Source organism: Campylobacter concisus (genome assembly GCF_050447485.1).
Classification (GTDB): domain Bacteria; phylum Campylobacterota; class Campylobacteria; order Campylobacterales; family Campylobacteraceae; genus Campylobacter_A; species Campylobacter_A concisus_BQ.
Window position 1 is genome coordinate 575,109 of sequence record NZ_JALMFY010000001.1, and the last position, 230,686, is coordinate 805,794.

Here is a 230,686-nt window from a genome sequence, read left to right on the forward strand (position 1 = left end):
ACTCGACGCTTCCGCCCTCTAGTATCATATCAACAGGCTCAAGCTTAGTTTTATAAATTTTAGATAGCTCTAAATTTATCGCATCATCTTTTGAGCTCTTAAATTTACCGCCCCAAGCGTTAAATTTAAAGTCATAGCTCTTTACACCGTCTTTGGTGCAAACGTCGATCATACCGTAGTCTCTGATCCAAGTATCGTCAGTATCTAGCTTAACAAACTCTACATTTTTAAATTTCTTAAACCTAGCAAAATTTGCCTCATCAGGGCAGATGAGCACCACCTTTTCAAAGGGCGTAACAGCAGCCACAAGCTCCTCATAGCCCGCCAAAATCTCCTCTAAATAAGGCTCCCAGTCGCTCTTACTATGTGGCAGCGATAAAAACAAAAGCTCCTGCTCTTCCCACTCTGCATACGCTCTCACGCTCTCTCCTTGTAAATTTTATAAATTCCATAAATCGTAATGATTATCCAAAAGACCTCTATCAAAAATGAACCGAGATTAAAATGCACAAAAAGCGAGATGATGAGTAGTATAGCGCCTGCTAAATTTATTATCTGATAGGCTAGATCGCGGCTATTTAGGCGGCCGATCTGAAGCAAAAAGTAGCCCATCACGATGCAAATCATCCCTAAAAAACCGATGATCTGAAAAAGATCGATCAAATTTTATCCTTTTTGTAAGCTTAAATTTAAAGCGTGATCATATCTAATTAGTTTTAAATTTATGATTATGGGATAAAATATCTCCATTTTTCAGATTGGATTAATGTTTATGGATTTTGAGTTTATTGAGAAATTTTACCCCCTTTTTGTAAAAGCTGGGGTGCTCACCTGTCAGATCGCCTTTTTGGGGATCGTTTTTTCTATTTTGATAGGCATTTTTTGTATGGCTGTGAAATTTTACAAGCTAAAATTTCTCGCAAAACTAGTTGATTGCTACGTTGAGCTTTCAAGAAACACGCCGCTTCTTATCCAGCTCTTCTTTTTATACTACGGCCTGCCAAAGCTTGGGGTGTCGATGAGCGGCTTTACCTGTGCGGTTGCAGGGCTTAGCTTTCTTGGTGGCAGCTATATGAGCGAGAGCTTTAGGCTTGGCTTTGAGGCGGTTAGAAGGTCGCAGATAGAAGCAGGACTTAGTATCGCACTTAGCAAAAACCAGCTCTTAAGATATGTCATCTTGCCACAAGCCTTTAGCGTGGCACTTCCAAGCATCAGCGCAAACGTCATATTTTTACTAAAAGAAACCAGCATCGTTAGCATCGTAGCGCTTGCTGATCTAGTCTATGTCGCAAAAGATCTCATCGGACTTTACTACAAGACAGATGAGGCGCTTTTTATGCTGGTTATTAGCTATCTTGTCATCATCTTGCCAGTCTCGCTGGCGCTTAGCTACGTCGAAAAAAGGGTGAGAAATGCAAGGAGTTAGTATTTTATTTGACACGCAAAATTTACTAAGACTGCTTGAAGGTCTTGTAGTAAGCACTGAAATTTCACTCATCTCTATCATCATCTCTGTCATCGGCGGACTCATACTTGGCGTTTTGATGAGTATGAAAAACAAATTTATCTATTTTGTTTTAAAAATTTGCCTCGAGATCGTGCGTATCATGCCTCAGATCGTCTGGCTATTTTTATTTTATTTTGGCGTTAGCAAGGCTTTTGGACTGCATATCTCGGCATTTACCGCCTCGCTCATAGTCTTTAGCCTTTGGGGCGTTTTTGAGATGATGGATATCGTGCGAGGAGCGATCACCTCGATACCAAAGCACCAGTTTGAGTCAGCCGCTTCACTTGGACTTAGCAAATTTCAAATTTACTTTTATGTCATCATCCCGCTTGCTACAAGAAGGCTGGTGCCTGGAGCTGTAAATTTACTAAGCCGTATGATAAAAACAACCTCTATCGTCGTTCTAATCGGCGTTGTCGAGGTAGTCAAAGTCGGCCAGCAGATCATCGAGCGAAATGTATTTACAAATCCTATGGCGCCATTTTGGATATACACGCTCATATTCTTTTTATATTTTGCGATCTGCTATCCAGTCTCAAAACTATCAAAAAAACTAGAAGAAAAATGGAGCTAAAATGAGCGAAAATATCTTAGAACTTAAAAAAATAAATAAATTTTATGGAGAGCTTCACGCCTTAAAAGATATAAATTTAGAGGTTAAAAGCGGCGAAGTGGTCGTGCTTCTTGGACCATCAGGCTGTGGCAAGAGCACAACTCTTAGGTGCATAAACGGCCTTGAGAGCATAGCAAGCGGCGAGATCATCATAGATAGCGAAGTGATAGACGCTAAATTTAAAGAGTGGCAAAGGATCCGCCAAAAGGTCGGTATGGTCTTTCAAAGCTACGAGCTCTTTGACCATATGAACGTCATCGATAACGTCCTTCTTGGGCCTTTAAAGGTGCAAAAAAGAGATAGGGCCGAGGCTGAAAAGACGGCTGATATGTGGCTAAGCAAGGTTGGGCTACTTGATAAGAAATTTGCCTATCCAAAGGAGCTAAGCGGCGGTCAAAAGCAGCGCATAGCGATAGTAAGAAGCCTTTGTTTAAACCCTGAGATCATGCTATTTGACGAGGTTACGGCAGCACTTGATCCAGAGATCGTTAGAGAAGTGCTTGATGTGATACTAAATTTAGCCAAAGATGGCATGACGATGTTAATAGTCACTCACGAGATGAGCTTTGCAAGAGCAGTTGCAAATAAGATCGTATTTATGGACGCTGGAGCGATCGTGGAGATCAGCGAGCCAGAGGAGTTTTTTACTAATCCAAAAAGCGAGCGAGCAAAGAAATTTCTAAATTTATTCTCATTTTAGAAAAAATAAGAGATAATTTGCCTGTTTTCAAAATGCGTTTAGAGCGAGATTTAACCGCTCTTATTTACTAAATTTTCTAAAGGAGAAAGAGTGAGAAAATTTAAATTTTTCTTATTAGCATTAGTCGCTACCGTCTTTCTAACGGGTTGTGGTGATGACAAAGGTGCGGACAAAGCGGCCGCTTCAAATCAAACTGACGCTATCGCGAAGATCAAAGAGCGTGGATATGTAAGGATAGGCGTTTTCAGTGACAAACCGCCATTTGGCTACGTCGATAAAGACGGCAAAAACCAAGGCTATGACATCTATTTTGCAAAACGCATCGCAAAAGACTTGCTTGGCGATGAGAGCAAGGTCAAATTTGAGCTAGTCGAGGCTGCTGGCAGGGTTGAAGTGCTCACAGCTGACAAGGTCGATATCACGCTTGCAAATTTCACAAAGACGCCTGAGCGTGCGCAAGTTGTTGATTTTGCACTTCCATATATGAAGGTCTCTCTTGGCATCGTTAGTCCTGAGGGCGCTGTGATAAAGAGCGTCGATGAGCTAAAAGATAAAACACTAATCGTCAACAAAGGCACAACCGCAGACGCATTTTTTACAAAAAATTATCCTGATATCAAGCTTTTAAAATACGATCAAAACACCGAAACTTTCGCAGCTTTGGTTGATAAAAGAGGTGCGGCTCTAGCGCATGATAACGCCCTACTTTTTGCCTGGGCGAAAGAGACTCCTGGCTTTGTCGTAGGCGTTGAAGCGCTTGGTGATGTGGATGTGATAGCTCCAGCTGTCAAAAAAGTCAACAAAGCCTTGCTTGAGTGGCTAAATAACGAGATCATCGAGCTTGGAAAAGAAAATTTCTTCCACAAAGACTATGATGCAACGTTAAAACCAATCTATGGCGACAGCGTAAATCCTGAATCTCTAGTCGTCGAAGGCGGCAAACTCTAAATTCAAAGTGAGTGATCATAGTGAATGAATTTAATGAATATGTTCGCGATAGATTTTCTAAATTCGGCGATATTGTCATAAAATCCATGATGGGTGGATACCTTGTATATTTTAACGGTAAACTGATAGGTGACATTTGTAATAATGAACTGTTTTTAAAGAGAACGCCGACATCGGACAGACTTCTTGCAGACTCAGAACTACGTTATCCTTATAATGACTCAAAGACGTTAATGCATGTATTCGAGAAATTTGAGGATGCGAATTTGATTGGAGAATTGTTGCGTGGCATGTATGCGGAACTGCCCGAAAAGAAACCAGCAAAAGCCAGATAAGTTGGATGTTTAAATAAAAATTTGAAAAGCATTTTGGAGTAAATTTAACCCAAAATGCTTTTATTGGCTACATCAAGCTCTTTAGCAATTTTGTCACTTTTTGCTCGATCTCTTCTAAAAATTCCTTGCTCTTAGCTTCAAATCTAGTAACAATGATCGGCGTTGTATTTGACGCACGCACTAGCGCCCAGCCATTTTCAAACTGAATCCTAATGCCATCAATGTCGATGATATTTTTTATCTTTGGCAGGTAGCAGCTCTCGTTTTTCACGCACTCTTTTAGCTTGGCTACTATCTTAAATTTAGCCTCGTCAGTCGTCTTTATCTTGATCTCATCGGTGCTAAAGACAAGTGGCATCTTATCGAGCTCTCCGTCAAGGTCAAAGCCTTTATGAACTAGCTCAAGTACCCTCATCATCGCATAAAGCGCATCGTCAAAGCCAAAATAGCGCTCTTTAAAGAATATATGACCGCTCACTTCAGCCGCGAGATCTACGTTTAGCTCTTTCATCATCTTTTTAATGTTGCTATGCCCGGTCTTACCCATGAAAACTTCGCCGATTTTTGCGATCTCATCATACATATTTTGTGAGCATTTTACCTCACCAAGCACCTTTGGATGTTTCATATTTAGCGCATAAAGATAGGCTAGCTCATCGCCTTTTATATCTCTTTTTGGAGTTATCACGGCGATCCTGTCACCATCTCCGTCAAAGCCAAATCCAAGGTCAAATTCTTTTTTTTCGATGAGTGAAAATATCTCTTTTAAATTCTCTTTTTCGCTTGGGTCTGGGTGGTGATTTGGGAAATTTCCGTCTGGATCTTCATATAAAATTTTCGCATTTAGCCCAAGTGCCTTGACGATAGGCACCAAGCTCACGCCAACAGCGCCATTTGCGCAGTCGATGACAAAAGGCTTTTTGAAATTTTTAAGCTCACTAAATTCTTTTACAAAAAACTCAACGTATTTTTCTAAGATATTAAATTTCTCACAGCTCTCATCGTCTGCGATCTCTAAATTTGAGGCGATTATCTCATTCACCTTATCTTTTAAAATTTGCAGATCTTTACCAAAGAAACTATCTTTTTTAATGGTGATCTTAAAGCCGTTATAATCTTTTGGATTATGAGAGCCCGTGATCATGATGTTTGCGTCAAAATAATCTGCATAAACGCTAAAGTAGCCAACAGGAGTTGGTAGCAAGCCGATGTTGTAAATTTTAAAGCCACCAGCCTTGTTTAGGCCACTTAACAGATACCTAAAAAGCGTGCTAGCACTAAGCCTTGCGTCAAAGCCAACGCTTAAAGTTTTCACGCCAAATTCGTTAAATTTCTTGCCTAAAGCGAGCCCTATAGCCTTGACGCTATCTTCTGTCAAGTCCTTTTCATAAATGCCGCGGATGTCGTATTCTCTAAAAATTTCATCATATTTCATTGTAAATTCTCCCTGAAAGAATGCAAAAATGATACAAGAATAAATTTAAAAAGGAGTAAATAGTTTTATAAATTTAGTGAGATTAAAATTTAAATTCGAGCTAGAAAAGCTCTAGCTCGAAAAGGGCTACTACATCATGCCGCCCATGCCACCCATTCCGCCCATGTCAGGCATTGCAGGCATTGCTTTTTCTTCTTTTATCTCGCTGATAGTTGCTTCAGTCGTTAGTAGCAAGCTAGCCACGCTAACAGCATTTTGAAGCGCAACTCTCTCAACCTTAACTGGGTCGATGATACCAGCTTCAAACATATTTACATATTCGCCGGTTGCAGCGTTAAAGCCAAAATTTGCATCTTTGCTTGTCTCAACTGCATTTGCTACTACGCCTGCGTCAAAGCCAGCGTTCTCAGCGATTTGACGAAGTGGAGCACGAAGCGCTCTTCTAACGATCTCAGCACCGATTGCCTCATCGCCTTGTAAATTTAAATTTACGCTCTTTGAAGCGAGGATAAGAGCTGAACCACCGCCTACTACGATGCCCTCTTCTACAGCTGCACGAGTAGCGCTTAGAGCGTCATCTACGCGGTCTTTTTTCTCCTTCATCTCAGTCTCAGTCGCAGCACCTACTTTGATAACTGCCACGCCGCCACTTAGTTTTGCAAGGCGCTCTTGAAGTTTTTCTTTATCATAGTCGCTTGTAGTCTCAGCGATTTGTGCTTTGATCTGAGTGATTCTAGCGTCTATTGCTGACTTCTCGCCTGCACCATTTACGATAGTTGTGTTGTCTTTGTCGATAACTACACTTGAAGCTTGTCCAAGATCGTTTATACTAGCACTCTCAAGTGTTCTGCCTAACTCTTCGCTAATAACCTCGCCACCTGTTAAGATAGCGATATCTTCAAGCATCGCTTTTCTTCTGTCGCCAAAGCCAGGAGCTTTTACAGCTGAGATGTTTAGCACGCCACGAAGTTTATTTACAACAAGCGTTGCAAGTGCCTCGCCCTCGATATCTTCAGCGATGATTAGAAGTGGTTTGCCACTCTTTTGTACCTGCTCAAGCACTGGTAACAAATCTTTTAAATTTGTGATCTTCTTGTCAAATAGCAATATAAATGGATTGCTTAGCTCAACTTGCATCTTTTCAGGGTTTGTGATGAAGTATGGGCTTAGATATCCGCGGTCAAACTGCATACCCTCAACGACACTTAGCTCGTCTTGGATAGACTTTGCCTCTTCTACTGTTATGACGCCATCTTTGCCGACTTTCTCCATCGCATCAGCGATAAGTTTGCCGATGCTCTCGTCTGAGTTTGCAGAGATAGTAGCGATCTGCGCGATCTCTTTTGAGCCAGAAACTTTTTTAGAGATGTTTTTTAGTGCATCTATAAGAGCTGCCACTTCTTTATCCATGCCGCGTTTTACTTCGATAGGATTTGCGCCAGCAGTTACGTTTCTAAGACCCTCTTTAAATATTGCGTGAGCTAGCACAGTTGCTGTTGTAGTGCCGTCGCCTGCTTGGTCGTTTGTCTTGCTTGCTACTTCTCTAACTAGGCTTGCACCCATGTTTTCGATAGTATCTTTTAACTCAACTTCTTTAGCCACGCTAACGCCGTCTTTTGTGATGTTTGGAGCGCCAAAGCTCTTTTGGATAAGGACATTCCTGCCTCTTGGTCCCATTGTCACTTTCACAGCGTCATTTAGTTTTTTTACGCCCTCATATAGGCGGTTTCTTGCATCATCAGAGTAAAAAATTTCTTTTGCCATTGTCTTTCCTTTTTAAATTATTTAATCACGCCTAAAACGTCGTCGATGTTTAAAACAAGATATGTTTTATCATCCAAATTTACCTCAGTACCAGCGTATTTAGCAAATACTACTTTTTCGCCAACTTTTACGCCCTCAGCTTCAGCGCCAACTGCTTTTACCTCGCCGCTTAAAGGTTTTTCTTTTGCGTTATCAGGTATAATTATGCCCGAAGCTGTCGTCTTTGTCTCTTCTACGCGTTCGACTAGGACACGCTTGCCTAATGGTTGAAAGTTCATTGTTCATCCTTTTAGTTTAATTGTCTTTTTTAGCACTCTTTATTTTTGAGTGATGAAATGCTAGCATTTTTTTCTGAAAAAGTCAATAATTTATAGTGAATTTTATTAAAAACTTTAGTCTAAGTGACTAAAGTTTTATGATATATAAAACTAATATAAAGGAATTTTATGAAAAAAGTAGCTTACATAGTTGGCGCGCTTGTGCTCATAGTGGTTTGTATTTTTGGCCTTTTATTTAGCCCATTTGGGAGTAATTTTATCGCTGGCAAGATCGAAAAAGAGGCACTCGCTCGTGGTATTGATCTCAAATTTAAAGATTTTAGCCTAGGTTTTAGCACCTTAAATTTAGAAGCGACCGTGATGAACGCCATAAATTTAAAGGCAAATGGCGAGCTCTCCTTGCTTGCTCAAAGTATGAATTTAAATATAGATATAAACGCCGACAAGGTAAAGGCTAGCGAGCTTGGACTAAAAAAGGACGTCGCGCTTAAAGCAAACGTAGCTGGTAAATTTAGTGATTTTAAGGTAGTAGCAACTGGCACGGCGCTTGGCTCAAATATAAATTTAAACGCAAATTTAAAAGACTACCTACCAAAAGCTCTAAATCTTGACGCTAAAAATATCGAGCTTTCTGAGATCTCAGCTCTTGTGCAAAAGCCAAATTTAACTAGTGGCAAGCTTGATCTAACGAGCAATATGCAAGAGGTTGATGAGAAAAATAAGCCTATCATTAACGCTCAAATTTTAGCAAGCGATGCAGTGATAAACAAAGAAATTCTTAAAAACGAATTTGGACTAAATTTAGCAAAAGATATAAGCTTTAAAGGCGGTGTAAATGCTAAATTTGCAAATGAAAAAGTGAGCGCAAAAACCCTTATCATCGCACCAGAAGCCACTTTAAAAGCAAACGAGACGACCTATGATCTAGCTAGTAAAAATTTAAAGAGCGACTTTTCGCTAAATGTGCCTGATCTTGCGCTTTTTGGCAAGCTCTTAGGCGAGCAGCTAAGTGGCGCAGTGGATGCAAACGGCGAAATTACGATGCAAAAAAATGTCCTTAAAAACTTAAAAGCTGAGATAAATGGCCTTGGCGGAAAGATAAATGCAAATTTTGATAGTAAAAACTTAGCCCTAAATGCAGCTAGCATCAAGCTAAAAGAGCTTTTAGCACTTGCCTTGCAGCCAAACTACGCAGATGGGCAGATAAATTTAAATGCAAATTTTAGCGACTTTGACGAGCTAAAAAAGCTTGCAGGCGAGGCTAAATTTGAGATAAAAAACGGCCTTATAAATAATGGTCTTGCAAAGCTTAAAAATGCGGCTAAATTTGAACTAAAAGGTGATGCTGTCGCAAAGGGCGAGCTTGTAAATTTTGACGCAAATGTGCTTAGCGACCTTGGCGAGCTAAAGGATGTCAAGGGCGTTTATGACCTAAAAAACAGCCAAATTTTTAGCAAATTTGCCCTGCTCATTAGCGACCCTGAGAAATTTAAAGCGGTCAGTGGCTTTGAGGTGGGCTCAAAGATGGCGCTTGCGGGCGATGTGAAGGTTAAAGAGAGCAAGATAGATGAGCTAAATTTAGGCGGTGATGCCTTTGCTGGCAAGCTAAACGCCACCATAAAAAATGAAAATCTTGAGCTAGCCTTAAAAGAGGCGCAGCTGGGAGAGATCTTAGCGCTTAGCGGCAACGATAGGCTGGCAAATGCCAAGGCAAATGTCCAGGCAAAGGGGCAAAATATCTTTAGTAAAAGCCCAAGCGTCGCCGCAACGATCGCTTTAAATGAGGGTAAATTTAACGCCGCAGCGCTTAGCAAAATGCTTGATAAAAAATTCCCTGAAAATGAGAAATTTAGCTCAAATTTAAGTCTAGACTACAAAGGCGACGTAGCGAAATTTAATGGCGACTTTCTTAGCTCACTAGCTGATATAAAGGGCATAGATGGCAGTTTTGACGTGGGTAAAAGCACGCTAAGCTTAAAGCTTCAAGCGGTGGTTTCGGAGTTAAATAAGCTTGCGTTTTTAGCTGGCCGCGAGCTTCACGGTAAATTTGCAGCCCTCGTAACGGCAGAGGGCAAAGTGGATGATCTAAGCGTAAAAGCCACTTCAGATGATCTATTTAAGGGTAAACTAGAGGCAAACTACAAAGGTGGCTTGCTTGATGCGGTGCTAAAAAACTTCGAAGTCAAGGGCCTAACGCAGACTTTGGGGCTAGAGCATCTTTATGATGGCAACGGCGATGCTAAATTTGACTACGAGGCAAAGCAAAAGCTCGGCAAATTTGACATCTTGCTAAAAGAGGGCCACCTAGCCAACACAAATCTCACAAACAACATAAAAACCTTCACCGGTAAGGACATCACAAAAGAAATTTACAAAGACGGTAAAATTTACGGCGACATAAAGGGTGATAACGTTGTTTTTAACGTAAATTTAAGCTCGCCAAAGAGCGATATAAAGGTTACGGGCGGCACTTATAATACTGCGACAAAAATGCTTAATGCGCCGCTTGTTTGCAGGCTAGAAAAGACCGATCTAAACGTGCAAATTTCAGGCACGACAGACAAGCTAAAATACGACGTCAGATCGCAATATCTTGAAAATAAGGTCAAAAAGGAGATAGGTAGATTTTTAGACAAAAAACTAGGCGGCAAAGATAGCGACTCTAGCAGCGACAAGCAAAATTTAAAGGGGCTTTTAAAAGGGCTATTTTAGATGAAAAAGGCGGAAAATTTAAAGTATCTAATGGGGCTTGGGCACTTTTGTAGCGACATAAACCAAAGTGCCCTTGGCGCGATGCTACCCTTTTTCATCGCAAGCTACCACTACGACTACGCAACAGCTGCCTCGCTCGTGACCGCCACAAATTTAGCAAGCTCGCTCATCCAACCGCTTATCGGCCGCCTAAGCGACAAAAAAGAGCTGCCCTACGTCATCCCGCTTGGGCTACTGCTTGCAGGCGGGGGCATGAGCCTCACTGGCTTTGTGACAAACTACTACCTCATCTTGGTTTGCGTGATGATAAGCGGTATCGGTGCCGCACTCTTTCACCCAAGTGCCGCAAGGATCGTAAACTACGCCTCAAACGCCAAAAATAGAGCCAAAAGCATAAGTATATTTTCATTTGGAGGCAACGTCGGCTTTGCAGTTGGGCCCATTTTAGTCGCCGTTTTTGTGGGAAATTTTGGCCTAAAAGGGACGCTAGTCTTTATCATCCCTCAAATTTTTCTAACACTTTTATACCTTAAAAAGGGCAAATTTATAAAAGCGCTAGAAGGCAATCACAAAAAGCAAATTTCACAAAAAACAAGCGCTCTAAAAGACGATCTGGGCGCGTTTTTGAGGCTTTGTCTGTGTATATTTTCACGCTCTATCGTCGCTTTTGGCTTTGCGGCATTTTTTAGCATCTACCTCATCAAAATTTTTGATCTTAGTAAAGAGGCTGCAAATGTAAATTTAAGTATGTTTTTTGCTGCAGGTGCGATCTCTACGCTATTTGGCGGAGCTCTAGCTGATAGATACGGCCTAGTTAGGCTCATCAAAATAAGCCTAAGCATCGCCGCACCGCTAGTCGTGCTAATGCTCTTTATCGACAGCTACGCGCTATTTCTCGCGGCCTCCATGTGCGTGAGTGCCTGCATCAGCCTATCTTTTAGCCCCTCTATCGCCCTTGCACAGCTTTATCTGCCAAATCAAATCGGCCTAGCCTCTGGCGTAACGCTTGGTCTTAGCATAACAATCGGCGGTATATTTGCAACGGTCATCGGCAAGATCGCTGACATCTTTAGCCTAACGCACTCATTTTACTTTATCGCCGCAGTTTCGCTCATCTGCGCGGTTTCTAGCTACTTTTTAAAGCCGGTTAGCAAGATATAAATTTATAAAAATAGCTTGCCAACAATGTAGAGCAACGATAGACGCAGTCAAATTTCTCACCCATAGCGCTGATTTTGTAAATTTTACTTTTTGGGCTTTAAATTTGCTTGGTAGGTGAAATTTGATGTGATCTGAAATTTAGGCAAAACTTGCCAAAGAGAATAAGTTTTTTGCTTTTTTGCAAAGAGGTAGCAAGACTAAATTTAAAGATATAAAAAGCCAAGTCATGGTGCTTAGGTCGGCGGTATTTTGTAGTAGATTTAGATAGTCAGTAAATTTTAAAATTTTACAACCAAATATAAGGGCAAAGTATCTTGTAATGATCTTAAATGTTTTACTTCGCAAGTTCGCAACTGCAAGCAGAAACAAAGAAATTTTCGACCGAAGATAGAACATATAAGTTCAGCTCGTAAAAATTTAAGCCATCAAGACAAGAAAATTTTTGTTTTTTGCTTCGCCCTGCTCACAACGAGACTTCGCTACGAGGAGACAAGGCAAAATTTTACGATACGAATGATGGACTGAAAAATGGCAGTATTTTGTGATAGATTTAAATGTTGTGTAGTTTAGAATTTGGCAAAATAAAATAATAAAATCTAGCCCATCTAGTAACTTTAATCCATAAAGACAAGAAAATTTTTGTTTCAGACAAGGCGGATAAGCAAAAACAAGGGAGCGTATATATCATACGTGACCGAAGTTTGAAGCGATATCCAACGCAGTATAAAACAAAAAGGGCTTGTCTTTTAAAGCTTTCTCATCTTTGCTATTTCATCTCTTAGTGCCGCTGCCTTCTCAAACTCCAGCTGCGCCGCCGCTTCAAGCATCTGCTTTCTTAGCTCTTTTACTATCGCAGCCCGCTCGCTAGCTGGCATCTTCTCTAAATTTTTACCACGCTTGTAAATTTCACCATCATCTTCGACATGTAAGCTCTCTTCGATATTTCTGCTTGCAGAGTGTGGCGTGATGCCGTGAGCTTTGTTGTATTCATCTTGAAATTTACGCCTAGCAGTCGTCGTATCGATCGCCTCTTTCATCGAGTTGGTTATCTTTTTGGCAAACATTAGCACCTTGCCATTTACATTTCTAGCCGCTCGCCCCATCGTCTGTATAAGGCTCGTCGTAGAGCGTAAAAAGCCCTCTTTATCAGCGTCCATTATAGCTATCAGGCTCACTTCAGGCAGATCAAGCCCCTCACGGAGCAAATTTATGCCTATTAGCATATCAAATTCGCCGCTTCTAAGACCTCTAATGATCTCATTTCGCTCGATCGCGTCGATGTCTGAGTGCATATACTTGACCTTGACGCCAAGCTCGATGTAGTAGCGGCTTAGCTCCTCAGCCATCTTTTTAGTTAGCACCGTGACAAGCACACGCTCACCTCTAGCGATCACCGCCTTTGCCTCGTCAAATAGCGCCTCTACTTGATTGTCACTATCTTTTATCTCGATGATCGGATCAAGCAGCCCCGTAGGTCGCAAAATTTGCTCATAGACGTGGCCCTGGCTGATACCAAGCTCATACTCGTTTGGCGTGGCTGAGACAAAGAGAAATTTCGCCTTTTTGCTTATAAACTCGTCAAATTTAAGCGGCCTGTTGTCAAGTGCTGATGGCAAACGAAATCCATGCTCCACAAGCACCTCTTTACGGCTCCTATCACCCGCATACATGCCCCTAAACTGCGGCAAACTCACGTGGCTCTCATCGACGATGACCAGATAGTCCTCGCCACTTATCTCAAAGTAGTCAAACATCGAGTATGGCGTCTCTCCAGCCTTTTGACCGGTCAGATGTCGCGCGTAGTTTTCGATACCTTTACACATGCCAGTGCTCGCCATCATCTCAAGGTCAAATTCCACCCTTTGCTTTAGCCTCTGAGCTTCAACAAGCTTGCCCTGCTCGTTAAATTCTTTCAAACGCACGTCAAGCTCCTCTTCGATCTCCTTCATCGCGATCTTTAGCCTATCAGCGCCCACGATGAACTGGCTAGTGGCGTAAAGTGTAAATTTAGAGATATCCTTTAGCCTTTTGTTATCAAGCACGTCAAAATGATACATCGCATCGATCTCATCTCCGAAAAACTCGACCCTTAGGGCTTCATCGTTGTAATAAGCCGGATAAATATCCACCACATCGCCATTTACACGAAAGTCGCCCCTGTCAAAGTAGTTGTCATTGCGCTTATAGCCCATATCCACGAGCTGCTCTAAAAGCTTTCTTTGGCTTATCTTCTCGCCCACGCTAAGATATGCCACCATCCCTTTATACTCGCTTGGATTACCAAGGCCGTAGTTTGCAGAGACTGAGGCGACGCAAATGACGTCATCAAAGCTTAGCAAACTAGCCGTCGCAGAGAGACGCAGGCGCTCAAGCTCCTCATTTACCGAGCTATCCTTTTCTATATATAGGTCGCTTCGCGGGATATAGGCCTCTGGCTGGTAATAATCGTAGTAGCTTATGAAGTACTCAACGTGATTTTTTGGGAAAAAGCCCTTAAACTCACTATAAAGCTGAGCGGCAAGGGATTTGTTATGTGTCATGATGAGCGTTGGCATATTTAGCTCACGTATGACATTTGCCATGGTGAAGGTCTTGCCAGATCCTGTAACGCCCAGAAGTGTTTGATATTTATTGCCTGATTTTATACTTTTTACTATCTCTTTTATAGCTCTTGCTTGGTCGCTGCTTGGGCTAAATTTAGATGAAATTTCAAATTTACTCATTGTTTGCCTTTAAATTTGGGCGAATTTTATAGCAAAGATAGTGCTTTGTCAAATGAGAATTTTAAAAAGAATTTAGCCTCTGCGTGTTAGAATACGGCTTTAATTATTATTTTAAAGGAACCTTTATGTTTGAAGATAATGCGATCTTAACCACACTAAGCGATAAAGTAAATGACCTCATCACAAAATACGATGAAGTTTGCAGAGTAAATGAAGAGCTACGTAACGAGATCGTAACATTAAAAGCACAAAATGAGGCAAAAACCAACCAAATCATGCGCCTAGAAGAGGATCTGGATAAGAAAAATAGCGAAGCTGATGATGTAATGAAAAAGATCGAAGCCGTCCTTGGTAGATAAGCTAGGCATTTTTGGCATAAAAAATGAAACAGATCACGCTCACCGTATCATCTCGCGACTACACGATAACGCTTGATGATGATTTTGCTGAAATTTTCGAGCGCGACTGGCAGAAATTTATGGGGGGAAAGAAATTTATCGAGCCTCGTGAGCTTATAAACGCCTTTGTCGAAAAAAGCTACGAGAGCTACGCAAATTTGCGCGTCGTAAAGGACGTCACAAAAGAGATAGAAGAGATACTAAAACCGGAAAATAAATGAAAAAAAGAGCTTTTACCCTAATAGAAATTATATTTGTCATCGTCATACTTGGCATTTTAAGTGCTGTTGCGATACCAAAGCTTTTCTTTACTAGAGGCGACGCCATAGTCGCAAACGCAAGAACACAAATAACCGCCATAAAAAGTGGCATCTCACTAAAATACAATGATAGCGTCCTAAAAGGCACTCCAAAGTACCCTGATACGCTTGAGAGCCCAGGAAGTAACCTTTTTCAAAACGTTGTGAGCGTGCCTGTAAAAGACAGCGGCACAAAAAACGGCTGGCATAAAACTGGAGCAACGACTTATACCTTCAAACTAGACGGGCAAATAGCAAATTTCACTTACAAAAACACAACTGGTGAATTTGACTGCGAGAGTAGCGACGGACTTTGCAGCGCTCTTGAGTGATGAGATACTACGAGGTCGTATTTAGCGGGGTAAATTTAGCTGCGCTCACATATAAAAGCGAGCTAGATATTGCGCCATTTCGCGCCGTCACTGCAAAACTTAGAGGCAAAAGCTTAATTGGCTTTATCCTGCGTGAAGTGGATGAGCCAAGCTTTAAAACAAGCTTTATTGATGAAATTTTACCCCTCAAACTAAACGACATCCAAGCAACATTAGCCAAATTTATCGCCTACTACTACACCTGCGAGCTTGGCGTTGCTATAAATTTATTTGAGCCACAAAGTCTTATAGATGATGAAATTTATAGTGGCGCAACCGACTTTAAAGCGCCAAATTTAAGCCAAAAGCAGCAAGAAGCGCTAAATTTTATAAACGAACGAAAAAGCTCGCTCATCTTTGGCGACACGGGAAGTGGCAAAAGCGAAATTTATATAGCAAAGATTAGAGAAATTTTAAACGCAGGCGGCCAAGCTCTATTTTTGATGCCTGAAATTTCACTAACACCGCAGATGCAAAAGCGCCTAGAGAGCTTTTTTGGCGAGGCTGTGGCCGTGTGGCACTCAAAGATCACGCCAAAGAAAAAAGAGCAAATTTTAAAGGAGATTAAAAGTGGTAAGGCAAGGCTAATAGCAGGAGCTAGGTCTGCCCTATTTTTGCCACTTGAGCGGCTAAAACTCATCATCATCGACGAAGAGCACGACGATAGCTACAAAAACACTGGCTCAAAGCCCCACTACAACGCAAGAGACCTAGCCCTCTTTTTAACTAGCAAATTTGACCTGCAAGTGGTACTTGGAAGCGCCACACCAAGCCTTACTAGCTTTTACAAGCAAGAATGTTTTCGCCTAAAGGGGACATATTTTGCGTCGCAAAAGAGCTATATATTTGACGAGAGCGAGACTGGCATAAGCGAAATTTTAAAAGAGCAGATCGCAAAGACGCTTGAAAACAAAAAACAAGCCGTCATCTGCCTGCCAACAAGGGCAAATTTCAAATATCTTGTCTGTAAAAACTGCGGCGAGACAGTGAAGTGTCCATTTTGTAGCATCGGCATGAGCTACTATAAAAAACAAAACGTGCTAAAGTGCCAATACTGCGAGCATAAAATGGCCGTACCAAAGACCTGCCACCAGTGTGGCAGCGAGATGATAGAGGCTAAAAAGATCGGCACGAGCGAGCTTCTTGAGAGGCTGCAAGCTGAGTTTGCAAACGCTAGGATCGCTAAATTTGATAGAGACGAGATCACTACGCAAAATAAGCTCGTAAAGGCTTTGAAGGAATTTAACGACGGCAAGATAGACATCCTGCTTGGCACGCAGATGCTAAGCAAGGGGCATGATTATCACAACGTCGAGCTCGCCGTCATCATGGGCTTTGACGAGCTTTTAAATTTTCCTGATTTTAGAGCTAGAGAGCGGACACTTGCCCTTGCTATGCAAGTAGCTGGAAGAGCCGGCAGAAACGGAGCTGGCAGAGTCATCATCCAAAGCAAGCAAAGGGAGTTTTTCGAAAGCTTCATTAGCGACTACGACGCGTTTTTAAAAGAAGAAATTAATTACCGCGAGGGGCTATATCCGCCATTTACTAGGTTGCTTCGCGTGGTCGTTTCGCACAAAGATGGGAGCATGGCAAGGGACGCAATGAACGAATTTGTGCAAAGGCTAGAGCCACTAAAAGGCGATGAACTAGAGATCGTGGGATATGGCAAATGCCAGATCGAGTATCTTGGTGGCAAATTTAGATATGAAATTCTGCTTCGCTCAAACTCACACACCATGCTTTTAAAGGCCGCAAACCTCTGCAAAAGCGAACTTAGCGATATCGACATAGATCCAGTGAATTTTAGCTAGTGATTAGCTAATCTTGATTATAATCTCATCAAAAATTTAACGGATGCATCAATGCTTTTTAACTCTTACGAATTTATATTTTTATTCTTGCCATTTACATTTTTTATATACTTTTACCTAAATAAAAAGCGTCTTACAGAAGTAGCAAAAGGCTTTTTGGTTCTATCATCTCTATTTTTTTATAGCTGGTGGAATGTCGTTTATCTGCCGCTAATCTTAGGCTCAATGGTGTTTAACTACTGCTTTGGAGTGGAGCTAAATAAAGAAAATAGTAAAATTTCTAAAAAATTTATTCTTATTCTAGGCATTGTGGCAAATTTAATGCTACTTGGATATTTTAAATATTCAGACTTCTTTATAAGCAATCTAAATTTTATCTTTAACACCCAGATACCTCATTTAAATTTACTATTGCCCCTTGCGATATCATTTTTTACCTTTCAGCAAATAGCTTATTTGGTTGATAGTGCTATGGGGGGGGGGTACGAAGCAGTATGACTTTTTAAACTACTGCTTATTTGTTACCTTTTTTCCGCAACTAATCGCCGGTCCGATCGTGCATCACAAAGAGATGATGCCGCAGTTTGCAAATGTTAGAAATAAAATAATCAACTATAAAAATATAGCACTTGGACTATTTATATTTTCGATAGGTCTTTTTAAAAAGGTGGTTATCGCTGATAGTTTTGCTGTTTGGGCAACAAATGGTTTTGACAAGGCGACTGTCTTAAATTTATTTGAAGCATGGGCGACTAGCCTAAGCTATACATTTCAGCTCTACTTTGACTTTAGCGGATACTGCGATATGGCTATCGGTGCGGCACTTCTTTTTAATATCAAGCTTCCAATAAACTTTAACTCACCTTATAAAGCCTTAAATATTCAAGACTTTTGGCGTAGATGGCACATAACGCTAAGCAGGTTTTTAAGAGACTATATCTATATCCCGCTAGGCGGTAACCGCAAAGGCAGGCTACGAACATACGTAAATTTAATGGCGACCTTTATAATAGGTGGTATATGGCACGGGGCTGGCTGGACATTTGTCTTTTGGGGATTTTTGCATGGCGTTGCCTTGGTTATTCACAGAATTTGGAGTGAACTTGGCTTTAAGATGAATAAAATTTTGGCTTGGTTTATAACATTTAACTTCATAAATATTACTTGGGTATTTTTTAGAGCAAAAGATTGGGACGATGCTTTAAAAGTTTTAAAAGGGATGTTTGGGCTGAGTGGTATTGTTTTGCCAAATTTTTTATTAGCAAAGCTTGGGTTTTTAACTAAATATGGAGTTGGATTTGATAACTTTATAGAAAGAGTTGGAGATAAAAATACTCTTTTATTTATAATGCTTGGTTTTATTTTAGTCTTAGCCTTTAAAAACTCTATAGAAAAGATGATTAGTTTTCAGCCAAGCTATCAAAAAATAATTAAGCTTATATTTATACTATTGTTATCTTTTTACTCAATGATAGCTGTAAAAACAGAATTTTTATATTTTAATTTTTAGGATTTTAAATGCTAACAAATAAAAAATTTTCAATAATTATGTTTTTTATATTCCTTTTTACATTTCTTGTCGTGTCAATACCTTCTCTTTTTATTTATGATCTCTTACTGAAAGCTAAGGAAGATACCACAATAGAAAAAATTGTAAAATTTCAGCTAGAAAAAAATGCTATTTATAATCCTTTAGATTTCAATACGCTTCAGTATAAATTAGAATTAATAAAAAACAAAAAACCAGAGATCATAGCCTTAGGCTCATCAAGAGTTATGCAGTTCAGAGAAGAAAGTTTTAATACAAAGTTTATAACAACTGGTGGTGCGATGAATTTTTTAAATGAAGGATATTTCTTCTTAAAAGAAATGACAAAATATCATAGACCTAAAATAATCATTTTAGGTCTAGATTTTTGGTGGTTTAATGAAAATTATTATCAGCCTAGTCTAGTCAATAATTTAGAAGAAAAGAACTCTAATATAAAAGATAAAATAAATCAAATTTTATCTGATATCATTAAAAATGAAATAGACTTTAAAATTTTTAAATATATTTCAAGAGACAAAAATGATATAACAAATTATCAAAATATAGGAATAAGATCATTAGAGTACTCAAATGGTTTTAGAAAAGATGGTTCATATCAATACTCTCAATTTATTTTAGGCGATAAAGAAAATAGTGACATAGGTTTTTCAAATACTTTTAATAGAATAGATAATGGCAATAGGAGATTTGAATATGCCAATCACATCTCTAAAGAAAGAGTTAAAATTTTTGATGAGATTATAAAATTTGCAAAAGATAATGATATAAAATTAATACTCTTTATACCGCCTTTAGCAAACGAAGTTGTTGAAAAGATGAATAGTCTTGGCGATAAATATAACTATGTTTCTGAATTTAGAAAACTCGTAAAAGAGACGAATATAGAAAATTATGACTTTCACGACATGAGAGATTATTATAAGGATAGTTGCGAATTTGTTGATGGTTTTCATGGTGGTGATGTGGCCTATCAAAGGATATTAAAAAAGATGTATGATCAAAACTCAAGCCTATCAAAATACTTAAATATAGAATTAATCAACAAATCAATTAGTGAAAATGCAGGAAAAACTCTAACTATTTTCGACAAGACAAAATACAAAATATATAAAGAGAGAGATTTTTTAGAGCTGGGATGTGTAAAATAAAATTTACACACTAGATTATGTTGCTGGCATATAACAAAAATATTTATAACTATTTTTAACAAATTTATTTAAAAGCCAAGATTTTATATAATCCCCAATAAAATTTAAAGGCAAAATTTTGCAACGATACCCGACAAAACAGATAAAAATTCGCGATGTTTTAATAGGCGGTGACGCACCGATCTCCGTGCAGTCGATGACATTTTCAAAGACAAAGGACGTAAAAGGCACGCTAGAGCAGATACAAAGGCTATATTTTGCAGGCTGTGACATCGTGCGCTGCGCAGTTTTTGACAAAGAGGACGCCAGTGCGCTAAAGCAAATCGTCGCAAGCTCCCCAATCCCAGTCGTTGCAGACATACATTTTAACCACACCTACGCGCTCATCGTTAGCGAATTTGTCGATGCTATCCGCATAAATCCAGGTAACATAGGCTCAGCTAAGAATATAAAAGCAGTCGTTGATGCTTGCAAACAGCGAAATTTACCTATCCGCATAGGCGTAAATTCTGGCTCGCTTGAAAAGCAGTTTGAGGATCGCTACGGCCGCACGGTGGAGGCTATGGTGGAGAGTGCCTTATACAATGTCAAGCTTCTTGAGGATTTTGACTTTACAGACATTAAAATTTCGCTCAAATCAAGCGACGTCGAGCGCACTATGCAAGCTTATAGAGCGCTTCGCCCAAAGACAAACTACCCATTTCATCTAGGTGTAACGGAGGCTGGCACTACTTTTCACGCTACCATAAAATCAGCCATTGCACTTGGAGGGTTACTACTTGAGGGCATCGGCGATACGATGAGGGTTAGCATCACGGGCGAGCTTGAAGAGGAGATCAAAGTCGCAAAGGCGATCTTAAAAGATAGCGGCCGCCAAAAAGAGGGGCTAAACATCATCTCATGCCCAACTTGTGGGCGTTTGCAAGCTGACCTAATGGCAGCAGTAAAGCTAGTAGAAGAAAAGACAAAAGGGATAAAAGAACCGCTAAACGTCTCAGTGATGGGCTGCGTGGTAAATGCGATCGGCGAGGCAAAAGGCGCAGACGTAGCCATAGCATTTGGCAAGGGAAATGGCATGATCATGCGCCACGGCGAAGTGGTCGCAAGGTTGCCTGAGAGCGAGCTTGTGGATAGATTTTTACAAGAGATCGACGACGAGATAAAGAGCAGAGGATAAAGCGGTGGCAAAAGAGAGACTTAACGAGATAGAATTTAGCAACCTTTACGACCTTGATATGGAGCGAGCCATACTAAGCTCGATCATCGCAAATAACGACGCTTTGGGCGAAATTTTTGACACTATAAAGGCTGGGGACTTTTACCTAAAAGCTCACGCTCAAATTTACAAAGCGATGGTTGATTGTCTAAACGGCGACGTGCCTATCGCATCGACATTTATCAAAAACAAGCTTGGCGAAAACTACGACGATAACGTCATGGCAAGCATTTTAGCCACAAACTCGATCATCGACATCCAAAGATACGCAAACGAGCTAAAAGAGAAGTCGATCAAACGAAGCCTAGTAAAGATCGCCCACGACATCCCAAGCAAGGTAAATGAGGACAAAGCTAGCCGCGATATGGTAGATGAGCTAAGTCAGGAGTTTTACTCTCTTGTTGATGGCAGCGGCACTGGCAGCATCAGAGATAGCGAAGATATCATAAAAAGCTTGATCGTGCACATGCAAAAGCAAGCAGCCCTAAATGAGCGCGATATCATCGGACTAAACACCGGCTTTAAAAAACTAAATGAGATGATAAAAGGCTTTAAAAATGGCGATCTCATCATCATCGCAGCGCGCCCTGGCATGGGTAAAACGACGCTTTGTCTAAATTTCATGGGGCACGTTTTAAAAAGTGGCGCTGGCGTCGTCTTTTTCTCACTTGAGATGCCAGCAGAGCAGATCATGATGAGGATGCTAGCAGATAAGACCTCGATCCCACTTCAAGAGATAATGACAGCGACCTTGGACGACGAGAAGCTCGCTCACTTTAGCCACGCATGCAGCGAATTTTCGCATGCCAAGCTCTTCGTGCATGATAGCGGCTACGTAAATATCCACCAAGTAAGGACGCAGCTTCGCAAGCTAAAGTCAGCTCACCCTGAAATTTCACTCTGCGTCATCGACTACATCGGACTTATGATGAGTACAAACAACTTCGCCGACCGCCACATACAAATAGCTGAAATTTCTCGTGGCTTAAAGCTTCTAGCGCGCGAGCTGGATATGCCTATCATCGCACTTTCGCAGCTAAACCGCGGCCTTGAAGCACGTGCGAACAAGCGCCCTATGCTAAGTGACCTAAGAGAGTCAGGTGCGATCGAGCAAGACGCCGACATCATCCTTTTTGTATATAGACACGAGGTCTATCTGGAGCAAGAAGAGAACGAGAAAAAGAGCAAGGCAGCAGCCGAGGGCAAACCTTATCAAAGCGAGCATGTTTTTAACAAGCTTCAAGAAAACGCCGAGATCATCGTTGGCAAAAACAGAAACGGCGAAGTGGGATCCATCGACGTGCTCTTTCAAAAGCAATACTCGCGCTTTAGCGATATCGCCACTACACCAGTGCAATCAACCGAATTTAAAGAGTAAATTTGCCAAAAAGCAGGCGTATATTTTATTTTCTCCTGCTTTGCCTATTTATTTTTTGTATAAATTTAGCGCTTAAATTTCATGAATACAGCGCTTTTATGGAGCTTGGCGAGCAAGATATCACAGGCAAAGTAAGCGTAAATTTCACCAAAGAGAAAAATGGCAAAAAGCGCCAGATAATAAGGATCGATACCTCAAATTTTAGCTTTTACACAACCGCTTCTAAAAAAGATGAGATCGCTCTTTATGACGTAGTGGCGCTTAGCGTTCAGCCAATAGACGTGAGCTTCATGGACTATCTTGGCGGCACATTTTATATGCCAAGCTACGATAGAGCCGTTATCAAAAGAGATGATAGCCTAAGGCAAAAAGCTATAAATTTCATCTCAAGCCAGCACGAAAACGCCAAAATTTCGCAGCTCTACACGGCGCTTTTTCTTGGTACAAATGTCTTTGGCGAGCTAAGAGATGACGTCTCAAACTGGGGCGTGGCGCACCTCATCGCCATTAGCGGCTATCATCTTGGCGTCATAAGCGCGGTTTGCTTTTTTCTTTTAAAGCTCGTTTTTAAGCCCATTTACGCAAGATATATGCCTTACCGCTCATACATTTTTGACTTTACTATTGCCGTATTTTTGGTGCTTTGCTTTTATTTTTACATGATCGGCTTTATAGCAAGCTTTTTACGGGCATTTTTGATGAGCGTGGCTGGCTTTTACATGATCTGCAAAAAGATAAAGATCTTAAATTTCTACACGCTCTTTGGCGTTATTTTATTTAGCGTCGCCCTATTTCCGCAGCTTCTTTTTAGCGTTGGCTTTTATTTTTCATGCCTTGGCGTCTTTTATATATTCGTCTATCTTTTGTATTTTGCGCCTAAATTTAGCCTGTTAGCGAACTCGCTACTTTTAAATTTATATGTCTTTTTTGCGATGGAGGTTGCGGTGCTTTACTTTTTCCCGCTCATTAGCCTCTTGCAGCTTAGCGCGCTAGCTTTAAACTACATATTTAGCATATTTTATCCGCTAAGCTTTTTACTTCACCTCTTTGGATATGGTGGCATTTTTGATGAAATTTTAAGCAAAATGCTAGCTTTTAGACTAAGCTCGGGCAGCCTTCATATAAGCACATTTGTCTTTTTGCTTTATAACGCCATCACACTTTTTTGCGTTAAATTTAAATCCCTAGCCCTACTTCCGCCACTCTTTGGCGTGGTAGCGTTTTTGCTTTTCTTGCTAAATTTTTCGTAGTCAAAGTTTTACTTAAATTTGCCGATATGCTTTTAAATTTAAAGGTGTGGCGATGCAGATAAACTCAAATTTTATAAATTTAAATAAAAACGGCTCTACGGCTACTGACGATGAAAATTTAAAAAGCAAAAATTTGCCAAAACTAGATAAAAGCGCTATTTTGCATGATGCTTCAAATTCAGCTAACGAGGCAAATAATGAGAACGAGAGTAGCGCCGATGTCATAAAAAAGCAGTTAGAAAAACTGCAAAAACAGCTAAAAGAGATCGATAGCGCGATAAAACAGGCAAGTGCCAGCCAAAATCCCTACGCAAAAGAGATAGTGGCGTCGCTTCAGACCCAAAAAGGGTCTATATTTGCCCAGATAATGCAGCTAAACGCCCAGCTTGTAAAGATGCAAGGCGCTTAAAAAGATCAAATTTGATGCTTTAAAAATTCTCTACTTAACTTAAATAGCTCAAATTTGATCTTAAATTTAACCTCACACAGCCTTTACGCCGTAAAATTTCATGATTTTATTGTGAATTAGTAGCGATATATACATTATCGCAGCGCCTAAAATGAGCCTTGTTAGGTTGGCGTCCTTTTGCCAAAAAACTAAATTTACGATGATAGCCGCTGGTATGAGGGCGTTGTTCATGATGGCAAGCACGCCGCTATCGACCTCGCAAGCACCTTTGTTCCACATAAAATACCCTAGCCCACTAGCGACCACGCCAAGCCATAAAAGCACTAAAATTTGTGTTGAAGTAAGTGAAAATTTGGCTGGATTGCCAAGAGCAAGAAGCGCAACGATAGCTACAAAAAATGCACCAAAGTGAAAGTAGCCAAAGACCTTTTTTTGATCGACTTCAAACTTCTCCAAAAGCGCTTTATAGGCACTCTGTCCTGCTCCAAAGCAGATATTTGCCCCTTGCACTAGCAAAAAGCCCTTTAACACGCCCTCATTTATCGCGCCATACTTGATAACAAGCGCGCCAAAGACCGCAACGCCAACGCTAAAGAGATAAAGTGGTCTAAATTTAAAGCTAAACGCATCATATATGAGCGTCACATAAAATGGCGTGAAAATGGTAAAAAGTGCTACTTCTGGCACGCTTAGATACAAAAACGAGTTGTAGTAGCAAAGATACATAAGCCCTATTTGCACCGCTCCGATCGCCATTATGCCAAGGGCGAGCTTGGGGCTGACGCCGCGAAATTTCGTAAATGGTAAAAAAACTAGGCTTGCAAGCGTCACGCGCACAAAAACGGCTAGGTAGCTATCGACCTTGCCCGCTAAAAACTCGCCTATCAAACTAAAGCTAAACGCCCATAAAATGGTCACGAAGATCAGTTTATTCATTCTATCACCACCTCATTTATATTTCTTGCGCACTCAAAAAAGTATTCAAGCTTGTTTAGCTCGAGCAGATCGCCATTTAGGATGAAATTTGCCCTGTCGCTAAAATTTTTCTCGCTCACAAATAAAAACTGCTCAAATTTTACCTTGCCGCTAAGATAGCCATTTAGCAGGTCATTAAAGTCGCTATCAAGGTTATCTTGCTTTAGCGAGTCTAAATTTAGCCTAGCACTTAAGCCCTCTATCACGCCTCTTAGATCCTTTAGCCTAGCCATTATCCTGTTTTCTTCATCACTTAGATCAAGCGCAGCCTTTTGCTCCTCTATGCGCTTAGTTTGGCTTTGCTTGCTGAGGCTTAGGCTATCTGGCAGCTTCCACTCAAACTCCACTCTAGGCTTGTTCGCATCAGCGTATGCCCCAGCCATCTGCGAAGTCGTCCTCTCGCCTTTTTTAAAGCTATTATTATTCACACTTTGCGTATCTTTTAGGTAAATTTTTGGAGCAAATTTACTCTTTTGCTTCTCGTTTTCTTGCTCTTTTATATATTTTTCTTGCTCCATCGCCCCAAGCTTGGCGCTTAGATCATCCTTACTAAAATCAGGCATCACTATCTTTGAGCCAGCATTAAAGCCGATCTCGCCATTTGAGAGCAAATTTATCCTTGAGTTTAGCTCGGCTAGCTTAAGCCCAAGCTCGTCTAGCTCGGCTCTTTTTTTATTTAAGGTGAAATTTATCGCATCAAATTCGCTCTTATCTATCTCGCCATACTCAAACCAAAACTCATTTTCGCTAGCTGCTTTTGCAAAGCTATCTACAAATTTTGTCTCCAAATTTATGAGCGAATTTAGTGCAACGGCGTTAAAATAGACCTTTGCGACCTGAAAAGCAGTGAGATTCATAAGCTCTTCATCTTTGTAAATTTTCTCCACGCCCTTGTGGTCTAAAATTTTATCCGAAGCCTCACTCGCACCGCCGTCAAAGATGAGATACTCGACCTTTGCCGTGATCGATCCAGCCTTTGTCATATACCCGCCCTTTAGCTCGTCAGGCACAAAGGTATATCTGCCATCAAGGGATAAATTTAGCTTGTTGCTCTTATTTTTATTTATATATTCGTTTTTATTAAATTCTTTCAAACTCTCAAGCTTCGCGCTTTGCGCCAGAGCGATGATCTCTAGTAAATTTCCAGCCCAAAGAGGCAAAGCAAAGAGCAAAACCGCCAAAATCTTCTTCAAATTCTCTCCCTTTCATAAAATTTTCTTATAAATTTATCAAGATTATAGACCCAAGCAAAGAGCACTGGCACGACAAGTAGGCTTAGCAAGGTCGAGCTAATTAGCCCAAAGATGATGCTTATAGCCATAGGCGAGTTGGCCTCAAAGCCAGCGCCTCTGCCAAGAGCAAGCGGCAGCATGGCAAACATCATCGCAAAAGTGGTCATCAAAACAGCTCTTAAGCGCTTTTTAGCAGCCATTTTCACAGCTTCATTTGCCTCCATGCCGCTATTTGCAAAGTGATTTGCAAAATCAACCACCAAAATGGCGTTTTTACCGACCATGCCAAAGAGCAAGATGACGCCAACCATGACAAATAGGCTAAATGGATTGCCGCTTATAAAAAGTCCGATCACCACGCCACAAAAGGCAAGCGGCATGGCTAGCATGATGAGAAATGGCAGCAAAAAGCTCTCATAAAGCGCAGCAAGCACCATGTAAATAAGCACCGCACTAGCGCTCACTGTAAATATAAAAGAAGCGTTCGTATCGTCCATCAGCTCGACAAAACCAAGAAATTTATACTTGAAATTTGCTGGCAAAATTTCATCAAGCTTCTTTGAAATTTCATTTGCCACGCTATTTAGCGGAGCGTTGTTTTTGGTATTTGCTAGAAATTTGATCTCATCGGCTCTATTAAACCTTGAAATACTAGCTGGCTTTTGCTCAAAACTAATCGTCGCCACATCGCCAAGTGTGACAAAAAAGCCCTCATTGCTTCTTATCTTGGTCTTTAAGATATCATTTGTATCGCTTCTAAATTTATCATCAAGACGCATGTAAAGCTCATACTCTTTGCCATTTTCGTTTTCAAAAACAGAGACCTCGTTCTGGCTAAATGCGCTATAAACGGCGCTTGCAATGCTGGCTTTATCTAAATTTAGCCTTTTTGCCTTATCTTCATCTATAGAAATTTGCACGCGCTTTAGCAGATCTTCTTCAGGCGAATTTACATCCGTTGCATCATTTATCTCCTTTAGCATCTTGCTGATCTTTGGTACAAATTTCTCTAGATCTTTGCCATTTTCAGATGTTATAGTAAGCTTAACTGGCTGCACATCGCCACCTTCAACAACCGGAAGATCAGCGACAATGACACTCATATCGTCGCTTTTTAGCTTGTCGCGAAACCTCTGCATGATAGCGTTTTGCCGCTCGTGATTAGCTCTATCTTTTAGCTCCTTTAGCCTAACGTAAGCTTTTACAAGATAAGGTTGCTTGGCGTCTGTGTAGCCAAGGATGAAGTAGGCGTAAGCTACCTGAGGATCGGCGTTTATGAGTGAAATTTTATCTTTTAGCCTCTCTTTGCTAGCTTGCAGGCTAAGTGAAGGATCAAGCTTAAAGTATATGTTAAACTCCGAGTTATCCTCACTTGGCATGAAGTCACCACCTACAAATTTAGCCAGTCCAAACGAGCAAACAACGACCACAAGCGTTATGGCTAAAAATATGAGCTTAAATTTAAGCGCTAAAGTCAAAATTTTCTCATAGAAATTTTCAAGCGCTTCAAAAAATGGCTCGCTCTTTATATAAAATTTGCTCTCCTTAGCATCTACAAACCTAGCGCTAAGCGTTGGCACAAGAAATATACTCACAAAAAACGAGATGACGATGCCAGCTGCTACGCTCATCGCAAAGGAGTTAAAGTACTTGCCAACGATGCCGCTCATAAAGGCTATTGGCACAAAGACGCAAAGCAGCACGAGTGAGATCGCAAAGACGCTAAATGCTATCTCTTTTATGCCTGCAAAGCTTGCCTTTAGGGCATTTGGCTCATCTTTTAGCCGGCTAGCGATGTTTTCAGTGACTACTATCGCATCATCGATAAAAATTCCAATACCAAGCGTAAGTGCGATAAGACTTAAGCGGTTGATGTCGTAGCCTAGGGCATTTATGATGAAAAATGTCGCCACGATACTTGTTGGGATCGCCACGACTGAGATGATGGTGATCGAGAAATTTCTTAAAAACAGATATACGATCACGATGGTTAGCAATACGCCAAGGATCATATCAAAGGCGGTTTGATCGATGTGCTTTTGTATCACTTCGCTCTTATCGTAGGCTATTTTTACGTCGTATTCGCTGCCAAGCAGGCTTTTAAACTGATCTAGCTTTGACTTAGCTAGAGCGATAACCGTTAGTGCGTTTGCATCTGGAGCTAGCTCAAGGCCAAGCAAGACGCCACTTTTTTTATCCATTATCGCTGCTTCGTTTGCGTCTTTGTAAGCAAGATCAACACTTGCGATATCTTTTAAAAATACCCCTTGTTTGATCGTTAAATTTCTTATCTCATCTATGCTTTTGGCGCTGAAATTTGACTTGATCGCCATTTGGATTTTTTCATTTTCTATCTTGCCAAGTGGCGCTTTTAGATTTTCAACCTTTATCAAATTTGCCACTTCGTTTGCGCTAAGGGCGTTTTTATCTAGCTTAAATCTATCTAGCAAAATTTTCACCGCTGGCTCTAAAAAGCCATTTGTCTTGACCTTTGAAACGCCGCTAATGCGCTCTAAAAACGGCTTTGCCACGTCATCTATCTCTTGCATGAGCTTAGTTTCATTACCATCAAGCCTTGTGATAAAAAGGCTAAACACTGAAGAAGAAAGCCCATTTAGCTTTTCTATCTCGTAGTTTGCGTTTAACCTTGCTTTTTGCATCTTGTCGCGGACGTCGTTTGTGGCGCTCTCTAGGTCTTTGTTTAGCTCAAATTCGATGCTTACCACGCTTAGGTTGTCAAAGCTAGTTGAGTAAAGCTTTTTTATCCCCTCTATGCTTGAGACCTCGTCCTCGATCTTTTGCGTGATCTTTGTCTTGATGTAGTTCATATCGCCGTTTGCGTAGGTCGTGATCTTAACGATTGGGATATTTACTTGCGGGTATAAATTTACATTCATCGTCTTTAGCGAGTAGATACCAAAGACAACGAGGCTTAAAAATATCATAAGCGTAGTTATGGGGCGGTTTATGGCTGTTTTTATCATTTATTTTCGCCGATTATCACTTTTCCTTGACCAAACATGCCTGGCTTTAGCCCGCTGTCATAAGCCTGGGCGTAAAATTTTCTAGTCTCTCGCTTAATCTCTGGGTAAATTAGCGCGATTTTAACCTCTTTTTCCTCGTTTGTTGCGTCAAGCCTAAATTTAAACGTATCGCCAACTTTTACTAAATTTGCATATTTTTCATCGATCGCTATTAAAATTTTAGCCTCCTCAGAGTTTAGAACGAAGGCTGGCTGAAGCGGCGAAGCACTCTCGCCAAGCTCGACATTTTTACTAGCTATGACGCCATCAAAAGGAGCTTTCAAAAGAGCCTTTTTAAGATGATCATCTGCGTTTAAAATGGCGATCTGGGCGCTCTCTACTCTAAGGGCTGCCTCGTCAAATTTATACTTTACCTCATCAAATTCTTGCTTTGAAGTGACGTCCTTTACTTGGCTAAATTTATTAAAGGTGCTTTTAGCAAATTCTTTGGCATTTTTGGCAAGCGCTAGGTCATTTTTTGCCTTTTTTAGAGCGATCTCAAGGCTCGTTTGATCAAGACTAGCCAAAACGTCACCCTTTTTAACGTGACTTGATACATCTACAAAAATTTTATCCACTTTGCCGCTGCTCTCAAATGCAAGCTTTGAGCTTTGCTTGGCATAGACTTCAAAATCAACAAAAATCTCTTCTGCTGCAAATGAAAAGATGCAAAATATCATTAAAATTATCAGCTTTTTCAATCCCTAATCCTCTCTAAAATGCTCTCCCCGCTCTCAAAAAAATACTCCGCCTTTTTGATCTCTAGCTCGTCTTTCGCCCCCTCAAAAAGGCTAATAGCGTCAAATTTTTGCGAGAGTGCTTCAAGCAAGTCGCTATATCCCAAAAGTCCTGAGCTATACTTCTCATAGCTCGCTCTAAGCGCAAGTTCGCTTGCTTTTACATACTCATTTAGCGAAGCGATCTTTGAACTAAGAGTTGCGATCTCGTTTTGTAAATTTTTAAGTTTAATCTCGTTTTCACGCTTTTTATACTCTAAATTTAGCCTCGCTTCATCAAGCGCGATCTTGCTAGCTTGGCTCATCTTGCTAGTGGCAAAAAAGTCAAAAATTTTCCACCTAAAGCTAACGCCAAATTTATTGCCGTGAGTATCCTCTTTTAGATATTTATCAAGATATGGGCGGTAGGCGCTATACTTGCCAAGGTCGATGTCGTAGTTATTTTTGTAAAATCCATAAGTGTCATAAAGCATGATTTGAGGCAAAAAGCCAGCTCGTGTCTCGCTAATCTTAGCCTCGCTTAAAGATATATCTTGATTTAGCCTGTCAAGCTCAGCGTTTTTTGAAGCTAAATTTGAGCCAATCTCAGCCATTTTTGCCCCGCTAAGTGGAGAAATTTGCTCGCCTGTTAGCAAACTTATCTCATTTAAAATTTGCTCCATTTTATTTTTATATTCAAGCTCCGCGCTGTTTGCCAAGTGGTATTTTGCCCGCACATTTTCTAGCTCGTCTTTTGGGGCAAGCCCTGCAATGTTTGCCTTTTCAAGCTTGTCTAAAACGCCTTTTAAGAAATTTGCCTGAGCGTTTTTGGCAGCTATTATATTTTCAAGTGCGCAGGCGTTAAAATATAAATTTACAGCCTTAAAAGCAAGGTAGTTTTTGGCTTCATCGTTTGCGATGGCGGCTTTATTCTTTAAAAGCTGGCTCATCTTTAGCCTAGCCTCTCTCGCCCCGCCGTCGTATAGTAGAAAATCGATCCTAGCTAGCACGCCAGCTGACTCTTTAGCGACTATGCTTGGGAAAGTGCTTGCGTTTTTACCGTATGAGCCCTCTAAACTAAGACTTGGCAAATAGGCGCTTGATGTCGCTTCGTCATTTAAATTTGCTCTTTTTAGCTCAAGCTCTTTGATCTTTGAAATTTCATTTTGAGTAGCCTTGTTCGCTATCTCGCTTAAATTTGATCCAAAGAGCGCCAAAGGCAAAAGTGCTAATAAAATTTTTTTCATCAGTGAAAGCTCTTTACAAGGTTTCCTATTAGTAAATTCCAGCCGTCTACCAGCACGAAGATGAGTAGCTTAAATGGCAGCGAGATCATGACAGGAGGCAGCATCATCATACCCATCGCCATCAAAACGGAGCTTACGACCATGTCGATGACAAGAAATGGCAGATAGAGCAAAAATGCTATCTCAAAAGATGTCTTTAGCTCGCTTATCATAAAGGCTGACATCGCGATGCTTAGCGGGATATCCTCGATATTTGCTGGATTTTGCAAATTTCTTATCCTAAAAAATAGCGCCAGATCCTTCTCTCTAGTGTTTTTAACCATAAATTCTTTAAATGGCTTTAAGCTCTTATCAAGCATCTCCTCATAGCCTATCTGCTCGGCTATATAAGGCTTTATGCCCTCATCGTAGCTTCTTTGACCAACTGGCTCCATAATGAAAAATGTAAGCACCATCGCAAGCGAGATAAGCACCGTTGAAGGTGGCACTTGTTGCGTGCCCATCGCTTGACGCAAAAATGAAAATACAATGACAAGGCGCAAAAAGCTCGTCATCATAAAGATGAGTGAAGGAGCAAGAGCAAGAGCAGTGAGGATTAGTAAAACATTTAGTGAATTTACAAGCTGCTCGGCATTTTGCGGTGAATTTAGGCTTAAATTTATCGTTGGTAACGCAGGATCAGCGCCAAAAACCACACAAAACAAAACCGCTAAACTAAGCAGTGCTTTCACGACTAATTCCTCGTATCAAGGATACTTTTCTTAGTAGCCTCTTTATTTTTTGGCTCGAGTGAGACGAAGTGAATTTCCACTCTATTGTTTTTGGTTCTGCCCTCGTCTGTGCTGTTGCTAGCGATCGGATCAAAAGAGGCTCTGCCAGAAGTGATAAGCCTCTCTTGTGGCACGCCATCGCTAACTAGCTCTTCAAGCACGCTTAGCGCCCTTGCAGTAGAGAGCTGCCAATTGTTTTTGTATATAGAGTCTTTGTTTGGATTTGTATTATCAGTGTATCCGATGATATCTGTTTTTACCTCATTTGGCATTTTGGCTATGATCATGCCTATTCGCTTTAAAAAGAGCTTCGCATCCTCGCCAGAAATTTCAGCGCTATCTTTGTCAAAGAGCATCGCAGCTGGAAGCCTAACGATAAAGCCATCCTCGCTCTCCTCCATCGTGATCTCAGGTGCCCCACTAGCCGTTAGTAGCTCATTTATCTTTTTAACAGTCGAAGTCACCTCATTTTGAGCGCCTTTTTGAGCTTTTGGCTTTGGAGTGCGTCTGCTTTCAGGATCTGTCTCTTTTTCTACCTGACTATCTGGTCTTGCGCCACCCTCTAGTACGCTTAGCGCACCAGCTAGTGAGCCAACAGCAGCCTCCATCTTTTTAGCATCCATTGTCGCCATAGAAAGGAGCAAAACGAAAAAGCAAAGTAGGAGCGACATAAGGTCACCAAAGGCAGCCAGCCACTCAGGCATACACTTTGGACACTCTTCTGGTTTTATTAATTTACCCATTATTCAAACTGACTTTTTCTATCTTTTGGAGGTAAAAATGCTAAAAGCTTAGCCTCAAGCGTTCTTGGGTTATCCCCTGCTTGTATCGCCATGATACCCTCTAAAATGACTTGCTTCTCAAGTGCCTCATCAGCATCGCGGATCGAGAGGATATTTGCAACAGGTGAGCCGATGATGTTACCTATCATCGCACCATAAAGTGTCGTAAGCAAAGCAACCGCCATAGATGGACCGATCGCACTAGGATCTGACATGTTAAGAAGCATCGCAACAAGGCCGATCAGCGTACCGATCATACCCATCGCACCCGCAAAACCGCCGACTTGCTCGAAAATTTTGATGTTATTTGCATGCCTTGTGCTGGTTTGATCAATATCGATCTCCAAAAGCGCTCTGATCGCATCTGGCTCATTGCCATCGACCGCCATTGAAAGGCCTTTTTTTAAAAACTGATTTGATTCATTATTTACTTCGCTCTCAAGTGCTAAGATGCCATCTCGCCTAGCTTTGGTTGAGTAATCAACTACTTTTTTTATAGTCTCAGGTAAATTTACAACAACTGATGGCTTAACAGCAACACCATAAAATTTACCAACACCTTTAAGCGTCTCCATCTTGAAGCCAACCATCATAACGCCGATAGTACCACCAAAAACGATCATCACAGAAGGGATATCGATGTATGGTCCTATACCAACGCCTATCGCCATTGATCCAAACAAAAGCACCAGGGTCAAAACCCAGCCGACGACGGTTCCTAAATCCATTTAAACTCGCTTTATTTATAAATTCTTAAGAATTGCTATTTTATTAGCTTTTTGTTGAAACAATCGTTAAATTAAAAAAAATGTTTGCCATTTTTTGCTACAATCTGCGAAATTTTTAACGTTAAAAGGCTTAAAAATGAACAATAATACTTCAATCATAATCCTAGCTGCTGGTCTTGGCACCAGGATGAAATCAAAACACCCAAAAGTCCTATTTGAGCTATGCGGCGAGCCAATGATCATTCACATCTTAAAGCAAGCTTATGCTATCACAAATGACGTTAGTGTCGTGCTTCACTACGAAAAAGAGTTAATTAGCAAAAAGATAAAAGAAATTTTCCCTCAAACTAAAATTTTCGAGCAAGATCTAGCAAATTTCCCAGGCACTGCTGGCGCGATAAAAGGCGTAAATTTAAACGGTGAAAAGGTGCTTGTCACTTGCGGCGACATGCCACTTGTTAGATCAACTGACCTTATGCGTCTAGCAAATGCCGAAGCAGACGTGGTTATGAGCTCATTTGAAGCGGCAAATCCTTTTGGCTACGGCAGAGTCATCATAAAAAACGGCAAAGTCGAGGCCATCGTCGAGCAAAAAGATGCGAGCGAAGCACAACTTGCGATAAAAAGCGTAAATGCTGGCTGCTACTGCTTTAAACGCGAGGCGCTAGAGCAAATTTTACCGCTCATAAGCAACCAAAACGCACAAAAAGAGTACTACCTAACTGACGCCATCAAAATAGCAAATGAAAAGGGCTTAAAGTGCGTCGCAGTAAATGTAAATGAGCAAAATTTCATGGGTATAAATGATAAATTTCAGCTAAGCATCGCCGAAAAAATCATGCAAGATGAGATCAAGCAAAATTTGATGAAAGCTGGCGTTTTGATGCGCATGCCTGAGAGCATTTTCATAGATAGCAGGGCTAAATTTGAAGGCGAGTGCGTGCTAGAAGAAAACGTAAGCATCCTTGGCGAGTGCGTCATCACTGAGAGCATCATCAAAAGCTCTTCGGTGATAGAAAGCAGCGTCATCAAAAACTCAGACATCGGCCCACTAGCTCATATAAGGCCAAATTCTGAAATTTCTGACACACACATAGGGAATTTCGTCGAGGTTAAAAAAGGCGTTCTTAGCGGCGTAAAAGCTGGACATCTAAGCTACCTTGGTGACTGCGAGATAGAAAGTGGCACAAACATCGGTTGTGGCACGATCACATGCAACTACGACGGCAAGGCAAAATACAAAACCAAGATCGGCAAAAACGTCTTTGTTGGCTCAGATACGCAGCTAGTCGCCCCTGTAAATATCGCTGATAACGTCATCATTGCAGCTGGCAGCACCATCACAAAAGACGTTGAGAGTGGCGCTCTAGCTATCAGCAGGGGTCGCCAAGAGAACAAAAGCGGCTTTTTTGAGAAATTCTTTGGCAAAGACGATGTTAAAAAATAAGAAAATTTTACTTGCCGTTTGCGGCAGTATCGCATTTTATAAAGCTTACGAAATTTTATCGCTGCTTAAAAAGCAAGGCGCTGATGTTTATGTGGCTTTAAGCGACGGAGCGCTTGAATTTTGCAGCGTAAGCGGCTTTGAAGCGCTAAGCGAGCATAAAATTTTAAGCTCACAAACGCAAAACTGGCAAGATGGTGTAAATCACATAGCCTACTCTAAAATGGATCTAGTCCTCATCGCACCTGCCTCGGTAAATACGATAAATAAGCTAACAGCTGGCATCTGTGACAATGTCTTCATGCAAACGCTAATCGCCGCCTCACACGTGCCTTTGGTTGTCGCCCCAGCTGCAAATAACAATATGATCGAGCACTTCGCGACGCAAAATTCGCTTGAAATTTTAAAGAAGAACGGCGCTTTAGTGGTTGAGCCAGTGCTTAAAACTCTAGCTTGTGGCGACGTTGGCAAGGGCGCTTTAGCAAGTCCTGAAGTGATAGTAGAAGCTGCCATAAAAAGGCTTAGCAGGCCACTTTTTGCTGGCAAAAAAGTAGTCATCACAGGCGGAGCGACAACCGAAAAGATAGATGATGTTAGAGCCATTACAAATTTCTCAAGCGGCAAGATGGCAAGAGCCTTGGCTAGAGCCTTTTACTACGCAGATGCGGAGGTAAAACTGCTTGCTAGTTTTGAAACTGCAAACGAGCCGTTTGATAGCCTTAAGTTTAGCTCAAGTAGCGAGCTTTTAGAGCTTTGCAAGAGTGAGTGCAAGGGGGCAAATTTACTTGTAATGTGCGCTGCGGTGAGTGATTTTGTACCAACAAAGATAGATGGCAAGATAAAAAAAGAGGACGTTGGCGAAAGCTTAAATTTAAGCCTAAAGAAAAACGTCGATATTTTGCAAAGCTTAAAAGAGCTTAAATGCAAAAAGATCGGCTTTAAGCTTGAAATTTCAAGCGAGAGCGCTCTTAAAAGTGCTAGATCGATGCTAGAAAAAAAAGGGCTTGATGCAGTTTGTCTAAATATTTTAGGCGAGAAAAATGGCTTTGCAAGCGAGAAAAACGAGGTAAATTTCATTACAAAAAATAGTGAAATTTTATTGCCGCTTGCCTCAAAAGACGAGATCGCAGGGCGTATCGTGGAGCTAGCAGCAAATTTATGATAGAGCAAATCTCACGCGTCCAAAAGATAGCAAATAACAGCCAAGCTCCGCTAGTAGCGATAAATTCGTCCTTGCCACTTAGCATTTTGGTGAGCCAAAAGGTCGGCTTTAACAGATACATCTTAAATTTCGCAAATAGAAATTTAAACACAAAAAGCGTAAAAGAGCTAAACGTGGGCTCAAGATACTGGGGCGAGGTGCATAGTCAGGGCGAAAACATCGTCATAAAAAATTTATACGAAAAACCAAAAATTTTAGATGAGGACGTTTTGGCTGACGGGCTAAATTTGATAGAAAATTTGGTAAAAAACGAGAATTTATCGTGGCTTTACAGCTATTTATTTAAAAACTTAAGCGAAGTTAAAACAAAAGATGAGATGAGAGTGCTAGCAAGAATGCTCTTTGCTCTACAAGAAAACGTCGTGCATATACCATTTGCGTATAGCGGTACAAACGGCATTTTCCAGCTTAAAAAAGAGGCAAATGAGATGAGAGTTTTTCTTGTTTTTTCAAATTTTGCGCCGCTTATTTTTAAATTTAAAGATGAAAATTTGTGTGAGATCGCAACTCCATTTAGCAACGTCGCGAGCTTGCTAAAAAGCGAATTTGGCACCGCAGTTGTGGTGCAAAACGTAAGCGCTCTTTGGAGTAAAAAAGAGCAGATAATTGACTTTAAAGGCTAGATATTGAACAAACTTAACCACCTCGCTATCATCATGGACGGCAACGGACGCTGGGCGAAAAAGCGTGGATTTTTGCGGACAAATGGGCACGAGGCTGGAGCAAATGTGGTGAGCGATATGTGCGAATTTTGCATCGATAATGGGGTGAAAATTTTAAGCCTTTACGCATTTAGCACCGAAAACTGGAAAAGACCGCAAAAAGAGGTTGATTTTTTGATGAATTTGCTTAAGAAATTTCTTCTTTTAAAGCGTGATGATTTTATAAAAAATGGGATCAAATTTAACACGATCGGCGACATCTCGCCATTTAGTGACGAGCTAAAAAATGAGATAGAGATCACCAAAAATGCGACAAGGGAAAATACAAATTTACTTTTAAATTTAGCGATAAACTACGGCTCAAAAGATGAGATCATAAGAGCTGTGAAAAAACTAAATTTAAAAGGCTGCGAGATAAATGAAGCGAGCCTAAATGCGGTACTTGATGAGAGTGAGCCGGTCGATCTTCTCATTAGGACTGGGGGCGAGAGCAGGCTTTCAAATTTCATGCTCTGGCAAGCTAGCTACGCGGAGCTCTTTTTCACGCCGACACTTTGGCCTGACTTTGGCAAGGACGAACTTGCAAGCATCGTTGCTAAATTTAAAGATATAGAGCGAAGATTTGGCGGAGTTTAGTGAGATAATGGATATTTTGGTCATCTTTTTTGCCGTTTTTGCTTTTATTTTTGGCATCTGCGTGGGGTCATTTTCAAATGTGCTAATCTACCGCTTGCCACGAAATGAAAGCATAAATTTCCCAGCCTCACACTGCCCAAAATGCTCTCACAAGCTAAATTTTTATCACAACGTTCCACTTTTTTCATGGCTATTTTTAGGCGGAAAATGCGCCTTTTGCAAGCAAAAGATAAGCCTTGTCTATCCGCTAGTTGAGCTAGCCTCTGGGATACTTTTTTTGATCTGTTTTTTTAAAGAGTGCGGCGAAATTTTGAGCGTAGAAACCTTGCTTTATGCGCTATTTTTAGGGCTTTGCTTTATCATGCTACTAGCCCTTAGCGTCATAGACATAAGGTATAAAGCCGTGCCAGATGTGCTCCTTTTTGCAGCGCTATTTTTTGCATTTGCCTATGCCTTGCTACTTTTTATCTTTAAAGGGAATTTTGCTCAAATTTTAAATTTAATCCTCTTTGGATTTATCTTTTGGGCGCTTAGATTTGTCGTGAGCTATGCGATGAAGCGTGAAGCCATGGGCAGTGCTGACATATTTATCGCAGCGATCATCGGAGCCATTTTACCAGCTAAATTTGCCCTTGTGGCGATCTATCTGGCCGCACTTCTTACGCTTCCAGTCTATGCGCTCGTTCGCAAAAAAGGCTATGAGTTAGCCTTTGTGCCGTTTTTAAGCCTAGGACTGCTTGTCACCTACGCTTTTGACGCACAAATTTTAGAAATTTTAAGGTTCATTTATGAGTAGAGTAAATAAATATCTTTTGTTTAACTTCCTAGGCACGTTCGCATCGCTATTTAGTACGCTTTTTTTGATCATGTCGATCGTCTTTTTCATCCAGATCGCGCGTATCACCTCGTATATCGAGATCAGCTTTGGCGAGCTCTTTAAACTCTACTCTTTTATGCTCCCACGCGTGCTGCTCTTCGTCGTGCCTATCGCCTTTTTCGTCTCACTTGCAATGACGCTTTTTAGGCTATCAAAAGAGAATGAAAGTATCGTTATCTTTACACTTGGTGGCTCGCCAAATAAAATAGCAAGATTTTTCCTAGCATTTTCAGCCATTTTAAGCGCCGCCTTGCTCGTTATCGCCATCGTCATGATACCAATAGCCGCCCAGCTAAATGCAAATTTCATCGACTATAAAAAGACAGTTGCTAAGCTAAATTTAAAGCCAACCCAGTTTGGACAAAAATTCTCCGACTGGATGGTCTATGTGGGCAGCGAAAGCGAAGACAAAAATGGGACAACCTACAAAGATATCGTGATGTTTAACCCATTTATCAAAGACTCACAGCGCCTAATAACCGCTAAAAACGCAAAGATCATAAACGTGGGTCAAAGCGTGGAGCTCTCTTTAAACGAGGGCAAAATGTATGACATCAGAGATGAAATTTATCATCAAAGCAACTTCAAATCAATGAAGATAAGAACCGCCCAAAGTGAGGAGATAAGCGACGTTGGCGGCATCAAAGAGTACTGGATGGAGGTAGCCAGCAGCGATAAGCGCAGAAAAGACCTTAGCACTTACGTCCTAGTGGCCCTCTTCCCACTTGCTAGCACGCTTTTTGCGATCAGCCTTGGCATCGTCACATATAGATATGAAAAGGGTATGGTCTATGTGGGCACATTTGGCGTTTTGTTTGGATATTTTACGCTCATCATGCTCTTTTCATCAAAGCCATCGCTTGCGATACCGCTCATATTTTTCGTATTTTTACTAGCTGGCGTCTTGCTTTATAAAGCCAAGATCGCACGAAGATACTGATGAAAATTCAGCTAATCTACAGCTACGATGGCTCTAAATTTCAAGGCTCACAGACCCAGCCGCACGAAAATGGCGTAGAAGATGAGTTAGAGCGCGCCCTAGCTCACGTTGGCATTTTCGAAAGAGTAGTATCCAGCTCGCGCACCGATAAAAGCGTGCACGCAAACAACCAAAGCTCAAGCGTCATTTGCGGCGATCACTTTAAAGATTTAAGGCGCTTGCAAGATCTTATAAACCGTCACGCACACCCAAGCATTCATATAAAACGCATAAATTTGGTGGGTGATAGCTTTCAAGCAAGATTTGACGCGGTGGCAAGGTCGTATAGATATGTGATAGATCACGGTAAATTTGATGTTTTTAGCTCAAACTACAAGGTCTTTTTGCCTAAATTTGACATCAAAAGAGCAAATGAAATTTTGCGAAATTTTATCGGCGAGCATGATTTTAGCGCATATATGAAAACTGGAAGCGACACAAAAAGCCCAGTGCGAGAAATTTATCAAGCATTTTGCTACTCATACAAAGAGCAGACTATCATAGTTTTTAAGGCAAATGGCTTTTTACGTGGCCAGGTGCGGCTAATGGTTGCAAATTTACTAAAAGCTCTAAAACAAAAAGATGGCAGCGAGCTCATCAAAGCTTCGCTAAACGGGCATCCTGCCCTAACTCGCATACCAGCGCCTGCTGAAGGGCTATATCTAAATAGAGTTTTTTATAAATTTAACTAATCTCAAAAGTGGTCTGAAAATAAAATTTGGGGAGAAAAGGATGGTGCGCCCGAGAGAATTCGAATCTCTGACCTTTTGAACCGCAATCAAATGCTCTATCCAGCTGAGCTACGAGCGCACATGAAAAATTAAGTTGTGATATTAACCAAACTTTCCTTAAAAAGAGATTGTATTCATTTTAAATTTATAACCTTTTTAGTAAAATCCTTTGAGTAAAAGGAGCAAAAATGAACGATTTTTTCGATAGTCTAAAAGAGATCAAAAAAGAGCTTGCAAAAGAGCAAGGTGTGGCGAAAAAACCCCAAAAAGAAGCCGCTTCTCACACAAAAGAGGAGGCGATCTTACACAAAGAACAAAAGCTAAGAGATGAGTTTTTAGCGTATACAAAAGATAGCAATATCAGGAAAATTTAACTTTGGAACGCTAGTTGCTTTAAATGGGGATATTTTGAATGGAGAAACCCATGAATATAACCCAAACTTTAGAATCTTTAAGCATTTTAACCGATAGCGACGCTCTTTTTTGCGAGCTTCGTGCACTGATAAGTAAAAATTTCACAAAAACCCTAGCAAACAAAGATAAGATTATCTCTTTTTACGAAGAGAGCGAGATCCCGCAGCGAAAATGCTTCTTAAAATTTATAAAAAAACTCTACGAAAAACAGGGCAACGAGCTTGACGTGACCTTTGCAAAATATAAAACCATAAAGCTATCTTTAGTTCAAAAAAACGCCCTAACAAACATCTACAACATCGATATTGAGTTTTTTAACGACGAGATGATCTTTACGCTAAACAACACTCCAAGAGCTTTTGCTAGTTATATATTGCAAAATTTTAAAGGTAATGAGTCTAAATTTGATGAGAAAAATCATACATTTAGCCTAAAGATAAAAAAAGATAGCGATTTTGACTTGATAGAAGAGATCATTTCAAGACGCGAACATCTAAAATTTATAGTAAATTTTAACTACAATGAAGTCAAATTTAAAGAGTTCAAGAGAAACTACAAGGTCCAAAACTCGGCCAAATTTAAAAGTCGCTTCAGCGCTTTGGCAAATTTACTAGAAGAAAATTTTGAAATTTTAGGTTGCTCAAATAGCGATAGCTTCGAAACCGTAAGAGATAGCTACTTGGCCCTTGCTAAAATTTACCACCCAGACAGGCACTCAAACAAGAGCGAAAGCATCAAAAACGAGTATAACGCTAAATTTAAAAATATCCAAGCAGCTTATGAGGCACTAAAACCGTTCTTTAAAAACCAAGAAAATTTTATAAAAGTTGGCTAGATAAGACAACACTTAATATAAATTTGCTTAGCGGTTTTTGCCTAAGAGCATTTATCGTTCTTGGAGCAATTTATATATTTTAAACTTTCTTTCTTTAAAAACTAGGCCAGATAGTATCCCGACCTAGCTATCTAATCATTTCTCACCAAGTGGCCAGTAAACGACTGGTTTGACTCCAAGTCTAGCCTCACCATAATACATACCAAGCTTATCTTTAGTCCAAGCAAAGCCAGTCTTGCCAGATTTATCGATAGAGATGATACCACCACTACCGCCTAGTGCTTTTACCTGAGCTACGGCATCTTCAGCTGCTTTTTGCACATCTTGGGTTTTATATTTATAAAGAGCTGAAACCTCATGAGCAGCATTTACACGCATATAGATATCACCTGTGCCTGTGCAAGAGACTGCCACCGAGTCATTATCTGCATATGTTCCAGAGCCAATTATCGGACTATCGCCTATACGGCCAGTCATTTTATTTGTCATACCACCAGTGCTGGTTGCTGCGGCTAGGTTGCCATTTTTATCAAATGCTATCGCTCCAACAGTACCAAGATATGGTCGCTCATATAAATTTAGCGAAGTTTTCTTTGTTTTTTCACTATCAAGCATTAGCTTTTGTTTCTCTTTTGCTCTTTGGAGTGCATCATATCTAAACTGTGTAAAAAAGTACTTTTGATCAACCATCTCTAGGCCGTTTTCTTTAGCTAACTTGTCAGCTCCCTCGCCAGCAACAAGAGTATGCCAAGTCTTGTCCATGACGACTCTTGCACCAAGGATTGGGTTTTTGATATGCCTTGCCATCGCGACCGCACCCGCTTTTTTAGTAGAACCATCCATAATAGAAGCGTCTAGCTCATTAAAGCCATCTGCTGTAAATACTGCGCCCTTGCCAGCGTTAAAATTTGGATCGTCTTCTAACACCATAATGGCTGCCGTAACCGCATCCATCGCGCTACCACCCTTTTCAAGCACAGCTTGGCCAGCCAAAAGTGCCTTTTTCATAGGCTCTTCACGAACTTTAAACTCATCTTTGGTAAGCTCAAGTCCACTAGTGCCACCATGTATGACAATGACGGGGCTAAATTTATCCTCTGCGTTTAAGAGTGAGCCTGCAAATAATGCAACGCCAGCTGCTACTAAAACAGCTTTTGAAAATGCTAGTTTCATACGCTCTCCTTTAAAGAAATTTGATAAATCTTAAAAAAATAATATAACTTAATACTTTTCGTTTAGCTTAATATATGTGTGAACTTTTTGTCTAAAATGATGTTAAATTTAATAAAGTTAGTATTGCACTCTTTATAACACAATATATTGCCTCTAAATTTTAAAATAATTAAAATAAATATAAGTCTTCTCTCTATATTTTTTAAAACTTATATATTCCAAAAAACCAAATTTTAGGCGTAAGAATACGGCGCGGCAAAACAGGCTACTGATATCAAAAGGCTAAAAGTGGACAATTTATAAAAAGCGACGGTATAAACATCGCGTACTGATTTGCTGTCTCACGCTCTAGCTCTTTACCGCCATAAGTTGCCACTGCTTGCATACTTCTTGAAACGAAACACTAACGATTGAAGTCTTTTTGTACGCTTGATTTGGCGATTGTCAAAGTCTAAAACATCTAGCGTACTAAATAGTCAATTAAAAAGAAATGCTCTGTAACTCTTAACTTTAACACCTAAAACTTTAACAGTTTTTACCATAACCTATTAAACCTATTTTCTCACAGATAGAGGACTTTATATCTTCGCATATTGTCCCATGATTTACAACCTTCCATTAAAAAACCTACTTCATAAACAATAAATTTATTTCAAACCATTAAAAATATTGCCGACTAACTATAAAAAAAGCATTATACAAGCCATTTTTCACATCACATCAAACCGCAATCTAACAAATAAGCAGCCGCTAACACCAATAAGAGAATAAAAATTTAAAAAGATAAACACCTCAATAACATAAGAACAAATATAAAAAATCTTACTACACCTAATCAATAAAAACCAATTAAAAACAAATAAGAAAGTAAAAAACCAATAATTTTATACTTAAGTAGAAAGTAACACTTACAAAAACTAGGATTAATAATATAAGAATTAAAGCAGATTAACAACAAAGCCCGCAACGACCTACTTTTCCAACATCCCAGTAAGGGAGAGTATCATCAGCCAGGACGAGCTTAGCTTCTTGGTTCGAGATGGAGCAAGGCGTTTCCTCGTCTGTATAGTCACGGGCAGTGTTAAATAAAAGATATAATAGCTAAATCTCTTATTTAACACTACTAGATAAAGTTAAAAGTCATAAACAAAGTTTTATAAAAACATATCTTATTAAGTTTTTATCCTTAACAAGGAAGTGATGCTTATTAAAAGATAAGCAGACGAGCTATTAGTACTGGTCAGCTAAAGGACTTTCATCCATTACACACCCAGCCTATCAAACACATAGTCTATATGAGCTCTTAAAAGAAGATTCATCTTGGAGTTGGCTTCCTGCTTAGATGCTTTCAGCAGTTATCACATCCCAACATAGCTACCGAGCGGTGCCCTTGGCAGGACAACTCGTACACCAGTGGTTGGTTCGACCCGGTCCTCTCGTACTAGGGTCAACTCTCCTCAATCTTCTTACGCCCACGGCAGATAGGGACCGAACTGTCTCACGACGTTCTGAACCCAGCTCGCGTACCGCTTTAAATGGCGAACAGCCATACCCTTGGGACCTGCTCCAGCCCCAGGATGCGATGAGCCGACATCGAGGTGCCAAACCTCCCCGTCGATGTGAGCTCTTGGGGGAGATCAGCCTGTTATCCCCGGGGTACCTTTTATCCTTTGAGCGATGGCCCTTCCACACAGAACCACCGGATCACTAAGACCGACTTTCGTCTCTGCTTGACTTGTATGTCTCGCAGTTAAGCTGGCTTATGCCTTTATACTCTACGAACGATTTCCAACCGTTCTGAGCCAACCTTTGTAAGCCTCCGTTACATTTTGGGAGGCGACCGCCCCAGTCAAACTACCCACCAGACATTGTCCTACTTGAGGATAACTCAAGCTAGTTAGCTATCAGAATAAAAAAGAGCGGTATCTCAACAATGGCTCACCATAAACTGGCGTCTATGGATCAAAGCCTCCCGCCTATCCTGCACATTTTTATCCCAATAGCAGTGTCAAGCTGTAGTAAAGGTCCACGGGGTCTTTCCGTCTTGCCGCGGGTAGGAGGAATTTTCACCTCCACTACAATTTCACTGGATCCCTCTTCGAGACAGCTCCCATCTCGTTACGCCATTCATGCAGGTCGATATTTAATCGACAAGGAATTTCGCTACCTTAGGACCGTTATAGTTACGGCCGCCGTTTACTCGGGCTTCGATCAAACGCTTCGCAGAGCTAACGTCATCAATTAACCTTCGAGCACCGGGCAGGCGTCACACCCTATACATCCTCTTACGAGTTAGCAGAGTGCTGTGTTTTTGGTAAACAGTCGGGAGGGACTCTTTGTTGTAACCTTCAATGCTTACGGAGTAAATCCTTCACAAAGTTAGGCACACCTTATACCGAAGATACGGTGCTATTTTGCAGAGTTCCTTGAAGAGAGTTCTTCCACGCGCCTTAGAATACTCATCCCACCCACCTGTGTCGGTTTACGGTACGGGCAACTATAACTAAACTTAGAAACTTTTCTTGGCTCGACAGTATCAAGGATTTACGATTCATTCCGAAGAACTTCACGCACCTGTAAGGCCTCGGCTTAAAGGAGCTCGGATTTGCCTGAACTCCAACCTGCACCTTTCGACCAGCACTACCATCCGCTGGCTCCTCTAACTCTAAGCGTCCTTCCATCGCACATTATAGTTGGCATTGGAATATTAACCAATTTTCCATCGCATACCCCTTTCGGACTTTGCTTAGGACCCGGCTAACCCTACGATGACGAGCATCGCGTAGGAAACCTTGGGTTTACGGCGTTGGGGATTCTCACCCCAATTATCGCTACTCATGCCTGCATGCTCACTTGTATTCGCTCCAGCACTCCTTACCGGTATACCTTCAATGCAAATACAACGCTCTCCTACCACTTAGTAAAACTAAGTCTAAAGCTTCGGTACTCATTTTAGCCCCGTTATATTTTCCGCGCAGAATCACTAGACCAGTGAGCTATTACGCTTTCTTTAAAGGATGGCTGCTTCTAAGCCAACCTCCTGGTTGTTTAAGTAACTCCACATCGTTTTCCACTTAAATGAGATTTAGGGACCTTAGCTGTTAGTCTGGGTTGTTCCCCTCTCGACGACGGATTTTATCACTCGCCGCCTGACTGCCATGATTACACACTAGGTATTCGGAGTTTGATAGGGTTTGGTACATTGGTGTATGCCCTAGCCCATTCAGTGCTCTACCCCCTAGTGTTACTACATGACGCTATACCTAAATATATTTCGGAGAGAACCAGCTATCACGATGTTTGATTGGCCTTTCACCCCTATCCACAAGTCATCCCATAGCTTTTCAACGCTAGCGGGTTCGGTCCTCCACCGGCTCTTACACCGGTTTCAACCTGCTCATGGATAGATCACATCGTTTCGGGTCTGCAACGTCTGACTAAACGCCCTATTAAGACTCGCTTTCGCTACGGCTCCGGGTTTCCTTAACCTCGCCAGACATCACAACTCGCAGGCTCATTATGCAAAAGGCAGTCCATCACCCTGATAAATCATAGGGCTCTGAATGATTGTAAGCAAATGGTTTCAGGTTCTATTTCACTCTGATCACCTCAGTTCTTTTCACCTTTCCCTCACGGTACTTGTGCACTATCGGTCTAGTAGTAGTATTTAGGGTTGGATAGTGGTCTACCCAGCTTCAGACAGAATATCACGTGTTCCGCCCTACTCAGGATACTGCTAAGTAAAACAAAGCTTTCATATACGGGGGTATCACCCTCTGTGCCTAACCTTTCCAGGTTGTTCTATTAGCTAAGTTTAGTCTATATTGCAGTCCTACAACCCCACTAGTAAACTAGTGGTTTGCCCTCTTACGCGTTCGCTCGCCGCTACTAGCGTAATCTCTTTTGATTTCTTTTCCTGAGGGTACTAAGATGTTTCAATTCCCCTCGTTCGCTCCGTTATACGGTAACTAATATCTCTATTAGTTGGGTTGCCCCATTCAGAAATTCCCGGATCAAAGCCCCTTGACGGCTCCCCGAGACTTATCGCAGCCTGGCACGTCTTTCATCGCCTCTACTAGCCAAGGCATCCACCACTTGCTCTTTGTAGCTTACCTTTTCTATATTAGATTATTCTAATTCGCATCACTTCCTTGTTAAAGATAACTTTATGTTACTACATTTAAATTCTAGCTCTCAAGACGGAAAGCATTGACTACTATTTAGATAAGTTTTAAATCCTAAATAGATTGTGATGTCAAACTTTTGCATTAAATGCAAAGAGAATAGAAATTTAAATCTTTAACAAGTCCTGTAAAATTGTTTTTAAAACTTGCTTGTGACTATTAACAATATTAATTAAAAGAACATTTAGACTTCGCAGACTAGCAAGCTAGTCTTTACGACCAAAGAGTTGCACCCTTTGAAAACCCCTAAAGCACAAAGTTGCTTTCGGCAACTTCGTAATCAATAAAGATTAAGACGCTTAAAAGTCTATATTAAGTGTTTCTAAAAACACTTAATATAGACTTTTACTGTTAAACTATTTTATGGTGGAGAATAGCGGGATCGAACCGCTGACCTCCTGCGTGCAAAGCAGGCGCTCTCCCAGCTGAGCTAATTCCCCAATTAAATTCTCTGGTGGGCCTAACAAGACTTGAACTTGTGACCTCACCCTTATCAGGGGTGCACTCTAACCAGCTGAGCTATAGGCCCCTATAGGTCTATCAATCTTTCAAAACTAAACAAGGATGATTGAGAATATCTTTCTTATAAATATCTTGTGAGAGAATATCTATATGTACTCTAGAAAGGAGGTGATCCAACCGCAGGTTCTCCTACGGTTACCTTGTTACGACTTCACCCCAGTCGCTGATTCCACTGTGGACGGTAACTAATTTAGTATTCCGGCTTCGAGTGAAATCAACTCCCATGGTGTGACGGGCGGTGAGTACAAGACCCGGGAACGTATTCACCGTAGCATGGCTGATCTACGATTACTAGCGATTCCGGCTTCATGGAGTCGAGTTGCAGACTCCAATCCGAACTGGGACATATTTTATAGATTTGCTCCATCTCGCGATATTGCTTCTCATTGTATATGCCATTGTAGCACGTGTGTCGCCCCGGACATAAGGGCCATGATGACTTGACGTCGTCCACACCTTCCTCCTCCTTACGAAGGCAGTCTCATTAGAGTGCTCAGCCGAACTGTTAGCAACTAATGACGTGGGTTGCGCTCGTTGCGGGACTTAACCCAACATCTCACGACACGAGCTGACGACAGCCGTGCAGCACCTGTCTTAACATTTCTGCAAGCAGACACTCTTCTATCTCTAGATGATTTGTTAGATATCAAGTCCGGGTAAGGTTCTTCGCGTATCTTCGAATTAAACCACATGCTCCACCGCTTGTGCGGGTCCCCGTCTATTCCTTTGAGTTTTAATCTTGCGACCGTACTCCCCAGGCGGTATACTTAATCCGTTAGGTGCATTACTGCCAAGACTAGCTTAGCAACAACTAGTATACATCGTTTAGGGCGTGGACTACCAGGGTATCTAATCCTGTTTGCTCCCCACGCTTTCACGCATTAGCGTCAGTTGAGTTCCAGCAGATCGCCTTCGCAATGGGTATTCCTGGTGATCTCTACGGATTTTACCCCTACACCACCAATTCCATCTGCCTCTCCCTCACTCTAGATTATCAGTTTCCCAAGCAGTTCTATGGTTAAGCCATAGGATTTCACAAGAGACTTGATAATCCGCCTACGCGTCCTTTACGCCCAGTGATTCCGAGTAACGCTTGCACCCTCCGTATTACCGCGGCTGCTGGCACGGAGTTAGCCGGTGCTTATTCGTTAGGTACCGTCATTGTTCTTCCCTAACAAAAGGAGTTTACGCTCCGAAAAGTGTCATCCTCCACGCGGCGTTGCTGCTTCAGGGTTTCCCCCATTGAGCAATATTCCCTACTGCTGCCTCCCGTAGGAGTCTGGACCGTGTCTCAGTTCCAGTGTGACTGATCATCCTCTCAGACCAGTTATGCGTCATAGCCTTGGTGAGCCATTACCTCACCAACTAGCTGATACAATATAGCCTCATCCTACACCGAAAAACTTTCCCTATCTAACTTATGTAAGACAGGAGTATAGAGTATTAGCAGTCGTTTCCAACTGTTGTCCTCTAGTGTAGGGCAGATTAGCTATACATTACTCACCCGTGCGCCACTAACTCATAAGAGCAAGCTCTTACTTGTCCGTTCGACTTGCATGTATTAGGCACGCCGCCAGCGTTCACTCTGAGCCAGGATCAAACTCTCCATATTAATTACCTATCTAATAGATAGGATTTTTATTATGAAGTTTTTAATCAAAAAAACTTTTAGTTTTTATATTAGTTTGTCTAATCTATTATTTAATCATAATAGACTGGCTCAATCGATCACTTGTTTAGATTTCAAAGATTGACTAATAGTTTAACAATTGTAAGTTAAAAGAACAACGATAAGAAAAAGGCTTTATTAACGTTGAAGTTAAAGGTGGTTTCTCGTTTCGTGAGCTGGAATTATATATGAGGGATGCTTAAATGCAGATTAAAAAATGGCAACTTTTTTTAAAAAATAAGAACTATAAATTTTTAACTAAATTTAACTATTCTCTTTTATAGATGCAAAACCACTTTCTTTTTCTATAATAATGGTTGTTTGATTACCACGTTTGTCAGTTATTGTTATACTGCAATCTTTTTTTAGAAGTCTATCATATGGTCGCTTTGCACCACGATTTTTTGTAACACTTACCACTTTCATAGGGCGACCCATTTCATCAAAATTTATAGTTTGCATTTCACTGCATCCACCCCTAAAATCAACAGACGCTATGCCAAATCTTTTTCCTAGATTTAATTCCTTATTTATTTTTTTACAAGCATCTGTTGATATTCCACTCCAACCGCTGCTAAGAAGCTTTCCACTTTTATAGATGTCATTTGCAACCTGATCTTCTGAATTTATATTTCCACTAAAAATTTTTTTACCTCTTTTATCAAAAAAAACACTATATTTCCAGGTTTTAACTCCTAGCTCATCTATAGAACATTCCTTTAAACTAGTTTCATTAAACGTTATTCCCCATCTCATTTTAAACCATAGCTTTTCATCAACCGATTGAACGTATTTATCATCCTGCATGGCGAGGTGTTGAGTGTATCTTATATGAGTTAGGATCTGATTTGCAGCTTCTCTTGAGGCATTTCTATTTAGTTTTGGGATCATAATGGCAGCTAAAATTCCAACAACAACAATAACAAAAACAAGCTCTATCATCGTAAAAGCTCTTTTTTTCATATTTTATCGTTCCTTGATATTGAAATTTGCAACTACTTTTCCCATTTTTTCTATACTAAATTTTGACTTCTCATCTAAATCGGCACTTGCTAATAAATTTTTAGAGTAGCTTTTTGTTTTTATCCCATAAAATTTAAGCCTTAGCGCAAGCCTTGTATCTTCAGTCGCAATATCTTGCACTCCAGCCTCTTTTAGCTTATCTGCCAGCTCTTTTGCTACATCAAATTTATAAGTGAGATGTTTTGTAGGATCGTTTAAAAAGAGGTAAAAAATTTGATTAAAGATGATCGCTGACCAGTTAAATACCAAAAAAAGCATCACTAAGCCAGTGCAAATTTTGTGTCCTTTTCTAAATTTTGGCAATCTCACGCGATATGAGTTGAAAAAAACTCTTACCATAAGTGGCGTCGCGATCACACAAAATGGCAAAAACTGCTCAAGCTCCAGCCTTTGGCGCACAGAGACTATCATACAAAAGCAAAATGAGCAAATGGCGATAAACCACAAAAGATCCTTCTTCTCCTTAACCCAAATTCTATAAATCGTATATACAAAAAAGATAAAGACAAATGGCGAAAATACAGCAGCAAATATGCCAAAAGTATCGATAAAGTGCCCACTTGGTCTGCCATTTGTTTCAAAGCCAAAAAAGTAAAGTGTCAGCAAAAACAAAATGGCACTGAGCCAAGCAAGTGGCGGTTTTCTTTTATAAAGTGCAAATATAAAAAATCCTGCATAAAATATCAAAAAATCGCCATCTATGAAAAAGGCTAGGCAGAAAAAGAGACTAAATAAAATTTTCTTTTTAATATGGAAAAGATATATGCACAAAAGCGCTAAAGTGATGCAAATTCCAGCGTTATTTATGATAAGGGCTGAAGCTAGCGTGCCAGGAAGTAGCACAAAAAGTAGGACCGCTACGATCCTGTCAAACTCAAGCTTGATGTAAAATTTACTCACCTTATACATCAAAACTACGCTTGCGATGTGAAAAAAGATCATCACGCCTCGCACAGCAAGGTCATTTTGACCAAAAAAATGGGTGCTTAGTTTTAAGATATAGCCAAGAAGGCTGTGCTTTTGAAAGAAAATTTCAGCCTCGTTGTAGCTTATACTAAGAGAATTTGCCGCATAAAGTAGAAATACAAAATAAATCAAACATATCAAAAATACGCTAAAAGCAATGTGCCTGCTAGCAAATTCTCTAACTCTTTCTAACAAATCGCGCCCTTAAATATGTATATCCCAGAAAAACTCAACCCAGTCATGAGCCTCTTTTACCTTAAATTCAGGCAAAAGCAGAGCCTTCTCTTTATAAAATACAGTAGCTATCTTTATATCTAAATTTGGATAGCGTTTAAGCAGCTCTCTTTTTATCTCGACCATGCTCTCGCCGCTATCGATAATATCATCAACAAGCAAAATTTTAGTGTATCTGCTAAGATCTGGCACATTAAAAATTTGTATCGTATCAAGCTTGTTTGTATCTTCATAGTGGATAGAATTTAATGTAAATAAATTTCTATTTTCAAGCGCAACAGCTAGCGAGTGGCCAAGCGTTAGACCGCCTCTTGCCACGGCTAGTATTACCTCTGGATCAAATTCATCTTTTATCTGTTTTGCCATCCTTTTGGCATCAACGGCAAATTCATCGTAGCTATAAAATATCATCTTTAATCCTTATCAATGCACTAAAAATACGATAAAACTAATGAGCGCTAGCACGACTACACCTAAATTTATATCGCTAAATTCTCTCTTTATGAGCTTAACTATGACGTATGACATAAAGCCAAATGCAAGACCGTTTGTGATCGAGTAAGTAAGCGGGATGAGCACAACTATGAAAAATGTCGCAACGGCGATGGCTGGATCTTTGAAATTTATACTAGCAAGCTCAGCAAACATAAGCACGCCAACCATTACAAGTATCGGATAGATGGCATTGCCAGGGATCGCTTTAAAAAGTGGCAACATAAATAATGTAAGTATAAATAAAAGTCCGCAAAATACAGCCGTTAGACCAGTCCTACCGCCCTCTTCTACGCCGCTTGCACTCTCTACAAACGATGTGGTCGTACTTACACCTACAAGCGAGCCAGCTGCAGTAGCAACAGCGTCAGCTTCAAGAGTTTTTTCAAGTTTTACGACGCCATCTTTTTTGTTTTCGTCAAATATCCCAGCCCTCGTGCCAACACCAGCTAGCGTACCTATCGAGTCAAAAAGGTCAGTCACAAAAAAGGTGATGACAACTGGGAGCAAGGCAAGGCTTAGCGCTCCTTTTATATCAAGCTCTAAAAATATCGGTGAGATAGAGGCTGGAGTTGAGAAAATTTCTTTTGGATGAGGAGCGATGCCAAGCACCCAAGCTATCACTGAAGTGACAAGCACAGCTAGGATAAATGCGCCCTTTATCTTCCACGCCCAAAAGCAAACAACCAAAAATAACCCCAAAACGCCAAGAAGCACGTTTGGATCTTTAAAATTTCCTATGCCAACTAAAACCGCATCGTTATTTACGATAAAGCCCATTTGCTGAAATGCAACAAAGCTAATAAATGTGCCTATGCCAGCGCTTATCGCTCTTCTTAGATCAAGTGGGATGGATCTTATTATCCACATTCTAAAATTTGTAAAAGATAAGACGACAAATATCACGCCACTTAAGAAAACAACGCCAAGAGCCGTTTGCCAAGGCACTTTCATACCGATGCAAAGACCAAATGTAAAGTAGGCGTTAAGCCCCATGCCAACGCTCATCGCAACTGGCGTGTTCGCCCAAAGACCATTTAATATCGTAGAAAATATGGTAATTAGCGCTGTTGCAGTGATTAGTGCCTCATAAGGCATGCCAGTTTTGCTCATAATGATCGCATTTACCGGCACGATATACATCATCGCCAAAAATGTCGTAAGTCCCGCTCCAAATTCCTGCTTCACACTCGTTTTGTTTTGTGCTAAGTCAAAAAATTTCACCCCAAGCTCCTTTAGTAAATTTTAAGTTCGTTATATAAGCTATCACGCTCAACCGGCGTAAAACCAGATGTTTTTATGAGATCGCAAAATGTCTTTAGTGTGACGCCATTTGCGCTGTTTGCGCCAGCTGCACTTTGGATACTCTCTTTTTCTATCGTGCCATCAAGATCATCAGCGCCAAATTCCTGAGCGATCATGGCTAAATTTAGCGTCGAAGTAGCCCAGTACGCCTTTATATGTGGGACGTTATCAAGCACCAAGCGAGATATCGCCATAGTCTTTAAAATTTCAGCTGATCCTAGAAATTTCACATCTTTTAAGTAGTTATTTTCTCTTTGATAGACAAGCGGGATAAATGCATTAAATCCGCCAGTTTCATCCTGTAAGTCTCTGATCCTTAGCATGTGATCGATCCTATTTTCACGGCTTTCTATGTGTCCAAAGAGCATTGTTGCGTTACTTTGCCTGCCTTTATCGTGCCACATTTTGTGAATTTTGAGCCAGTTCTCGCTACTAACCTTGCCTTTACAAATTTTAGCTCTGACCTCTTCGTCAAAAATTTCAGCCCCACCCCCTGGCATGCTATCGACGCCGTATTCGAGCATCTTTTCTATAACCTCATCGTAGCTTAAGCCGTAATGCCTTGATAAAAAATCAATCTCAGCTGCAGTCATCGCCTTTACGTGAAGTTCTGGATGAGCTGCCTTTATCTTTTTAAAAATTTCTAAATACCACTGCCAACCGCTAGTTGCGTTGTGAGCGGAGACTATGTGTATCTCTTTTACGCCGTGGCTCACGCTCTCATCAACGATCTTTAAAATTTCTTCGTGGCTCATTAAGTATGGATTTGGATTTTTTCTGTGAGCCGAAAATGCGCAAAATTTACAGATATCAGCACAGATATTTGTTGGATTGATATGGCGATTTACGTTAAAAAAGACCTTGTTGCCGTGCAGTTTTCTGCGCTTTTTGTCGGCAAATTTAGCCAAAGTAAAAAGATCAAGCTCATAAAGCGAAAAAGCCTCTTGCTTGCTTAATCTCTCGCCACTTTCTAGTTTTTGTAATAGATTCATTATTTATATCGTCCTAAAGCTGAACTTAAGGCTTTATTATAAGCAAATAAAGCTTTGTTTTTGCAAAAATTATGTAACATTTGCCAAGATATTTTTAACAATGGAAACACTAAATGCTAGCTGATAAAAGTGCCAAAAATAGCGATAATTATTCAAGGATCAAAGAGAAATTTCTTGATTTTAAGGCAAATTTGCCAAAACATTTTCAAAAAAACCAAGGCAGAAATTTCACAAATTTCTTAGCCAAAGAGTATGATGATTTTATAAAATCTTATTTAAATGAAACTATGCGAGAATTTTTTGATGAGTTTGTGCCACAAAATGACAGCTTTGCTTTTAGCGTTCTAGCCACTGGCAAATACGCTCAAACGCTACTTAGCGCAAATAGCGAGCTTGAAATTTTACTAGTTTATAAAAATTTAAAGGGCTATAATATAAAAAATTTCTTAAAAGAATTTTCTGAAATTTTAGATAACTCTGGCATGAAATTTGTGATAAAAATTGCCGAAGTGGATGAAATTTTTATAAATTTCAAGGATGACCTTAAATTTAAAAGCGAAACCTCACAACTTCGCTACATCTGCGGCTCAAAAAGCCTCTACCGCCTAGTAAAAAGCGAGATCATAAAGATAAAAGAATTTGATAAAAAAGCCTTTTTAAACTACCATTTAAAGGCATTTTTGCCATTTTCTAGCATAAGCTACTTGGTGCAAGAGCCAAATTTGAAAAGTGGCTTTGGCGGGATCGATGAAATTTACCGCTTAAACTGCATACTAAACTGCCTTGATAGCGACGTTTCAGTTAGATCACAAGCCCTTAAAGTGATGAATGAAAAAGAGATTGCGAGTTTTAATCTAAATGTGGATTTTTTACTAAGCTTACTAAGTGCTTTAAATTTAACGCAAAACACCGATACTTTCAGCGCTTCAAGTGTCGAGATCACGACAAATTTCATGCAGACAAAGTCCAAAAAACTACAAGACAACGAGAGCGTCATCAGCCAAAAGATGCTAAGCTCGATGAATAATGTAGCCATTTATTCAAGATTTATCGCGGCTTCGCTTTGCAGGCCATTTTTCAAAAGCGAGCTAAGCTTCGAGCAGAGAAAATTTGCTAGGCTAAAAAATGGCTTTTATGAGATAAATGGCGTCATCTACGTGCCACTTCACAAAAAGCCAGCGCTCATCGAGGATCTCATAAATGAGCTTTTAGAGCTAAAAGATGTGGATTATAAATTTGATATAAGCGCGATCTTTTACATCAAGCGAGCCATCATCACAAAAGATGGCCTAGAGCGCGCTATAAGCGAGTTTAAAAAGATATTTTTAAGAGAAAATTCCTACGCTATCTTAAAATCCTTGCTCGATGCGCAGATGATACAAATTTTGATAAAACCAATGGAGCATATCTCCCAGCTAGCAGAATATGACGGCTATCACGAATTTACGGTTGATGAACATAGCATCTTAAGTGTCAAATTTCTTGAAAATATAAAAGATAAATTTATAAAAAATCTCTACACTGAGCTTTGCTTGGAGGGCAAAACGATGCTTAAGATCGTGACGCTTATGCATGATGTTGGCAAAGGACTTGGCGGCAAAGATCACGCAAACATCGGTGCAAACATCTTTAGAGCCTATGCAAACAAGCTAAATTTAAGCCAAAAAGCTATCAACATCGGCGTCATCTTGATAAAATACCACACCCTAATGAGCAACGTCTCAAACAGAGAGGACATCTACTCGCAGCGCGTCATCTTTGCCTTTATCTCAAAGCTTGGCGACAAGCAGGTTTTAAAGCTACTTTACATCCTTAGCTACTGCGTGATAAACGCCACAAATGAGAGGCTTTACAACGCCTACACAGCAAAGCTTTTAAGAGAGCTTTATGAAATTTCTCTTAGCGCATTTAGTGATGAAAATTTACTTGATGAGGCGACAAGGCGAGTAAAAAAAGAGCAGTCTATAAAACGAAATAGCGAGTTTTTGTCGCTTGAGCCAAAGCTGCAAGAGAAAATTTTTAAGATCACATCAAATTTGGTCTTTACAAAATATAGCGCGAGCGAGATAATAAATTTAAGCAAAGTGGCTGATAGCTTAAACGAAACCGAAATTTTCATAAACAATACAAAAAATTTAAGCATTCAAATTTATACAAACAAGAGCCTAAATTTAAGCGCCCTGCTCTATGAATTTGCCAAATTTGACCTTGCATATATGGAGATATTTGAGCTTTTTGAGAAGAAATTTTATATCAGGCTTGACTTTAACCAAAATGTAAAAAATCATGAGCTTGAAAATACTAAAATTTTAGCCCTAAAATCCCTAAATAGCGAGGTTTTAAGAGAGCCTTTGAAACCAAATATTAACAAAGATGAGATAAACTTCGAGCTAAATCACTCAAAAGATTACGCCAAACTTAGCATCAACGCAAAAGATCAGCGTGGGCTAATGGCTTATGTGATGAGTGTTTTTGACAGGCTTCATTTTCAAGTCACGAGTGCTAGAATTCAGACGGTTAAAAATAGAACGAGAAATCTCTTTTTGATCGAGAAAAACGAGCGACTTGAGAGTAAAGGCGAAGAGATATTAAATTTATTAATAAGCGAGTAAAACATGTGTGGAATCGTAGGATACATCGGAGATAAAGAGAAAAAAGAGGTCATTTTAAGCGGTCTAAAAGAGCTTGAGTATCGTGGATACGACAGCGCTGGCATGGCTGTGATGAGTGATGGCAAGATCGACTTCTTTAAAGCGGTCGGCAAGCTTGAAAATTTAGCCCTAAAGACAAAGGACTTTACATCAGAGGGTTTTGGCGTGGCGATAGGTCACACACGCTGGGCAACTCATGGCAAACCAACTGAGATAAACGCTCACCCGCACCTTGGCGAGCACTCATTTGTCGTTCACAACGGCATCATCGAAAACTACAAAGAGCTTAAAGATGAGCTTGAGGCAAAGGGTGTGAAATTTATGAGCCAAACCGACACCGAAGTGATCGTGCACCTTTTTGAAGAAATTTTAAAAGAGAAAAAAGACCCATTTAAGGCTTATGAGGCGACTATCGCAAAGCTAAGAGGCGCTTATGCGACGCTGCTTATCACCAAAACTGCACCTGATAAGATATTTTTCGCAAAAGATGCCGCTCCTATGGCGATAGGCAAAAGCGACAAAAAAGAGCTATATTTTGCCTCATCAGATGCCCCACTTATCGGCAACGCAACCGAAGTGGCATACCTTGATGATAACAACTACGGCTACGTGAGCTTAGACGAGATAGCTGTTTTTAAACACGGCAAAAAGGCTAGCATAACATTTAACGCACTGCCAAAAGATAAGAGCTATGCCCAAAAAGAGGGTTATACGTTTTTTATGGAGAAAGAAATTTACGAGCAAGGCGCAGTCGTATCTGAAACCATCATGGGCAGGGTTAAAAACCACAAAGTCACCCTTGAAAATTTAGACGATGAATACCTAAAAGGTATCGATGATGTCGTGCTTTGTGCGTGCGGTACGAGCTACCATGCAGCGCTTGTTGCAAGCTATCTTTTTGAAAGGCTTGCCAAAGTTAGAACAAAGGTCGAAGTGGCAAGCGAATTTAGATATAGAAAGCCTTATCTAAACAAAAACTCGCTCTTCATCGTCATCTCGCAAAGTGGCGAGACAGCTGACACTCTTGAGGCACTTAGGATAGCAAAAGAGGCTGGGCTAAAGACACTTGCAATTTGCAACGTCGATAACTCATCTATCGTTAGACTAGCTGATAATACACTTCTAACTCGCGCTGGCATCGAAAAAGGCGTGGCAAGTACAAAAGCCTTTGCTACGCAGATCATCGTGCTTTGGATGCTTGTGCTTCAAATGGCATCAGCAAAGGGATCTATCAGCAAAAAAGAGCTTGATCACGAGATCAAAACGCTTCTTCACATACCACAAATTTTAAATATAGATAACTCTTTGCAAGAGAAGCTTCACCGCCTAAGCAAGCACTATTTACACGGTCATGGCTTCTTCTTTATCGGTAGAGACATCTTCTATCCGCTAGCTCTTGAAGGTGCGTTAAAACTTAAAGAAATTTCATATCTTCACGCCGAGGGTTATCCATCAGGTGAGATGAAGCACGGACCTATCGCACTTGCAGATGAGAAGCTATTTACGATCGCTTTAATGCCTCAAAACTTACTATATGAAAAGACAAAGAGCAACGTCGAAGAGCTTGCTGCAAGAGATGCTTACATCCTAGCGATCAGCCCACTTGAGTTTGAACTAAGCGATGACTACGTAAAAACAAGCGTTCAAGATCACTATATGAGCGAATTTTTCGAGATGATGCTAGTGCTTCAGCTACTTGCACTTGAAATTTCCGTTAGACTTGGCAACAATGTCGATATGCCAAGAAACCTCGCAAAAAGCGTAACTGTCGAATAATTTATGTGGCTGGCATCTTGCTGGCCGCTTAAATTTTACTTTTATATTTTTATTTTAAAATTTAAGTTTTCACAAAATATTATTTTCTTATAATATTTGCACTTCTAATTACATTAAAAAGGATCTTCATGAAAAAGAGATTTTTAGCATCTAAGGTCTTTAGCAGCGTTGCCGCTCTTTGTTTATTTGCTGGATGCGCTAGCAGCAATAGCGGTGTAACTGGTGCCGCAGCAGGAGATACAGCCAAAAATGCCAACACGAAAATCGAGCGTTGCAGCCAAACGCTAGGAACATTGTCTTTTTACGAGGATCAAAGTAGCTCATGGTACTCATATCTAACTAGAGATTATCAGCTTGGCTCAACAGTGCCGGTGCTAAGGATCTTAGCTCAGCAAACTGGCTGCTTCGTCATCGTCGAGCGTGGCAGAAGCATGGATAATATGATGCAAGAGCGCGCGCTTGAAGCTAGTGGCGAGCTAAGAAAAGGCTCTAAATTTCACAAAGGTCAAGTTGTAGCGGCTGATTATACCATGCAGCCAGAGATCACATTTAGCAAAGAGGATACTGGCGGCATCAGCGGACTTGTAGGCGCTGTCTTTGGCAACGTTGCTGGCAAGGTAAGCGGAGGCTTTTCAAAGAGCGAAACACAAACATCTTTGCTTCTCATAGACAACCGCTCAGGCGTACAGATCGCTGGTGCAGTCGGTAGTGATAGCAACTTTGACTTCTTTGGCATGGGCTCAAATTCATTTTCACGTGTGAGCGCTGGACTTGGTGGCTACACAAAGACACCAGAGGGCAGAATGATCGTAAATGCCTTTATGGACGCGATGAACCAACTTATAGTCGCTCTAAAAGATTATAAAGTCCAAAATGTAAAAGGTGGTCTTGGCAAAGGCGGAAATATAAAAATAGGAGACTAAGATGAAATTTATAGCCATTTTGTTTTGTACATTTACGATGCTGCTAGCTGCAAACTATACTAAAAAGATAGAGATCGGGCTTTGCAAACTTATAAACGAAAGAGAAATGGCTAAATTTTATGGCGACACGAGAAACTACGACGCCCTTAGTAAAAAGATAGACGGATATAAATTTCGTTTTGGATTGAAAGATTTTGATGAGGATAGTTGCCGCATAAGTGGCTACTATCCTGTTGATCCAAACTATGCACCATATCCTCCTAACTACCGCCCATACTATCAAAATGAGTACGAAAGATTTGATAGATTTCAACGTGGTTACCGTGGAGACTACTATAATGATGACGACTACGATGATGGTTTTGATCGTGGTTATAGACGTGGCTATAAGGATGCCAGAAGAGATTATAGGCTAGGTAGATAATCTTATCTAGCCTTAACTTTAGCTGGCTCTTTTCTAATAAAAAAGTTTTTTACAAATAACAAATCAAAAGCAATGCATATATAAAATTTTACTGCTATAAACAAATTCGAGACATTAAGTATAAAATATAAAACCTGTGGATATGACAACATCCCAACTACCCAAATTTTTCTTTCAACAAAAGTGCAATAGACACCCTAGCAAATAGGATAGAGCAAAATCACGAAATTTTAAAAGAGATAACAAATAAGATCAACAGAAATGATCTTTTAAAAGCGCAAATTAACGCACTTGAAGATGATATCTTTTACTCATCTCTCGTAGAGGACGAGAGGCTAAAAAGATCAAGCATTCGCTCATCGGTAAAAAAGAGACTAGATAAAAATTTTGACTGGTTAGCCGACACTCATGCGACTAGACACAGTGATAATCTAGTCTCGCTAATGTGCTTGATGTAAATTTAAACAAAGCTCCTATGAACTTCGAGAGGCTACTTGGCTGACACAATGCCTTGTTTGAATATAGCCATAGCAAAATTTACAAGACAAAAAGAGCTAAATTTAGAGATGATGAGATGAGTGTCGTATCAGGTCCTTCAAAAAATGTGCAAATCCACTACGAAGCCTTGCCAGCAGAGCGCGTAGAGGATGAAATTTTTTAAATTTTATCAATAAAAGCTCTGAATACGAGCACCCTAGCGCACCTTTGGTTTGTGATCATCCATTCTTATGATGACGGCAACGGATGCATGGCAATGGCTTTGGCGCACTACTGCTTGGCTAGTGAAAGCATTAAGCCGCTTTCTATCTCGAGCATTATTTACGCAAATAAAAAAGTTTATTATGAAATTTTAGAGCAGACAACAAAGCTTGAAAATAATTCAAATTTTGACTTTACGGCATGGATAAAGTGGCATTTAGAGGCGGTAAATAGAGCCATAAGTCAAGCTATAAGCTCATTAAAAAGATAAAATTTCTATCAAAATTTAAGAGCCAAAGCCCTTAAATTTTATCTTTAGTTAGGATTTTTACGAGCTGCTCTTTGATCTCATCATCAAAATCACTAACACTTATCACGCCCCTGCTCTCACACATCTTGGCGTCGTTTACCTCACAGTAGCCACTTAGTGCGTTTTTGTATCCACCCCTTATGCAAGCCTCTCTATCCTCTAAAAATCCAGCCCCACCAAGGATGAGCACACCAAGATCAAAGCCGATCTTAAATTTCGCGCTCGCCGAGCTTTTTATCCAGCTTAAAAATATCTCATCATACCTTAGCCCAAGCGCTCCAACGCCATCTGGCACGACCAAGATATCCACGCCGTAAAGGCTCTCAGCGTAAATTTCAGGATGAAGCCTGACGCCAAATTCATCGACTATCTCAGGCTTTAGGGCGTAGGTTTTGATGTTAAAACCTTCAAATTTATGCAAAAAATCATAAATTTTGGCAAAGCTTAACAAATTTATCTTGTCAAACATCAAAATGCCAACTTTCATGTTAGCTCCTTTTAATGAAGTGCCTCATTTAGCTTGATCGCCCTTTTGCTCGCACTCGCAGTGATCTGCCCTGTTTGGCTATTTTGCCTAAAATGAAGTCCGTTTAGCCCGCCAAGCTCAAGTGCTTTGTAAATTTCAGCCTCAAATTTAAACTCTGGATTTATCTTAGCTAGCTTTTCGCGCTCGCTTACCGAGATATAGACCTTTGTGCCCTCAAGCACCGCTATGCCAGCATCCACGATGCAGTTATCACCAAGTGGCACGCCAGTGACTGAGTTTGCGCCAAGCAAGCAGTGTTTGCCGATACTTACAGGGTTGCCGTTTGTACCGCTTAGCACGCCAAGTATGCTAGCTCCGCCGCCAACGTCACTGCCCTCGCCCACTACGACAGAGCTGCTAACCCTGCCCTCGACCATCACGCCACCAGTCGTGCCTGCGTTAAAGTTGATGTAAGCAGCCCCTGGCATGACTACCGTGCCAGGATGCACAGCAGCACCCATGCGAACTTTGGCAGCGTCTAAAATTCTCGTGTTATCAGCTGGGATGATGTGACTTAAAAATCTTGGGAATTTATCCACGCTCACGATCGCTGGATACTCGCCAAACATCTTTAGAGAAATTTCATTTTCTCTTAGCCACTCAAGCTCGATCGGGATATTTTGGCTAGTCCATGCGACATTTGGTAGCACTCCAAATGCTCCATCAAGCACGATCGTCCTAGGTGCGACCTTGCCAAGTGAGATCAAGTAGAGCTTGAGATAGACGGCCTCCACGCTAAGTGGCTTTGCATCCTCAAACAAAAATACAAGCTTAAATTTATTCTCATTTAGCTCAAGATCGTCATCAAACGCCATCTTCACAGCGTGTAAATTCTCTACATTTTTATGTGATTTTACATCTTTTTCAAAGACACTAAAGAGCTTGCTAGCCTTCTTTACTACCTTTGGCGTAAGCTCAGCCACGAACTCGTGAGCGCTAAAATCAACCTCAACATCGCACTTTTGCAAAGCATAAATAAAGGCAGCTGCGCTTAAAAAGCTCTCTTTATAATTTACAACGGCGTAACTTGCCTGCAAAATTTTATCTGCATTTTTTTGTCCGCGATCAACTCTTGCGATGCCAAAAGCAACTGGATCTTTGTAACCATCTTTTTTTCTAAATTCTTCAAAAAATTCTTTAAATTCATTTGCATCTTTAAACTCTTTAGACATCTTTTCTCCTTTAATTTTTTTCTTAGTCTAGCCAAAAATGGCTAAAAATTTTATGATTTTAAAGCATTTGAGTTTTTGATAAATTTATAAATTATAATAATGATTAATCTTATCATAAATAAAATAGAAATAAAATGGCACAAATTTTACAAGGAGAGAAAATGCCAAATTTAGCTACCAAACCAAAATTTGCCTTAGCTGCGCTGATCGGTTTAATCGCTGGCGTAGTTTCGGCTTTTGTTAAATTGGGCGCAGAAGTGCCGCTTCCACCAAGAAGCCCCATGGATATGTTTAACGCAGTTTGCGGGCCAGAAAGCGCCATCAGAGTAGCTGATGCGATCGACTGCTCGAGAAATTTCTTAAACCCGCCTTATGTATTTTTGAGAGATTATGTCGGTATCGCCGATCCAAACGCTGCTATCTACGAGTTTGCAGGGCATGCCTTTAACTACGTGATGCTAACGCACATCATATTTTCAGTCGTTTTTGCCGTTGGCTACTGCCTCGTGGCTGAGAAATTTCCAAAGATCACGATGTGGCAAGGCGTGATGGCGGGCATTTTAGCAACTATCGCAGTTCATGGTATCTCACTGCCACTTCTTGGCCTCACTCCTCCACTTTGGACACTTCCTTGGTATGAGTACGTCTCTGAGCTTGTAGGTCACATGGTCTGGTTTTGGTCGATAGAAATCATCCGCCACGACCTAAGAGCTAGAATCACAAAAGAAAAAGATCCTAGCGACTGCTGCAACGCTTAGCTTATAAATTTGCTATTTTGGGCGCAAAATCTAAGACAGCAAAATTTAATCATTTAAAAAACTCTAGCGCGCCAATACCTAAAAACAAAATTTTCATCATTTTTGCAAAGCTTGAAAAACTTAAATTTATATAGCTTTTAATGCATAAATTTAAAAATTTAAGCACTTAGCACTCACTACTAAGCTCTAAATTTTCTAAACGAAGCGGCTTTTCATCCTCAAAAATCACCCCTATACCATAAGGCTCACAGATATCAAGCGCACCCTCGGCAAAGCTCATCAACCACTGCTTATCACGCGCATAAAAAGTGCATTGCGGCGAGCTAAAAGGCAGGTCACAAACTGGTACGTCAAGCAAGCTAAGCTCATCATCACTCAAACAATGCTCTCGCCTAAGCTCATCTTTTAAAAAGACAAGCGCCTCTTTTATGTGTTGGTCGATATTCTTGGCAATTCGCTCTGCTAGCAAAGTAGTCTCATCGTCCACGCCAGTCTTGTCTTTACAGACAAGGCAAAACGGCACTTCTCCAAAGCTCTCGCTTTTTAGCTCCAGCTGCGCGTACCAAATAAAACCATCATCTACCGCGACTTTTTCAAGCTCGCCAAATTTCAAAGTCATTTTTTATTCTCATTTTTGTGATTTTGCTAGCCTATTATGCAAAAGGCTAAATTTTAAGTATGTTTGTCGTAGGCAAAAGGGCTCAAGCGCCCAACACTTGCAAGTTAGAGCTAAATACTACCTTTAAATTTGCTGTATTAGGCGCAAAACATAAAACAGCAACTAAATTTAGCTCACCGCTTAAAAGCAGAATTTCTCATCAGTGCCATTTTGCTTGCGCATAGCTTTAAAGTTAGCAAGATTGTCTTTGTCTAAAAAGTAATCTTTCTCTTTTTTATTGCGGGCTTCAAGCTTTTCTATGCCTTTTGCAAGGGCTGCTTTTCTATCTTCGTGAGGCGAGCTAAATTCTGGTGAAAACATCGCTTCATAGGCATTTTTCTTAGTCCATTCAAGTGCTTTATCAGCGATCTCTTGTTGTTTTTTTATGTCGCAAAATGCATAAGGATTGACCACGTCACCAACAAGCTTCATAAACGCCCCTATCGCAGCCACCACGTCAGTAAATTTCTCGCCCTCCATGTCTATAACACCTCTTAGCAAGATCGCGCGATTTTTTGCCACGTAAAACCAAAATACCGCATCATCGCGAAGTCCAAGATCATAAGCGCGAGCTGAGAGAACAAAAAGAGTTATCGGACTAACTAACTGTGGAGCGTCCTGCACGATCTTTTCTGCCTTTTTAAAGTCCTCTACTTTGCCACTTTTTAAAAACTCATCTATCTTGTCATAGACCTTGACATATTCCACCTTGCCAGCGTTTGCTGAGTAGTAAGGCGTGACGTAGATGTCGATACTTCTTACTTTGCCGTCGTTTGCAAAGCCACATACCGCTGTAAAAAGTAGCATCGAAAGCAGTGATAAAATTTTCATTTTAGCTCCTTGGTTTAAAATTTTTATTATTTTAACTAAAAGCAGTTGAAAAGTTTGGGATAAATTTAAGAAAAAGTCCGCAAATTTAAAGCGGACTTTGAATATTAGTTTTTAAAACTATGAATAGGTGCTGGAATTTGTCCGCCACGAGCTATGAAATCAGCACTTGAGGCTTTATTTATCTTCATCACAGGCGCTCTTCCTAAAAGGCCACCAAACTCGATCATATCGCCCTCACGTCCAAGAGGTATGATACGAACAGCTGTTGTTTTTTGATTTATAACGCCGATAGCCGCCTCATCAGCGATCATCGCAGCAATGCTTTGGCTTGGCGTATCTGCAGGTATAGCGATCATATCAAGTCCCACCGAGCATATCGCCGTCATCGCTTCAAGCTTTTCTAAATTTAGCGATCCCGCGCGCACCGCAGCTATCATGCCCTCATCTTCTGAGACTGGGATAAACGCACCGCTTAAGCCGCCCACTTGATTGCACGCCATGACGCCACCTTTTTTAACCGCGTCATTTAGCAGGGCAAGTGCCGCAGTCGTGCCGTGCGTACCGACAGCCTCTAACCCCATCTCCTCAAGCACTCTAGCCACCGAGTCGCCCACAGCAGGCGTTGGAGCAAGAGAGAGATCAACGATACCAAATTTCACCCCAAGGCGCTCGCTCGCCATTTGACCAACTAACTGACCGATACGAGTGATCTTAAATGCCGTCTTTTTCACAGTCTCAGCCACCATGTCAAAGCTCTCGCCACGCACCTTTTCAAGCGCTCTTTTTACGACGCCTGGGCCTGAAACGCCGACGTTTATCACCACATCAGCCTCGCCCACGCCGTGAAATGCACCAGCCATAAAAGGATTGTCCTCGACTGCGTTTGCAAAGACAACGAGCTTTGCACAGCCCATCTCTGAAGCTGCCGCCGTCTCTTTTATGATGCGTCCCATGTCACGCACTGCGCTCATGTTTATGCCACTTTTTGTTGAGCCGACATTTACACTTGAGCACACTTTTGCGGTTTGTGCTAGTGCTTGCGGGATAGAATTTATCAAAATTTCATCGCCCTTTTGATAGCCCTTTTGAACCAAGGCCGAAAAACCACCTATAAAATCAATACCAACTTCAATAGCCGCCCTATCAAGCGTCTTTGCGATCATCACGTAGTCTTTTGCATCCGTTGCGGCGCCGATTATCGAGATGGGCGTCACACTCACTCTTTTATTGACGATTGGTATGCCTAGCTCAGCGGAAATTTCGTTACCCACTCTAACTAGATCTTTGGCTTTAGTGGTGATTTTTGCGTAAATTTTGTCGCAGGCTTTGTTGATGTCAGGATCGATGCAATCAAGCAAACTAATGCCCATCGTGATCGTTCTGATGTCAAAATTTTGCTCCTCGATCATCGAGATCGTTTCAGTTACGTTTTTGATATCCATCTTTTGTCCTTAAATTTTGTGCATAGCATCAAAAATGGCTGAGCTTTGGATATTTATCTTTACTTTTAGGCTCTCTCCAAGTTTATCTAGCTCCGCTCTTAAGGCTGTAAAGTCCTTGTTTTCATCGCTTGAAACCACCGCCATCATCGTGAAAAAGTCGCTCAAAATAGTCTGGCTTATATCATCTATGTTTAGCCCTAGCTCGCTAAGCTTTGCTGAGACGCCAGCAACGATGCCAACTCTATCTTTTCCGACTACGGTTACGATCGCTTTCATCTTTTCTCCTGTTAAATTTTAAATTTATTATATAAAGTGTATTTTGGCTCCAAAATTTAAGCCCTACATCAAGCAAAGCCAAATTTTGGTAGCCAAATTTTATCTTTTACAAATTTACTTCGAGCAAGCACTCTTGCCGTCATTTACTGGCTGGATCGCTGAATTGTCAGCCCCGCCACCGTTATTTATATTTTCTATTATCTCCCAAAGCCTTGCAGCTGCGCTCTCATAGCGTTTTGCAGTGACTGAGTTTGGCTCGTAAAAGCTCACTGGCTTGCCACTATCGCCGCCCACTCTAACAGCTGGCTCGATAGGAATTTCGGCTAAAATTTGAGTGTTGTAAGCCTTTGCCACCTCTTCAGTCGTGCCTTTGCCAAAGATGTCATACTCTTTGCCATTATCTGGGCAGATGAAGCCACTCATGTTCTCGATGACACCAGCGATTGGGATGTGAAGCTTCTCAAACATATCAATCGCACGTTTGCTATCGTCAAGTGCTACTACTTGAGGCGTTGTGACGCATACACCTGCCGTTACTGGCACGCTTTGAGCTAAAGTTAGCTGCGCGTCGCCCGTTCCTGGAGGCATATCGAGAAACAAGACATCAAGCTCACTCCAAAGCACGTCTCTTAGCAGCTGCTCGATAGCTTTCATGATCATCGAACCACGCCAGATAAGGCTCATGCCCTCTTCCATCAAAACGCCCATACTCATCATCTCCACACCGTGGCTTAGTATCGGCTTTAGCTTGTTGCCAACGACTTGTGGCTGGGTATTTACTTCGCCAAGCATTCTTGGGATGTTTGGTCCGTAGATGTCAGCGTCTAAAATTCCCACTTTTTTGCCTAGTTTTGCCATTGAGATGGCTAAATTTAGCGTTGTGGTTGATTTGCCAACGCCGCCTTTTCCTGAGCTTACCATTACGAAATTTTTAACTTGTGGCGCGATATTTTTGCCACTTTGAGTGTTACTTTTCTCCTCAGGCATCTTTGGCTGGATCAAATTTAGCACGTACTCGTTTGAGCCCATAACACGTTTGATGTCCGTTTTTAGCTCGTTTGCCACCTCTGGGCTTGAGCTAACGATCTCGACTTCGATTGTAATTTTCTCGCCGATCTCCACGTTTTTTACAAAGCCAAAGCTAACTATATCCTTCTCAAATCCCGGATATATGACACCTTTTAGTCTGTTTAAGACCTCTTCTTTATTTAACATTTTTCTCCTTTTTCTAGATCTTTTGAAATTTTATATGCACAAAATTTTGGTCCGCACATCGAACAAAAATGAGCACTCTTAAACGCATCTTCTGGCAAGCTCTCATCGTGAAGCTCTCTAGCCTTTTTTGGATCAAAGCTAAGCTCAAACTGCTTGTTCCAGTCAAATGCATACCTAGCATCACTCATCGCATGATCTTTTTCGATGGCTCCAGCTTTGCCAAGCGCGACATCTGCGGCATGAGCTGCTATCTTGTGAGCTACGATGCCCTCTCTTACGTCATTTTCATTTGGCAAACCAAGGTGCTCTTTTTGCGTCACGTAGCAAAGCATGCTAGCACCGTGATATGCTGCCATCGTGCCACCAATCGCTGAAGTGATATGATCATACCCCGCGCCGATATCGCTAACAAGCGGCCCAAGCACGTAAAATGGGGCGTCATGGCAGAGCTCTTGTTCGATTTTCATATTATACTCAATTTGATTTAATGGCACATGACCAGGGCCCTCTATCATCACTTGCACATCTTTTTGCCATGCACGAAGTGTAAGCTCTCCAAGCACCTTTAGCTCGCTAAGCTGTGCCTCGTCTGTCGCGTCATAAAGGCAGCCTGGGCGAAGTCCGTCGCCAAGCGAGAGCGAGACGTCGTATTTTGCGCAAATTTCTAAAATTTGATCAAAAATTTCATAAAATGGATTTTGCCTATTTAGCTTTGACATGTAGCTCGCGCTCAGGCTGCCGCCCCTGCTAACTATGCCCATTTTACGCTTTTTAACAAGCGGCAAAAACTCACGCAAAAAGCCAGCGTGTATCGTAAAGTAACTAACCCCTTGCCTTGCTTGCTTCTCCAGCACGCTTAAAATTAGCTCATTTGTGATATTTGTAACCTCTTTTGCCTCTTTTAAAATTTCATACATCGGCACTGTGCCAACTGGCACACTTGAGTGCTCAATAATAGCGCTTCTAATGGCGTCTAAATCGCCGTCCGTGCTTAGATCCATAACCGTATCAGCGCCAAATTCTAGGCAAATTTCAAGCTTTCTAAGCTCTGTGCAAATGTCACTACTTAGGCTTGAGTTGCCGATATTTGCATTGATTTTTGTCTTTAGCTTTCTGCCTATGCCCATAGGCTTTAAATTTGTGTGATTTACGTTTGCTGGGATGATGATGCTGCCTTTTGCCACCTCATCCATCACTAAATTTTCACTCACTCCCTCGATCTTTGCCACATAGCTCATTTGCTTTGTGAGCTCGCCTCGCCTAGCATAGTACATCTGCGTCTTTTCTCTCATGAGTAGCCTTTTAAAAATTTATAAAAAAGCTAATTTTAGTCCTTTTTATATTTGAACTAACTAAATAAATCTAAATTTCTACTCTTTTTTAAAAAGATTTTTTCAAGTTTTAGAATGTATAATTCCGTAACAATCTTCAAAGGAGCTACCTTGCTTGATATCTCACTTATAATGCTTGGAGCTGGAAATTCCAGCCGTTTTGAGCTACCTGTAAAGAAGCAATGGCTTCGTATAGGCAATGACCCACTTTGGCTATTTGCCACTAAAAATTTGAGTAACTTTTACACATTTAAAGAGATAATAGTCGTTAGTAAAGAGTGCAAATATATGTCTAAATTTGCTCCAAACTATAAATTTGTTGATGGCGGCGAGACAAGACAAGATAGCCTAAAAAACGCGCTTGAGCTACTAAGTAGCGAATTTGTCCTAGTTAGCGACATCGCGCGCCCTTGCATATCAAGCGAGCTCTTTCACAAGATCATCGAGGCAGCCGCTCAGGCTGACTGCGTGGTCCCTGCACTAAAGATCGCTGACACTGCCTATCTTGGCGAAAACGCAATCGATAGAGAAAAAGTAAAACTTATCCAAACGCCGCAGCTCTCGCGCACAGCACTTCTTAAAAAAGCTCTTAGTAGCGGAGAAATTTACACAGATGATAGCTCGGCTATGAGAGCCATTGGCGCAAGTGTTTGGCACATTTTGGGCGATGAGATGGCTAGAAAGATCACTTTTAAAGAGGATCTTGCCAAAATTTCAGCCCTAAAAGCACCAGAAAATGAGGTCTTTGTCGGCAACGGCTTTGACGTGCATGAGTTTGAAAAGGGCCGTCCGCTTGTGCTTTGTGGCGAAAAGATCGACTATGAGTTTGGGCTAAAGGCGCACAGCGACGGCGATGTGGCACTTCATGCACTAACAGACGCTATCTTAGGAGCTGCTGGGCTTGGCGACATAGGCGAACTTTTTCCTGATACGGACGCTAAATTTAAAGATATTAGCTCCATTTACTTGCTTGAGGAGGCATATAAAAGGGTGCAAAGTGTGGGCTTTGTGCTAACAAACGCTGATATCACGATAATGGCGCAAAAACCAAAACTTTCAAAGCTAAAATCAAAAATGGAGGCAAACATCGCGCAGGCTTTAAATTTAAGCCGCAGCCGCATAAATGTAAAGGCGACGACGACTGAGGGGCTTGGCTTTGTCGGTAGATGCGAGGGGATCGCTGTCATGGCAAGTGCGAGCCTTAAATTTTACAACTGGACACAAATATGAAAATTTTAATAGTAGAAAATGAAATTTACCTAGCTGGCTCGATGGCTAGCAAACTAGCCGACTTTGGCTACGACTGCGAGATCGCAAAGAGCGTCAAAGAGGCTTTGAAATTTGAAAATTTTGACGTAGTGTTACTTTCTACCACACTCCCAGGGCAAGACTTCTACCCAGTCATAGAGAAATTTAAAAGTTCTATCATCATCTTACTCATCGCCTACATCAACAGCGACACCGTGCTAAAACCGATACAAGCGGGCGCGGTGGATTACATCCAAAAGCCATTTATGATAGAAGAACTTGTTAGAAAGATAAGACATTTTGAAGAGTTTAGAGGCTTTAAAAACGAGATCAAAAACTACGAAAACTATATAAATTTCGCCCTAAAAGACTACGAGATACCTTATTTTGAAGCTAAAAAGATCAAATTTCCACTTCTTTTAAAATCAAGCAAAAATGGATACAGCGATAAATTTATCTTTAACTATGTAAAGGCAAACAAAACGCCATTTTTGTTTTTGGGCAAAGCCTGTTTTAGCGAGCTTGAAAAAACACTTGCTCAAAGTGGCAACGAGCTAATATACATCACAAATCTTGAAGAGCTAAAAGATGATGAAAAAGAGAAAATTTTAGAGCTTTGCAAAAAGAAAAAAGTAGCTATCCAAACTAGCGATTTTGCGCAAAGTGCGCCATTTGACGAGCTTGAACTATCCATCCGAGATAAAAACTTTGACATCGGCGAGATCGTCACGATCGATGAATATATAAAATATATCATCGTTAATTATCAAGATAAATTCCCCGACACCGAGCTAAGCAAAAAGCTTGGAATTTCTAGAAAATCACTTTGGGAAAAGAGAAAGAAATATGACGTCAGCAAGAAAAAATAGTGAAATTTCTATAAACACCGAAGTTTACGGCGCCTTAGAGCTTATCAAAAACAAAATTCTCTCAAATTTTAGTGCCCTGATGAACGATGAGCAGATCAAAGAGGTGGCAAAAAAGGGCTACTTTAACGGCGAACCGATGCCCTACTCTTTTGGCTTTGCCCCATTTGGCGAGATCAATCAAAATATCGCTAGCAAGCTGCATGCTGGGCAAAGAGTAAATTTAAATATGGACGGCAAGATCGTTGGACACATCGACGTGACAAAGGTCTTTAAATTTGACGAGAGCATGCGAGCTAAAAATATATTTTTAGCAAATGAATCAAACAGCGAAATGTCGCTAAATTTAGGCAAATACGGCATAAGTGGCGAGTTTGAGCTATATGACGAGAGCCTGCAAATAAGCAAAGATGCGCTAAATGAGCTGATAAAAGAGAGTGACGCCAAGAAAATAACGGCTGTCTTTTTAACAGCTGATCCATTTAACCGTGCACATGAACGCCTAGTTAGGATGACCATCGACAAGGCCGATCTCGTGGTCGTTTTTCTGGTAAGAACGCGCGAAGAGAGGCACATCGACTATGAGATAAGAAAGCAGGTGCTTGACTTTTTCAACCAAAACTACCTGCCGACAAAAAAGGTCTTTGTTTTCGCACTAAAAAACACAACTCTTTTTAGTTCGCATGCCAACCCAACGCTTGAATGCATCGCGGCTTCAAGGCTTGGCGCAAACAAGCTAGTCATCGGACAAAACCACTCGGGCATCGGCATGTTTTTTGACCACAACGAAGCTCACACAATCCTTGACATCTACAAAAACGACCTAAATTTAGACGTGATCGTCCTGCCTGAGCTAGTTTATTGCAACAAGTGTAAGACGCTAGTTAGCACCAAAAGCTGCCCACACGGACAGCACCACCAGATCAAATACCACCCAGACGTGATCAAGGAGTTGCTATTTAACGGCATAATGCCACCAGCCATACTAGTAAGGCCTGAAATTTCAGCGCTCATCTTAAGCAAACTCTATGTAAATCGCTTCAAAGACATACAAAAGCTCTGCGACGATCTTTTTGTAAATTCTGGACTGCTTGAAAATAAGACCGACCGAGACTTTTACGAGGAGCTCATGAAGCTCTACCAGACATCATCACTCACTTAAGGAAATTTATGCAAAAGCTATTTTTGACATTTTTTGGATTTGGACTTTTACCAAAGGCGCCTGGCACTTGGGGCTCGGTGGCTGGAGCTGTGGCAGCTTATTTTGTGTTATATTTTTTCTCATCTACCACGCTTTTACTGGCTAGTATTTTGCTGTTTTTGGTGAGCATTAGTGTTATTGATGATTTTGAAAAAAAGGTAAATTCGCACGACGAAAGCTTTATCGTGATCGACGAGGTTGCTGGCGTTTGGCTTGCTATCGCCATTAGCGGAGCGACGATCTCTCAGCTAGTTCTCTCACTCGTGCTCTTTAGGGCGCTTGATATCAAAAAACCATCGATCATTGGCCGGATCGACCGCAACGTAAAGGGCGGACTTGGCGTTATGGGCGATGATATGGTCGCTGGATTTTTCGCTGGTATTATTAGCGCGATGATATATGGTGTGGCTATGAAATTTGGCGTAGTTTTGCCGTAAGCCGAGCTAGCTATCTTGCTGGCTCTTTTTAAATTTAGCTCTCTCTGCTCTTTTTCCATTTTAAAAATTCATCCCACTCTTCTTTTGAGACTAGAACTTTGTCGCTAAAATTTTTCTCATCCCTGCCTGCAAATTTCTCTTTGTCATAATTTTTTCTAAAGACGATCATATTATAAAGTGAAAATTTTAGCTCTTCAAAAAGGCTTAAATTTTTGACATTTTCAGGGGTTATCTCATTGCCATTTTTGTCACGTCCTTTGCCACCTAAAAATAGTAGATAAAGAAATGGGGTCATGAAGTTAAATCTTAAAAGTAACGCCAAGAAGCAGTTTATAAAGCCGTGATTGTATTTAATGCAAATATAAAAACCAAAAACAGCATAAAGTGCCATTATAAAAAGTATGGCGTAAAATATATAAGATAGCACTTCATCGTTTGAAACGCCTAAATACTCGCATACCGCACAAAAGATAGCTACAAAGATGGGAAATATCACGAGTGGAAAGATAAGATGTAGTCCAACTAGGTCAAATTTACTCAGATAGACTTTTATATTTCGCCTGCCAGCAAAGATCATCAACAAAACAGCTAGCACTATCGGCAAAAAGACTAAACTAGCATAGAGATCATTGATGTCCAAATTGCACTCCTATTTTTGCTTTGTAAATTTGAGTTTTGCTAACGACGTTTTGCGTTCTTAAATTTAAAAAAGCTAAATTTACCTGCGATTTTTGCGGTTTTCTATGCCTATCCTCTCGCTATCTTCGATCTCTGCAACATAGCTTGGATTTTTCTTTTTAGCCTCTTTGTCTAAAAAGCTAATAAGCTTTGCATCGGCATTTTGATGAGAGCAGATTAGGATTATAAAATTTATGTAGTTGCTAGCTTCTTTTGGAGCGACCTGATTTTTTTTCACTGGTATTATAAATTTCTCTCCAAAAATTTGTATAAGCTCAAAAAGCTCGTTTTTGCTTAGAGTTTTATCACCAGCAAGTTCTTCAAGCTTTTCGATCGTGATCTCCTCTTCGCTCTCAGGCTCTAGCCCTCTTGCCAAGACTTGATGATCTTTGTTTTTTAACAAAAGATAGACTAGCGCGCAAATGGCCACTATAAGCAAAAAAACAAAAAAGACTATCAAGCCTTTAAGAAGCATCTATAACCTTGTGCAAAGAGAGCGTTTAGTAAATGCAAGAACGCTCATCGCTATCATAATGGCGATGCTTATCCAGACAAAATCAGGCACAGGAAGCGGATCTCCAGCTGCGTATGAGTGCATGCCAGCTAGATAGAAATTTACCCCAAAATAGGTCATTATGATCGACCAATAGGCAAAAAATGATGCAACAGCAAATGCGTATTGATTATTAAGCTTTGGTATAAATCTCATGTGAAGTACTGCTGCATAGACAAGGATCGAAACTAGCGCCCAAGTCTCCTTGCTGTCCCAGCCCCAGTATCTACCCCAGCTCTCATTCGCCCAAACGCCACCTAAAAAGTTTCCAAGCGTGAGCAAGCTAAGACCTAGTATCATCGCCATCTCATTTATACGCGTTGCTTCAGTGATATTACGCGCGATCTCAGCATTTGGCTTTTTCTTATTTTGCAAGATGATAAGTAGCAAAGTAAAGCCACCAAGCAGCGAGCAAAGACCCAAAAATCCATAACTTGCAGTTATGATAGAGACGTGGATAGTTAGCCAGTAGCTCTGAAGCACAGGCACAAGTGTCGTGATCTGCGGATCCATCCAGCTAAGGTGTGCGACAAATAGCGTAACACCAGCCAATATAGATGTAAGTGCAAGTGCGATCGGACTACGTTTTGCAAAGATGATGCCAGATAGACCAAGCGCCCAAGCGATATAGACCATCGACTCGTAGGCGTTACTCCAAGGGGCGTGCTCAGCTATGTACCAGCGAAGACCAAGTCCAGCTGTGTGCGCGAGAAAAGCTAGTAAATTTATAATATATACAGCTTTAACTATGCCATTTATCTGCACTTTTGGTGCTAGCATCTTAACAAAAACAAATAGTAAAAGCGCAAGTCCAGCCAAAAGATATATCGGTGTCAAGCGGTCAAATACTTGAAATTTATTAAATAAAATTTCTATGTCTATCTTTTTCTCGCTTGGCATGACGGCAGAGCCGTATTTGTGCTGATAGGCTGAAATTTTCTCAAGCGCTGCGTCCGCCTTGCTCCAGTCATTATCCTTTGAGGCTGCATCAACAGCTGAGAAATACTCTCTCATCATACCAACGACTAGCTCAGCCTCTTTTGGCGAGAAGTACATCATCGCGCTAGCTGGCGAATACCAAGAATTTGACGGATCGTCTTGTTTTGGGAAAATTTTGAAAATTTCACCGATAAATATCATATAAAATACATTTAGCCTCTCGTCGATCTTTATCACATCCTTGTCAAATGTATTGCGTGAGCCTGGGTGTTTGCGGTTTGCTATCTCGGCAAATTTTGTTAGTTTATACTCACTTCCACCATCTTTTGTCGCTTTAAAAAATTCATCAAAGCTTGCGTATCTTGCATTCTCATCGACGCCTAGCTCTTTTTTAAGCTCCTTGCTTTGGCCAAGTGCGATGATCTTCTCATTTCGCCAAAAATCAGGCGTTACCATTATAGAAAGCATCGCTTGGTTTGAATTTAGGCTACCTATGCTCTCGCTTCTATGAATTTTGTTTAAAACCTCTTTGCTAAGCGTATCAAATGGCTTCATCCTACCATCTGGACTTTGCACGATAAGCCTAGCAAGCTTGTCTGCATGCTCTTTGCTGATATGCGGCAAGAAGTCCTCTGCCCTTAATGAGCTAAAATTTAAGCCCAAAAGTAAGACCGCTATGAGAGTAGCTACTTTTTTACCGCTTTTTGTTGATTCATTATCTATTAGTTTAGCTAGCTTTCTAAAGCGGCTGTTAGGATTTATGACATTTAGCAAGAAGCCAAGACCTAGCAAAAAGTAGCCGATATATGTCGGGATCTTGCCTGGGTCTTTATTGACAGAGAGGATCGTACCTTTCTCGTCAGTATCGTATGAGCTTTGGAAAAATCTATATCCATCATAATCAAGCACGTGGTTCATATAAATTCTATAATCAAACCCTGGATCATTTGTGCCATCTTTTACCACAACCTCACTTGAGTAGCTCATAGGCGAATTTGAGCCAGGATATCTTTTTAGCTCAAAGTCTTTTAGATAGAGGCTAAATGGAAGTTTTATCTGCTGAGCTCCCCATAAAGCGTTAAATTTCTGTCCAGCCACAGCGATACGTGATGGCTCCATTAGGTTGTAAAATACATGCATCTCTCTACTCTCACCTTTGTAGTTTAGCTCAGCTATCAACGCATTAAACTCGCTATCCTTTGAACTAACTAGCTTTCTTGTGGCGTGCGCTGAGACTAGCCTTGGGGCGAAATTTATATTTGAGATAGTATATAAGCTGCCTGTGCCAAATTCATTCACACTGCCAGCTTTTAGCTCAGTTTTTGAGCTATCTGCCATAGTAAATTTTGAAAGATTGACATTTGAAGTAACTGTGAAATTTCCATCATTTAGTCTAAAAAGAACATATTTTTTATTTTCATCTGGCTTAGCATTAAAGATAAAGCTGATATCTCCAACCCTCGCCTCTTCTTCTTCAAGTAAAAATATCTCTTCGCTTTCGCTCTCGTTTGATACTACAAACTCAACGACAGGCTTTCCGCTATCATCATTTACAAATTTATAACTTGCATTTGGCACAAATTCTTTAAATTTTAAACTGGCCTCACCGTCTGCTGTTTTTAGCTTTAGATCAAAGCCTTTTTTAACATCAGCAAGTCCTAAAGGCATAGCCGAGCTGATCTCCTCACCTTTGTCGTTAAGCGCTGTTAAATTTATATACGAAACCTTCGTGCTAACAACGTTTGAAGCAGTGTTTTCACGTATATGCATATCAGCTTCAAAGCCAAGGTATCTTGTGATGCCAGCACCGATTAAGATGACGATAAAACCTATGTGAAAGATAAGTGATGGGAGTTTTTTAGGATCGATTAGGTTGTATCTAAAGATGTTAAAGGCTAAATTTATACCAAGAAGTAGTTGAATGAGCGCAAACCAGCCAGCCCCATAAACATAGTACCAAGCTGCTTCGGTGCTGGTTTTGCTCTCTATTATTGTGGCGGCTCCACTAGCTACGGCAAAGATTATCATCAAAACGATAGCTGAGCCCATACTTAAAAATAATGTTTTTGGATTTAACATCTGCTTCCTTTTATTTATATTGTGGCAAAGCTACCGAAGTGAAATTTATCTTAAATAACTGCCCTGCTTTGTTTCGGTTGAAACTGGTTTATTTTCGTTTGTATCTTGATCTGCAAGTGCATCTTTGCCTTTTAGATAAGCTAGTATTGCACCTAGATCATTGTTTGAGACGATCTTAGCTTGGTTTTGCATAACGTTTTTACCGCTACCACCAAAGCTTGAGTCACTTCTATAAGAGATGATGCTATCTTCTATATCTTTAGCATCCATGTTTTTAAGTGGTGTTGAGCCAAATGGTCTTTTGTCTGCGCTTTCGCCATGGCAGCTAGCGCATTGTTTCTCATAAAGCTCTTTTCCTAAAGAGACACTATATCTACCTTTTCTATCAACGCCAAATTTTAAAATTCTATTATCTTTATAGCGTCTTGGATCTTCATCGACATAGACATTTACTTTTTCATTTCTGTCATTAGCCTGCTTTTTTGCCATTTCAGCAAGCTCTTTACCAAACTCGCCACGAGCTTCTATATAATAAACCTGAGAAGCTGCAAAGGCATTTGCCACCAAAAAACACGCCAAAAAAGAAATTTTGATATTTTTCATGAGTTTCCTTGAAATTTTGCTCTAAATTTAAAAATCCCGGATCAGATTGCTCCGACCCGGGATTATATCATAAGTTGATTAACTAGCTATGAATTAGAATGAGTACTTAGCTTCAAATCTAAATTTGTCAGCTTTGTTTTTATCTCCGTCATGCTCTTTTTCTGTTTTAAAGGCATAGAATGAGCTAAATTTCAACTTTTTGTTGTATTGATAAGCAAATCTTGGAACAAATTCCTCAACTTTAGTCTTCTCATCTGTTTTGTAACTACCTTTGATATAATCTAAACCAGCTGTAAATTTATCAAATGTATATGCACTTGTTGCATAGAAGTAACTACCCTTACCTTCTGCACGTGTCCAGTCAAATACATCTTCGCCAGCGTCGATTAAGCCACCTTGATCTTCAAATGTAAATGCTGAATATTTACCATCTTGATAGTTTTGAGTTTTGTAGCCAATATAGCCAGCAGCTAAATCAAGACCAAATAGTGAAGTTGAAAGTTCGCCAGCATAGAAGTTACCATCATCGTAACCAAGAGCATTTTTTGCACTTGTATCAGCTTGGCTATGTGCATAATTAATTCTTGCACCTAAAGATATATCGTTAGTTATAGCAAAATTTCCTGAAACATCAGCTGCAAGAACATCAGCTAGGTTAGTTAATGTGCCATACCATAGTTGGAAGTTGATAGGATCGTATGAACCAGCAATACCAGCTGCATATAAGTTACCAACGTCATAAGTACTCAAATAACCAGTAGCTTTATATAGATCTCCACCACTTTCAACATCATCACCCTCAAGAGCATCAAAAGCTAATGCTGTTAGAGTAAGACCTTCGATGTCTTTATTTTCCACTCTTACGCCTGTACCAACTGCATCATCAGTAAAGTATGAACCGATGACTTGCTTACCAGCTGTTATAGTAGTACCGCCGATCTTATAGCCAAGATAGAATTGGTGAACACCAAATCCTTTAGTTGTATTTGTTTTATCTGTACCAGCGCCAGCGTTATCACCTGATCCATCAGTAGCATTGTATCTTAAACCAACAACGCCAAAGAAGTTATCATCGATAGCAGCTTTAAAATTTGTGATCATTTTAAAGTTATGACCAGCTTTATTTCTATCTTGTGAAGGTGTTGCTGAAGCATCAGCACTCTTATTTCTAGTATTTGTATATCTATATCTTGCAAATCCTGAAAGATCTACGTTTTTTATAGCTTCTTCAAGTGGAGTTGCACTTGCAACGCTTGAAAATGCACCTAAAGCAACCAATGCAGCTAAACTAATTTTTGTTAGTTTCATTTTTTCTCCTTTTAAGGTTTTGTGATGACGATTATAATCAATAAATTTTAATATGAAGCTTAAAAAATCATAAAATTTTGCACTTTTGTTACCGATTGTTTACCGATTTTGACCAAAAAGAGGTATATTTTGATAATTTATCTTTCACAAATGAGACTTTTAAAATGGGAATAAAAAGAAAAAGGGGCCGTTGCTTTGCCCCTTAAAAGGAGTTCTAGTTTTGATTGCTGATGAAATTATATATGCTAGCAGTAAATCAACGGTAATCTAAAAAGAAATTTTCTCCTCTTTTGGTACTTCGATATTCGTTTTTATATTTTTTCTTTTAACGACTACTTCATTTTGCGGTTTTCTTATGCCATTAAATGCACCTCTGGAGCCACCCTCTTTTATAAGAAGCATATCTATGAGCTTATCTGTGTAAAAAGTCGCATAGACAAGATCGCCCTTATCGTAATAATATCTGTTTGCACAAAAATTTGCTTTGTTTAGTTTGTGATTTTTCACATCGCTGGCTACTATCTCGTAGCAGTATTTCGAATCTTTATAGCTGACATCTTTTATGAAGCCTTTGATGGAGCTTTTTGCGGGCGCAGTTTTAGTAGCTTGCCTTGGTTGCTTGCGGACTGGTGGATTATCATCAAAAAATGAACATCCCAAAAACATAGTGGCTACTGCTAGAGGAAGTAAAATTTTAGCTTTCATCTTTTCTCCTTAATATAAAGAGCAAAGTATAGCTTTTAAGATTAAATAAAATTTGCGAGTTTTTAAAATTTGAGTTTTGTGCTTACATTAATATATTTAAATTTCTTGGGAGAGCTCCCAAGAAATTTAAGCTGATACGTTTAAGACGTTACCACCAAGCTCGGCGATCTTTTTGTCAAGCGTCTCAAGCGTCTTTTCGATAGTTTTTTGTGAAATTTCAGGTAGCTCTCCGCCCCAAATTTTCTTTGCGTCCTCAAAGCCCTTTGCAACGCCCTCTCTACCAGCTTTTAGCTTCTCTACATCATCACCTGCGCCATTTAGCACAAAGCCAGCTATCCTCTCGGCTGTATTTGCAATGCCAAAAAAGCCATTTTCACTAACTAGCTCACTCGCCTCATCACCACTTAGCTCTCCTAGAGATTTGCCATTATAGCCAATGCCTGCTAGATCAAGTCCAGCTAAAATATCTGATAAATTTTCAGGTACGTTAAAGCTTAGACCGCCTTGTGCTAGTAAATTTGAACTAGCATTTTGAGTAATATCTTTTTGATACTGCAAAAAATAGCTATTTGAGATATCTTTTGCGCTTAAATTTGAAACCTCAGGCTGCTTTTTAGAAACCTCTTTTTCATCTTTGTGAAGTAAAATTTCTGATTTTACATTTTCTTTTACGCTTGAAGTGTTATATGAACTTGCGATTTGACTGATTTGCATATTTGGCTCCTCTAAGTTTATAAAAACTATATCGCCAAAAAGTAGAATTTATTTAGGATAAAGCGGGAGAGCTCCCGCTGTGATTATTTGCCAAGTGTTGCGTTTAGCATCCAGATGGCTTTTTCAAATTTCGCTATTTGATCTTGTGCGTACATCTGAGTTGTTGTGTCGCCCTCTGCAAGCTCATCAAGCTTTTTAAACTCACCTAAAAGGTGCTTGTAATCAGCCAAAACAATATCCAAAACTTCAGTTGGAGTGTAGCTCTCTTTTGGCTCGTGCTTGATGTGAGCGACTTTTGCTAGCTCCTCAGCCTTGACAATAGGTCTTCCACCAAGCATAAGAGCTCTTTCAGCCACATCATCAAAAATCTCGCTCATATCCTCATAAGCTTTTTCTGTGTACTCATGGACACTAAAAAATTGAATACCTTTTACATTCCAATGAAGATCGTGAAATTTAATGTAAAGTGCATTCGCATCAGCTTGAATTGTGTTTAACTGTAAAATAACTTTTGACATTTTTGTCTCCTTCTTTATTGTTTAAATGTGATGAAATTATATGTAGTTAGAGTTAATCACTGGTTAATCAAATAATAAAATTTATTATTTAGTATAAATTTTGACTACAAAATAAATTTATCTTGTAGTCAAATGTAGAATTTGGAGATTTGTCTATTTTTTATAAGGTGTAGTTTTATAGCCTTGCTCGATTAAACTACTCATGCCACCATCCAAATTTATAATCTTAAGATCTGAATTATCTATCGCTGCAGCTGCTGCCGTGCTTCGTCTGCCACTTCTACAAACAAGTGCGATAGGCTTTTTGATATCAACCGCCTTTGAAAGCTCATCTAAAAATGCACTCTTGTCACTTGGATCAAAAGTAATGGTCTTCGCACCAGTTATAATGCCAGTCTCTTGCCACTCAGATGGAGTTCTAATATCGACAATCTGATCATATTTTTTGATCTCATCTGGACTTATATTAACAGTTTTAACATCAGCTGACAGCATACAACAAACGGCTCCTAAAAGTAAAATTTTTTTCATCTACTCTCCTTAAATAAATTTTTGAAATGTTAGCATGGATTATTAAATATATAAAATTTTTGTTAATAAATTTTATTGGTAATGAAATAACGCAAATAATGCAGTTAAGAAGAAATTTTTACATATCAAAACTACTTATAAAAGAATATAAATTTAAATATAAAAGATTTAAACACTCTGCAAAAGATTGTTATTGCATGGTATTAAAAGAAGAAGTGGTGTCCCCAGCGAGGTTCGAACTCACGACCTCAGAATTAGGAATTCTGCGCTCTATCCAGCTGAGCTATGAGGACAAATTTGTAAAATAGTTTAAATTTTTATCCGAGTAGTTAAATTTTAAAGGGCAGATCGCTCTGCCCTATTTTTGGCTAATTAGCCATTTCTCTTTTTAATGATCTCTTCACTTACGTTTTTAGGAACTTCTTCGTAGTGATCAAATTCCATAGAGTAAGTCGCACGACCTTGAGTCATTGAGCGAAGATCTGTTGAGTAGCCAAACATTTGAGCTAGCGGACAATAAGCTGCAATGATTTTTACACCATTTCTATCATCCATTGAATTTACTTGGCCACGACGCTTGTTAAGGTCGCCAATAACATCACCCATATACTCTTCTGGAGTCTCGACTTCAACTTTCATCATAGGCTCAAGGATAACCGCACCTGCTTTTCTAGCGCCCTCTTTAAAGCCCATTGAAGCAGCAAGTTTAAATGCCATCTCAGATGAATCCACTTCGTGGTAGCTACCATCGAAAAGTGTAACTTTAACATCTTCAACTGGATATCCAGCAAGAACACCGCTTTGAAGCGCTTCTTTACAACCTTTTTCAACAGCTGGGATGTACTCTTTTGGAACAACACCACCTTTGATGTCGTTAACAAATTCAAATCCGCTAGCAGCTGGAAGTGGCTCGATGCGTAAAAATACGTGACCATATTGACCACGACCACCTGATTGTTTAGCATACTTATACTCTTGTTCAACTGCCTTACGGATAGTTTCGCGGTAAGCAACTTGTGGCTGACCAACTTCAGCATCAACTTTAAATTCGCGAAGCATACGATCAACAATGATCTCTAGGTGAAGCTCACCCATACCGCTAATAATAGTTTGTCCGCTCTCTTCATCAGTGCTAACTCTAAAGCTTGGATCTTCTTGAGCTAGTTTTTGAAGAGCTATCGCCATCTTCTCTTGATCTGCTTTTGTTTTTGGCTCAACTGCAACGCTAATAACTGGCTCTGGGAAGTCCATTCTCTCAAGGATAACTTTATCTTTTTCGCTTGCAAGAGTATCACCAGTTAGAGTATTTTTTAGACCAACAACAGCACCAATTTCACCAGCAAAAAGCTCAGTAATCTCTTCACGTTTATTTGAGTGCATTTTTAGTAAGCGGCCGATTCTCTCTTTGCAGTCTTGAACTGTGTTGTAAGCATAGCTACCACTTTCAAGGCTTCCTCTATAAACACGGATAAATGTTAGCTGTCCAACAAATGGGTCAGTCATAATTTTAAACGCAAGAGCGGCAAATTCGCCATCATCTGTACTTTCGACAGTCACTTCGGTACCATCTTCATAAACACCATTTATCGCTGCGATCTCATCTGGAGCTGGTAAATAATCAACAACAGCATCAAGTAGAGGCTGGATGCCTTTGTTCTTAAACGCAGTTCCACAAAGCATAGGAGTGATAGTCATTCTTAAGCAGCCTGCTTTTATACCTTTTTTGATCTCTTCTTCAGTTAGCTCTTCGCCTGCAAAGAATTTCTCCATCAAACTATCATCTGTCTCAGAAACAGCTTCAATTAGTTTTGCGCGGTATTCTTCGGCCTTATCTTTAACTTCAGCTGGAATTTCTTCTTCAACATAATCAGTTGGCTTTTTCTCGTCATTCCAAACGTATGCTTTCATTCTTACAAGATCAACCACGCCTTTAAAGTTATCTTCTGCACCGATTGGAATTTGAATAGGCACTGGATTTGCTTTTAATCTTTCTCTTATTTGCTCTTCAACTCTAAAGAAATTTGCACCAATTCTGTCCATTTTATTTACAAAAACTATTCTTGGTACGTGATATTTGTTTGCTTGTCTCCAAACAGTTTCAGACTGTGGCTGAACACCACCAACGGAACAAAATACCGCAACAGCACCATCAAGAACACGCATAGAACGCTCAACTTCAATAGTAAAGTCAACGTGTCCCGGAGTGTCGATTAGGTTTACTTGGTAGCCCTTCCAAAACGCTGTAGTTGCAGCCGATGTAATAGTAATACCACGCTCTTTTTCTTGCTCCATCCAGTCCATAGTAGCAGCGCCATCATGAACCTCACCTATCTTATGGCTCATACCAGTGAAGAACAAAATTCTCTCGCTGGTAGTTGTTTTTCCAGCATCAATGTGAGCCGCAATACCGATATTTCTTACCTTATGTAAAGGCGTTTTTCTCTCTGCCATACTAATTCTTTCTTACCAGCGGTAGTGAGCAAATGCTTTATTAGCCTCTGCCATCTTGTAAGTATCTTCCTTCTTCTTGAAAGATGCACCTTTTGAATTTGCCGCATCTAAAAGCTCATTTGCTAATTTATCAACCATTGTTCTTTCGCTTCTTTTTCTAGCAAAAGTTATAAGCCAGCGGATAGCAAGAGCTTGTTGGCGAGCTGGACGAACCTCGACTGGTACTTGATAAGTAGCACCACCAACACGGCGTGATTTAACTTCTAAAATAGGTTTTACATTTTCGATAGCGTCGTTAAAAACGTCGATGCCTTTAACCTCAGCATTTTTCTTTTCGATAGCTTTAATAGCACCATACATTATCTCTGTAGCGACGCTTTTTTTGCCATCATACATAAGAGAATTAATAAATTTAGTGATTATTTTATTTCCGTAAATCGGATCAGGTAAAACTTCCCTTACAGGAGCTTTTCTTCTTCTCATTTTGATTTTTCCTTCAAATTTTTATGAAATTTTACTCAAACGTTTGCAAATTTAAGCAACGTCTGCGAACCTAATTTTTTACTTTTTTGGAGCAGCAGCGCCAGCTTTAGGGCGTTTTGCACCATATTTAGAACGAGAAACTGTTCTTTTTGCAACACCAGCAGTATCAAGTGCACCACGAACGATGTGATATTTAACACCTGGTAAGTCTTTAACCCTACCGCCGCGAACTAAAACGATACTGTGTTCTTGTAGGTTGTGACCTTCACCGCCGATATAGCTGATGACTTCAAAACCGCTTGTAAGCCTAACTTTGGCAACTTTCCTCAAAGCTGAGTTTGGTTTCTTAGGAGTTGTAGTATAAACCCTAGTGCAAACTCCTCTTCTTTGAGGGCACTCTTTTAACGCTGGAGATTTTGACTTAACAGTCACTTTCTTGCGTTCATTTCTGACCAATTGATTTATGGTTGGCACAATAATTCCTTTCAACTAAATTTATTAAAAAGACCTAATTTTATTTAAAAAAAACTTAAATATCGGTTAATAAATTAGATTTATTCATACGTTCCTTTTTTTATAAAACCACTGTCGTCTTTTAAAATTTCACCCTTTGCAACGACAAATTTAATCTCAAATTTCTCATCGATTAGCAAAATATCTGCATCGAAATTTTCTTTTATCTCGCCTTTTTTGTTTTGCAAGGCCACGCTTTTTGCCACGTTTGTCGTAAAATATGGCAACGCCTCCTCGATGCCAAAGCCATCTTTTACAAAATTTATAAACTCTTCATATAGGCTTTTTACGCTAGCGATGCCAATTTTTAGTAAATTTCCATCGCTATCATAGCTAGAGTAGCTACCAAAGCCGTCCGAGCTTATCGTGAGCTTGTTTGTTGGTAAATTCTCTTTTTTGATGCGCTTTACAGCCTCAAGTGGCGTAAGTCCTGGCATGCAAGTAAAGTCGATATAACCGCCATCTTTTATAAATTTAAAGCTTTGTTTAAAAAGCTCCTCGTTTCTATTTACGTGCGTTGGCTGAAATAGCGTGATCGGCATGTCGTACTCATTTAGCACTTCGTAGATCAAATTTAAACCCTTCTTGCCATCACCCATGTGAAGCGTGGTATGTCCTGACTTCGAGCTGATCATACCAGCCACCCTTCCAGCAGAGACTATATGAGCTAGCTCATCTTTACTCACGCTTGATGAGCGGTGATCGCTTATGGCTAGCTTGGTGCCAATTATCGGATCAACAAAGACAATATCTTTTTCGATCTCGCCAGTTATAGTTGGCGTCTTAGAGCTGTACGCGCCTGTGTGAGCGTAGCATGTGATGCCCTCGTCGTTTAGTGCGTGTGCTTTTGCCACTAAATTTTCAACGCTTCTTGTCGTGCTGTCAGTTCCAAGTAGGCCAACTGCTGTCGTTATGCCAGCTTCTATTAAATTTGAAAGCATGATCTCAGGCACCCTAGTCTTAAAGCCACCTTCGCCGCCGCCTCCAGTGATATGCACGTGTTTATCGATAAGGCCTGGTATGGCTACTAAATTTGAAGCGTCGATCACCTTAACATTTGGCAAATTTGGCTCTATATTTTCAGCTATGCAGACGATCTTGCCATTACATATAAATATATCTTTTGTGCCGAGAAATTTTGGCGAGTAAATTTTGGCGTTTTTTATAAGTATCATTTGGCATCCTTGTTTATCTTAGCTATGCCGATGCCAGTGATTGCTAAAATGATAGCAAAGACAACGCCCATGTAGTTTAGTATCGCCCATGGTAAATACTCTACCGTTGGCACGCCAAGTGTGGCTGTCATGTATGCGCCTGCTGCTGACCAAGGGATGAGCGGGACGATAACGGTGCCAGAGTCTTCAAGTGTTCTTGATAGGTTTTTGGCTGCCAAATTTTTCTCTTTATAGAAGTCCTTAAACATCTCGCCAGGGATGAGGATAGAAAGATATGAGCTACCTGTGACAAATGCGACAGTTAAGCATGAGCCGATAGTTGAGATAATGACGCCTGCTGTTGATTTTACCTTTGCCATGATAGTGTGAAGCACCTTTGTAAGCATGCCAGTTTTTGAGATGATACCAGCAAAGCCCATAGCGCAGATGACTAGGATGGTGGTTGAATTTACCGAGCTCACGCCACCTCTATTTAGAAGCTTGGTGATATCTTTTGAAAACTCCATATTAATGCCGCTCATCGTGACGTTAAAGCCAGTCATCACTGAGATAAAGCCATTTTTAAAGCTAAAATCTTGAACGATCACACCAAGAAGCACTGAAAATAGAGATGCGATGATCATTACAGGTATCGTTGGCCACTTTAGCACAGAGCCAGCCAAGACAAAAAGCACAGGCAAAAGTAAGATGATGTTCCAGTGAAAAATTTTATCAAGCTGACCTTGAAGCGCCAAAACCGACTCTGAAACATTTGCGCCACTACTTGCGGCTGCGCTACCAAAAAATAGATAAGCCGCTATCGCAACGATAGTTGCTGGGATAGTTGTATAAAACATATGTCTGATGTGCTCATAAAGCTCTGAGCCAGCTGCTATCGGAGCTAGGTTTGTCGTGTCTGAGAGCGGAGAGAGCTTATCGCCAAAATATGCTCCTGCAACTACCGCGCCAGCAGTTGCCGCTAAATTTACATCAAGACCTTGAGCTATGCCCATGATGGCGACACCGACTGTGCCAGCAGAACCCCAAGATGTGCCAGTTACGGTTGAGATGATAGCTGCGATGACAAAAGCAGTTAGGACTAGATACTGCGGACTTATAAGATCTACGCCGTAGTAGATAATCATAGGGATAGTGCCTGAAAATACCCACGAGCCAATAAGCAGACCGACTGCCCAAAGTATCATAAGTGCTGGCAATGAGCTTGAAATTTTCTCTATCACCCCTTCTTGAAGTTCGCTCCAACTATATCCTAGTCTCCAAGCGATGCCACCAGCCACGAGGGCAGCTATCAAAATGATCGGCTCAACCTTTAGCTTCATATAACCAACGCCAAGCGCAAGGCCTACGATCATAACCAAGATAGGCGTAAGGGCTAGCAGAAACGAAGGCTCTTTTTTTATAGAGTTCATCATGTGTCCTTTAGATTTGAGATATTTTTGAATTTAAAGGCTACAAACTTAAATTGTTATAAAAAAATAAAATAAAATTAAAATTTAAATAAAATGTGTGAAAATTTAGCACATCTGATATGTGCTAAATTTGGATCAGTCTTGCTTGATAGCGTATTTACCACTACCAGTCGAGATGATGCAAAGTGACATAGCGATATAAAGATATATAAGCTCTGCTTTAAAGCCATTTACATTAGTTAGCTCAAGTAAATTTGATAAACCAAAATATGAATACAAAATGACAAGACTAGAGCCAAAAACTAGGAGCGCGCCAAGCCTTGAGTAAAAACCAACAGCGATCATAATAGGGGCTAAAACCTCGCTAAGATAGGCAAAATACGCCAGAAAACTAGGTAGTCCAGCATCAACTAAAATACTCTTTACGCCGCCAACTCCGTGTAGAATTTTGCCAAAGCCGTGCATAAAAAGGCAAATTCCAAGGCCTAAGCGCAGAAATAAAAGTCCAAGATCGACATTTTTCATAATATCTCCGTTACATATTTTTAGTTATGGATTTTATTTAATATTGATTAACGGCTTGTAAATTTTGAAATTTTGTAAATTTAAGTGGGAAATTTATGAAAGGTTTAAGCCCCAAAAGCGGGGCTTAATATATTAGTTTTCTTTGATCTTTATCTTTTTGTCTTTGTAAAAACCAGTACCAACTGGGATCATACGTCCAAGGATGACATTCTCTTTTAGATCTTCAAGATAGTCAAATTTAGCAGCGATTGACGCTTCTGTTAAGACCTTAGTTGTCTCTTGGAATGACGCAGCAGAGATCACACTATCACTTCCAATAGCCGCTCTTGTGACACCAAGAAGGATCGGTTCAGCGATAGCTGGCTCGCCACCCATTTTCATGATGCGCTCGTTCTCTTCTTTAAATTTGTTTCTTGAAACCATGTCGCCAACGATGAAATTTGTATTTCCACTATCGACGATTTTTACTTGGCGAAGCATTTGAGATACGATGATCTCGATGTGCTTATCAGCGATCGCAACACCTTGGCGACGATAAACTTGCTGAATTTCACTGATCAAATAGTAGTGAAGTGCCTTTTCACCAAGAATTCTTAAGATATCGTGGCTTGAGATAAGTCCGTCTGTTAGTTTCTCACCAGCATGGACAAATTCGCCGTCTCTTACTTGGATCTGGCGGCTCTTCTCGATCAAATACTCAGCTGTCGTGCCATCTTCTGCTTGGATGATGATGCGCTCTTTTGAGCGAAGTGGCTTGTCAAATCTAACAACGCCGTCGATCTCAGCAACGATAGCTGTATTTTTAGGGCGTCTTGCCTCAAATAGCTCACTAACTCTTGGAAGACCACCGGTGATATCTTTTGACTTAGCAACAGCTTTTGGAGTCTTGGCCAAAATGTCAGCCTGAGCTACTTCATCGCCACTTGAAACAAAGATCGCAGTTTTTGGATCAAGTGGATACTTGATCAAATGTCCGCTCTTTGTAGTGATAATGATCGCTGGTTTTACGCCACTTGGCAAATACTCATTGATGACAAGACGTCTTTGACCAGTTGCCTCATCAGCTTGCTCAGTCGCACTATATCCTGGCTCGACATCTTCAAAGCTAACCACACCAGCTTCTTCTGCGATAGTTGGAGTTGAGTATGGATCCCACTCAGCGATTATTAGCTTGTCATCTTTTTCAGGTAGCGAGACCACTGTCGCTCTTTCTACCGCATCATTATCTGATACTTGGATGATAGAATTTCTTGGGATGTAGTGGCGAACTGCCTCACGTCCATCCTTGTCAGAAACGACAACAAAGAAGCCTTTTTCAGTTACTTTGTGACCTTTTTTGATATCTTTTAGTCTATCAAGGAAGTCACCTTTTAGTATGAAAAATTTAACCACACCATTTGCATCTGCGGTGATCTTTCTAGTTACTGGGTCGCCGTCTGAAATTTTAAGCTCACTTGCGTATGGGATACGATTTGGAACGTTCCAGCCCTCTTTTATGATCTCGACGATACTCTCATTCTCTTTTACTTTGTCGCCATTTGCATAAGGGATATACATCTTGCCTTCGATCTTACCGCTAACGCCAGCTAGTTCGTTTGGTTTAGCAAGGTCGTTTCTTCTGATAGTATATTTGATCTCTTCTTTTTTGCCTTTGATAACGATATTTACGTCTTCGTGAGCATATTCGATCTCAATTTTACCATCAATTGTTGATTTTATCTTCGGCTCAACAAGTAGCACAGCTGCACTTCTTCTGTTTGCAACGATCTTTTTGCCGTTGTTCTCGTATGTGCTAAGGTTGTAATATCTAATAAAGCCCTCTTTTTGAGCGATGACTTGGCGGTCTTGTTGCTCAGTAGAAGCCGTACCACCAATGTGAAATGTTCTTAGCGTTAGCTGAGTACCTGGCTCACCGATTGATTGAGCCGAGATGATACCGACAGCCTCGCCTGGTTTTACAAGTTTGCCCTCACCCAAATTTAAGCCGTAGCATTTTGCGCAAACGCCTTTTGGCGCCTTGCACGTGATAGGTGTTCTAATGCTTACTGATTTTATGCCAGCTTCTGTTATAGCCTTAGCTTTCTCTTCATCAAGCAATGTACCTTCGCTAAATAAAATTTCATTTGTTATAGGATCGATCACATCATCTGCTAAAACACGGCCTAATACTCTCTCTTCAAGGCTCTCTATTAGCTCGCCACTCTCTGTGATATCTGTGATCTCAACGCCCTCGTGCGTACCGCAGTCGTGCATAGTGACTTTAACGTTTTGAGCAACGTCGATTAGCTTTCTTGTTAGGTAACCAGCGTTGGCAGTTTTTAGCGCGGTATCTGCAAGACCCTTTCTAGCTCCGTGGGTTGAGTTGAAGTACTCCATTATGTTTAGACCTTCACGGAAGTTTGAAATGATCGGTGTTTCGATGATCGAGCCGTCCGGTTTTGCCATAAGACCACGCATACCAGCTAGCTGGCGAATTTGCGCAGCACTACCTCTCGCACCAGAGTCAGCCATCATATAAATTGAGTTAAATCCGCCTTTATCATTTTGAATAAGCTTCATCATCTCACTTGCGACGCTATTATTTGTATCTGTCCAGATATCGATGATCTTGTTGTATCTCTCACTATCTGTTAAAAGACCAGCGCCGTATTGTTTTTGAATTTCACGAACTTTTTTCTTAGCTTCGTCGATATATTTTTGCTTGCTATCTGGCACGATGATGTCTGCGATAGAGATAGAAATTCCCGCTTTTGTAGCATATCTAAAGCCTAAATTTTTAAGCTTATCAAGGAAGTCAGCCGTTACTTCAAGGCCGCCATTTCTATAAACATAATCAACCAAATTTGCAATGTCTTTTTTCTTCATGATCTTGTTCCACATATTTTCAGGGACAAAATCAGGAAGTATCGCTCTTAAAATCAAGCGACCAGCAGTTGTAAAGATGATCTTGTTATCAACCATTGTTTTGATCTTTGCGTGAAGGCCAAGTGTATTAGCCTCTTCAGCTATCATTACTTCATCGACGCTTGAGAAAATTTTATTTGCACCTTTTTCGTCATTTCTCTCTAAGCTTAGGTAATAAATTCCTAAAACCATATCTTGTGAAGGGACTGTGATAGCTTTACCACTTGCAGGAAGCAAGATGTTCATTGAACTAAGCATCAAAATTTTGCACTCAGCGATAGCCTCTTGAGATAGTGGCACGTGAACAGCCATTTGGTCGCCGTCGAAGTCAGCGTTGAACGCCGCACAAACTAGTGGGTGAAGCTGGATCGCCTTGCCCTCAACAAGCACTGGGTGAAAAGCCTGGATAGAGAGCTTGTGAAGTGTTGGAGCACGGTTTAGCATGACTGGATAGTCTTTAACAACCTCTTCTAAGCACTCCCAAACCTCATTTGTCTTATCTTCTATCATCTTTTTAGCTTGTTTAACGGTTGTCGCATAGCCTTTTTCTTCAAGACGAGCAAGCAAATGTGGCTTAAATAGCTCTAAAGCCATCTTCTTTGGAAGACCGCACTGATCCATTTTTAGCTTTGGACCAACGACGATAACAGAACGTCCAGAGAAATCAACACGCTTACCTAGCAAATTCTGACGAAAGCGGCCTTGCTTACCTTTGATGATCTCGCTTAGTGATTTTAGTGGGCGTTTATTTGCACCTTTTACCGCATTTGCTCTACGGCCATTGTCAAATAGCGCATCAACAGCCTCTTGAAGCATTCTCTTTTCGTTTCTGATAATGATCTCAGGTGCGTCAAGCTCAAGCAGACGTTTTAAACGGCTATTTCTATTTATTACACGGCGATACAGATCATTTACGTCTGAAACAGCAAATTTACCGCCATCAAGATTAACAAGTGGTCTAAGATCAGGTGGAAGAACTGGTAAATTTGTTATCATCATCCACTCTGGGCGGTTGCCTGAATTTAAAAAGCTCTCGATAACTTTTAGGCGTTTTACGATAGTCTTTTTCTTAGCCTCAGAATTTGTAGCCTCCATCTCTTCTTGTAGTTGATTTAAAATTTGAGTTAGATCAAGCTCAGCTAGCATATCATAGATGACCTCGCCACCCATTCTAGCACTAAAACCAGTCTCTTCATATCTTGAAGCTAGGCTTTGATATTGCTCTTCGTTTAAAACGTCATATTTTTCAACTTTTTTAGAATTTTCATTGTCATAATAAGCCTCACCAGCGTTATCAACAATGTATGCCTCATAGTAAAGTACTCGTTCAAGGTCTTTCATCTTGATACCAAGAAGCGCACCTATACGGCTTGGCAAGAAATTTACATACCAGATATGAGCCACTGGAGTTACAAGCTCGATGTGACCCATGCGAGAACGACGAACTTTAGATGTTGTTACTTCAACGCCGCACTTTTCGCATTTGATACCTTTGTAGCGCATCTTTTTATATTTACCACAAAGACACTCATAATCACGGATCGGTCCGAAAATTTTGGCACAAAACAGACCGTCACGCTCAGGTTTTAGCGTGCGGTAGTTGATAGTTTCTGGTTTTTTAACCTCGCCATAACTCCAAGATTTTATCTTCTCAGGACTTGCTAAACGAAGTTGGAAAGCTTCAAAATCACGAGGTCTATGCTCTTCTTTTATCTCAACTGGTTTTAAATTAGTTAGTTTCATTTGTCTCATCCTCATCATATACTTCCACATCAAGAGCTAGTGATTTTAGCTCGTTTGTTAGAACAAAGAACGTCTCAGGGATACCAGTCTCAGGAACGTTTTCACCTCTTGTTAAAGCTTTGTAAGCCGAAAGTCTTCCCTCAACATCGTCTGATTTTACAGTTAGCATCTCTCTTAGTGTATGAGCAGCACCATAAGCCTCAAGTGCCCAAACCTCCATCTCACCAAACCTTTGACCCCCAAATAATGCCTTACCACCGACAGGTTGTTGTGTAACAAGGCTGTATGGTCCAGTGCTTCTTGCGTGAACTTTTTCATCAACCAAGTGGTGAAGTTTTAGCATATACATACAACCAACATTAACGCGTTCTCTTATCTTTGAGCCTGTGCGTCCGTCATATAGCTCGGTTTTACCGTCACTATCTATCTTAGCCATCTCAAATAGTTTTGCAAATTCGTCAGCTTTAACGCCTTCAAAAATCGGAGTTGCAAATCTTACGCCATTGCTCCAATCTTTTGCATATTCAAGAAGCTTCTCATCGCTCATCTTACCAAGAGCTTTTTTAGCGTCCATTAGCTTAGCAACGCTTGCGATCTCTATCATCTTAGCCCTTAGCTCTTTTATCCACTCGCCTTTTTTGGTCTCAAAAATTTCATTAATCTGCTCACCTAAGCGGTAACCAACAAGACCAAGGTGGCTCTCCAAAATTTGACCGATGTTCATACGGCTTGGAACGCCTAGTGGGTTTAGCACGATATCAACGATCTGACCGCTTGGAAGATACGGCATATCGACTTCTCTAACTATATTTGAAACGATACCTTTGTTACCGTGACGTCCAGCCATCTTATCGCCAACTTTTAGTTTGCGTTTTGTAGCTATATAAACTTTTACAAGTTTTACAACGCCACTTGGCAAAATATCATCTTTTTCTAAAATTTCTATCTTAGCGTCGTGCTCTTCTTTAAGCTTTTTCTTCTCATTTTGGAAGTAATTTTTTAGCTCGTCATATTTCTTTTGGATATCTTTTGAAAAGCTCTTTACGATAGCATTTAGAGTAAATCTATTGATATTCTCAAAGTCAGCTTTGTTGATCTTTGAGCCTTTTTTATACTCTTTTTTATTTACCTCTTGATCGCTCGCTAGTGGATTTTTAGAAAGAAGTGCTGTAACTTTTAGCATCTCTTCGCGGTCTAGCATAAGCAGTCTATCGTGATGCTCTTTTTCTAAAAGTGTCTTCTCTTCTTCGTAAGCCTTGTTTGTTCTGCTATCTTTTTCATAGCCTTTTTTGGTGAAAATTTTAACATCAACAACCACGCCTTCCATTGAAGCTGAAGCATAGAGCGATTTATTTACCACGTGACCAGCTTTTTCACCAAAGATCGCACGAAGTAATCTTTCTTCTGGAGTTGGCTTAACCTCGCCTTTTGGAGATACCTTGCCAACAAGGATCATGCCAGGCTTGATCTCTGTACCGATTTTAACTATACCGCTTTCATCAAGGTGCATAAGCTCCTCTTCTTTGACGTTTGGTATATCTTTTGTTATCTCTTCAACGCCGTCTTTTAGCTCACGAGCCTCGATCTCTTTTTCATAGATATGAACGCTTGTAAAGGCATCTTCACGTATCATTTTTTCACTAATAACGATCGCGTCCTCGTAGTTGTATCCGTTCCAAGGCATAAATGCGATTAGTGCGTTTTTACCGATAGCTAGCTCGCCTTTTTCCATACTTGGACCATCAGCTATGATTTGATTAGCAACGATCTCATCGCCTTTTTTAACGATCGGATGTTGTGAAAATGTCGTATTTTGGTTTGTTCTTAAATTTTTCTCCAAAGAGTAGTGATCGATATATGGACCAGCTTCATCTTCACCAAGGATAAAGATGTTTTTATTATCAACCTTTTCAACCACGCCGCCTCGTTTTGCTTTTACACTCTCCCAAGCATCTCTTGCGATAACACTCTCCATGCCTGTTCCAACGATAGGGGCAGTTGAGCGAAGTAGTGGCACTGCTTGACGCTGCATGTTTGAGCCCATAAGCGCACGGTTAGCGTCGTCGTGCTCTAGGAATGGAATAAGCGAAGCTGCAACACCAGCTATCATACCAGAGCAAAGGTCGATCAAGGTAACATCTTCTCTACGAGCAAGCATCATCTCGCCCTCTTTTCTAACCTCGATCAAATCCTCAACGATATGTCCATTTTCATCAAGCTTAGTTGATGCTGGAGCGATAACATTGCCCTCTTCTTGTGTCGCTGTTAGATAGACTATCTCGTCAGTCACTTTGCCATCGACGACCTTTTTATAAGGCGCCTCAACAAAGCCAAGGTCATTTACTTTTGCATAAGTTGAAAGAGTGTTTATAAGACCGATATTTTGACCTTCTGGGGTCTCAACTGGACAAATTCTGCCGTAGTGAGTTGGGTGAACGTCACGCACCTCAAATCCAGCACGCTCTTTTACCAAGCCACCCTCGCCAAGTGCAGATAGACGGCGCTTATGAGTAACCTCACTAAGTGGGTTTGTCTGATCCATAAACTGACTTAGCTGACCGCCTGTGAAAAATTCCATGATTGTCGCTGTGATCATTTTTGGATTGATAAGATCATAAGGCATGATCTCGTCAGTATTGTTGCTTAGACTTGTAAATTTATCACGGATAGCCTTTTGCATCTTAACAAAACCAAGATGAAGCTCACTAGCAAGTAGCTCGCCGATCGATCTTATACGGCGGTTACCAAGGTGGTCGCGGTCGTCAATGTGACCTTGTCCGTTTTTAACTTTTATAAGATATTTTGCAGTTTTGATGATATCTTCACTAGTTAGCAAGGTAACGTACTCTGGCACATCAAGTGAGAGCTTGTGGTTCATCTTCATACGACCAACTTTTGTTAGGTCATATCTTTCAGGGTTAAACAATATATCATTTACAAAGCTTTTTGCAGCCTCTTTAACTACCGGCTCGCCAGGTCTCATAACCTTGTAAATTCTAATCGCAGCAAGGTCATTTTCATCATCTACACCCTCAGTTTGTTTTAAAACCTTGAGCATATCGTTGTCAGCGATAAATGAATTTATTATAGCGTCGTCAACACCAGCTGCAGAGTTGTTTATAATATCGATGCTTTCATGCTCAGCTAAAATTTTTGCAAGTTTATTCTCATCAAGAGCAGATAGTGTGTCATATAAAATTTCGCCGCTTTCTGTGTTTATCACAGGGTTTGCCAAATATCTACCAATAAGTGCTTCGATAGGATACTCGACAAATTTAACGCCATCTTCAATTAATTTATCGGCTTTTTTCTTTGTTAGGCGCTTGCCAGCTTGGTGAAGAACCTCTCCATCTTCATTTTTTATATCATACTCAACTCTTCCTAGATAATCCTCTGGGTTGAAAAGAGTTAAAAATTTATTATTTTTAATAACTAAATTTTGTATCGGATAAAATAGCTTAATAATGTCTTGTTTTTTATATCCTAATGCCCTAAACAAGATAGTTACAGGCACTTTTCTGCGCTTATTTATCCTAACATATAAAATATCTTTTGTATCATATTCAAAGTGCAACCAAGATCCGCGATCTGGGATTATTTGAGCTGTATAGATAAGTTTATTTGCAACAGTCGCACTCTCTTCTTGTTTAAAGATAACGCCAGGGCTTCTATGAAGTTGATTTACAACAACACGCTCAACGCCATTTATAATAAATGAAATTCTATCTGTCATCAACGGAATTTCACGTATGAAAATTTCTTGCTCTTTTATATCTTTAACGCCGACTTTATCACCAGTCTTATCATCTTTTTCATGAACAATAAGGCGTATTTTCATTTTTAAATTTACAGAGTATGTAAGACCTCTTTCTATGCACTCTCTGATTGTATATTTTGGTTTTCCAATCTCTGAGCCAACATATTCTAAAGTTAAACGATTTTGCGGATCATGTATAGGGAAAATCGACTTAAAAACTTTTTCGATACCGCTTTCTGTCTGATTGTTATTTAGATTTAAAAAATTATCAAAGCTCTTTTTTTGTAATTGTAGTAGGTTCGGAACGTCTATCTCTTTAACGACATTAGAGAAGTCAACTCTAAGACGATTTCCTGAGTATAAGCTATTTAACATTGCATCTACCTCGTGGTAATTTTGAAAGAAAAGTATAGCCCTTTACAAGGCATCTAAAATTTAAAAAAGAGAGAGCCTCTGCCCTCTCTTGAAATATTAAGCCTAAATAATAAAAAATTATTTAAGTTCAACCTTAGCACCAGCCTCTTCAAGCTCTTTTTTAGCTGCTTCAGCTTCGTCTTTACTAACGCCTTCTTTAAGAACAGATGGAGTTCCTTCAACTGCGTCTTTAGCTTCTTTAAGACCAAGACCAGTAAGAGCTCTAACAACCTTAATAACATTGATTTTCTTATCACCAGAATCAACAAGAACGATGTTAAATTCTGTTTTTTCTTCAGCAGCAGCCGCGCCACCAGCAGCAACTGCACCACCAGCTACCATTACAGGAGCTGCGCTAACACCAAATTTCTCTTCAAACTCTTTTACAAGTTCGCTAAGTTCAAGTACAGAAAGATTAGATATAAACTCTAATACGTCTTCTTTTGTAATTGCCATTTTTTATCCTTATTATTTTTTTAATTTAATTAAGCTGATTGTTCTTTTTTCTCTTTAAGCGCATTCAAACCAATTGTGAAATTTTGAATTGGCGCATTCCAAACTTGCAAAAGCATCGCAATAAGCTCATCACGGCTAGGCATTTTAGATAGAGCTTTAACTTTATCAACGCTTGCAACTTCGCCATCAATATAAGCTGTTTTAATTTTGAAAAGATCAGAATTTGACTCTTCAAATTTTGCGGCTACTTTAGTTACTGCTAATTGATCTTCACTCCAAAGATAGATATTTGTATCTTTGAGTTCCATTCCGACTTTATCAGAATTTTTAAGAGCAATATTTGCAAGAGTATTTTTAATAACTTGAACTTTTACATTTTGTTCTTTTGCAGAATTTCTTAAAACTTCAAGTTTTTTAACTGAAAGACCACGATAGTCACAAACTACAATAGCTTCAGCAGTTTTAAATTCACTCTCTAATTTTGCAACAACTTCAGTTTTTTCGTTACGTGTCACTTTTTCTCCTTTCCGACCGGTAATTTCAAGCAGAGCGGGTCGAATCAATTAAGCCCAATGGCCTCGGCTATCTCCAATCTAAGATATAATTTTCTCTAAATTCTTATTTTAAATCCATAACTTCTTGAGTATCAAGAGTTACAGAAGGGCTCATTGTTAAAGACAATGAAGCATTTTTTACATATCTACCTTTTGCAGTCGCAGGTTTATGTTTATTAATAGCTTTAATAAATGTTGAAATATTTTCATTTAATTGCTCTTTAGTAAAATTGACCTTGCCAAGACCTGCATGTATATTTCCTTGCTTATCAACACGGAAATTTACTTGTCCACTTTTTGCATTATTAACAGCTTGTGCAACATCCATTGTAACTGTTCCAGTTTTTGGATTTGGCATTAAACCTTTAGGTCCTAAAATTCTACCAACTTTACCTACAAGACCCATTAAATTTGGAGTAGCTATAAGAACATCAAAGTTCATTATACCTTTTTGAATATCCTCAACTAGATCATCAGCACCAACTATGTCAGCACCAGCAGCTTTTGCCTCATCAGCTTTAGCATCTTTTGCTATAACAGCAACTCTTACAACTTTACCTGTGCCAGCTGGTAAAACAACTGAACCACGAACCATTTGATCAGCATGTCTTGGATCAACGTTTAATTTTAACGCAATCTCAACTGTCTCATTAAATTTAGCAGAAGCTAGAGTTTTAACTGTATCGATAGCCTCGCTAAGGTTATAAATTTTATCTTGCTCTACTTTTTTGAGCAATTCTTGAAATCTCTTACTAGTTTTTCCCATAAATTTCTCCGCATATAAATTGCTTCCGTCTTTTGAAAATCAACCTGACGGTAAAGGTTTTAGTCTACTACTTCGACACCCATTGAACGAGCTGAGCCAGCAATAATCTTAGCTGCTTGCTCTTTATCATTTGTATTTAAATCAACAAGTTTTTTCTCAACAATTTCTAAAACTTGAGCTTTTGTCAATTTACCTACCTTATTTTTTAAAGGATTATCTGTTCCTTTTGTTATACCCGCAGCCTTTTTAATAAGGTCTGTAGCAGGTGGTTGCTTTGTGATAAATGTAAAACTTTTATCAGCATAAACTGTTATAACAACTGGGATATTAAATCCAACCATATCTTTTGTTTTTTCATTAAAGGCTTTACAAAATTCCATAATATTAACGCCTTTTTGTCCTAATGCTGGACCAACTGGCGGGCTAGGATTTGCTTTTGTTGCGGCAATTTGTAATTTTATTTCACCTATAACTTTTTTAGCCATTTCTTGCTCCTTAAATTATCTTCTCAACTTGTGAATACAAAATATCAACAGGGGTACTTCTACCAAAAATAGAAACATTGAGTCTAAGCTTGCCATGTATCATGTCGTATTCTTCAACGATACCTGTGAAGTTAGCAAAAGGACCTTCTGTTATGCGAACGCTTTCACCATCCTCAAAAAATATTTTAGGTTTTGGTGCCGCTCTTTTTTGAACTTTCTCCAAGATAGTATTTATATCTTTTTCAGTCAATGGTGTAGGCTTTTTAGCCTCACCGATAAAACGTCCAACCTTTGGCAAAGACTGAATCTTATGCCAAAGAGCTGTATCAAGATCTAAACATGCAAAAGCATATCCAGGATAAAGAGTTCTTTCATTAATTTTTTGCTTACCGTTTTTTATCTCTATTACGTCTTCTGTAGGAACTATAACTTCTTTTAGTTGATCTTCGATACCGTGATCTCTAACTAAATTTTCAATTCCTCTTTTTACTGCCATTTCGCTACCAGCGTAAGTTTGTATAGCATACCATTTGTGTGACATTATTTTTTCCTCATTCTATATAACTTTAGAAAGAACAAAGGACATAATAACATCAACAAGAGCTAAAAAAAGTGAAACAACAGCGACCACGATAAAAACTGCAATAAAAGCATTTCTAATTTGTTCTTTAGTAGGAAAGATAACTTTCATTATTTCCAATTTAGATAGCTTTATATAATTTATAAATTTTTCCATAATCTTAACCTTAATTGTGGCAGGGCAAGAGGGATTCGAACCCCCAACCATTGGATTTGGAATCCAGCGCTCTACCGTTGGAGCTATTGCCCTAATAGCTACTTATTCTTAATTAGCTTTTTAACTTAACTTCTTTATGAACAGTATGTTTTTTTAATCTTGGGCAATATTTTTTGAGCTCAACCTTATCTGTAGTGGTTTTGCTGTTTTTTGTAGTAGTGTAATTGATATCACCACACTCAGAGCATTTTAAACCGATTTTAATTCTCATATATATTCCTTATAGAAAGCCAAAGGGTTTCCCCTTTGGCATAATTTTATAAATTAACCAAGTATTTTTGAAACAACACCTGAACCAACAGTTCTACCACCTTCACGGATAGCAAAACGAGTGCCTTCTTCAAGTGCAACTGGAGCTATAAGCTCAACAGAAATTCTTACGTTATCACCTGGCATAACCATTTCTGTTCCCTCTGGTAAAGTAATAGAACCAGTAACGTCAGTTGTTCTTACATAGAATTGTGGTCTATAGTTGTTAAAGAAAGGAGTATGGCGACCACCCTCTTCTTTAGTCAGAATATAAACCTCGCCCTCAAATTTTGTGTGAGGAGTAATTGACTTAGGTTTGCAAAGAACCATACCACGTTCAACGTCTTCTTTTTTAGTACCACGAAGAAGAACACCAACGTTATCGCCAGCTTCACCTTGATCCATCTCTTTTCTAAACATCTCAACACCAGTAACTGTTGTTGTTTGTGTAGGTTTGATACCAACGATTTCTATTGTGTCACCAACCTTAACAACACCTTTCTCAATTCTACCTGTTACAACTGTACCACGACCTGAAATTGAGAAAACATCTTCGATTGGCATAAGAAGATCTTTGTCCGTAGCACGAACTGGAGTTGGGATATAGCTATCAACCGCATCCATTAGTTCCATAATTTTTGCTGACCATTCGCCATCTTGTCCAGCTTTTGCCTCTTCAAGAGCTTTAAGTGCTGAACCAGAAACTATTGGAGTATCATCACCTGGGAAGTTATACTCGTTAAGTAGTTCGCGAATTTCCATTTCAACTAGTTCAAGTAACTCAGCGTCATCAACCATATCTGCTTTGTTCATGAAAACAACGATATAAGGAACACCAACTTGGCGAGATAGCAAGATGTGCTCTCTTGTTTGTGGCATTGGGCCGTCTGCTGCAGAAACAACTAGAATAGCACCGTCCATTTGGGCAGCACCAGTAATCATGTTTTTTACATAGTCGGCGTGGCCTGGGCAGTCAACGTGAGCATAGTGACGTTTTTCTGTCTCATACTCAATGTGTGAAGTAGCAATTGTAATACCACGCTCTTTCTCTTCTGGAGCATTATCAATATTATCATAATCTTTTAGCTCAGCAAGACCTTTGCGTGAAAGAACAGCAGATATTGCAGCTGTTAAAGTAGTTTTACCATGGTCAACGTGACCGATAGTGCCTATGTTTACGTGTGGCTTGTTGCGTGAAAATTTTTCTTTAGCCATCTTTTCCTCCGTTATGATATGTGTCTTTATCTAATTCAAATTCGTATAGTAATATAAAATCATATAAACCAGTGGAGCTCATAGCGGGACTTGAACCCGCGACCTCTTCCTTACCAAGGAAGTGCTCTACCTCTGAGCCATATGAGCGAAAAACGCTTGGCTGAGATGATTTTAATCAACATACAAACAACTAAAAATTCATGAAAATAAAGATGGAATAACTGTGTTTAGTAAAATCTAGATACAGCTCCCAGTTTACTTTCCCAAATTTTGGAGCGGGAAACGGGGCTCGAACCCGCGACCCTCAGCTTGGAAGGCTGATGCTCTAGCCAACTGAGCTACTCCCGCATAACAATGGTGGTGAGACGTGGATTCGAACCACGGAAGACATAGTCAGCAGATTTACAGTCTGCCCTCGTTGGCCGCTTGAGTATCTCACCTTAAACATTAATAAGTTATTTTGGTATTTTCTGGTCAAACACTGTTACAAAATGGAGCTGGTGAACGGACTTGAACCGCCGACCCACTGCTTACAAGGCAGTAGCTCTACCAACTGAGCTACACCAGCACCTGTTTTGTGAAGTGGAAATTATAGCCCAAAATAAAATAAAAGTCAAGGAGATTTTGAAAAATATTTTATCTATTTTTTTGCAATCAAAAATCTATAGAATTTATAAAAAATTTCAAAGACGCCCGCTAGACTGAGCCGCTTTTACAAAAAAACAAAGATAAATTTTACATATATAAAATTTCATATTTTCATAGTTTTATTTTTTTTAAAAGCTAAAATTTCTATAATTACGAAAAATTACAAAGGATTTAATATGCAATTTTTACCTTGGGCGGTAATTTTACTGCTAATTTATGTGATCTACTTCTTAATGATCCGCTATGAAAAAAAGATAGCGACACTAAGCAAAATGATCGAGCAAAACAGTGATGGTATCAAAGAAAATAGAGACCTTATAGGTCAAAACAGATCACTAATCGAGAAAAATAAACACAACATTGAGAAAAATACTAAAGATATTACAACAAATGTTGAAAAAATAGACATTGACTTGGAAGATTAATTCTTCCAAAATTTCTCTTCTTTTTCCTTTTTTATCAAATTTTCGTAAGTTTGCATTCTTATATTTACAGGCTCTAAATTTATGCCATCTTTTTTTATCTTAAAATATTTCCCGTCCATCAAGCAATACTCTGGCACTAAGTCGTAGCGCTTCGAAAGTGGCAAAACTCTAAAGCTAAGATTATCCAGTATCAAAGGCTCTTTGTGTAAATTTTCCCAAACAGCTAGCACCATATGATATTTTTTTGTATTTTTTTCCTGAACTACTAGAAGGCATTTTTGATTATCCACGCCAAGATCTTTTAGGCTATCGCGCTTTGATATCGCGTACTCTTCGCAGTCTCCGCCACCTCGCCTTAAAAACTCCCCCCTAGTGCTCCACACATCTACATTTGTATTGTAAAAATCATCATATCTTGGCATCAAAGAATTTAGATATGAATTTATGAGCTCTAGCTTCCTGATAAAGCTTTCGTGTTCTATTTTTTTCATAAAATTTGCATAGTGGTTTAGGATATTTTTGCAAATTTGATTTTTGCACTGAGATATATTTTTTGGAGAAATTTCAAAATTATTTGCAAAAAGAGAAGAGACAAAAAAGAAAAGAAGCAAAATTTTACGCATGCAGCTGCTTCATTAAAAGCACAAGACCTATTCTATCTTTCACATTTAGCTTGCTGTAAATCGACGTAGTGTGCGCCTTTACCGTCCTTAAAGTAATGCCTGTTTGCTCTGAAATTTCATTGTTTGTTAGACCTTGGTAGATTAAGTTTGCGATCTCTTTTTCGCGTGAGCTAAGCTCGCTTAGATCAGACTTTTTCTCTAAAGTTTCATTTTCATTATTTATATATGAGCCAGTTAGTTCTCCGATCATCGCTTGGATAAATTCTGGATAAAGCCAAACTTTGCCATTTAAAATCGTCTCAAAGGCATCTTCAAAGTGTGTCTTTCTCATGTGTGAGTTTGCATATCCTTTGACACCAAGAGCCAGCAGATGTTTGCCTTCGCTAAATTTTGGTTCGTTTGCAAGGATTAGACATTTTATATTTGGAAAACTTTCATGAATGGTTTTAATATTTTCATCAAGGCTATCTTTAAAAGCATTTGTATCGATACCGACGATATCGACCTCGTCGTTTAAATTTGCAAAAAAATCCTTTTTATTGTGAGTAAATTTCACATCGTCATCTGAAAAATACCCTCGCCAAAGATTATTAAGCGAACCATTTTGAGTAAAAAAAACCACATTCATAATCATATTTCCTTATATCACATATAGGTTTGCTCGTAAATTTTTGACTCATTTACGAAAACGATCAAGTAGCGTTCCTTGCCACTATTTGCCTCAAATTTATAACTAAAAGTTGATAAGAATTTCTCAACCACTTCTTTGTCTTCTTTTAAAAAGATACTCATCTCAAAACAACCATTTGATATGGCATATCTATATGGCACACTAAGAGATAGTAAATTTAGATCAAAGTCCAAGCTATCGCTACTTTCATCGTAGCCGCTAATAGATATCTTGATGCTCTTTATAAGCTCATCTTTAATTTCTACACCAGATAAATTTATACAATTTTCTCTTTTTAAATTTATCATCTCATCAAAGCTTTTTTCACAGTCTTTAAAGAGAAATTTAACGACCTCTCTTCCGATTAGATCGCATATTTTGCCATCATTTACAATGACAAATTCATCAGCCGACTTCGCTCTTGAAATTTGATATTCGCTAAAATTTCGCTCAAAGCTAGCTGATTTTTGCATTATCGCTCCGTTAAAGCGTTTTGTTTTGCTTTTAAGATAGGTTTTAGCAGATAGTCAAGTATCGTTTTTTTACCAGTGATGATATCAGCTGAAACTATCATACCAACCTTGATCCTAAGTGGTTTCTCCTCGCTACCAAGATAGTTTTTCTCAGTTTCTATCCTGACTAGATAGTAGCTCTCGCCTGTCTTTTCATTTGTCTCAGTATCGGCACTGATCTGCGTTACTTTACCTTTTAAGCCGCCATAAATACTAAAATCATACGCCGTAAATTTAACCATCGTATCAAGCCCAGGTCTTAAGAATGCAACGTCAGCTGGCTTAACCTTTACCTCAGCAATGAGTTTATCTTCTAGTGGGACGATCTCTGCGATATTTTCACCTGGCTTGATAACGCCTGAGACGGTATGCACCATCATCTTACTAACGATACCATTTACCGGAGATCTTACATAAGTTCTTTCAACCCTGTCGCTTAGGCTGATTTGCGACTCGTTTATCCTTGCGATCTCAGCAGAGACTTCGTTTAGCTCTTTTTTTGCATTATTTTTAAACGCCAGCTTTGCCTCTTCTATCTTATTTTTCGCCTCTTTTATGGTTGATTCGACCCTTGGCACGGCAAGCACAGATGCGTCAAGCTCGCCCTTTAGGTCATTTACACGTCTTTGAAGCTGGATATACTCGACCTCACTAACAAGACCTTTTTTAAAGATAGGCTCCATGATCGCTTTTTCTTTTAAAACAAGGTTGTAGCTATTTTGAGTTTGAGAAATTTTGTTTCTAAGTTCATTTAGCTCACTTTGGCGTTGATGGATCTGCTCTGTTAGAATTCCTATTTGCTCATTTAAGTGATCGATGTTTGAGTTATGCAAGCTTATCTCGTATCTTACGGCCTTGCTATTGTTCGCATCTCTTGTTTCGTTATAGTCAAATTCTTTATCATTTGCTTCAGCATCAAGCCTCATAAATTTGGCCTGAAGCTCATCAAGTCTTAGCTTTGACTCGCCGTAGCTACTTGTAAAGTTTTTATTATCAAGTCTGATTAAAATTTGATCTTTTTTAACCTCGTCGCCCTCTTTTACAAAAATTTGATCCACGATACCGCCCTCAAGGTTTTGTATCGCTTGGTTTTTGCCTGATGGGATGATCTTACCGCTACCCCTTGTTATCTCGTCTATCTGTGCCCACGAGGCCCACAAAAGCAGCCAAAATACAGTTATGCTAACTGCATAAAGTATCTTTTTTGAGGTTGATGGAGCTTTTGCCAAAACTGCTTCTGAGAGGCTTGACATAAATTTCAAGTCATAAGCATCGTAGTTTTTTGCTTGGATGTTTGACTTGATGCCATCTACGCTATTTAAAATTTGATCTCCAGCGCTCTCTTGATCTTTTATGTCGCTTTTTTGAACTGGCTTTTCGTCTGGCTTTAAATTTTCATTTTGTTGATTTTTTATATCTTCTTGCATAATCACTTCCCACTAAGTCTAGCTAAAACTTCGTCTCTTGGACCATCTAGTAAAATTTTGCCGTTATCCATCACTATGAGCCTATCAACAAGATCAAGCATCGATGTTCTGTGAGTTACTAAAATCATAGTTTTATTTACGGTATTTACCTTTAAATTTGCTTTTAGCTTGCTCTCAACTGTATTGTCTAGCGAATTTGTAGGCTCGTCAAGCAAGATAATAGGACTATCTAGCAAAAATGCTCTAGCCACTGCTATACTTTGACGCTGACCGCCGCTAATGCCATCACCTCTTTCAAATACTGGCATATCAAAACCAAGTGGGTGAGCATTGACATATTCATCGACGCCACTTACCTTAGCAGCTTTAATGATCTGCATATCATCGACATAAGGAGCTTTTTGAACGATATTTTCTCTAACTGTTCCTTTAAATAGCACAACATCTTGTGGCACGTAGCCGATATTTCTTCTAAGGTCAGCTGGGTCTATCTGGTTGATATCTATACCATCAATTAGCACTGAGCCTTCAGTCGGTGCATAAAGGCCTAGGATTATTTTTTGTAAGGTTGTCTTACCAGAGCCATTTCTACCGATGATGCCTACTTTCTCACCCGGCTGAATGACAAAATTTATCCTATCAAGTGAGCCTTTTGTAGTGTCTGGATATGTAAAGCTAACGTTTTTAAACTCTATCTTGCCCTCAAAAGAATTTCTTCTAACAAATTTCTTGCCCTCAGGTCTTTCAACTGGCATCTGCATGATCTTACTAAGGCTTTGATAAGCTGTTTTTGTCTGCTCAAAATTTGCAGCTAGCGAAGCTACTTGACCCATAGGAGCGATCGCACGAGAGCTAAGCATAACAGCAGCGATCAAACCACCCATTGTAAGGTGCGTATCTTGTATCATATAAACGCCAAGAACGATGATAGCGATAGTGTTTAACTGAACCAAAAATGAAGTCACAGTTGTGATTGAAGTAGTGATGATCTTTGACTTGATACTTCTGTTTGCTATCTCGCCAGTCGCCTCCTCCCAGTTCCACTGCACGTGACCACTAGCACCAAGAGTTTTAATGGTCTCTAAGCTACTAAGGCTCTCTATCAAAATTCCATTTTTCATAGCTGAAGCTTCAAATGTGCTTTTAATCGCGTTTTGAAGCGGATCTTTTATAAAAAATGTGTAGCACAAAATAGCTATCATGATAACAATAGGCACAAGCACAAGATAGCTTCCAATAAAATAAGTAACTATCAAGAAGATTAACGCAAATGGTAGATCCACAATGGCTGCAAGCGACGCAGATGAAAAGAAATTTCTAACTGTGTCAAATTCTTTCAAGTTGCTAGCAAACGAACCAACTGACTTTGGCTTATTGCTAAATTTCATATCCATTACGCGCTCAAACAAGATAGAGCTCATAATGATATCGCTCTTCTTGCCTGCGATCTCAAGAAAATACGAACGAACAAATTTTAAAAATAGATCGATGCCATAAACGACGCTCACGCCAAGCGCTAGAACCCAAAGTGTCTCAACTGCATTATTTGGCACAACGCGGTCATAGACGTTCATTGTAAAGAGCGGGCTTGCAAGGACAAATAAGTTTATGATAAAGCTTGCTATCACGACGTCAAAGTAAATTTTCTTAGAGCGCTTTAAAGTGCCCCAAAACCAGTGATCATTACCAGCGTCGATAAGCTTTGTCGAGCTTGTATCTTCTGGGACAAATTCACGTTTTAGGTAATAAGCATAGCCTAGATACTCATCTTTTAGCTTGCTTGTTTCTATAGTGCTAGTGCCAGTTGAAAGATCAGGCGTGATGATGTTTGCCATCTTTTTGTCTTCGCTGAAAGATTGCAAGATGCAAGCTTTTTTGCCTCTAAGCATCAAGATACAAGGCAAAACTAAAGGCGAAATTTGATCAAGGTCTTTTCTGACAAGAGTCGATGCAAAACCAGCACGTGAAGCTGCACGAGAAAATAAAGACTTCGAGCTCTTTAGTGAAAAAAGCTCAATTTCTTCGCCATCTTTTACAGGCAGACCGATAGTCAAAGCATCGGCACTATATGGGTTATTATGAAGCTTGGTAAAGATCACCAAACATTGAAGCAGTTCGTCTTTTATCTTATCGCTATGCATCTATCATCCAATATTTTTGATCTCATCTATGTAAATTCCTTGCATATTTTTAATGCCAAGCTCAATTAGCTTACTCTTTTGCTCTTCACTCTCAACACCAATCGCAATCAAAATGATATCTTTTGAGCTTAAAACAACATCTAGTGATTGTTTTGTATTTGCTCCTGATTTATCACTTAAAAAGTCGATTAAGACATTTGACTGGATCTTTACGTAGTCTGGATTAAATTCTTTTAACTTCTCAATGCCTTTTGCATTAAGATCAAAGTGGTCAAATCCAAAACCAAAGCCGAGTTCTTTTAATTTTTTAGTAAGTCTAACTATACTTTCTATACTAATATCGTCTTTGTTTGGAATTTCTATATAGTTTTTAAATTTTGAAATTTGAGCGATTTTCTTAAGTGTGGCTTCAAGTTTTGAGAAATTTTCATCCGAGCTTAATATCTCTTTTCCTAAATTTATCGCCAAGCTTCCTTGAGGCAAGATATTTTCAGGCAAAATTCTAGCGATCCTATTTAGTATGTGAAGGTCAAGCATTGCGCCTAAATTTAGCTCATTTACCATCGGCATAAAGTATGATGCCATACGCCATTTGCCTTCGCTATCAACAAGCCTTAGATAGAGCTCATACTGCTCAAAGCTTGAGTCAAAACCAACTACTTTTTGAGCTGCAAATTTAAATTTATCCTCTTTTATAGAGTCAAAGATAAGCTCCTTATATTTCTCTTTGCCGATGACTAGGGTGTTTTGATTTGCATTAAATTCCTTGCAAGTAAAGCAGCCAGCCAGTCTTGCACTAGCCAAAGTAACGTCAGCTGAAGTAAGTAGTGTCCTCATATCAGTGCTTGGTGAATACTCGACAATAGCAGTATTAACTGGGCATTCGCTATCATTTATAGAGAAATTTGCATAGAGTTTTTTAAACTCAGCCATGATCTTATCGTTTAGAGCTGAGAAATTTGATGAGTTTTTACCGTAAGAAAGCAAGATAAAGTCGTTGTCGTTTAACCTTGCGACGATCGCATTTTGGTCATTTTCGGCCGATTTTTCTTGTAAAATTTGAGCTATTTTTATGATGACACTTTGCCATTTTTCAAAGCCAAGAACGCCTTTTAATCCAGCTAGATCTTTAAAGCTAATAAGCGATGCAACACCGCTTGAATACTCTTCACTCGCTAGATACTCGCTAAATTTAGTTTGGAAAAACCTTCTATTATAAGTGCCACTCATAGAGTCTTTATATAAAAGCTCTTGATACTTGCTAAGTGTAGCAGCCTCTCTTTCAAAGATGTCTTGAACCTTGCTAACCATCGAGTTCATGGCGAGCACCATCTTTTTAAGGTCAGTTGTGAATGGAATTCTCTTTTGGATGATAAATTTATTATCAAGTATCGCTTCAGCTTGATCTTGAACCTTAACAAGTGGTCTAAATATCGCCTTAAGAGCAAAAAATGCCACGACAAGAGCGATGATGATCATTAAAGCTAGAAAGTTAAAAATATTTTTTGAGTTTGAGTAAAGCTCATTGTAAGCAAGTGCTGTACTACCTTGAACATAAAGCGTGCCAAATTTGGCCCAGCCAGTCATAATCTCGCTTGTTGCCACTGGTGCTTCAAATTTAGCGATCTTATAAAACCACTCAGGGATATCTTTAACGATAGTTTGTTGAGAATTTTCTATAAGCACCTTACCATCTACGTCTTCAAGTTTAATGAGCTTATATCTGCCGCTATCAAACATAGAATTTATCATCGTTTGTGCCAAAGACATATCCTCAGGATCAACAATCGGCTTTAAAGCAAGTCCAAGTGAGTTTGCTGTGTGCCTTGCGTTTTCACCGAGCTGGTCGTTGATGTATCCATTTAGGCTCTTAAAATTTAAGTAGCCAACAGCCATAAAAATCACGATGCCAAAAGCTATCACAGCGATCATAATCTGTTTAAATAGCGTCATAAATCCTCTTTTCCTATCCTATCTATTAGTTCCATCCACTTAGGATTTTGTTTTTTATTTCCACCTGGTATTGCCTGACCAAGACCTTCTTGTTTTGCCAAGTATAGCGAATCACCGTTGAAACTATAAACTGGCACAAGGTCTGTTCTTTGAGTTGCGATTTTTATTTTACCATTTATGTTGTCTAAAATTAATGGAATAGACTTTGGTGTATCATAATATGCCAAAACCATATGTGCTTGGTTATATCTTAAGGCTTTAACGTATGTGAAGTATAATTTTTGAGTTGGAATTCCAAGTTGCTTTAGGGTGAAATATTTTGCGATAACGTAGTCTTCGCAGTCACCAGCGCCTTTTCCTACAAATTCCATTCTGGTAGCCCAGTAATCTTTTTTATGCCAAAGTTGCATATCATCAACCCACCTAAAAGAGTTAAAAAAATCATTTACTTTTATTAATTTCTCTTGTTCGGTTGCATCTTGCAATGAAGTCATTAAAGAATTTAATGCCGATGCCCTTCTTCTTGCATCTTCTCCATAAATTTTAGCCACCTTTGCTATCGTTGTTTGTTTTATAAAATCCCCGACAGCATTTAATGCTAATAACGAAAAAAGGACGCTTAAAGTAAGCGTCCAAAATTTTGCTTTGACCCTCATGGTCATCACTTTTTAAATTTTTATCTTAAGTCGTTTTGAATACTGCAAGCGCCTTGAATATATCTCTTAGCAAAGCCTGGCTCAAAACTATCTGAAACCATACCCATGTTATCTAGCAATCTATATTTTGCATAAGATAGTGCAGTTTCAGTTGTAGCGATCTCTTTTAAAGCTGTGTTGTACTCGTTTTCTGCATCAAGTAGATTGATAAGGTCGCGGCGACCGATTCTAAACTCATCTTGGTAAGCATCAAGTGTAGCTTTTGCATATTCAACGTGTTGATTTAGATATCCCATTTTCTCTTGGTTAAGAACATAGTTTTGCCATGAGAATTCTAAAGACTCTTTAAGCTCTCTTACAAGATTGTCCATAGTTTGTTGCTCTTGTTGAACAGCAAGTTGGCTCTTCTCTTTATCTAGCTTATCGTTACCTTTGTTGTAAAGGTTATAGTTTAGTCTTAAAAGAGCGTCAAATGTTTGCTCTTCATAATCATCATATAAAACATTTGAGTGATCATAAGCACCTGACACAACAAGATCTAGTTTTGGTAAGAATGGTGCATTTTTCTCTTTTACAACAGACTCTGCCATAGCGATGTTTGATCTTTGAACTAGAAGTGTTGGGTTACAAAGAACAGCTTTGTCATAAACAGCCTCTTTAGTGCTTGGTAATGGCAGGTTAAACTCAGGCATTACTAGATTTTTAGCAGCAACTTTTCTTCCATATAGTTTTTCAAATGTAGAAAGCGCGTCTTCATAGTTATTTTTTGCAGCTATATAGTTTGATTGAGCCAAAGTATAACGTGATCCAGCTTGTCTCTCTTCAGAAGCTACGCCGTAACCTGATCTTGCTCTATCTTTGATTTGGCTATAAATTTCTTCATGGCTTTTTACATTTTCTTCTTCAATGTCAAGAATTCTCTTTGTTTGAAGAACTTGTAGGTAAGCATTTGCAGCGCTTAGTGTTAGTCTATCTGCAGCTTGAGCTACTGTGTAAGCAGCTGAGTCAAGTCTTGCACTTTGAGAGTTGATTCTGTTTTTATCAGCACCACCATTATAAAGGTTTTCAACTAAAGTTAAAGATGCGCCAGATACTCTGCCATCGCCTCTTCTTGTTGAGATGCCATCGTCAAGGCGTTTTCTCTCATATCCTACTCTAGCAGCTGCATCAAGTGTTGGATAGTAAGCATTTTTAGCTATTTTTAGATCTTTACCAACTTGTAAGTAGTTAAATTCTGTAGCTTTTAAGCTTGGGTTTTCATTTAAAATAGTTTTTACAACTTGATCCAAAGTCAATACACTATCATCAGCTTGTGCTGTAGCTGCTGCTTTAGGCTCTGCTGATATAGTTTGCTCTATATTAGATTTTTTAGCTGACTGAGCATTTGTTACAGGTGACTTAGCTCTCATTAAAGCATCTTTATAACCTGACTCATTTTGAACTTTTGCAAGTAACTCATTAGCTTCATTTTCAGAAACTGGAGCTGTATCAACATATAAAAACTTTCTTCCACCAACTTCATAAACGCCAGTAGTTAGTCTGCTATCTGATATTTTGCTGTTTACTTTGCTAACAGCACTATCGATTCTAGCAGCGCTATCATCTTGAGCGAATGAAGCTAGAAAAATCCTGTAAGGGACATCTTGAGCAGACAGCAACGTTGCTGCGGCCAAAGCACTAATTGCTAACATCTTTTTCATAACTAGATCCTTTTACCTTTTTATTGTCAAGCTTTGACTCGACTTTTAGTGCGAATTATACACCAAGAAATATTAAACGTATTTTAAATATCTTATGACAAAAAAATAATTTTTATATTGTCTTAGAAAATCGCCTTAAATTTTCAGGAATTTTCTTAAGATACTCATCAAAACACATTGCAATATTTCGTATTATCAGCGTTCCTGTCTCATTTACGCTGATTTTATCTGTCGTAACATCGACAAATTCACTTAAATTCTTTAGTTCTTCAAGCTCACTTTTGAAATGTTCAAAGAAATTTATATGAAATTCATCCTCGACTGCCTTGATATTAAGCCCAAAATTACTCATCAAACTCATGATCACACTTTTTCTAAGCAAGTCTTCATCGCTTAGATAAATTCCCTTTGCATATGGCAACTTTCCACTATCGATCGCTTTTTCATACTCATCCATATCTTTGTGATTTTGCGCGTAGTGTCTTTTGCACTCACCAATACTTGTCACGCCAATGCCAATAAGATCAGCGCCACCCTTTGTCGTATAGCCCTGGAAATTTCTATGCAAGGTGCCATTTGCCAAAGCGCCAAAAAGCTCATCATTTGGCTTTGCAAAGTGATCCATTCCTATCATTTTGTAGCCATTTTTAGTTAAAAACTCAGCTGTAAATTTTAAAATTTCAAGCTTCACTTCTGGATTTGGCAAGGTTGTCTCATCAAATTTACGCATCGACTTTTTTATCCACGGCACGTGAGCGTAGTTAAATACTGCAAGCCTATCTGGATCAAGTGTAAGAGCAAGCTCGAGCGTCTTTTTAAAGCTCTCCAGACTTTGGTACGGTAGGCCGTAGATCAAGTCCATATTTATTGATTTTATGCCCTTTTGCCTAGCCATTTTTACGGCATTTTGAGTGATCTCATATGGCTGAATTCTATGAATTTCTTTTTGCACTTTCTCATCAAAGTCCTGCACGCCGTAGCTTATGCGGTTAAAGCCGTGAGATATGAGCACATCAAGCTGCTCGTTTGTCAAAAATCTCGGGTCTATCTCGCAGCTTATCTCAGCCTCTTTTGAGAAATTTTTAAATTTAGCCTTGATAAGTTTGATGATCTCATCAAGTTGATCGGCGTTATAAAATGTCGGTGTGCCGCCGCCAAAGTGCATCTGCAAGACCTCAGTGCTTGTATCTAGATGGCGGGCTAAAATTTCGAGCTCTTTTTCTATATATCTTATATATCTCTCTTTGCGATCCTCTTTGCTCGTATAGATGACGTTACAGCCGCAAAAATAGCAAGCACTCCTGCAAAAAGGCAGGTGCAAATAAAGCGAAAGCGGCCTTTTTTTATCACGGTTTTCAAGTTCTTTTATATAAGCCTCATAGCTAAATTTATCACTAAACTCCGGCGCTGTCGGATAGCTCGTATATCTTGGCCCTGGCCTTGAATACTTCACATACGCACTAAAATCAATCATCTGCCCTGCTCCTTGCCATTTGAATCATCTCTTTTATATCTACAAATAAATTTGGATGCTCTTTTTTTATATTTTTTACCAGCTTATCAAGGTCGATGTTAAACTGCCTGCTCTTTTTATCGTGAGCGATCTTTTTGATCTCATCCATCGCAACCACCCAAACATCGCTAAAATCAACTGGGATATTTTGCCAGATCGTCTTTTCAAGTCTTAGGTCAAAATTCTCTTTTTGCGTCTCTTTTAGAGCCTCTATCAAAGCTGAGAGCGATTGTACAGAAATGACCGTGTGTAAATTTTGATTTTCATCAATGCCAAACCACGGCTCTTTCGAGTCCCAAGAACCACTTTTTAAATTTAAGATATGCTCGTTTGGATTTTTCGTTGAAACTATCTCAAAGACCGTTTTTTCAGGCTCGCTTAGCCCAAGATTATTACCGATCTCATCTATCTCATCATATATATTTTTCTCTTCACTCATCTTCTTCTCTCATCTAGCCAGACCATCACGCCTTTTTGGGCATGAAGTCTATTTTCCGCCTCGCTAAAAATTTCATCAGCGTGCCTCTCAAAGACCGCCTCGCTCACCTCGTAGCCTCTATAAGCTGGCAAGCAGTGCAAAAATATCGCATCTTTATTAGCTAAGCTCATCAAATTTTCATCCACGCAGTATCCAGCAAAGTCTTTTAACCTCTTTTCTTTCTCGGCCTCTTGCCCCATCGATACCCAAGTATCCGTAGTCACTACATCGGCACCATTTACCGCTTCTTTTATATCATTTGTGATAAAAATTTTAGCTCCTGAAATTTTTGCGTTTTCATTAGCCATTTTTAAAATTTCAGCGTCCACCTCGTAGCCTTTTGGCGTGGCGACTCTTAGCTCAAGTCCTAGCTTGCTAGCTAGCATGAGCCACGAGTGAGTCATGTTGTTGCCATCTCCTACGTACGCGACCTTCTCGCCTGCACTAAATTCTAGCATCGTAAGATAGTCTGCCATGAGCTGCACTGGGTGAAATTTATCACTTAAGCCGTTTATCACTGGCACGCTTGAAAATTTAGCAAATTCTTCTAGCGTCTCGTGTTTATCGACCCTTAGCATAGCCATGTCGCACATCCTGCTTATCACTCTAGCGGTGTCACGTATAGGCTCGCCGCGGCCTATTTGTATATCGTTTTTGCTTAAAAATAGCGCATAACCGCCAAGCTCATGCATGCCCACATCAAAGCTCACTCTAGTTCTGGTTGAGCTTTTTTCAAATATCATCGCAAGCTTTTGATCTTTAAGATATGGCTTAAATTCTCTAGCCTTCGCCTCTTTTTTGATCTTGCGGGCTAAATTTATCATCTGCTCGATTTCGTCTTTGCTAAAGTCATTCAGCGTCAAAAAGTGCCTCATCTTAGCCCCTTAAAATTTTAGCCGCTTCTTTTGCGTGATAGGTGATGATCAAATTTGCACCTGCTCTTTTAAAGCCGATCAAGGTCTCCATCATGACGCGCTCGTAATCGATGATGCCAGCTTTTGCGCCAGCTTTTAGCAGTGCATACTCGCCGCTTACGTTATAGACGCAAAGTGGTAGAAGTGTTAAATTTCTTAGCTCTCTAACGATGTCAAGATAGGCAAGCGCTGGCTTTACCATCAAGATATCAGCACCTTGCGCCTCGTCCTGCAAGCTCTCATTTATAGCCTCTAGGCGGTTTGCGCTGTCCATTTGGTAGCTCTTTCTATCGCCAAAGCTTGGAGCGCTTTGTGCCACATCGCGAAATGGTCCGTAGTATGCTGAGGCAAATTTAGTCGAGTACGCCATCACTGGTAAATTTTCATAGCCGTTGCTATCAAGCGCCTCTCTTAGCGTTGCGATGATGCCGTCCATCATACCGCTTGGTGCGATCATGTCGGCGCCATTTTGAGCGTGAATCAAGGCTTGTTTTGCTGAAATTTCAAGCGTTGCATCGTTGTCGATAGTGTTATGCACGTGGTCGATTATGCCGCAGTGGCCGTGGTCTGTGTATTCGCAAAAGCAAAGGTCTGTGATGACAAATAAATTTGGAAATTTATTTTTTATGGCTCGAAGCGTCGTTGCGATGATGCCGTCATTGCTTAGTGCGTCGCTGCCAACGCTATCTTTTAGGCTTGGTATGCCAAATAAAATGATCGATTTTATACCTAAATTTACTATCTCTTCGCACTCTTTTAAAATTTCATCGATACTCATTTGATAAACACCTGGCATCGAAGAGATCTCGTTTTTAACGCCCCTGCCCTCGACCACAAAGAGCGGATAGATGAAGTCATTTACGCTAAGGCTAGTCTCTCTTACCATCTCTCTTAAAGCTGGATTTATTCTCAATCTTCTAAAACGTTTAAACATATTTTTGCCTTTTCTTTGTTAAAATGCGTGATTTTTAGCTAGTTTAGCACAGTTGGAGTAAATTTAAAATGAAAATAGAAATTTCAAACGCCGCAAATCTACCCTCAAGATTTGGTACTTATAAGGTTCAAGCCTTCAAAGAAGGGGCAAAAGAGCACCTCGTGATCTACAAAGAGCCTTTGAGCGAAGTGGTAAATCTTAGAATTCACTCTGAGTGCCTAACTGGCGATGCGATCGGAAGCCTAAAGTGCGACTGCCGCGATCAGCTCGAAGCAAGCCTAAAATATATCGAAGAAAATGGCGGCATGGTCATCTACCTGCGTCAAGAGGGCAGAAATATCGGGCTTTTAAATAAGATAAACGCCTATAGCCTCCAAGACAAGGGCTTTGACACCATTGAGGCTAATCACCAGCTAGGTTTTAAGGCTGATGAGAGGACGTATGAAGTGGTTGATTTTATCCTAAATCACTACGGCATAAAAGAGGTAAATTTACTCACAAATAACCCTTTAAAACTTCACGGACTAAGCTCGGTAAAGATCGTAAAACGCGTGCCTATCGTCATAAAACCAAATAAATTTAACGAAGGCTACCTAAAGGTCAAAAAAGAGCAAATGGGACACATCTTGTGAAGAAAAATGAGCTCTGCTTGCCAGCTGAATTTAACGAAAAAGTAAAGGCTTACGCTCAAATTTTTGCTAAATTTAACAAGGTTCATAGCTTAAGCAATTATAAAGATATAAGCGAGCAGGTGCTTGATAGCATAAAGCCGCTTGAAATTTTTGACCTAAGTGCCAAAATGGCGATCGATGTTGGTAGTGGAGCTGGCTTTCCAGCGATATTTTTAGCGCTTGCGATGCCTCAAACGAAGTGGCACCTTTTTGAGCCGATAGCCAAAAAGTCATCATTTCTAAGCTACACTAAGATCGAGCTTGGTTTGCAAAATTTAGAAGTCCATAGCCAAAAGATCGAGCTTGCAGATAAATTTACAGCTGATCTCATCACCTCAAGGGCACTTAGCAAGACAAAAGAGCTTATAAAAATTTGCGATGGATTTTATGATGAGAGCACTAAATTTCTCATCTACAAGGGCTCTAGCGTCATGGATGAAATTTCAGGCATAGACGCGCAAATTTATAATGAAAAAAACAGAAACTACATATATTTTAATCTCAAAAACCGAGGGGAGATACGTTGAAATACTTGCTTTTTGTAGCGATTTTGGTTGCGATTTACATCATATTTTTTAAAAATAGAAAAAAAAGCGACAAGATAAGCACCAGTAACTTCGAGGAGTGCAGCAAATGCGGTGTCTTTAGCGACATCGACCAAATGGTGCTAAGGGACGGAAAATACATCTGTAAAGAGTGCATAAAGGGTGAGAGATGAAAATTTTGGGTGATGAGCTGATCAAATTTGAGCCATTATATCTTTGCAAAAGCGAAGATGAAATTTCAAGCGGCAGGCAAAATCTCTTTAAATTTGATAGAAATTTGATAAAAAGAGCGCTAGAGGCTGGAGCAAACTTTAGCATCATCGCAAATGACATCAACGAAGCTATCATCGCAAACGCCGCTGGAGCAAAATTTATTATTGCCGATATTACGCTAGCAAAAGATCTGGCAAAAGTTGCACAAAACTACCTATTTGACGCGCTTATCGCTGTTTTGATAGAAAGCGAAACAAGCCTTTGCGAGCTTGCGAAATTTGAGATCGACGCAGCGATCCTGCCAAATGCTATAAAAGAATAAGGACAAAAATGGAAATTTTCAAAACCGCTTTTTTAATGGTTGCTTTAATGCTAGTTTTTATCGCTGTTGGCGGCTACGTGGGCGGCGAGCAAGGCATGATGATCGCCTTTTTGATGGCAGCTGGCATGAACCTATTTTCTTACTTTTTCAGCGACAAGCTCGTGCTAAAAAGATATAACGCCATCCCAGTCGATGAGAGCAACGCTCACGGCCTTTACGAGATCGTCTCACGCCTCACACAAAAGGCGAATTTGCCGATGCCAAAAATTTACATCATCCCAGAAGAGGTACCAAATGCCTTTGCCACAGGCCGCAACCCAAGTCACGCAGCCGTCGCAGTGACAGAGGGTCTTTTAAAAATTTTAAATGAAAACGAGATCGAAGGCGTGCTAGCTCACGAGCTAAGTCACGTAAGGCACTACGACATCCTAACTGGCTCAGTCGCAGCCATACTAGCTGGGGCTATCGCAATGGTCGCAAATTTCGCCAAGATAGGCACCGTAGCAGGGCAAAATCAAAACTCACAAAGAAACTCCAATCCAGTAATTATGCTAATCATCGCCGTTGTGATGCCACTAGCTGCTACGATCATCCAAATGGCGATCTCAAGGGAGTGCGAGTATAAGGCAGACAAAGGCGCAGCCTATCTAACAGGGCACCCAGAGTGGCTAGCCAGCGCGCTAAGAAAGCTTGAAAACTACTCAAATTCTTACGTCATGCAAAATGCAAGCGAGCAAAGCGCTCATATGTTTATCGTAAATCCATTTGGCTCACTAACTAGCAAGCTTGGTGTGCTTTTTAGAACACATCCTAGCACTAGCGATAGGATCGCCGAGCTTCAAAGACTAGAGCAAGAGATAAAAAGAGGCATGTAGTTTTAGCCATTAGTAAATTTGGGCTAAATTTTTCGTTTTTTGGTTTAAATTTTAAATATAGTAGTCAAATTTTAAATTTTCATGGGCGAGTATTTTGCTCTAAAATTTGAGTTAAACGGTAAGCGAAGTTAAAATTTAGCAGTCACTCATGCAAGCGTGTGAGACTTTAACAAATTTTTAAAATTAGAGCGAGCATATCACGGCTCTAAATTTAGTGCTAAACATGGTGAAGCCTAGATTTAGTAGTCTGCTAAGGTGAGCGAGTAAAGTTTTAAAATTTGCAAAATAGCTTTATCAAATCAGATAAGTGTCAGCAAATTTTAAAATTTCATGAATGAGTAATTTCGGCTCTAAAATTTGAGCTAAGCTATAAGCGAAGCCAAATTTTAGTAGTCAATTCTTGCGAGTGAGTGAAAGTTTAAAATTTGCTTTGAGATATAAATTGATCAAAAGGGAGACAAGGGGACTTGAATTACGAAGCCGTCCCCTTATCTCCCTTTAGATCCCACAATCCCCTCGCACGTTAGAGGGGCATGCAATGGCGCTAGCGCACTGCATGCGGTTTCTGTTAAAGAAAATCAGGCAAATTTTAAAATTAGAGCTGGCATATCACGGCTCTAAATTTAATGCTAAACGCAGTGCAGCCTAAATTTAGTAGTCTGATAAGGCGAGTGAGTAAAGTTTTAAAATTTATAAAATTACTTTGTTAAACCAAGCGAGGTCAAGTAAATTTTAAAATTTCATGAGCGAGTAATTTCGGCTCTAAAATTTGAGCTAAGCTGTAAGCGAAGCCAAATTTTAGTAGTCAATTCTTGCGAGTGAATGGAATTTTAAAATTTGCAAAGCAACCTAATTAAATTTAAATGTTTATTTCTTTGTTAAGGGGGAAGAGGCTTGAATTACGAAGTCGCTCCCTTCCCCCTTAACAATCCCCCAACCCCGACAACATTAGAAGTGGCATGCAACAGTGCTGACGCACTGCATGCGGTTTTGTTAAAATTTACAAATACAGCTTGACTAAAAACTAAATTTAAAACCCACAAACTTAAATTTAACCCCAAATTTCACTGAAGTCTCTTGCAGTCTTCGTCCTTTATAGTGTATTCAAAGATTAGTTCGCCGTTTTCTGAGTAGAAAATTTCATCCAAACTAACGCCGATGCTTAGCATATTTAAAATTTCTTTATCCTTGCAAGCGGTTCTTAAATTCTCTTTTTTTATAGCCTCGATAAATTCCAAAAGCTCTTTTTCTTCAAGCCTTTTGATCTCTTGTTTTCTTGCGTGTTTAACGGCGTATCTGTAGATGAGCGTGTCGCCAACGTTTAAGATATCGTTAAGCGTTAGCGTCGGCGTGCAGATAAATGGGAGCTTTTTTTTGTAGTATGTTGCGTGATTTTTCGCTGCCATATCTGGCGTAAGAGCCAGAGCAAGCGAGCAAAAAACCAGAGCAAAAAGGGCTACTCGCAACTACTCTTATCCAGCTTCAAATCAAAAAGATGCCTGCCCTCAAAGCCGTAGCTACCACTTAGCGTGATACCGCGATTTAGCGCAGCTCTTGCCATGCCTGAGTTGCAAAGCGCCTCTTTTCCGTTTTGATAAAATTCATCTTTTAAAGCCGAAATTTGAGCCTTGTTATAGCCTTTTAGTTTCTTTGTCTTGGTCTCATTTAAGACAAACTCACCATGTATATTTAGCCCGTCACTGCTTACATCTTTTAGCGTGATCATCTCATCGACCCTGCTTGGTAAATTTGGCTTTGCGGTTTGGACGACAAAGGCTGGGATCTGCTTTGTATCAAGCTGATTTAGTATCTGCTCATAAACTTTAAACTCACTCTCTTGCACACCAAAAGCAAGGCTTGCAAGAGCTAATAAAACGATCTTTTTCACATATTACCTTTATATAAATTTTCTAGTGATATTTGGCGAGAGTTTGACCAAGATGTCGTAGTTTATCGTGCCAAAAAAGTTAGCCCAGACATTTGCGTCCTCAAAGACACAGACCCACTCGCCACTATCTTTGCAGCTAAAGCTATCCATCGAAATTTTACCAAGTATCAGCTCGCCGCTTGCAAGCCTTAGCTCACCAAGTCCATTGTATCTTAGCAGTCCGTCGCCATATCCAAGATCATAAGTAGCGACGTTTATATCATCTTTTGCTATAAATTTAGCCCCATATCCCACGCTTTGACCACTTTTTAAGACCCGCCTGCTAACGCGCTTTGCCCAAAGTGAAAGCACTGGCTTTAAATTTAAAGAGCCATTAAACTGGGCATATCCGTACTGAGCGATGCCTACGCGCACCATCTCATCTTTTATCTCGCTCGCTCTTTCAAGGGCGGCTGAGTTGTGAGAGTGAAAGATCGGTTTTTTTATACCAAACTCATCACAAAGAGCTAAAATTTTCGCTTTTGCGGCGCTAAAATTCTCTCTTTGCACGAAATAATCAGCATTTAGCTCATCACTTGCGCGAAAGTGCGTATAAGCGCCAAGAAGCTCTAAATTTCTTCTGGCTAAAATTTCAAATGCATAATCAAGCTCGCTTATATCAAGCCCATTTCTATGCATGCCAGTGTCGATGGCGAGGTTGATTTTTGTATTTTCTTTTATCTTTAAAAGTGCCTCTATGTCGTTTATGGCATAGGTAAATTTAGCGCTCTCATCGCCTGTTGGGATGTGCGAGAGGATCAAGATATTTTCAAAGATATCAGCGATCTTATTTGCTTCACACTCGCTCTTTACAGCGCAGTTTTTTATGCCAAATTTCTTAGCCTCGCTAGCTATCAGCCTTGCGCCGTGCCCATAAGCGTTATCTTTTAGCACGACGATAACATTTTCTTTTCCGCCAGCTTTGTCACAAATTTTAGTTAGATTGTGGATGTAAGCTGCTTTGTTTAGGCGTATCTCAGACATTGAAATTCACATCATAAGCTTTATAAACGTCAGGCAAGAGCTTTCTTACGTTGTAGTCAAATGCGTAAAATTTAGCGTAAATTTCTTTTAGATCAGCCTCTTTAACCTTACTAAAGTCAAAAACATCAGTGCCATTTTTCTTTGGCACTTGGCGGTCTAGCTCAGCAAAAAATGCAGACCTAGCCTCTAAAATTTTCTCTATCTTCTCTTTTACTTCTTTAGATTTTTCCACTTCTACTCCTCTATAAAAATTTTCATCTCATCGCCATAAAGCTTGACATAAAGGGTCTTTTGACCTGCAAATTTATGCGTATCAGCAGCGTAATCCTCATAAAAACTCACGCGAAAGAGCTTGTCGTTTTTAAGATTTGGATAAGGTGTGATGAGAAAATTTGAAAAAGCAATATGTTTTTTCTCTTTTTTAGAAAAGATAGCTCGTTTCATATTTTTAAAATTTTCTAAGCTCATGCCGTCATACCGCTCAAAATCTTTATCATAAAATTTCAAATAGCTATCAATGTCACTCTCGCTCCAAGTCTTTTTCCAGTTAAGAATTCCAGAGATGATCACCGCTATGTCGTTCACGCTTGCTTCTGGGCGCTTGTCTTCGTAGATAAATGCGAGCGTTTTTTTATGGTCTATAACTTCGTCAAATTTCATCAAGATGTCATTTTGCATAGCCACACAGCCCTTTGTCTTTAGCTCATCTGTCCTTTGACCATCAAGCGGATAGCCATGTATCCAGATGCCGCTGCCATTGCGTTTTGCAAGTTTATCAAGCAAATTTGGATATGAAAGAGAAAAGGCAAGAGGCCCCAAGTATCTATCATTTGGCGTAAATCTACGTGTGAGCTGATAGACGCCAACTGGCGTTTTTAGATCGCCCTCAAGCAGTTTGTCGCCGTTTTTGCCAACAATGACACTTGAGCTAAAAAGTTTTTTTGTAACGCCGTCTTTATAAGAGATGACTTCAAGCTCTTTGTCAGTCTTATCAACCACGCTTAGAAGTATCTCGTTGTCGTAATATCCGTATCTAACGTCCTTGTCTTTGAGCTTGTTCAGCCAGTAGTCCTTACTTAAAATGTTCTTTTCAATGGCTTCTATGACAGCAGATGGGCCATTTTTTAAGTAAATTTCTTCGTAATTTTGGGCAAAAAGACAAGGCGCTAACGCGATGAAGAAAAGTAGTATCTTTTTCAAATGAAGTGTCCCAAAAAGTAAAATTTAGTGCGTAATTATAACCTAAAAAATTTCAATTTTTAAATTTTAAAGGGAATTTTAGTTTCTTTATATGTATAATCTGAAAACCATTATTAATTTACCATAAAGGAAAAATATGAAAAAACTTGTTTTTGGTGCATTGTTTGCGGCTTCTACACTAATGGCAGCTGACATCAGCTTAGATCATGTCAGAGCAAGAGACACAAAGCCTGGCACAAACAACAGCGCTATTTTTATGGATATCAAAAACGCTTCAAATGCCGATGTAAAGCTAGTTGGCGTTCATTCAAGTGTTTGCAAAAGTACTGAAATTCACACTCACAAGATGGAAAATGGCATGATGGCTATGGTTCAGGTTGAGGACGCTGTTATCCCAAAAAATGGCGAGACAAAGCTAGCTCCTGGCGGTCTTCACATCATGCTTATGGATCTAAATAAGCCCCTAAAAGATGGCGATAAGGTTGATCTGGAGCTAAAATTTAGTAACGGCGAGAGCATCAAGCTTGATAATATCGGAGTAACTAAAAACTTTAAATAATGAAAAAAATTCTAATCATTTTTTCACTCATCTTTATAGTAGCAGGCGCTTTTTGGATGGGTCATAAATTTATGGTCAGCAAAGAGGATCCGCCTGAATTTGCTGATGTAAATACATCGCTTGATCCTCTAAAATGCGATCTAAACAAAGATGCTTGCGAGGTGAAATTTAATGGCGTTAAGCTAAAGATAGAGATCTCGCCAAGACCGATCTTTGCGATGAGGCCGTTTAGCTTTAAGATCATTAATGGCAAAAATTTAGGACTAAAAGATCCAAATCTTGTAATCGATGGCATAAATATGAACATGGGTTCTATAAAGGCAAGGCTTGATCAAAGGGGCGATAACCTAATAGCCCAAATCGTGCTAAGTGCTTGCGTGGTCGATCTTATGAGGTATAGATTTAAGCTGCTTGATGGCGAAAACGATACTGGATTTTTTGTCGATCTCGATCTAAAAATGTAAGGGCAAATGATGAAAAAGACACTTTGGGGCTTAATAATAATCTTAATATGTGCTGGTCTTGCGATGCTTTTTATAAAGCCAAACAAGTATGATTTTAAGGCGCTTTCAGAGCATGGCGAAGTGAGCCTTAAAAACTATAACGGCAAATATAAAGCGATATATTTTGGTTATCTTTACTGCCCCGATGTCTGCCCTACTACGCTCTCTCTTGTGGGCGATGAGCTAAATAAACTAAAAAGAGACGACTTTGAGCTACTCTTCATCACCCTTGATCCTGAGCGTGATACGCCTGAAAATTTAACCCTAATGGCAAAAAATTTCTACAAAGATGCAGATGGACTAAAGATGAACGATCTGCCAAAAGTAGCTAAAAACTATGGCGTAAAATACCAAAAAGTGCACCTTAAAAACTCTGCTATGGGCTACTCTGTCGCTCACAGCTCTGCTATCTATCTGCTAGATAAAGAGGGGAATTTCTACGGCGAAATTTCAAATTTAACTAGCGAAAACATCAAAGAAAATCTCTTAAATTTAATAAAAGATAGACCATAAATTTATCTTGTAGATCAAAATTTCTTATTTTTTTAAAAAAACTTCTTAAACAGCTATACAATTCTTTTTAAACTAGCCGATATTGCGACAATGTAAATCATATGTAAAGGAATTCGTGTGAAGTCAATCACCAATAAAATAGCACTAATGCTAATAGTTGCTCTATGTATATCGTTTGTGGCTATGTCAGCCGCTAGTTACTACACCGCCCAAAATAAAACCATCGAGCTAGTCATCCAATCTCAACGTCAAATTCTAAAAGATGTAAAAAACGCTATGAATACATTTTTTGACGAGAATACACATGCCGCAAATGGCATCGCCCAAAGGCTAGAAAAGTTAGAGGACAGAAGTCAGATAAATGAAATTTTAAGCACAGGCAAGCTTATCGTATCGCCTGAGATAGAGAGAATTTTTGTGGGATACGAGAGCGATGGTGCGATGTACCGCTCAAATGGCAAGAATGAGATGCCAAAAGACAATGGCTATGATCCAAGAACAAGAGACTGGTATAAGATCGCAAAAGGCGCAAAAGCAACTTTTTCTGATCCTTACAAATCATCAAGCTCAAATGCCATGATGATAGCGTTCTCAGCACCTATCGGCAATAAAGGTGTCGCTGCCATGAATGCTGATATTTCAAGCCTCAGTGAAGAGATCATGAGTATCAGCAAGACTGATTATAGTTATGCTTACGTGATAGATAAAGATGGCAAGATCATCATCCACCCCGACAAAGAACTAGTCGGTAAAGACAATCCAACCACAAGCAATCTGGTCGCTAGATATAAAAATAAAGAATTTAATGAAAATGGACTAATTGCTTATAAAAACACAAAAGGCGAGGATAGATATGCTGACTTTATAGAGCTAAACGATCGTGGCTGGATAGCTATCTCGGCTATGCAAAAAGATGTATTTACGTCAAATACTATCCCTCTCCTAAAGATCCAGCTAATCCTAGCAGTGCTATTTATCGTTATCCTTTCAGCATTTGTCTATTTCTTACTTAAAAAGTCTCTTAACCCTATAAAAATCATCCAGTCTAAGCTTGATGATGTATTTAAATTTGTAACTTACGAAGCAAAAGCACCAAGCAAGCTAGAGGTAAGATCAAATGATGAATTTGGTGAGATGAGCAAGGCGATAAATGAGAACATTGATAAAGTCGTAGCTGGTATCAAAAAAGATAGCACTATGATAGATGAGCTAAATAAGGTAGCAAATTTAATGATCAAAGGAAACCTTGGAGCAAAGATAGGCTCAACTCCAAACAACCCATCACTAAATGAATTAAAAGAGCTACTAAATAAATTCTTTACATCTATCTCGGCAAATTTAAAGGGCATAACAAATGTTCTTAGCTCATATACTAAAAATGACTTTACAGCAAAGGTTGAGATAAACGATGAGCTTGAAGCCGACCTAAAGGCTATGATACTTGGAGTATCAAACATGGGCGAGGTAGTTTGCTCTATGCTAAACTCAAATTTAAACCAAGCTCAAGTACTAGAAGAAAAAGCCAAACTTCTAGCTAGCTCAGTATCAAAAGTAGCAAGCTCAGCAAACACACAAGCAAATAGCTTACAAGAAAGTGCAGCTGCAGTTGAGCAAATGTCTAGCTCAATGAATGCCATCTCTCAAAAGACAGCTGATGTTATAAGACAAAGTGATGAAATTAAAAACATCATAACTATCATTAGAGATATAGCAGATCAAACAAACCTACTAGCTCTTAATGCTGCAATAGAAGCAGCAAGAGCTGGAGAGCATGGCAGAGGATTTGCTGTTGTTGCTGATGAAGTAAGAAAACTAGCTGAACGTACTCAAAAATCTCTAGGTGAGATAGAAGCAAATACAAATGTATTAGCTCAATCAATAAATGAGATGAGTGAATCTATAAAAGAGCAAAGTGAAGGAATTAACATGATAAATCAATCAGTTGCTCAAATAGATAATCTAACAAAAGAGAATGTGGTAATTGCCAACCAAGCAAACGAAGTAACATCAGAAGTAGATAACATGGCTAAGACTATAGTAAGTGAAGTAAGAAAGAATAAATTTTAATCAAACTACTTCATCAATCTTCATAAATTCCAACCTGGTTTAGACTGGGTTGGAGTTTTAATCTTTTAAATTTTGAACTTTAAATTTAATATTCAAGAATTATCTATCAAATTTTAAAATTTATGAACGAGCATATCACGCTTCTAAATTTAGTGGCGAATGGCTATGAGCCCTAAATTTAGTAAGTTGCTAAGGCGAGTGTAAAATTTGTAAATTTGCCTTGTGAAGTCAGATAAGCGTCAAGTAAATTTTAAAATTTCATGAACGAGTAATTTCGGCTCTAAAATTTGAGCTAAGCAATAAGCGAAGCCAAATTTTAGTAGTCAATTCTTGCGAGTGAATGAAAGTTTAAAATTTGCTTTTAGATATAAATTTGTCAAAAAGGGAGACAAGGGCTTAAATTTAATAAGTTGCTAGAGCGACCGAGTAAAATTTAAAAAACCTATCAACATATTGATTAAATTTCAAACCAAAACGGAGTTAAATTTACCTCACCCTATAATGCACGCTACCGCCATATGCGATATCTTCGGCTTTTACGTCATCACTTGTTAAGATTTCACTTATCTTGCCGTTTGCTTCAAGCCTTTCTCTATTTTCCTGAGCGTCTTCTTGGTAGCTATAAACCATCGCAACGCTCACCACGCCGCTAACGGCCTCTATCATCTTAAAAACTCTGATCTCATCTTCTATGCTCTCTGAGCTAACGACCACCACGATCCTATCTTCTGCATCAGTGATGATCTCGCACTCTTTTAACTTGCTTATCTCGTTTTTGACGCTCTCATTTTTATTATCCGTATAGACTATCAGGCTTGAAATATTCATCTAACTCTCCAAAATAAAATTTTCTTCTCATAAGCAGAGGTCACAACCTCGTTGTCGCTTATGAAAACTATGCTATTTATCGTGCTTTGTCCAGTTTTTAGCATCGCGATATTTTCTAGGCTTGTGCTATCAACCAAATTTACATCGCTCATCTCATCGCTCATATATGCAGCGATCTTGCCATCACTACTAAGCCCCACGCCATAAACCAAAAAGCCAGTGTTTATCTTTTTTAGCGTCCCAGCCGAGAATATGCCAACGATCCTGTCGGTGCCTCCACTGATCATGACGCCATTTTTATAAGCGATGTCGTAGATATTATCAGTGTGGATATCTAAAATTCTATCCATTTTTTTAGTGCGAACATTGTAAAAATAGACCTTACCACTCTCGCAAGCGATCGCTAGCGTGCCTCTATCCTCGCTTATCTCCATGTCTGAGAGCATTGCGATTGATATTTTAAAACTATCATAAATTTCGCCACTTTTTAGGTTTAAAAAGTAAATTTCATTGCTGATTGAGGCAAGTGCTATATGCTCATCATCTAAAAATAGAGCCTTTTTTATCGCTTGATTAGCCATTTTTATGCTTCTCATCTGCCCATTTTCTCTTATATAAAGCACCTTTGTAGCGTAGTCGCCCTCGCTTAGGATGAGCATCTTGCCATTTAGCTCATCGACATTTAAAATTTTTGGCCTCTCATGATCGCTAACGTAGGTTTTTATATCATCCATTTTGATGATCTCGTCAAATTTAGACTCTTTTGGATCATAAATTTCAACCGTGCCACCATCAGTTGCGATAAAAAGTTTACCATTTATCAGCGTAGTATTAAGCACATTTGCACTAGCTTCTATCTCTTTAATAGGTGTTGTGATCTCATTTGCAAAGATAAAATTTAACAAGCAAAAAAGAAAAAATAAAATTCTCATAAAGCCTCCATCTCAAGCGAATTTTTAAAACAAACATCAAAGCACTCGCCGCAGCTCACGCAGTTTTGATTGATTATAGGGCGAAAAACACCAAGAAACTCAACTGCTTTAAATTTACAAGCATCAAGGCAGTTGTAGCAAATCGTGTCATTCCACGCTAGGCAGCTAGCGACATTTATGCTAACTTTTGCGTTTATGCTCTTTTGCGAGTTTAAGCTTAATGCCAGGTGGCCGCTACTTTGACAAGCCTTCGCACACTCTTCGCAAAAGTCGCAGCCTAGCTTTTTAACTTTAAAAACAACTCTTTCATTTTCAAAGCTAAGAAGCTCCTTTTCACAGGCACTTACGCAGCCAGCCTCACAGCCAGCGCAGTCAAATTCACCGCTAAAAAATGGCGGATTTATAAATTTGGGAGCAGGTTTTGCCCCCAAAATTTTACTAATTAGCTCTCGCCTGCTTTGCATTACTTAACGCCGTCATTTAAAACGTCAAGTAAATTTGACTTGTGTGAGCCATTTTTATCTCTAAAGTCAGGCTTAAATTTATTGCCAACAAGCTGAGTTACGCCATTTTGTTGCTCGACGTGGCAAGTTGTGCAGTTATATCTCTCATCATCAAGCTTGCCCGCAAGATCTTTTTTGTTTCTGATGTCATAAAAGTGAGAAGCTGGGATAGGAGTGGCTCCGCTATCTTTTGCAAACTCAGGCATGTGGCAGGTTACGCACATATTTGAATCTTTTGTGATAGGCACCAAACCCTCAGTGTCGTGTGGGATAAACGGAGGTGCGTTTTCAAAAGATCTGTCAAATCTCTTTGCCATACCCGCTGGCTCTTTTGTATAGTTGATGTCTTTTAAAACAACGTCTTTATCATCTAACAAATCGACATTTCTAAGGCCGATTTGCGAATCACTAATGCTTGGATTATTCAATGCACATGCCGCTAAAAAGGCAGCGCATAGTGCTCCAAGCGCCATTATTTTCATTTTCATTTTTCTCTCCTTAAATTTCTAATACTAAAATTTAACGCCCCGTCGCCACAAACGTCGATACATCTACCGCAGCTTATGCACTCGCTTGAGCTAACCGCTCGGCTCTCTTTACCGATCATATCTAGCACTTGCACCTCTGGGCATATGAGCTTGCACTTCATGCACTTTGTGCAGGCATCTGCGTCGTGTTTTACTCTGATGAGTGCAAATTTTGATATCACCGCGTAAAATGCACCAAGTGGGCAGATGTGTGAGCAAATTCCGCGCTTTAGCACGAACATATCAAACGCCACTATGCCAAGGGCGATGCCAATGGCGCTAACTGAGCCATAGATGATGCCACGCTGGATGATACCAACAAAGCTAATGCTCTCAAAAGCTGGCAGCGAAAGAGCTAGGCTTAAGATAAGAGTGAGCGCTAGCAAGTAGTAGCGCAAATTTTTACTTACGTTTAAAATTTTCTCACCCTTAAAGCCAAATTTCTCTCTTAGCTTGTAAGCAATGTCCGTTAGTAAATTTACCGGGCAAACCCATGAGCAAAAAGCCCTAGAAGCGATAAGTGCGTAAAATGCAAAGACGATCATGGCACCTATTACCCCATTTATGCCTACGCTAAAGCCAGCCAGTAAAATTTGAAGCACCGCAAATGGATCGCTTAGTGGAATTTGTCCAAAAAGCGAAGATGAGCTTAAATTTCCGCTAAGTATCTTAAACCCATAAACATTTCCTAGGATAAATAACACTAGGATAGAAATTTGAGTTATTCGTCTTAAGATTAAAAATTTCATAGCTCACCGCCATTTAGATAGTCAGTCGCCTTTTTGATGTCGAGCTTTATCTTGCTGTCGGCATCGTCCACGCGCCTTTCATCTTCTTTTATCCAGCCTTTGACGTAGTTATCGCCAACTTTGCCAAGTACAACTTCGCGGTTTAGCACGGTAATGGCTGCTTTTTCGGTGATACAGGCTCGCTCGCACACGCCACAACCTGTGCAGATATCGCTATCAACTACTGGGAGCAAAAATGCGTGCTTTTGTGTCCTTTCGTTGCGGCGATACTCAAGATACAAGGCCTTATCTATGAGCGGACAGGCTCTGTAACAAGCGTCGCACTGTATGCCCCAGTATGCCACGCAGTTTTTCATATCGACAACTGCAACGCCCATTTTGGCTTTGTTGATATCGAGTTTGCCAGCTGTGCTAACTAAATTTGCGTCCAGTGCCCCAGTCGGACAGGCTGGCACGCAAGGGATATGCTCGCACATATGACAAGGAATTTTTCTAGGCTCAAAATAAGGCGTACCGACACTTATACCATCTTCAAGAGTAGCGAGTTTTAGCGTATCAAATGGACAGGCCTCTACACAAAGCCCACACCTAATACAGCTTTTCAAAAACTGCTTCTCCGCTTTCGCACCAGGCGGTCTAAGAAGTACAAGCGGTGAGGCTTTGGCACTAAGTGACCATATAAAGCCTCCGCCAAGAGCTAAGATCGCTGCCTTAGCTCCAAATTTCAAAGCTTCACGCCTACTTGAAAATTCCATATCAGCCACTTTTATGCTTTGTAAATTTTAACCGCGCACTTTTTATAGTCTGTCTCTTTTGAGATCGGGCAAGTAGCGTCAAGGCAGACTTTATTTATAAATACGTTTTCGTCAAAGAAAGGCACATAAACAAGACCTACTGGCGGCTTATTTCTACCTTTTAGATCTACCCTTGCTTTTACCTTTCCGCGGCGTGACTCGACCCAAACGATCTCGTTTTGAAGCACTCCAAGTTTTTTAGCATCATCTTCGTGCATGTAGCAAAGTGCCTCTGGGACGGCTCTATAAAGCTCAGGAACACGCATAGTCATCGTACCTGTATGCCAGTGCTCTAGGACACGGCCAGTACATAGCCAGAATGGATAATCTTTGCTTGGCATCTCGCACGGATCCATGTAAGGGCGGAAGAAAATTTTTGCTTTGTTTGCAAGAGGAGTTTTCTCTTGATTTTTTACGCCTTTTAGATCGCCTGTTGGAAGAGCTGCGTTTTTGTTGCCGTAGAATGCAAATTTATCATTTGGAGCAGCTTTTTTAGCGTATGGGTCAAATTTAGTGTTAAATCTCCACTGAGTCTCTTTGCCATCAACGACTGGCCATCTTAGACCTCTTACTTTGTGGTAAGTGTCAAAGTCAGCTAGGTCGTGACCGTGTCCAACGCCAAATTTCCTATACTCTTCCCAAAGATATTTGTGGATGAAAAATCCATATCCTTTAAATTCTTTACCATCAGAGCCGATCACTTTTCTGCTGTCGCCAAAGACTTCTGTGTTGTCATAGTTTTCCATGATCGGATCGTTTGCGCTAAATTTCTTAGCATCTTCATTTGCAAAAAGCACGTCAAATAGCGTATCTTCTTCGCTATATCCCATAGCTTTTGCAGCTTCAAGCACGCTTGGAAGTGTCACTTTGTCATTTAGTTTTTTCTCGCCCCAAACGTCTTTTAGCTTAAAGCGCTTACTAAACTCAAGCATCTGCCAGATATCAGGCATCGCTTCGCCAACAGGGAGCACTTGCTGTCTCCAGTGCTGTGTCCTTCTCTCGGCGTTGCCGTATGCGCCCCATTTTTCGTAAATCATCGCAGTTGGTAAAATAAGGTCAGCTACTTTTGCAGAAATTCCTGGATAAGGGTCGCTTACGACGATGAAGTTGTCCATTTCGCGAGCTGCTTTGATCCAGTGGTTTGCATTTGCAGTGTTTTGCCATGGGTTATTTACTTGAACCCAGATAAATTTAACCTTGCCATCTTCAAGATCACGCATCATTTTTACGTAGTGTGAGCCTGGTACAGCATTTAGTGTGCCAGCAGGAAGTTTCCAAAGTTTTTCAGTGATCTCTCTGTGTTTTGGATTGGCGACAACCATATCAGCTGGTAAGCGGTGAACGAATGTTCCAACCTCTCTTGCAGTTCCGCACGCACTTGGTTGGCCAGTTAGAGAAAAGGCGCCTGAGCCTGGGAGTGCTTGCTTGCCGAGCAAGAAATGCACCATATAAGCTTGCTCATTTACCCATGTGCCGCGTTGGTGTTGGTTAAAGCCCATAGTCCAGAAGCTAACGACTTTGCGGTTTTTCTCGATGTAAAGATCAGCAAGTGCTTTTAGTTTTTTCTTAAATTCATTGATATCTTCGTTTGGATCGCCTTTTGCTACCTTAGCTGTAAAGTCAAGTGTGTAAGGCGCAAGAGCTTTTTTAAACTCTTCAAATGTTATTTGCCAGTGATCGCCAGCCTTTGCAGCGTTTTTATTTTCAAGTGTATCACCAGCTTTTAGACCAAGATAAGAAAGTGTAACGCCCTCAGCCTCACTTAGCACCTTTGACTTCTCAGTCGCAGCTGTGTCTAGCTCGCTTGGAGCATATTTTTTGTGATGGATGTCTGGGCGAAGACCATATCCGATATCAACTGGGCCAGCTGTGAAGACGCAGTGCTTTTTAACAAATTCTTCATCTATCATCTCAGGGTGGTTATAGACTATCTCACGAGCGATGTAGTTCCAGATAGCAAGGTCAGATGACGGAGCAAAAATGATCTCGATATCAGCTAAATTTGATGTTCTAGTTGAGTAAGTACTTAAATTTACGACCTTTACTCTATCAGGGTCGCTAAGCTTTCTATCACTGACGCGCGCCCAAAGGATCGGGTGCATCTCAGCCATATTTGCGCCCCAAGCTATGACAGTATCAGTTAGCTCGATGTCATCAAAGCAGCCTGATGGCTCATCGATACCAAAAACTTGCATAAAGCCAAGAACCGCACTTGCCATACAGTGTCTTGCATTTGGATCGATGCTGTTGCTTCTAAAGCCAGCTTTTAGCATCTTCACAGCGACGTAGCCCTCTGGGATAGTGTATTGACCAGAGCCAAGCACGCCAACGCCGTGAGGTCCAAGCTCGTCATAAGTCTTTCTAAACTGAGCTTCCATCACGTCAAATGCTTGTTTCCAGCTTACTTGCTTGAATTTACCTTTTTTGTCAAATTCGCCCTTTTCATTTACACGTAAAAGTGGATGAGTGATCCTATCTTCGCCGTACATGATCTTAGCGTTAAAGTAGCCTTTAATGCAGTTTAGACCGCGATTTACCGGTGCTTCTGGATCGCCTTTTACAGCTACTATCTTGCCCTCTTTTGTAGCAACCATGATGCCACATCCGGTTCCACAAAATCTACAGGCAGCCTTATCCCAACGCCAGCCTTTTTCAGCTTCGTTTGCCGCACTTAGCGAGCTTGGCACAGCGATACCGGCACTAGCACAAGCAGCACTAGCTGCAGCACTTTTGATGAAATCTCGTCGATTCATTTTTTCTCCTTAAAAGATTTAAACAATTTTAATAGATATTACTCTCATTAAACTTATTTACCACTGATTTACATAGATAAAAATTTTAATAAGCTTAAAATATAAAATTACATATTAGTTTAAGAAAATTTATATAAATAGCCCATTATAAAAGAAGCAAGATGATAACTTAAAGCATTTTTTTTACATATCTATAGGTATTTTACAAGTAAATCTTAAAAAAATAAATTATAAATTTATTTAAACAGTTGAGTAGAAAAGTAACACATAAATTGGGCTAAATTTATCTTTTATTTAATCAAATTTATGCACGAGGGAGCAAGAAATTTTAAAATTTATTAGCAAGCACATCAGGGCTCTAAATTTAGTAGTCTGCTAAGGCGAGTGAATGAGATTTTAAAATTTGTAAAGATTAAAACCCCAATCCAGCTTAAACCAGATTGGAGTTTATTAAATTCAGTAGTTTGCATTAAACAAATTTAAGTTTGTATATTAAGAAGCTAAAACCTCTTCTTCCTAACCTCTTCAACAATAGCTTTAGCCATCTCATCTACTTCAGATGTTACTTCATTTGCTTCATTAGCAATTACAACGTTTTCTTTTGTTAGGTGATCTATTTGAGCAACTGATTCATTTATCATATTTATGCCTTCGCTTTGCTCTCTTATAGATTCACTCATCTCATTTATTGATTGAGCTAATACATTTGTATTTGCTTCTATCTCACCTAGAGATTTTTGAGTACGTTCAGCTAGTTTTCTAACTTCATCAGCCACGACGGCAAATCCTCTGCCATGTTCTCCAGCTCTAGCTGCTTCTATTGCAGCATTAAGAGCTAGAAGGTTTGTTTGATCTGCTATATCTCTAATGATAGTTATGATGTTTTTAATTTCATCACTTTGTCTTATAACATCAGCTGTCTTTTGAGAGATGGCATTCATTGAGCTACTCATTTGCTCAACTGCTGCTGCGCTTTCTTGTAAGCTATTTGCTTGAGTATTTGCTGAGCTTGCTACTTTTGATACTGAGCTAGCTAGTAGTTTTGCTTTTTCTTCTAGGGTTTGGGCTTTAGCTAGGTTGTCACTTAACATTTTAGATATCTCAATACCTAGTGAGTTTATACCACTTGCTATCTTACCATCATCATCAAGTCTTTTTGTAAAGTCTTGGTTTTTATAGGTGTTTAGTAGATCAAGTACATCTTTGCCATTACTTGAGATTGCATTTTTAAGAGCAAGTTGTAGATCTTTAAATGTGCTTTTTAGTTGATTTAGAGCTGGGTTATTAGTGTCAGCTTCTAAGCTTGCTTCATAGTTGCCATCTTTTATCTCATTTACAAAGGTGTTGGCTTTTTGGATGAAGATACTTTGATCTTTCATGCCATCTTCAATGGCCTTTGTGTTTTTGTTTATTAACTCTGCCATTTGACCAAATTCATCTTTAGATGTTATCTCTATAGGCTGGGCTTTGTTTGTCTTGTGATTTAGTAGATCAAAGAAAGATAGCAAGCCTGTTTTTAGTTTGAGGATGATTTTTAGGAGGTAAGACGACATTAGAAGTGAAACTATCACAGAGATGATGATCGCTGCTAAGATAACGCCGATAGCTGAGTAGAATAGCGTATGCAAATCTTTTAAAAGCACATCCTCATCCATCTCGCCAAATAGGTACCAATCAAGGCTTGGGATATATTTTGAGCCAATTATCAAATTTCTCGTGCCGTTAAAGTGACGGATGACGCCGCCATTTTTATTCATCAAGACATCAAATTTCTCTTTGCCAAGGACATCTTTTACATTTACTTTGCCGACCCTGTCGCTCTTTTCTATCTTTACGATACCGCTTGAATCAACCATTAAAAATTTACTGCCCTCACCCATGGTTTTTGAGGTGACTAAATTTACGATGTCATCAAGGTTCATGCCTATCGCGCTGACGCCATAAAATTTGCCGTCTTTTTCAACCTTGCTATTTACATAAAGTGTTAGCGAGCCAGTAGCTTCTGAGACTTGGATGTTTAGAGAATTTACCTCTTTGCCATTTTTAACGTCAAAGTACCAGCTATCACGTGGATTATCCTTGCTAAGCTGTTTTAAAATTTTGTCGTTTGTGTAATAGTTTAGAGTTTTATCGGAGACAAACATCGCCGTTGAGAGGTTAAACGCCTTCATAAGGTCGGTGTTGTAGTTAAAAAGCGTTGCTAATCCGTCCTTTGGCTCGCCCTCGTCGATCCACTTGAGAAGATAGTCGTTTTTGGTCATCTGATAAGAGGTGTTGATGATCTTGTCTATGGCATAGCCGATCTCACCTGCAACGTTAGAGACAGCTAGTGGCAGCTCATCTTTCACAACTTTTTCTGTATATAGGTTGCGAGCTATGTTGTAACTAATGAGGCTAACGCCGATTAGTAGCAGCACGATCACAGCTGTCAAAATAACAGAAATTTTAATCCTTAAAGACTTCATAAATCACTCCTTGATCAATATTTGCGTAATTATTCAACTTTTTATATAAAAGTAAAATTAATTTAAATAAATATGAAATTTTGTTTTAACTATGTCACTTTGATGGGTTATAATGACACAAATTTAAATCACTCCCTGCCTTAAAGTGCTAAAAATTTCTAAGCAACTTTTCAAACTGCACACCATAGCTTGTGCGATTATCATCTTTTAGCGTGATCTTGATGCTTTCAAGCACAAAATTTGCTGCCTTTTTGATAGCATTTTGCATGCTTTCACCATTTATGAGCGAGCCAAAAAGCACTGAAGCGAAGATATCTCCAGTGCCGCTTGCGTGAAAGGGCAAATACTCGTGAAAATACTCCACTTTCTCTTTCGTATTTGCATCGTAAGCTATGATGCCACACTCATTTTGCCTAAACATAATGCCCTTTAAAACGATCTTTCGCGCGCCAAAACTAGCCAAGCCCTCAAGTAGCTCCAAAATGTAGTCCTCGCCGTATCCCTCGCTTAAAAATGGCTTTTCGCACATAAAACTTGCCTCAGTTATGTTTGGCGTGATGACGTGTGCCTTTGTGCAAAGCTCTCTCATCTTTGCCACAAATTTCTCATCAAAGCCGTGATAGAGCTTACCATTATCGCCCATACAAGGATCCACAAGCCTTAGCAAAGAGCCGCTATCAAACTCAGCAAAGACCTTTTCTATAAGCTCAAGCTGCCTAAAACTACCTAAAAATCCAGTGTAAATTCCATCAAAGCTGATGCCCTCTTTGTGCCAAACCTGCGTTATAGCGTCAAATTCATCAGTTAGATCACGAAAAGTGAAATTTTTAAAGCCAGTGTGAGTTGAGAGCAGTGCCGTTGGCAAGATGCATGCCTCGATGCCTTGGGCGCTGATTATGGGAAGTGCGACGGTGAGCGAGCATTTGCCCACGCACGAGATGTCTTGTATAGTTAAAATTCGCTTCATCTATCATCTTAATTTATAAAATTTAACGCCAGCAACGTCAGTTTGACAAACCACGCCGTCTTGCAAAAGGCTGTTTAAAATTTGCTTTGAGTGCTCTGAGAAATTTTCTTCGACATTTGCCATAGTTTGCGGACGGCGCTCTAGCATGGCTAAAATTTCACTCTTGCTAAATTCATACTTTTGCTCTATCTTGTGAGCCCTAGCTATGGTGACTGGCACGCCTTTTATCTTGCTTGCTAGCTCTTCAAGCCTACTAGCATCAACGCCTTTTACGTTGTAAGCTGGCGGGCGATCTATCGTACCCACATCCACTCGGTGCGGAGCTATCTCATTTATAGCCTCATTAAGCGCTATAAATTCCTCTTCTTTGTCGTTAAATCCAGCCACGACCAAAATTTCAAGCACAAGCTCGCCCTTAAATTTCTTGCGAAATTTAGCCATTGCCTTTATAAGCTCGCTAACTTCTATACCACTTTTATTGCGGTCTATCTTTTTAAATGTGCTTTGCACGGCGCTATCAAGGCTAAATTTCACTATATCAAGCCCTTGCAAGGCTTCACAAATTTTTTGATCTCTCGCGCCTGAGCCGTTGCTTAGGATTAGAGTTTTTGCCATGCCTTTTAGTTCATTTACTTTTGCTATCAGCTCTTTTAAGTGCGGATAAAGAGTTGGCTCGCCATTTGCTGTAAGCGTGATGACATCGATGTTTTGATGAGCTTTTAATGCTTCTTTCAAAGCGCTTATGATTTCATTAACGCTTGGTGGATTTTCTATCTCTTCAACCGGCTTTGCGCCCTTTAGCTCGCAATAAACACAGTCAAAATTGCATGATTTTTGCTTTGGGCTTAGATCGATGCCAAGGCTCATGCCAAAACGGCGCGAATTTATCGGCCCAAAGACCGGAGTGCTATCTTGCACTTTTTCTTTGAACCTCTTTTATGAAATATTTTGCGTTTTCAACTGGCACATCTGGCAAGATCCCATGACCAAGGTTGAAGATATGCGGTGCGCCTTTCATCGTGCTTAAAATTTTATCCACGCCCTCATCGATCGCCTTCTTGCTATATAGCCTTGTTGGCTCCATGTTGCCCTGAAGGACGTATCTTGGGCTAAGTTTTTCTTTCGCTAGTTCGATCGGCGTGCTCCAATCAACGCCAAAAACATCAAATTTACCTGAAATTTTATCCAGATATCCGCTGATACCTTTTGGAAAAACGATGACTGGGATATCTGGAAACTCAGCCTTGACGCTATCAACTATCTTGTTTATGTAGTTAAATCCAAACTCAAAATATGCCTGCTCTTCAAGCGCAGCCGCCCAGCTGTCAAAAATTTGCACCGCATTTACGCCAGCTTTTATCTGCTCTTTGACGTAAAGGATGAGCGCTTGCGTCACTTTTTCTAAAATTTGATGTAAAAATTCTGGATTTTCATAGAGCATCTTTTTGCAGACCGCATAGTTTTTGCTGCCTCCACCCTCTATCATATATGTAGCTATCGTCCATGGTGCGCCGCAAAAGCCAATTAGCGCCTTATCTTTGGCTAAATTTTCTCTTGTAAGTTTGATCGTGTCATAGACGTATGCTAAGCTTTTGACTGATCTTTCGATACTAAGTGCATCAAGTGCGGCCTCATCACGCAAAGGCTTTGTAAAAACTGGTCCCTCGCCCTTTTCAAAGCGCAGATCCATACCCATTTCAAGAGGCACGACAAGGATGTCGCTAAACAAAATAGCCGCATCAACGCCCAAGATATCAACTGGCTGAAGCGTGACCTCGCTAGCCTTTTTATAGTCTTTGCAAAGTGATAAAAAGTCCCCTGCTTTAGCTCTTACAGCCATATATTCTGGTAGATATCTACCAGCTTGGCGCATCATCCAAACAGGCGTGTATGGCGTAGGTTTTTTAAGGCAAGCGTCTATAAAAATCATCAAATTTCCTTTAAATTTTTAAATGGATATTATCCAAAAATAGCTAAAGAAAAGATGTAGGAGAAATTTTAAGCGTAAGAACGCTTAAAATTTTAGTGATCTCCCTTGTGAAGAAAGTAAAGTCCAAGACAAAGTGCAAGGATAGAAGCCGCAAGATAGGCCATCTCAAGCGGAGTTGTGAAATTTGCGTGAAGCACTCTTTGGAAGAAATTTACGATTAAAACCATGACGATCACTTTGCCAAGCTTGTCTTTTAGCTCATCAAGCGAATGCACTTCAAGCACCTTGCTCTGCTTTGACTGCTTTAGCTGTGTGATCTCTGAGATGAAAAGCTCGTAAATTCCGAAGCTAAATATATAAAGAACAAGCGCCATCAAGTATAGATCGATCGCTCCAACGATCTCGACAACGACTTCTGAGTGGAAATTTTCAACGTGAAAATCTGCAACAAAGAAATATTTATAAACCTCTAAAATCACCTTGCCGACATCATAACTTGCGATGATAAAAAGCACGATCACACCTAAAAGGCCAAAAACTACTGGAAAAAGCGTGAAACTGTTGCTTGTAAGCAAAATTCTCTCAAATATTTTACGCAATAAAAACCCTTTTTATGAAATTTAAAAAGGGGGTATTTTATAGTTTTTTCCTTAAATTTAGAGGCTTATGTTTAATTAATTTTAATTGAGCTTATCTGGCAAAAAGGAGCATCCCAGACAAAGCTGGGATGATATTAAAACAAGCTATTTACGCTTTCGTTGTGATAAACACGGCGTATCACTTCGCCAAAGAGTGAAGCTGTGCTTAGCACTTTTATACAAGGGAGTTCTTCTTTTAATGGGATCGTATCAGTCACCACTAGCTCATCTAAAAAGCCAAGTTTTAGCCTATCATAGGCTGGTCCGCTAAGCACTGGATGCGTGCAAAACGCCATTACGCTAGTTGCGCCGCGCTCTTTAAAAATTTCAGCTGCTTTTACGATAGTGCCAGCGGTGTCGATCATATCATCGACCAAGATCACATCTTTGCCCTTAACATCGCCAATCACGTTCATCACTTCGCTCTCATTTGCTTTCTCGCGGCGTTTATCAACGATGACCATATCTAGCAAATTTAGATTTTTCGCCAAGGCTCTAGCACGAGCCACGCCGCCTACATCTGGGCTTGCGACGACTGGATTTGGTAAATTTTTAGCTTTTACGTAGTCGTTAAAGATGATGCTTCCATAAAGGTTATCTACTGGGATATCGAAAAATCCTTGAATTTGTCCTGCGTGAAGGTCCATAGTAACGACCCTATCGATGCCTGCTGTTTGCATCATATTTGCCACAAGTTTTGCAGTGATCGGCACTCTAGGGGCTGCTTTTCTGTCTTGTCTAGCGTAGCCAAAATACGGCACGATCGCTGTTATAGAGCTTGCGCTGCTGCGTTTTAAAGCGTCAGTTAAGATAAGAAGCTCCATTAAATTTATATTTGCTGGGGCACATGTTGGCTGGATGACAAAGACATCTTTTCCACGCACGCTTTCGCCGATTTGCACGCTGATCTCACCATCGCTAAATCTTTTAATGCTAGCTTCACTGAGTGGAAGCGACAAATATTGCGAAATTTTCTTCGAAAGCTCGATATTTGCGGTGCCTGAGAAAATTTTATAGCCTCTCATAATAGTAACCTTTTTTAGTGATTTTTATGTTGGGATTTTATCAAAATGAGCTTTAAATTTAAATTTATTTACCAACTAATTTTAGCCAAATTTTATACTCCAAAAGGCAAAATTTACACCAAATTTTTAAACCGTTTTATATTTATAAATTTATGAGGACTAAGGTAACAAACATGTTTAAGATATGTAGAATTTACGACTTTATTAAAAGCGACGACGAGAGTTTTAAAGGTGTCTTTATCGATAGACTATATCCTAGAGGCGTGAAAAAAGAGATCTTTTCTAGCTTCATCTGGCTAAAATCAGTCACTCCATCAAACGAGCTAAGGTCATGGTTTCATGAGGATAAGGAGGCTAGGTTTGATGAATTTTGCAAAAGATTTAGGCAAGAGCTAAATGGCAAAGAGGAGCAAGAGGGGCTAAAAGAGCTTAAGAAGCTAGAAAAAGAGTATAAAAACGTGGCGCTTCTAACTGCTGTCAAAGAGCCAGAATTTAGCCACGTTAAGGTGATAAAAGAGGCGCTTAGCTCTTTATAAAGCCACTTGCGATGACGCGATCACCATCATACATCACGCAAAGCTGACCTTGCGCTACGCCAAGTGCGTTTTGATTTAGCGTTAGTTTTGCGGTTTTGTTAGCTTTATCAACCTCTACAAAAGCCTCAAGTTTAGGGCTTCTATATCTTATCTTGGTTTCGCACTCAAATTTATCTTCATCGATAAATAAATTTACATTTTCAAGCTCGACCACCTTTTGAGCAAGGTCGTCCTTGCTACCGACAACGATCTCGTTTTTATCGGCATTTATCTTGATGACAAAGTGTGGCTCATGAGCGCCAAAAACCTCAAAACCACGGCGTTTGCCGATAGTGTAGTGCATGTAGCCTTGGTGGCGGCCGATGATATTGCCGTCTTTATCTACCACGTTGCCTGGTAAATTTGTGTTGTAGTGCTTGTTTAAAACCTCGATGTAGGTATTTTCCACAAAGCAAATTTCACTGCTTTCTGCCTGAGTAGCAAACTCTTCAAGCACTTTTACGCCTCTTGCTAACTCTTTTATATCTTTTTTAAATTTATCCCCAAGCGGGAAAATGACATCTTTTAGCACCTCTTTTGGCACCTGAGCTAAAAAGTAGCTTTGATCCTTGCTAGGATCTTTGGCGCAGGTTATAAAACCATCAACCACCTGCACGTAATGCCCAGTAGCAAGCTTCTCGCAGCCATTTGCCTTTGCAAAGTCAAGTAGCGCACCAAGCTTTATAAATTTATTACACAAGGCGCAAGGATTTGGCGTTTTGCCCTCTTTGTATAGCCTCACAAATGGATCATAGACATATTCGTTAAATTTATCCTGCAGATCGAGGATATGCACTTTGATGCCAAGGTATTCGCCCACTTTTTTGACTTTTCTGATGTTTTCTTCGTGATATCCTGGCTTTTGATGAAGCATCATGTAGCAGCCTTGCACCTCATGTCCAGCCTCTTGCAGAAATTTAGCCGTCATCGTGCTATCTACGCCGCCGCTCATTGCAACCATTATTTTCATATTTTTACCTTTTTTAAATTTAAAGGCGATATTTTATATCTTATTTTTAAATAGCCAAAATTTCGTTTGCGATAAGCTCTAGATCGTCGGTGATCTTGTATAAATTTATATCCTCTTTGTTTATAGTCTTTTCACAAACTAGCGTCTCGCGTATAAATTTATCAAGACCTTGCCAAAACTCGCAGCCGTAAAGGAAAATTTTCACTTTTTTGCTGCCAACATGAGCTAGGACTAAAATTTCAAATAGCTCATCAAGCGTGCCAAATCCACCAGGAAAGACGACAAATGCGATAGAGCTATCAGTTAGGGCAAATTTTCTTGGGCTTAAATTTGAAAAGAGATATTTTGCAGTGACGTATGGATTTGTATTTTGCTCAAACGGCAGCCTCACGTTTAGTGCGACGCTAGGGGATTTTGCGCTATCAAACGCACCCTTGTTTGCCGCCCTCATTATGCCATCGCCTCCACCAGTTAAGATGGCAAAACCTAGCTCATTTAGCTTGTAAGCTAGCTCGTATGCCTTTTTGCAATAGAAATTTTCTTCATCAAATCTAGCCGAGCCAAAGAAGGTTACATTTTTATTTTTATACTTTAAAACGCTTGGAAATTTTAAGAGATCATTTACTAATTCATTCATTATTTTAACTGCTGAAGCCTCTCGCGTTTTGAGCCTATCTGTGTGATCTGGATGCCGAAGTTTCCGTCTATTATGACCACTTCGCCAAGGGCTATCACCTTATCTCCTATCAAAATTTCAAGCGGGTCGTTTGCTAGCTGATTTAGCTCGATGACTGAGCCTATATCCATAGTGAGCACATCTTTTAAGAGCATCCTTTTTGAGCCGATACGAACGCGCATTGGTAGCCTTACGTCCATGATAAGGCCGATGTTTCTCATCTCTTCTGCGCTAAATTCGCCCTTTAGTGCATGAGGAGCAGCTTGAGCCTTTGCGCCATCTGCTGGCTCACTTTTAGCAGGCTCAAAAAATCTCATAAGCGTGTGATCGCAGACAAAAGCCACGTGCTCATTTAGATCCTCGATCTTTATGTTAAACAAAAAAAGCTTTTCAAAAACGCTAAAATCAAGCGATGAGTTTTCATCTAAGAAATTTACATTTATCACCTCAAAGCTGATCTTTGGCATGCCCTTTTGCGCTCCAAGAGAGGTGCTAAAGGCGCTAAAGAGGTTTGAAAATATCTCTTTTGCAGCATCAAGCTCGTCGCTTCCGAGGTTTTCATTACGTGAAATTTCCTCCTCGCCCATCATCCACTCGCTAACCGCGCTTATGAGCACCGGCGTACAAGCGATCTCTGCTTTTGCATTGATGTCACCACTTAATGTCACACTAGCCATGACAACTGGCGGTTTTATGCCATTTTGCGCTGGCGCATCAAATTCATTTCTCTCGCCGATCTCTGGTGCTCTGCCAGTTAGCCCTTCGATGGTCGCTTTTAGTTCATTTGAAAAGATGTTAAAAAATTCATTCGTCATTATCTTCGCTCTCTTCTTCGTTGTTGTGTTCGTTGGCCTCGTCGTATGCCATTAGTTTTGCTTTTCGCTCTTCTTCGTATTTTTCTAGGATGTGTTTGATCTCGTCTTTGTCAGAGCGGATTAGCTGCTCGATCTTGATAGACTTTCTAAATCTATGAAGCCCAACTTCAGCCAAAAATACCTCTTTTTTATCGATGCAAACGATCGCCTTATCATCAGCGCCTCTATCAAGCCTTAAGATATCGCCCTCTTTTAAATTTAAAAATTCATTTACGCTAACGATTGATTTACCAAGGATCGCCTCATAAAGCACCTCAGCGCGGCCTATTAGCGTTTTTAGCTCTTTGTTTCTACTCTTTTTAGCGCTAGTTTCGCCAAGCATGATGTCCCTGTTTGCAAGGCGCGATAGGATCGGCTCTAGATAGATGACTGGATAGCATAAATTTATCATACCACTTGAGCCACCAACGATGATCTCCATGACGACCATGATGACGATCTCGTTTTGAGATACGATCTGCACGACATTTGGACTACTCTCTTTTGCCTCGACGTTTGGATACATATCAGTTATCATCGACCAGCTCTCTTTTAGGCGCTGCATGATCATCCTAAGCACCGCATCGAGTAAATTTACCTCAATGTCAGTTAGCTCTCTGTTTGCCTCGAAATTTTCGCCAGTTCCGCCAAGCAAACGATCTATCATAGGAAATGCTATGCTTGGATTTATCTCTAAGATGCAGTTTCCATCAAGTGGCTTGATAGAAAAGACGTTAAAGCTAGTTGGGCTTGGCAAACTCATCAAAAACTCGCCGTATGTCATCTGATCGACGCTATGAAGTCTAAGCTCGACGATACTTCTCATAACACTTGAGATTTGACTAGCTAGGTTTCTAGCAAGCTTGTCGTGGATACCTTTTATCGCACGAAGCTGCTCTTTACTGACGCGGTTTGGACGCTTGAAGTCATAGATAATGATCTGCTTTTGCTCGCCTTGTGGGCTCTCTTCTATCTCGATATTGCTCGTATCGCCGTCTTCATCGACGACTTCAAGTAGTGCATCTATCTCTTCTTGACTTAAAATATCAGCCATTAAACCCCCAAGCTGCGTCTGATGCGATCAAGCAAACGTTTATGAATTTGCGAAATTCTACTCTCGCTGATATTCATTATCTCGCTGATCTCTTTTAAATTTAGCTCTTCGTAGTAGTAAAGCTGAACTATCATCTGATCGCGTTCATCAAAGTCTTTTAGCGCGCTTTCGATCTTTAAGATAAGATCCTCTTTTTCTACGCTTTTTTCAACATCGCTTTGACCGATTAGCTCCATTTGTTCATCGATTGGCAAAATGGTTATGATGCCACTAACGCCCCTTGCCTCTCTTATCTTTTCGATATCTTCATTTAGCTTTTCAGCCAGATACTCGTCGCTTGGCTCTTCTTCGTGTGTGTTAAAGTAGTTATCTATCTCGGTATTTATGCTCTTTACTAGCTTTCTGTCGCTTCTACTAACAACATCAAGCGCTCTAAGGTAGTCAAGCATCGAGCCATAAATTCTTTTTTTGCCATATCCCCAGAATGAGTCGTTTTGCTCTTTGTCATACTTCCTGCTAAGCTTTATCATCTCTTCAACGCCAACGCTTATAAGATCATTTACGTCGATACTTGAAGGCAAGCGCTCCTTTAGTCTAAACGCCATTGCACGCAGAGCTGGCATGTATTTTAAGACGATCTCGTCTTGCTCTTTTTTAATGGTGCTTTTATAAGCGTTAAGCTGCTTTTGCTTTAGTTCGTACATTTTGCTTACCAGAGTCTAAATTTTCGGTGGTTACTTTTAGCATGATATTTTCCATCCGTTTTTCCCTAACGTTTAGCTCAGAGATGAGATAGTCCGCGATCTCCTCATGTCTTTGCTTGTCAAAAAATTTCTTCAAAGTCCTTTTTACATCGACATAGTTCATTATCACGATGTGAATTATAAGGTAAAAAAATAAAGTAATAACTAGCGTATAAACGAGCATTTCGATAGGCTCGCTCACCTTTAGCAAGGTAAAAACTATGCCTATGAAAAATCCACAAACCGTAAAAAATGCTATAAAATTTTCTGCACGCAAAGCTCAATCTCCATTAAAATTGTTCTATCAAACGCTTAAAGAAGCCCCCAAAGCTCCTGCTTTGCTCATCTTTAAGCACTTTTCGTTCCAACCTATAAAGCAAATTCGAAGCAATCTGTTTGATCTGCACGCTAGCAGAGCCGTAAGCTTCGTCATCTGTAAAGAGTGTCCTTTGCTTTATGCTCCTTGCCACGCTCTTATCAGAAGCCACGTAGCCAATTAGCTCTAAATTTAAGCTTGGTCCGATATTTGCATTTGCCACTCGTTTTACATTTTCATAAATTCTAGTGGCCTCAGCCTCGTTTTTTACCATATTTAAAAGCAGAAGCTCGTTATTTTTAAACCTTGAGACGATCTTTATGACAGCATACGCGTCAGTTATCGCCGCAGGGTCAGGCACAGTTACCACGACAACCTCGTCTGCTGCTTCCAAAAAGAGCTGCGTACTGCCACCTATGCCAGCTCCAGTGTCGATGATCAAAAAGTCAAGCCCATCAAGCTCGCTAGCCTCATCTAAAAATCTCTCAAATAAAAACTGATTGTTAAATTTCAAAATTTCATCGCCGCTCTCGCCAGGGATAAGGATCAAATTCTTATTTATAGGTATCAAGATATCTTTTAGACTGCACTCGCCTTTTAGCACGTGAAGCAGGTTTTTACCCATTTTAACATTTAAAATAACATCAAGGTTTGCAAGGCCAATATCAGCGTCAAAAAGCCCTACTTTATAGCCATTTTGCGACAAGATATTTGCCAAATTTGCACTTATCGTGCTCTTGCCAACGCCGCCCTTGCCGCTTGTAATCGCTATAAAATGCGTATTTTTAGCCTTATTTTGAGACTGGACTAAATTTTGTAGTTTTTGCGCTTGGTTATTCATCGCTAGCCTTTTGCTTTGTAAAGCCGTCAAACACGCACTCTACTAAAAATTCGCTCTTTGCCTCTACAAGATCATCAGGCACCTCTTGACCCACGCTAAAGTAGCTAACTGGCGTGTTTGTCTCATATATGAGCGAAAAGACGTTACCAAAAATTTTGGTCTCGTCAAATTTGGTAATTATTAAAGTGTCGATCTCTAAAAATGAAAATCCATTATAAATTTCTATTAGATCCTCGACCTTTGAGCCAGCTGAGAGGACTAAATTTACATCGATCTTTGCACCACTATGCTTTAAAAATTTATCAAGTCTTTCAAGCTTTTCTTTGTCGTACTGCGAATTTCCAGTAGTGTCGATTAGTATCACGTCGCAGTAGCTAAGCTGTTTTATGGCGTTTTGAAAGTCCTCGACCTCTATGACGTCAAGGATCGGTAGCTTCATCATCTTAGCGTACTGAAATAGCTGCTCAACCGCTCCGATACGGTACGTATCAAGCGTGATGATGCCCGTTTTATAGCGCTTTTCGTTGCCGTATGCAAAACGAGCCGCGAGCTTTGCAAGAGTCGTCGTCTTGCCAACTCCAGTTGGACCAACTAGCATCATTATGCGCTGTTTTTTGTCACCGAGCTCTTTTCTGCAAGGCAGCATATTTCGCAAAAGTGAGTAAAAGTACCTTTTTACCGCAGTTGGGTTGTTTTTCATAGAGACTGGCAAATTTTCAAGCGTCGTTTGCATGATCGCCTCTAGATGCTCCTCTTTCATGCCGCTTTGTTTTGCGAGCTTATAGATAGTAGCAAACTCTGGCGGGATCGAGAGATTGTTGCGATTTGGTGCTTTTTCGTCCCAGATCATGTCAGTTATCAGCCCTATTTTCTCGCTTAGCACGCTTACTTGCTTTGCCACGTCGTCTATTTTTTTATTCATGCCATTTGTATTTGGCTCTTTGATCTCGTTCATATCGACATTTGCGATCGCGCTTATCTCTTTTGCGACGTCTGAGATGTTTAAAAGCACGCTCTCATTTGGATCGTAAGGCTCAGGCGACGTCGTCTTTGCTTCAAATTTAGCAGGCTCCTCTTTTATCTCAAATTTTGGCTTTGGCGGCTCGTAGTTTTTACTAAATTTAGAGTAGGCATTTTCATAATTTATTGCTTTTACATTTGGCTTTGGCGGCTGCTTTACCTCGTCTTCTTCGACGCTTACTAAAATTTCATAAAGCGGCTTTTTGTTTATCGTTTTGGCTTGAATTTGCTTTGTGGTAACGAGTATGGCCTTCTCGCCGCACGCTTCTTGAGCCTTTTTCAAAGCCTCGATGGTGCTTTCGCCTGTAAAAGTATGAAATTTTGTAGCCATTTATATCCTTTAACCTCTCATAAGCCCTAGTGGCACGATCACGCTAAGCCTCTTACTAACCCCTGGGTGCGGGACGATAAGGCGCGGCGTCTTATAGACTTTTTTACTAAAATACAAAATATCCAGATCAAGCGTGCGTGGCGCATTTTTAAACATCCTCACGCGCTTAAATTTACTCTCATAATGCCCCAAAATTTTTAGCAAATTTCTAGGGCTCATAGATGTTTGTAAATTTATAACAGCGTTACTAAAATCAGCCTGCGCTTCGTAGCCAAACGCCGCATTTATAAGAATCGGCGAGACTTCAACTACATGAAACCTGCTATCACTTGTAATCGCTCTTATAAATTTATCAAACCTCTTTGCGCTATCGCCGATGTTGCCACCCATGCCAACTAGCGCCTCATACTTAAACTCTTCTCTTTTTTCAAAAAAACTAGGGCAAAAACGGCTTTTTACGATCTTTCTTGCTCCAGCTAGCCTCATAAAATTTCGCATCCACCTTCTCTTGCGACCACCACGTCCTCGATGCGCACGCCAAATTCATTTTCTAAATAAATTCCAGGCTCCACGCTAAAGACCATGCCCTCTTTTATGAGCGTTTCACTCCTTGCTGAGATGACTGGAAGCTCGTGTATATCGACTCCCACGCCATGTCCTGTCGAGTGAAAAAAGGCCTTTTCATATCCAGCCTTTGCTATCACATTTCTTGCCGCAAGGTCTATCTCGCATGCCCTAATGCCAGCTCTTGCGACCTTTATTGCAGCAGCCTGAGCCTCTTTTACGATCTCGTAAATTTCTTGCATCTTGGCGTTTTTAAATTTTTGCTCCTTTGAGAAGTTAAAATTTTCATCAAAGCAAGCAGTTCTGGTGCGATCAGAGCAGTAACGCTTAAATTTAACTCCAGCGTCAAGTAGCAGCAAATCGCCCTTTTTTAAAATTTTATCCCCAGGCAGCGCGTGCGCCTTTGCGGCATTTTCATTTATCGCCACGATCGGATCAAAGCTAAGACCTAGCTCGTTTTTTTGCCTAAATATGAGCGAGGCGTTAAAATGAAGCTCTTTTTCGCTCATTCCTTCGCCATTTTCACGCACAAATTTAGCAAATTCATCAAAGCATTTTGCTCCAAATTCGCTAGCTCTTTTTAAAATTTTTATCTCATCCTCGCTTTTGCAAATTCTCTTTAGCCTAGAGAAATTTGCCTTTGGCTTGAAATTTATCTTAAAACCCTTGCTAAGTGCGTTAAACTCACTCAAGCTTAGCTCATCAGGGTTAAAAACAAGGCTTTTTGGCTTCATCTTTCTTAAAAATGCCCGCACCTCGCTTATTAAATTTCTCTGCGCCAAAAGAACGACCACGCCTGCATTTACGCAGCTTTTTGCCTCAAAATAATACCTCGCATCCGTGAAAAAGTATTTCACGCCATCAAGGCATAGCAAAAACTCATTGTCGCAGCTGTAACCGCACTCGTAAAATACGGCGTTTTCGTCCTTTAAGATGAAATTCATTGTGCGTTTTGATTTGCTCTTACTGCTTTTATCTGCTCAAAAATTTGAAGCATGCCTATCATCGCCAAATGATAGCCAACTGGTCCAAAGCCCACGATCTGGCCTGCCGCAACTGGCGCGATAAGGCTTTTATGGCGGAACTCTTCTCTTCTATAAACGTTGCTGATATGCACCTCGATAACCGGCAGCGCAACCGCACTTAGCGCGTCACGGATAGCTATTGATGTGTGAGTATAGGCAGCTGGGTTTATGATGATGCCGTCAGCATCGCCCAAGCACTCTTGTATCTTATCAACTAGCTCGCCCTCAAGGTTGCTTTGAAAAAACTCGATCTCAACGTCATTTTGATCGGCGACGATCTTCATTTGAGAGTGGATATCCTCCATCTTCATAACGCCGTAAATTCCTGGCTCTCTAGCGCCAAGCATGTTGATATTTGGGCCTTGGATAACCATTATTTTTAGCTTCTTATCCATGTCACTCCTTTTTGATTAAATAGCCCAAATTATACATTTTCGTTCCTAAATTTTCGCTACAATAACAAAAATTTAAGGCTAGAAATGGAAATTTTAAAAGCAAAAAAGATCATCACTGGCGGAGAAAATCCAAAAATTTTAAGAAATGCTTGTGTTGTCATTAAGGACGATAAAATTTTAGAAATTTTAAGCGAAAAAGCAGCGATTGAGAAATTTAAAGAGGCGAAAATTTGCGACTTTGGTGAGAGCGTGATAGCCCCAGCATTCGTAAATACGCACGTTCATTTAGAGTTTAGCTCAAACGTTAGCACACTAAAATATGGTGAGTTTATAAAATGGCTTGGCTCTATCGTCGATAAAGGCGGCGAGCTAGCCAAGATGGACGCTAAAAAAGCGATGAATGAAGCTATAAATTCACTACTTAAAAGCGGAGTTTGTGCCATTGGTGAGATATCTAGCTTTGGCTTGGAGCTTGAAATTTTAGCTGATAGTCCGCTAAAAGTCGTGCTTTTTAGTGAAATTTTAGGTTCAAGCGAGCAGATGAGTGAGCAAAATTTACAAAATTTCTTAGCTAAATTTGAAAAAATAAAGGGCTATAAAAGCCAAAATTTCACCCCAGCTATCTCGCTGCACTCGCCCTACTCTGTGCACCCAAAGCTCGCAAAAGTCGCCCTTGAGATAGCTAAAAAAGATGATCTTCTTGTTAGCACGCACTTTTTAGAGAGCAAGGCTGAAAAGCAGTGGCTAGAGCACGGCAGCGGTGGCTTTAAAAAGCATCTTTTAAGATTTAGCCAAGATCCAAAGCCGATGTATGATGCGAAGAGCTACTTTGCGATGTTTCGTGAGATAAATACCCTTTTTACGCACTGCGTTTATGTGAGCGATTTTGCTAAATTTGAGCCTCATCACAGCGTGACGCACTGCGCCGTTTCAAACAGACTACTTGGCAAAAAGGCGCTAAATTTAAAAGAAATTTTCAAAAATAACGTCAGTCTAAATATCGGCACAGACGGCCTTAGCTCAAATATCAGCCTAAATTTTTGGCATGAACTAAGAGCCGCCCTTTTTACCCACGCTAGCCTTGATCTAAACGAGCTTGCCACTAGGCTTTTTGTCGCTGCAACGCATGGGGGCGCAAAAGCGCTTAGGACAAATAACGGCGAGATAAAAGCAGGACGCGCGGCTGATCTTGCGGTCTATAACGATCTAGAGTGCGATGACAGCGAGCTAATACTTCAGCTCATACTTCATACAAACGAGGCTAAAAAACTATATATCGGAGGCAAAATTTGCAAATTTTAAGGCTTATTTTTAGAGGAATTTTGGGAATTTTTAAATTTATAAATAGCTACTTTAAGGCGCTCATATTTTTGCTGATCTTATTTTTTATTTTCGCGCCAGATAGCAAGATAAAAGAGCCAAATTTAGCCCGTATCGACATCACCGGCACGATAGTGGATACTAGTGAAATTTTAGACGAGCTCGAAAAGGCAAGAGTTGATAGCAACATCAAAGGCGTGCTGCTCTACATCGACAGTCCAGGCGGCGCGCTAAGCCCTAGCGTGGAGCTAGCCATGGCGGTCAAGCGACTAAAAGAGAGCAAAAAAGTGCTCGCATACGCAGCTGGCAACATGGCAAGTGGCAGCTACTACGCTGGCGTAAATGCTGATACTATCGTCGCAAACCCAGGCGCTTTCATAGGCTCCATTGGCGTCATCATGCAAGGGGCAAACATCGAAAATTTAGCCAAAAATTTAGGCGTGAGCGAGCAGGTGGTGAAGGCCGGCGAGTTTAAAGAGGCTGGCACCTTTATGAGAAGCTGGAGCAAGCAAGAGCGTGAGAGCTTGCAGGGGCTCGTAAATGACGCTTACATGCTCTTTGTAAGCGACGTGGCGGAGGCTAGAAATTTAGACATCAAGAAAAAAGACGAGTGGGCAAATGCAAGGGTCTTTTTGGCGCACAATGCTCTAAAAATGGGGCTAATAGATAGCCTTGGCAGCTATATAGACGCTCAAGATGAGCTAGCTAAAATGAGCCTCGTAGATGAGCCAGTCTGGCAAGAAAAACCGCAGCTAGAAAAGATAATGGAGAAATTTACAAAGCAAGGCATAAACTCGCTTTTTGGCGCATTTTTTGAGACAAAGCTTAGATAAATAAACCAGCCAAGTTAAATTTAACTGGCTGGCAAAGCTTTTTATAGCTAGTTTATCTGAAATTCCCTTCGCTATCCACAAAAATATCTCGCTCTGCTATTTTTATCAAAAAAGTAGTTTTATTTATCCTTTGAAGCACTTTCTTACTGCCTGCCTATTTAAAATTTGCTCCGCCTGCTCGCTCTTTTGCTCGTCTTTATTTTCATTGCAAAATTTTATAGCTAGCTTTGCTCTATCTTGTATATGCTTTTGTATCGGCTCTAGCCACTCGTCACTTAAGTTAAATTTAGCGTGCTTTCTAAATTCAAATTTACTAAGCTTTTCTAGGCCCTCTAAGTGTCTATCACATACAAAACGCTTTAGTTGTTCGTTAAATCCATAATCAAAGCAAGAAATTTTATCGCTCAATGCAGTATCAATATCTTTTAATTCATCTTGAGTTAAGAAGTTAATCATCGATAAGCCATTATCAAATATCGGTGCTGCTCTTAATGGCATACCAGTGTCGTTATCTACAATCATACCAAAGTTACCCAAGTGCCTATCGGTATTATAAATAAGTGCGTCAAATACTAGCAAATCTCTTAGTTTATCCTCTCCATAAATCGCAGCAATTTTCATATTTCTATTCTCAACCGAAAGCTCGCCTCTTTTAAAAAAGTTACCCATAGGCACGTAACCCTCATTTTGGCTTGTAAAAATTTTGCACGAGCTTATCAGTTCATTGTGAAATTTTTGTAAGTCGTATTTTATACACTCAAAGCCCAAAGCTTGCGCTACTTGAGCCATATAAAATTCTGCGTAAGCCTCTTTACCATTATTTGCGTAAGCTTTACTAGAGCCTTTATATAGATAAATTCCGTCCCACTCTCTATACCAGCACTTCTTAAGCATTCCGTTAGTTGTATATTCAGGCGAAGATGTAAAGCCACTTACTTTATGGCTCATACCACTAAAGGCGACTAAAGACAAAGCCTCGTCAAATTTATTATCGTAAAGATTATAGTTTTTCCATTTATAGTCATCGCCAGCTGGAGTAACCCAAAACGTATCATTTAAACTAAGCCCAAATGATACGTCGATATAGTCCATAAGACTACGCTTTTTATCTGAACTATAAGAAGCAACAACCTTTTCTACAAAACGTCTATTATTCGGTATTCTTCTATTTTCAATCCATGATTTTAAAGAGTTATTTAAATCGTTTATATCAATAGTTTTAGGCAAATACGAAGCGTCTTTAATTGCAATATTTACAACTTCATATTTGAAATTTTTACCGCCTATATCGTTGTATTCTTTGGCATTAATACTAAATTCTAAAATAGTTTTGTCTTTATTTTTTAAATGATAAAACATTATTTTTTACTCTTCTACCTTTCTCATATCTGCCTTACCTTTTATCTCTTCTGCTGCCTCAAGATCAAGCTGCGCTTTTTTAAACGCCTTACGAGCTTTATCTAAGCGGTTAGAATTCTTAACGCTAGGGTCATCAGCATAAAATTTCTCTGCCTCTTCAAGCTCATATTTCTTTTTGCCGTAATTCATTTGAGCGTTTTCTAATCGCATAGTGGCATTATCTCCACCAGCTAACTTAGCTCTTGAAGTAACCTCTCCAGTAACTGGGTTACGTCCGATAGTTAAATCTAAGTCACGTTTAGCTGTTTCAGCATTGAGATTACGATAGCACTCTTTTTTTCCCCCCCTCAATACTCCACCTATGCTGCGAGGTCTATTTTTTGGGTCGGAGCAATCTACTGCTGCAAAGCTTATAGTTGAAAATAAACTAACTAATAAAATATAAAGTAATGCTTTATTTTTCATTGCTTATTCCTCCTTACTATTGTCTTGTTCTTTCGAGCTGTCTAATCCTTTTCTCTTACGCAATCTTCTAAACGCACTTGAGAAAGTAGCTAGGCTCATACCTAGCTACTTTCTCTTCTTTTTTTACCGCAGCGAAACCATCACTAAAATCACAAATGTATCCAAAACTATTTGCCATATAAGCCTCCTTTGTTTTTTAAATATTGTAATTTATATTTTTTAAAAATAAGTAAAATTTAAAATAATATTTAAATCGTAGAATAAAATGGAAATTTAAAGTAGATGGTGGAAGCGAGGGGGATCGAACCCCTGTCCAAAAACAAAATCCGTACAGCCTCTACACGCTTAGCAAAAGTGAAAATTTCATCTAAAAAGGCTCACTTTCCAAAACCAAAATTTAGACTAAGACTAAAATTTCAGCTAGCAAGCAGTCACTTTGCTGACCTACTCTAGCTAAATTACTCGCTTACATCCTAGCTAGAATGAGACAAAGCGAGGCTCAACTGAACTTACGCAGCTTTAGCGTAAGCAGGAGCGAAATTAACGTTGTTTGCGTTTAAATTTAATTTGAGCTTTTTACGCTTTGCTCAAAGCGACGTGCCACCGTACACACTCTGCTCCTGTCGAAGCCAAGTCGCTCCCATAAAAAATGAAATGGTTTAGTTGGATTGTTTAGTCAAGCTTTGCAGGTACGTCAATGATCTTTGGCTCAAGGACGCTAAAATACTCTAGGTCTTTCTCGACGTCGCCTTTGTATTTATGAAACTGATCGCTAATAAGCAGCAACCAATCTATAAATTTATCATTTGCTGGACCTTTTAAGCTTCTAGCCTCTTGAGTGACCTCTTCAGCTAAAGTCGTTAGTTTCAAGATCGGGTCAAGATGCATAAAACCTGCTGCTGATTTGATATTGTGAAAGATCCTAGAAAGCTCTAAAATACTCTCCTTATACTTATCAGCTCTTCCTAAATTTATTATCAAAGGCTCTAGTAAATCGCACATCAAAGTGTAGTGGGAGAGAAACTCCTCAACTATATCATAAGAATAATCGACTTCAAGCCTTTTTAATATACCCATTTTCATGTCCTTAAGAAATTGGCGTAATTGTAGCAAAATTTTGATAAAATTGTTAGCATTATCACAAATTTTACCGGACTTAGCCATGAAAGATGAAAAAATCGCAAAGAAAAAACTCACCATAAATGATATAAAAAATAAAAAAGGCATTGAACCAATCGTGATGATAACCGCCTATGATGCGCTATTTGCTAAGATTTTTGATGATTATGCTGATCTTATCCTTGTTGGCGATAGCTTAAATATGAGCTTTAATATGAAAGAGAGCACACTAAGTGCTGATATGAGTACTATGCTTTATCACACAAAGGCTGTTTGCGCCGGGGCTACAAAGACTTTTATCCTAGCTGATATGCCATTTGGCAGCTACACAAACGAAAAACAAGCGATCAAGAATGCGATGAAATTTTTTAAGCAGACAAATGCCGATGCGGTGAAGCTTGAAGTTGGCATGCATCAGGTAAATTTAGTAAAACGCCTCTGCGAAGAGGGCATAAACGTGATGGCTCACATCGGACTAAAACCGCAGTTTTTTAAATTTGAGGGCGGATATAAGATAAAAGGCAGAAGCGAGCTTGAGGCAAAAAGGCTGGTTGAGGAGGCTTTGGCATTTGAGCAAGCTGGTGCGTTTAGCATACTGCTTGAGGGCACGCTTAGCAATGTAGCAAGCGAGATAACAAGACAGGTTCGTGTGCCAGTTATCGGTATAGGTTCTGGGCCAGACGTTGATGGTCAGGTGCTTGTCTGGTCTGATATGCTGGGATTTTTCGAGGACTTTAAGCCAAAATTTGTTAAGCGCTATCTTGATGGAGCCACTCTTGTGCGAAAAGGCGTGCAAAGCTACGTTGGCGAAGTAAAAAACAAAATTTTCCCAAGCGAAGAGTTTTCATATAAGGGCTAAATTTATAGTCCAAGCTTATAAAGTAGCCCATAAAAACTCTGCAAAAAGCTTTAGCAACACTAAAGCACTAGAGCATACTTTTTGAATTTAAAAAAGCTCTTCTGATTCAAGATAATTTTGCGAGATGTTTCGCTCTTTTTCGTCGGTATTTACGTGAAGGACGTAGTAGCCTATCTGCGTGTTGCTAGCATCAAGTAGCGGCACAACGCAAAAATAGTGCGTCTTATATACGTAAAATTCATACTTTTTAAGGTCGATATCGCGCAAAATTCCAACTATATTTAAATTTGCACTGCTTAAATTTTCGATGTAATAATCACTTAAAATTTGATCACTTGGAGCGCTTTTATGTGCTGGCATCTTATCTTTTGATAGGAGCACAAAGAGGTCGATGCCTTGCGTTTTATAGAAATTTCCAAGTGAGTCGTAGTTTAGTAAAACCTCGATGCTACCGATGTTTTTGCCCTCATGCATCACATTTGAAACAGCCCTTATATGCACTCCAGCATACCACGCCTCGATGCCAACCATGGGCCTATCTTGACGCCTTGACTCTTGGACTAAAAACCTACCACTAGCGATCATGTCGCCATATCTGTTTAGATCCCAGCTTCTTACGTAGCTTTTTAGATCTTTGTCGTAAAGATGAAGCTTGATGTTGTTATACATCGACGCTGCACCAAGGGTTTTGGTCAAATTTTCGATATTTTTTACGCACTCGTCGCGGTTTTGACCTAGCAAGCACATCTGTATAGACTCATTTTGAGCAAGCAGGATCGAGATCGCCATTGATGAAAATTTCTCATCATCGATGCTTTTGTTTAGCTGTTTCACATGATAGTCAAAAAAGACACGCATATTGTTTTGCTTTTTTTCAGCCATGTATGAGCTATAAAGAAAGTAAAAAAGGCTACCAAGCAGCGCAAAAACGACTAAAACAATATAAATATTAAAATATTTTTTGTATTTACTCAAAACTAAGCCTTAGTTTTTTTTCTAAAAATTTAGCAAATTCGTCAAATTTAGGCAGTTCAAGCTCGCTTTTTCTCTTTGGGCTAGCCCAAACGCTATCTGGGAAAAATGCATCGTTTTCAAATCTCGCAATAACATGAATATGCACGTGTGGCACGTAGTTTCCAAAGCTTGCGATGTTTATCTTAGTTGGTTTATAAAACTCAAGCATAGCCTTTTCAGCCACCAGCATAGCCTCAAAAAGTCTAGCCCTACTCGCCTCATCGCAGTCACTTAGCTCCCTATATGGCTTTGCGCTAAAAATTTTCACCCACGGAAGCTCGTTCTTTTCGCGCTCAACTCTTATAAATTTATCTTCATATATCATTTTTGCCCCTATTTTATACGAAATTTCTCTCTCGCAAAAGCGTGTAAAGCTTGATCGTTGAGATAAAAAATGTCACGATCGCAGGTCCGAGGATCACGCCCCAGAAGCCAAACGTCGTGATACCAGCGATCATCGCAAAAAAGATGAGTAGCTCGTTTATCTTTGTTGGTATCTTGACTAATTTTGAGTTTATAAATTTAATAACAAGCGGCTTTAGCAAGGTATCTGCGGCAAACGAGATCACGATAATAGTGTAAAGTGCGATCGTGATAGCGGCTGATGTGTTGCCATTTGCAAACTCATAAATACTAATAGGCGCCCACGCCAAAAATCCGCCAACGACTGGGATGAGTGAAGCGAAGCTAAAAAAGATGCCAGTTAGCACGCCGTCATAGCCGTAAAAACTGGTGATAATGGCAAATAAAAAGCCCTGAATGATCATATTTGCGATGGTTGAGTAAAAAACGACGCCCATCACGTTGCCAACCTCGCTTAGTATCGACTCAGTGTCCTCTTTTTTAAGGGGAAGCGCCTCTTTTAGGTAGCTTATAAGCTCGTTGCCATAAAGGTTGCAAAAGAAGAAAAAGACCAGGATGATGATCATATCAACGCCAAATTTAAGGCTTAGTTTGCCTAAATTTGCAAGATTAGCAGCGACTTGCGAAAATAGCATCTTGATATCAAGCCCACCTATAAATTCCTTGATCTTTGGCTCTAAGAAATTTATCGACTCTGGCAGGCTAAAGTCGTAGTTTTTGATAAACTCGATCGTCTTTGTGACGTTGTTTATGTCAAAGCCGGCTGCGTATTTCGCGATCTCCACGACTGCGTAAAGAAGCGGCGCGATAAATAAACAAAGAAGCGCAAATGTCGTAAGACCTGACGAGAGCGTCTTGCGGTTTTTAGTAAGCGTTAAAAATGCGATCTGCACGTTTGCAACAGCCACCGCGAGCAGCGCTGCGATAAAAATGTCAAGTAAAAATGGTTTAAAAAGATAGACCACCAAAGCCAAAGCACAAAACGCAAAAATTCCAAAAAACAGCCTATTATTCATCTCGCTCCCTTAAAATGGGGTAATTATAGCAGATTTTATTTTACCTACTCGTTCAGTAAAAATTTTAACAATTTAGTATAACACTACATTTCTAATTCAAATGTTTTCATATTCATATACACTTTATAACTATCTTTTGCTATATCTATATTATCTCTCAAGACCTTTCCAGTATAAAAATACTCTTTATTATCGATAGTTGCACTTATAAATGCTTCATAAACAACACTTATCAATTTATTATCTTTACGATTTTGATATGTTGTACACTCACAGAAAAATTTACACTTACTGCTATCTTCAAATACATCATAAATTTTGTTTAAAATAAAAAAATTTTCAATCTTTTTTACAAGATTGTCATAATTATCTTTATGTTTCCGTATTGTTGTTTTTGAACGATTATTAATAATGGCTTTTCTATATTTTTCAAAATATTCATTCAGCTTTTTACTTTCTTGCTTAAACATTTCAATATCTTTTAAAAGCATATCTTTTAGCTTTTGTCTTATGATTTTTGGTTTGTCTTTAAAACAATCAACAATACCATCGGCATTAGAATATTTTAGTACTTTATTGCTAAACCCACCCAAATAGATATTACATTTACTTTCTAAAAAATCGCCAAAATTGTTATGTAAAAATATGCGAAAATCATCTATAAATTTATCTATATTTTCACCTTGATTTATTATTATACGCATTAAACCCCTTTTTTGTTTAAATTCTATAAATTTTCTCTTACGTACACTGGAAATTTGCTCCGACGATCTCGCACTCATCACAAATTTGCATATAGATAGTGCCCTCGCCGTCTATCAAGCCACCAAAAGGGATTTGCGCTAGATATTTCATCGCTTTACCGCATTTTGGGCAGTGCAAATACTCCGCGTCTTGCTGCCACTGCGGATATCCGCCAAGTAAAATTTCACCATCGATCATAGCCGCATAGTGCATACAGACCTCGTTTGCTAGCTCAAATTTTTGCCCATCAAGCACCGCCACAGCCTCTCTTACATAGTCCTCACTCTCGCCCTCGCCTACAACTTCTGTTTGCACGCTATTGCCGTCATTTTGGCAAAAGTACTGCACAAAGCCAATGCATGTCGGGCAAAATTTAAGCACAGCGTCATTTTTAAGCTCTAGTCCAAATCGCTTTAGGCTCTCCTTTTTGATGGTGAGTTCTAGCATCTTGCCGCTACAAAATTTACATTTTTCATCATTTGCAGCTTTAAATTTAACGCTTGCGTCTGCATTTTGACTTGGCTCGCAAACAAAACACTTATCAAAAACAAGGCTTCTTCTCTTGCCACTGCTATCAAAGCTCCAGCCAGCAGTCTGCGAGTATCCATCAGTGTCGGCATAAAGCTTCGTCTTCCAAGGCTTTGGCGCACCATAAAGCCTAAAAAATAGCTCCCTTACTACCTCATCGCCCTGCCACGCAAGTGCTGATAGGATGTGATTTAGCTTGACTATATTTTCTTCGCTTGAAAGCCTCTTTATAAGCTCATCTCTGATCTTTATTGAAGCCTTTTTGTAAATTTCAGGTGGGTAGTACTCGCCGTTTTTTGTAAGCTCATTAATGATCTGCTCATCGCAAATGCCATGCAGATAAAAAATATATGTGAGGTCGCTGTAAATTTCATCATATTTATATAGCTCGTCAATGCGAGCGAGGATATCTTTCTGCCTCTTTTTGATCTCGTCTTCGCTTAAGCCCTCGTAAAACTCCAGCTTCTCTTTTTGCCTGCACCAATAGCAGATCCCGTCAAAGTAAATCGTCCTTTGCTTGCACTTAGGACAAAGATGTGGCTCGCTCATTTTTGCTCCAAATTTAAATTTCGCTACTCAAAAAGCCCTTTTTCGATGTCGATCTTGACGTTAAAGGTCTCAAAACACTTCGCACTTGCGATCCTGCCCTTTGCGGTGCGCTCGATAAAGCCATTTGCAAGCAGATATGGCTCGATCACGTCCTCAACCGTGCCTTCGTCCTCGCTAAGTGCCGCAGCGATCGTGCTAAGCCCCATCGGACGGCGCCTTGCTTGCATTAAAATTTCTAAATACCTAATATCCATCTCATCAAATCCAAGCGAATTTACCCCAAGCGCATTAAGTCCCTCCTTTGCACGCTCGTGGCTGATAACTAGCTCGTCATTTACCTCGGCAAAGTCGCGGATACGCTTTAATAATCTAAGAGCGATCCTAGGCGTGGCGCGTGAGCGTTTGGCGATCTCAAGCGAGGCGTTTTTATCGCACTCTTTGCCAAGTTTGGCTGAGGCGATCTGCACGATACGGCTTAGCTCGCTACTTGTGTAAAACTGCAGCCTAAAATCCATCCCAAAGCGGTCTCTTAAAGGCGCTGAGATCATACCAGCACGTGTCGTTGCGCCAATAAGCGTAAATTTTGGCAGGTCTATCTTGATAGTCTGAGCTGCAGGCCCTGAGCCTATGATGATGTCTAGCCTAAAGTCCTCCATCGCAGGGTAAAGCACCTCTTCGATAGCTGGGCTTAAGCGGTGGATCTCGTCGATAAAAAGCACGTCGCCCTCTTGTAAATTTGTAAGGATCGCTGCTAGGTCGCCACTCTTTTCTATCATCGGCGCTGCGGTCATTTTGATACTTACGCCCATTTCGTTTGCGATGATGTGAGCAAGGGTGGTTTTACCAAGTCCTGGAGGGCCGTAAAATAGCACGTGATCTAGACACTCATTTCGCTTTTTGGCTGCCTTTATAAAGACGTCTAAATTTTGTTTTATCTTTTCTTGACCGATGTAGTCTTCAAATTTTGTCGGCCTAAGCGAGACTTCAAAGTCGTTTTCAAAGCTTACTTTTTCGATTTCAACGATTCTATCCAAAGTTTTTCCTTCTAAATTTAAGGCTTCATTTTACGCTTTTATGCTTAATCTAAGCTCGTTTAAATTTATAGTAAAAGGTGCTGCCCTCGCCATAAACGCTATCAACGCCGTATAAAATTTCATGTTTTTGGCAAATTTCACTGACGATATTTAGCCCAAGACCAAATCCGCCTTGAATTTCATCCTCTCTGACGTATCTTTTCCAGACCCTTTTGACGTCCTTTATCCCCTTGCCAAAGTCCTGCACGCTAAGCTTTATGCGCTCTGCTTCAAGCTCTAAATTTACTATTATCTCACTCTCTTTTGGGCTGTATTTTATGGCGTTTGTGATGGTGTTATCGATGATGCGCTGAGCTTCTACCTTGCTTAGCATAGTAAATGCCTCGCTTGCTAAATTTGTCTTTACTACGATGTGCTTGACATCAGCCACGCTTGAGAGAAATTTCACTCGCTCTTTAACATACTCACCTAAATTTAGCCTCTCAAGTGGGAATTTGATGTAGCCTCGCTTTATGAAGTACTCGACATCTTCGTAGGTTATTTGCATCTGTTTTAGGGCGTTTTTGATGCGGGTTATATACTTGTTTTCAAGCCCCAGCATCTCAAGGTTCATGCCAGCTACGCCAAGTGGCGTCTTTAGCTCGTGCATAGCGTCATTAAAGAAGTTGTTCATATACTTTTGAAACTCTTTATAAGGCTTAACGCTACTTAGATATAAAAAATAGACGATAAATAGCACTGCCACAAGGATGACAAGCAGCGTTATAGCTGTTAAAAAGAGGCTCTTTTTATTATCGAGCTCCTTTTCTACTACGATGTAGTAAGGGGTCTTGTCTTTTATAAAAAAGCTCTTGTAAAAAAGGTACCCGCCCTCTTCTAGAGTTACAAATTTAAAGCTGCTTGGCTCTTTGGTAAGGGTTGAGATGATGGGTTTAAAATTTACATCATAGATAGCAAATTTATATTTTAATGAGCTAACTATATTTTCGTTTTTTAGAAATGAATTTTTGATGATGGTTTCATGCTTCATAGCACCAAAAAGGGCTTTTGAGCTGCTGTTTTTCTGGCTTAAATTTAAGATCACAAAGCTTTGAAAGCAAAAAAGCGACATTATGACAAATGTCGCTATGATCTGGATCTTAAAGCTCTTGTGCATCTATCTTGTAGCCTATGCGCCTCTTTGAGATGATAAAGTCGTTTGTTGTCTTGTTTCTTATCTTTAAAACGTGCATCCTTATATCAGCGCCCTCTATATCTTTGTCATTCCAGACAAGATCTCTAAGCTCCTCCATGCTGACGTAAGAATTTAGATGTGAGACCAAACACTCGACCAAAGCGACCTCTTTTGCACTAAGATCAACAGCTTTGTCATTTTTATATAGCACACGCTTGTTTAGGTTGAAGCTAAACTCGTCATTTATCTTAACTATGTTTTTATCGTCAGTGCCATAGTATTTTCGCATAAGCTCAGCAACTCTAAATTTAAGCTCAGCAAGCTCAAATGGCTTTTTTAGATACTCATTACAGCCAAGTTCGTAGCCAATCGCCATATCGTCTATATCGACTAGAGATGTCGTTATCATGATAGGAGCGTTTGGATTTAGACTTCTTATATACTTGATGACTTCGTGACCATTTACTCCAGGCACTTTTATGTCAAGTATAAAAAGGTGATAGAAATTTTTCTCTATCAAGTCGCAAGCCTCTTGACCGTCGCTCACCGCTGTAACTTCATAACCAAGCGTCTGCAAAAACTCACAGACGCTCTCTTGAAACCCCAAATCATCTTCTAAAAGCAAAATCTTCAAAATGTTCTCCTAAAAAACAAACTTTAATAAGATTTTTATCTATTGTAATACTTAATAGGTAAATTTCAAATTAAAATTCTTTTTTAAGTATTAAATAAAAATTTGTCCTGCATAGACTATGTAATATCTTAGCAAAAAGACACCGCAAATGACTAAAATAGCGTTTAGCACGGCAAATTCGCGTTTGAAATCATGCACCTTTAAAACGCTTAAGTCCAAAATGATAGGCACAGCCATACCAAGACCTATGACACCGATATAAAACATCAGCCCAAGAGAATTTGCGCTAAGTGCGTTTGCTACGCTCTGCGCACCACTTGCACTTGCACCTTTTACAACCATAAAAAGAGCGACTATCAGCAAAAACTCGACTATTATCGCTAAAAAGTCAAATTTTAATAAAAAGTGTGCAGTTTGGTTTTGCGCTCTCTTTTCATCTTTTAGCACGCCAAGAAGCAGTGTAAAAGCACCAGCACAGCTTAAGCCAGAAACTAAGAATAATAGTGGCAAAACTGGCGTGTTCCAAAGTGCGATCTTGTGAGCTGCACTTAGTAAAAAGCCCGTATATGCGCCAACGCCGATGCCTAAGATGAAAAGCAAAACTCCAAGCAAACCTGAAAGCTTGCTAGCTAAATTTGCAAGCGCGTCAAAAAGAGAAATTTTAAGCGACGCGATCTCATTTTTAAACGCACCAATAGCGTATATAACGCTAAGAGGCGTATAAACTAGAAGCAATGCAACGCCTATTGACATAACTGAGTCAAAGTTGTAAAGCAAGAGTATCCAGTAAAAGCTAAGCGGCTTACCAAGATCAAGTACCAAAAGAGCAAGTCCAAGGACGATCGCCACTGGAGCGATAAGAGCGGCTGCTTTAAAGTAGTAGTTATCCTTGCCAAATTTATTTGAGATAAGCACAGCAACGATGCTAGCACCTGCACTAAGTCCTGCTAAAAATAGATAAAAAGCTATCGGCCAGCCCCAGTAAATTTCTGTGTATTGAGCTAGGCTTCCTGACATGTTATTCATGGTGTGCTCCTTTTGTATTTGCGATCATTGCAAGTGAAGGTTTTGTGTTTAACTCCGCTTTTGGCAAGTAGTATTTGCTCTCTTTTAGTTTCTTTGAAATTTTAGAGTTTTCATCATTTACGTCGCCAAAAGTTAGGGCATTTGTAGGGCAGACGCTAACACAAGCTGGCTCTTTGCCCTCTTCTAGCCTACTCTCATAGCAAAATGTGCATTTGCCTATCTCGCCATCTGGTAAGACGTAGCGAGCATCGTATGGACAGGCTAGGATGCAGTACTTGCAGCTAACGCAAATTCTGTGATCAAGCAGTGTCACGCCATCAGCCGTTTTAAAGCTAGCGCCAGTTGGGCAAACCTCAACACAAGGTGCATCTTCGCACATAACGCAGCTTTGACGTAAAAAGTCAGTCTTTAAATTTGGAAATGTCCCACTCATCTTTGCATGCACCTGAAAGCGGTAAAGTCCCCTTGGCACGTTGTTTGCACTTCTGCAAGCTACCGAGCAGCCTTGACAGCCGATGCATAAATTTTCATCATGTATCATCATATATTTTTTCATTTTCTATCCTTACGCTTTACTTATGCTAACGCCAACATTTGTAACCATAGTCGCAGCCACCGGACCCTCAGCTGGATCAAGAAGCACGCTTGTGTTAAGCCCTACGTGATCTATACTCTTAAGGCCTGGCGTGATGTGTCCAAAGCCGTGATAGATAAAGAGTGTATCTTCTCTAATGCCCTCAGTCACCATAAGCTTGCCCTTTTGCTCGCCAAATTTATTTTTGACTAAAACCGTGTCGCCGTCACGTAAATTTTGCTTTTTAGCGGTGTTTGGATTGATCCAGATAGGGCTATCGCTCATAAGGTCATTTAAAAATGGCACTGCCTGAGTGTGGCCGTTGGTATGGATAGGCGTTTTGCCGCAAGTTAAGCAAAGCTCGTGTCCGTCAAATGTGTCCATATCTTTGTCATTTAGCGCGCCATACCCTGCAAACTGTGCCTCGACATCAGGTAAAAATAGCTCTATCTTGCCGCTTTTTGTTTTAAGCTTAGCCATATCGTCCATCAAGCCATTTTCTCCTACAAATTTAGCAGCTGCTGGATATTTAGCGACAAATTTATCGATCATGCCTTTTTCTCTAAATAAAATTCCCGGCTCATCCCACGTGATAAAGCCATCTTTTTCTAGTGCGGCGAGTAAATTTACATCTCCACCAGCTTGTTGCATCCTAAACTCACGTATATCGTTCCAAGTGTAAAGCTCGTCTATCTTCATGCGGCGTGCTAGCTCTCTAAAGATAAACGCCCCGTCCTTCGTGTCGCCAACTGGATCAACGACTTTATTTCTTATCATATAAGCTGGTTTTAGACCTGACTTGTCCTCTATGCCCTCGTCGCGCTCAAGGTAGCTGCTCTCAGGCAAGATGACATCAGCAAAGGTCGCCATATCGTTTAGATAGACATCGCTAACTACGATGAGCTCAAGCCTCTTCATCGCCTCTATGCTCTTCATCGTCTCAGCCACGTTTATGAGGTGGTTAAAGCGGATGTTAAACCAGCCTTTTATGGCGTAAGGCTTCTCGTTTAAGATAGCGTTATCTATATCCATCAAAACGCCATGTTTTCTGTTTACAAATTTATGCGCTCCAGCCTCGCCAGCAAAGTCTAGTCTAGTGACTTTTGGCACTTTAAATTTATCATCTGGGTTTTTAAGAACTGGGAATTTATCCTCGCCAACTAGCTTGTTAAAGGTTTTTGCATTTTTGCCACCAAAAAGACCGCCCTTAACCTCCCAGTTGCCCATCATCGCATTTGCAACCATGATGGCTTTTGTCCTCATGTATTCAGCTCTTGTGGTAGTTGTCTTATGCCCAAAATCAAAAATAACTCTTGGAGCAGCTTTATAAATTTCATCAGCGATGCGTCTAACATCACTTGCTTTTATGCCAGTGATTGTCTCTTGCCATTCAGGCGTTTTGCCCTCTACGCTTTTAACAATCTCATCAAAGCCAGTTGTAAATTTTTCTATAAATTCTTTATCGTAAGTACCATTTTGTATCCAAGTGTTGATAAGCGCTAGCACAAAGGCAAGGTCAGTGCCAGGTTTAACTGGTAACCACTCATCGGCCTTTGAAGCCACAACGCTAAATCTTGGCTCAAGCACAAGTAGCTTTGTATCCTTGCTAGCTGCAAATTTAGCAAGCTTTTTAGCATCAGCTATGACGATACCCTCAAAGAGGTTGTGGCCAAAATTTACAACGTATTTTGCATTTGCAAAGTCTCTTTTTAGCTTAGCTATGCCATACATCTGCTCGCAGACCATTTGATAGGTGATCGGACAGCATGAAAAGTGTGAAAAGCAGTTTGGCGAGCCATAAGCTGAGGCAAAATTTACCATTAGCTTGTGCGTTTGCGAGCTTTTACAGGTAAAGACAAAGCTTTCAGGGCCATACTTTTGCTTGATCTCAAGCATCTTTGAGGCGACATAGTCAAGCGCCTCGTCCCAGCTAACCTCACGCCATTTATTTTCGCCTCTCTCACCAGCTCTAATTAACGGCTTTTTGATCCTATTTTCATCATAGAGCTGGCTAAGTCCTGAGCCGCCTCTTGCGCAAAGAGAGGTTGCTGTGCCGCCAGCTTTTGGATTGCCACTTAAAAAGCGAACTTTGCCATCAACGACTTTTGCTTCGATAGGACACCTTGAAGAGCACATCTCACAAAAGCTATGAACGTGCTTTTCGCCTCCATTTGCAGCACCTTGCAAAGCACCACCTGATAGAGATGATGCAGCTGCGCTAACTCCTGCACTGAATTTTAAAAATTCTCTTCTATTTAAGCTCATCTTTCTCCCTTTAAAAGAAATTTTACTTTTGTTATTTTATTATTTAAAGTTGAAACTAAAATTAAATTTTATTTAATAATTTTTTTTAGTTTTTATTTTTTATGATATGTGAGATCAAATATCAAAATAGAGCAAATTTTAAAAATGATAAATTAAGATGGATTAAATTTTAGCGCGATTTTTGCGTGATTTATAAAAATGAAAAATTTAAATTTAAAAAGAGATACTATTTAAGAATTTGATATAAAAAATTGGAAATTTAAAGAAGAATAAAAAGCCGAGAGAGATCTCGGCTTAAGTTTTATATAAGAACTGGAGCTACTATAAATCCAAGGATAACTGATAATGCAACCATTATAGTTCCTGGGATGAAAAATGAGTGGTTAAATACAAATTTACCAACTCTTGTAGTTCCTGTATCGTCCATCGCTATCGCACCTAGTGTTGTAGGATATGTTGGCAATACAAATAGACCAGAAACTGCAGCAAATGAAGCTACAAGGATCCAAATTTGACCTGAATTTTCAGGGCTAGTCATACCAAGAGCAGCAGCAACAGCAGGCATCATAACCTTTGTTGTAGCAGCTTGTGAGTATAGCAAGCAGCTTAAGAAATAAAGCGCAACAGCTAGGATAAATGGATACTGAGTAACGAAGTCTTTTGCAACCTCTTTGATAGCGTCAAGGTGTCCATTAACAAATGTAGTACCAAGCCATGCGATACCAACAACGCAGATGCACGCATTCATACCACTTTGGAAAGTGCTAGTTGATAGAAGTTTGCCTGTCTCAACCTTGCAAGCTACTGCTATCGTAAAGCCGATAGTTAGCATGAAGCTAATGATAGCTGCATCTCTTGAAAGTATAGGTTTTTCTACAAGACCTAAGCTCTTTGAGATACATAGCGCATAACAAACAACGATCAAAACACCAACTGCAAAGATAGCAACTGATCTTTTTGCGTATGGTTTTGGCTCGTGATACTCGACATCCTTAACCTCTGCAACCAAACCTTTTGCAAGTCTATCTTGATAGATAGGATCTTTTGAAAGGTCAAGATCGTAAAATTTATTGATGATAAACGCAGTGATAATCATCGCTACAAATGTAGTTGATATACAAATAAATAACAACACTGGATAGCTAACACCTAGCTTCTCACATAGACCACTCATAGCAACAAAAGCAGCTGAGATAGGGCTCGCAGTGATCGCTACTTGAGAAGAGACAACTGAAAGCGCAAGTGGAGCTGAAGGTTTGATGTTTTGAGTTTTTGCAACCTCAACGATAACAGGGATCATAGAAAACGCAGTGTGTCCAGTTCCTGCAAGGATAGTTAAAAAGTAAGTAACTATCGGAGCAAGGAAGTTGATTTGTTTTGGATTCTTGCGTAAAATTTTTGTTGCTACTTGAACTAAATAGTCAAGTCCGCCAGCAACTTGCAAAGCTGTGATCGCTGAGATAACTGAAGCGATGATCAAGATAACATCCATAGGGATATCTTTCATATCGACTTTCATACCAAGTAAAGCAAGTATCACAACGCCTAGACCACCTGCGTAGCCAACGCCCATACCACCTAGTTTGACACCAAGATAGATGCCGCCAAATAGGACTATAATCTGTAAGATCAGCATTATATCCATCGAAAACTCCTTTATTAAATTTTATTACTAAAATCACCACTTAAGCGTGTCAGAATTTTGGCACGCTTTTAATAATACTTTGCTTAAAATTTTACTTAACCATGCTCGGATTTAGCATATTTTTAGGCTCTAAAATCTTATCGATCTCTTCTTTGCTTAGATAGCCTCTCTCTAGGCAGATATCGCCAACTGCTTTGCCTGTTTGAAGGGCTTCTTTAGCGATACTTGCTGATTTTTCGTAACCGATATATGGGTTAAATGCTGTTACGATACCAACTGAGCCAAGAACTGATTTTAGGCAAGCCTCAGGGTTTGCTGTAAGTTTTTTGATAGCTTTTTGGGCTAGTGTTTTCATAGCATTTTCAAGGATAAATATAGAGTTAAATAGTGCATAAGCGATGCCTGGCTCAAACGCATTTAGCTCAAATTCGCCTCTTTCAGAGCAAAGCATGATAGTTACATCGTTGCCGATTACTTCATAGCAAGCTTCACCTACAACCTCAGCGATAACTGGATTTACCTTACCTGGCATGATTGAGCTGCCTGGTTGCATTTGAGGTAAATTTATCTCGCCAAGACCACATCTTGGACCTGAGTTCATTAGTCTTAAGTCGTTTGCAATTTTTGAAAGTCTAACAGCTGCAGTTTTAAGCGCACCACTTACATGGACGAAGTCTGCAGTATCTTGCGTAGCAGCGATAAAATCATCAGCCTTTTTAAAATCAACTCCAGTGATCTCTTTTAGTTTTTTAACAACTACATTTTTATACTCTGGGTGGCAGTTGATACCTGTGCCTATCGCAGTTGCACCCATGTTTAGATGTGTCATTGACTCACGAGCTGCTGTGATCTTTTCGATGTCACTTTTGATGTAGCTTGCAAATGCGTTAAAAGTATTGCCAAGTGTTGTAGGGACGGCATCTTCAAGCTCTGTTCTACCCATTTTGATGATATCTTTAAATTCTTTTGCTTTTTTCTCAAGCTCATCTTTTAGTAAATTCATAGCAGCAAGCAAGTCAGTAAGTTTTGCATAAGTTGCTACTTTAATAGAGCTTGGATAAGTGTCATTTGTGCTTTGTCCAAGGTTTGTGTGATCATTTGGATGGATGTATTGATACTCGCCTTTTTTATGGCCAAGGCTCTCAAGTGCGATATTTGTGATAACCTCGTTTGAGTTCATATTTGTACTTGTTCCTGCTCCACCTTGAACCATATCAACGACAAATTGATCTAAAAACTCACCAGCTATTACTCTATCAGCAGCTTTTGCCAAAGCATCAGCTATCTTTGGATCTAAAACGCCAACCTCTTTATTTGCAAGCGCAGCAGCTTTTTTGATCTGTGCAAATGCCTTTACAAAGTATGGATACTCTTTTAATGTTCTACCACTCATGTGGAAGTTCTCAGTAGCCCTAAATGTTTGGATGCCATAGTAAAAATTGTCAGAAATTTCCAACTCGCCAATAAAATCATGTTCTCTTCTGGTTGCCATAACAGCTTCTCCTTAGTAAAAAATTGTTACCAAGTGAAATTATATAGGTATTTGAGATTTTAAATATTAATGACTACTTATTTTTTTTAAGTTTTAAGATTTTTGGTTGATAGGACGACATTTGAAGCAAAATTATATTTCATATTTAAGCTAATTTTTAGGAATTTACTTGTCTAAATTGTTATATTACTAATAATATTACTTTTTTATTATATAAAAAGGAGTAAATTATCTCAGATTTGTCCTACACTTTAAGTTTAAAAGCCATTTTTGAGAAAATTTAATATAAAATAAATATAAATTTACAAAATTTATAACAGCCAGGCTAAAATTTAATAGTTAAAAAATTTTTAAAATAATATTTTGTTTAGCAGTAAGTAAGGTAAAAAATTAAATTTTATTAAATTTGCTATCATCTTTTAAAACAGCTCCTAAAAAGGCAACCATAAGAATAATAATTGATTAAAAATTTATCATTTGTCCTTATTTATTTTAAATATAACTTAAGCTAAGTTTTTACTAAGCGTAAAAATCCTTATCTTATACATTAATATATTTTGCAAAAAATAAGTCAAAAAACCAAAACTATCTTAATGTAAATGCTATCGGAAAGCGAAGATAGCGGTCTTCTTTTGGTTTTGGAAACTCAGAGCTTGCTCTTTTGACATTTTCTAAAGCACCATTGTCAAGCGACTCAAAGCCTGAACTTTTAGTAACCTTTAGCTCGTCTATGCTGCCGTCTGTTTTAAGCAAAAATCTAACTTCAACAACGCCTTGATGCTTCATCCTTCTAGCGTTATTTGGGTAGTTTTTATGCTTTTTCACAGCCGCTATAACCTTGCTAAAGTCCTCATCGCTTTGTGCGTTTGATAAATTTAGCTCTTGCGCTACTTTTTGAGCTGGAGTTGCGGCGATAGACTTGTTATTTGCTGGTAAATTTGAATTTATAGCAGGTGTTGGGGTCGCGGCAGGAGATGGCGCAGTGATAGCAGGTGTTGGCTCCACCTTTGGCTCAATTTTTGGCTCAGGGCGAGGCTCAGGCTTTGGCAGTGGCTTTTTCTCCACTTTTTTAGGTTCAGTTTTAGGCTTTTCTACCTTTTTTGGCTCTGGTTTTGGCAGTGGCTTTGGCTCTATTTTTGGCTCCGGCTTAGGTTCTGGTTTTGGCGGCTCTGGCGGTGGAGCCGGAGGTGTTGGCTCTGGTATTAGCACTTGTTCGCTTATCTGCGGAGCTGAAGTTTGCGGCACTGGAGTGAATGAATTTAGAGCTATTTTTATAGGTTTTTGCTCGCCTATCTTTATCTCACTAAAGTTATGTGAAAGCAAAAAATAAGCTGCTGCTACATGCACTATCGCCGATACTGCTAAGCCACTATAGTTTGAAATTCTATTCAGAGACTGTTTGGATTGCAAAGTTTTCGTGTCCCTTTTCTTTTAATATATCTATGACCTTCACAAAGCTCTCAAATTTAGCGTTTTTGTCGCTTTTTAGCTGCACTAAAGTCTTAGTATCAATGGCATTTAGCTTATCTTTCAGCTCATCTTCCGAAATTTCCGCGTCATCTATAAAAAATTTATTATCTTTATCGATAACGACACTCACTTTTTTCTCTTCCTCTTTTATCTGCTCGGTGCTGTTAGCGCTTGGTAGATCGACTGCGATCTTGCCCTGAGCGATGAAGGTCGAGATGCTTAGCACGATGGCTAGCAAAACGAGCATGATATCGATAAATGGGACGATATTTAGCCCATCTTTTTTATTTAGACGCATTTTTGGCCTTGTATCTGTTTATCATGACATCGACTTTTCTAACAAAGCCGTTGTAGATCATAAGCGTTGGGATCGCCACAAGTAGGCCAAATGCGGTCGCTTTTAGCGCTAAAGATAGACCGATCATGATACTTTTTGTATCGATGCCGCCAGCCATACCCATGTCATAAAATGTGATCATGATGCCAGCAACTGTGCCAAGAAGTCCGATATATGGGGCATTTGAGTAGATGATATAAAGTGTGGTTAAATTTTTTGTCAGCGCCCCATCAAGCTCTTCGATGTTTTTGTAGCTATTTATATCTACGCGTGAGTAAAAAATGATACGCTCTATCGTATACCAAAGCACAAAAAAGCTCATAACGCCCAAAATACCGATGATTATATAGTCAATGTTGTGTTTTAAAAGTTCCATAATACCTCTTAGTTTTAAAATTTGAGCGTGATTATAACTATATTGATAGTTAATGTCAAATATATTGTAAAAATGTAATCTAAAAATATTTTATAAGAAGAGAAATTTAAAGAGAATAGATCTGAAAATTAGCGCAAATCTGCGTTATTAATTATATAAATACGATAGATAAGCGCTAAATTTTATAACTTGATAATTGTTTTTAATATAAATATATGGCTAAATTTCTAGCTCTTTTACTACACGTGCGTTTAGTGCCATTTGCATGTGATGTAAAAATACATTTTGATAAAAATCACCGCTATGCCCTGGTGCGTCGTAGGTTTGCACTAAATTTGCAGGCACGATGATCTCTCTTTTTAAATTTTGCTCATTTGCGCTAAGTCTTAGGTGAGAAACAAGCTGATAGATGCACATATCGGTGCAGTCGCCCATAATGACAAAGCTATCAAATTTGCCTATAAATTTATTAAACTCCTGCGAGTAAGCGATGCTAAGTGAGTTTTTATAAAAAGTCTTCATCTCATTAAAAAAGTCTAAATTTCTTAGCTCATCAACTGCCTGTGCTTCATTTTGCCCTTTTAAGGCATGAGCTGGAAAGCTCGCAAACTCAGCTGAATTTGGCTCATGAGCATCTTGGATGAGGATGAAATTTTTAAGGTCAAATTTATCCCTTGCTAGTTTAAAAGTATCTGCTATACCCTTTGAGAGCTCACCCACACGCTTGCTAGCTAGTGCGCCTTCACAACAAAAGCCATTTATCATATCAACGCTTATAAATGCCACTTTTTCGCTGCCATTTTTAAAAATTTCACTAAATTTAAGCGCCTTTAGGCCATTTTGCCACGCATTTAGCTCATCTAAAATTTCATTCATCACTTCTCCTTTATAGGTAAATTTATACAAAATGTCTTTGGCTCAAGGGTTATCTCTATGCTGCCTTTGTGCGCTTCTATTATCTGCAGACAAAGGTGCAGTCCTAGGCCATTGCCCTTTAGTTTGCTCGTCTTAAATGGCTCAAAGACGATGTTTTCATTTTTTATAGAAACTCCGCTGTCATAGACTATAAATTTATGTTCATTTGGCGTCTTTTCGTAGCTTAGTCTCACCACGCCTTCGTCGTTTTCGTCCTCTTCGATAGCATCGATCGCATTAAATAAAATGTTTTGAAAAACCATCGCTATGAGGTCAAAGTCGCCCTCATATGTGGCGTCAGGGAAATTTAGCTCAAAAGTTATATCTTTTGAATACTCATAAAATTTAAGCGCCTCTTCGCACTCACTTTTGATGTCTAAAAAGTTAAATTCCTTTGGCGTGATGCTAAGCCCTTTTGTAAAAAGAAGTGTGGCTTTGATGATGCGCTCAACTCGCCAAATTCCCTTTTGTATCTGCTCGACGATAGGCAAAATTTTTGGCTCAGCCCTTTTTAAAAGGGTGGAATTTAAAAGCGAGATAGAGCCTATGGGGTTTCTTATCTCGTGAGCTAGGTGTGCTGCTACTTGACCCATCGAGGCTAGGCGTTCGGTGCGTTTTTCCTGCGTTATGTCGGTAGCTGAGATGATCTTTTTATCATCTTTGACCACCTTTTTTACTAGATAAATTTGTGAGCCAAAATTTAGCTCGCCCTCATCTTTTGGAACGAAATTTAACGCCTTGCCGAGCTTTTGTGCCTCTGAGTTTTGCAAGAAAATTTCATCATTTTCATCAAGCACCCAAATGGCATTTGGCAAAATTTCCACGATATCTTTTATAAAACCTTGCAAGCTCATATAAGAAGCGGTCAAATTTTTATACTCACGCTCTATCAGATAGGTCTGCTCTATCAGGCTTTTTAGGCCATTTTGTATATCGATATCACTCACAGCAACTCCTCATAATCTTTTATCTCATAAAGCCTAAGCCGCTCATCTTTTAAGCCTAAAAGCTCGTTGCTAAAGCCACTTTTTGAAAAAAGCGCCACGATATCGGGCTTTATGCCAAGCCTTTCGCACTTGTGAAGCACTAAATTTAAGACATTTTTGCAAATTTTTCGCTCTTTGTACTTTGCTTCGCCGACTATTATCTTGCCATTTATGCTAAAAAGCATGTCTAGCTCTATATTTTTGCTCCAAAATGAGCTTAGTAAAATGCCGTTAAATCCAAGCTTTTTAGCCATTAGCTCGCCGCTTAAAAGCTCAAATCCAAGGCTCGCGTACTCATCAAATTCTCTTCTTATAAGCTCTAAAATTTCCTCACTCTTGCCCTCTTTTAAAAGGCTTAAATTTGGCTCGATAAATCTAAACCAAAACCTTGAAAAATGGCTATTAAAATGAATTTTATCCTCTATCTTATAAGCTCGCTCGCTCTTTTTTAAAATTTGACGCTTGTTTTTTACTCGTGGCTTTTCTTGGCTCTTTTCAAGCACTAAAAAATCCTTACTAAAAAGCTTTGCATAGACCATATTTGTCATGCTTTGGGTCAAAATTTTGTTTATACTAAATTTCTTTCTGTCGCTTCTAGCAAGCTTAATGAGAGCCATTTTGATGGCCTCGTCGCTATCCTCGTCAAAGTAAAACCTAGCCATCAAATTTTTATAATCATCTAAAATTTCAGCCCTGATCGCCTCAAAAACATCGTAGTATGAGCCCTTTAATAAAAAGTCATCAAAAACAAGATGAAATTTTATAACTTCAGCAATACCAAGGTGCTTCATCCGCTCAAATGTCGATTTTATGGCTAAAATTTCGTATCCTTTGTGTGGCGGATTGTAGCATATTTTTAGAAAATTTTAATTATAATCACGCAAAAACTAAAAGGCTAAAGTTGGTAAATTTAGAGCACATTAGAAGAGATATTATTTTAAAAAAAGGGATACATTATTTCGACTACACCGCCTCAGGACTTGCGTATAAGCCTATCGAGGACGAGGTCGCTGATATCTTAAAAACATACGCCAACACCCACTCGCTAACATCCTCAAACGCCTATAAAACGCAGCTTTTATATGATAACGCTAGAAGCGAACTAAAGCGTGCATTGGGGCTTGATGATAGATTTTATCTCATAGCCACTGGATACGGCGCCACTGGTGCGATCAAGAAATTTCAAGAGCTTTTGGGGCTTTACGTGCCTCCAGCTGCTAAAAGAAGGTTTGATCTAAAGCCAAACAACGACTCGCCGCTAGTCATACTTGGCCCTTACGAACACCACTCAAATGAGGTGAGCTTTAAAGAGGCTCTTTGCGAGGTTGAGCGTATAAGGCTCGCAAAAGATGGCAGCATCGATCTATCTCACTTGGAGCAAATTTTAAAGATAAACGCAGGGCGCGAGATCATCGCTAGCTTTAGCGCAGCCTCAAACGTCACAGGCGTCATAAGCGACTACAAGCAAATTTATACGCTTGTTAAGAAATTTGGCGGCATCGTGGCATTTGATGTGGCGAGCCTTAGTGCCTATGCAAATTTAGACTGCGACTACTTTGACGCGCTCTTTATCTCGCCGCATAAGCTTCTTGGCGGAGTTGGCAGTTGTGGGCTACTGGCAATCAAAAAAGTGCTAGCAAATGACGATGTACCAAGCTTTGCAGGCGGTGGCACGGTAAGCTATGTGAGCAAAAACTACCATATATTTTTAAAGGATCAAGAGGCACTTGAAGAGGCTGGCACACCGCCTATTTTGGGGCTTATACGGGCAAATTTGGCTTACAAGCTAAGAGAAGAGATAGGGCTTGCTACCATTTATGAAAACGAAAGCGAGCTTAGCGACTATCTTTGCCAAAGGCTAAGAGAAATCCCAGAGCTTATAAGCTACTGCCCACCAAATTTAAAGCGCCTTGCCATTTTTTCATTTAATGTAAAAAACGTAGCTCCATACGAGCTTTCAAAAATTTTAAGCAAAGAGTATGGCATACAAACACGCGCTGGCTGCTCGTGCGCAGGCTCATACGGACACGATCTTTTGGGACTAAAAGAGGATCCAAGCTTCACCCACAAGCCAGGCTGGGTGAGAGTTAGCCTGCACTATACGCATACCTTTGAGGATATTGATTATTTGGTGAGTGCGATCAAGAAAAGTATCGAGAAATACGCACTTTCGTGGCAGGTTAAAGACCCTTTTGACGTAAAAGAGATAAGTGGGTGTGTCGGTGAGTAAGAAAAATGTTTTGATAGTTGCGGGAAGCGACAGCGTCGGTGGTGCAGGAGTGCAGGCGGATATAAAAAGTTGCGAGACATTTGGTTGCTTTAGCGCAAGCGTCATCACAGCCGTGACCGCGCAAAATACAAATGGCGTTAGCAGCGTGCTTGCGATGCCTGCAAGCATGGTAAAAGCGCAGTTTGAGATGGTGCTAGCCGAGCTTGATATAGACGCTGTGAAGGTTGGCATGCTCTTTAATGAGGAGATAATAGCCGTTGTAAGCGCGTTTTTAAAGGAGTTAAGAGCTAAAAATGTGCCAGTTGTCATAGACCCAGTTTGTGTGGCAAAGTCAGGGGCAAAACTGCTTGAAGACGCAGCGATCGAAGCGCTAAAAGAGCTTTTAAACCTCGCAACTATCGCCACGCCAAATGTAGATGAGGCTAGGATTTTGGGTATTGACTTTGCAAATTTGCCTTGCGATATGGTGCTAAAGCGAACAAAGGTTGGTGAAATTTGCGAGGATACGCTCTATCTAAAAGGTGGCGAAGTGATGAAATTTAGCGAGGAGCTTTTTGAGCCTAGAGTGATGCACGGCGCTGGATGTAGCTTCTCAAGCTCGCTAGCGGCCATTTTAGCGCAACAAAACGATCTAATAAGCGCCATAAAAATGGCTAAAAAATTTGTGGCAAATGGGATAAAAAATGTTCATAAAAGTAAATTTGGCGCAAGACTTATAGATCATAAAGAGGGGCTTGATGGCTGAAATTTACGCTATCAGTGATGACTTGCTAATGCCTGAAAATTTGGCATTGGAGTACACAAGAGAAATTTTGGAGTGCGGGGTTAAATTTTTTCAGTTTAGGTCAAAAAAAGCGGTCAAAAATGAAAGGCTTGCAAGTGAAATTTTAAATTTATGTGAGAAATTTGGCACGAAATTTATCGTAAATGACGATGTCAAATTTGCTAAAAAGATAGGCGCAAAGGCCGTTCATCTAGGCAAAGAGGACGAGGGTATAAAAGAGGCATTTGATATTTTGGGCAAAGACGCATATGTTGGCGTTAGTTGCTATGGCGATATAAATTTAGCCATAAATGCCGCTAAAAACGGGGCTAACTACGTTGCTTTTGGCTCTGTTTTTGTAAGCCCCACAAAGCCAAATGCCCCAAAATGTGATCTCGAAGTGGTTAAAGAGGCAAAGCAAATTTTAAACCTACCTGTTTGCGTGATAGGTGGCATAAATGAGACAAATATCGGCTCACTCTCCTATGCAAATCCCGATCTCATCGCCGTTATCTCAGCGATCTACAAAGATGGTAACATCAAAGAAAATATAAAAAATTTACAAAAGATAATCAAGGCAAATTTCTAGGATAAAAGTGGCTTTTTGACTAAATTTGCTTAAAAATTATAAATTTAAATATTTTTATACGACTTTTACTCAAAATTTTAAAATCTTATTCACTCGCCTTAGCAGACTACAAAATTTAGAGCCGTGATATGCTCGCTCATAAATTTTAAAATTTGCTAGAAATTTCTTAAAAATAAACCGCATGCAGTGCTTTAGCACTGAAGCATGCACATCTAGCGTGCGAGGGGATTTTACTTCGACTTTGTCTCGTAACTGCAAGCAGACAGGGGATTTTAAAAGGGGAATAAGGGGACGGCCTCGTAACTCAAGCCCCCCTTGTCTCCATTTTGATAAAAACTTTAAATTTCTAAAAAACTATTTTTACAAATTTTAAAACTTTTACTGCTGGCAAGAATTGACCACTAGAATTATTCATTTATAAAATTTATTTTTTCTTAAATTTTCTAAAACTATTTTAATAAATTATATTTATGTAATTTATTTTAATAAAATCATAATAATTTAAACTTTAGTTTGGTACTATTTTGTCAGATTTACAAAAAGGTAAAATGATGAAAAAGGCTCTATTTCTAGGATGTAGCGCACTTTTATTATTAGTGGGCTGCAAGGAAAGCAATATAGGCATTGTTAAAAACTATATTTTAAAAGGTAATAAATCAATAACGATAGGCTCGGCGATAGATAGCTTTAAAGGTTGCTCAAGTACTCAGTGGCAAGACATTAGTAGCGATGGAAAGAAAGTGGTTAAAGTAAGCTGCGTAGTGGGGAAAAAAGTACTTGAAGATGAGTTTAAAAGAAAAAATAACGGCTACATAAAAGCTATAAATAATGCCAAGGCTGCTCAGCAAAAAAAAGTTGATAACAGCTTGGAGCTAGCACTTGATAGCGCAAATAGCATATTAAAGAACGGTAAAAGCATAGATAAAGAGACTATTTTATCCATCGCAAACAAGCACTGTAAATTTGATCCGACGAAAGAAAGCGCTAGCTATATAGCCTCTGTTAGCTGTGACCTTGAGTTTAAAAATGAGCTTGCTCAAATTTTAGATATGAAGCAAAAATGGGTCTTTGACAACGTCGTAGCCCAAAGCAAATACGCTGCCTACTACTCGCAAAAAGAGCCAGAATTGATCTATTTTGGTGAAAATACTAAAAAGATAAATGAGAGAGTTATTGAACTTACTTTCACGATAAATAGTGATAAAAGTGTTAATATCTCAAAGGTTACAAAGATAGATGACGGCGATACAAAAGATATAAACCGCGGTTTGGTGGCGATGTTTTACGCAAGATAAATTTTGATACTAAAATAAATATATTTAAGTTTAAAAGTATTACATTTTAAAAGCATACTCTTGCTCATTTTGATAAGAGCAAATTTATTATTTTGAGAAGTTAAAATTATATTTTACCATCTACTAAAGCTCGTAACTCTTCTTTGATAGCTTCATAAGTAAAAATTTAATAAAATCCCAAAATATCAACAAAAAGAGTCTTTATGGATGAGTTTTTAAAACAGGCTTGGCGTGCAAATAAAATTTATACAAATGCTGCTGCTAGCGTGCCATTTTATCCAGATCTGCTAGCTCTTCTTTTAGTTTGCGACGAGAAAAATTTAGATCAATTTATGGCGCTTGATGAGTTTAGAGCGGTGCTAAAAAGGCTTAAGGTTGAGCTAGATATATTTAGCATACAAAGTGCGCAGCTTGCGACTCTTAAGGCGCTAAACGAGGCTAAAATTTCAAGCGATGAGATATTAAAATACCTAGAAATATTGCGTGATGAAAAGATCATAGATAATGAGAAATTTGCCTTTTTAGAAAAGATCATAAGCAAAAACAAAGGGGCTAATGAGGCTAAAATTTCTCATGCCAAGCCAAAAGATCACTTTCATAAAAACCTAGACTTTTTAAATGAGATAAACGAAAAAGCAAGCTTACTTGATAGCGATAAAACATTTTTAGAGGCACTTATGGCTGCCAAAAAAAGATCAAACGAAACGCTTTTTAACATAGCTGCAAGTGGCGTTATAAACTCTGGCAAATCAACCCTTTTAAACGCCCTTTTAAACAAACCCGTTCTTGGCGCTTCAAACGTGCCAGAAACGATAAATTTAACCATTTTAAAATACTCCAAAGATAGCTTTGCAAGGGTAAATTTTTACACCTTAGATGAGCTTTTAGCACTTGGCGTACCAAGCGAAAATTTACCAAGCAAAAGCGTAGATATCGGCATAGACGAGATAAAAAACTACACCTCTTCAAGCTCAAAAACGGCAAATCTCGTAAAAAGCGTCGAGCTTTATGACGATTTGGAGCTTTTAAAGGACAACGTCTGCATCATAGACACGCCAGGCATCGATGATGCGGTGGTTTTAAGGGAGCAGATCACTACAAATTTTATGAAGAAGTGCGACCTTTTAGCCCACCTCATGAATGCCTCGCAAAGTGCCACGCAAAAAGACGCTCTATTTTTAAAAAAATGCCTTGAAAACTCGCACATCGTAAGGCTTGCTGTGGTGCTAACTCACGCTGATGAGCTAAGTGCTAAAGAGCTAAACGAGACGCTAAACTACACTAAAAAAGCGATTGCTGAGCAGATAAATGGCGTTGAGATTGATTATTTTGCGCTTAGTGCAAAAAGCTACTTAGAAGGTGCTGCAAATAGCGGTGTAGAGGAGTTTAAAGACTATCTTTACGAGGTGCTCTTTGGCAAAAATTCTAAAAAATCAGCCCTTATCTTAAGCTCCTATCAAAAGGAGCTAAAAAATATCCTAAATATCAAGCTTGAGGCCACTAAGGCTGAAATTTTGTCGCTCAAAGCTTATGAAGTAGGGCTTAAAAAGCTTCAAAATGAGCAGGCAAACGTCAAAAACGCACTTAGTGAAAATTTCTTTAAACTTGAAAGCCTAACTCAAAACGAGCTTGCAAAGCTTGAAAGCAGCAACACCAAAAACATCTATAAAATGGGGCTTGAGACGCTTTTACAAAACCTAAACGATAAGGTAAAAAGCGAGATAGCCTACTGCAAAAGCAAAAAGCAAAGCTTAAATTTTGAGCGCCTAGAGCAAATCGCAAAAACGACACTTCGAGACGGTGTGATGGCACTTATGAGAGAGGCTAGAAACGAAACTTTGGTGCAAACAAGATCGTGCGAGCAAAACATCGCTTTAAATTTTGATGATTACGCTATGAGCAAAGATGAGATTTTTAACATCAATAACTTTTTAGAGCAAATGGGCGTAAAGCTTGAATTTAAGGAGCTTTTAGCTGCATTTAGAGCGAAAATTTCAAGTGACGCAAGTGAAGCGCTTTTAAGCTTAAAAGAGGGTTTGCTAAAAGATAAAAATATCTCTCAATTTTGTGAAATTTTAACTGACCACGAAAAAAATCGCCTTTTAAATCTCATAAAAACCTATGAAAGCGCTCAAAAAGCCACGCTTGATAAGAGGCTAAAAGAGCTAGATCGTGAGCTAGAAAAGCTTAGCTCGCAAAATCAAAACTCACTATTAAAACTAAAAGAGCAAAACGCCTTGCAAGATGAAATTTGCTCGCTTTTAGGGGAGCTAGAAAATGTTTAATGAGTTTATAAATGCCTATAAGGCGAGATATTTTAAGGTTTTTACAAGCGACTTTAAAGGCGAGCTAGCAAGGCTGGTAAATGAGCTAAATGATCCAAGCCTGCACGCAAGCGATGAGATAAAAGAGAGCCTAAATTTACTAATCGACACTCTAAATGAGCCGCCTCTCATCGCTGTTATAGGGCAGTTTTCAAGTGGCAAATCAACATTTTTAAATGCTCTGCTTGGACAAAATATCTTGCCATCAGGTCTAACGCCTGTCACGGCAAAGGCTGTGCGGCTAAAATTTGCAAAGATGCCGCTTCTTAGCGTGAAATTTACAAATGGTAGCGAGAGTTTGCTAGCTAGCAGTGAGCTTGCAGAGCTAAACGCCATGAGCGAGCAGATAAAGAGCATGACACTTTATGCGCCAAGTGAAATTTTAAAAGAGGTAAATTTCATCGACACGCCCGGGCTAAACTCACTACGAGATGCCGACACGAAAGAGACTAAAAACACGCTCAAAAAAGTCTGTGGCGCGATCTGGCTAAGCCTCGCAAACAACGCTGCAAAGGCTAGCGAGCTTGAAAGCGTAGAAGAAATTTTAAGGACAAACGATCTAAAGGCGCTTTGCTTCATCAACCAAAAGGATAAGCTAAGCGAGGATGAGCTTGAAAGCTTGCTAAAGCACGCTAGGCAAACTTACGGCGAGCTTTTTGAAGATATCATCGCCATCTCGTCAAAGCAGGCGCTCAATGGCATCGCAAATGAAAACAAGAGCGAGCTAGAAAGCTCAAATTTTGCTAAAGCACTAAGTGCGGTAAAAGAGGCGTTTTTAAGTGCGAGCTTTAAAGAAAATTTCATAAAAGCAAGGGCGAAAAAGATAGTAAATTTTTTAATTAGCGAGCAAGAAAATCGCCTAAAAGTTTATAGCGCAGCTGATGAAATTTTGGATAAATTTAATGCCACACTTGAAGAAAAACTAGAGGCTATAAAAGAGGAGTTTAAACCTAGAATCGCTCTGCGATACAGCGATATGAGCGAAGCTATCAAGCTTGCAAGCGATGAAGTTTTTAAGCTGCTTAAGCCATTTTCTAGGACAAAATTTAACCCAGCAAAGACGCTTTTAAACAAAGAAATTTATAAGCGCGAGAATTTTGAAATGATAAGCCTTGACACGGACGAAGTCTTTTCAAAGCTCATCTACGAAGATATCGTCTTTTCTAAATTTTTTAAACGCTATAAAAGAGATCTAAAAGAGCTTGAAAATGAGATCATATCGGCTTTTGATGAGCTTTATAAAAGCTTAGAAGATGAGCTTTTCGTTTATAAATCTCGCTATGAGAGCTTTAATCCATTTGATGAGTTTGCCTCAAACTACGAGACAAAATCGATAAATACCTATGCTGGCAGGACCTATGAGAATTTCTTAAGAGAGTATGAAAATGCCAAATTTAAGGCGACGCAAAAGATATCGCTCTTTTTTGAAAAGCTTGACGTAAAGGTCGCATCAAACTACGAAAATGCGCTTAAGCTTGCGGTTTATTTTCTAAAGCAAAAGATCGAAAACTCGCTAAATTCGCACCTGCAAATGGGCACGCCACTCTACATCCCAAGCGCAAAAGAGGTTTATGAGCGCATGCTAAATGCCTTTAGCCTTTATGAATTTGACGATCTTATGTGCTCAAATAACTCTTTTTTAAATAAAACTTTGCTTGACATAAAGACCGAATTTGATGAAATTTACGCCCAAAAAATAGCGATGCTTGAGCGCCTAAAAGCAAAACCAATTGAGCAAATTTTAAAGCTAGAAAAGCTGCAAGAGAGTTCGGTGATGTTAAAGTGAAATTTGACTTTAAACTTGCACATGTGAGTGCCTTGTAAATTTTAAAATTTCATGAGTAAGCTGCATATCAAAGCCTAAATTTAGTAGTCTGCTAAGGCGAGTGAGTAAGATTTTAAAATTTATAAATTTGCTTTGTCATATCAGGTGATCGTCAGGCAAATTTTAAAATTTCATGAGCGAGTAATTTCGGCTCTAAAATTTAAGCTAAGCTGCAAGCGAAGCCAAATTTTAGTAGTCAATTCTTGCGAGCGAATGGAATTTTAAAATTTGTAAAAAAGCTTTATTGAATTTTAAAATTTGATTTTTTGCATAAAACCAAGCCAAACCACTACTCTATCCTGCCCCTTGCCAAAACTGGCACTTTCTCGCAGACCTCATCGCCGCTTACGAGATAGGCGTAATCATACAAATTTACCACCGGGCAGATGTGATTTGGATAGATACGCACGAGATCTCCCACACGCACGCTTTTTGCAAATTTCTCGCTTAAGATGATCGCATGCTCGTCAAATAGGCTATCTATCCACACCTCGTGCTCTGCGATAAGCCCCATGCCAGGCGTCGTGCAAAAGCCCTCACTGCGCCTCTCTTTGGTTAGCGCCTTTGCCCCAGCATCAAGGATCGTGCGGGTCGCAGTCGGCCTTGAGATCACGACGCTAAGCACGCTAGCGGCGTTCATATCAAAGCTACCATAAGCATTTGCCTGCGACGCATCCATAAATATATATGTGCCAGGGCGAAGCTCCGTAACGCCTTTTGGTATCTCAAAGTCGTTTATAAGTGATGGCGTCGAGCCGATGCTAACGGTGAAATTTTCATATCCAAACTCACGCGCGATATCAGCAAATTTTAGCGTCCTGTCGGTTGCCACCCTAAAAATTTGCTCGCACTCACGCTTATCTTTTGCCTTGTATGAGTGGCCATCATGCGAGAAAACGCCACAAAATTCCACGTTTTTACACTCTTTAAAAGTACTCATCAAAGCTCTAAAATCGCCCTCTTCTATGACGCCTGAGCGGTTTTCGCCAACTTCTATCTCGACAAGCAGCCTAGATATCTCGCCAGCCTCGCCAAATACCTCATCAATGAGCCTTAAAACGCCCACGCTATCGATGCCAAAGCTCACTTTAATGCCAGATCTTAAAAGAGCTATGATGCGAGCAAATTTCTGCCTTGTGACGATCTCATTTGCGATAAAAATGTCGCTTAGCCCCTCTTTTGCCATCACTTCAGCCTCGCCCACCTTAGCCACCGTGACGCCCTTTGCGCCGTGAGCCACTTGCATTTTCGCAAAGTATGGCATCTTGTGCGTTTTGGTATGTGGTCTTAAGCTTACGTTAAATTTATCAGCATATTTTTGCATTTTGTCTAAGTTTTTTAGCACTATCTCCCTGTCTATGAGCAGCGCTGGAGTGTCTATTTCAGCGATTTTCATTAGCTATCCTTTCTTTTTTCTTAGATTTTAACTCTAATTATTTAAAAAAGGATAGCTTTTAGCACTTTAAATTTTCAAAGTGTTACTTTTAGGCCTTTCTTGCGCCGATCTTTGGTGCGTCAAACGCCCTGACACGTTTTGGCGTACCCTTAAATTTCTCGACCTCGACAAGGCTCGTGTGGGCGGTGTTGCTCTGGCTCATCTTGCTTGATGGCACGTCTTTTGTGAGCACGTTTAAATTTCCGTGCAAGCAAAGGCTCTTCTCGCCTGGCACATCTGGGTCGTACCAAGCACCCTCGCTCACGATGACAACGTTTTGTGGCACGTCCTCGGTCACAAATGCACCGCACAAAATTTCGCCCCTGTCGTTGTAAATTTTCACCACGTCGCCCATTTTTATCCCTCTAGCTTCGGCTGTTTTTGGGTTTATGAGCACTGGCTCTCGCTCTGCGATCTCGTTAAAATGGCGAAGCACGGAGTTATTTAGCTGCGAGTGAAGTCTAAATTTAGAGTGTGCGCCACTGATGGCGATAGGGTATTTTTTATTTTTTGCACCCAGCCACTCAAATGGCTCAAGCCACGTCGCATGCGGTGGGCAGTCATCATAGCCAAAGCCAGCGACCGTTTCAGAGTAAATTTCTATCTTGCCAGATGGCGTTTTTAGCGGATTTGCCACTGGGTCGTCGCGGAATTTCTTATAGTTTGTAAAGTAGCGTTTTTTCTCATCGACCTTGTCAAATCTAAAATATCCCTTCTGCCAAAACTCATCAAAGCTTGGCATGCTCTCATATCCAAGCCCAGCAGCCTTTTTAACGGCATCTTCGTAAATTTCTTTGACCCACTCTAGCTCGCTTTTGCCCTCGCTAAATGCCTCTTCCCTGCCCCACTCTTTGGCGATCAGCCTTGCGATCTCGAAGTCGCTCTTGCTCTCGCCAAATGGCTTAACAAGCGGCTTAATGGCGAATAGATACTCACTAGTTGAGTTTGCCATCTCGATGTCCGTTCGCTCGCACTCAAGCGCAGCTGGCAGGACGATGTCGCTAAATTTGGCCGTGCTCGTCCAAAATGGCTCGCAAGTGATGATCGCACTAACTTTTTGCATAGCTTTTATCGCCCTGTTGGTCTCTGGGTGCCTTGTAAATGTCGAGCCGTTGGCGTTAAACATCACTCTGATCTTTGGTAGCTTGTAGCTCTTGCCATTTCTAGTTATCTCTTTGCCAGGGCTTAAAAGCGCGTCTATGAGCCTTGAGTTTGGCAGCTCATAGCCCTTAGTCTTTGGCACAAGGCCGCTATCAATAAATTTTTGTGGCACCTTCGTCTCAAAAGCCGCTAGTTTAGGCGCTATATAGCTTTCATCAGCGTTTTTGTGCATGCCGTCATTTGTGACAAAGCCACAACCCTCTTTGCCGATGTGTCCAAGCATCGCATTTAGAGTCACAAGCGCCCAGTAGGCCATCTCGCCATGATCTTGCCTTTGGATGGCATAGCCACTAACTATGACTGAGTCGTTTTTGGCTAGATCCTCGCTAAATTTCGCCAGCTCTTGCTCACTGACGCCACAAATTTTGCTTGCCCAAGCTAGGTTTTTATTGACTCCGTCTTTTGTGCCCAGCATATACTCTTTAAATTTATCAAAGCCAACAGTGTATTTTTCTATAAATTCTTTGCTGTAAAGTCCCTTTTCAAAAAGGTAGTTGCACATACCTATCATCATCGCTGTATCGGTGCAAGGCACGACTTCAAGGTACTTTGCGCCAAAATATCTTGCGCTTTCGTTGTGATAAACATCGACGCTATAAATTTTCATCTCGCCGCTTTCGCCTTTTTTTCTGATCTCATCGTAGTATTTATATGAGTTGTGAAGCGGCACGCCAATGGCGATCTTGTTTGAAACGACTGGGTTTGTGCCCCAAAATACGATCGTTTTGGCATTTTTTAAGATAGCCTCCCACTTTGTTGGCGCTAGTGTTGGGTCGATAAAGCCAGTGATATGCGGCATGATGACAGTCGCTGCGCCATATGAGTAGCCACCAAGCTCATTTACATAGCCGCCAAGCACGTTAAGTAGCCTCTTTGCGGTCTTTTGGCTGTGACCAACCTTGCCAAGGCTACCCCACTGATAAACCTGTCCGTAGATCGCTTCAGAGCCGTATTTATCAAAATTTTCTTTTAAAATTTTCGCACTTAGCTTTATCGCCTCGTCCCAGCTCACGCGCACAAACTCCTCTTTGCCACGAAGCTCTGGCTTTGGGTTGTTTGGATCAGCCAAAAAGCTCTTTCTAACAAATGGATATTTTACACGGCTTTCATTTTGGATATGATCAAGAAGTGCGTTGTTTAGCTCATTTGGGCACGCATCGCCCTCAAATGGCTCAGTCTCTACAACGCGCCCTGCGATAGTTCTTACATAAAATGGGCCAAATTTGTTTGCACTTAGGCCACTTTGCTTGTCAAAGAGCGCCTGAGCTGCTCCGTCAAGCTCCTTTGCTTGAAGGCTTGCTGCGCTTAAGGCACCAAGCTTTAAAAAGTCTCGTCTTTTCATTTTTTCTCCGATTTTGGTTAAATTTATTATTTTTGGTTGGTTTTATGAGTTATAAATTTAGTATTTTGTATCATCTTGTCATGAAAAGGCCTTGTAATGTGATACGCAAACTTGCGTCTAAATTGCGTTATTTTAGCCAAAAAATATTAAAGGATAGGCAAATGGTAGGATTTTATGTAAATGTAAAGTTAAAAGCTGGATGCGAGGCGAAATTTGAAGAAATTTTAAAAGAGATCGTGCCAGCTTCAAGAAAAGACAAAGGATGCATAAGCTACGAGTGTGGCGTGGTTGCAGGCACTAAAAGCGAATACTGCTTTATGGAGAGCTGGGAAAATTTAGAGAGCCAAAAAGAGCACATGAAGAGCGCTCACATGGTGAAAAATGCGGCTGTGCTGGAGGCTTGCAAAGAGAGCCAAGAGGTGAAAATAATAAATTTTGTAAGCGTAAAGGAATAATATTTGCTTAAAAAGGGGCAAAATTTAGAAAAATGAGCGAAGAAAAGATGCTTGAGATGATAAACGCGACTGCCGATATTATGTTTATGGCTATACTTAGAGGGCGTGTGAGCCTTGAAGCCTGCAAAAAGGACAAGGAATTTATAGACGCCCTAAGAGAAGAGCTGCTTAGCAAAAACCCAAACAAGCTCAAAGTCGCGCAAGACTCGCACCAGATGATCGCCATTTTCGAAAAATACCGCAATAAAAAATAATCCAACTTAAAATTTAAATTTATTTGCCGATATAGTGTTAAAGGATTTGACATGATAAACACGCTAAATGGACTTAATCAAAGCTTTAACTATCAAGACGCTTTTAATAAGCAGCCAACGACTATCGCAAATTTAGGCAAAGTAAAAATTTCTCCTCAGACCATGGATATCAAGCACCTATCGCTTTCTGGCTACTCGTCAAATGATAAAATTTCTATCTGGGGCAAGATGAACGGGCTTGATAGCAAGATGGGTAAAGATGAAGTTGCTAGCCTTAAAAATTTCGTTGATAGCACGAAGCTTTGGCGAGCAAGCTCCATCCTAACTAGCGAGAAAAACGGCTTTAGCGTAGATGAGTTTAACAAAGCTTACAATATATCCGCTAGTGCCACCGACGCTCTTCGCATCATGATCAATTACAATAATGGCGCACTTCATCTAAGCCGTGAAGCTAGAAATTTGCTAGATTCTGATCTAAGCATAGATGAATTTAAAGACAAATGGCTGGAATTTACCGCCGAAAGGATACTTGGCGAGCATGCAAATGTGAAAATTTCTTTTAAAGACGGGGCTTTGCAATACGAGCAAACATCGGCTAAGAAGCGCATAGATATCTTAGGTCAAGCGATGCTACAGCGTGTAAGCTACGCTGATAAAAACAGCAAAGATGAGTTTTTGAAATTTCTAAAAACAAGCTATGAAAAGGGCGAAAATATCGCTGATGTGCTGCAAAATATCGCTCTTGTGCCAGTTAGGGAAGATGGCGATGAGGATATAGAAGAAGAGAAATTTAAGCCTATGCAAGTTACCAAAAAGAGCGTGACCTACACGGACAAAGATATAAAACGTGAGTTTTTTGAGGAATTTATCAGGCGTGAGGTCGAAAATGGCGCAAGCTTTGATGATCTAGTGCAAAAGCTAAACGAGCTAAAGCCAAAGGATATACTGGCTTAGCTTTAGAGTTTAAATTTTGGGGCTGGCTTGGCGTGCTAAATTTATTTTGCTTAAATTTTTGAGGCTGGCTTAGTTCTCTAAATTTCTATTTAAATTTGAATTAAAGAGCTAGCTTAACTCCAAATTTTCTATTCAAGTTTAAATTTAAAAAGCTAGCTTGACCTCTCAATTTTCTACTTAGTCTTAAATTTAAAGAGCCAGCCAGCTGCCCTCAAAATTCTACTTCGGATTATTTATGCTTATCACCATATTTTTCTCATCAAGATATAGCCTAGCAGCCTCTTTGATATCGTCATTTGTGACCGCTTTGACCGCATCTATATACTCATCAGCCGTGTAAAGTGGCGTATTAAAAATTTTATTTGAGATGATGAGATTTTGCCAAAACTCAGGCTTTTCGTAGTCTTTTTTTATAGAAATTTCACTCTGCGCCTTAAAATCCTCCAAATGTTTTGGCAAGAGCGCGCCACTGCGCTTGATGTTAGCTATTATCTCCTTTATCTCGGCGATGATCTTGTCCGTGTTGGCAGGGTCGCAAGTAAAGCCGATCACCGCCTTTGAGTGCTCATACGGATAGCGAGCGAGCCTAGCGTTTAGGCTAAAGCCGTAAGTTTGGCCTTTGTCCTCTCTGATCTTTTCACGAAGCGCCGTTTTTAAGACTGAGCTTAGCGCTCTTAGCTTAACCACCTCTTTGAAGCTGTATTTTGTATCTAAATTTATTATATCCACGCTCACATCGCTTCTTTTTGTGCTTTGATACTCTCTTTTAAATGTGTGCTCTCCCTTGATACTTCGCACGCCGTCATCTTTAAAATTTTCAGCCTCGCCAAGCTTTGGCAAGGTGGCGATATACTTTTTAACAAGTGGCAAAAGCCTCTCCTCGTCGGTGTCGCCGATGATGACAAAGATATACGAGGCGGCATTTGTAAATTTATCATGCACGATCTTTGTAAGCTCTTTTAAATTTAAAGCGTCGATCTGAGCCATCTCAATGGGCGCTACACGCTTGTTGTTTTCGTAAAAAAACTTGCTAAATTCGGTGCTAAATTTATATTCAGGCAAATTTTGCTCTTTAGATAACTCATCTTTTGCTCTTTGTTTTATCCTCTCAAGCACGTTTGCATCGGCTCTTGGAGAGCTAAACTCTAAATTTATAACAGCTAGCAGTGAGCCAAGATCACCACTGCTTGAAGAGCCGTAAATGCCCTGTGTAAGCGCCTCTATGCTCTTTTCGTAGCTTACTATCTTGTCGTTTAGCACCTTTGAAAGCTCGTAGTTGTTAAATTTGCCAACGCCACTTTCATTTGTAAGCGCAACCGCAAAGCCGCCAAGCTTAGGATCAGCTAGATCTGAAGTGCCGCCCTTGCTAATGGCTGCAAACAAGATGCTATCTTTTTTGGTGGCTAGTGGCTTAAAAATGACTTGCGAGCCATTTGGCAGCTTATAAGTGTAGATGCCATGCTTTTGGTCAAATTCTTTAGAAAGGATATCTTTTGGCTCTAAATTTTCATTGCCAAGGCTCTTATTTAGGCTCTGGTTAGCTAAATTTGTATCGTAAGGTTCTGCCTCATCTTTTAGCTTCAAAAAGGCATCTTTGCTAAGCTTAAAGCCATCTTTACTAAAGACCCTCACGCGCTCATCAGGTATGGCTAAAATTTGCCTAAATCTCGCATTTACATCCTCTAGCGTGATCTCGTTTAAGAGCTTTAGGCTAAGGTTTTTGCTATCTTCATCGCTTAGCACAAAGCCTCCATTTTCGATCATATTTAAAATTTCACTTGCATAAACGCTTGATTTTTTAGTTTTTGAGCGTTTAAATTTAGCCTCTACATTTGCCACAAACGCCTTTTTAACATCGGCAAAATCGCCTTTATTAAAGCCAAATTTCTCAATGCCCTTTAAAACACTTAACATATCTTTAAGACTAGCGTTAAAATCATCTCCGATCACATTTGCCTCAAAGCTATAAATTTTTTGCTTTGCTTGAAGCGTTTGCGCCATAAAATCAACACTTAAATTTGATGAATTATTTGCATTTTTTTGCTCATAAAGCATATTTATAAGGCTTGCTATTAGCGCATCTTTTAAATTTCGCTTCACGTCAGCCTCACTTGAAACCGGCTTAAATTTATCAAAAAAGCTAAGTCTTACAAACTGAGCTGCCGTCTCGTTTGCGTCGTAGTTAAAGAGATTTAGCCCATCTTTAAAAGCGATGCTTTTGTCTGGATGAACGTATGAGTTGCTGTTTTTTGCTGCGCTAAAGTTTTTTTCTATCAGAGCTTTTATCTCGTTTTTATCAAAGTCGCCAACTGCCACAAAGCTCATAAATCTTGGCTGATAAAGCCTCTCGTAAAACTCTTGCATGTGCTTAGCATCCACTCTTTTTATCACGTTCATGTCGCCTATAGGCACTCTTTTTTGATAGATGCTACCTGCAAAGATGTCCTTGCTTTGGGCAAGATAGAGCCTATAAGCTGGCGTATTTCGCTGGCGCTCCTCCTCCATGACGACGCCACGCTCCTTATCAAGCTCGCCTGCATCGATCTTTACGCCATCGATCCAGTTTGAAAAGACCTTAAAAACATCCTTTAAATTTTTCTCATTTACATTTATGCTTAGCGTGTAGCTCGTCTGATCGTAGCTGGTTTGCGCGTTTAGATCAGCGCCAAATTTAACCCCAAGGCTCTCAAGCTGTTTAATGAGCTCATTTTTGCTAAAGTCACGGCTGCCATTAAACGCCATGTGCTCCAAAAAGTGCGCAAGCCCCTGCTCGCCGTCTCTCTCATCAGTCGAGCCTGAGTTTACGACTAGGTAAAAGATGGCTGTATTTTGCGGGAGTTTATTCTCTTTTATATAGTATTTTAGCCCGTTTTTTAGCTCGCCACTTAGCATATCTTTGTCATTTTGCAAGGCAAAGAGGCTAAGCGCTAGGCACAAAAGTAGCAGAATTTTTCTCATAATCCGTCCTTTAAATTTCTATGTAAAAGCGGATTTTAGTATAAATTTTAAAATGCAAGATAAAGCTAGCCTGCTAAATTTGCAGGCTAGTTGGGAGGTGTTATTTTAGTTCGTATTTTTTAAGCAGTGCGTCGTAGCTGCCGTCTTTTTTCATCTCATCTAAAATTTGATTTATCTTAGCGATAAGCTCGCTCTCTTTATTTTTGTCAAAAGCTATTGAAAAGCCCTCGCTACCATCAACCTCTTTGAAAAATGCCTCTATTTCAGGGTTTTTCTTGATAAAGCCATAGCCGATCGAGCTATCAAGGATGACTGCGTCAAATTTGCCAACTTTTAGCCCCATGATGAGTGGCACAGTATCTTCTGAAGGTACTACCTTTGCGCCATTTATCGCATTTGCAGCTAGCTCTTGGATGGTGCCTTGTTGCACGCCTACTTTTTTGCCTGCTAGCTCTTCTTTAGCCTTTAGTGCGTCGTTGCCTTTTTTCTTTAGGTAGATGTTTTCAGTTAGGTAGTATGGCTTTGTAAAGTCAATCGACTTTAGTCTATCAGGAGTCGCGCTCATCGCACTTATGATGCCATTTATCTTGCCAGCTTTAAGCGCTGGGATGAGGCCATCAAAGCTCATATTTATGATCTTGTATGAAAAGCCAGCACGCTTTGAAATTTCATCTATAAGATCGATGTCAAAGCCTGTTATTTTGTTGTTTTCATCGATATATTCAAATGGTGGGTAGTTTGCCGCTGTGCCAAATTTTAGCTCGTTTGCACAAAGAGCAACAAAAGCTGTCAGTAAAAGAGCAAAGATCTTTTTCATGTCTATCCTTTAAGGTGATTTAATGCCCTAATTATCGGCATTTATCTATTAAAATTTGTTTAAATTTAGCGTAATAACAGAAATTTATATAAGCTTGTAAAGCGTATAGACAAGTGCGCTAAAAGAGGTCAGGCAAATTTTAAAACGAGTAATTTCGGCTCTAAAATTGTAAGCGAAGCCAAATTTTAGTAGTCAATTCTTGTGAGTGAATGAGATTTTAAAATTTGTAAAGATTAAAACCCCAATCCAGCTTAAACCAGATTGGAGTTTATTAAATTCAGTAGTTTGCATTAAACAAATTTAAGTTTGTATATTAAGAAGCTAAAACCTCTTCTTCCTAACCTCTTCAACAATAGCTTTAGCCATCTCATCTACTTCAGATGTTACTTCATTTGCTTCATTAGCAATTACAACGTTTTCTTTTGTTAGGTGATCTATTTGAGCAACTGATTCATTTATCATATTTATGCCTTCGCTTTGCTCTCTTATAGATTCACTCATCTCATTTATTGATTGAGCTAATACATTTGTATTTGCTTCTATCTCACCTAGAGATTTTTGAGTACGTTCAGCTAGTTTTCTAACTTCATCAGCCACGACGGCAAATCCTCTGCCATGTTCTCCAGCTCTAGCTGCTTCTATTGCAGCATTAAGAGCTAGAAGGTTTGTTTGATCTGCTATATCTCTAATGATAGTTATGATGTTTTTAATTTCATCACTTTGTCTTATAACATCAGCTGTCTTTTGAGAGATGGCATTCATTGAGCTACTCATTTGCTCAACTGCTGCTGCGCTTTCTTGTAAGCTATTTGCTTGAGTATTTGCTGAGCTTGCTACTTTTGATACTGAGCTAGCTAGTAGTTTTGCTTTTTCTTCTAGGGTTTGGGCTTTAGCTAGGTTGTCACTTAACATTTTAGATATCTCAATACCTAGTGAGTTTATACCACTTGCTATCTTACCATCATCATCAAGTCTTTTTGTAAAGTCTTGGTTTTTATAGGTGTTTAGTAGATCAAGTACATCTTTGCCATTACTTGAGATTGCATTTTTAAGAGCAAGTTGTAGATCTTTAAATGTGCTTTTTAGTTGATTTAGAGCTGGGTTATTAGTGTCAGCTTCTAAGCTTGCTTCATAGTTGCCATCTTTTATCTCATTTACAAAGGTGTTGGCTTTTTGGATGAAGATACTTTGATCTTTCATGCCATCTTCAATGGCCTTTGTGTTTTTGTTTATTAACTCTGCCATTTGACCAAATTCATCTTTAGATGTTATCTCTATAGGCTGGGCTTTGTTTGTCTTGTGATTTAGTAGATCAAAGAAAGATAGCAAGCCTGTTTTTAGTTTGAGGATGATTTTTAGGAGGTAAGAAGATAGGTAAAGTGAGAGCAATAGTCCTAAAATAAGCACTACCACAAGCACTCCGACAGATGCATAAGCAAGTGAGTTTAGATCCTCTAAAAGCTCATCTTTGTCAAGTTCGCCGATAAGATACCAGCCCATACTTTTGATATATTTTGAGCCGATCAATAAATTTCTGCCATCTTTATCTAGCGATATGTAGCTGCCATTTTCGTTGATTAGCTTTTTAAGGTTTGCATCGCCTACTATATCTTTTAGATTGCCGCTTACGTCTTTGCCGATCTTGATGTCGCCTTTTTCATCGACTAGTAGAAATTTACCGCCACGACCTATCTTTTGTGATTGGACAAAATTTACTATCTCGCTTAAATTTACGCCAGTCGCTGCGATACCATAAAATTTATCATCTTTTTGAACTTTGTAGTTTATATACATCATTATCTTGCCGCTGCCGTCTTCAGCCTTGTTGATGTCGATTAGGCTTAGGCTGCTGCCATCTTTTAAGGCGTAGTACCATTTGTCATTTTCCGGGTTAATGACCTTTAAAATTTTATCTTCGACGTAGTAGTTTAGGGTTCTATCTGAGCCAAACATTATCGTATCTAGCTTTAAATTTTTAGCAAGAGTTTGAAAATAGTCAAACAAGACCTTTCTGCCGTGCTCGTCCTCGCCATTTTTGACCCAGTCTATTAAAAAGCTATTTTGAGTTATTTGATAAGAAGCGTCGATTATCTTATCGATGTAAGATTCTATTTTATAACCAACTTCATTGACAGCAAGTGGGAATTCTTTACTTTCGACCCTGTCGGTATATAAATTTTTAGCCATGTTATAGGTCACAAGACCAACCACACTAACACAAACCAAAAGCATGACACTTAGCACAAGTGCCGTTCTCATCCTGAGTGATTTCATTACATTCTCCTTAAATCAAATTGACAATTTTATTACAATATATTTAAATAATATTAAATTTTATAAATTAGAAATTTGTGAGATTTTTTGCAAGAAGCATCTTGCCTCTTGCAAATTTATATTAGGATTTATTTTTTAAGGTCGTATTTAGCGAGCATTTTGTCAAATTCGCCAGATTTTTGTAGCTCTTCGATCGCAGCATCTATCTTTTTGATAAGATCAGTATGTTTACCCTTATCAAATGCCATCGCAAAGCCCTCTGTGCCGTCAGGAAGTCTTAAAAACTCCTCTAAGTCTGGATTTTGTTTCAAAAACTCAACACCTATCGGGCTATCAGTAAGCACAACATCGATCTTACCGGCATTTAGTGACATTATAGCTGCCGCTACATTTTCTGCTGGGATTGACTGAGTTGTGATATTTTTAGCTGCCTCTTCTTGAAGCGTGCCAACTTGAGCTGAAATTTTCTTATCTTTAAGATTGTCTTTATTTACGTCTGAGCCTTTTCTGCGGATAAATAAATTCTCTGAAAAATAATATGGCTTAGTAAAATCAATAGACTTTCTTCTCTCGTCAGTCGCGCTCATACCGCTTATCGCGATATCTATCTTGCCAGTTTTTAAAGCTGGTATTAGCCCATCAAAACTCATATTTGCAACGTCAAATTTGATCCCAGTTTTTTTAGTGATCTCATTTAGAAGATCGATCTCAAAACCAACGATTTGATTTTTATCATCAAGATACTCAAACGGAGGGTAATCAGCGCTTGAACCTACCTTATAAACTACCTCTTTGCTAGCTTCTGGCGCATTTGCAGTGGCTTTTTTGCCACTATCGTCACCACAACCTATAAAAAACATAACTAACCCTAACGCTAGAACTTTTAATAAATTTTTCATTTTTCTCCTTATTAGTGATTTAAAATTTTACCTAAAAACTCTCGCAGACGCTCGTGCTGCGGATTTGTGAAGACATTTTTTGGTGTGTCATCAACTGCTATCTTGCCTTTGTCCATAAAGAAAATTCTATTTGCCACATTTCTTGCAAAGCCCATCTCATGAGTCACCACAAGCATCGTTATGCCCTTGGCTGCGACATCTTTCATGATATCAAGCACCTCGCCGATCATCTCAGGATCTAGCGCGCTTGTTGGCTCGTCAAATAGTATCACCTCTGGATCCATAGCTAAGCTTCTAGCGATTGCTATACGCTGCTTTTGACCGCCTGAGAGCTTGTGCGGATAGGCAAATTTCTTATCGCTTAGCCCAACGCTCTTTAGCAGCTCATCTGCCCTCCTCTCGGCACTCTCTTTGTCTAAGATCCCAGCTTTTATCGGAGCTAGGGTCAAATTTTGCAAGACATTTTTATTTGCAAAAAGGTTAAAGTGCTGAAAAACCATACTCACTTTTTGGCGAATTTTATTTATGTCTGATTTTTTATTGAGGATATCTTCGCCGTTTATCTTGATATGTCCACTATCTGGCTCTTCAAGGCGGTTTATGCAACGCAAAAATGTACTTTTTCCACCGCCACTTGGACCAATTATCGCTATGACTTCACCTTTTTTGATATCCACGCTGATGTCATTTAAAACACGCAAATCGCCATAGCTTTTGTTTAAATTTTTAATCTCAATCATGGCGATTTAGTCTCCTCTCAAGTAGTTTCACCAAAAGGGTGAAAAATTTAACGCTCACGTAATATACAATGCCCGTAAAAATAACTGGCTCTGGGCTGTAAAAGACCGCTTGAAGGCTCTTACTTTGCATCGTGATATCAACGACGCTTATGTAGCCAACAACCGAGGTCTCTTTAAAAAGTGAGATAAATTCATTAGCAAGCGCTGGCAAGATATTTTTAGTAGCTTGTGGGAAGACTATCTCACGCATCGAAACGTAGTAGTTTAGCCCCATCGCCCTAGCTGCCTCCATCTGACCTTTATCGACGCTGTTTATGCCGCTTCTTACGATCTCAGCGACGTAAGCCGAGCTATTTAGTCCAAGTGCGATCACGGCGACATAGAAGTTGTCACTCCAAGTGGCAAAAATCACCACAGAAAATATTAGAAGTTGAAGTATTACAGGCGTTCCACGCAAGATGTCGATATACTCATCTATGACGAAATTTAAGACCTTGATATCTAAAAATTTAATAAAAGCTAAAATAAATCCAAGTGTGATGCCTATAGCGATACCACCTATCGTAAGGCCAAGTGTTACTCCGTAACTTTTGATATATGCGATCTCTTGCGCCTCACTAAGATCTCTTGGATAGAAAAAGTATGTTCCAAGTGAGACGATTATTATAAAAAATAGAAATTTGGCTAAATTTTGAGCGTTCAACTTCGTCCTTTCTTTAAAATGTAGCCTTAAATGATACGAAAAAAAATATATCATTTTGCTTAAAATTTTTTAAGGAATAAGCCAGCTCATTGAAATTTAAATGAATTTATAATAACATAAGCGTTTTATTTTATTTGAAAGGAATTTTATGAGCTTTGGGTCTTATTTAGCCATCGCCATCTATTTTGGTTTCTTGCTCTTTATCGGACGATATTTCTACGATAAAAACGCAAGTATGAACGAGTATCTACTGGATAACCGCCAAATGGGTCCAGTCGTCACCGCACTTAGTGCTGGCGCTTCTGATATGAGTGGTTGGATGCTACTTGGCGTGCCCGGGGCCTTATACGCAACTGGCGTTGCAAATGTCTGGATGATAGCTGGTCTTATCGTGGGAGCTTACTGCAACTACTTATTTCTAGCAAAAAGACTTAGGGTCTATACTGAGGTTGCAAGCGACAGCATCACGATACCTGATTTTTTAGAAAACCGCTTTAAAGATAGGACGAAAATTTTAAGGATCATCTCAGGTCTTATCATCTTGATATTTTTCACACTTTATGTAAGTAGTGGCATCATCGCTGGTGGCAAGACTTTTGAGAGCTTTTTTGGCTTAAAATTTGCATACGGAGCGGTCTTTACGCTCATAATCGTAGTCTTTTACACATTTTTTGGCGGATTTAAGGCTGTTAGCATAACTGACGCATTTCAGGGGCTTTTGATGTTTTGCGTCCTAGTTTCGATCCCAGTCGTGGCATATCTAAATTTAGACCTGCCAAGCGATACAAATTTGATAAAAGAGATAAGCAGGCTTGATGCAAATCACCTAAATCCATTTAGAGACCAGACTTTTTGGGGCATTTTGGGCCTTCTAGCTTGGGGCTTTGGTTACTTTGGACAGCCACATATCATCGTTAGATTTATGGCGATACGCGACTCAAAAGAGCTTGCAAAGGCAAGAAGGATCGGCATCGGCTGGATGACGATCGGCCTATTTGGTGCTATCATGAGCGGACTTATCGGCTTTGTCTATTTTAGCCAAAGAGGCGGACTAAGCGATCCTGAGACAGTGTTTTTAAAACTTGGTGAGCTACTTTTCCCACCATTTTTTATAGGCATTATCATCTCAGCCGTGCTTTCAGCGATCATGAGTACCATCTCAAGTCAGCTCTTAGTCACTTCAAGCTCGGTCACAAAGGACTTTATCTTTGCCTTTTATAAAAAAGAGGTGAGCCAAAGCACACAAACAGCGATCAGCCGCTACGCGGTCGTGGTCGTAGCGCTAATTGCCACAGTGCTTGCCTTTATCTCGACAGATAACGTTCTAAACGTCGTTGGCAACGCTTGGGCTGGATTTGGCGCGAGCTTTGGTCCGGTGCTGCTTTTTAGCCTTTACTGGAAACGTATGAGCGCACTTGGAGCGCTTGCTGGCATGATAGCTGGCGGTGCGACCGTAATATTTTGGATAACATCAGGACTAAATGCCTATGTTTATGAAATTTTACCTGGCATTTTAACCTCAAGCCTAGCCATCATCATGGTCAGTATCTGGGGCGACGCGATAAATAAAATGACTAGCGAGCCACACGAGCAAGTGATAAAAGATGAATTTGAAAAGATGAAGACAAGGCTTTAAATTTAAGCAAGGTGGCTAGCTTTAGCCACCATCAAATTAATTTTAAATTTCAAACTTCTTAAAACTAACCCTTGGATTTATAGTTAGCTTATCATGCGAGATAAACTCTTTTTTTAGGTATTTTTCTCGACCAGCTCTTGCTATCATCAGCGCGTTATCAGAGCAAAACGCAAGTGGGGCTAGCAAAAGTTCACACTCATTTTTTTGGCAAAGAGTTTCAAGCCTTTTGCGTAAATTTAAATTTGCACTAGCTCCGCCAACCACGCCAAATCGCTTGAAATTTCTTAGTTTAAAAACCTTTTCAAGCTTATTTAAGATGTGTTCGCAGGCTGTGTTTTCAAAGGCATAGCAGATGTCGGCGATATCTTTTTGCGTGATGGTTTCAAGCTTTGAAATTTCAACTCTGACTTGGTTTTTAAGCCCTGAAAAGCTGTACTCAAGGCGTTTATCGTGAAGAAGTGGGACGGTAAATTTAAACCTCTCTTTATCCTCGCATAAAAGTGCGTTTTGCTGCACCACAGCACCCCCTGGATAGCCAAGATCAAGCATCTTTGCCACCTTGTCAAAGCTCTCGCCAAAGCTATCATCGCTTGTGCTTGCAAGCTCTAAAATTTCGCCATTTTCGTCAATCTCAAGAATCATCGTATGTCCACCACTAACTAGCAAAACGCCAAGCGGAAATGTGGCTTCGCGATCTAAAAATAGCGAGTAGATGTGGCCAACTAGGTGATTTACAGCAATTAGCGGTATATTTAGGGCGATGCTTAGCGCTTTTGCCATGCTCACACCACCTATTAGGCTCACGCTTAGCCCTGGCTCGTTTGTCACAGCGATCGCTTTTATATCTTTTAAATTTGGCAATATATCATTTAAAAGTGCTGGTAGCGCCTTTGTGTGAAGCCTAGCTGCAAGCTCTGGGACCACGCCACCAAAGATAGCATGCTCCTCTTCTTGCGATATCTTTTTATAATAAATTTGCTCTAGCGTGCCTTCATTTATGAGCGCAACAGAGCTGTCATCGCAGCTGCTTTCTATGCCAAGTATCATCTAAACTCCGCTAGTATCATGCCAGCAAATTTCTCTTTGCCATTTTCGCTTTTGTAAAACTCAACTCGGTAAATTTTGCCATCTTTATCTATGCTATAGCTTTTGTTTAGGCTGTTTTTATCGACCTCTTGCTCGCTCTCATCAACGCTTTTAGTGCCATATCCTATAACATTTACGCGCACGTTTTTGAGCGCTTTTATCTTAAAGCTCTTCTTGACGCTAAATTTGTCGCCACTTTTTAGCACCTGCTCGTTTCCATCGCTCAAAAGAGAAATTTTATCAAGCGGCTTTGCAAACTCGAAGTATTGCGGTTTTAACCTTGTAACAGAGCGGTTGCCATACTGCACTTTGTAAGTGTCATTCTCTTTTATGACGGCGATTAGCGGATTTGGCGAGTGGTAGTTTAGCTCGCCCTTTTTAAATGGCACGAAGCTTATCACTGGTTTTAAATTTTTAAGGCTAAGAGCGTAGCTGTCAAATAGCTCAAGTCTGATCTCCTTTTCGATCGCCTTTTTCACGCTTTTGACATCGAGATTAAATGGTCTAGTAAAGCTAATGCCAGCCTTTTTCATATACTCCTCGATCGCTACAAGGTGATAATATGTCCTTTGCTCGGCATTTAAATTTTTACTAGCTTCGTTTGCAAAGGCAGACTTGTTTTGCGTGATAGCGTAGTAGGTGAGGCTTTTTAACATCTCTTTATCGCCCATCGCGGTGTGCGTATTTTTGACGTGATACTGATGTTTTGGGTCTATGAGGTGCTTATTTAGCACGTCTTTTACGCTTGATGCGATGCTTTCAAGCTCTGGGTACTTTGAGCCTGGCAGCGTGCTTTGGTCGATTATGCAAGTGTTGCCCCATTTGTCTGGATTTTCGTCCTTGCTTATAAATTTATCTCTATAATATCCGCTGCCATCGTGTAAATTTAAGATGAGAGTGACGTTTTTGTCGGTGATGACGTCTTTTATCTTCATTACTGAGTTGTAGTCTGGATCGTCCTTTTCGACGTGGGCGAATTTTCTATTCATATCGCCCTTTGTGCCGCGACTTCGCTCGATGATACTTGGGAAATTTAAATTTGGCACGACCCAAAGCGAGCCTTTTGTGATGTTGTAGTCAGTCGCCACGATAGAGGCCGCCAAAAAACCGCCTGGCTCGTCGCCTTGTATGCCACCGATTAAGAGCATAGTATTGCTACTTGGCTCACCTTTTTTGATAAGTGCATAGTCCAGTGCGCTTGCATTTGCAAGGCTTGCAGCCGCAAGAGCTGCTAAAAAAAGTCTAAATTTACGCATTAATATCCTTCGTAATGCTTTGTTTTTGGTAAAAGCAAATTTAAAACTATACCAGTAACCGCGCCAAGTCCGATACCTGAAAATTTAACCGCACCAAGATCAAGCACCATGCCGCCGATGGCAAAGATGAAGATGAGGGCTACGATTATCATATTTCTAGGATCGGCAAGATCGACTCTGTTTTTTATAAGTGTCTCCATGCCAACGCTTGCGATGATGCCAAAAAGTAGCAGCATGATACCGCCGATGACTGGAGCTGGGATGGTCGAGAGCACCGCGCCAAGCTTGCCAACGAAGGCTAGCACGATAGCAGTGATCGCCGCAAAGGTCATGATCGCTGGATTATACGCTTTTGTAAGGCTAACTGCGCCTGTGACCTCTGAGTAGGTGGTGTTTGGCGGACCACCAAAGGCAGCAGCTAGCGAGGTGGCTAGGCCGTCACCTAAAAGGGTATTTTTAAGCCCTGGATTTTTCAAAAAATCCTCTTTTGTGACGTTTGAGATAGCGAGCATATCGCCGATGTGCTCGATCGCTGGGGCGATGGCGATAGGTATCATGTAGATGATCGCTTCGAGTTCAAATTTTGGTGCGCTAAAGCTTGGCACTCTAAACCAAGGGGCGCTTGCAATGGCGCTAAAATCAACCATGCCAAAGCAGTAAGCCACGATGTAGCCGGTGATGATGCCAAGTAAGATCGGTATGAGCCTAAACATCCCCCGTCCTAGCATCATAACAACGATAGTGGCTATAAGCGATGTGGCTGCTACGATCATCGCTACGTTTTGAGTGTAAGTCTCAGTAGCTGAAGTAGCCATTTTGACGGCATTTGGAGCTAGTATCAGACCTATGGTCATGATGACAGGACCAACGACAACTGGAGGCAAAATTTTATGCAAAATTTTCTCTCCGCCAAAGCGAACCACAAGACTTAGCGCGACGTAGAAAAATCCAGCAAATATAACGCCGCCCATAGTCACTGGTATGCCCCATTTTTCGATGCCATACTGAAGCGGAGCGATGAAGGCAAACGAGCTTGCTAGAAAGATCGGTGGGACGTTTTTTCTAGTTATTAGCTGAAAAAGTAACGTGCCAAGGCCAGCCGTAAAGAGCGCGACGTTTGCATCAAGCCCCGTAAGGATAGGCACGAGCACGAGCGCGCCAAAGGCGACAAATAAAAACTGCACACCAATCAAGCTTTGCCTAAGATCAAATTTATACCCCTCATACCTTTGCATTTAGCATCCTTTTTGCGTATTCTCTAACCTCTTTATCAACTTCATAAATTTCATATACGCTTGAAATTTTAAGACTCTTAAATTTTTTAACTGAGCCTAAAATGAGCCTTGATATATCCAAAAATGAGCACTTTTTCTCTAAAAAGCTAAACACTCCAACCTCGTTTGCAGCGTTTATGACGACACCTAGATCAGGACTAGCTAAGACTTCGTCTTTTAGTGAAAAGACTGGATATTTTTTATGGCTGATCTTGTGAAATTTGATATTTTTAAGATCAAGTAAATTTGCGTGAGAGACGATATTTTGCTCAACTTTTTCAAAGATAGCATGCGCGATAGCTAGCTTCATATCTGTGCGCGAGAGATGCATCGTGCTTGAGCCATCGATAAACTCTACTACGGCGTGGATGGCTGAGGTTGGCTCTATCACGGCCTCGATATCTTTTATGCCATAAAGCCAGTAGGCCTCCATCACCTCAAAAAGCTTGTTTGTCATAGTCGCGCTATCAATGGTGATCTTTGCGCCCATATCCCAGTTTGGATGTTTTAGAGCGTCGCTTGGCGTGGCATCTTTTAGAAATTTAATCGGCTTTTTATAAAATGCCCCGCCGCTTGCTGTGATGATGAGCTTTTTGGCTGGAGTTTTGTTTTCTAGTAGAAATTTAAGCCCAAAATGCTCGCTGTCTATTGGCAAAATTTCTCTTGTTGTTAAAAACTTGCCACCAACTACAAGGCTCTCCTTGTTTGCAAGTGCCAGCCTTTTGCCAAGCGCTTGTGTCTTTAGACTAGGAGCAAGCCCAGCAAAGCCCACAAGGGCATTTATCACCTTTTTTGAGCTTGAAATTTCAAGCATTTCTAGCAGTCCAGCCTCTCCAAAAAAGATCTTTTTGGCCTCAATATTTTTTACATTTTTAGCTAGCTTTTTATCGCCCACACAGACAAATTTTGGCTTAAATTTTAAAATTTGCTCGTTTAGAAGATCAACATTTTTAGCGCAGCTTAGCGCCTCGACGCTAATGTCAAATTTCTCGCAGAGCGCTAGAGTATTTTTGCCGATCGAGCCAGTTGAGCCAAGTATTACCACGATAGCGACCAAAGTAGCGCAACAACGCCAAATAAATAGCCATCTATCCTATCAAGCATACCGCCGTGTCCTGGAAACAGCGAGCCACTGTCTTTGACGCCACAAAGTCTCTTTAGATAGCTCTCAAAGAGATCTCCCCAGACCGCAAAGACGCAGACTAAAAAGCTTGAAAATAGAATTTGAAAAAAACCATCTGTTACGAAATTTCCAACTACGCAGCCAACTATGGTGCCTACTACCACGCCGCCAACTGCGCCCTCGATAGTCTTGTTTGGTGAGCTTGGGCTAAATGGATGCTTGCCAAACATCTTACCAACGAAAAATGCGCCACTATCGCTCGCAACTACGCTTAAGATAAGCCACGCAAGATAGCCCATGCCATACTCCGAGTAGAGCATCCACATCATAAAGATAGGAGTTGTCGGATAGACAAAAGGGGCGACTCGCTTTAAATTTTCGCTTTTTATGTGCGCAAGGATAGATGCCACTAGCATGATCGCAAGGATCGCGATGAAGATCGGATTTGTAAAATATGTAAGCACGTAAAATGCGAGCGCTGCATAAACTAGCTGTTTGTGATCGATGCCATAAAGCTTGAGCGACTCATTAAAGGCAAAGTAAAGCACAGCGCCAAGCAAAATAAAATTTAAAATATAATTATCTATAAAAAAAACTACCAAAATAGCAACAAACATCAAAACGCCAGTGATAATGCGTGAAGACATACACTCTCCTTAAAATCGTTATTTTGCCGTAATTATAACACTTAAAATTTAGACGGCGTTTATAAGAGTGAAATTTGGTTTAAAATGTGTTTTGAGTTGGTAAAATTTGGGTTTATTTGTGTTGTGCACAGTAAAATTTATATGATAAAAAGCAAAAGATTGCTTATTTGGTAGCTAAAAATTATTTTCATCAAAAAAATCGGTGTCAATCTTGCAAATTTCATATATCTGGCTTATTTGAACGCCTACTTTATATTTTATCATTAGCTCAGCTAGTCTATCGCCATCTATCAAGACCACGCTAAAATTTTGATTATTTTTGGTAAATTCCTCGGCATTTTTTGTAAATTTAGCCGTTGTGATAAAGACTCCTTTTTTGGTGTTTTTATTTGAGATAGCGCCGATGAACTGCTGAATTTCTTGGCTACCGAATATCTCTTTGCTTGGATGTAAATTTGAAAAAGTCCAAGTTCGTCCTTGTATATGATGCCATCTAATCCCTTGCTTGTAAGACTACCAGTGCTATTCAAAAATCCTCGGTTTTTTCTAAAATACTAGATAAAATTTCATCAATTTTTGTAGTTTTAAAATATATAATCACCGCATGAAATATACAAGTTTGACAGATTTTCTTTTTGAAAATATCAACCCTTTTGTAAATGTGATCGCCTTACTATTCGCGATATTTTTTGCTTTAGTGCTGGGTTTGGTCTTTTATTTTTCATTACATTACCTCTTGGGTATTTAATGGGCGTAGTCTTAGCGGTTCCGCTTTTAGTATTTTTATTTTTCTTATTTGCAGCGCTAGATATTTTTATCTGTATCTTGACGTCTATTTGTAGTATTAAAATTTGATAGTAAATTTAGGGGCTTTTTACAGCCCCTTTCTTACTTTATTGCAGCCATTTTCCTGCGCATATAAGCTATGCGGCTTTGAAGTGGTAAGTGTTTTGGGCAGTTGTCTTCGCAACCAAGCAAAGTCATACAACCAAATACGCCATCATCATCGCCTATTAGCTCGTAAAAGTCCTCATCAGTTCTCTTATCAAGTGCGTCTATCTTAAATCTAGCAACCCTGTTTAGACCAACAGCGCCGATGAAATCAGGTCTCATGATAGCTGTTCCACAAGATGCAACACAAATTCCGCACTCTATACAGCGATCAAGCTCGAAAACTTCTTGAGCGACTTCTGGCTCAACTTTCTCTTCAAGCTTAGAGATATCAGTCTCGTGATCTGTGTGTATCCAGCTCTCGACGCGCTTACTCATAGCGTTCATCCAGTTACCAGTATCTACGCTTAGATCTTTTAGTAGTTTAAAGACAGGTAGTGGCATAAGCTCGATGACACCGCTTTCAAAGTCTTTTGTTAGGGTTCTGCAAGCTAGGCTTGGTTTGCCATTTACTAGCATGCCACAACTTCCGCAAATTCCCGCACGACAAACAAAGTCAAAGCTGAGATCTGGATCAAATTTCTCACGAATTTGATTTAACGCGATAAATAGCGTCATACCATCAGTCTCTTCAAGCTCATAAGTCGCAAAATGAGGCTTTGAAACTTTGCTTAAAGGATTGTATTTAAAAGCTTTTATGGTTATTTTTCTACTCATTTCCTATACCTGCTCTTTCATTTGGTGCTTTATATTTTGGTTGAAGGTCATAGTGCATCAAAGCCTCTTGAATTTCTTGTCTGCTCTTGCCTTCTGCTTGCATTTTTTCGCGAATTTCATCGACCTCTTTTTGGCGGATAGCGCTGTTTGGATGCTCGATGATATTTCCTTTTGCACCATAACCTCTAAATGCTGGCGGCATCTCCATCTTCATGATATCAAGTGGCTCATAAGTGATAGTTGGCATAGTGTCGCCTTCTTTCCAGCTTGTAAGCGTTCTGTTTAGCCAGTTAAGGTCATCTCTTTTTGGATAGTCTTCACGGCAGTGAGCACCACGGCTCTCTGTTCTATCAAGCGCACCTTTTGCGATACAAAGCGCTAGTTTTAGCATCTTTGGCACGCGGTAAGCCTCTTCAAGCTCTGGGTTGCCAAATAGTGCTTTGTTGCTTACTTTTACATCAAGTGACTCTTTATAAAGTGCTTCAAGCTCTTTAACAGCAAGCTCTAGACCTTTACCTGTTCTAAATATCGCAACGTGCTCCCACATTACCTCTTTCATCTTGTTTTTGATATCAAAGACGTTAAATTTACCCTCTTTTGTGACGAGGCTATTTAGATAGTCTTCTTGTTTTTTAACAAATTTCTCGATATCAGCTGTGTTTATCTCGATCTCGTGGCTAGCGCAGTAATCTGCAAAATAATCACCAACGATCATACCAGCGACAACTGTCTCAGAAACTGAGTTACCACCAAGGCGGTTAAAGCCGTGCATATCCCAGCAAGCAGCCTCACCAGCGCTAAATAGACCAGCTAGTGTTGGGCTCTCGCCAGTTGGTTTTGTCTTGATGCCGCCCATTGAGTAGTGCTGCATAGGTAGGATCGGTGCCCAGCCTTTGCCACGCTGATGTCCTGTCTCATCGGTATATACTTCAGTGTCAGCAGGATCGATGCCGTTAAAAATTTCGCAAATTTCTTGAACGTCACGTAAATTTTTCTCGATGTGTTCGCGTCCAAGGATAGAGATATCAAGCCAAACGTGATAGCCATAAGGGCTAGGTACGCCTTTGCCTGCACGGATGTGCTCCATGATACGGCGGCTAACGACGTCGCGGCTAGCTAGCTCTTTTTTCTCTGGCTCATAATCAGGCATAAAGCGGTATCCATCAACGTCACGTAAAATTCCACCATCACCGCGGCAACCTTCTGTTAAAAGAATGCCAGATGGGACGATCGGAGTTGGGTGAAACTGAACAGCTTCCATATTGCCAAGCTGAGCTACGCCAGTCTCAAGTGCGATCGCAGCGCCGATACCTTCGCAAACAACAGCGTTTGTAGTGTGTTTATAAACTCTACCATAACCGCCAGTTGCTATAAGTGTGCCTTTTGAAACATAGGCTGTGATCTCGCCATTTACTAGGTCACGAACGATCGCGCCGTAACAGCGGTTATTTTGGTGTATCAAAGCGATCGCCTCTTTGCGGTCGTGAATTTCTACATTGTGCTTAAGCGCTTCGTTTGCAACAGCAAAAAGCATGGTGTGACCAGTTGCATCAGCTGTGTAGCAAGTTCTCCATTTTTTTGTACCACCAAAGTCACGTGAGTGGATAAGGCCATGAACCTCTTCTTTTTCAACGATAGTTGTCTTTTGAGCGTTTATAATAGCGCTTCTTTCTCCTTTTGTGATCCTAGTCCAAGGCACACCCCAAGCTGCAAGCTCACGAATCGCTTTTGGAGCAGTTTGACAAAACATACGTGCAACTTGTTGATCGCAACCCCAGTCGCTACCTTTTACTGTGTCAGCAAAGTGTACATCTTCGTTATCGCCTTCACTCATTTTAGAGTTACCAAGGCTTGCTTGCATGCCGCCTTGTGCAGCAGCAGAGTGAGAGCGTTTTACAGGGATTAAGCTCAAAACTACGGTGCTTAAGCCTTTTTCTCCAGCAGCCACAGCAGCTCTAAGACCAGCTAGACCACCACCAATTACCAATGCGTCATAATATTTTACATTCATCTTCTAGCTCCTTTTTAATGGCTGATCCACACGAAATCGGCGATTAGCGCAATCACAGCAAGTATGCCATAAATGACAAATACAACTGTCTTTGCCTTATTTCTTTTGGCAAGCATTTCGTGTTTATTTGCGCCATCGATGCTTACCCACTTGACATACAAGCGGTACATGCCAACGCCAGCGTGAACGACCATGAAAACAAGTAGTGCGAAGTAGAAAATTTCTAGTTTGTGAAACGCAGCAGCTGATTTGTCAGCTGTGATGTGACCACCAAAGATGATGTCGATTATGTGGGCGCTTGCTGCAAAAAATAGAGCAAAGCCTGTTAAAAACTGGAACCACCAAAGTGTGGTATCAAGGTGCTTCATGCGGTCTTTGTGGCCTCTAAACATTAAATATTGTCTGTAATTTGCAGGAAATTTTCTCATGGCCAAGAAGGCGTGAGTTACAAAAACTACAAAGATAACAGCAGCTATAACATTTGTGATCCACCAAGTAGCCTCACCAAATAAAAATTTAGCCTCTGCAAATCCTACGACAGCATTAAATGCGTCTTTGCCAAGTAGTATAGTAGAAGTAAAAACCATATGGCACAATATGAAACAGGCTAGAATAAATCCTGTAATACTTTGCCATCTATCCCAAGCGGCTGGAGTGCGGCTTTTTTTGCCGTCCGACCGTTTCCCCAAAAAACCTTCTATAAGCCCGGTCATGAGCCCTCCTAAGAAATTTGAAATAAGTTATCATTTCTTAATACTAATTTAAATATTAGCATTAATTGATAAAGCTAATGTTATCAGAACTTTACTTTAATAAATTTTAAATATTGACATTAAATTTTCGTAAATCTCTTATAAAGTTTAATATAGACAAAAATTCCGAACCCACACATAATAAGTGATAAAATTTGCCCCATTGATAGACCAAAAATAATAAATCCAAGTCCAGAATCAGGCTCTCTGTAAAATTCACAAATAAATCTTGCAAATGTGTATAAAATGGCGTAAAGTGCTATGAGTTCGCCATTAAATTTCTTATATTTTCTATATAAAAATAAAATGACAAAAATAACTAAACCTTCTAAGAATGCTTCATAAAGCTGGCTTGGATGTCTTGGCTGACCAAAGACATTTATCGCCCAAGGCACGTCTGTGACGCGTCCAAAAAGCTCTTGATTTAAGAAATTTCCTATCCTGCCAAAGGTGTAGCCAAAAGGTATGCAGATGGCGCAAAGATCAAGCAACTGCCAAGCGTTTTGCTTATATCTTTTGCAAAATAAAATTGTCGCTAGCAAAAAGCCAACCACAGCACCGTGATAGCTCATGCCGCGAATTCCTATAAACTCGCCGTTGTGGATTGGATTAAAAATTTGCCAAGGCTGCGTTAGATAGTATCCCGCTTCGCCAGAATAAACTAAAACCCAGCCAAGTCTAGCGCCTAAAATAACGCCTATTTCTACCCAAAAAAAGTAGTTATCTAAAAGTTGGCTTGAGATAGGGATATTATCTTTTTTAACGAGATACTTTGCCATGGCGAGCGCCAAAACAAGGGCTAAAATATACATAAGCCCATACCAGTGCACGCTAAAGCCAAAGAGGCTAAAGGCGACTGGGTTAAAGTGGTTATAAATGTCGTTCCAAATTTCCATTTTTTACTTTCTTTATTAAATTTGTGCGATTTTACAATTAATAAATAAACAGCGCTTTGCTGCCAAGTGGCAAGGCTAGAAATTTAAACTCGCTTGCTTCAAATTCTTTACAAAATTTAAATAGCTCAGCAAACTCGGCTTCGTTTAAATTTACGCTCCAGATCGCTCCAAGGTCATTAAATTCTCTTTCAAACTCGCTTAAATTTTTAGTGGCGAAGTAGTGTTCAAAGCGGCTCATCAGTGAAAATGGCGTAAAAAATTTAACTTCATCTTTTATCTCAAATTTTATCACGCCACCATCTTTTATGGCTTCATTTATCGCTTCATTCACAGCCCCTGAGTAGGCTCTAACAAGCCCTCCAGTGCCAAGCTTTATCCCGCCAAAGTAGCGAACTATCAAGACCCCAACGTTTATAAGCCCCGCCCCTCTTAGTGCATTTAGGCTTGGCTGGCCGCTAGTGCCCTTTGGCTCGCCGTCATCACTTTGATTTTCAACGATTTGGCCATATTTGTTTAGCTCCCTTGTCGCCCAAACTACGTGAACAGCCTTAAAATGCTCCTCTTTTAGGTGTTCGTGCAAGCTTTTAAACGAGCTTATCGGGCACAAAAATGCTAAGAAATTTGACTTTTTTATATCAAGCTGGGCTCTAAATATCCTATCAATCGTCTGCAAATTTGCTCTTTTTTAAAAATTTTAAAAATCTTATCAATTTGCTAATTAAAGCCTTGTAAATTCAGACAAATTTATATTATTAAGGAAAAGATAGTAGAATTTTGCAATTTTTCACGAAGGACTAAAATGATACAAACTTGCCTATTTCCAGCGGCTGGATATGGAACGAGGTTTTTACCAGCTACAAAATCGCTCCCAAAAGAGATGCTACCGATCCTTACAAAACCACTCATTCACTACGGCGTTGATGAGGCACTTGAGGCTGGCATGGACAATATGGCCTTTGTCACAGGACGCGGAAAAAGGGCGCTTGAGGACTATTTTGACATCAGCTACGAGCTAGAAAAAGAGATCGCAGGCAGCTCAAAAGAGTCACTACTAAGCGAAGTTAGAAATTTAATGAGCTCATGCACATTTTCATTTACTAGGCAAAATGCCATGAAAGGGCTTGGACACGCCATTTATACGGGCAAAACTCTAGTTCGAGATGAAGCTTTTGGGGTCATTTTGGCAGATGATCTATGTATAAATGAAAACGGCGAGGGCGTGCTTTCGCAAATGGTTAAAATTTATGAAAAGTATCGCTGCAGCGTAGTAGCTGTGATGGAGGTGCCAAAAGAGCAGACCAAATCTTATGGCGTCGTAAGTGGTAGATTTATAGAAGATGATCTTATAATGGTCGATGATATGGTTGAAAAGCCTGATCCTGCCGAGGCTCCGACAAATTTAGCGATAATCGGACGCTACATCCTAACGCCAGATATTTTTAACATCTTAGAGCGAACAAAGCCAGGTAAAAACGGCGAAATTCAGATCACAGACGCGCTAAAAACGCAGGCAAAAGATGGTATGGTGCTAGCTTATAAATTTAAGGGCAAGAGGTTTGACTGTGGTAGTATAGATGGCTTTGTAGAGGCTACAAATTTCTTTTACGAGCGAAATAAATGATCGAGACTTCATTTAAATTTAACTTTACAAGTAGCGAAGTCATCGACTCATACGCCAAACGCATAAACGACGAGTACGAAAGCGGCGAGATAGGCTACTACCACCTGCCAGCTCTTGGGCAAAATTTACTTGGTGAGATCGAGGAGTATGAAAAGGGGCTAGCTCATATCAAAAATGTAGTACTTGTTGGCATTGGTGGCAGCAGCCTTGGCGTAAAGGCGCTAAAATCAATGCTCGATGGCACAAAGGGGATAAAAAGAGAGCTTTTATTTTTAGATAACGTCGATCCTTGTAGTTACAAAAGCACGCTTGATGGGGTTAAATTTGACGAGACACTTTTTATAATAAGCTCAAAATCAGGCAACACGATCGAGACGATCACTATTTTTAAGTGCTTGCTTGATGACTTTAAGCCTCAAAATTTAGGCAAAAATTTCCTCATCATAACTGATCCAGGCACAAATTTAGAAAATTTCGCCAAAGAAAATGGCATTAAATTTTTTAATATCCCAAAAAACGTTGGTGGGAGATTTAGCGTGCTAAGTGCGATCGGCCTTGTGCCTCTTGGTATCTGTGGCTACGATATAAAGGCACTTTTAGAGGGCGCGCTTGCTTGCAAGAAGCAATACATCGAGCAAAAAGATAGCTCCATAGTCGCAAAAGCCTACCACTACGCTACTAGCAGAAACGCCAGCATAAATGTCATTTTTAGCTATTGTGATAGATTTTTTGAATTTAACGACTGGTACGTACAGCTTTGGGCGGAGAGCCTTGGTAAAAAAAGAGGCTATAAAAGGGTCGGCCTTACACCAGTTGGACTTGTTGGTAGCCGTGATCAACACAGCTTTTTACAGCTTATCATGGACGGCGTAAAAGATAAGAGTGTGACATTTATAAAGATAAAAGATCACGCAAGCGACAAGACTATCCCAAATTTGAGCCTAAAAGGGCTTGAAGAGTGCGATTTTGTGGCGGGTCTAAGCCTAAATGAGCTTATAAATTTACAGTGCGACGCGACGGCTATGGCGCTGGTGCAAGAGGGCATAAGTGTCGATACGATCACGCTTGAGAGGCTTGATGAGTTTCATGCTGGCTGGCTCATTTTTTACTACGAGCTACTAACCTCGGCCACTGGTATCATGCTAGGCATCAACACATACGATCAGCCAGGCGTTGAGATAGGAAAACGTATCTTAAAAACCATGCTTTTAAAGTAGAAAATGAAGAAATTTCTACTTTTTGCTCTTTTTGCCACGCAAATTTTTGCCTTTTCGGCGAATAAATTTGTAAATGACGCTAGGTCGCAGATCGGCGTGACGATAAGTTACGATCCAAGCTACGAGCGGCTCGCCTATCCTATGGGCGACGTGGATATCAAAAAGGGCGTTTGCACCGACGTTGTGGTAAGGGCGCTACGTCATCAGGATATGGATCTGCAAAGGCTCATTTTTGAAGATATGAGTAGAAATTTTGCAAGCTATCCTAAAAAATGGGGACTTAAAAAGGCTGATAAAAACATCGATCACAGGCGTGTTTTTAACATCGCTACCTATCTAAAAAGAAAAGGTTTTGAGGTAAGCGATAATAAATTTTTACCAGGCGATATCGTCACTTGGATGCTACCAGGAAATTTACCTCACATCGGCGTGATCTCAGATAAATTTGAAGGCCAAACACCGCTTGTCATCCACAATATCGGCTCTGGCGTGCAAGAAGAAAACATACTTTATAGCTACAAGATCACTGGGCATTTTAGGCTAAAGTAGCAAATGGCTTTTTAATCAAATTTTAGGCAAAATCGCAAAAAATAAATTCAAGGAAAAATAATGTTAGAAGTTAGGGGACTTACTCAAAGATTTGCAAGCAGTTTGCTATTTGAGGATGTAAATTTAAAGCTAAATCGTCACAACAGATATGGACTAATCGGTGCAAATGGCGCTGGTAAATCGACATTTTTAAAAATTTTAAGCGGAGCCATCGAGCCAACTAGCGGCGAGATCATTATAGAAAATGGACTAAAGGTTGGCGTGCTCGGGCAAGATCAGTTTGCGTTTGAAAATTTCACACTAAAAGATGCGGTGCTTTATGGTAACAAACGCCTATACGACGCTGTAAAAGAGAAAGAGAAGCTCTATATGAGCGAGGAATTTACAGATGAGATAAATGAGCGCTTAAGCGAGCTTGAGATGATAAGCGCTGAGGAAGACCCAAGCTACGAGTACGAGACTAGGATAGAAAAAATTTTAAGCTCGCTTGGGCTAAATGAATTTGATAAGCTGATGAGCGAGGTCGAAAACTCAGATAAAGTTAAGGTTTTACTAGCTCAGGTGCTATTTCCAAAGCCAGACATCTTGTTTTTAGACGAGCCAACAAACAACCTTGATATAGACGCGATCGCGTGGCTAGAAAACGAGCTAAATCGCCACGAGGGCACACTTGTGGTTATCAGCCACGATAGACACTTTTTAAATAGAGTTTGCACAAACATTTTGGATGTGGATTTTAAGAAAATTCGCGAGTTTTCAGGCAATTACGATGATTGGTATATGGCTGCAAATTTGATCGCAAAGCAGCATGAGATGGAGCGTGACAAGAAGCTAAAAGAGAAAGAGGAGTTGGAGAAATTTATAGCTAGATTTTCAGCAAATGCTAGCAAGGCAAAGCAGGCGACCTCACGTGCAAAGCAGCTTGAAAAATTAGATATCGCCGAGATCGCAGTCTCAAATAGGCGTGATCCAAGCATACTTTTTCGTGCAAACCGCGAGATAGGCAATGAGCTAATAGAGCTTAAAAATGTAAGTAAGAAATTTGATGATAAAGTGATATTTGAAAACTTTAACTTTAAGCTCGAAAAGGGCGACAAGCTAGCCATCATTGGCCACAACGGCGTTGGTAAAAGCACACTTTGTAAGATCATAATGGGCGAGCTAAAGCCTGACGCGGGCGAAGTGCATATAGGTGCGACCATCGAGCTAGGATATTTTGCGCAAGATACGGTAAATAAGATAGATGGCGAGCTAAAGCTTTATGAATACTTGCAAGATGCCAAAAACAAGGACATCGACGAGATCAGAAAGTGCCTTGGCAGGATGCTCTTTAGTGGCGCTGAGCAAGAAAAGGCAGTCGGAGCGCTAAGCGGTGGCGAAAAACACCGAGTAAGACTAGCTCAGCTCATGCTTCACAGGCCAAATTTACTCGTCATGGACGAGCCAAACAACCACCTCGACCTCGAGGCTATCATCGCACTTGGAGAGGCGTTTTACAACTTCAATGGCTCAGTCATCTGCGTGAGCCACGACAGGGAGCTGATAGACGCCTTTGCAAATAGAATTTTACACCTAAAAGGTAATGGCGAAGTCGTTGATTTTAAAGGCACATACGAAGAATACAGAGCAAATTTAGGACTTGAGAGTTAGTTTTTCTACCGTTTAAACCGTGCTAAGCTAGTTAAATTTGCTTAATGTTTATTGCTACATATACGAGCATTTGAGCAACTTGTAGAAGGTAAGATAGAAAATGTAAAAAGACTTTCCAAAGCCAAAAGAAGCTCGATATCTTTGCGTTCCTGTAGCATTTACATTAAGATAAATTTTAAGCTCATTTGAGCTTAAAATTTCTTAGATCAAGTGTTTAGATCAGGATAGTCCCAGCAGTTAAACTCAGTGCTCAAGTCGTCATTTTCCTGCCCTTTGCAGCATAGCCACTCAAGCCCTGCTCGCCTCTCCATAACGACCTCTTCGTCAAGTCCGGCTTCCTTTTTGCCATTTACTCTTGCATTTACGCAGGCCCAGTGGTAGCGATAAACTATATCAAGCTTGCTTAAAATTTCATCCATGCTGCGAAGCTTTGAACGGCTTTTTAGCCCGCCATCTCTAAAGACATTCATCACAAACTCGCAGTCACAAATTTTATCCATCTGACCGATATCTTCGGCTATGCCAAGCGCCCAAAGCAAGATCCAAAGCGACTCATATTTCCAGCCCATATTCACAGCCGTGTCCATATCAGCTCTGTCCTCAATGACCTCTTTTTCTTTTACGCTAAGTCCCTCGTAGGCATCACCTAAAAAGCTCTTTGCCCACGCCATATTTTCTTCGCCCAAAGAGCCTTCATCACGGATCGTACAAGCACACATTATCGCTGTAAATGAACAAACTGCGCGCCTTACTATCTCGTCCACGTCTCTTGGCGTAACCTCACTATTTTCATAGCGAAGCGGCAAGCTCTCAAGCACCGCCACGCCCTCTTTCTTTAAAATTTTTATGTTCTCATCTTTTCTTTGTTGCGCTGTTTTCACGACAAGCCTCCTTCTGTTTTATCGTTTTGTCTATTTTTTCTTTCAAAATAGGCAAATAATCCCTAATCGCTATCTCTATAAGTTCTAAATTTAGCCTTTCGTATTCATGCGATGCGATATTTCTTGTTGTGCTAATCGCCCTTATCTCTTCTTTGGTAAAAATAGCCAAAGCCTCAAGGTCATTGCTCTCTTGTATGCCTTTTAAAAGCGCATCGATATTAACAAACTGCATCATTATGGCAGGTTGTAGCACATCCTCATCATGAAGTGCCTCGTATATACCACCGCTACATTTATTTAAGATAGAGCCTATTTTTTGAGATATTTTTTTAAGACGCTCCATACTTGCTTTTTCAAACATAAATAGCTCCTTTTACAAGCTCTTCTTTAGTTTGCGCCGACATAGACGTGGTGTCACATATATCAACCAAAATGCCAAATTTATCGGACACGCTTTTTCTAAAATCATCTAAAAATGTAACTACCAAAAAAGGGCTACCAAGGTTTTTTACCATCTTTTTAGCATCTGTTTCTATCACTATATCTATATCAGAAAATACATCCGCCCTATCTTTTGCGTAACTTCCAAAAAGGCCTAGCTTGGTAACTCCAAGCAAAAACAACCTCTCTTTTTGCGATAATAAAAAATTTAAAATTTCACTTTTTGTTGTCATTTTCTACCCAAAAAACTCGGCGTTAAATTTCTCTTCGTCGAAATTTTTGCCCAAGAATTTGCAAATTTCCTCCATATCAGCCCTAGCCGTTTCAAAACAGCTAGTAGCCCCTGGGCTTGGCGTCATATTAAAGCTTATGCCCTCGCCTGTGCTGATCTTACCCTCGCCAAGCTCTAGCCTTTTTTTGTTACGGTCGATCACCTGTGGTCTTACGCCGCCAAAATTTACAGCGTAGCTTAGATCGTTTTCGCTTAGACTTGGCACGATCTTTCTGGCGTCTTTGACAAATTCTTTTTTGTTGATAAATGGCACTTCAAACAAGAAATTTCTTAGGATATACGACCTGATGTCATCGTCTTTTAGCAGGTTTGTAAAGACGTCAAGGACGTTCTTGTCAAATTTTAAGCACTTTAAGAAGTCAAAAAAGCTAGAACTTCCGTGAAATCTCTCAAGCTTTGGTATGACAAGGGCTGTTGGTCCAAAACGAGTGTTGCCATTAGCTAGGATGTCTGGGTCGCCGTGAAGTGCGGCAAATGGTAGCTTGTCGTTTTGCACCATATAGACTTTGCCGTTTAGTAGGCGCTTGTTCGCGAAATAAAAGCTTCCAGCAACTGGCAGCGTGCTAAGATGAAGGCCGTAACCCATCTTGTGAGCTAAAAATAGCGAGTGCGCTCCAGCATCGACCACGACGTAGTTTGCAGTGATCACTTCGCCGTCATTTATCTTGATGTGAAATGTATCGCCCACCTTTTTTATATCAGTCACTTCTGAACTTAGGCTGATCTCATAGCCCTCGCCGCCTAAATTTAACGCATTTTGCACGAGCGAATTTGCCACGCCACCAAAGTCCATCGTCGTATACTGTCCATTTTGCGCACCAATGGCGATGATGTTTTCTGGGCGCTCATTGCCATTTGCGTCAAAAACGACATTTGGCTCGATCTGCTTTAACTTCTCTTTGTCATAAATTTCAAGATAAGGAAATAGCTCCTTAAAGCTCTCATATCGCTCCTTGATGCGCTCTACTTCGGCATCTCCGATGGCTAGCGTCATCTTTTGATGAGCGAACATATATTTACCATCTAAGTTGTATTTTAGAGCGTATTTTACTGGCATATTTGCCACTTGTGAGACCTTTTTTGCCTTTTCTAGCGTGTAGTTTGTCTCGATATCGCCGCAGTGGATGGTCTGCGAGTTGCCCTTGCCGCTCGAATTTAGCGTCGCTACGCCGTCATATTTTTCTAAAAGCGCGACCTTTTTTATATCGCTAAATGCGGCTAACTCATAAAAGAGTGCCGTCCCGCTAATGCCCGCTCCAACAATTGCCACTTCAAAGTGCTTTTGCCTCATTTTCTCCCCTGAAAGTTTAGTCGCACAAATGATACTATATTAAATTTAAATCAAACAGCAAAAAGCAGAGCGTAAAAAATAGGCTGTGTAAAAGTGAAATTTGGCAAGAGTTTCCCCTTGCCATGAAGTTAAAATTTATAAGATACGTTCACCTTGAAATTTCTGCCCGGCTCCCAGTCTATTGTATTTTGGTTGCCTGTGTAGTCAGCCATCCTTTGTGACTGCGAAGCGTATGCTTTGTTAAAGAGGTTGTAAATTCCAGCATTTATCTCTAGCCCTTTAAATTTACTGCTGCTTGGCGCATAGGTAGCGTAGATGTCGCTAACTGCGTAGCTTGGTATCTTGACATTTTTATCGTCGCCAGCTGAGACGGTATTTTTTGAAGCAAAGTAGATTAGGTTGTAGCCTATTAGCGTATCGATCCTTGAAAATGCATACTCTGCGTTAAATGTGTATTTATCGCCCTGATCGCGGTAGCCGATGATGTTTGAGGTGTAGTAGCTACCATTTGGTTTTACAACTCTATCTTTATATTTTACATTTTGATGAGTGTAGCTAGCAGCTAGGCTAAGTGCATCTAAATTTAGCCTTGCAAGTAGCTCAACGCCACTTATATCAGCACCACCAGCGTTTATCCTAACTAAAGTTTGATTTACACCTCCACCTGCTGCGTTGTTATCAACTATTAAATTTTTATATTTTGTCATGAAATATTTTGCAGATAGGCTATATGAGCTGGCTTCGTTTATGTCGCCATGGTATTTAAGCCCAGTCTCATAGCTATTGCCAGTTGTAGCTTTTAGATCTTTATTTGCCGCCCAGTTTAAAGCTCCGCTTCTGCCTCTTCCACTTGCCATCATCGACTCCATGACATCAGGTCCTCTAAAGACCCTTGCGTAGCTTGCAAATGCGTGTAGCCCTTTAATAATCTCATAGTCAAGCGCAAGCGCTGGGGTAAATTCGTTAAATTTATATGTGTAGCTCTTTACATTTCCAGCTCTGCCGTCGTAGCTTTTTAGCTCGTGATGGGTGTATCTGATGCCAGGAGTAACGGTTAGCGAGCTAAAATTTAGCGCATCTTCTGCGTAGATCGAGTAGTTATTTACCTTTTCTGGGTAGTGATTGTCTGGTTTGTTGAAATTTTTACTTTGATAAAACTCAGCTCCATATCTAAAAGTTTGCGTCAAAGCGCCGCTCTCAACTACGCTTTTAGCCTTTGCATTTATGCCGTTTGTCTTTACGCCTAAAATTTTTAAGACTGGGTCATCTTTTTTGTGCTCGGTGTTATATGCTGTTACCTCTAAATTTAAAAGATCGCTAGGCTTATACTCATACTTTAGCGTTGTCGTATCGCGCTCATATTTGCGGTTATCAACAGCATTTGAGTCACTATACCAGCTGCCAAACTCGGCCCTCATAGGATAAAGACCCTTAAATTCATTATGCTCTCTTGAGATAGAAATTCTATGCGCGTCAAGGAAGTTATAACCAAGCTTTAGAAGATAGCTAAGGTCGTTTCCGTCGCCGCCTATCTTTCTTTTGTTGCCACTTTTACCGTAGTCGTAGCCTTTGTGATTAATAGCTACTATAAAGTCAAGCCCTTCAACTGGGGCGGTAAAGAGCATAAGGCCTTGAGAAAATTCGCTGTTATTTGAGGCATACCCGGTCTTTATCTTTGCGCCGATCTTCTCACCGCTTTCAAGCAAGTCTTTTGCATCCACTGTTTTAAAAGCGACCGAGCCACCAAGTGCGCCAGAGCCATTTACGACCGATCTTGAGCCAACCTCGACGTCTATTGCCTTTATGAGATCAGGATCGATCAACAAGTCGGCGTTGTGGTGAAAGGTGTTTCCATTTTGTTTTGCGCCATCTATCGTGATATTTAGGCCACGATCACTTACACCTCTCATGTAAATTTTTTGGTTCATGCCGTTTGTGCCACCCACGTAAACGCCATGGATGTCCCTCATTACGTCTTTTGCCAGACCAGCGTTTCTAGTTGAAATTTTGATATCATCAACGCCGTATCCGCCACTGCTACTTGTCACCTCAACACCGCTGAGCACGCTCTAGCCTGCCCCGTTTGCGCAAACTGCCACGCTTGCTGCAAGAGAAAGCTTAAATAAGCCCTTAAATCCCATCTCTCCTCCTAATTTGATTATTAAAATTACTATTTTAGTTTATAATCTAATTTTGATATTGAATATTATAATTTTAAATATAAATTTTAGGTAAGAACTTAAAATAAATGCGATTTTATAGCTATAAATATAGAAATTTCTATTTGTTATGTAGAAAAAATAGCAAGTAAATTTTGGATATTTTGTTTAAGAAAAGTGAAATTTGGCAAGGCTCTCACCTTGCCATAAAATCTTAGTACGCCCTTTTATAGGCGTTTTCTATTTTGTCATTTTCGCCAAATTCTTTCATGGCGTTAAAAGCAAAATACGGGTTGCGCAGTAGCTCTCTGCCAAGCGCCACACCGTCGCAGACATCGCCAAGTAGCAGTGCCTCGCACTCGCTTGCCTTTGTGATGAGACCGACTGCAAAGACTGGAATTTTAACTGCACTTTTCACAGCTTTTGCGTAGCTAGCCTGATAAAGAGGTGTAAATTTTGGCGCGCTATCAACTTTTGCATAGACACCGCCAGCTGAGACGTGGATAAAATCAGCCCCATTTTTCTCTAGCTCACGTGCTAGCTTTACACTCTCATCCTCGTCCCAGTCACCCTTAAGCCAGCTACTTGCACTTATCCTAACACCAACAGTGATATTAACACCAGCCTTGATCTCTCTTAAAATTTCAAGCAACAGCCTTATGCGGTTTTCAAAAGTGCCGCCGTATTCGTCACTTCGCTTATTTGTGCCAGCACATAAAAATTGATTTATCAAATATCCATGCGCTGCGTGTATCTCCACAGCCTCGTATCCTGCGCTCTTTGCACGCACTGCCGCCTCCACAAAGCTTTGTTTGACGATTGTGATATCCCCTGCGCTCATCTCTTTTGGCGTGGCGTAGTCATCGCTAAATTTAACCATACTTGGTGCGATGATGCTCTCACAAATGCCCTTTCTGCCAGCGTGAGCAAGCTGGACGGCCATTTTTGAGCCGTATTTACTACAGCCTTTTACCAGCTCTGCATGAGCCTCGATCTGCTCGTCACTCCAAAGCCCAAGGTCTTTTTTGGTGATCCTGCCGCGCGCCTCAACAGCTGTCGCCTCAACGATGATCATGCCGACACCGCCGATCGCCCTTGTAGCGTAGTGGAGCTTATGAAAGCACCTTGGACAGCCGTCCTCTTTTTTGACCTCATACATGCACATCGGAGCCATGATAATGCGGTTTTTGATCTCGATACCGCCTATCTTAAGCGGCGTAAAAAGCTTACTTTGCATGAAATTTCCTTTAAATTTTTTGGTTATTTTAGGATATTTGTTTAAATTCTTGGATTTATAAAGATTTGCGTTTTATGATCTTAAAAGTGTTTAGTAAATTTTAAAAATTGCAAATTTGTTTTGTCAAATCAAATGAGCGTCAAGTAAATTTTAAAATTTCATGAACGAGTAATTTCGGCTCTAAAATTTGGGCTAAGCTGCAAGCGAAGCCAAATTTTAGTAGTCAATTCTTGCGAGTGAATGAAAGTTTAAAATTTGCAAAAATAGCTTGATTAAATTTTAAAATTGGTAAAGATTTAGAAATTAAAAAGCCAATAAATTTAAACCTTTATTCAAAGAGAGTTAAATTTAAATTAGCCAGCTGCAAATTCAGCAGCCAGCCAAAAATTTTAGTTTTTATGTATGCGGAGGTAGCTATTTAGTGCGCCAACATAGGCCTTAGCGCTTGCCATCATCGTATCGATATCAAGTCCGTGACCCATTACGGCTGTTTTGCCCTCAAACTCGACTTTTACATCGACCTTTGCAAGAGCGTCTTTGCCTTGAGAAACAGCTGTGACCTTGTAGTCTTTTAGCGTGCCACTAATGCCACTAATGCGATCAACTACCTTAAATATCGCATCTGCTGTGCCATTGCCAAGGGCTGAGTCGCTAACGATCTCGTCGTTGTGCCTGATGCTCATAGAAGCACTTGCTAAGCTGCCACCGCTACTTTGAAGCAAGTCTGTGATCTCGTAAGCCTGCGGTATTTTCGTGATCTCTTCTGCCACAAGCGCCCTGATATCATCGTCAAATATCTCTTTTTTCTTATCTGCCAAGTCTTTAAATTTCTCAAATGCCTTATTAAGCGCATCGCTATCAAGGTCAAATCCAAGGCTAGCAAGCTTATCTTTAAACGCATGGCGGCCGCTGTGTTTGCCAAGGACGAGTGAGTTTTTCTCTAAACCGATGCTCTCAGCACTGATGATCTCGTAGGTCTCTTTGTGTTTTAGCACGCCATCTTGGTGGATGCCACTCTCGTGCGCGAAGGCGTTTTTGCCAACGATTGCTTTGTTTGGCTGCGGCTCGATGCCTGTGATGCTAGCGATCAGCCTTGAAGTTGGATAAATTTCTTTTGAGATGATGCCTGTGTAAAGTGGTGCAAAGACGTCCTGGCGAGTTTTTATAGCCATCACGATCTCTTCAAGCGCAGCATTTCCAGCGCGCTCACCTATGCCATTTATCGTGCCCTCAACCTGCCTTGCACCAGCTTTTATGGCGGCTAGCGAATTTGCCGTAGCCATGCCTAGATCGTTGTGGTTATGCACCGAAACTACCGCTCTATCGCCTATAAATTTTACTATTTCGCTAATGCGAGCTGTGATCTCTTCTGGATACAAGTAGCCAACAGTATCTGGGATGTTTATGGTTTTTGCCCCTGCATTTATCGCTGCGTCGCAAATTTCTTTTAAAAAGCTCATCTCGCTTCTGCATGCATCCTCGCAGCTAAATTCAACGTCATCACAAAATGTTTTTGAGTATTGTACCGCCTCAACCGCACGTCTAATCACCTCATCTGGGCTCATTTTTAACTTATACTCCATGTGTATCGGGCTTGTTGCTATGAAGGTGTGAATTCTTTTGTTTTTTGCTGAAGCTAGTGCCTCGCCAGCTGCCTTAATATCACGCTCAACTGCACGTGCAAGCGAGCAGACAGTGATGTTTGAAGCTTGCTTTGCGATCTGATTTACCGCGTCAAAATCCCCTGGGCTAGCCGCTGCAAATCCAGCCTCCATCACATCAACACCAAGCCTTTCAAGCTGAAGTGCGATCTGTAGCTTTTCAGCTGTGTTCATAGAAGCTCCTGGGCTTTGCTCGCCATCTCTTAAAGTCGTATCAAAGATTATAATTTTATTTTTATCCATTTTTTGTCCTTTTATTATTTTTATATATTTAAATTTAATGAGTTAAGTAAAGAAGAATTTGCTACCTAAGTAGCAGCAGTAGAGAGTTTTTGATTTCGATTTTTGGTAAAAATTTACGCGATTTTATTATGCCATTTTCGCTCATTCGCTCTCCTTTTTTTTGTGATTTTTGCTAAACATTATAGCCGCTCTAATAATACCATAAAGCATATAAACACTCATCAAAAATGTCGCACTCTCGTAAGGATATAGATAAAGCATAGAAAATACAACCACGAGCGCTACTAAAATTCTTATAACATGAGTTTGTTTTAAGTTCATCTTTTTAAAGCTTGGGTAGCGGATGTTGCTAACCATCAAGATAGCTAAAACCGCTTCAAGTAGTATCAAGCACCACTCAAAGCCATATAAAAAATCATGCTTTAGATAAATACCAACCCAAAGCACTCCGATGATAGCTGCTGATGGTATAGGAAGTCCGATAAAAACATTTGGCTCGTATGTGCCGGTGGTGACGTTAAAACGAGCAAGTCTAATAGCTCCAAAGACTACAAACATCGCTGCTATTAGTGCGCCAAATCTGCCAAATTTTGCACCAACTGTTAGATAAAACAAGATCGCCGGAGCCACACCAAATGCTACAAGGTCCGCAAGGCTATCAAACTCTACTCCAAATTTGCTTGTAGTCTTTGTAAGTCTTGCTACGCGTCCATCAAGTCCGTCTAAAATCAGTGAAAGAATGATGTAAATAATAGCTTTAAAATAGTTCCCTTGAATAGATGAAATAATGCTTATAACGCCCAAAAAAGCGCTTGCTGCGGTAAATAAATTTGGCAAGATATACATTAACTGCATTTTTTGTAAGCTATTCATTTTATTTTTCCTCTTCAAAGTATCCAAGAAGTGAAGCAGCTTTAACGCTCTCGCCAACACTTACACAAATTTTAGTATCTCTTGGCAAGTATAAAATCACTTCTCCGCTTCCTAAAAAGCCAAATTTTCTAGAGGCTTTTAGGCTGGTAATGTTATAAATTTCCAAACTTCTACTAAAAACTCCAGCTATGATCTTCATAGCAAATTTGATATTTCCTTTTTCAAAACGAATTATCGCTCTTTCATTTAGCATCTCTGAAATTTTCATCGCCTGACACAAAAATAGTCCGTGCCTTCTTTTGATATCAACGACCTTAGCGTCACTAACTGCCCTTAGCGTGCCAACGCCAAAAAAGAGCTTTGAGATAACTATCTTAGCCACCTCTTTATCATCAAAATTTGAAACGCTGATCTCTTTTATCTTGCCATCTATAGGTGAAAGTAAGGCTAGTTTATCGTCAGTAAATGGCTCTCTTTCAGGATCTCTAAAAAAATAAAGAGTTAAAAGAAGTAACGCTATAAAAAATAGCGGCGCAATACCAAGTAAAACAGATATAACAAATAAAATCAAAAAGAATAATATAAATTTATACCCTGCTTTAGCGATGTAACCACTCATTTTATTCCTCTTTTTTGCCTTTTTCCTCTTCTTCAAGCTCTACAAGCCTGCTTTCAAGACCATTTTCTTCTTCGTAGTTTTTGATGATCTCTCTAACTCTTTTTCCCTCAATGGTCTCCTCTTCATAAAGCGCTGAGACCATGTTTTCAATGGCTCCTTTATAAATTTCAAGAAGACCAAGCACAGCTGTATATCTCTCATGAAGAAGTGCTTTTACAAACTCATCGACCTTTTCAGCCATCTTGTCGCTATAATCTTTTATGCTTTGTCCGCCATTTAAAAATGTCGCGCGTTGCTTCTCAAGCACCATAAGACCGGCAACATCACTCATGCCATACATACTAACCATAGCTTTTATGATATCAGTTGCACGCTCTAGGTCATTACTAGCTCCAGTTGATATCTCTTTTATAAAGACCTCTTCAGCAGCCCTACCAGCCAAAAGAACATCCACTTCTGCAAGCAACTCATGCTTTTGCATCATAAATTTATTCTCTTCAGGCGTATTTAGCGTATAGCCAAGCGCTGCAAGACCACGTGGCACGACTGAGACTTTTGTCACTCTTTTTGCACCTTTTGTTAGCTCAGCTACCAAGGCATGGCCGCTTTCATGGTAAGTGACTATCTTCTTCTCTTTTGGATTTACGCGGCGTGATTTTTTCTCTAAACCAGCTATCGATCTCTCGACAGCCTCCACTAGATCAGCCTGCTCAACAAAAGTCTTTGACTTACGTCCTGCAAGAAGAGCTGCCTCATTTATGATATTTTCAAGATCAGCCCCTGCTAAACCTGTAGTAAGCCTTGCTATATCTTCGATATTAACGTCTTTGCCGATCTTTACATCTTTCATATGAACTTTTAAGATGTCGCAACGTCCCTTAAAATCAGGCTTATCAACAAGCACTTGCCTATCAAATCTACCTGGTCTTAAAAGCGCAGCGTCCAAAACTTCAGGTCTGTTTGTAGCAGCTATAACGATGACTGGCGACTTATCTGCGTCAAATCCGTCCATCTCAGAAAGAAGCTGATTTAGCGTCTGCTCTCTCTCATCATTTCCACCCATCGGACCAGAATTTCTGCTCTTACCGATCGCATCGATCTCATCTATAAATACAATCGCTGGGGCCTCTTTTTTGGCATTTTCAAAAAGGTCTCTAACTCTACTTGCACCAACGCCAACAAACATCTCAATGAAGCTTGATGCCGACATAGAGAAAAATGGCACACTAGCCTCGCCCGCAACTGCTCTTGCAAGAAGCGTTTTACCAGTGCCTGGAGGGCCAACTAGCAAAATACCTTTTGGAATTTTAGCTCCAAGTCTTAGGTATTTATCTGGGCTCTTTAGATAATCAACTATCTCCTGAACCTCTTCTTTTGCCTCTTCAACGCCTGCGACGTCATCAAATTTAACTTTTGGCTTTTCAGAATTTATAAGCTTTTTCGCACTTCCTATGCCAAGTATGCCACCTCCGATATTCTTTTGCATACGACTAGCGATAAACATCCAAATAGCAAAAAATATAAATACCGGTATGATCCATGAAAATATAAGATCTCCAAACCAGTTATTTTCGCTATAAATACTGTAAGTTATGCCGTTTTGCTCAAGTATGCCAATGAGTGTTGGATCGTTTATGCGCTTTGCGAGGTAGATGGTTTTGTCATTACCAACGCCTTTTATCGTGGTTTCAGATATCGCAACTTCATTTAATTGCTTATTCTTTAGCATATCCTTAAATTCAGAATAAGCTATCATTTTGCTTTGAGCGTTGCTACCAAGCCCAAAAGTACCACCTAGTCCGTCGCCGCTAAAGCTTCTAAAAGCTAGAACTATAACTATCGCAAAAATAGCAAAGATAAAGATTGGATTTTTGTTGAAAAACCCGTTATTATCGCCGTTGTTTTGGTTATTATTTTGATTATTCATCCATTTCCTTATAAACAAAGCTAACCCAATCATTAGCCTGTTTTATCTCAACTAGCTCCAAATCCTTAAACGTATCTTTGATCCTATCCTCGTATTTGTTCAAAATTCCAGACAATACTAAATAGCCGCCTTTTTTAAGCGATTTTTTCAAGTCATTTGAGAGCATAAAAATGACATCAGCAATGATATTTGCTACGACGATATCATATTTTTGCTCTAAATTTGCAACAGATCCTGTCCAAATTTTATTAAATTTAACCTCATTTAGCTGGGCATTGCTAAGCGAGCTTTGCGTGGCCTGCTCGTCTGTATCGCAGGCATCGACCTTGCAGCCAAGCTTTGCTAAAGCTATGCTTAATATCCCACTTCCACATCCCACATCTAAAGCACTATCGCCACTTTTTGCATATTTTTGTAAAAGTTGCAAGCAAGAATTTGTGCTTTCATGATGCCCTGAGCCAAAGGCTAGCGCTGGGTCGATTATGATATTTGTTACGCCATTAAGTGGCTCTTCCCAGCTAGGTCTAATATAAATTTTATCAACCAAAATAGGCTTAACTGCCTTTTTATATTCGCCTAGCCAGTCTTTATTTTCTTTTAAATTAAGAGAAATTTTTAAATCATTTGGAATTTTACGAACGATAGAGAGCCCTTTTGCATACTCTTCTATGCCCCAAACTATATCTTTTAGATCATACTCTTCCCTGATGATGATCTCATGATCTAGCTCTTCTACACAGGTGACCCCAAAAGAGAAAACTAACTCTAAAATTTCATCATAAAAATTTGATGTTTTGATGCTTAATTCGTAAAATTTATCTTTCATTAACCAAGAACGTCTTCAAGCTTCTCTTTTAAAACTTGTGGCGTAAAAGGTTTAACGATGTAGTTATTAACACCTGCTTTTAAAGCTGTTATAACCTCGGCTTTTCCGCCCTCTGTTGTTACCATTATGATAGGCATATCAACATATTTTTGCTCAGCTCTTACTTTTTTAACAAGCTCAAGACCATTCATCTCAGGCATGTTCCAGTCAGTAATAAGAACCTCAATACCCTCGTTTTGTGTCAAGATATTCCAAGCTTCAAGCCCGTGCTCAGCCTCGAGAATTTCTTGATGTCCTAACCTTTGCAAAGTATTTTTTATGATCCTTCTCATTGTTGAGCTGTCATCTACAACCAAAATCTTCACATAATATCCTTTTAGTAAAAATTGCCCTATTCTAGCTAATTAAAATTTATAAAAGCTTTAACGCTAGCCAACTTGTTTGAAAGCATCTTTTAAATCAAGTCGTCCCTCATAGTAAGCTTTACCAACGATCACACCAGCTATCTCATTTGTCTCTTTAAGTGCTAAAATGTCGTTTATATCGCTCACACCGCCACTTGCTATGGTTTCAAGTTTGCTGCTTCTAGCTATTTGCAAGCTAAATTCAACATTAACTCCGCCAAGCATTCCATCTTTGTTAATATCGGTGCAAATCACAGCTTCTACACCCACATCTGCAATTTTTTTTGCAAGATCGACTGCTTTTATACTTGAAACCTCACCCCAGCCTTGCACTGCCACATAGCCATCTTTGGCATCAATGCCAACTACAACCCTGTAAATTCCAGCCATTTTTGCTGTAAATTCTGGATCTTTTAGGGCAACCGAGCCAAGGATCACTCTGCTAACTCCAAGGTCCAAATAACGCTTTATTCGCTCTTCATCTCTTATGCCACCGCCCACTTGCACCTTTAAATTTGTAGCTTTTACTATCTTTTCGATCGTCTTAAAATTTATAGCTTCCCCTGCAAATGCTCCGTCAAGATCGACCACATGCAGCCATTTTGCACCGTAATCTTCAAATCTCTTAGCAAGTTCACTTGGCTCGTTGCTGTAAATTTTAGCGCTTTGCATGAGCCCTTTACTAAGCCTAACTGCTTGCCCCTCTTTTAGATCTATCGCTGGGAAAATTTCCATCACAACCTCGCAAAATTTTCTAAAATTTTAAGCCCAACCTCATGACTTTTTTCTGGATGAGGCTGAAAACCAAAGAGATTTTCATGTTGCACCGCGCTTGTAAATTCATATCCATAAGTTGTCTTTGCAAGCACAAATTTATCATCGCAGATCACATGGTAGCTATGCACAAAATATAAATACTCAAGCTCTTTAAGCCCTAAATTTAAAGGGCCATTTTGTTTAAAGCTAAGCGTATTCCAACCAACGTGTGGGATCTTTAGTGGCTTATCAAATTTGGCTTCATCAAATTTAACGACCTCTCCTGGCAAAAGAGAAAGCCCCTCATGCTCACCAAATTCAAAGCTCTTTTCAAACAAAAGCTGCATGCCAAGGCAAATTCCTATAAAGGCTTTTCCACTTTTTACAGCCTCTTTTATCGCTTCATCCATGCCGTTCATCTTTAGCTTTTTCATCGCCTCACCAAAAGCTCCAACGCCTGGCAAAACGATGTGGGAGTGCTCTTTTAAACTTTCAGGCTCACTTACTAAAACGCACTCACGCCCAAGAAATTTAAAAGCATTTATCACGCTTTTGATGTTGCCCGCGCCATAATCAATAATAGCAATCATCTGTTCTCTTGTCTTTTTACACTAAAGAGATAAAAGCTAAGTGCCGCCATTAGCATAGCCACGCCGCCTATTAGATAGATAGCGTTTATGATATTTTCAGGTGCAGTGATAGCGAATTTAAAGACTAGCATAAGCGCCTCGATCGCAAGTGCGATGATGATAGAGCCGATAAATCTAACCATCGTCTTATATATCACACTATTTTCTTCGTGATTTTTGCCTAACACCTCTTCTTCAAATATCGTCTTAACAAGGTCAAAAATGGCAAGAGCTAGCGTTAAAATAATGGTTGATTCAAAAATTTCTTCGACATTTATATGCTCGATACTCTTTGAGATAAAGCTCTTTACGCCGTGCCAAAACAAAAACGCACAGATCATAAAAAGCGATGCACAAAAGAGCGCATATACTGTCTTTAAAAATCTACCAAAATGCTCCTCGACAAAGCCGCTATCGACCATATTTAGGATATTTTCTAGGCTTATGTCGATGCAAGCGATAAATTTAAGCTCATTTTTTTCATTATAGATAGGCACGCTTGCTGTGACACACAAACCTCCATTTAGACTTGATGGATATGGATCACTTAAAACGCACCTTTTCTCGCGCACAGCGGTGTAGTAGTAGGCTTTGTTTGCGCGGTTTTCACCTTTTGGAATTTTATACTTTTCATTTAGACTTATCGAGTCTTCGATCTGTATGCCATTTTCGTCTAAAATGTATAGTGCGTCAAAATTTTCTATTTCGTGGCTGATCTTATCAAAGCCAGCTTTTATGTTTTCTAAGCACACTCCAGGCAGTCTGTTTGGCAAATTTCTACTAAATAAATAGCAGATATACGCCCTTGCCTTGTATCTCGTGTCACTAAACCTCTTAATATCTTTTATAACCAAAACTAGCCTTTTAAATTTAATGCATGGTTAAACTCTGGCACGATCACCTTAAGAGCAGGTGCTACCTCGTTATCTTCAAGCTGCAAAAGCCCACTTATCTGCGAATTTAAAAGGGTCAGATCATAAGGCTGTGAGTGTGTCACAAAGATCGACTCATACTTAGTTTGAACGTCATCTTTGTTGATAAGCAGCTCCTCATAAAGCTTCTCGCCAGGTCTAAGCCCTACAAATTCGATACCTAAATGCTCTTTATTTGAAAGCAGAAGCATCTTTTTAGCAAGATCGACGATCTTAACAGGCTCGCCCATATCAAGCACGAAAAGCTCTCCACCTTTTGCTATAGAGGCTGCTTGAAGGACTAGCTGGCACGCTTCAGATGTAAGCATAAAGTATCTTGTGATCTCTGGGTGAGTGACGCTTAAAGGCTTATTTGCAGCGATCTGCGCTTTAAATTTAGGTATGACTGAGCCACTTGAGCCAAGGACATTACCAAAGCGCACGCAAACTATCTCGCAGACACCTGCTTCGTTTGAATTTAGTGCGTAAAGCTCGCAAACACGCTTAGTTGTACCCATTATGTTTGTTGGGCGCACAGCCTTGTCTGAAGAGATCATGACAAATTTCTTAGCACCATATTTTTTAGAAAGATCGACTGCATTTTTTGTGCCAAGGATGTTGTTTTCAACTGCTGAGCGAGGATTTAGCTCGCAAAGTGGCACGTGTTTGTAGGCTGCAGCGTGGATGACGATCTCTGGTCTAAATTCTTCAAAAACCTCTTCAAAGTCTTTTAAATTTGTGATATTTACAAGCTTGCTAACAGTTCTTTTATCTCTTGTATCTTCGCCTATTTTATAAAGGTTAAACTCGCTGTGCTCGACCATTATAAGCTCGCTTACGCCATATTTCAAGCACTGCTTACAAATTTCGCTTCCTATACTACCGCCAGCTCCAGTGACAAGCACTTTTTTATCTTTTAAGAAATTTGAAATGGCCTCTGGATTAAGGTCTTTTGGCTTTCTAGCGAGCAAATCTTCGATCGAGATATCTTTGATCGGCTCATTTTCGATAAGCGAAAAGAGCTTCATATCTCTTATGCCATATCCAGTTAGCTCATCAACTAAAGCTTGAAGCTCGTCTTGATCGAGCGCAAGCGCGATTATAGCAGTCTTTGCGTCGTAGTCTTTTATAAGGCTTGGTATATCTTTTTTATCTTGAACTAAAAATCCATCACAATATGTGCCAACAAGGTCGCTTCTGCCATCTACCACGCCAACTGCGTAGTAGTCAAGATAGCCCTGTTTTAAGCCGCGTAAGACGTGAAGTGCCTTTGAGGTCGCGCCTATAACGATACAAGGCTCGCCTTTGTGAGGTCTGTTTGAAAAGTCAAGCACCATACGCTTTGAAATTCTCAAAAGCCCGATAAGTAGGCATGAGATGAGAAGGTCGATAAAGATAACGCTTCTTGGATAAGGATTTAAAAAATCTTGTATGATGAAAAATACGATCGTAAATAAGATCGCCGCGCAAACGTGAGCTAGGAAAATTTTACGAGCTTCATTTAAGCCAAAAAATCTCCACGGCACCTTGTAAATTTTA

At 40.0% G+C, this 230,686-nt stretch carries 214 protein-coding genes, 9 tRNA genes, 3 rRNA genes, 1 other RNA gene and 6 pseudogenes (2 of these 233 only partly in view); 67 read left to right on the forward strand and 166 right to left on the reverse strand.

Going from position 1 to position 230,686, the window contains the following annotated elements; genetic code table 11:
* On the reverse strand, window positions 1-421 hold the start of the coding sequence (locus tag MTT29_RS02945) for an agmatine deiminase family protein (protein ID WP_429799711.1). Its footprint begins 548 nt before the window's first position; the window shows 421 of its 969 coding nt (coding positions 1-421); its start codon is at window positions 419-421; its stop codon lies off the left edge, out of view.
* Window positions 418-663 carry a CBU_0592 family membrane protein gene (locus MTT29_RS02950; protein ID WP_429799712.1) on the reverse strand — a complete coding sequence of 82 codons (246 nt, stop codon included), beginning with the start codon at window positions 661-663 and terminating at the stop codon, window positions 418-420. The genes MTT29_RS02945 and MTT29_RS02950 overlap by 4 nt, the downstream gene beginning before the upstream one ends.
* A 109-nt stretch (window positions 664-772) precedes the next feature.
* On the opposite strand from MTT29_RS02950, the gene MTT29_RS02955 reads away from it, so the two are divergent.
* The 5 genes from MTT29_RS02955 (at window position 773) to MTT29_RS02975 (ending at window position 4,103) form a co-directional block, all read left to right on the forward strand.
* Window positions 773-1,426, forward strand: coding sequence for an amino acid ABC transporter permease (locus MTT29_RS02955; protein ID WP_429799713.1), 654 nt, complete (start codon window positions 773-775; stop codon window positions 1,424-1,426).
* Complete coding sequence (locus MTT29_RS02960; RefSeq protein ID WP_103585793.1) at window positions 1,413-2,081, forward strand: amino acid ABC transporter permease; 669 nt, start codon at window positions 1,413-1,415, stop codon at window positions 2,079-2,081. The genes MTT29_RS02955 and MTT29_RS02960 overlap by 14 nt, the downstream gene beginning before the upstream one ends.
* A 1-nt stretch (window position 2,082) precedes the next feature.
* Window positions 2,083-2,820 carry an amino acid ABC transporter ATP-binding protein gene (locus tag MTT29_RS02965; RefSeq protein ID WP_429799714.1) on the forward strand — a complete coding sequence of 246 codons (738 nt, stop codon included), beginning with the start codon at window positions 2,083-2,085 and terminating at the stop codon, window positions 2,818-2,820.
* A 90-nt stretch (window positions 2,821-2,910) separates the two neighbouring features.
* A complete protein-coding gene (locus tag MTT29_RS02970) occupies window positions 2,911-3,768 on the forward strand; it encodes a transporter substrate-binding domain-containing protein (RefSeq protein ID WP_429799715.1) in 858 nt (285 codons plus the stop codon).
* A 20-nt stretch (window positions 3,769-3,788) separates the two neighbouring features.
* Window positions 3,789-4,103 (forward strand): TfoX/Sxy family protein, encoded by a 315-nt coding sequence (locus tag MTT29_RS02975; RefSeq protein WP_429799716.1) that lies wholly within the window; start codon window positions 3,789-3,791, stop codon window positions 4,101-4,103.
* Between the two features lie 67 nt (window positions 4,104-4,170).
* Here MTT29_RS02975 and MTT29_RS02980 read toward each other — a convergent pair whose 3' ends face one another.
* The 3 genes from MTT29_RS02980 to groES form a co-directional block, all read right to left on the reverse strand.
* Window positions 4,171-5,538, reverse strand: a complete 1,368-nt coding sequence (locus tag MTT29_RS02980) for a phosphomannomutase/phosphoglucomutase (RefSeq protein ID WP_429799717.1) — start codon at window positions 5,536-5,538, stop codon at window positions 4,171-4,173.
* Window positions 5,539-5,667: 129 nt separating this feature from the next.
* Window positions 5,668-7,302, reverse strand: coding sequence for a chaperonin GroEL (gene groL / locus MTT29_RS02985; protein ID WP_021085219.1), 1,635 nt, complete (start codon window positions 7,300-7,302; stop codon window positions 5,668-5,670).
* A gap of 17 nt (window positions 7,303-7,319) precedes the next feature.
* A complete protein-coding gene (gene groES / locus MTT29_RS02990) occupies window positions 7,320-7,580 on the reverse strand; it encodes a co-chaperone GroES (RefSeq protein WP_002940431.1) in 261 nt (86 codons plus the stop codon).
* A 168-nt stretch (window positions 7,581-7,748) separates the two neighbouring features.
* Between groES and MTT29_RS02995 the strand changes: the two genes are divergently transcribed.
* On the forward strand, window positions 7,749-10,292 hold the full coding sequence (locus tag MTT29_RS02995) for a tryptophanyl-tRNA synthetase (protein WP_429799718.1): 2,544 nt from the start codon (window positions 7,749-7,751) through the stop codon (window positions 10,290-10,292).
* Complete coding sequence (locus tag MTT29_RS03000; protein WP_429799719.1) at window positions 10,293-11,453, forward strand: MFS transporter; 1,161 nt, start codon at window positions 10,293-10,295, stop codon at window positions 11,451-11,453.
* Between the two features lie 746 nt (window positions 11,454-12,199).
* Here the strand turns inward: MTT29_RS03000 and uvrB are convergent.
* Entirely contained in the window at window positions 12,200-14,176 is a 1,977-nt protein-coding gene (gene uvrB, locus MTT29_RS03005) for an excinuclease ABC subunit UvrB (protein WP_429799720.1), read from the reverse strand.
* Window positions 14,177-14,301: 125 nt separating this feature from the next.
* On the opposite strand from uvrB, the gene MTT29_RS03010 reads away from it, so the two are divergent.
* The 10 genes and pseudogenes from MTT29_RS03010 to MTT29_RS03055 all read left to right on the forward strand — a co-directional run bounded on the left by MTT29_RS03010 (window position 14,302) and on the right by MTT29_RS03055 (window position 24,008).
* Window positions 14,302-14,535 (forward strand): hypothetical protein, encoded by a 234-nt coding sequence (locus tag MTT29_RS03010; protein WP_002940382.1) that lies wholly within the window; start codon window positions 14,302-14,304, stop codon window positions 14,533-14,535.
* Between the two features lie 23 nt (window positions 14,536-14,558).
* On the forward strand, window positions 14,559-14,795 hold the full coding sequence (locus tag MTT29_RS03015; RefSeq protein ID WP_429799721.1) for a hypothetical protein: 237 nt from the start codon (window positions 14,559-14,561) through the stop codon (window positions 14,793-14,795).
* Entirely contained in the window at window positions 14,792-15,205 is a 414-nt protein-coding gene (locus tag MTT29_RS03020) for a type II secretion system protein (protein WP_429799722.1), read from the forward strand. The genes MTT29_RS03015 and MTT29_RS03020 overlap by 4 nt, the downstream gene beginning before the upstream one ends.
* A complete protein-coding gene (locus MTT29_RS03025; RefSeq protein WP_429799723.1) occupies window positions 15,205-17,055 on the forward strand; it encodes a primosomal protein N' in 1,851 nt (616 codons plus the stop codon). Before MTT29_RS03020 ends, MTT29_RS03025 begins: the two co-directional genes overlap by 1 nt.
* A 51-nt stretch (window positions 17,056-17,106) precedes the next feature.
* Window positions 17,107-18,565: pseudogene (locus MTT29_RS03030) on the forward strand (MBOAT family O-acyltransferase).
* An 8-nt stretch (window positions 18,566-18,573) separates the two neighbouring features.
* The gene (locus MTT29_RS03035) at window positions 18,574-19,755 is read left to right on the forward strand and encodes a hypothetical protein (RefSeq protein ID WP_429799724.1); all 1,182 of its coding nucleotides are present in this window, start codon (window positions 18,574-18,576) and stop codon (window positions 19,753-19,755) included.
* 118 nt (window positions 19,756-19,873) lie between these two features.
* Window positions 19,874-20,932 carry a flavodoxin-dependent (E)-4-hydroxy-3-methylbut-2-enyl-diphosphate synthase gene (gene ispG / locus MTT29_RS03040; RefSeq protein ID WP_429799725.1) on the forward strand — a complete coding sequence of 353 codons (1,059 nt, stop codon included), beginning with the start codon at window positions 19,874-19,876 and terminating at the stop codon, window positions 20,930-20,932.
* A 4-nt stretch (window positions 20,933-20,936) separates the two neighbouring features.
* Complete coding sequence (locus tag MTT29_RS03045) at window positions 20,937-22,349, forward strand: replicative DNA helicase (protein WP_429799726.1); 1,413 nt, start codon at window positions 20,937-20,939, stop codon at window positions 22,347-22,349.
* Window positions 22,350-22,351: 2 nt separating this feature from the next.
* A complete protein-coding gene (locus MTT29_RS03050) occupies window positions 22,352-23,599 on the forward strand; it encodes a ComEC/Rec2 family competence protein (RefSeq protein ID WP_429799727.1) in 1,248 nt (415 codons plus the stop codon).
* Between the two features lie 52 nt (window positions 23,600-23,651).
* Complete coding sequence (locus MTT29_RS03055; protein ID WP_429799728.1) at window positions 23,652-24,008, forward strand: hypothetical protein; 357 nt, start codon at window positions 23,652-23,654, stop codon at window positions 24,006-24,008.
* Between the two features lie 72 nt (window positions 24,009-24,080).
* Here MTT29_RS03055 and MTT29_RS03060 read toward each other — a convergent pair whose 3' ends face one another.
* Genes MTT29_RS03060 through MTT29_RS03095 form a run of 8 tightly spaced genes read right to left on the reverse strand, consistent with a single transcriptional unit; the run spans window position 24,081 to window position 33,481 of the window.
* The gene (locus MTT29_RS03060) at window positions 24,081-24,944 is read right to left on the reverse strand and encodes an EamA family transporter (RefSeq protein WP_429799729.1); all 864 of its coding nucleotides are present in this window, start codon (window positions 24,942-24,944) and stop codon (window positions 24,081-24,083) included.
* Window positions 24,941-26,176 carry a TolC family protein gene (locus MTT29_RS03065; protein WP_429799730.1) on the reverse strand — a complete coding sequence of 412 codons (1,236 nt, stop codon included), beginning with the start codon at window positions 26,174-26,176 and terminating at the stop codon, window positions 24,941-24,943. Before MTT29_RS03065 ends, MTT29_RS03060 begins: the two co-directional genes overlap by 4 nt.
* On the reverse strand, window positions 26,173-29,199 hold the full coding sequence (locus MTT29_RS03070) for an efflux RND transporter permease subunit (protein ID WP_429799731.1): 3,027 nt from the start codon (window positions 29,197-29,199) through the stop codon (window positions 26,173-26,175). Before MTT29_RS03070 ends, MTT29_RS03065 begins: the two co-directional genes overlap by 4 nt.
* The gene (locus MTT29_RS03075) at window positions 29,196-29,939 is read right to left on the reverse strand and encodes an efflux RND transporter periplasmic adaptor subunit (protein ID WP_429799732.1); all 744 of its coding nucleotides are present in this window, start codon (window positions 29,937-29,939) and stop codon (window positions 29,196-29,198) included. The genes MTT29_RS03070 and MTT29_RS03075 overlap by 4 nt, the downstream gene beginning before the upstream one ends.
* On the reverse strand, window positions 29,936-31,201 hold the full coding sequence (locus MTT29_RS03080; protein ID WP_429799733.1) for a TolC family protein: 1,266 nt from the start codon (window positions 31,199-31,201) through the stop codon (window positions 29,936-29,938). Before MTT29_RS03080 ends, MTT29_RS03075 begins: the two co-directional genes overlap by 4 nt.
* Window positions 31,201-31,923, reverse strand: coding sequence for a flagellar type III secretion system pore protein FliP (gene fliP / locus MTT29_RS03085; protein ID WP_196779718.1), 723 nt, complete (start codon window positions 31,921-31,923; stop codon window positions 31,201-31,203). The genes MTT29_RS03080 and fliP overlap by 1 nt, the downstream gene beginning before the upstream one ends.
* 11 nt (window positions 31,924-31,934) lie before the next feature.
* Window positions 31,935-32,714 carry a flagellar motor protein MotB gene (locus MTT29_RS03090; protein WP_429799734.1) on the reverse strand — a complete coding sequence of 260 codons (780 nt, stop codon included), beginning with the start codon at window positions 32,712-32,714 and terminating at the stop codon, window positions 31,935-31,937.
* Window positions 32,714-33,481 carry a motility protein A gene (locus MTT29_RS03095; RefSeq protein ID WP_004318159.1) on the reverse strand — a complete coding sequence of 256 codons (768 nt, stop codon included), beginning with the start codon at window positions 33,479-33,481 and terminating at the stop codon, window positions 32,714-32,716. The genes MTT29_RS03090 and MTT29_RS03095 overlap by 1 nt, the downstream gene beginning before the upstream one ends.
* Before the next feature lie 136 nt (window positions 33,482-33,617).
* Here MTT29_RS03095 and glmU point away from each other — a divergent pair, with 136 nt between their 5' ends.
* From glmU to truA, 7 genes are read left to right on the forward strand one after another with little or no spacing between them, the layout of a single operon-like run.
* On the forward strand, window positions 33,618-34,928 hold the full coding sequence (glmU, locus tag MTT29_RS03100) for a bifunctional UDP-N-acetylglucosamine diphosphorylase/glucosamine-1-phosphate N-acetyltransferase GlmU (RefSeq protein WP_103608796.1): 1,311 nt from the start codon (window positions 33,618-33,620) through the stop codon (window positions 34,926-34,928).
* Complete coding sequence (gene coaBC, locus MTT29_RS03105; protein WP_429800449.1) at window positions 34,915-36,087, forward strand: bifunctional phosphopantothenoylcysteine decarboxylase/phosphopantothenate--cysteine ligase CoaBC; 1,173 nt, start codon at window positions 34,915-34,917, stop codon at window positions 36,085-36,087. The genes glmU and coaBC overlap by 14 nt, the downstream gene beginning before the upstream one ends.
* The gene (locus MTT29_RS03110) at window positions 36,084-36,770 is read left to right on the forward strand and encodes a hypothetical protein (RefSeq protein ID WP_429799735.1); all 687 of its coding nucleotides are present in this window, start codon (window positions 36,084-36,086) and stop codon (window positions 36,768-36,770) included. The genes coaBC and MTT29_RS03110 overlap by 4 nt, the downstream gene beginning before the upstream one ends.
* A gap of 3 nt (window positions 36,771-36,773) precedes the next feature.
* Entirely contained in the window at window positions 36,774-37,445 is a 672-nt protein-coding gene (gene uppS, locus MTT29_RS03115) for a polyprenyl diphosphate synthase (RefSeq protein ID WP_429799736.1), read from the forward strand.
* 7 nt (window positions 37,446-37,452) lie between these two features.
* A complete protein-coding gene (locus tag MTT29_RS03120; RefSeq protein WP_429800450.1) occupies window positions 37,453-38,241 on the forward strand; it encodes a prepilin peptidase in 789 nt (262 codons plus the stop codon).
* Window positions 38,234-39,262: an LptF/LptG family permease gene (locus MTT29_RS03125; protein ID WP_429799737.1), complete on the forward strand. Its 1,029-nt coding sequence runs from the start codon at window positions 38,234-38,236 to the stop codon at window positions 39,260-39,262. Before MTT29_RS03120 ends, MTT29_RS03125 begins: the two co-directional genes overlap by 8 nt.
* Complete coding sequence (gene truA, locus MTT29_RS03130) at window positions 39,262-39,993, forward strand: tRNA pseudouridine(38-40) synthase TruA (protein ID WP_429799738.1); 732 nt, start codon at window positions 39,262-39,264, stop codon at window positions 39,991-39,993. Before MTT29_RS03125 ends, truA begins: the two co-directional genes overlap by 1 nt.
* 41 nt (window positions 39,994-40,034) lie before the next feature.
* On the opposite strand, the gene MTT29_RS03135 is transcribed toward truA, so the two are convergent.
* A tRNA-Arg gene (locus MTT29_RS03135) sits at window positions 40,035-40,111 on the reverse strand.
* 109 nt (window positions 40,112-40,220) lie between these two features.
* On the opposite strand from MTT29_RS03135, the gene MTT29_RS03140 reads away from it, so the two are divergent.
* Both MTT29_RS03140 and MTT29_RS03145 read left to right on the forward strand, forming a co-directional pair.
* On the forward strand, window positions 40,221-40,406 hold the full coding sequence (locus tag MTT29_RS03140; protein ID WP_107856172.1) for a hypothetical protein: 186 nt from the start codon (window positions 40,221-40,223) through the stop codon (window positions 40,404-40,406).
* A 50-nt stretch (window positions 40,407-40,456) separates the two neighbouring features.
* Entirely contained in the window at window positions 40,457-41,281 is an 825-nt protein-coding gene (locus tag MTT29_RS03145; protein ID WP_429799739.1) for an adenylosuccinate lyase, read from the forward strand.
* Window positions 41,282-41,416: 135 nt separating this feature from the next.
* Here the strand turns inward: MTT29_RS03145 and MTT29_RS03150 are convergent, their stop codons facing one another.
* The 11 genes from MTT29_RS03150 to mqnE all read right to left on the reverse strand — a co-directional run bounded on the left by MTT29_RS03150 (window position 41,417) and on the right by mqnE (window position 53,844).
* Window positions 41,417-42,454 carry an isoaspartyl peptidase/L-asparaginase family protein gene (locus MTT29_RS03150; RefSeq protein ID WP_429799740.1) on the reverse strand — a complete coding sequence of 346 codons (1,038 nt, stop codon included), beginning with the start codon at window positions 42,452-42,454 and terminating at the stop codon, window positions 41,417-41,419.
* A gap of 958 nt (window positions 42,455-43,412) precedes the next feature.
* Window positions 43,413-43,531: ribosomal RNA gene (gene rrf, locus MTT29_RS03155) — 5S ribosomal RNA — on the reverse strand.
* Window positions 43,532-43,664: 133 nt separating this feature from the next.
* Window positions 43,665-46,569: ribosomal RNA gene (locus tag MTT29_RS03160) — 23S ribosomal RNA — on the reverse strand.
* Window positions 46,570-47,002: 433 nt separating this feature from the next.
* Window positions 47,003-47,078: transfer RNA gene (locus MTT29_RS03165), tRNA-Ala, on the reverse strand.
* A 12-nt stretch (window positions 47,079-47,090) separates the two neighbouring features.
* Window positions 47,091-47,167, reverse strand: a tRNA-Ile gene (locus tag MTT29_RS03170).
* Window positions 47,168-47,261: 94 nt separating this feature from the next.
* A 16S ribosomal RNA gene (locus tag MTT29_RS03175) occupies window positions 47,262-48,772 on the reverse strand.
* The 16S, 23S and 5S rRNA genes sit together here with 2 tRNA genes alongside, the layout of an rRNA operon.
* 321 nt (window positions 48,773-49,093) lie before the next feature.
* Entirely contained in the window at window positions 49,094-49,792 is a 699-nt protein-coding gene (locus MTT29_RS03180; RefSeq protein WP_429799741.1) for a pilus assembly FimT family protein, read from the reverse strand.
* Between the two features lie 3 nt (window positions 49,793-49,795).
* Complete coding sequence (locus MTT29_RS03185) at window positions 49,796-51,013, reverse strand: ArnT family glycosyltransferase (RefSeq protein ID WP_429799742.1); 1,218 nt, start codon at window positions 51,011-51,013, stop codon at window positions 49,796-49,798.
* A 9-nt stretch (window positions 51,014-51,022) separates the two neighbouring features.
* Window positions 51,023-51,463 (reverse strand): phosphoribosyltransferase, encoded by a 441-nt coding sequence (locus MTT29_RS03190; protein WP_103636256.1) that lies wholly within the window; start codon window positions 51,461-51,463, stop codon window positions 51,023-51,025.
* 12 nt (window positions 51,464-51,475) lie between these two features.
* Window positions 51,476-52,768 (reverse strand): NCS2 family permease, encoded by a 1,293-nt coding sequence (locus MTT29_RS03195; protein WP_429799743.1) that lies wholly within the window; start codon window positions 52,766-52,768, stop codon window positions 51,476-51,478.
* Between the two features lie 11 nt (window positions 52,769-52,779).
* Window positions 52,780-53,844: an aminofutalosine synthase MqnE gene (gene mqnE / locus MTT29_RS03200; RefSeq protein ID WP_103569336.1), complete on the reverse strand. Its 1,065-nt coding sequence runs from the start codon at window positions 53,842-53,844 to the stop codon at window positions 52,780-52,782.
* 110 nt (window positions 53,845-53,954) lie between these two features.
* Here mqnE and MTT29_RS03205 point away from each other — a divergent pair, with 110 nt between their 5' ends.
* The 7 genes and pseudogenes from MTT29_RS03205 (at window position 53,955) to MTT29_RS03235 (ending at window position 60,585) form a co-directional block, all read left to right on the forward strand.
* Window positions 53,955-56,453, forward strand: coding sequence for an HD domain-containing protein (locus MTT29_RS03205; protein WP_429799744.1), 2,499 nt, complete (start codon window positions 53,955-53,957; stop codon window positions 56,451-56,453).
* Between the two features lie 3 nt (window positions 56,454-56,456).
* Complete coding sequence (gene glmS / locus MTT29_RS03210) at window positions 56,457-58,268, forward strand: glutamine--fructose-6-phosphate transaminase (isomerizing) (RefSeq protein WP_429799745.1); 1,812 nt, start codon at window positions 56,457-56,459, stop codon at window positions 58,266-58,268.
* Window positions 58,269-58,396: 128 nt separating this feature from the next.
* Window positions 58,397-59,191 (forward strand): CsgG/HfaB family protein, encoded by a 795-nt coding sequence (locus MTT29_RS03215; protein WP_012001529.1) that lies wholly within the window; start codon window positions 58,397-58,399, stop codon window positions 59,189-59,191.
* Between the two features lies 1 nt (window position 59,192).
* Complete coding sequence (locus MTT29_RS03220) at window positions 59,193-59,615, forward strand: gamma-glutamyl phosphate reductase (RefSeq protein ID WP_148787445.1); 423 nt, start codon at window positions 59,193-59,195, stop codon at window positions 59,613-59,615.
* Between the two features lie 158 nt (window positions 59,616-59,773).
* Window positions 59,774-60,073: pseudogene (locus MTT29_RS03225) on the forward strand (DUF4172 domain-containing protein); the annotation flags it as partial.
* A gap of 53 nt (window positions 60,074-60,126) precedes the next feature.
* Window positions 60,127-60,276 carry a hypothetical protein gene (locus tag MTT29_RS03230; protein WP_159070867.1) on the forward strand — a complete coding sequence of 50 codons (150 nt, stop codon included), beginning with the start codon at window positions 60,127-60,129 and terminating at the stop codon, window positions 60,274-60,276.
* A gap of 87 nt (window positions 60,277-60,363) precedes the next feature.
* Window positions 60,364-60,585 carry a hypothetical protein gene (locus MTT29_RS03235; RefSeq protein WP_429799746.1) on the forward strand — a complete coding sequence of 74 codons (222 nt, stop codon included), beginning with the start codon at window positions 60,364-60,366 and terminating at the stop codon, window positions 60,583-60,585.
* Window positions 60,586-60,616: 31 nt separating this feature from the next.
* Here MTT29_RS03235 and MTT29_RS03240 read toward each other — a convergent pair whose 3' ends face one another.
* Together MTT29_RS03240 and MTT29_RS03245 are read right to left on the reverse strand one after the other, a co-directional pair.
* Entirely contained in the window at window positions 60,617-61,111 is a 495-nt protein-coding gene (locus MTT29_RS03240) for a hypothetical protein (protein ID WP_429799747.1), read from the reverse strand.
* Window positions 61,112-61,122: 11 nt separating this feature from the next.
* Window positions 61,123-62,322 carry a tetrahydrodipicolinate N-succinyltransferase N-terminal domain-containing protein gene (locus tag MTT29_RS03245; protein ID WP_429799748.1) on the reverse strand — a complete coding sequence of 400 codons (1,200 nt, stop codon included), beginning with the start codon at window positions 62,320-62,322 and terminating at the stop codon, window positions 61,123-61,125.
* 161 nt (window positions 62,323-62,483) lie between these two features.
* On the opposite strand from MTT29_RS03245, the gene MTT29_RS03250 reads away from it, so the two are divergent.
* A complete protein-coding gene (locus tag MTT29_RS03250; protein WP_429799749.1) occupies window positions 62,484-63,080 on the forward strand; it encodes a YagU family protein in 597 nt (198 codons plus the stop codon).
* Between the two features lie 166 nt (window positions 63,081-63,246).
* On the opposite strand, the gene MTT29_RS03255 is transcribed toward MTT29_RS03250, so the two are convergent.
* From MTT29_RS03255 to thiC, 6 genes are all read right to left on the reverse strand, one after another.
* Window positions 63,247-63,699, reverse strand: a complete 453-nt coding sequence (locus tag MTT29_RS03255) for a hypothetical protein (protein WP_429799750.1) — start codon at window positions 63,697-63,699, stop codon at window positions 63,247-63,249.
* Window positions 63,700-63,879: 180 nt separating this feature from the next.
* The gene (locus MTT29_RS03260) at window positions 63,880-64,569 is read right to left on the reverse strand and encodes a cytochrome-c oxidase (RefSeq protein ID WP_429799751.1); all 690 of its coding nucleotides are present in this window, start codon (window positions 64,567-64,569) and stop codon (window positions 63,880-63,882) included.
* 104 nt (window positions 64,570-64,673) lie between these two features.
* Window positions 64,674-66,011, reverse strand: a complete 1,338-nt coding sequence (locus tag MTT29_RS03265; protein WP_429799752.1) for a PFL family protein — start codon at window positions 66,009-66,011, stop codon at window positions 64,674-64,676.
* Window positions 66,012-66,020: 9 nt separating this feature from the next.
* A complete protein-coding gene (locus MTT29_RS03270) occupies window positions 66,021-66,287 on the reverse strand; it encodes an ACT domain-containing protein (RefSeq protein WP_002939508.1) in 267 nt (88 codons plus the stop codon).
* A 114-nt stretch (window positions 66,288-66,401) separates the two neighbouring features.
* Complete coding sequence (locus MTT29_RS03275) at window positions 66,402-67,502, reverse strand: P-loop NTPase (RefSeq protein WP_429799753.1); 1,101 nt, start codon at window positions 67,500-67,502, stop codon at window positions 66,402-66,404.
* On the reverse strand, window positions 67,496-68,794 hold the full coding sequence (gene thiC / locus MTT29_RS03280) for a phosphomethylpyrimidine synthase ThiC (RefSeq protein ID WP_429799754.1): 1,299 nt from the start codon (window positions 68,792-68,794) through the stop codon (window positions 67,496-67,498). Before thiC ends, MTT29_RS03275 begins: the two co-directional genes overlap by 7 nt.
* 150 nt (window positions 68,795-68,944) lie before the next feature.
* On the opposite strand from thiC, the gene MTT29_RS03285 reads away from it, so the two are divergent.
* From MTT29_RS03285 to MTT29_RS03300, 4 genes are read left to right on the forward strand one after another with little or no spacing between them, the layout of a single operon-like run.
* The gene (locus MTT29_RS03285; protein WP_429799755.1) at window positions 68,945-70,063 is read left to right on the forward strand and encodes a bifunctional 2-C-methyl-D-erythritol 4-phosphate cytidylyltransferase/2-C-methyl-D-erythritol 2,4-cyclodiphosphate synthase; all 1,119 of its coding nucleotides are present in this window, start codon (window positions 68,945-68,947) and stop codon (window positions 70,061-70,063) included.
* On the forward strand, window positions 70,060-70,950 hold the full coding sequence (locus MTT29_RS03290; RefSeq protein WP_429799756.1) for a response regulator: 891 nt from the start codon (window positions 70,060-70,062) through the stop codon (window positions 70,948-70,950). The genes MTT29_RS03285 and MTT29_RS03290 overlap by 4 nt, the downstream gene beginning before the upstream one ends.
* On the forward strand, window positions 70,928-72,109 hold the full coding sequence (locus MTT29_RS03295) for a sulfate adenylyltransferase (protein WP_429799757.1): 1,182 nt from the start codon (window positions 70,928-70,930) through the stop codon (window positions 72,107-72,109). The genes MTT29_RS03290 and MTT29_RS03295 overlap by 23 nt, the downstream gene beginning before the upstream one ends.
* 8 nt (window positions 72,110-72,117) lie before the next feature.
* A complete protein-coding gene (locus tag MTT29_RS03300) occupies window positions 72,118-72,585 on the forward strand; it encodes a phosphatidylglycerophosphatase A family protein (protein WP_429799758.1) in 468 nt (155 codons plus the stop codon).
* 34 nt (window positions 72,586-72,619) lie between these two features.
* Here the strand turns inward: MTT29_RS03300 and MTT29_RS03305 are convergent, their stop codons facing one another.
* The 31 genes from MTT29_RS03305 to MTT29_RS03455 form a co-directional block, all read right to left on the reverse strand.
* Window positions 72,620-73,225 (reverse strand): hypothetical protein, encoded by a 606-nt coding sequence (locus tag MTT29_RS03305; RefSeq protein ID WP_429799759.1) that lies wholly within the window; start codon window positions 73,223-73,225, stop codon window positions 72,620-72,622.
* A 78-nt stretch (window positions 73,226-73,303) separates the two neighbouring features.
* Complete coding sequence (locus MTT29_RS03310) at window positions 73,304-73,738, reverse strand: fatty-acid--CoA ligase (RefSeq protein ID WP_429799760.1); 435 nt, start codon at window positions 73,736-73,738, stop codon at window positions 73,304-73,306.
* A complete protein-coding gene (gene ccsA / locus MTT29_RS03315; RefSeq protein ID WP_429799761.1) occupies window positions 73,739-76,834 on the reverse strand; it encodes a cytochrome c biogenesis protein CcsA in 3,096 nt (1,031 codons plus the stop codon). It abuts the gene before it with no gap.
* Window positions 76,835-76,879: 45 nt separating this feature from the next.
* A complete protein-coding gene (locus MTT29_RS03320; RefSeq protein WP_002941036.1) occupies window positions 76,880-77,437 on the reverse strand; it encodes a c-type cytochrome in 558 nt (185 codons plus the stop codon).
* 93 nt (window positions 77,438-77,530) lie between these two features.
* The gene (locus MTT29_RS03325; RefSeq protein WP_103598915.1) at window positions 77,531-78,745 is read right to left on the reverse strand and encodes an OprD family outer membrane porin; all 1,215 of its coding nucleotides are present in this window, start codon (window positions 78,743-78,745) and stop codon (window positions 77,531-77,533) included.
* 267 nt (window positions 78,746-79,012) lie between these two features.
* Window positions 79,013-79,450 (reverse strand): hypothetical protein, encoded by a 438-nt coding sequence (locus MTT29_RS03330; protein WP_429799762.1) that lies wholly within the window; start codon window positions 79,448-79,450, stop codon window positions 79,013-79,015.
* 126 nt (window positions 79,451-79,576) lie between these two features.
* Window positions 79,577-80,164, reverse strand: coding sequence for a hydrogenase-4 component G (locus MTT29_RS03335; protein WP_429799763.1), 588 nt, complete (start codon window positions 80,162-80,164; stop codon window positions 79,577-79,579).
* Window positions 80,165-80,247: 83 nt separating this feature from the next.
* Window positions 80,248-80,682, reverse strand: coding sequence for a Dps family protein (locus MTT29_RS03340; RefSeq protein ID WP_429799764.1), 435 nt, complete (start codon window positions 80,680-80,682; stop codon window positions 80,248-80,250).
* Window positions 80,683-80,835: 153 nt separating this feature from the next.
* The gene (locus MTT29_RS03345) at window positions 80,836-81,213 is read right to left on the reverse strand and encodes a rhodanese-like domain-containing protein (protein WP_087583698.1); all 378 of its coding nucleotides are present in this window, start codon (window positions 81,211-81,213) and stop codon (window positions 80,836-80,838) included.
* A 216-nt stretch (window positions 81,214-81,429) separates the two neighbouring features.
* Window positions 81,430-81,506: transfer RNA gene (locus MTT29_RS03350), tRNA-Arg, on the reverse strand.
* A 79-nt stretch (window positions 81,507-81,585) separates the two neighbouring features.
* The gene (fusA, locus tag MTT29_RS03355; protein ID WP_021090006.1) at window positions 81,586-83,664 is read right to left on the reverse strand and encodes an elongation factor G; all 2,079 of its coding nucleotides are present in this window, start codon (window positions 83,662-83,664) and stop codon (window positions 81,586-81,588) included.
* A gap of 12 nt (window positions 83,665-83,676) precedes the next feature.
* A complete protein-coding gene (rpsG, locus tag MTT29_RS03360; protein ID WP_002941142.1) occupies window positions 83,677-84,147 on the reverse strand; it encodes a 30S ribosomal protein S7 in 471 nt (156 codons plus the stop codon).
* A 78-nt stretch (window positions 84,148-84,225) separates the two neighbouring features.
* Window positions 84,226-84,621 (reverse strand): 30S ribosomal protein S12, encoded by a 396-nt coding sequence (gene rpsL / locus MTT29_RS03365; RefSeq protein ID WP_002941121.1) that lies wholly within the window; start codon window positions 84,619-84,621, stop codon window positions 84,226-84,228.
* Between the two features lie 80 nt (window positions 84,622-84,701).
* On the reverse strand, window positions 84,702-85,835 hold the full coding sequence (iadA, locus tag MTT29_RS03370; protein ID WP_149708282.1) for a beta-aspartyl-peptidase: 1,134 nt from the start codon (window positions 85,833-85,835) through the stop codon (window positions 84,702-84,704).
* Window positions 85,832-87,244: a Na+/H+ antiporter NhaC gene (nhaC, locus tag MTT29_RS03375; RefSeq protein ID WP_429799765.1), complete on the reverse strand. Its 1,413-nt coding sequence runs from the start codon at window positions 87,242-87,244 to the stop codon at window positions 85,832-85,834. Before nhaC ends, iadA begins: the two co-directional genes overlap by 4 nt.
* Before the next feature lie 135 nt (window positions 87,245-87,379).
* On the reverse strand, window positions 87,380-87,769 hold the full coding sequence (locus tag MTT29_RS03380; protein ID WP_009294512.1) for a DoxX family protein: 390 nt from the start codon (window positions 87,767-87,769) through the stop codon (window positions 87,380-87,382).
* A 132-nt stretch (window positions 87,770-87,901) separates the two neighbouring features.
* Entirely contained in the window at window positions 87,902-92,416 is a 4,515-nt protein-coding gene (gene rpoC / locus MTT29_RS03385) for a DNA-directed RNA polymerase subunit beta' (protein WP_429798727.1), read from the reverse strand.
* Window positions 92,403-96,548: a DNA-directed RNA polymerase subunit beta gene (gene rpoB, locus MTT29_RS03390; RefSeq protein WP_429799766.1), complete on the reverse strand. Its 4,146-nt coding sequence runs from the start codon at window positions 96,546-96,548 to the stop codon at window positions 92,403-92,405. Before rpoB ends, rpoC begins: the two co-directional genes overlap by 14 nt.
* Window positions 96,549-96,665: 117 nt before the next feature.
* Entirely contained in the window at window positions 96,666-97,043 is a 378-nt protein-coding gene (gene rplL, locus MTT29_RS03395; RefSeq protein WP_012001504.1) for a 50S ribosomal protein L7/L12, read from the reverse strand.
* Between the two features lie 29 nt (window positions 97,044-97,072).
* A complete protein-coding gene (gene rplJ / locus MTT29_RS03400; protein ID WP_009294520.1) occupies window positions 97,073-97,558 on the reverse strand; it encodes a 50S ribosomal protein L10 in 486 nt (161 codons plus the stop codon).
* A gap of 103 nt (window positions 97,559-97,661) precedes the next feature.
* Window positions 97,662-98,363 (reverse strand): 50S ribosomal protein L1, encoded by a 702-nt coding sequence (rplA, locus tag MTT29_RS03405; protein ID WP_002941167.1) that lies wholly within the window; start codon window positions 98,361-98,363, stop codon window positions 97,662-97,664.
* Window positions 98,364-98,422: 59 nt separating this feature from the next.
* Window positions 98,423-98,848, reverse strand: coding sequence for a 50S ribosomal protein L11 (gene rplK / locus MTT29_RS03410; protein WP_002941145.1), 426 nt, complete (start codon window positions 98,846-98,848; stop codon window positions 98,423-98,425).
* A 10-nt stretch (window positions 98,849-98,858) separates the two neighbouring features.
* Window positions 98,859-99,392 (reverse strand): transcription termination/antitermination protein NusG, encoded by a 534-nt coding sequence (nusG, locus tag MTT29_RS03415; protein ID WP_180385147.1) that lies wholly within the window; start codon window positions 99,390-99,392, stop codon window positions 98,859-98,861.
* Window positions 99,393-99,404: 12 nt separating this feature from the next.
* The gene (gene secE, locus MTT29_RS03420) at window positions 99,405-99,584 is read right to left on the reverse strand and encodes a preprotein translocase subunit SecE (RefSeq protein ID WP_002941070.1); all 180 of its coding nucleotides are present in this window, start codon (window positions 99,582-99,584) and stop codon (window positions 99,405-99,407) included.
* A 17-nt stretch (window positions 99,585-99,601) separates the two neighbouring features.
* A tRNA-Trp gene (locus MTT29_RS03425) sits at window positions 99,602-99,677 on the reverse strand.
* A 19-nt stretch (window positions 99,678-99,696) separates the two neighbouring features.
* Window positions 99,697-99,855, reverse strand: a complete 159-nt coding sequence (rpmG, locus tag MTT29_RS03430) for a 50S ribosomal protein L33 (protein ID WP_002941157.1) — start codon at window positions 99,853-99,855, stop codon at window positions 99,697-99,699.
* 53 nt (window positions 99,856-99,908) lie between these two features.
* The gene (gene tuf / locus MTT29_RS03435) at window positions 99,909-101,108 is read right to left on the reverse strand and encodes an elongation factor Tu (RefSeq protein ID WP_002941132.1); all 1,200 of its coding nucleotides are present in this window, start codon (window positions 101,106-101,108) and stop codon (window positions 99,909-99,911) included.
* Window positions 101,109-101,180: 72 nt separating this feature from the next.
* Window positions 101,181-101,255, reverse strand: a tRNA-Thr gene (locus tag MTT29_RS03440).
* Window positions 101,256-101,379: 124 nt separating this feature from the next.
* Window positions 101,380-101,456 (reverse strand) — tRNA-Gly (locus MTT29_RS03445).
* Window positions 101,457-101,463: 7 nt separating this feature from the next.
* Window positions 101,464-101,548 (reverse strand) — tRNA-Tyr (locus tag MTT29_RS03450).
* 52 nt (window positions 101,549-101,600) lie between these two features.
* Window positions 101,601-101,676 (reverse strand) — tRNA-Thr (locus MTT29_RS03455).
* Between the two features lie 256 nt (window positions 101,677-101,932).
* Here MTT29_RS03455 and MTT29_RS03460 point away from each other — a divergent pair.
* Window positions 101,933-102,181, forward strand: a complete 249-nt coding sequence (locus MTT29_RS03460; RefSeq protein WP_002941090.1) for a hypothetical protein — start codon at window positions 101,933-101,935, stop codon at window positions 102,179-102,181.
* Here the strand turns inward: MTT29_RS03460 and MTT29_RS03465 are convergent.
* The 12 genes from MTT29_RS03465 to hemB form a co-directional block, all read right to left on the reverse strand.
* Window positions 102,178-102,804 carry a transglutaminase-like cysteine peptidase gene (locus MTT29_RS03465; protein WP_021092975.1) on the reverse strand — a complete coding sequence of 209 codons (627 nt, stop codon included), beginning with the start codon at window positions 102,802-102,804 and terminating at the stop codon, window positions 102,178-102,180. The genes MTT29_RS03460 and MTT29_RS03465 overlap by 4 nt on opposite strands.
* A complete protein-coding gene (locus tag MTT29_RS03470) occupies window positions 102,797-103,432 on the reverse strand; it encodes a LuxR C-terminal-related transcriptional regulator (protein ID WP_429799767.1) in 636 nt (211 codons plus the stop codon). The genes MTT29_RS03465 and MTT29_RS03470 overlap by 8 nt, the downstream gene beginning before the upstream one ends.
* Window positions 103,433-103,449: 17 nt before the next feature.
* The gene (locus MTT29_RS03475) at window positions 103,450-103,947 is read right to left on the reverse strand and encodes a DUF5416 family protein (protein ID WP_429799768.1); all 498 of its coding nucleotides are present in this window, start codon (window positions 103,945-103,947) and stop codon (window positions 103,450-103,452) included.
* Complete coding sequence (locus tag MTT29_RS03480) at window positions 103,947-105,413, reverse strand: HlyD family type I secretion periplasmic adaptor subunit (protein ID WP_021085491.1); 1,467 nt, start codon at window positions 105,411-105,413, stop codon at window positions 103,947-103,949. Before MTT29_RS03480 ends, MTT29_RS03475 begins: the two co-directional genes overlap by 1 nt.
* 2 nt (window positions 105,414-105,415) lie before the next feature.
* Window positions 105,416-107,554 (reverse strand): type I secretion system permease/ATPase, encoded by a 2,139-nt coding sequence (locus MTT29_RS03485; RefSeq protein ID WP_002941147.1) that lies wholly within the window; start codon window positions 107,552-107,554, stop codon window positions 105,416-105,418.
* A 3-nt stretch (window positions 107,555-107,557) separates the two neighbouring features.
* Entirely contained in the window at window positions 107,558-109,507 is a 1,950-nt protein-coding gene (locus MTT29_RS03490; protein WP_429799769.1) for a LapD/MoxY N-terminal periplasmic domain-containing protein, read from the reverse strand.
* Window positions 109,504-110,163 carry a transglutaminase-like cysteine peptidase gene (locus MTT29_RS03495; RefSeq protein WP_012001497.1) on the reverse strand — a complete coding sequence of 220 codons (660 nt, stop codon included), beginning with the start codon at window positions 110,161-110,163 and terminating at the stop codon, window positions 109,504-109,506. The genes MTT29_RS03490 and MTT29_RS03495 overlap by 4 nt, the downstream gene beginning before the upstream one ends.
* Before the next feature lie 20 nt (window positions 110,164-110,183).
* A complete protein-coding gene (locus tag MTT29_RS03500; protein WP_429799770.1) occupies window positions 110,184-111,863 on the reverse strand; it encodes a TolC family outer membrane protein in 1,680 nt (559 codons plus the stop codon).
* A 112-nt stretch (window positions 111,864-111,975) separates the two neighbouring features.
* Window positions 111,976-113,337, reverse strand: a complete 1,362-nt coding sequence (gene hemN, locus MTT29_RS03505) for an oxygen-independent coproporphyrinogen III oxidase (protein ID WP_429799771.1) — start codon at window positions 113,335-113,337, stop codon at window positions 111,976-111,978.
* Entirely contained in the window at window positions 113,330-113,815 is a 486-nt protein-coding gene (locus MTT29_RS03510) for a DUF2603 domain-containing protein (protein WP_429799772.1), read from the reverse strand. The genes hemN and MTT29_RS03510 overlap by 8 nt, the downstream gene beginning before the upstream one ends.
* Complete coding sequence (gene argF / locus MTT29_RS03515) at window positions 113,812-114,729, reverse strand: ornithine carbamoyltransferase (protein WP_107944792.1); 918 nt, start codon at window positions 114,727-114,729, stop codon at window positions 113,812-113,814. The genes MTT29_RS03510 and argF overlap by 4 nt, the downstream gene beginning before the upstream one ends.
* 1 nt (window position 114,730) lies before the next feature.
* The gene (gene hemB / locus MTT29_RS03520) at window positions 114,731-115,702 is read right to left on the reverse strand and encodes a porphobilinogen synthase (protein WP_429799773.1); all 972 of its coding nucleotides are present in this window, start codon (window positions 115,700-115,702) and stop codon (window positions 114,731-114,733) included.
* A 68-nt stretch (window positions 115,703-115,770) separates the two neighbouring features.
* On the opposite strand from hemB, the gene ribA reads away from it, so the two are divergent.
* Genes ribA through htpX form a run of 5 tightly spaced genes read left to right on the forward strand, consistent with a single transcriptional unit; the run spans window position 115,771 to window position 118,328 of the window.
* The gene (ribA, locus tag MTT29_RS03525) at window positions 115,771-116,334 is read left to right on the forward strand and encodes a GTP cyclohydrolase II (RefSeq protein ID WP_012001491.1); all 564 of its coding nucleotides are present in this window, start codon (window positions 115,771-115,773) and stop codon (window positions 116,332-116,334) included.
* Complete coding sequence (gene rsmG / locus MTT29_RS03530) at window positions 116,331-116,900, forward strand: 16S rRNA (guanine(527)-N(7))-methyltransferase RsmG (protein WP_429799774.1); 570 nt, start codon at window positions 116,331-116,333, stop codon at window positions 116,898-116,900. Before ribA ends, rsmG begins: the two co-directional genes overlap by 4 nt.
* Entirely contained in the window at window positions 116,897-117,091 is a 195-nt protein-coding gene (locus MTT29_RS03535; protein WP_009294554.1) for a hypothetical protein, read from the forward strand. Before rsmG ends, MTT29_RS03535 begins: the two co-directional genes overlap by 4 nt.
* Window positions 117,088-117,453: a hypothetical protein gene (locus MTT29_RS03540; protein ID WP_429799775.1), complete on the forward strand. Its 366-nt coding sequence runs from the start codon at window positions 117,088-117,090 to the stop codon at window positions 117,451-117,453. Before MTT29_RS03535 ends, MTT29_RS03540 begins: the two co-directional genes overlap by 4 nt.
* Before the next feature lie 8 nt (window positions 117,454-117,461).
* Window positions 117,462-118,328, forward strand: a complete 867-nt coding sequence (gene htpX, locus MTT29_RS03545; protein ID WP_429799776.1) for a zinc metalloprotease HtpX — start codon at window positions 117,462-117,464, stop codon at window positions 118,326-118,328.
* A 1,064-nt stretch (window positions 118,329-119,392) separates the two neighbouring features.
* On the opposite strand, the gene MTT29_RS03550 is transcribed toward htpX, so the two are convergent.
* From MTT29_RS03550 to MTT29_RS03570, 5 genes are read right to left on the reverse strand one after another with little or no spacing between them, the layout of a single operon-like run.
* Window positions 119,393-119,794 (reverse strand): flagellar protein FlaH, encoded by a 402-nt coding sequence (locus tag MTT29_RS03550; protein ID WP_149722909.1) that lies wholly within the window; start codon window positions 119,792-119,794, stop codon window positions 119,393-119,395.
* Window positions 119,785-120,216 (reverse strand): hypothetical protein, encoded by a 432-nt coding sequence (locus MTT29_RS03555; protein WP_021088382.1) that lies wholly within the window; start codon window positions 120,214-120,216, stop codon window positions 119,785-119,787. The genes MTT29_RS03550 and MTT29_RS03555 overlap by 10 nt, the downstream gene beginning before the upstream one ends.
* A gap of 9 nt (window positions 120,217-120,225) precedes the next feature.
* A complete protein-coding gene (locus MTT29_RS03560; RefSeq protein WP_429799777.1) occupies window positions 120,226-121,239 on the reverse strand; it encodes an alanine racemase in 1,014 nt (337 codons plus the stop codon).
* Entirely contained in the window at window positions 121,232-121,471 is a 240-nt protein-coding gene (cmeU, locus tag MTT29_RS03565; RefSeq protein WP_103596740.1) for a CmeU family protein, read from the reverse strand. Before cmeU ends, MTT29_RS03560 begins: the two co-directional genes overlap by 8 nt.
* Before the next feature lie 2 nt (window positions 121,472-121,473).
* A complete protein-coding gene (locus MTT29_RS03570; RefSeq protein ID WP_021085496.1) occupies window positions 121,474-122,439 on the reverse strand; it encodes a L,D-transpeptidase family protein in 966 nt (321 codons plus the stop codon).
* A gap of 136 nt (window positions 122,440-122,575) precedes the next feature.
* Here MTT29_RS03570 and MTT29_RS03575 point away from each other — a divergent pair, with 136 nt between their 5' ends.
* The 5 genes and pseudogenes from MTT29_RS03575 to MTT29_RS03595 all read left to right on the forward strand — a co-directional run bounded on the left by MTT29_RS03575 (window position 122,576) and on the right by MTT29_RS03595 (window position 126,081).
* Window positions 122,576-122,998: a copper chaperone PCu(A)C gene (locus MTT29_RS03575; protein ID WP_429799778.1), complete on the forward strand. Its 423-nt coding sequence runs from the start codon at window positions 122,576-122,578 to the stop codon at window positions 122,996-122,998.
* Window positions 122,998-123,462, forward strand: coding sequence for a hypothetical protein (locus MTT29_RS03580; RefSeq protein WP_429799779.1), 465 nt, complete (start codon window positions 122,998-123,000; stop codon window positions 123,460-123,462). The genes MTT29_RS03575 and MTT29_RS03580 overlap by 1 nt, the downstream gene beginning before the upstream one ends.
* A gap of 9 nt (window positions 123,463-123,471) precedes the next feature.
* A complete protein-coding gene (locus MTT29_RS03585) occupies window positions 123,472-124,014 on the forward strand; it encodes an SCO family protein (RefSeq protein ID WP_225723922.1) in 543 nt (180 codons plus the stop codon).
* 276 nt (window positions 124,015-124,290) lie between these two features.
* A pseudogene (locus MTT29_RS03590) lies at window positions 124,291-124,812 on the forward strand (cache domain-containing protein); the annotation flags it as partial.
* A gap of 678 nt (window positions 124,813-125,490) precedes the next feature.
* A complete protein-coding gene (locus MTT29_RS03595) occupies window positions 125,491-126,081 on the forward strand; it encodes a methyl-accepting chemotaxis protein (RefSeq protein WP_429800451.1) in 591 nt (196 codons plus the stop codon).
* Window positions 126,082-126,567: 486 nt separating this feature from the next.
* On the opposite strand, the gene MTT29_RS03600 is transcribed toward MTT29_RS03595, so the two are convergent.
* From MTT29_RS03600 to MTT29_RS03665, 14 genes and pseudogenes are all read right to left on the reverse strand, one after another.
* Window positions 126,568-126,909: a chaperone NapD gene (locus tag MTT29_RS03600; protein ID WP_429799780.1), complete on the reverse strand. Its 342-nt coding sequence runs from the start codon at window positions 126,907-126,909 to the stop codon at window positions 126,568-126,570.
* On the reverse strand, window positions 126,906-127,841 hold the full coding sequence (locus MTT29_RS03605; RefSeq protein ID WP_429799781.1) for a WD40 repeat domain-containing protein: 936 nt from the start codon (window positions 127,839-127,841) through the stop codon (window positions 126,906-126,908). Before MTT29_RS03605 ends, MTT29_RS03600 begins: the two co-directional genes overlap by 4 nt.
* Window positions 127,838-128,305, reverse strand: coding sequence for a 4Fe-4S ferredoxin (locus tag MTT29_RS03610; protein WP_429799782.1), 468 nt, complete (start codon window positions 128,303-128,305; stop codon window positions 127,838-127,840). Before MTT29_RS03610 ends, MTT29_RS03605 begins: the two co-directional genes overlap by 4 nt.
* Window positions 128,305-128,832, reverse strand: coding sequence for a nitrate reductase cytochrome c-type subunit (locus tag MTT29_RS03615; RefSeq protein WP_002939541.1), 528 nt, complete (start codon window positions 128,830-128,832; stop codon window positions 128,305-128,307). The genes MTT29_RS03610 and MTT29_RS03615 overlap by 1 nt, the downstream gene beginning before the upstream one ends.
* Window positions 128,829-129,620: a quinol dehydrogenase ferredoxin subunit NapH gene (gene napH / locus MTT29_RS03620; protein WP_429799783.1), complete on the reverse strand. Its 792-nt coding sequence runs from the start codon at window positions 129,618-129,620 to the stop codon at window positions 128,829-128,831. Before napH ends, MTT29_RS03615 begins: the two co-directional genes overlap by 4 nt.
* Window positions 129,617-130,375: a ferredoxin-type protein NapG gene (gene napG, locus MTT29_RS03625; RefSeq protein WP_429799784.1), complete on the reverse strand. Its 759-nt coding sequence runs from the start codon at window positions 130,373-130,375 to the stop codon at window positions 129,617-129,619. Before napG ends, napH begins: the two co-directional genes overlap by 4 nt.
* A gap of 11 nt (window positions 130,376-130,386) precedes the next feature.
* Complete coding sequence (napA, locus tag MTT29_RS03630; RefSeq protein ID WP_429799785.1) at window positions 130,387-133,167, reverse strand: nitrate reductase catalytic subunit NapA; 2,781 nt, start codon at window positions 133,165-133,167, stop codon at window positions 130,387-130,389.
* 500 nt (window positions 133,168-133,667) lie between these two features.
* Complete coding sequence (locus tag MTT29_RS03635; protein WP_429800452.1) at window positions 133,668-134,822, reverse strand: methyl-accepting chemotaxis protein; 1,155 nt, start codon at window positions 134,820-134,822, stop codon at window positions 133,668-133,670.
* Window positions 134,823-134,837: 15 nt separating this feature from the next.
* Window positions 134,838-135,632 (reverse strand): annotated as a pseudogene (locus MTT29_RS03640) (cache domain-containing protein); the annotation flags it as partial.
* Between the two features lie 148 nt (window positions 135,633-135,780).
* Window positions 135,781-136,599 carry a pyridoxamine kinase gene (locus MTT29_RS03645; protein WP_103614358.1) on the reverse strand — a complete coding sequence of 273 codons (819 nt, stop codon included), beginning with the start codon at window positions 136,597-136,599 and terminating at the stop codon, window positions 135,781-135,783.
* 3 nt (window positions 136,600-136,602) lie between these two features.
* Window positions 136,603-137,517: a radical SAM protein gene (locus MTT29_RS03650; RefSeq protein WP_429799786.1), complete on the reverse strand. Its 915-nt coding sequence runs from the start codon at window positions 137,515-137,517 to the stop codon at window positions 136,603-136,605.
* Window positions 137,507-138,529, reverse strand: a complete 1,023-nt coding sequence (gene hemE, locus MTT29_RS03655) for a uroporphyrinogen decarboxylase (protein ID WP_021087376.1) — start codon at window positions 138,527-138,529, stop codon at window positions 137,507-137,509. Before hemE ends, MTT29_RS03650 begins: the two co-directional genes overlap by 11 nt.
* Window positions 138,530-138,621: 92 nt before the next feature.
* A complete protein-coding gene (locus MTT29_RS03660) occupies window positions 138,622-139,128 on the reverse strand; it encodes a YqhA family protein (RefSeq protein ID WP_429799787.1) in 507 nt (168 codons plus the stop codon).
* Window positions 139,129-139,262: 134 nt separating this feature from the next.
* Entirely contained in the window at window positions 139,263-140,192 is a 930-nt protein-coding gene (locus tag MTT29_RS03665; protein ID WP_004317514.1) for a ribose-phosphate pyrophosphokinase, read from the reverse strand.
* A 173-nt stretch (window positions 140,193-140,365) separates the two neighbouring features.
* Between MTT29_RS03665 and MTT29_RS03670 the strand changes: the two genes are divergently transcribed.
* The gene (locus tag MTT29_RS03670) at window positions 140,366-140,728 is read left to right on the forward strand and encodes a DUF488 domain-containing protein (protein WP_009294214.1); all 363 of its coding nucleotides are present in this window, start codon (window positions 140,366-140,368) and stop codon (window positions 140,726-140,728) included.
* Here MTT29_RS03670 and mnmA read toward each other — a convergent pair.
* The 11 genes from mnmA to aroQ are packed head-to-tail and all read right to left on the reverse strand — an operon-like array spanning window position 140,715 to window position 149,556.
* Window positions 140,715-141,767: a tRNA 2-thiouridine(34) synthase MnmA gene (mnmA, locus tag MTT29_RS03675; RefSeq protein WP_429800453.1), complete on the reverse strand. Its 1,053-nt coding sequence runs from the start codon at window positions 141,765-141,767 to the stop codon at window positions 140,715-140,717. The genes MTT29_RS03670 and mnmA overlap by 14 nt on opposite strands.
* Before the next feature lie 16 nt (window positions 141,768-141,783).
* Entirely contained in the window at window positions 141,784-142,374 is a 591-nt protein-coding gene (locus MTT29_RS03680) for a TIGR00730 family Rossman fold protein (RefSeq protein WP_429799788.1), read from the reverse strand.
* The gene (gene fliY, locus MTT29_RS03685; protein WP_103566319.1) at window positions 142,374-143,228 is read right to left on the reverse strand and encodes a flagellar motor switch protein FliY; all 855 of its coding nucleotides are present in this window, start codon (window positions 143,226-143,228) and stop codon (window positions 142,374-142,376) included. The genes MTT29_RS03680 and fliY overlap by 1 nt, the downstream gene beginning before the upstream one ends.
* The gene (gene fliM, locus MTT29_RS03690; RefSeq protein WP_012140115.1) at window positions 143,218-144,321 is read right to left on the reverse strand and encodes a flagellar motor switch protein FliM; all 1,104 of its coding nucleotides are present in this window, start codon (window positions 144,319-144,321) and stop codon (window positions 143,218-143,220) included. The genes fliY and fliM overlap by 11 nt, the downstream gene beginning before the upstream one ends.
* The gene (locus MTT29_RS03695) at window positions 144,321-145,025 is read right to left on the reverse strand and encodes an RNA polymerase sigma factor FliA (RefSeq protein ID WP_004317527.1); all 705 of its coding nucleotides are present in this window, start codon (window positions 145,023-145,025) and stop codon (window positions 144,321-144,323) included. Before MTT29_RS03695 ends, fliM begins: the two co-directional genes overlap by 1 nt.
* Entirely contained in the window at window positions 144,997-145,341 is a 345-nt protein-coding gene (locus tag MTT29_RS03700) for a hypothetical protein (RefSeq protein WP_012140116.1), read from the reverse strand. The genes MTT29_RS03695 and MTT29_RS03700 overlap by 29 nt, the downstream gene beginning before the upstream one ends.
* Before the next feature lie 13 nt (window positions 145,342-145,354).
* Window positions 145,355-146,221, reverse strand: coding sequence for a P-loop NTPase (locus MTT29_RS03705; RefSeq protein WP_103566316.1), 867 nt, complete (start codon window positions 146,219-146,221; stop codon window positions 145,355-145,357).
* Entirely contained in the window at window positions 146,214-147,572 is a 1,359-nt protein-coding gene (gene flhF, locus MTT29_RS03710; RefSeq protein ID WP_103647133.1) for a flagellar biosynthesis protein FlhF, read from the reverse strand. The genes MTT29_RS03705 and flhF overlap by 8 nt, the downstream gene beginning before the upstream one ends.
* Before the next feature lie 9 nt (window positions 147,573-147,581).
* Entirely contained in the window at window positions 147,582-148,058 is a 477-nt protein-coding gene (gene folK, locus MTT29_RS03715) for a 2-amino-4-hydroxy-6-hydroxymethyldihydropteridine diphosphokinase (RefSeq protein ID WP_429799789.1), read from the reverse strand.
* The gene (locus tag MTT29_RS03720) at window positions 148,055-149,080 is read right to left on the reverse strand and encodes a M24 family metallopeptidase (protein WP_429799790.1); all 1,026 of its coding nucleotides are present in this window, start codon (window positions 149,078-149,080) and stop codon (window positions 148,055-148,057) included. Before MTT29_RS03720 ends, folK begins: the two co-directional genes overlap by 4 nt.
* Entirely contained in the window at window positions 149,077-149,556 is a 480-nt protein-coding gene (gene aroQ / locus MTT29_RS03725) for a type II 3-dehydroquinate dehydratase (RefSeq protein WP_009294223.1), read from the reverse strand. The genes MTT29_RS03720 and aroQ overlap by 4 nt, the downstream gene beginning before the upstream one ends.
* Before the next feature lie 84 nt (window positions 149,557-149,640).
* Here aroQ and mqnF point away from each other — a divergent pair, with 84 nt between their 5' ends.
* On the forward strand, window positions 149,641-150,858 hold the full coding sequence (mqnF, locus tag MTT29_RS03730) for an aminofutalosine deaminase family hydrolase (RefSeq protein WP_429799791.1): 1,218 nt from the start codon (window positions 149,641-149,643) through the stop codon (window positions 150,856-150,858).
* Window positions 150,846-151,709 (forward strand): signal peptide peptidase SppA, encoded by an 864-nt coding sequence (gene sppA / locus MTT29_RS03735; RefSeq protein WP_429799792.1) that lies wholly within the window; start codon window positions 150,846-150,848, stop codon window positions 151,707-151,709. The genes mqnF and sppA overlap by 13 nt, the downstream gene beginning before the upstream one ends.
* A gap of 123 nt (window positions 151,710-151,832) precedes the next feature.
* Here sppA and MTT29_RS03740 read toward each other — a convergent pair whose 3' ends face one another.
* From MTT29_RS03740 to MTT29_RS03755, 4 genes are all read right to left on the reverse strand, one after another.
* On the reverse strand, window positions 151,833-153,068 hold the full coding sequence (locus tag MTT29_RS03740; RefSeq protein ID WP_429799793.1) for a transcriptional regulator: 1,236 nt from the start codon (window positions 153,066-153,068) through the stop codon (window positions 151,833-151,835).
* Window positions 153,069-153,074: 6 nt separating this feature from the next.
* Window positions 153,075-153,533, reverse strand: coding sequence for a hypothetical protein (locus MTT29_RS03745; RefSeq protein WP_429799794.1), 459 nt, complete (start codon window positions 153,531-153,533; stop codon window positions 153,075-153,077).
* A gap of 283 nt (window positions 153,534-153,816) precedes the next feature.
* Window positions 153,817-154,175: a transfer-messenger RNA gene (gene ssrA / locus MTT29_RS03750) on the reverse strand.
* A 30-nt stretch (window positions 154,176-154,205) separates the two neighbouring features.
* Window positions 154,206-154,610 (reverse strand): hypothetical protein, encoded by a 405-nt coding sequence (locus MTT29_RS03755; RefSeq protein ID WP_004317574.1) that lies wholly within the window; start codon window positions 154,608-154,610, stop codon window positions 154,206-154,208.
* A gap of 85 nt (window positions 154,611-154,695) precedes the next feature.
* Here MTT29_RS03755 and panB point away from each other — a divergent pair, with 85 nt between their 5' ends.
* The gene (gene panB / locus MTT29_RS03760; RefSeq protein ID WP_429799795.1) at window positions 154,696-155,511 is read left to right on the forward strand and encodes a 3-methyl-2-oxobutanoate hydroxymethyltransferase; all 816 of its coding nucleotides are present in this window, start codon (window positions 154,696-154,698) and stop codon (window positions 155,509-155,511) included.
* A gap of 87 nt (window positions 155,512-155,598) precedes the next feature.
* On the opposite strand, the gene MTT29_RS03765 is transcribed toward panB, so the two are convergent.
* The 19 genes from MTT29_RS03765 to MTT29_RS03855 form a co-directional block, all read right to left on the reverse strand.
* Window positions 155,599-156,486 (reverse strand): cache domain-containing protein, encoded by an 888-nt coding sequence (locus MTT29_RS03765; protein ID WP_107916540.1) that lies wholly within the window; start codon window positions 156,484-156,486, stop codon window positions 155,599-155,601.
* The gene (locus tag MTT29_RS03770; protein ID WP_429799796.1) at window positions 156,479-156,850 is read right to left on the reverse strand and encodes an HIT family protein; all 372 of its coding nucleotides are present in this window, start codon (window positions 156,848-156,850) and stop codon (window positions 156,479-156,481) included. The genes MTT29_RS03765 and MTT29_RS03770 overlap by 8 nt, the downstream gene beginning before the upstream one ends.
* Before the next feature lie 13 nt (window positions 156,851-156,863).
* Window positions 156,864-157,904: an AI-2E family transporter gene (locus MTT29_RS03775; protein WP_429799797.1), complete on the reverse strand. Its 1,041-nt coding sequence runs from the start codon at window positions 157,902-157,904 to the stop codon at window positions 156,864-156,866.
* A gap of 83 nt (window positions 157,905-157,987) precedes the next feature.
* On the reverse strand, window positions 157,988-158,608 hold the full coding sequence (locus MTT29_RS03780; protein WP_429799798.1) for a hypothetical protein: 621 nt from the start codon (window positions 158,606-158,608) through the stop codon (window positions 157,988-157,990).
* Between the two features lie 37 nt (window positions 158,609-158,645).
* Window positions 158,646-159,725 (reverse strand): cytochrome C, encoded by a 1,080-nt coding sequence (locus tag MTT29_RS03785; protein ID WP_429799799.1) that lies wholly within the window; start codon window positions 159,723-159,725, stop codon window positions 158,646-158,648.
* A 23-nt stretch (window positions 159,726-159,748) separates the two neighbouring features.
* Window positions 159,749-160,759 carry a Holliday junction branch migration DNA helicase RuvB gene (gene ruvB, locus MTT29_RS03790; RefSeq protein ID WP_429799800.1) on the reverse strand — a complete coding sequence of 337 codons (1,011 nt, stop codon included), beginning with the start codon at window positions 160,757-160,759 and terminating at the stop codon, window positions 159,749-159,751.
* 49 nt (window positions 160,760-160,808) lie between these two features.
* Window positions 160,809-161,915: a sensor histidine kinase gene (locus tag MTT29_RS03795; protein WP_103599047.1), complete on the reverse strand. Its 1,107-nt coding sequence runs from the start codon at window positions 161,913-161,915 to the stop codon at window positions 160,809-160,811.
* Window positions 161,899-162,567, reverse strand: coding sequence for a response regulator transcription factor (locus MTT29_RS03800; protein ID WP_021087309.1), 669 nt, complete (start codon window positions 162,565-162,567; stop codon window positions 161,899-161,901). Before MTT29_RS03800 ends, MTT29_RS03795 begins: the two co-directional genes overlap by 17 nt.
* 90 nt (window positions 162,568-162,657) lie before the next feature.
* The gene (nrfD, locus tag MTT29_RS03805; RefSeq protein WP_429799801.1) at window positions 162,658-163,593 is read right to left on the reverse strand and encodes an NrfD/PsrC family molybdoenzyme membrane anchor subunit; all 936 of its coding nucleotides are present in this window, start codon (window positions 163,591-163,593) and stop codon (window positions 162,658-162,660) included.
* Window positions 163,586-164,149, reverse strand: a complete 564-nt coding sequence (locus tag MTT29_RS03810) for a 4Fe-4S dicluster domain-containing protein (RefSeq protein WP_107936265.1) — start codon at window positions 164,147-164,149, stop codon at window positions 163,586-163,588. Before MTT29_RS03810 ends, nrfD begins: the two co-directional genes overlap by 8 nt.
* A gap of 9 nt (window positions 164,150-164,158) precedes the next feature.
* Window positions 164,159-166,432, reverse strand: a complete 2,274-nt coding sequence (gene phsA, locus MTT29_RS03815; protein ID WP_429799802.1) for a thiosulfate reductase PhsA — start codon at window positions 166,430-166,432, stop codon at window positions 164,159-164,161.
* A gap of 301 nt (window positions 166,433-166,733) precedes the next feature.
* Window positions 166,734-168,077, reverse strand: a complete 1,344-nt coding sequence (locus MTT29_RS03820) for an anaerobic C4-dicarboxylate transporter (RefSeq protein ID WP_103599392.1) — start codon at window positions 168,075-168,077, stop codon at window positions 166,734-166,736.
* 91 nt (window positions 168,078-168,168) lie between these two features.
* Window positions 168,169-169,569 (reverse strand): aspartate ammonia-lyase, encoded by a 1,401-nt coding sequence (locus tag MTT29_RS03825; RefSeq protein ID WP_021086578.1) that lies wholly within the window; start codon window positions 169,567-169,569, stop codon window positions 168,169-168,171.
* 585 nt (window positions 169,570-170,154) lie between these two features.
* Window positions 170,155-170,979: an energy transducer TonB gene (locus tag MTT29_RS03830; RefSeq protein ID WP_429799803.1), complete on the reverse strand. Its 825-nt coding sequence runs from the start codon at window positions 170,977-170,979 to the stop codon at window positions 170,155-170,157.
* A complete protein-coding gene (gene exbD / locus MTT29_RS03835) occupies window positions 170,954-171,337 on the reverse strand; it encodes a TonB system transport protein ExbD (protein WP_429799804.1) in 384 nt (127 codons plus the stop codon). Before exbD ends, MTT29_RS03830 begins: the two co-directional genes overlap by 26 nt.
* The gene (gene exbB, locus MTT29_RS03840; protein ID WP_021087981.1) at window positions 171,324-171,752 is read right to left on the reverse strand and encodes a TonB-system energizer ExbB; all 429 of its coding nucleotides are present in this window, start codon (window positions 171,750-171,752) and stop codon (window positions 171,324-171,326) included. The genes exbD and exbB overlap by 14 nt, the downstream gene beginning before the upstream one ends.
* 219 nt (window positions 171,753-171,971) lie before the next feature.
* Window positions 171,972-172,628 (reverse strand): cysteine hydrolase family protein, encoded by a 657-nt coding sequence (locus tag MTT29_RS03845; RefSeq protein ID WP_429799805.1) that lies wholly within the window; start codon window positions 172,626-172,628, stop codon window positions 171,972-171,974.
* Window positions 172,628-173,614, reverse strand: a complete 987-nt coding sequence (locus tag MTT29_RS03850; RefSeq protein WP_429799806.1) for a sensor histidine kinase — start codon at window positions 173,612-173,614, stop codon at window positions 172,628-172,630. The genes MTT29_RS03845 and MTT29_RS03850 overlap by 1 nt, the downstream gene beginning before the upstream one ends.
* Window positions 173,611-174,444 (reverse strand): DUF234 domain-containing protein, encoded by an 834-nt coding sequence (locus MTT29_RS03855; RefSeq protein ID WP_429799807.1) that lies wholly within the window; start codon window positions 174,442-174,444, stop codon window positions 173,611-173,613. The genes MTT29_RS03850 and MTT29_RS03855 overlap by 4 nt, the downstream gene beginning before the upstream one ends.
* A 110-nt stretch (window positions 174,445-174,554) precedes the next feature.
* On the opposite strand from MTT29_RS03855, the gene MTT29_RS03860 reads away from it, so the two are divergent.
* From MTT29_RS03860 to MTT29_RS03885, 6 genes are all read left to right on the forward strand, one after another.
* Complete coding sequence (locus MTT29_RS03860; protein WP_429799808.1) at window positions 174,555-175,883, forward strand: aminotransferase class V-fold PLP-dependent enzyme; 1,329 nt, start codon at window positions 174,555-174,557, stop codon at window positions 175,881-175,883.
* On the forward strand, window positions 175,870-176,628 hold the full coding sequence (gene thiD, locus MTT29_RS03865) for a bifunctional hydroxymethylpyrimidine kinase/phosphomethylpyrimidine kinase (protein WP_429800454.1): 759 nt from the start codon (window positions 175,870-175,872) through the stop codon (window positions 176,626-176,628). Before MTT29_RS03860 ends, thiD begins: the two co-directional genes overlap by 14 nt.
* Complete coding sequence (gene thiE, locus MTT29_RS03870; RefSeq protein WP_429799809.1) at window positions 176,621-177,235, forward strand: thiamine phosphate synthase; 615 nt, start codon at window positions 176,621-176,623, stop codon at window positions 177,233-177,235. Before thiD ends, thiE begins: the two co-directional genes overlap by 8 nt.
* 551 nt (window positions 177,236-177,786) lie before the next feature.
* Window positions 177,787-178,530 carry a hypothetical protein gene (locus MTT29_RS03875; RefSeq protein ID WP_429799810.1) on the forward strand — a complete coding sequence of 248 codons (744 nt, stop codon included), beginning with the start codon at window positions 177,787-177,789 and terminating at the stop codon, window positions 178,528-178,530.
* 203 nt (window positions 178,531-178,733) lie between these two features.
* Window positions 178,734-180,815, forward strand: a complete 2,082-nt coding sequence (locus MTT29_RS03880) for a dynamin family protein (RefSeq protein ID WP_429799811.1) — start codon at window positions 178,734-178,736, stop codon at window positions 180,813-180,815.
* Window positions 180,808-182,640: a dynamin family protein gene (locus MTT29_RS03885; protein WP_429799812.1), complete on the forward strand. Its 1,833-nt coding sequence runs from the start codon at window positions 180,808-180,810 to the stop codon at window positions 182,638-182,640. Before MTT29_RS03880 ends, MTT29_RS03885 begins: the two co-directional genes overlap by 8 nt.
* Before the next feature lie 328 nt (window positions 182,641-182,968).
* Here the strand turns inward: MTT29_RS03885 and MTT29_RS03890 are convergent, their stop codons facing one another.
* The gene (locus tag MTT29_RS03890; RefSeq protein WP_429799813.1) at window positions 182,969-184,075 is read right to left on the reverse strand and encodes a D-TA family PLP-dependent enzyme; all 1,107 of its coding nucleotides are present in this window, start codon (window positions 184,073-184,075) and stop codon (window positions 182,969-182,971) included.
* 88 nt (window positions 184,076-184,163) lie between these two features.
* The gene (locus MTT29_RS03895) at window positions 184,164-186,617 is read right to left on the reverse strand and encodes a molybdopterin-dependent oxidoreductase (RefSeq protein WP_429799814.1); all 2,454 of its coding nucleotides are present in this window, start codon (window positions 186,615-186,617) and stop codon (window positions 184,164-184,166) included.
* 161 nt (window positions 186,618-186,778) lie between these two features.
* On the opposite strand from MTT29_RS03895, the gene MTT29_RS03900 reads away from it, so the two are divergent.
* From MTT29_RS03900 to MTT29_RS03910, 3 genes are read left to right on the forward strand one after another with little or no spacing between them, the layout of a single operon-like run.
* The gene (locus MTT29_RS03900) at window positions 186,779-187,072 is read left to right on the forward strand and encodes a putative quinol monooxygenase (protein ID WP_429799815.1); all 294 of its coding nucleotides are present in this window, start codon (window positions 186,779-186,781) and stop codon (window positions 187,070-187,072) included.
* A gap of 32 nt (window positions 187,073-187,104) precedes the next feature.
* Window positions 187,105-187,326, forward strand: coding sequence for a hypothetical protein (locus tag MTT29_RS03905; protein WP_002941152.1), 222 nt, complete (start codon window positions 187,105-187,107; stop codon window positions 187,324-187,326).
* 51 nt (window positions 187,327-187,377) lie between these two features.
* The gene (locus tag MTT29_RS03910) at window positions 187,378-188,280 is read left to right on the forward strand and encodes a hypothetical protein (RefSeq protein WP_429799816.1); all 903 of its coding nucleotides are present in this window, start codon (window positions 187,378-187,380) and stop codon (window positions 188,278-188,280) included.
* A 219-nt stretch (window positions 188,281-188,499) separates the two neighbouring features.
* On the opposite strand, the gene MTT29_RS03915 is transcribed toward MTT29_RS03910, so the two are convergent.
* From MTT29_RS03915 to MTT29_RS03945, 7 genes and pseudogenes are all read right to left on the reverse strand, one after another.
* Window positions 188,500-191,238: a M16 family metallopeptidase gene (locus MTT29_RS03915; protein WP_429799817.1), complete on the reverse strand. Its 2,739-nt coding sequence runs from the start codon at window positions 191,236-191,238 to the stop codon at window positions 188,500-188,502.
* Window positions 191,239-191,338: 100 nt separating this feature from the next.
* Window positions 191,339-192,055 (reverse strand): basic amino acid ABC transporter substrate-binding protein, encoded by a 717-nt coding sequence (locus tag MTT29_RS03920; protein ID WP_087583725.1) that lies wholly within the window; start codon window positions 192,053-192,055, stop codon window positions 191,339-191,341.
* Between the two features lie 321 nt (window positions 192,056-192,376).
* Window positions 192,377-193,555, reverse strand: coding sequence for a methyl-accepting chemotaxis protein (locus tag MTT29_RS03925; protein WP_429800455.1), 1,179 nt, complete (start codon window positions 193,553-193,555; stop codon window positions 192,377-192,379).
* A pseudogene (locus MTT29_RS03930) lies at window positions 193,547-194,329 on the reverse strand (cache domain-containing protein); the annotation flags it as partial. The pseudogene MTT29_RS03930 and the gene MTT29_RS03925, both read right to left, overlap by 9 nt.
* A 128-nt stretch (window positions 194,330-194,457) precedes the next feature.
* Complete coding sequence (locus MTT29_RS03935; RefSeq protein WP_429799818.1) at window positions 194,458-195,228, reverse strand: basic amino acid ABC transporter substrate-binding protein; 771 nt, start codon at window positions 195,226-195,228, stop codon at window positions 194,458-194,460.
* An 11-nt stretch (window positions 195,229-195,239) separates the two neighbouring features.
* Window positions 195,240-195,968, reverse strand: a complete 729-nt coding sequence (locus MTT29_RS03940) for an amino acid ABC transporter ATP-binding protein (RefSeq protein ID WP_103558564.1) — start codon at window positions 195,966-195,968, stop codon at window positions 195,240-195,242.
* Window positions 195,961-196,671: an amino acid ABC transporter permease gene (locus tag MTT29_RS03945; RefSeq protein WP_012140157.1), complete on the reverse strand. Its 711-nt coding sequence runs from the start codon at window positions 196,669-196,671 to the stop codon at window positions 195,961-195,963. Before MTT29_RS03945 ends, MTT29_RS03940 begins: the two co-directional genes overlap by 8 nt.
* Before the next feature lie 148 nt (window positions 196,672-196,819).
* Between MTT29_RS03945 and putP the strand changes: the two genes are divergently transcribed.
* Window positions 196,820-198,307, forward strand: a complete 1,488-nt coding sequence (putP, locus tag MTT29_RS03950; protein WP_148804091.1) for a sodium/proline symporter PutP — start codon at window positions 196,820-196,822, stop codon at window positions 198,305-198,307.
* Window positions 198,308-198,349: 42 nt separating this feature from the next.
* On the opposite strand, the gene tsaD is transcribed toward putP, so the two are convergent.
* The 11 genes and pseudogenes from tsaD to MTT29_RS04005 all read right to left on the reverse strand — a co-directional run bounded on the left by tsaD (window position 198,350) and on the right by MTT29_RS04005 (window position 209,633).
* Window positions 198,350-199,354 carry a tRNA (adenosine(37)-N6)-threonylcarbamoyltransferase complex transferase subunit TsaD gene (gene tsaD / locus MTT29_RS03955; RefSeq protein WP_429799819.1) on the reverse strand — a complete coding sequence of 335 codons (1,005 nt, stop codon included), beginning with the start codon at window positions 199,352-199,354 and terminating at the stop codon, window positions 198,350-198,352.
* Complete coding sequence (locus MTT29_RS03960; RefSeq protein WP_429799820.1) at window positions 199,351-200,649, reverse strand: M99 family carboxypeptidase catalytic domain-containing protein; 1,299 nt, start codon at window positions 200,647-200,649, stop codon at window positions 199,351-199,353. Before MTT29_RS03960 ends, tsaD begins: the two co-directional genes overlap by 4 nt.
* Window positions 200,649-201,884: a uracil-xanthine permease family protein gene (locus MTT29_RS03965; protein ID WP_429799821.1), complete on the reverse strand. Its 1,236-nt coding sequence runs from the start codon at window positions 201,882-201,884 to the stop codon at window positions 200,649-200,651. The genes MTT29_RS03960 and MTT29_RS03965 overlap by 1 nt, the downstream gene beginning before the upstream one ends.
* Entirely contained in the window at window positions 201,871-202,980 is a 1,110-nt protein-coding gene (gene dxr, locus MTT29_RS03970) for a 1-deoxy-D-xylulose-5-phosphate reductoisomerase (RefSeq protein ID WP_429799822.1), read from the reverse strand. Before dxr ends, MTT29_RS03965 begins: the two co-directional genes overlap by 14 nt.
* Window positions 202,962-203,693, reverse strand: a complete 732-nt coding sequence (locus MTT29_RS03975) for a phosphatidate cytidylyltransferase (RefSeq protein WP_107714995.1) — start codon at window positions 203,691-203,693, stop codon at window positions 202,962-202,964. The genes dxr and MTT29_RS03975 overlap by 19 nt, the downstream gene beginning before the upstream one ends.
* Before the next feature lie 174 nt (window positions 203,694-203,867).
* Window positions 203,868-204,223: pseudogene (locus MTT29_RS03980) on the reverse strand (restriction endonuclease).
* A 358-nt stretch (window positions 204,224-204,581) separates the two neighbouring features.
* Window positions 204,582-205,301 (reverse strand): fumarate reductase iron-sulfur subunit, encoded by a 720-nt coding sequence (locus MTT29_RS03985; RefSeq protein WP_004317555.1) that lies wholly within the window; start codon window positions 205,299-205,301, stop codon window positions 204,582-204,584.
* On the reverse strand, window positions 205,294-207,312 hold the full coding sequence (locus tag MTT29_RS03990; protein WP_004317497.1) for a fumarate reductase flavoprotein subunit: 2,019 nt from the start codon (window positions 207,310-207,312) through the stop codon (window positions 205,294-205,296). The genes MTT29_RS03985 and MTT29_RS03990 overlap by 8 nt, the downstream gene beginning before the upstream one ends.
* Before the next feature lie 14 nt (window positions 207,313-207,326).
* Window positions 207,327-208,025, reverse strand: coding sequence for a fumarate reductase cytochrome b subunit (locus MTT29_RS03995; protein WP_035142502.1), 699 nt, complete (start codon window positions 208,023-208,025; stop codon window positions 207,327-207,329).
* A gap of 119 nt (window positions 208,026-208,144) precedes the next feature.
* Complete coding sequence (lgt, locus tag MTT29_RS04000; RefSeq protein ID WP_429799823.1) at window positions 208,145-208,960, reverse strand: prolipoprotein diacylglyceryl transferase; 816 nt, start codon at window positions 208,958-208,960, stop codon at window positions 208,145-208,147.
* A 37-nt stretch (window positions 208,961-208,997) separates the two neighbouring features.
* The gene (locus tag MTT29_RS04005; RefSeq protein ID WP_429799824.1) at window positions 208,998-209,633 is read right to left on the reverse strand and encodes an IMPACT family protein; all 636 of its coding nucleotides are present in this window, start codon (window positions 209,631-209,633) and stop codon (window positions 208,998-209,000) included.
* A 126-nt stretch (window positions 209,634-209,759) separates the two neighbouring features.
* On the opposite strand from MTT29_RS04005, the gene galU reads away from it, so the two are divergent.
* From galU to MTT29_RS04025, 4 genes are read left to right on the forward strand one after another with little or no spacing between them, the layout of a single operon-like run.
* Window positions 209,760-210,581, forward strand: coding sequence for a UTP--glucose-1-phosphate uridylyltransferase GalU (gene galU, locus MTT29_RS04010; RefSeq protein ID WP_087586283.1), 822 nt, complete (start codon window positions 209,760-209,762; stop codon window positions 210,579-210,581).
* The gene (locus tag MTT29_RS04015; RefSeq protein WP_429799825.1) at window positions 210,578-211,798 is read left to right on the forward strand and encodes a glucose-6-phosphate isomerase; all 1,221 of its coding nucleotides are present in this window, start codon (window positions 210,578-210,580) and stop codon (window positions 211,796-211,798) included. The genes galU and MTT29_RS04015 overlap by 4 nt, the downstream gene beginning before the upstream one ends.
* 3 nt (window positions 211,799-211,801) lie before the next feature.
* The gene (locus MTT29_RS04020; protein WP_429799826.1) at window positions 211,802-212,347 is read left to right on the forward strand and encodes a DUF1287 domain-containing protein; all 546 of its coding nucleotides are present in this window, start codon (window positions 211,802-211,804) and stop codon (window positions 212,345-212,347) included.
* A 60-nt stretch (window positions 212,348-212,407) separates the two neighbouring features.
* Window positions 212,408-213,997: an ABC-F family ATP-binding cassette domain-containing protein gene (locus MTT29_RS04025; RefSeq protein ID WP_429799827.1), complete on the forward strand. Its 1,590-nt coding sequence runs from the start codon at window positions 212,408-212,410 to the stop codon at window positions 213,995-213,997.
* A 206-nt stretch (window positions 213,998-214,203) separates the two neighbouring features.
* On the opposite strand, the gene MTT29_RS04030 is transcribed toward MTT29_RS04025, so the two are convergent.
* The 16 genes from MTT29_RS04030 to pglF form a co-directional block, all read right to left on the reverse strand.
* Window positions 214,204-214,878 (reverse strand): DUF4272 domain-containing protein, encoded by a 675-nt coding sequence (locus tag MTT29_RS04030; RefSeq protein ID WP_429799828.1) that lies wholly within the window; start codon window positions 214,876-214,878, stop codon window positions 214,204-214,206.
* Entirely contained in the window at window positions 214,850-215,239 is a 390-nt protein-coding gene (locus MTT29_RS04035; protein WP_429799829.1) for a HepT-like ribonuclease domain-containing protein, read from the reverse strand. The genes MTT29_RS04030 and MTT29_RS04035 overlap by 29 nt, the downstream gene beginning before the upstream one ends.
* On the reverse strand, window positions 215,232-215,552 hold the full coding sequence (locus MTT29_RS04040) for a nucleotidyltransferase family protein (protein ID WP_429799830.1): 321 nt from the start codon (window positions 215,550-215,552) through the stop codon (window positions 215,232-215,234). Before MTT29_RS04040 ends, MTT29_RS04035 begins: the two co-directional genes overlap by 8 nt.
* Window positions 215,553-215,555: 3 nt before the next feature.
* Window positions 215,556-216,902: an FAD-dependent oxidoreductase gene (locus tag MTT29_RS04045; RefSeq protein ID WP_429799831.1), complete on the reverse strand. Its 1,347-nt coding sequence runs from the start codon at window positions 216,900-216,902 to the stop codon at window positions 215,556-215,558.
* Window positions 216,903-217,030: 128 nt separating this feature from the next.
* Window positions 217,031-218,968, reverse strand: a complete 1,938-nt coding sequence (locus MTT29_RS04050; protein WP_429799832.1) for a TonB-dependent receptor domain-containing protein — start codon at window positions 218,966-218,968, stop codon at window positions 217,031-217,033.
* Window positions 218,969-219,275: 307 nt separating this feature from the next.
* On the reverse strand, window positions 219,276-220,298 hold the full coding sequence (locus tag MTT29_RS04055; RefSeq protein WP_429799833.1) for an NADH:flavin oxidoreductase/NADH oxidase: 1,023 nt from the start codon (window positions 220,296-220,298) through the stop codon (window positions 219,276-219,278).
* Between the two features lie 389 nt (window positions 220,299-220,687).
* Window positions 220,688-222,202, reverse strand: coding sequence for a 2-isopropylmalate synthase (locus tag MTT29_RS04060; RefSeq protein ID WP_429799834.1), 1,515 nt, complete (start codon window positions 222,200-222,202; stop codon window positions 220,688-220,690).
* A gap of 141 nt (window positions 222,203-222,343) precedes the next feature.
* Window positions 222,344-223,075, reverse strand: coding sequence for a CDP-diacylglycerol--serine O-phosphatidyltransferase (gene pssA, locus MTT29_RS04065; RefSeq protein WP_103558772.1), 732 nt, complete (start codon window positions 223,073-223,075; stop codon window positions 222,344-222,346).
* Between the two features lies 1 nt (window position 223,076).
* Complete coding sequence (locus tag MTT29_RS04070) at window positions 223,077-223,694, reverse strand: phosphatidylserine decarboxylase (RefSeq protein ID WP_429799835.1); 618 nt, start codon at window positions 223,692-223,694, stop codon at window positions 223,077-223,079.
* A 1-nt stretch (window position 223,695) separates the two neighbouring features.
* On the reverse strand, window positions 223,696-225,621 hold the full coding sequence (gene ftsH / locus MTT29_RS04075) for an ATP-dependent zinc metalloprotease FtsH (protein ID WP_429799836.1): 1,926 nt from the start codon (window positions 225,619-225,621) through the stop codon (window positions 223,696-223,698).
* Window positions 225,614-226,447 (reverse strand): 50S ribosomal protein L11 methyltransferase, encoded by an 834-nt coding sequence (locus MTT29_RS04080; protein WP_429799837.1) that lies wholly within the window; start codon window positions 226,445-226,447, stop codon window positions 225,614-225,616. Before MTT29_RS04080 ends, ftsH begins: the two co-directional genes overlap by 8 nt.
* Entirely contained in the window at window positions 226,447-226,812 is a 366-nt protein-coding gene (locus tag MTT29_RS04085; RefSeq protein WP_002939933.1) for a chemotaxis response regulator CheY, read from the reverse strand. The genes MTT29_RS04080 and MTT29_RS04085 overlap by 1 nt, the downstream gene beginning before the upstream one ends.
* A 63-nt stretch (window positions 226,813-226,875) precedes the next feature.
* On the reverse strand, window positions 226,876-227,586 hold the full coding sequence (gene hisA, locus MTT29_RS04090; protein ID WP_429799838.1) for a 1-(5-phosphoribosyl)-5-[(5-phosphoribosylamino)methylideneamino]imidazole-4-carboxamide isomerase: 711 nt from the start codon (window positions 227,584-227,586) through the stop codon (window positions 226,876-226,878).
* The gene (gene hisH, locus MTT29_RS04095; protein WP_429799839.1) at window positions 227,586-228,197 is read right to left on the reverse strand and encodes an imidazole glycerol phosphate synthase subunit HisH; all 612 of its coding nucleotides are present in this window, start codon (window positions 228,195-228,197) and stop codon (window positions 227,586-227,588) included. The genes hisA and hisH overlap by 1 nt, the downstream gene beginning before the upstream one ends.
* Window positions 228,194-229,090: a PDC sensor domain-containing protein gene (locus MTT29_RS04100; protein ID WP_009294679.1), complete on the reverse strand. Its 897-nt coding sequence runs from the start codon at window positions 229,088-229,090 to the stop codon at window positions 228,194-228,196. The genes hisH and MTT29_RS04100 overlap by 4 nt, the downstream gene beginning before the upstream one ends.
* A 2-nt stretch (window positions 229,091-229,092) precedes the next feature.
* Window positions 229,093-230,686, reverse strand: the 3' portion of a protein-coding gene (pglF, locus tag MTT29_RS04105) for a UDP-N-acetylglucosamine 4,6-dehydratase (configuration-retaining) (RefSeq protein WP_429799840.1). The gene runs 188 nt beyond the window's last position; only the last 1,594 of its 1,782 coding nucleotides appear in the window; its start codon lies off the right edge, out of view; its stop codon occupies window positions 229,093-229,095.

Coding starts and splice junctions, on each gene's coding strand:
- MTT29_RS02955 (WP_429799713.1), top strand. CDS start 773: ATGGATTTTGAGTTTATTGAGAAATTTTACCCCCTTTTTGTAAAAGCT.
- MTT29_RS02960 (WP_103585793.1), top strand. CDS start 1,413: ATGCAAGGAGTTAGTATTTTATTTGACACGCAAAATTTACTAAGACTG.
- MTT29_RS02965 (WP_429799714.1), top strand. CDS start 2,083: ATGAGCGAAAATATCTTAGAACTTAAAAAAATAAATAAATTTTATGGA.
- MTT29_RS02980 (WP_429799717.1), bottom strand. CDS start 5,538: ATGAAATATGATGAAATTTTTAGAGAATACGACATCCGCGGCATTTAT.
- groL (WP_021085219.1), bottom strand. CDS start 7,302: ATGGCAAAAGAAATTTTTTACTCTGATGATGCAAGAAACCGCCTATAT.
- groES (WP_002940431.1), bottom strand. CDS start 7,580: ATGAACTTTCAACCATTAGGCAAGCGTGTCCTAGTCGAACGCGTAGAA.
- MTT29_RS02995 (WP_429799718.1), top strand. CDS start 7,749: ATGAAAAAAGTAGCTTACATAGTTGGCGCGCTTGTGCTCATAGTGGTT.
- MTT29_RS03000 (WP_429799719.1), top strand. CDS start 10,293: ATGAAAAAGGCGGAAAATTTAAAGTATCTAATGGGGCTTGGGCACTTT.
- uvrB (WP_429799720.1), bottom strand. CDS start 14,176: ATGAGTAAATTTGAAATTTCATCTAAATTTAGCCCAAGCAGCGACCAA.
- MTT29_RS03010 (WP_002940382.1), top strand. CDS start 14,302: ATGTTTGAAGATAATGCGATCTTAACCACACTAAGCGATAAAGTAAAT.
- MTT29_RS03015 (WP_429799721.1), top strand. CDS start 14,559: ATGAAACAGATCACGCTCACCGTATCATCTCGCGACTACACGATAACG.
- MTT29_RS03020 (WP_429799722.1), top strand. CDS start 14,792: ATGAAAAAAAGAGCTTTTACCCTAATAGAAATTATATTTGTCATCGTC.
- MTT29_RS03025 (WP_429799723.1), top strand. CDS start 15,205: ATGAGATACTACGAGGTCGTATTTAGCGGGGTAAATTTAGCTGCGCTC.
- MTT29_RS03035 (WP_429799724.1), top strand. CDS start 18,574: ATGCTAACAAATAAAAAATTTTCAATAATTATGTTTTTTATATTCCTT.
- MTT29_RS03055 (WP_429799728.1), top strand. CDS start 23,652: ATGCAGATAAACTCAAATTTTATAAATTTAAATAAAAACGGCTCTACG.
- MTT29_RS03060 (WP_429799729.1), bottom strand. CDS start 24,944: ATGAATAAACTGATCTTCGTGACCATTTTATGGGCGTTTAGCTTTAGT.
- MTT29_RS03070 (WP_429799731.1), bottom strand. CDS start 29,199: ATGATAAAAACAGCCATAAACCGCCCCATAACTACGCTTATGATATTT.
- MTT29_RS03080 (WP_429799733.1), bottom strand. CDS start 31,201: ATGAAAAAAATTTTATTAGCACTTTTGCCTTTGGCGCTCTTTGGATCA.
- MTT29_RS03090 (WP_429799734.1), bottom strand. CDS start 32,714: ATGGGTAAATTAATAAAACCAGAAGAGTGTCCAAAGTGTATGCCTGAG.
- MTT29_RS03095 (WP_004318159.1), bottom strand. CDS start 33,481: ATGGATTTAGGAACCGTCGTCGGCTGGGTTTTGACCCTGGTGCTTTTG.
- glmU (WP_103608796.1), top strand. CDS start 33,618: ATGAACAATAATACTTCAATCATAATCCTAGCTGCTGGTCTTGGCACC.
- coaBC (WP_429800449.1), top strand. CDS start 34,915: ATGTTAAAAAATAAGAAAATTTTACTTGCCGTTTGCGGCAGTATCGCA.
- MTT29_RS03110 (WP_429799735.1), top strand. CDS start 36,084: ATGATAGAGCAAATCTCACGCGTCCAAAAGATAGCAAATAACAGCCAA.
- MTT29_RS03120 (WP_429800450.1), top strand. CDS start 37,453: ATGGATATTTTGGTCATCTTTTTTGCCGTTTTTGCTTTTATTTTTGGC.
- MTT29_RS03125 (WP_429799737.1), top strand. CDS start 38,234: ATGAGTAGAGTAAATAAATATCTTTTGTTTAACTTCCTAGGCACGTTC.
- truA (WP_429799738.1), top strand. CDS start 39,262: ATGAAAATTCAGCTAATCTACAGCTACGATGGCTCTAAATTTCAAGGC.
- MTT29_RS03140 (WP_107856172.1), top strand. CDS start 40,221: ATGAACGATTTTTTCGATAGTCTAAAAGAGATCAAAAAAGAGCTTGCA.
- MTT29_RS03145 (WP_429799739.1), top strand. CDS start 40,457: ATGAATATAACCCAAACTTTAGAATCTTTAAGCATTTTAACCGATAGC.
- MTT29_RS03150 (WP_429799740.1), bottom strand. CDS start 42,454: ATGAAACTAGCATTTTCAAAAGCTGTTTTAGTAGCAGCTGGCGTTGCA.
- MTT29_RS03180 (WP_429799741.1), bottom strand. CDS start 49,792: ATGAAAAAAAGAGCTTTTACGATGATAGAGCTTGTTTTTGTTATTGTT.
- MTT29_RS03190 (WP_103636256.1), bottom strand. CDS start 51,463: ATGATATTTTATAGCTACGATGAATTTGCCGTTGATGCCAAAAGGATG.
- MTT29_RS03205 (WP_429799744.1), top strand. CDS start 53,955: ATGCTAGCTGATAAAAGTGCCAAAAATAGCGATAATTATTCAAGGATC.
- glmS (WP_429799745.1), top strand. CDS start 56,457: ATGTGTGGAATCGTAGGATACATCGGAGATAAAGAGAAAAAAGAGGTC.
- MTT29_RS03215 (WP_012001529.1), top strand. CDS start 58,397: ATGAAAAAGAGATTTTTAGCATCTAAGGTCTTTAGCAGCGTTGCCGCT.
- MTT29_RS03220 (WP_148787445.1), top strand. CDS start 59,193: ATGAAATTTATAGCCATTTTGTTTTGTACATTTACGATGCTGCTAGCT.
- MTT29_RS03235 (WP_429799746.1), top strand. CDS start 60,364: ATGGCAATGGCTTTGGCGCACTACTGCTTGGCTAGTGAAAGCATTAAG.
- MTT29_RS03240 (WP_429799747.1), bottom strand. CDS start 61,111: ATGAAAGTTGGCATTTTGATGTTTGACAAGATAAATTTGTTAAGCTTT.
- MTT29_RS03245 (WP_429799748.1), bottom strand. CDS start 62,322: ATGTCTAAAGAGTTTAAAGATGCAAATGAATTTAAAGAATTTTTTGAA.
- MTT29_RS03250 (WP_429799749.1), top strand. CDS start 62,484: ATGCCAAATTTAGCTACCAAACCAAAATTTGCCTTAGCTGCGCTGATC.
- MTT29_RS03255 (WP_429799750.1), bottom strand. CDS start 63,699: ATGACTTTGAAATTTGGCGAGCTTGAAAAAGTCGCGGTAGATGATGGT.
- MTT29_RS03260 (WP_429799751.1), bottom strand. CDS start 64,569: ATGAAAATTTTATCACTGCTTTCGATGCTACTTTTTACAGCGGTATGT.
- MTT29_RS03265 (WP_429799752.1), bottom strand. CDS start 66,011: ATGGATATCAAAAACGTAACTGAAACGATCTCGATGATCGAGGAGCAA.
- MTT29_RS03270 (WP_002939508.1), bottom strand. CDS start 66,287: ATGAAAGCGATCGTAACCGTAGTCGGAAAAGATAGAGTTGGCATCGTT.
- MTT29_RS03275 (WP_429799753.1), bottom strand. CDS start 67,502: ATGTTAAATAAAGAAGAGGTCTTAAACAGACTAAAAGGTGTCATATAT.
- thiC (WP_429799754.1), bottom strand. CDS start 68,794: ATGAGAGAAAAGACGCAGATGTACTATGCTAGGCGAGGCGAGCTCACA.
- MTT29_RS03290 (WP_429799756.1), top strand. CDS start 70,060: ATGAAAATTTTAATAGTAGAAAATGAAATTTACCTAGCTGGCTCGATG.
- MTT29_RS03295 (WP_429799757.1), top strand. CDS start 70,928: ATGACGTCAGCAAGAAAAAATAGTGAAATTTCTATAAACACCGAAGTT.
- MTT29_RS03300 (WP_429799758.1), top strand. CDS start 72,118: ATGCAAAAGCTATTTTTGACATTTTTTGGATTTGGACTTTTACCAAAG.
- MTT29_RS03310 (WP_429799760.1), bottom strand. CDS start 73,738: ATGCTTCTTAAAGGCTTGATAGTCTTTTTTGTTTTTTTGCTTATAGTG.
- ccsA (WP_429799761.1), bottom strand. CDS start 76,834: ATGTTAAATCCAAAAACATTATTTTTAAGTATGGGCTCAGCTATCGTT.
- MTT29_RS03320 (WP_002941036.1), bottom strand. CDS start 77,437: ATGAAAAATATCAAAATTTCTTTTTTGGCGTGTTTTTTGGTGGCAAAT.
- MTT29_RS03325 (WP_103598915.1), bottom strand. CDS start 78,745: ATGAAACTAACAAAAATTAGTTTAGCTGCATTGGTTGCTTTAGGTGCA.
- MTT29_RS03330 (WP_429799762.1), bottom strand. CDS start 79,450: ATGAAAGCTAAAATTTTACTTCCTCTAGCAGTAGCCACTATGTTTTTG.
- MTT29_RS03335 (WP_429799763.1), bottom strand. CDS start 80,164: ATGCAAATCAGTCAAATCGCAAGTTCATATAACACTTCAAGCGTAAAA.
- MTT29_RS03340 (WP_429799764.1), bottom strand. CDS start 80,682: ATGTCAAAAGTTATTTTACAGTTAAACACAATTCAAGCTGATGCGAAT.
- MTT29_RS03345 (WP_087583698.1), bottom strand. CDS start 81,213: ATGAAAAAAATTTTACTTTTAGGAGCCGTTTGTTGTATGCTGTCAGCT.
- fusA (WP_021090006.1), bottom strand. CDS start 83,664: ATGGCAGAGAGAAAAACGCCTTTACATAAGGTAAGAAATATCGGTATT.
- rpsG (WP_002941142.1), bottom strand. CDS start 84,147: ATGAGAAGAAGAAAAGCTCCTGTAAGGGAAGTTTTACCTGATCCGATT.
- iadA (WP_149708282.1), bottom strand. CDS start 85,835: ATGATACTTATAAAAAACGCCAAAATTTACTCGCCAAAATTTCTCGGC.
- nhaC (WP_429799765.1), bottom strand. CDS start 87,244: ATGAACTCTATAAAAAAAGAGCCTTCGTTTCTGCTAGCCCTTACGCCT.
- MTT29_RS03380 (WP_009294512.1), bottom strand. CDS start 87,769: ATGAAAAATGTCGATCTTGGACTTTTATTTCTGCGCTTAGGCCTTGGA.
- rpoC (WP_429798727.1), bottom strand. CDS start 92,416: ATGAAACTAACTAATTTAAAACCAGTTGAGATAAAAGAAGAGCATAGA.
- rpoB (WP_429799766.1), bottom strand. CDS start 96,548: ATGTTAAATAGCTTATACTCAGGAAATCGTCTTAGAGTTGACTTCTCT.
- rplL (WP_012001504.1), bottom strand. CDS start 97,043: ATGGCAATTACAAAAGAAGACGTATTAGAGTTTATATCTAATCTTTCT.
- rplA (WP_002941167.1), bottom strand. CDS start 98,363: ATGGGAAAAACTAGTAAGAGATTTCAAGAATTGCTCAAAAAAGTAGAG.
- rplK (WP_002941145.1), bottom strand. CDS start 98,848: ATGGCTAAAAAAGTTATAGGTGAAATAAAATTACAAATTGCCGCAACA.
- secE (WP_002941070.1), bottom strand. CDS start 99,584: ATGGAAAAATTTATAAATTATATAAAGCTATCTAAATTGGAAATAATG.
- rpmG (WP_002941157.1), bottom strand. CDS start 99,855: ATGAGAATTAAAATCGGTTTAAAATGCTCTGAGTGTGGTGATATCAAT.
- tuf (WP_002941132.1), bottom strand. CDS start 101,108: ATGGCTAAAGAAAAATTTTCACGCAACAAGCCACACGTAAACATAGGC.
- MTT29_RS03460 (WP_002941090.1), top strand. CDS start 101,933: ATGCAATTTTTACCTTGGGCGGTAATTTTACTGCTAATTTATGTGATC.
- MTT29_RS03465 (WP_021092975.1), bottom strand. CDS start 102,804: ATGCGTAAAATTTTGCTTCTTTTCTTTTTTGTCTCTTCTCTTTTTGCA.
- MTT29_RS03470 (WP_429799767.1), bottom strand. CDS start 103,432: ATGAATGTGGTTTTTTTTACTCAAAATGGTTCGCTTAATAATCTTTGG.
- MTT29_RS03475 (WP_429799768.1), bottom strand. CDS start 103,947: ATGCAAAAATCAGCTAGCTTTGAGCGAAATTTTAGCGAATATCAAATT.
- MTT29_RS03480 (WP_021085491.1), bottom strand. CDS start 105,413: ATGCAAGAAGATATAAAAAATCAACAAAATGAAAATTTAAAGCCAGAC.
- MTT29_RS03485 (WP_002941147.1), bottom strand. CDS start 107,554: ATGCATAGCGATAAGATAAAAGACGAACTGCTTCAATGTTTGGTGATC.
- MTT29_RS03490 (WP_429799769.1), bottom strand. CDS start 109,507: ATGACGCTATTTAAACAGATTATGATCGCTGTGATAGCTTTTGGCATC.
- MTT29_RS03495 (WP_012001497.1), bottom strand. CDS start 110,163: ATGAGGGTCAAAGCAAAATTTTGGACGCTTACTTTAAGCGTCCTTTTT.
- MTT29_RS03500 (WP_429799770.1), bottom strand. CDS start 111,863: ATGAAAAAGATGTTAGCAATTAGTGCTTTGGCCGCAGCAACGTTGCTG.
- hemN (WP_429799771.1), bottom strand. CDS start 113,337: ATGATTGATTTTAGTGCGTATGTGAAGTATTCAAGGCCAGGGCCAAGA.
- MTT29_RS03510 (WP_429799772.1), bottom strand. CDS start 113,815: ATGAGTGAAGAGAAAAATATATATGATGAGATAGATGAGATCGGTAAT.
- argF (WP_107944792.1), bottom strand. CDS start 114,729: ATGAGGCACTTTTTGACGCTGAATGACTTTAGCAAAGACGAAATCGAG.
- hemB (WP_429799773.1), bottom strand. CDS start 115,702: ATGTTTAAACGTTTTAGAAGATTGAGAATAAATCCAGCTTTAAGAGAG.
- ribA (WP_012001491.1), top strand. CDS start 115,771: ATGAAAATAGAAATTTCAAACGCCGCAAATCTACCCTCAAGATTTGGT.
- MTT29_RS03540 (WP_429799775.1), top strand. CDS start 117,088: ATGAAAATTTTGGGTGATGAGCTGATCAAATTTGAGCCATTATATCTT.
- htpX (WP_429799776.1), top strand. CDS start 117,462: ATGGAAATTTTCAAAACCGCTTTTTTAATGGTTGCTTTAATGCTAGTT.
- MTT29_RS03560 (WP_429799777.1), bottom strand. CDS start 121,239: ATGTCTGAGATACGCCTAAACAAAGCAGCTTACATCCACAATCTAACT.
- MTT29_RS03575 (WP_429799778.1), top strand. CDS start 122,576: ATGAAAAAACTTGTTTTTGGTGCATTGTTTGCGGCTTCTACACTAATG.
- MTT29_RS03580 (WP_429799779.1), top strand. CDS start 122,998: ATGAAAAAAATTCTAATCATTTTTTCACTCATCTTTATAGTAGCAGGC.
- MTT29_RS03585 (WP_225723922.1), top strand. CDS start 123,472: ATGAAAAAGACACTTTGGGGCTTAATAATAATCTTAATATGTGCTGGT.
- MTT29_RS03595 (WP_429800451.1), top strand. CDS start 125,491: ATGCTAAACTCAAATTTAAACCAAGCTCAAGTACTAGAAGAAAAAGCC.
- MTT29_RS03600 (WP_429799780.1), bottom strand. CDS start 126,909: ATGAATATTTCAAGCCTGATAGTCTATACGGATAATAAAAATGAGAGC.
- MTT29_RS03605 (WP_429799781.1), bottom strand. CDS start 127,841: ATGAGAATTTTATTTTTTCTTTTTTGCTTGTTAAATTTTATCTTTGCA.
- MTT29_RS03610 (WP_429799782.1), bottom strand. CDS start 128,305: ATGCAAAGCAGGCGAGAGCTAATTAGTAAAATTTTGGGGGCAAAACCT.
- MTT29_RS03615 (WP_002939541.1), bottom strand. CDS start 128,832: ATGAAAATGAAAATAATGGCGCTTGGAGCACTATGCGCTGCCTTTTTA.
- napH (WP_429799783.1), bottom strand. CDS start 129,620: ATGAAATTTTTAATCTTAAGACGAATAACTCAAATTTCTATCCTAGTG.
- napG (WP_429799784.1), bottom strand. CDS start 130,375: ATGGAATTTTCAAGTAGGCGTGAAGCTTTGAAATTTGGAGCTAAGGCA.
- napA (WP_429799785.1), bottom strand. CDS start 133,167: ATGAATCGACGAGATTTCATCAAAAGTGCTGCAGCTAGTGCTGCTTGT.
- MTT29_RS03635 (WP_429800452.1), bottom strand. CDS start 134,822: ATGGATGAGGATGTGCTTTTAAAAGATTTGCATACGCTATTCTACTCA.
- MTT29_RS03645 (WP_103614358.1), bottom strand. CDS start 136,599: ATGAAGCGAATTTTAACTATACAAGACATCTCGTGCGTGGGCAAATGC.
- hemE (WP_021087376.1), bottom strand. CDS start 138,529: ATGATTTTTATAGACGCTTGCCTTAAAAAACCTACGCCATACACGCCT.
- MTT29_RS03665 (WP_004317514.1), bottom strand. CDS start 140,192: ATGAGAGGCTATAAAATTTTCTCAGGCACCGCAAATATCGAGCTTTCG.
- MTT29_RS03670 (WP_009294214.1), top strand. CDS start 140,366: ATGTTTAAGATATGTAGAATTTACGACTTTATTAAAAGCGACGACGAG.
- MTT29_RS03680 (WP_429799788.1), bottom strand. CDS start 142,374: ATGAATGAATTAGTAAATGATCTCTTAAAATTTCCAAGCGTTTTAAAG.
- fliY (WP_103566319.1), bottom strand. CDS start 143,228: ATGACGAATGAATTTTTTAACATCTTTTCAAATGAACTAAAAGCGACC.
- fliM (WP_012140115.1), bottom strand. CDS start 144,321: ATGGCTGATATTTTAAGTCAAGAAGAGATAGATGCACTACTTGAAGTC.
- MTT29_RS03695 (WP_004317527.1), bottom strand. CDS start 145,025: ATGTACGAACTAAAGCAAAAGCAGCTTAACGCTTATAAAAGCACCATT.
- MTT29_RS03705 (WP_103566316.1), bottom strand. CDS start 146,221: ATGAATAACCAAGCGCAAAAACTACAAAATTTAGTCCAGTCTCAAAAT.
- flhF (WP_103647133.1), bottom strand. CDS start 147,572: ATGGCTACAAAATTTCATACTTTTACAGGCGAAAGCACCATCGAGGCT.
- folK (WP_429799789.1), bottom strand. CDS start 148,058: ATGAGGCTAGCTGGAGCAAGAAAGATCGTAAAAAGCCGTTTTTGCCCT.
- MTT29_RS03720 (WP_429799790.1), bottom strand. CDS start 149,080: ATGAATTTCATCTTAAAGGACGAAAACGCCGTATTTTACGAGTGCGGT.
- aroQ (WP_009294223.1), bottom strand. CDS start 149,556: ATGGATAAGAAGCTAAAAATAATGGTTATCCAAGGCCCAAATATCAAC.
- mqnF (WP_429799791.1), top strand. CDS start 149,641: ATGGAAATTTTAAAAGCAAAAAAGATCATCACTGGCGGAGAAAATCCA.
- MTT29_RS03740 (WP_429799793.1), bottom strand. CDS start 153,068: ATGTTTTATCATTTAAAAAATAAAGACAAAACTATTTTAGAATTTAGT.
- MTT29_RS03745 (WP_429799794.1), bottom strand. CDS start 153,533: ATGAAAAATAAAGCATTACTTTATATTTTATTAGTTAGTTTATTTTCA.
- MTT29_RS03755 (WP_004317574.1), bottom strand. CDS start 154,610: ATGGGTATATTAAAAAGGCTTGAAGTCGATTATTCTTATGATATAGTT.
- panB (WP_429799795.1), top strand. CDS start 154,696: ATGAAAGATGAAAAAATCGCAAAGAAAAAACTCACCATAAATGATATA.
- MTT29_RS03770 (WP_429799796.1), bottom strand. CDS start 156,850: ATGATATATGAAGATAAATTTATAAGAGTTGAGCGCGAAAAGAACGAG.
- MTT29_RS03775 (WP_429799797.1), bottom strand. CDS start 157,904: ATGAATAATAGGCTGTTTTTTGGAATTTTTGCGTTTTGTGCTTTGGCT.
- MTT29_RS03780 (WP_429799798.1), bottom strand. CDS start 158,608: ATGCGTATAATAATAAATCAAGGTGAAAATATAGATAAATTTATAGAT.
- MTT29_RS03785 (WP_429799799.1), bottom strand. CDS start 159,725: ATGAGCGAGCCACATCTTTGTCCTAAGTGCAAGCAAAGGACGATTTAC.
- MTT29_RS03795 (WP_103599047.1), bottom strand. CDS start 161,915: ATGCACAAGAGCTTTAAGATCCAGATCATAGCGACATTTGTCATAATG.
- nrfD (WP_429799801.1), bottom strand. CDS start 163,593: ATGAATAACATGTCAGGAAGCCTAGCTCAATACACAGAAATTTACTGG.
- MTT29_RS03810 (WP_107936265.1), bottom strand. CDS start 164,149: ATGAAAAAATATATGATGATACATGATGAAAATTTATGCATCGGCTGT.
- phsA (WP_429799802.1), bottom strand. CDS start 166,432: ATGAGCTTAAATAGAAGAGAATTTTTAAAATTCAGTGCAGGAGTTAGC.
- MTT29_RS03820 (WP_103599392.1), bottom strand. CDS start 168,077: ATGGATATAATGCTGATCTTACAGATTATAGTCCTATTTGGCGGCATC.
- MTT29_RS03825 (WP_021086578.1), bottom strand. CDS start 169,569: ATGGCAACCAGAAGAGAACATGATTTTATTGGCGAGTTGGAAATTTCT.
- exbD (WP_429799804.1), bottom strand. CDS start 171,337: ATGCGTCTAAATAAAAAAGATGGGCTAAATATCGTCCCATTTATCGAT.
- exbB (WP_021087981.1), bottom strand. CDS start 171,752: ATGGAACTTTTAAAACACAACATTGACTATATAATCATCGGTATTTTG.
- MTT29_RS03845 (WP_429799805.1), bottom strand. CDS start 172,628: ATGAATGAAATTTTAGATGAGCTAAATGCGTGGCAAAATGGCCTAAAG.
- MTT29_RS03855 (WP_429799807.1), bottom strand. CDS start 174,444: ATGAAGCACCTTGGTATTGCTGAAGTTATAAAATTTCATCTTGTTTTT.
- thiE (WP_429799809.1), top strand. CDS start 176,621: ATGGCTGAAATTTACGCTATCAGTGATGACTTGCTAATGCCTGAAAAT.
- MTT29_RS03875 (WP_429799810.1), top strand. CDS start 177,787: ATGAAAAAGGCTCTATTTCTAGGATGTAGCGCACTTTTATTATTAGTG.
- MTT29_RS03880 (WP_429799811.1), top strand. CDS start 178,734: ATGGATGAGTTTTTAAAACAGGCTTGGCGTGCAAATAAAATTTATACA.
- MTT29_RS03885 (WP_429799812.1), top strand. CDS start 180,808: ATGTTTAATGAGTTTATAAATGCCTATAAGGCGAGATATTTTAAGGTT.
- MTT29_RS03890 (WP_429799813.1), bottom strand. CDS start 184,075: ATGAAAATCGCTGAAATAGACACTCCAGCGCTGCTCATAGACAGGGAG.
- MTT29_RS03895 (WP_429799814.1), bottom strand. CDS start 186,617: ATGAAAAGACGAGACTTTTTAAAGCTTGGTGCCTTAAGCGCAGCAAGC.
- MTT29_RS03900 (WP_429799815.1), top strand. CDS start 186,779: ATGGTAGGATTTTATGTAAATGTAAAGTTAAAAGCTGGATGCGAGGCG.
- MTT29_RS03905 (WP_002941152.1), top strand. CDS start 187,105: ATGAGCGAAGAAAAGATGCTTGAGATGATAAACGCGACTGCCGATATT.
- MTT29_RS03910 (WP_429799816.1), top strand. CDS start 187,378: ATGATAAACACGCTAAATGGACTTAATCAAAGCTTTAACTATCAAGAC.
- MTT29_RS03915 (WP_429799817.1), bottom strand. CDS start 191,238: ATGAGAAAAATTCTGCTACTTTTGTGCCTAGCGCTTAGCCTCTTTGCC.
- MTT29_RS03920 (WP_087583725.1), bottom strand. CDS start 192,055: ATGAAAAAGATCTTTGCTCTTTTACTGACAGCTTTTGTTGCTCTTTGT.
- MTT29_RS03925 (WP_429800455.1), bottom strand. CDS start 193,555: ATGGGCTGGTATCTTATCGGCGAACTTGACAAAGATGAGCTTTTAGAG.
- MTT29_RS03935 (WP_429799818.1), bottom strand. CDS start 195,228: ATGAAAAATTTATTAAAAGTTCTAGCGTTAGGGTTAGTTATGTTTTTT.
- MTT29_RS03940 (WP_103558564.1), bottom strand. CDS start 195,968: ATGATTGAGATTAAAAATTTAAACAAAAGCTATGGCGATTTGCGTGTT.
- putP (WP_148804091.1), top strand. CDS start 196,820: ATGAGCTTTGGGTCTTATTTAGCCATCGCCATCTATTTTGGTTTCTTG.
- tsaD (WP_429799819.1), bottom strand. CDS start 199,354: ATGATACTTGGCATAGAAAGCAGCTGCGATGACAGCTCTGTTGCGCTC.
- MTT29_RS03960 (WP_429799820.1), bottom strand. CDS start 200,649: ATGCGTAAATTTAGACTTTTTTTAGCAGCTCTTGCGGCTGCAAGCCTT.
- MTT29_RS03965 (WP_429799821.1), bottom strand. CDS start 201,884: ATGCAAAGGTATGAGGGGTATAAATTTGATCTTAGGCAAAGCTTGATT.
- MTT29_RS03975 (WP_107714995.1), bottom strand. CDS start 203,693: ATGTCTTCACGCATTATCACTGGCGTTTTGATGTTTGTTGCTATTTTG.
- MTT29_RS03985 (WP_004317555.1), bottom strand. CDS start 205,301: ATGAGTAGAAAAATAACCATAAAAGCTTTTAAATACAATCCTTTAAGC.
- MTT29_RS03990 (WP_004317497.1), bottom strand. CDS start 207,312: ATGAATGTAAAATATTATGACGCATTGGTAATTGGTGGTGGTCTAGCT.
- MTT29_RS03995 (WP_035142502.1), bottom strand. CDS start 208,025: ATGACCGGGCTTATAGAAGGTTTTTTGGGGAAACGGTCGGACGGCAAA.
- lgt (WP_429799823.1), bottom strand. CDS start 208,960: ATGGAAATTTGGAACGACATTTATAACCACTTTAACCCAGTCGCCTTT.
- galU (WP_087586283.1), top strand. CDS start 209,760: ATGATACAAACTTGCCTATTTCCAGCGGCTGGATATGGAACGAGGTTT.
- MTT29_RS04015 (WP_429799825.1), top strand. CDS start 210,578: ATGATCGAGACTTCATTTAAATTTAACTTTACAAGTAGCGAAGTCATC.
- MTT29_RS04020 (WP_429799826.1), top strand. CDS start 211,802: ATGAAGAAATTTCTACTTTTTGCTCTTTTTGCCACGCAAATTTTTGCC.
- MTT29_RS04025 (WP_429799827.1), top strand. CDS start 212,408: ATGTTAGAAGTTAGGGGACTTACTCAAAGATTTGCAAGCAGTTTGCTA.
- MTT29_RS04035 (WP_429799829.1), bottom strand. CDS start 215,239: ATGTTTGAAAAAGCAAGTATGGAGCGTCTTAAAAAAATATCTCAAAAA.
- MTT29_RS04040 (WP_429799830.1), bottom strand. CDS start 215,552: ATGACAACAAAAAGTGAAATTTTAAATTTTTTATTATCGCAAAAAGAG.
- MTT29_RS04045 (WP_429799831.1), bottom strand. CDS start 216,902: ATGAGGCAAAAGCACTTTGAAGTGGCAATTGTTGGAGCGGGCATTAGC.
- MTT29_RS04055 (WP_429799833.1), bottom strand. CDS start 220,298: ATGCAAAGTAAGCTTTTTACGCCGCTTAAGATAGGCGGTATCGAGATC.
- MTT29_RS04060 (WP_429799834.1), bottom strand. CDS start 222,202: ATGGATAAAAATAAAATTATAATCTTTGATACGACTTTAAGAGATGGC.
- pssA (WP_103558772.1), bottom strand. CDS start 223,075: ATGAATAGCTTACAAAAAATGCAGTTAATGTATATCTTGCCAAATTTA.
- MTT29_RS04070 (WP_429799835.1), bottom strand. CDS start 223,694: ATGAGTGGTTACATCGCTAAAGCAGGGTATAAATTTATATTATTCTTT.
- ftsH (WP_429799836.1), bottom strand. CDS start 225,621: ATGAATAATCAAAATAATAACCAAAACAACGGCGATAATAACGGGTTT.
- MTT29_RS04080 (WP_429799837.1), bottom strand. CDS start 226,447: ATGAAAGATAAATTTTACGAATTAAGCATCAAAACATCAAATTTTTAT.
- hisA (WP_429799838.1), bottom strand. CDS start 227,586: ATGGAAATTTTCCCAGCGATAGATCTAAAAGAGGGGCAAGCAGTTAGG.
- hisH (WP_429799839.1), bottom strand. CDS start 228,197: ATGATTGCTATTATTGATTATGGCGCGGGCAACATCAAAAGCGTGATA.